The 167,409-nt window shown below is 35.6% G+C and carries 151 protein-coding genes, 2 tRNA genes and 1 riboswitch (1 of these 154 only partly in view); of the genes, 97 read left to right on the plus strand and 56 right to left on the minus strand.

The annotated features are described in order from the left end of the window. The 7 genes from ACTJIP_RS05130 to ACTJIP_RS05160 all read left to right on the plus strand — a co-directional run. Window positions 1-181, plus strand: the 3' end of a protein-coding gene (locus ACTJIP_RS05130; protein WP_440704182.1) for an LIC_10190 family membrane protein. The gene continues 1,391 nt to the left of window position 1, outside the view; 181 of the gene's 1,572 nt are visible here — the last part of the coding sequence; its start codon lies off the left edge, out of view; it ends in the stop codon at window positions 179-181. A gap of 50 nt (window positions 182-231) precedes the next feature. Then, a complete protein-coding gene (gene aroC, locus ACTJIP_RS05135; protein ID WP_440704183.1) occupies window positions 232-1,302 on the plus strand; it encodes a chorismate synthase in 1,071 nt (356 codons plus the stop codon). A gap of 17 nt (window positions 1,303-1,319) precedes the next feature. Next, the gene (locus tag ACTJIP_RS05140; protein WP_440704184.1) at window positions 1,320-1,883 is read left to right on the plus strand and encodes a thioredoxin family protein; all 564 of its coding nucleotides are present in this window, start codon (window positions 1,320-1,322) and stop codon (window positions 1,881-1,883) included. A 9-nt stretch (window positions 1,884-1,892) separates the two neighbouring features. After that, the gene (locus ACTJIP_RS05145) at window positions 1,893-2,432 is read left to right on the plus strand and encodes a TlpA family protein disulfide reductase (protein WP_440704185.1); all 540 of its coding nucleotides are present in this window, start codon (window positions 1,893-1,895) and stop codon (window positions 2,430-2,432) included. An 83-nt stretch (window positions 2,433-2,515) separates the two neighbouring features. After that, window positions 2,516-2,857, plus strand: coding sequence for a YkvA family protein (locus ACTJIP_RS05150; protein ID WP_077419026.1), 342 nt, complete (start codon window positions 2,516-2,518; stop codon window positions 2,855-2,857). Window positions 2,858-2,978: 121 nt separating this feature from the next. After that, window positions 2,979-4,358: an orotidine-5'-phosphate decarboxylase gene (gene pyrF / locus ACTJIP_RS05155; RefSeq protein WP_077419025.1), complete on the plus strand. Its 1,380-nt coding sequence runs from the start codon at window positions 2,979-2,981 to the stop codon at window positions 4,356-4,358. Window positions 4,359-4,412: 54 nt separating this feature from the next. Continuing rightward, window positions 4,413-7,235 (plus strand): aminopeptidase, encoded by a 2,823-nt coding sequence (locus tag ACTJIP_RS05160; protein WP_228408903.1) that lies wholly within the window; start codon window positions 4,413-4,415, stop codon window positions 7,233-7,235. Window positions 7,236-7,413: 178 nt separating this feature from the next. On the opposite strand, the gene ACTJIP_RS05165 is transcribed toward ACTJIP_RS05160, so the two are convergent. Together ACTJIP_RS05165 and ACTJIP_RS05170 are read right to left on the minus strand one after the other, a co-directional pair. Next, window positions 7,414-8,223 (minus strand): T9SS type A sorting domain-containing protein, encoded by an 810-nt coding sequence (locus ACTJIP_RS05165; protein ID WP_077419023.1) that lies wholly within the window; start codon window positions 8,221-8,223, stop codon window positions 7,414-7,416. A gap of 159 nt (window positions 8,224-8,382) precedes the next feature. After that, entirely contained in the window at window positions 8,383-9,252 is an 870-nt protein-coding gene (locus ACTJIP_RS05170) for a T9SS type A sorting domain-containing protein (protein ID WP_232539002.1), read from the minus strand. 154 nt (window positions 9,253-9,406) lie between these two features. On the opposite strand from ACTJIP_RS05170, the gene ACTJIP_RS05175 reads away from it, so the two are divergent. After that, window positions 9,407-12,634 (plus strand): hypothetical protein, encoded by a 3,228-nt coding sequence (locus ACTJIP_RS05175; protein WP_077419021.1) that lies wholly within the window; start codon window positions 9,407-9,409, stop codon window positions 12,632-12,634. A 79-nt stretch (window positions 12,635-12,713) separates the two neighbouring features. On the opposite strand, the gene ACTJIP_RS05180 is transcribed toward ACTJIP_RS05175, so the two are convergent. Then, on the minus strand, window positions 12,714-14,684 hold the full coding sequence (locus tag ACTJIP_RS05180; protein ID WP_175627290.1) for a T9SS type A sorting domain-containing protein: 1,971 nt from the start codon (window positions 14,682-14,684) through the stop codon (window positions 12,714-12,716). A 198-nt stretch (window positions 14,685-14,882) separates the two neighbouring features. Between ACTJIP_RS05180 and dusB the strand changes: the two genes are divergently transcribed. After that, window positions 14,883-15,878 (plus strand): tRNA dihydrouridine synthase DusB, encoded by a 996-nt coding sequence (gene dusB, locus ACTJIP_RS05185; RefSeq protein WP_077419019.1) that lies wholly within the window; start codon window positions 14,883-14,885, stop codon window positions 15,876-15,878. 50 nt (window positions 15,879-15,928) lie between these two features. Here the strand turns inward: dusB and deoC are convergent, their stop codons facing one another. From deoC to ACTJIP_RS05210, 5 genes are all read right to left on the minus strand, one after another. Then, a complete protein-coding gene (gene deoC, locus ACTJIP_RS05190) occupies window positions 15,929-16,672 on the minus strand; it encodes a deoxyribose-phosphate aldolase (protein WP_440704186.1) in 744 nt (247 codons plus the stop codon). 4 nt (window positions 16,673-16,676) lie between these two features. Next, window positions 16,677-17,147, minus strand: coding sequence for an Lrp/AsnC ligand binding domain-containing protein (locus ACTJIP_RS05195; RefSeq protein ID WP_047379047.1), 471 nt, complete (start codon window positions 17,145-17,147; stop codon window positions 16,677-16,679). Window positions 17,148-17,175: 28 nt separating this feature from the next. Continuing rightward, window positions 17,176-18,111 carry an endonuclease/exonuclease/phosphatase family protein gene (locus ACTJIP_RS05200; RefSeq protein ID WP_077419017.1) on the minus strand — a complete coding sequence of 312 codons (936 nt, stop codon included), beginning with the start codon at window positions 18,109-18,111 and terminating at the stop codon, window positions 17,176-17,178. A 379-nt stretch (window positions 18,112-18,490) separates the two neighbouring features. Continuing rightward, the gene (gene trmD, locus ACTJIP_RS05205; protein WP_077419016.1) at window positions 18,491-19,162 is read right to left on the minus strand and encodes a tRNA (guanosine(37)-N1)-methyltransferase TrmD; all 672 of its coding nucleotides are present in this window, start codon (window positions 19,160-19,162) and stop codon (window positions 18,491-18,493) included. Next, window positions 19,159-20,421 carry an NAD(P)/FAD-dependent oxidoreductase gene (locus ACTJIP_RS05210; protein ID WP_077419015.1) on the minus strand — a complete coding sequence of 421 codons (1,263 nt, stop codon included), beginning with the start codon at window positions 20,419-20,421 and terminating at the stop codon, window positions 19,159-19,161. The genes trmD and ACTJIP_RS05210 overlap by 4 nt, the downstream gene beginning before the upstream one ends. 66 nt (window positions 20,422-20,487) lie before the next feature. On the opposite strand from ACTJIP_RS05210, the gene ACTJIP_RS05215 reads away from it, so the two are divergent. Further along, window positions 20,488-21,351: a glycoside hydrolase family 25 protein gene (locus tag ACTJIP_RS05215; RefSeq protein WP_440704187.1), complete on the plus strand. Its 864-nt coding sequence runs from the start codon at window positions 20,488-20,490 to the stop codon at window positions 21,349-21,351. A 93-nt stretch (window positions 21,352-21,444) separates the two neighbouring features. On the opposite strand, the gene ACTJIP_RS05220 is transcribed toward ACTJIP_RS05215, so the two are convergent. Further along, complete coding sequence (locus ACTJIP_RS05220; protein WP_440704188.1) at window positions 21,445-23,100, minus strand: alpha/beta fold hydrolase; 1,656 nt, start codon at window positions 23,098-23,100, stop codon at window positions 21,445-21,447. A gap of 145 nt (window positions 23,101-23,245) precedes the next feature. Further along, on the minus strand, window positions 23,246-23,758 hold the full coding sequence (locus ACTJIP_RS05225) for a 5' nucleotidase, NT5C type (RefSeq protein ID WP_077419012.1): 513 nt from the start codon (window positions 23,756-23,758) through the stop codon (window positions 23,246-23,248). A 209-nt stretch (window positions 23,759-23,967) separates the two neighbouring features. Between ACTJIP_RS05225 and ACTJIP_RS05230 the strand changes: the two genes are divergently transcribed. Beyond that, window positions 23,968-25,863: an ABC-F family ATP-binding cassette domain-containing protein gene (locus ACTJIP_RS05230; RefSeq protein ID WP_440704189.1), complete on the plus strand. Its 1,896-nt coding sequence runs from the start codon at window positions 23,968-23,970 to the stop codon at window positions 25,861-25,863. Between the two features lie 173 nt (window positions 25,864-26,036). Here ACTJIP_RS05230 and ACTJIP_RS05235 read toward each other — a convergent pair whose 3' ends face one another. Beyond that, a complete protein-coding gene (locus ACTJIP_RS05235) occupies window positions 26,037-27,092 on the minus strand; it encodes a Gfo/Idh/MocA family oxidoreductase (RefSeq protein ID WP_440704232.1) in 1,056 nt (351 codons plus the stop codon). 181 nt (window positions 27,093-27,273) lie between these two features. On the opposite strand from ACTJIP_RS05235, the gene ACTJIP_RS05240 reads away from it, so the two are divergent. The 3 genes from ACTJIP_RS05240 to ACTJIP_RS05250 all read left to right on the plus strand — a co-directional run bounded on the left by ACTJIP_RS05240 (window position 27,274) and on the right by ACTJIP_RS05250 (window position 30,970). Then, on the plus strand, window positions 27,274-29,511 hold the full coding sequence (locus tag ACTJIP_RS05240) for a TonB-dependent siderophore receptor (protein WP_440704190.1): 2,238 nt from the start codon (window positions 27,274-27,276) through the stop codon (window positions 29,509-29,511). Between the two features lie 96 nt (window positions 29,512-29,607). Continuing rightward, window positions 29,608-30,123 (plus strand): hypothetical protein, encoded by a 516-nt coding sequence (locus ACTJIP_RS05245; protein ID WP_077419009.1) that lies wholly within the window; start codon window positions 29,608-29,610, stop codon window positions 30,121-30,123. A gap of 256 nt (window positions 30,124-30,379) precedes the next feature. Beyond that, a complete protein-coding gene (locus ACTJIP_RS05250) occupies window positions 30,380-30,970 on the plus strand; it encodes an outer membrane beta-barrel protein (RefSeq protein ID WP_047379061.1) in 591 nt (196 codons plus the stop codon). 97 nt (window positions 30,971-31,067) lie between these two features. Here the strand turns inward: ACTJIP_RS05250 and ACTJIP_RS05255 are convergent, their stop codons facing one another. Beyond that, window positions 31,068-31,703, minus strand: a complete 636-nt coding sequence (locus ACTJIP_RS05255) for a peroxiredoxin (protein ID WP_077419008.1) — start codon at window positions 31,701-31,703, stop codon at window positions 31,068-31,070. Between the two features lie 94 nt (window positions 31,704-31,797). Between ACTJIP_RS05255 and ACTJIP_RS05260 the strand changes: the two genes are divergently transcribed. Together ACTJIP_RS05260 and ACTJIP_RS05265 are read left to right on the plus strand one after the other, a co-directional pair. Further along, window positions 31,798-32,682 (plus strand): mechanosensitive ion channel family protein, encoded by an 885-nt coding sequence (locus tag ACTJIP_RS05260; RefSeq protein WP_077419007.1) that lies wholly within the window; start codon window positions 31,798-31,800, stop codon window positions 32,680-32,682. Between the two features lie 114 nt (window positions 32,683-32,796). Beyond that, on the plus strand, window positions 32,797-33,387 hold the full coding sequence (locus ACTJIP_RS05265; RefSeq protein WP_440704191.1) for a hypothetical protein: 591 nt from the start codon (window positions 32,797-32,799) through the stop codon (window positions 33,385-33,387). A 93-nt stretch (window positions 33,388-33,480) separates the two neighbouring features. On the opposite strand, the gene sucC is transcribed toward ACTJIP_RS05265, so the two are convergent. From sucC to ACTJIP_RS05290, 5 genes are all read right to left on the minus strand, one after another. Next, window positions 33,481-34,671, minus strand: coding sequence for an ADP-forming succinate--CoA ligase subunit beta (gene sucC / locus ACTJIP_RS05270; RefSeq protein ID WP_047386334.1), 1,191 nt, complete (start codon window positions 34,669-34,671; stop codon window positions 33,481-33,483). A gap of 131 nt (window positions 34,672-34,802) precedes the next feature. After that, window positions 34,803-36,080, minus strand: a complete 1,278-nt coding sequence (locus tag ACTJIP_RS05275; RefSeq protein ID WP_077419005.1) for a chloride channel protein — start codon at window positions 36,078-36,080, stop codon at window positions 34,803-34,805. Between the two features lie 2 nt (window positions 36,081-36,082). After that, window positions 36,083-36,469, minus strand: coding sequence for a DUF423 domain-containing protein (locus ACTJIP_RS05280; protein ID WP_219071751.1), 387 nt, complete (start codon window positions 36,467-36,469; stop codon window positions 36,083-36,085). 1 nt (window position 36,470) lies between these two features. Beyond that, on the minus strand, window positions 36,471-37,541 hold the full coding sequence (locus ACTJIP_RS05285; protein ID WP_440704192.1) for a hypothetical protein: 1,071 nt from the start codon (window positions 37,539-37,541) through the stop codon (window positions 36,471-36,473). Between the two features lie 166 nt (window positions 37,542-37,707). Beyond that, window positions 37,708-39,036 carry a hydroxymethylglutaryl-CoA reductase, degradative gene (locus ACTJIP_RS05290; RefSeq protein ID WP_077419003.1) on the minus strand — a complete coding sequence of 443 codons (1,329 nt, stop codon included), beginning with the start codon at window positions 39,034-39,036 and terminating at the stop codon, window positions 37,708-37,710. A gap of 156 nt (window positions 39,037-39,192) precedes the next feature. On the opposite strand from ACTJIP_RS05290, the gene ACTJIP_RS05295 reads away from it, so the two are divergent. Beyond that, the gene (locus ACTJIP_RS05295; RefSeq protein WP_077419002.1) at window positions 39,193-40,452 is read left to right on the plus strand and encodes a putative DNA modification/repair radical SAM protein; all 1,260 of its coding nucleotides are present in this window, start codon (window positions 39,193-39,195) and stop codon (window positions 40,450-40,452) included. Between the two features lie 163 nt (window positions 40,453-40,615). Continuing rightward, window positions 40,616-41,374 (plus strand): TIGR03915 family putative DNA repair protein, encoded by a 759-nt coding sequence (locus tag ACTJIP_RS05300; RefSeq protein WP_428168708.1) that lies wholly within the window; start codon window positions 40,616-40,618, stop codon window positions 41,372-41,374. Between the two features lie 400 nt (window positions 41,375-41,774). On the opposite strand, the gene ACTJIP_RS05305 is transcribed toward ACTJIP_RS05300, so the two are convergent. Further along, the gene (locus ACTJIP_RS05305; protein ID WP_077419000.1) at window positions 41,775-42,575 is read right to left on the minus strand and encodes a DNA alkylation repair protein; all 801 of its coding nucleotides are present in this window, start codon (window positions 42,573-42,575) and stop codon (window positions 41,775-41,777) included. A gap of 96 nt (window positions 42,576-42,671) precedes the next feature. Here ACTJIP_RS05305 and ACTJIP_RS05310 point away from each other — a divergent pair, with 96 nt between their 5' ends. The 4 genes from ACTJIP_RS05310 (at window position 42,672) to gap (ending at window position 46,070) form a co-directional block, all read left to right on the plus strand. Then, window positions 42,672-43,013: a winged helix-turn-helix transcriptional regulator gene (locus tag ACTJIP_RS05310; protein WP_440704193.1), complete on the plus strand. Its 342-nt coding sequence runs from the start codon at window positions 42,672-42,674 to the stop codon at window positions 43,011-43,013. A 71-nt stretch (window positions 43,014-43,084) separates the two neighbouring features. Further along, window positions 43,085-43,963, plus strand: coding sequence for a DUF4846 domain-containing protein (locus tag ACTJIP_RS05315; RefSeq protein WP_077418998.1), 879 nt, complete (start codon window positions 43,085-43,087; stop codon window positions 43,961-43,963). Between the two features lie 83 nt (window positions 43,964-44,046). After that, complete coding sequence (gene pfkA, locus ACTJIP_RS05320) at window positions 44,047-45,033, plus strand: 6-phosphofructokinase (RefSeq protein WP_149387061.1); 987 nt, start codon at window positions 44,047-44,049, stop codon at window positions 45,031-45,033. Between the two features lie 32 nt (window positions 45,034-45,065). After that, window positions 45,066-46,070 carry a type I glyceraldehyde-3-phosphate dehydrogenase gene (gap, locus tag ACTJIP_RS05325; RefSeq protein ID WP_047386314.1) on the plus strand — a complete coding sequence of 335 codons (1,005 nt, stop codon included), beginning with the start codon at window positions 45,066-45,068 and terminating at the stop codon, window positions 46,068-46,070. A gap of 100 nt (window positions 46,071-46,170) precedes the next feature. Here gap and ACTJIP_RS05330 read toward each other — a convergent pair whose 3' ends face one another. Further along, on the minus strand, window positions 46,171-47,091 hold the full coding sequence (locus tag ACTJIP_RS05330; RefSeq protein WP_219071756.1) for a hypothetical protein: 921 nt from the start codon (window positions 47,089-47,091) through the stop codon (window positions 46,171-46,173). Window positions 47,092-47,231: 140 nt separating this feature from the next. Between ACTJIP_RS05330 and ACTJIP_RS05335 the strand changes: the two genes are divergently transcribed. Then, complete coding sequence (locus tag ACTJIP_RS05335; RefSeq protein WP_180564552.1) at window positions 47,232-47,573, plus strand: hypothetical protein; 342 nt, start codon at window positions 47,232-47,234, stop codon at window positions 47,571-47,573. Between the two features lie 59 nt (window positions 47,574-47,632). Beyond that, window positions 47,633-48,817, plus strand: a complete 1,185-nt coding sequence (locus ACTJIP_RS05340) for an oxygenase MpaB family protein (protein ID WP_180564553.1) — start codon at window positions 47,633-47,635, stop codon at window positions 48,815-48,817. Window positions 48,818-48,911: 94 nt separating this feature from the next. Here ACTJIP_RS05340 and ACTJIP_RS05345 read toward each other — a convergent pair whose 3' ends face one another. Further along, window positions 48,912-50,123 (minus strand): hypothetical protein, encoded by a 1,212-nt coding sequence (locus ACTJIP_RS05345; RefSeq protein ID WP_440704194.1) that lies wholly within the window; start codon window positions 50,121-50,123, stop codon window positions 48,912-48,914. A gap of 370 nt (window positions 50,124-50,493) precedes the next feature. Between ACTJIP_RS05345 and recA the strand changes: the two genes are divergently transcribed. Continuing rightward, complete coding sequence (recA, locus tag ACTJIP_RS05350; protein ID WP_077418994.1) at window positions 50,494-51,495, plus strand: recombinase RecA; 1,002 nt, start codon at window positions 50,494-50,496, stop codon at window positions 51,493-51,495. 307 nt (window positions 51,496-51,802) lie between these two features. On the opposite strand, the gene ACTJIP_RS05355 is transcribed toward recA, so the two are convergent. Together ACTJIP_RS05355 and ACTJIP_RS05360 are read right to left on the minus strand one after the other, a co-directional pair. Further along, window positions 51,803-53,239: a hypothetical protein gene (locus tag ACTJIP_RS05355; RefSeq protein WP_440704195.1), complete on the minus strand. Its 1,437-nt coding sequence runs from the start codon at window positions 53,237-53,239 to the stop codon at window positions 51,803-51,805. A gap of 148 nt (window positions 53,240-53,387) precedes the next feature. Continuing rightward, window positions 53,388-56,291 (minus strand): alpha/beta hydrolase family protein, encoded by a 2,904-nt coding sequence (locus tag ACTJIP_RS05360; protein WP_440704196.1) that lies wholly within the window; start codon window positions 56,289-56,291, stop codon window positions 53,388-53,390. Between the two features lie 153 nt (window positions 56,292-56,444). On the opposite strand from ACTJIP_RS05360, the gene htpG reads away from it, so the two are divergent. Both htpG and ACTJIP_RS05370 read left to right on the plus strand, forming a co-directional pair. Further along, window positions 56,445-58,337 (plus strand): molecular chaperone HtpG, encoded by a 1,893-nt coding sequence (gene htpG, locus ACTJIP_RS05365; protein WP_440704233.1) that lies wholly within the window; start codon window positions 56,445-56,447, stop codon window positions 58,335-58,337. A gap of 517 nt (window positions 58,338-58,854) precedes the next feature. Beyond that, complete coding sequence (locus ACTJIP_RS05370; RefSeq protein ID WP_077418990.1) at window positions 58,855-59,247, plus strand: helix-turn-helix transcriptional regulator; 393 nt, start codon at window positions 58,855-58,857, stop codon at window positions 59,245-59,247. A gap of 293 nt (window positions 59,248-59,540) precedes the next feature. On the opposite strand, the gene ACTJIP_RS05375 is transcribed toward ACTJIP_RS05370, so the two are convergent. Then, window positions 59,541-59,837 (minus strand): MGMT family protein, encoded by a 297-nt coding sequence (locus ACTJIP_RS05375; protein ID WP_077418989.1) that lies wholly within the window; start codon window positions 59,835-59,837, stop codon window positions 59,541-59,543. Between the two features lie 89 nt (window positions 59,838-59,926). On the opposite strand from ACTJIP_RS05375, the gene ACTJIP_RS05380 reads away from it, so the two are divergent. Continuing rightward, window positions 59,927-60,073 carry a hypothetical protein gene (locus tag ACTJIP_RS05380; RefSeq protein ID WP_167498843.1) on the plus strand — a complete coding sequence of 49 codons (147 nt, stop codon included), beginning with the start codon at window positions 59,927-59,929 and terminating at the stop codon, window positions 60,071-60,073. Window positions 60,074-60,424: 351 nt separating this feature from the next. Here the strand turns inward: ACTJIP_RS05380 and ACTJIP_RS05385 are convergent, their stop codons facing one another. The 5 genes from ACTJIP_RS05385 to ACTJIP_RS05405 form a co-directional block, all read right to left on the minus strand. Beyond that, window positions 60,425-61,399 carry a deoxyhypusine synthase family protein gene (locus tag ACTJIP_RS05385; RefSeq protein WP_440704197.1) on the minus strand — a complete coding sequence of 325 codons (975 nt, stop codon included), beginning with the start codon at window positions 61,397-61,399 and terminating at the stop codon, window positions 60,425-60,427. Window positions 61,400-61,797: 398 nt separating this feature from the next. After that, on the minus strand, window positions 61,798-62,178 hold the full coding sequence (locus ACTJIP_RS05390) for a GreA/GreB family elongation factor (RefSeq protein ID WP_440704198.1): 381 nt from the start codon (window positions 62,176-62,178) through the stop codon (window positions 61,798-61,800). A 301-nt stretch (window positions 62,179-62,479) separates the two neighbouring features. Continuing rightward, complete coding sequence (locus ACTJIP_RS05395; protein WP_426481689.1) at window positions 62,480-63,124, minus strand: hypothetical protein; 645 nt, start codon at window positions 63,122-63,124, stop codon at window positions 62,480-62,482. Between the two features lie 48 nt (window positions 63,125-63,172). After that, window positions 63,173-63,565: an alternative ribosome rescue aminoacyl-tRNA hydrolase ArfB gene (gene arfB / locus ACTJIP_RS05400; RefSeq protein ID WP_219071761.1), complete on the minus strand. Its 393-nt coding sequence runs from the start codon at window positions 63,563-63,565 to the stop codon at window positions 63,173-63,175. Window positions 63,566-63,604: 39 nt separating this feature from the next. Further along, window positions 63,605-64,633, minus strand: coding sequence for an AMP-binding protein (locus tag ACTJIP_RS05405; RefSeq protein ID WP_219071762.1), 1,029 nt, complete (start codon window positions 64,631-64,633; stop codon window positions 63,605-63,607). 99 nt (window positions 64,634-64,732) lie between these two features. Here ACTJIP_RS05405 and ACTJIP_RS05410 point away from each other — a divergent pair. From ACTJIP_RS05410 to ACTJIP_RS05420, 3 genes are all read left to right on the plus strand, one after another. Next, window positions 64,733-64,803: transfer RNA gene (locus ACTJIP_RS05410), tRNA-Gln, on the plus strand. A 144-nt stretch (window positions 64,804-64,947) separates the two neighbouring features. Continuing rightward, window positions 64,948-65,018: transfer RNA gene (locus ACTJIP_RS05415), tRNA-Gln, on the plus strand. A 139-nt stretch (window positions 65,019-65,157) separates the two neighbouring features. After that, entirely contained in the window at window positions 65,158-66,564 is a 1,407-nt protein-coding gene (locus tag ACTJIP_RS05420; protein WP_219071763.1) for a hypothetical protein, read from the plus strand. Window positions 66,565-66,619: 55 nt separating this feature from the next. Here ACTJIP_RS05420 and ACTJIP_RS05425 read toward each other — a convergent pair whose 3' ends face one another. From ACTJIP_RS05425 to ACTJIP_RS05435, 3 genes are all read right to left on the minus strand, one after another. After that, window positions 66,620-67,252: an HdeD family acid-resistance protein gene (locus ACTJIP_RS05425; protein WP_428168719.1), complete on the minus strand. Its 633-nt coding sequence runs from the start codon at window positions 67,250-67,252 to the stop codon at window positions 66,620-66,622. Between the two features lie 255 nt (window positions 67,253-67,507). Beyond that, the gene (locus tag ACTJIP_RS05430; RefSeq protein WP_180564562.1) at window positions 67,508-68,926 is read right to left on the minus strand and encodes an amino acid permease; all 1,419 of its coding nucleotides are present in this window, start codon (window positions 68,924-68,926) and stop codon (window positions 67,508-67,510) included. Between the two features lie 243 nt (window positions 68,927-69,169). Further along, on the minus strand, window positions 69,170-69,463 hold the full coding sequence (locus ACTJIP_RS05435) for a helix-turn-helix domain-containing protein (RefSeq protein ID WP_426481684.1): 294 nt from the start codon (window positions 69,461-69,463) through the stop codon (window positions 69,170-69,172). Window positions 69,464-69,647: 184 nt separating this feature from the next. Between ACTJIP_RS05435 and ccoN the strand changes: the two genes are divergently transcribed. The 5 genes from ccoN to ACTJIP_RS05460 all read left to right on the plus strand — a co-directional run bounded on the left by ccoN (window position 69,648) and on the right by ACTJIP_RS05460 (window position 81,440). Continuing rightward, on the plus strand, window positions 69,648-71,927 hold the full coding sequence (gene ccoN / locus ACTJIP_RS05440; RefSeq protein ID WP_440704199.1) for a cytochrome-c oxidase, cbb3-type subunit I: 2,280 nt from the start codon (window positions 69,648-69,650) through the stop codon (window positions 71,925-71,927). Window positions 71,928-71,946: 19 nt separating this feature from the next. After that, entirely contained in the window at window positions 71,947-72,834 is an 888-nt protein-coding gene (locus tag ACTJIP_RS05445) for a cbb3-type cytochrome c oxidase N-terminal domain-containing protein (RefSeq protein ID WP_219071766.1), read from the plus strand. Window positions 72,835-73,124: 290 nt separating this feature from the next. Further along, window positions 73,125-78,152 (plus strand): translocation/assembly module TamB domain-containing protein, encoded by a 5,028-nt coding sequence (locus tag ACTJIP_RS05450; RefSeq protein WP_440704234.1) that lies wholly within the window; start codon window positions 73,125-73,127, stop codon window positions 78,150-78,152. Further along, on the plus strand, window positions 78,152-80,479 hold the full coding sequence (gene tamL / locus ACTJIP_RS05455; RefSeq protein ID WP_440704200.1) for a translocation and assembly module lipoprotein TamL: 2,328 nt from the start codon (window positions 78,152-78,154) through the stop codon (window positions 80,477-80,479). The genes ACTJIP_RS05450 and tamL overlap by 1 nt, the downstream gene beginning before the upstream one ends. Window position 80,480: 1 nt before the next feature. Beyond that, a complete protein-coding gene (locus tag ACTJIP_RS05460; protein ID WP_077418975.1) occupies window positions 80,481-81,440 on the plus strand; it encodes a YihY/virulence factor BrkB family protein in 960 nt (319 codons plus the stop codon). A 55-nt stretch (window positions 81,441-81,495) separates the two neighbouring features. Here ACTJIP_RS05460 and argS read toward each other — a convergent pair whose 3' ends face one another. From argS to ACTJIP_RS05490, 6 genes are all read right to left on the minus strand, one after another. Continuing rightward, entirely contained in the window at window positions 81,496-83,256 is a 1,761-nt protein-coding gene (gene argS / locus ACTJIP_RS05465) for an arginine--tRNA ligase (RefSeq protein WP_219071767.1), read from the minus strand. 128 nt (window positions 83,257-83,384) lie between these two features. Continuing rightward, on the minus strand, window positions 83,385-83,834 hold the full coding sequence (locus ACTJIP_RS05470; RefSeq protein WP_180564571.1) for a lipocalin family protein: 450 nt from the start codon (window positions 83,832-83,834) through the stop codon (window positions 83,385-83,387). 59 nt (window positions 83,835-83,893) lie between these two features. After that, on the minus strand, window positions 83,894-85,354 hold the full coding sequence (locus ACTJIP_RS05475; RefSeq protein WP_440704201.1) for a SusD/RagB family nutrient-binding outer membrane lipoprotein: 1,461 nt from the start codon (window positions 85,352-85,354) through the stop codon (window positions 83,894-83,896). 3 nt (window positions 85,355-85,357) lie between these two features. After that, entirely contained in the window at window positions 85,358-88,315 is a 2,958-nt protein-coding gene (locus ACTJIP_RS05480) for a SusC/RagA family TonB-linked outer membrane protein (RefSeq protein ID WP_180564573.1), read from the minus strand. Window positions 88,316-88,724: 409 nt separating this feature from the next. Further along, complete coding sequence (locus ACTJIP_RS05485; protein WP_440704202.1) at window positions 88,725-90,377, minus strand: SusD/RagB family nutrient-binding outer membrane lipoprotein; 1,653 nt, start codon at window positions 90,375-90,377, stop codon at window positions 88,725-88,727. 8 nt (window positions 90,378-90,385) lie between these two features. Continuing rightward, window positions 90,386-93,409, minus strand: coding sequence for a SusC/RagA family TonB-linked outer membrane protein (locus ACTJIP_RS05490; RefSeq protein ID WP_440704203.1), 3,024 nt, complete (start codon window positions 93,407-93,409; stop codon window positions 90,386-90,388). Window positions 93,410-93,705: 296 nt separating this feature from the next. On the opposite strand from ACTJIP_RS05490, the gene ACTJIP_RS05495 reads away from it, so the two are divergent. After that, window positions 93,706-94,290 carry a ribonuclease HII gene (locus tag ACTJIP_RS05495; RefSeq protein WP_077418968.1) on the plus strand — a complete coding sequence of 195 codons (585 nt, stop codon included), beginning with the start codon at window positions 93,706-93,708 and terminating at the stop codon, window positions 94,288-94,290. 128 nt (window positions 94,291-94,418) lie between these two features. Here the strand turns inward: ACTJIP_RS05495 and yidC are convergent, their stop codons facing one another. The 3 genes from yidC to ACTJIP_RS05510 all read right to left on the minus strand — a co-directional run bounded on the left by yidC (window position 94,419) and on the right by ACTJIP_RS05510 (window position 98,888). Then, window positions 94,419-96,218 carry a membrane protein insertase YidC gene (gene yidC, locus ACTJIP_RS05500; protein ID WP_077418967.1) on the minus strand — a complete coding sequence of 600 codons (1,800 nt, stop codon included), beginning with the start codon at window positions 96,216-96,218 and terminating at the stop codon, window positions 94,419-94,421. Between the two features lie 178 nt (window positions 96,219-96,396). Beyond that, window positions 96,397-98,004, minus strand: coding sequence for a CTP synthase (locus ACTJIP_RS05505; protein ID WP_219071771.1), 1,608 nt, complete (start codon window positions 98,002-98,004; stop codon window positions 96,397-96,399). Window positions 98,005-98,318: 314 nt separating this feature from the next. Next, window positions 98,319-98,888 (minus strand): YceI family protein, encoded by a 570-nt coding sequence (locus ACTJIP_RS05510; protein ID WP_077418966.1) that lies wholly within the window; start codon window positions 98,886-98,888, stop codon window positions 98,319-98,321. A 137-nt stretch (window positions 98,889-99,025) separates the two neighbouring features. On the opposite strand from ACTJIP_RS05510, the gene radA reads away from it, so the two are divergent. After that, window positions 99,026-100,375, plus strand: a complete 1,350-nt coding sequence (gene radA / locus ACTJIP_RS05515; RefSeq protein ID WP_440704204.1) for a DNA repair protein RadA — start codon at window positions 99,026-99,028, stop codon at window positions 100,373-100,375. A gap of 107 nt (window positions 100,376-100,482) precedes the next feature. After that, complete coding sequence (locus ACTJIP_RS05520) at window positions 100,483-101,076, plus strand: ACP phosphodiesterase (protein ID WP_440704205.1); 594 nt, start codon at window positions 100,483-100,485, stop codon at window positions 101,074-101,076. Here ACTJIP_RS05520 and ACTJIP_RS05525 read toward each other — a convergent pair. From ACTJIP_RS05525 to ACTJIP_RS05535, 3 genes are all read right to left on the minus strand, one after another. Beyond that, complete coding sequence (locus tag ACTJIP_RS05525) at window positions 101,073-102,035, minus strand: phosphatase PAP2 family protein (RefSeq protein ID WP_077418963.1); 963 nt, start codon at window positions 102,033-102,035, stop codon at window positions 101,073-101,075. The two genes, ACTJIP_RS05520 and ACTJIP_RS05525, sit on opposite strands and share 4 nt — an antisense overlap. 126 nt (window positions 102,036-102,161) lie before the next feature. Further along, window positions 102,162-102,677, minus strand: coding sequence for a DUF6702 family protein (locus ACTJIP_RS05530; RefSeq protein ID WP_180564578.1), 516 nt, complete (start codon window positions 102,675-102,677; stop codon window positions 102,162-102,164). Between the two features lie 81 nt (window positions 102,678-102,758). Next, entirely contained in the window at window positions 102,759-105,977 is a 3,219-nt protein-coding gene (locus tag ACTJIP_RS05535) for a S8/S53 family peptidase (protein WP_440704206.1), read from the minus strand. 151 nt (window positions 105,978-106,128) lie between these two features. On the opposite strand from ACTJIP_RS05535, the gene ACTJIP_RS05540 reads away from it, so the two are divergent. From ACTJIP_RS05540 to ACTJIP_RS05560, 5 genes are all read left to right on the plus strand, one after another. After that, a complete protein-coding gene (locus ACTJIP_RS05540; protein WP_428169214.1) occupies window positions 106,129-106,707 on the plus strand; it encodes a HupE/UreJ family protein in 579 nt (192 codons plus the stop codon). 67 nt (window positions 106,708-106,774) lie between these two features. Beyond that, entirely contained in the window at window positions 106,775-109,162 is a 2,388-nt protein-coding gene (locus ACTJIP_RS05545; RefSeq protein ID WP_180564581.1) for a M1 family metallopeptidase, read from the plus strand. A gap of 56 nt (window positions 109,163-109,218) precedes the next feature. Next, window positions 109,219-109,941, plus strand: a complete 723-nt coding sequence (locus ACTJIP_RS05550; protein ID WP_440704207.1) for a DUF3108 domain-containing protein — start codon at window positions 109,219-109,221, stop codon at window positions 109,939-109,941. A 155-nt stretch (window positions 109,942-110,096) separates the two neighbouring features. Next, on the plus strand, window positions 110,097-110,234 hold the full coding sequence (locus tag ACTJIP_RS05555) for a hypothetical protein (protein ID WP_165790518.1): 138 nt from the start codon (window positions 110,097-110,099) through the stop codon (window positions 110,232-110,234). A gap of 263 nt (window positions 110,235-110,497) precedes the next feature. Continuing rightward, entirely contained in the window at window positions 110,498-110,632 is a 135-nt protein-coding gene (locus tag ACTJIP_RS05560) for a hypothetical protein (protein WP_255812661.1), read from the plus strand. Between the two features lie 55 nt (window positions 110,633-110,687). On the opposite strand, the gene ACTJIP_RS05565 is transcribed toward ACTJIP_RS05560, so the two are convergent. Further along, window positions 110,688-111,386 (minus strand): LytR/AlgR family response regulator transcription factor, encoded by a 699-nt coding sequence (locus tag ACTJIP_RS05565; RefSeq protein ID WP_180564583.1) that lies wholly within the window; start codon window positions 111,384-111,386, stop codon window positions 110,688-110,690. Further along, window positions 111,379-112,347 carry a sensor histidine kinase gene (locus ACTJIP_RS05570; RefSeq protein WP_228408902.1) on the minus strand — a complete coding sequence of 323 codons (969 nt, stop codon included), beginning with the start codon at window positions 112,345-112,347 and terminating at the stop codon, window positions 111,379-111,381. The genes ACTJIP_RS05565 and ACTJIP_RS05570 overlap by 8 nt, the downstream gene beginning before the upstream one ends. A 382-nt stretch (window positions 112,348-112,729) precedes the next feature. Between ACTJIP_RS05570 and ACTJIP_RS05575 the strand changes: the two genes are divergently transcribed. The 9 genes from ACTJIP_RS05575 to ACTJIP_RS05615 all read left to right on the plus strand — a co-directional run bounded on the left by ACTJIP_RS05575 (window position 112,730) and on the right by ACTJIP_RS05615 (window position 120,746). Further along, entirely contained in the window at window positions 112,730-113,335 is a 606-nt protein-coding gene (locus ACTJIP_RS05575) for a DUF2490 domain-containing protein (RefSeq protein WP_232539004.1), read from the plus strand. A 24-nt stretch (window positions 113,336-113,359) separates the two neighbouring features. After that, the gene (locus tag ACTJIP_RS05580) at window positions 113,360-114,646 is read left to right on the plus strand and encodes a CitMHS family transporter (RefSeq protein WP_077418955.1); all 1,287 of its coding nucleotides are present in this window, start codon (window positions 113,360-113,362) and stop codon (window positions 114,644-114,646) included. Window positions 114,647-114,690: 44 nt separating this feature from the next. Further along, on the plus strand, window positions 114,691-115,902 hold the full coding sequence (locus ACTJIP_RS05585) for a cation:dicarboxylate symporter family transporter (RefSeq protein WP_077418954.1): 1,212 nt from the start codon (window positions 114,691-114,693) through the stop codon (window positions 115,900-115,902). Beyond that, on the plus strand, window positions 115,889-116,680 hold the full coding sequence (locus ACTJIP_RS05590) for a TerC family protein (protein ID WP_077418953.1): 792 nt from the start codon (window positions 115,889-115,891) through the stop codon (window positions 116,678-116,680). Before ACTJIP_RS05585 ends, ACTJIP_RS05590 begins: the two co-directional genes overlap by 14 nt. Window positions 116,681-116,795: 115 nt before the next feature. Then, window positions 116,796-117,074 carry a co-chaperone GroES gene (locus tag ACTJIP_RS05595; RefSeq protein WP_034696138.1) on the plus strand — a complete coding sequence of 93 codons (279 nt, stop codon included), beginning with the start codon at window positions 116,796-116,798 and terminating at the stop codon, window positions 117,072-117,074. 74 nt (window positions 117,075-117,148) lie between these two features. Continuing rightward, window positions 117,149-117,481, plus strand: a complete 333-nt coding sequence (locus tag ACTJIP_RS05600; protein WP_077418952.1) for a four helix bundle protein — start codon at window positions 117,149-117,151, stop codon at window positions 117,479-117,481. A 69-nt stretch (window positions 117,482-117,550) separates the two neighbouring features. Then, window positions 117,551-119,176 carry a chaperonin GroEL gene (gene groL / locus ACTJIP_RS05605; protein WP_077418951.1) on the plus strand — a complete coding sequence of 542 codons (1,626 nt, stop codon included), beginning with the start codon at window positions 117,551-117,553 and terminating at the stop codon, window positions 119,174-119,176. Between the two features lie 296 nt (window positions 119,177-119,472). After that, complete coding sequence (locus tag ACTJIP_RS05610) at window positions 119,473-120,150, plus strand: hypothetical protein (RefSeq protein ID WP_440704208.1); 678 nt, start codon at window positions 119,473-119,475, stop codon at window positions 120,148-120,150. A 452-nt stretch (window positions 120,151-120,602) separates the two neighbouring features. Beyond that, window positions 120,603-120,746 (plus strand): hypothetical protein, encoded by a 144-nt coding sequence (locus tag ACTJIP_RS05615; protein WP_175627286.1) that lies wholly within the window; start codon window positions 120,603-120,605, stop codon window positions 120,744-120,746. A gap of 27 nt (window positions 120,747-120,773) precedes the next feature. Here the strand turns inward: ACTJIP_RS05615 and ACTJIP_RS05620 are convergent, their stop codons facing one another. Further along, window positions 120,774-121,121 carry a winged helix-turn-helix transcriptional regulator gene (locus ACTJIP_RS05620; RefSeq protein WP_428169219.1) on the minus strand — a complete coding sequence of 116 codons (348 nt, stop codon included), beginning with the start codon at window positions 121,119-121,121 and terminating at the stop codon, window positions 120,774-120,776. Between the two features lie 81 nt (window positions 121,122-121,202). Here ACTJIP_RS05620 and ACTJIP_RS05625 point away from each other — a divergent pair, with 81 nt between their 5' ends. From ACTJIP_RS05625 to ACTJIP_RS05760, 28 genes are all read left to right on the plus strand, one after another. Then, window positions 121,203-121,712 (plus strand): dihydrofolate reductase family protein, encoded by a 510-nt coding sequence (locus ACTJIP_RS05625; protein ID WP_440704209.1) that lies wholly within the window; start codon window positions 121,203-121,205, stop codon window positions 121,710-121,712. Window positions 121,713-121,909: 197 nt separating this feature from the next. Continuing rightward, window positions 121,910-123,082 (plus strand): Kelch repeat-containing protein, encoded by a 1,173-nt coding sequence (locus tag ACTJIP_RS05630; RefSeq protein ID WP_440704210.1) that lies wholly within the window; start codon window positions 121,910-121,912, stop codon window positions 123,080-123,082. Window positions 123,083-123,123: 41 nt separating this feature from the next. After that, a complete protein-coding gene (locus ACTJIP_RS05635; RefSeq protein WP_428168079.1) occupies window positions 123,124-123,567 on the plus strand; it encodes a hypothetical protein in 444 nt (147 codons plus the stop codon). A gap of 2 nt (window positions 123,568-123,569) precedes the next feature. Further along, window positions 123,570-124,085 carry a hypothetical protein gene (locus ACTJIP_RS05640; RefSeq protein WP_440704211.1) on the plus strand — a complete coding sequence of 172 codons (516 nt, stop codon included), beginning with the start codon at window positions 123,570-123,572 and terminating at the stop codon, window positions 124,083-124,085. Between the two features lie 75 nt (window positions 124,086-124,160). Next, entirely contained in the window at window positions 124,161-124,571 is a 411-nt protein-coding gene (locus tag ACTJIP_RS05645; RefSeq protein ID WP_440704212.1) for an SMI1/KNR4 family protein, read from the plus strand. A gap of 87 nt (window positions 124,572-124,658) precedes the next feature. Continuing rightward, complete coding sequence (locus ACTJIP_RS05650; RefSeq protein WP_428168081.1) at window positions 124,659-125,186, plus strand: hypothetical protein; 528 nt, start codon at window positions 124,659-124,661, stop codon at window positions 125,184-125,186. Between the two features lie 2 nt (window positions 125,187-125,188). After that, window positions 125,189-126,205 carry a serine hydrolase domain-containing protein gene (locus ACTJIP_RS05655; protein WP_440704213.1) on the plus strand — a complete coding sequence of 339 codons (1,017 nt, stop codon included), beginning with the start codon at window positions 125,189-125,191 and terminating at the stop codon, window positions 126,203-126,205. Between the two features lie 212 nt (window positions 126,206-126,417). Next, the gene (locus ACTJIP_RS05660) at window positions 126,418-127,218 is read left to right on the plus strand and encodes a hypothetical protein (protein WP_440704214.1); all 801 of its coding nucleotides are present in this window, start codon (window positions 126,418-126,420) and stop codon (window positions 127,216-127,218) included. Window positions 127,219-127,421: 203 nt separating this feature from the next. Further along, the gene (locus ACTJIP_RS05665; RefSeq protein WP_426481652.1) at window positions 127,422-127,967 is read left to right on the plus strand and encodes a hypothetical protein; all 546 of its coding nucleotides are present in this window, start codon (window positions 127,422-127,424) and stop codon (window positions 127,965-127,967) included. 7 nt (window positions 127,968-127,974) lie between these two features. Further along, window positions 127,975-128,634: a DUF2461 domain-containing protein gene (locus ACTJIP_RS05670; protein WP_426483191.1), complete on the plus strand. Its 660-nt coding sequence runs from the start codon at window positions 127,975-127,977 to the stop codon at window positions 128,632-128,634. Window positions 128,635-129,066: 432 nt separating this feature from the next. Beyond that, window positions 129,067-129,543 carry a hypothetical protein gene (locus ACTJIP_RS05675; protein WP_440704215.1) on the plus strand — a complete coding sequence of 159 codons (477 nt, stop codon included), beginning with the start codon at window positions 129,067-129,069 and terminating at the stop codon, window positions 129,541-129,543. A 63-nt stretch (window positions 129,544-129,606) separates the two neighbouring features. Next, entirely contained in the window at window positions 129,607-130,575 is a 969-nt protein-coding gene (locus tag ACTJIP_RS05680) for a hypothetical protein (RefSeq protein WP_440704216.1), read from the plus strand. A 50-nt stretch (window positions 130,576-130,625) separates the two neighbouring features. Beyond that, on the plus strand, window positions 130,626-131,267 hold the full coding sequence (locus ACTJIP_RS05685) for a hypothetical protein (RefSeq protein ID WP_440704217.1): 642 nt from the start codon (window positions 130,626-130,628) through the stop codon (window positions 131,265-131,267). Between the two features lie 233 nt (window positions 131,268-131,500). Next, window positions 131,501-132,256 carry a phosphodiester glycosidase family protein gene (locus tag ACTJIP_RS05690; RefSeq protein WP_440704218.1) on the plus strand — a complete coding sequence of 252 codons (756 nt, stop codon included), beginning with the start codon at window positions 131,501-131,503 and terminating at the stop codon, window positions 132,254-132,256. 100 nt (window positions 132,257-132,356) lie between these two features. Next, window positions 132,357-132,896: a dihydrofolate reductase family protein gene (locus ACTJIP_RS05695; RefSeq protein ID WP_440704219.1), complete on the plus strand. Its 540-nt coding sequence runs from the start codon at window positions 132,357-132,359 to the stop codon at window positions 132,894-132,896. Window positions 132,897-132,914: 18 nt separating this feature from the next. Beyond that, window positions 132,915-133,289, plus strand: a complete 375-nt coding sequence (locus ACTJIP_RS05700; protein WP_440704220.1) for a VOC family protein — start codon at window positions 132,915-132,917, stop codon at window positions 133,287-133,289. A 19-nt stretch (window positions 133,290-133,308) separates the two neighbouring features. After that, window positions 133,309-134,082, plus strand: coding sequence for a hypothetical protein (locus ACTJIP_RS05705; protein WP_180564612.1), 774 nt, complete (start codon window positions 133,309-133,311; stop codon window positions 134,080-134,082). 1 nt (window position 134,083) lies between these two features. Further along, window positions 134,084-134,599 (plus strand): hypothetical protein, encoded by a 516-nt coding sequence (locus ACTJIP_RS05710; protein ID WP_180564613.1) that lies wholly within the window; start codon window positions 134,084-134,086, stop codon window positions 134,597-134,599. After that, a complete protein-coding gene (locus ACTJIP_RS05715; RefSeq protein ID WP_440704221.1) occupies window positions 134,577-135,095 on the plus strand; it encodes a hypothetical protein in 519 nt (172 codons plus the stop codon). Before ACTJIP_RS05710 ends, ACTJIP_RS05715 begins: the two co-directional genes overlap by 23 nt. Before the next feature lies 1 nt (window position 135,096). Then, window positions 135,097-135,885, plus strand: coding sequence for a hypothetical protein (locus ACTJIP_RS05720; RefSeq protein ID WP_077418932.1), 789 nt, complete (start codon window positions 135,097-135,099; stop codon window positions 135,883-135,885). 84 nt (window positions 135,886-135,969) lie between these two features. Further along, window positions 135,970-137,580 (plus strand): serine hydrolase, encoded by a 1,611-nt coding sequence (locus ACTJIP_RS05725; protein ID WP_440704222.1) that lies wholly within the window; start codon window positions 135,970-135,972, stop codon window positions 137,578-137,580. A gap of 132 nt (window positions 137,581-137,712) precedes the next feature. Then, window positions 137,713-138,096, plus strand: a complete 384-nt coding sequence (locus ACTJIP_RS05730) for a 5-carboxymethyl-2-hydroxymuconate Delta-isomerase (protein WP_077418930.1) — start codon at window positions 137,713-137,715, stop codon at window positions 138,094-138,096. A 42-nt stretch (window positions 138,097-138,138) separates the two neighbouring features. After that, window positions 138,139-138,642, plus strand: a complete 504-nt coding sequence (locus ACTJIP_RS05735; RefSeq protein ID WP_077418929.1) for a DinB family protein — start codon at window positions 138,139-138,141, stop codon at window positions 138,640-138,642. A 494-nt stretch (window positions 138,643-139,136) separates the two neighbouring features. Further along, the gene (locus tag ACTJIP_RS05740; protein WP_180564617.1) at window positions 139,137-140,381 is read left to right on the plus strand and encodes a hypothetical protein; all 1,245 of its coding nucleotides are present in this window, start codon (window positions 139,137-139,139) and stop codon (window positions 140,379-140,381) included. A gap of 42 nt (window positions 140,382-140,423) precedes the next feature. Beyond that, window positions 140,424-140,777: a DUF2200 domain-containing protein gene (locus ACTJIP_RS05745; protein ID WP_219071797.1), complete on the plus strand. Its 354-nt coding sequence runs from the start codon at window positions 140,424-140,426 to the stop codon at window positions 140,775-140,777. A 14-nt stretch (window positions 140,778-140,791) separates the two neighbouring features. Further along, window positions 140,792-141,223 (plus strand): hypothetical protein, encoded by a 432-nt coding sequence (locus ACTJIP_RS05750; RefSeq protein ID WP_428168208.1) that lies wholly within the window; start codon window positions 140,792-140,794, stop codon window positions 141,221-141,223. A gap of 224 nt (window positions 141,224-141,447) precedes the next feature. Then, window positions 141,448-141,573: riboswitch (FMN riboswitch) on the plus strand. A gap of 92 nt (window positions 141,574-141,665) precedes the next feature. Next, complete coding sequence (gene ribB / locus ACTJIP_RS05755) at window positions 141,666-142,313, plus strand: 3,4-dihydroxy-2-butanone-4-phosphate synthase (protein WP_047386148.1); 648 nt, start codon at window positions 141,666-141,668, stop codon at window positions 142,311-142,313. 137 nt (window positions 142,314-142,450) lie between these two features. Continuing rightward, entirely contained in the window at window positions 142,451-143,452 is a 1,002-nt protein-coding gene (locus ACTJIP_RS05760; RefSeq protein ID WP_077418925.1) for a T9SS type A sorting domain-containing protein, read from the plus strand. 63 nt (window positions 143,453-143,515) lie between these two features. Here the strand turns inward: ACTJIP_RS05760 and ACTJIP_RS05765 are convergent, their stop codons facing one another. Next, window positions 143,516-145,600: a TonB-dependent receptor domain-containing protein gene (locus ACTJIP_RS05765; protein WP_219071799.1), complete on the minus strand. Its 2,085-nt coding sequence runs from the start codon at window positions 145,598-145,600 to the stop codon at window positions 143,516-143,518. Window positions 145,601-145,767: 167 nt separating this feature from the next. On the opposite strand from ACTJIP_RS05765, the gene ACTJIP_RS05770 reads away from it, so the two are divergent. Beyond that, window positions 145,768-146,520, plus strand: a complete 753-nt coding sequence (locus tag ACTJIP_RS05770) for a DUF3575 domain-containing protein (RefSeq protein ID WP_440704223.1) — start codon at window positions 145,768-145,770, stop codon at window positions 146,518-146,520. 106 nt (window positions 146,521-146,626) lie between these two features. Beyond that, window positions 146,627-147,919: an MFS transporter gene (locus ACTJIP_RS05775; protein WP_077418922.1), complete on the plus strand. Its 1,293-nt coding sequence runs from the start codon at window positions 146,627-146,629 to the stop codon at window positions 147,917-147,919. Between the two features lie 60 nt (window positions 147,920-147,979). Here ACTJIP_RS05775 and ACTJIP_RS05780 read toward each other — a convergent pair whose 3' ends face one another. Continuing rightward, window positions 147,980-148,195, minus strand: a complete 216-nt coding sequence (locus ACTJIP_RS05780) for a hypothetical protein (protein WP_077418921.1) — start codon at window positions 148,193-148,195, stop codon at window positions 147,980-147,982. 220 nt (window positions 148,196-148,415) lie between these two features. On the opposite strand from ACTJIP_RS05780, the gene ACTJIP_RS05785 reads away from it, so the two are divergent. Next, window positions 148,416-149,090 (plus strand): DUF4919 domain-containing protein, encoded by a 675-nt coding sequence (locus ACTJIP_RS05785; protein WP_077418920.1) that lies wholly within the window; start codon window positions 148,416-148,418, stop codon window positions 149,088-149,090. A gap of 10 nt (window positions 149,091-149,100) precedes the next feature. On the opposite strand, the gene ACTJIP_RS05790 is transcribed toward ACTJIP_RS05785, so the two are convergent. Further along, on the minus strand, window positions 149,101-149,331 hold the full coding sequence (locus tag ACTJIP_RS05790) for a GNAT family N-acetyltransferase (protein WP_440704224.1): 231 nt from the start codon (window positions 149,329-149,331) through the stop codon (window positions 149,101-149,103). Window positions 149,332-149,366: 35 nt separating this feature from the next. Next, a complete protein-coding gene (locus ACTJIP_RS05795) occupies window positions 149,367-149,600 on the minus strand; it encodes a hypothetical protein (RefSeq protein WP_440704225.1) in 234 nt (77 codons plus the stop codon). A gap of 367 nt (window positions 149,601-149,967) precedes the next feature. Between ACTJIP_RS05795 and ACTJIP_RS05800 the strand changes: the two genes are divergently transcribed. Genes ACTJIP_RS05800 through ACTJIP_RS05815 form a run of 4 tightly spaced genes read left to right on the plus strand, consistent with a single transcriptional unit; the run spans window position 149,968 to window position 152,483 of the window. Then, the gene (locus ACTJIP_RS05800; RefSeq protein WP_077418918.1) at window positions 149,968-150,819 is read left to right on the plus strand and encodes an alpha/beta fold hydrolase; all 852 of its coding nucleotides are present in this window, start codon (window positions 149,968-149,970) and stop codon (window positions 150,817-150,819) included. Then, the gene (locus tag ACTJIP_RS05805) at window positions 150,819-151,289 is read left to right on the plus strand and encodes an RNA polymerase sigma factor (RefSeq protein WP_047386138.1); all 471 of its coding nucleotides are present in this window, start codon (window positions 150,819-150,821) and stop codon (window positions 151,287-151,289) included. The genes ACTJIP_RS05800 and ACTJIP_RS05805 overlap by 1 nt, the downstream gene beginning before the upstream one ends. Then, on the plus strand, window positions 151,279-151,869 hold the full coding sequence (locus ACTJIP_RS05810; RefSeq protein ID WP_180564623.1) for a hypothetical protein: 591 nt from the start codon (window positions 151,279-151,281) through the stop codon (window positions 151,867-151,869). Before ACTJIP_RS05805 ends, ACTJIP_RS05810 begins: the two co-directional genes overlap by 11 nt. Beyond that, window positions 151,869-152,483, plus strand: a complete 615-nt coding sequence (locus ACTJIP_RS05815; protein WP_180565773.1) for a class I SAM-dependent methyltransferase — start codon at window positions 151,869-151,871, stop codon at window positions 152,481-152,483. The genes ACTJIP_RS05810 and ACTJIP_RS05815 overlap by 1 nt, the downstream gene beginning before the upstream one ends. Window positions 152,484-152,577: 94 nt before the next feature. Here ACTJIP_RS05815 and ACTJIP_RS05820 read toward each other — a convergent pair whose 3' ends face one another. After that, the gene (locus ACTJIP_RS05820; RefSeq protein WP_077418916.1) at window positions 152,578-154,335 is read right to left on the minus strand and encodes an ABC transporter ATP-binding protein; all 1,758 of its coding nucleotides are present in this window, start codon (window positions 154,333-154,335) and stop codon (window positions 152,578-152,580) included. A gap of 265 nt (window positions 154,336-154,600) precedes the next feature. Then, a complete protein-coding gene (gene truA / locus ACTJIP_RS05825) occupies window positions 154,601-155,332 on the minus strand; it encodes a tRNA pseudouridine(38-40) synthase TruA (RefSeq protein ID WP_440704226.1) in 732 nt (243 codons plus the stop codon). Window positions 155,333-155,441: 109 nt separating this feature from the next. Between truA and lpxK the strand changes: the two genes are divergently transcribed. The 6 genes from lpxK to ACTJIP_RS05855 all read left to right on the plus strand — a co-directional run bounded on the left by lpxK (window position 155,442) and on the right by ACTJIP_RS05855 (window position 161,245). Continuing rightward, entirely contained in the window at window positions 155,442-156,467 is a 1,026-nt protein-coding gene (gene lpxK / locus ACTJIP_RS05830) for a tetraacyldisaccharide 4'-kinase (RefSeq protein WP_047386127.1), read from the plus strand. Continuing rightward, complete coding sequence (locus ACTJIP_RS05835) at window positions 156,451-157,266, plus strand: purine-nucleoside phosphorylase (protein ID WP_219071802.1); 816 nt, start codon at window positions 156,451-156,453, stop codon at window positions 157,264-157,266. Before lpxK ends, ACTJIP_RS05835 begins: the two co-directional genes overlap by 17 nt. A gap of 118 nt (window positions 157,267-157,384) precedes the next feature. Further along, window positions 157,385-157,900 carry a TlpA family protein disulfide reductase gene (locus ACTJIP_RS05840; RefSeq protein ID WP_219071803.1) on the plus strand — a complete coding sequence of 172 codons (516 nt, stop codon included), beginning with the start codon at window positions 157,385-157,387 and terminating at the stop codon, window positions 157,898-157,900. A 92-nt stretch (window positions 157,901-157,992) separates the two neighbouring features. Next, a complete protein-coding gene (locus ACTJIP_RS05845) occupies window positions 157,993-158,445 on the plus strand; it encodes a GNAT family N-acetyltransferase (RefSeq protein ID WP_219071804.1) in 453 nt (150 codons plus the stop codon). A gap of 185 nt (window positions 158,446-158,630) precedes the next feature. Further along, window positions 158,631-159,728 (plus strand): DNA polymerase IV, encoded by a 1,098-nt coding sequence (gene dinB, locus ACTJIP_RS05850; protein WP_077418911.1) that lies wholly within the window; start codon window positions 158,631-158,633, stop codon window positions 159,726-159,728. A gap of 44 nt (window positions 159,729-159,772) precedes the next feature. Continuing rightward, entirely contained in the window at window positions 159,773-161,245 is a 1,473-nt protein-coding gene (locus tag ACTJIP_RS05855; RefSeq protein ID WP_219071805.1) for an alpha-amylase, read from the plus strand. 133 nt (window positions 161,246-161,378) lie between these two features. Here ACTJIP_RS05855 and ACTJIP_RS05860 read toward each other — a convergent pair whose 3' ends face one another. From ACTJIP_RS05860 to ACTJIP_RS05870, 3 genes are all read right to left on the minus strand, one after another. Beyond that, a complete protein-coding gene (locus ACTJIP_RS05860) occupies window positions 161,379-161,546 on the minus strand; it encodes a hypothetical protein (protein WP_175627285.1) in 168 nt (55 codons plus the stop codon). A 246-nt stretch (window positions 161,547-161,792) separates the two neighbouring features. After that, window positions 161,793-163,130: a carboxylesterase family protein gene (locus tag ACTJIP_RS05865; RefSeq protein WP_219071806.1), complete on the minus strand. Its 1,338-nt coding sequence runs from the start codon at window positions 163,128-163,130 to the stop codon at window positions 161,793-161,795. A gap of 235 nt (window positions 163,131-163,365) precedes the next feature. Then, on the minus strand, window positions 163,366-164,268 hold the full coding sequence (locus ACTJIP_RS05870) for a helix-turn-helix domain-containing protein (protein ID WP_219071807.1): 903 nt from the start codon (window positions 164,266-164,268) through the stop codon (window positions 163,366-163,368). 319 nt (window positions 164,269-164,587) lie between these two features. Here ACTJIP_RS05870 and ACTJIP_RS05875 point away from each other — a divergent pair, with 319 nt between their 5' ends. Both ACTJIP_RS05875 and ACTJIP_RS05880 read left to right on the plus strand, forming a co-directional pair. After that, complete coding sequence (locus ACTJIP_RS05875) at window positions 164,588-164,803, plus strand: cupin domain-containing protein (protein ID WP_232539107.1); 216 nt, start codon at window positions 164,588-164,590, stop codon at window positions 164,801-164,803. A gap of 23 nt (window positions 164,804-164,826) precedes the next feature. Then, on the plus strand, window positions 164,827-165,879 hold the full coding sequence (locus ACTJIP_RS05880) for an NAD(P)-dependent alcohol dehydrogenase (RefSeq protein WP_077418906.1): 1,053 nt from the start codon (window positions 164,827-164,829) through the stop codon (window positions 165,877-165,879). Between the two features lie 55 nt (window positions 165,880-165,934). Here the strand turns inward: ACTJIP_RS05880 and ACTJIP_RS05885 are convergent, their stop codons facing one another. Continuing rightward, the gene (locus ACTJIP_RS05885; protein ID WP_077418905.1) at window positions 165,935-166,363 is read right to left on the minus strand and encodes a winged helix-turn-helix transcriptional regulator; all 429 of its coding nucleotides are present in this window, start codon (window positions 166,361-166,363) and stop codon (window positions 165,935-165,937) included. An 82-nt stretch (window positions 166,364-166,445) separates the two neighbouring features. Between ACTJIP_RS05885 and ACTJIP_RS05890 the strand changes: the two genes are divergently transcribed. After that, window positions 166,446-167,324 carry an NAD(P)H-binding protein gene (locus ACTJIP_RS05890; RefSeq protein ID WP_077418904.1) on the plus strand — a complete coding sequence of 293 codons (879 nt, stop codon included), beginning with the start codon at window positions 166,446-166,448 and terminating at the stop codon, window positions 167,322-167,324. Window positions 167,325-167,409 lie beyond the last annotated feature (85 nt).

The raw sequence follows: 167,409 nt of genomic DNA on the forward strand, positions 1-167,409 counted from the left end.
TGACACTCCTCTTCCAGCCGTTACTCCGTTCTATATTTTTGATGATGTAAAAGCAGGTATTTTCCCCCAACTTTCAGACAAAAATGATCTCAAAAAAGGATTTATCTGGAAAAAAATGACCTCAGAAGAAAAAAAGGAAGCCCAAAAGGTTATCAATAATATCAAAAACACCGATAAATAGAACAAATCCAGAAACTTTATTATCTGAAGAAAAAAAGGTAATTTTGTACTATGTTCAACACATTAGGTAATCTTCTTAGTCTTACAACATTTGGAGAAAGTCACGGAGTGGCTTATGGCGGTATCATCAATAATTTTCCGGCAGGTTTAACGGTAGATCTCGATAAGGTTCAATACGAACTGAACCGAAGAAAACCTGGCCAGTCAGCAATTGTTACTCAAAGAAAAGAAAGTGACACAGTAAAGTTTCTTTCAGGAATCTTTGATGGAAAAACAACAGGTACCCCAATTGGTTTTATCATTGAAAACGAAAATCAGAAATCGAAAGATTATGATCACATCGCAGGGGCATATCGTCCAAGCCATGCTGATTTTACCTATGACCAGAAATTTGGTTTCAGAGACCATCGTGGTGGCGGAAAATCTTCTGCAAGGGAAACCATGAACTGGGTGGTTGCCGGAGCACTTGCCAAGCAGCTTTTACCAAACATTGAGATCAATGCTTACGTTTCTTCTGTAGGTGATATTTTCTGTGAAAAACCATATCAGGCTTTAGATTTTTCCCAAACAGAAAGCAATGATGTTCGTTGTCCTGATGCTGAAACGGCTGAAAAGATGATTTCAAGAATCAAAGAAATCAAAAAAGAAGGTAACACTATCGGAGGAACAATCACTTGTGTGATTAAAAATGTTCCCGTAGGAATTGGTGAACCTATATTTTCGAAACTTCAGGCTGAGCTTGCAAAAGCAATGCTGAACATCAATGCCTGCAAAGGTTTTGAGTATGGAAGCGGTTTCTGCGGTGCTAAGATGACAGGAAAAGAGCATAATGATGCCTTCAATACAGATTTTACTACAAAATCGAATCTTTCAGGAGGTATTCAGGGTGGAATTTCCAACGGAATGGACATCTATTTCCGTGTAGCATTCAAACCTGTGGCAACTATTCTGAGACCTCAGGACAGTATTGATAAAGGCGGAAATCCTGTGATCGTTGAAGGAAAAGGACGCCATGATCCTTGTGTGGTTCCAAGAGCGGTTCCTGTAGTGGAAAGCCTTGCTGCATTTGTACTGGCAGACTTGTTTCTGATCAACAAAACAAGAAATATCAATAATTTTTAACATAAATATTTTTGGTAATGAAAAATTACTGGGATAAAGGAATTTCTTTTGAGGAATATCTTCAGATTGCAAAAGAAAGATTAGAGAATCCTGCCAACCAGCAGGAAGCTGACTATAAACAATATTACGAGCTGGGTCTTCAGAGAATGGACCGGACGGTAAAAAAATACGTTCCGGATGAAGATCAGCTGAAAGAACTTGCTGAAAAAAATTTTGACGGAAAGATTTTAATCATTTCTGAAGCATGGTGTGGGGATGCAAGCGCAACTGTTCCTGCTGTCTTTAGATTTTTTGAAGGACATAATGAAGTAAGAGTATTTCTGAGAGATAGCGATAAGAGCTTAATCAACCAGTTTCTGACCAATGGTACGGAATCTATTCCTAAGGTACTTATTCTGGATAAAGACCTGAATGTAAAAAATTCATGGGGCCCTCGTCCTAAATACGGGTATGAACTGTTGATGAAATATAAAGCTGATCCTGAAGCGTACCCAAAAGATATGTTCTACAATGATCTGCAGATATATTATGCTAAGAACAGAGGAAAAGATGCTGTTCAGGAAATTTTAGATCTTCTATAAAAACCAGATATGAAAAAAGGAATTATTTATCTTATAATTATTGCCGTCATTGGTATTGTTGCATTTGTTCCGGGAATAAGAAATTTTCTAAAGGATACATTTTTCCCTATTGCAACCATTGAAAACGCTGTACATATCAGTGAAGAAGATTACGACATAGAACTTAAAGGAATCAATGCACCAAGTACGAATCTCAAAAATTTTAAGGATAGGGGTATTTTCCTTAACTTTTGGGGAACCTGGTGCCCACCATGCAGAAAAGAATGGCCTTCTATTCAGAAACTGTATGATACCAGAAAAGATCATGTAGATTTTGTATTGATTGCCATGAATGATAAGGAAGATGATATAAGAAAGTTTTTGAAAGAAAATAACTATACCGTTCCTGTATATATTGCTCAAAGCCCAATTTCTGAGAAAATTCTTCCCAAGGTATTCCCAACCACTTTCCTGCTGGATAAGCATGGAAGAATCCTTATCAAAGAAGATGCGACAAAAGATTGGGACACAGAGACTGTACATCAGTTCATTGACAATATTATCAAATAATATTTTAACTAAATTTTATAATTTATTGGTACAGGATTTGTGAAATTTATAGCATTGAAAAATTTATTAAATCCAAACACAAAATGAAATATTCAAAATTAAATCTTGCAAAAGAAGCCATCAATCATAAGGGCTTTATAAAAAAGATCCCTGATATTTTCAGAATGGTCAAAATGTGGAGAAAAGGAATGTATCCGATGAAATCCATAGACATTATTCTTCCTTTACTGGGAATTTTATATGTACTCTCTCCTATTGACCTGCTTCCTGAATTTGTTATACCGGTACTTGGAGTCATGGATGATCTGGCAGTATTGTCGCTCACCATTCCTAAGCTCATCAAAGAGGTTGACAAATTTTTATTATGGGAAGCCGAACAAAAATACAGAGGCGCTCAATTGATTGATGCTGAAATCGTAAAATAATAGTTTATTATATTTTTCACACCATCCTGGTCTATTCGGGGTGGTTTTTTATTTACAAATGAACGATTAATTTTTAAGCTTTATTTCAATTCCTTAAATTTGCAATATCTAATAAAAAATAATGGAAAGTAAAAAAGAATTCTTCTTAGAGTGCTACAAACTAGGCATCATCAAATTTGGTAGGTTTACCCTAAAAAGTGGTATTGAAAGTCCTTTTTATGTAGACTTAAGACCTTTGGCTTCAGATCCTAAAATTTTAAAAAATCTTGCTAATTATTTACTGGAAATGCTTCCGCTGGATAATTTTGATTTAATCTGTGGAGTTCCTTATGCTGCTCTTCCTATGGCGACTGCAATGTCTCTGGAAAGCTACATTCCATTAATTATTAAAAGAAAAGAAGCTAAAAGCTACGGTACGAAAAAACTGATTGAAGGAATTTATCAGAAAGGACAAAACTGTCTTTTGGTAGAAGATGTGATCACATCAGGAAAATCTTTGTTGGAAACCATTCCTGAAATAGAGCAGGAAGATCTTAAAGTTTCTGATATTGTAGTGGTATTGGACAGAGAGCAGGGAGGAAAACAGCTATTGGAAAGTAAAGGATACAGAGTACACACTCTTTTCAATATTTCTGAAGTATGTGATATTCTTCAGGAAACTGGTGAATTGTCAGATGAAGAAGTAAAAAGAATTCAGGATTTCCTTCAGGGGAACCATATTCAGTTTGAAGAGGAAACAAGATCTTCTTACGAGCAGAAGCTTCAGACTGCACAACATTCAGTTTCAAAAAAATTACTGGAAACGGCTTTAGCAAAAAAATCAAACCTTATTGCTTCTGCAGATGTTACTACAACTCAGGAGTTACTGGAACTTGCTGAAAAAGTAGGCCCTCACATCATTGCTTTAAAAACGCATATTGATATTATTTCTGATTTTGATTACGAAAAAACAATCACTCCTTTAAAAGCTATTGCTGCAAAACACCAGTTCTTACTGATGGAGGACAGAAAATTTGCCGATATTGGAAATACTCAGGAGCTTCAGTTCACAAGCGGTGTTTTCAAAATTACAAATTGGGCAGATTTCGTAACATCTCAGGTTATCGGAGGTTTTGAATCACTAGACTGCTTCAAAAATGTAGGAGTGGTAGCAATTGTCGGAATGTCTTCCAAAGGAGCATTGACAACCGCAAGCTATCGTGAAGAAGCTTTAAAAGTAGCTTTATCTCATCCTAATGTAATTGGTGGAGTATCTCAGAACAAAATCCCTGAAGACCTTTTATTATTCACTCCGGGAGTTAATCTTGCAGACTCCGGTGATGGTAAAGGACAGCAGTACAATACACCGGAACATGTTTTCAAAACGCTGCATACAGATTTTATCATTGTGGGAAGAGGAATCTACAAATCTGATAATCCTGAAGCATCTGCGATTACTTATAAGACAGAGGGTTGGAACGCGTATATTAATTCTTTGGAAAAAAAAGCAATTCAGGGTTAAAAAACCTATAAAGTATATACAAAATAAGTTATATTTGGGCTTTATCACGAATATTTGAAAAAGATCAGCATTTGCCTTATTTTGTTCTGGGGAGTCGCACAGGTTTCTGCACAGAAAGACAGTATATATATTGAAGCTAAACTTTCTCCTGACAAAAAGAACCTTGAGATCAGTCAGGAAATTGTTTATTACAATCATTCTGAAAAAGACCTGCAGACCATAAAACTCCTGAATTGGGTTTCCGCTTACAACAAACGCGGAACCTCTTTAGTCTACAGAAAACTGGAAGACAGAAATACTGATTTGCATTTTGCAAAAAGTGATCAATTAGGAAAACTTCTTGAACTGAATGTTAAGAATTCTGAAAATGAAGCCATTCCTGTTAATACAATCTCAGATGAAAATCTTTTTATTCCTCTGAAAAATGTATTAAAACCTGGCCAAAGTGTTACTCTACAGTTGCAATACCGGATGCAGCTTCCCGACAAAACCTTTACGGGATATGGAACATCCACTCAGAATACTGTATTAAAATATTTCTTTATTGTTCCGGATCATTTTGATCCGGACAATATTTCCATAAGAAACTACCACGATATTGAAGAACCAGTAAGTTTCAATACTTTCTGGACCGTCAACTTTGATATTCCTGTAAATAATTTTGTGGAAGGTAATCTCCCACAGGTTCAGATGAACTCATTCAAAGGATATCTGGATTCAGACCCTGAGTTTTTGATTTCGCCCACGGAATATCCTTCAATAAAAACCAATGTTGACGGAGCTGAAACCGAAATTAAGTTTGGTTATAACCTGAAGCCGGAAGAAAAACAAAATCTGGAGTTCTTCCTTCCTTTACAATTAAAGTTCCTGAAAGAAAGAATTGGTATTCTTCCGAAAAGTATTTTTATTTCTGATAAATTCAGAGCTAAGGAAGACTTTTTCGGAAATAATGATATTACTTTCTGGAAATTCAGATTTCAGTTATTTACCAATGCTGAAAAGACAGATCTGGATTATTTTGGAATCATTGCCAAGAAAGTTCTTGATGAAAACGTTATTGCTGATAAAGAAAAAGACCACTGGTTCAAAAACGGTTTAAAATCTTATCTGGAAATTCAGTATCTGAAAAAATTCTATGCTGACACGAAACTTTTAGGGACACTTCCTGAAACCAGAATATTTGGACTTAAACCATTAAAATTTTTCCATGCATCCAAAGTAAAACTTCTGGATCGTTACGGACTTTCCTATCAGTATATCATGCTGCAAAATCTTGATCAGAAGATTGATGAGCATTTCCCTGTTTTAAGCAATTTTAATGACATGGCTGTCAGCAGTTTTGAAACCGGAAGTCTTTTTAATTATTCAGCTGATAAAATGGGGTATGACAACTTCAATGATATTCTGAAAGATTATATTACTCAGAATACCGGAAAAAAAATTAATCCTGAAAATTTCCTGACTTCTATTTCTGAGAAAAATAAATCAGCAGCCTATCTTTCAAACTTTTTTAAACAGAAAAACAGAGTTGATTTCAAGTTAAAAAACATTAAAAAAGGCAACGATTCCTTAGAAATAAAAATTACAAAAAATACAGACATCTCCATTCCTGTAAAACTGGAAACCGAGACCAAAGAAGGAGAAAAAAAGGTGTACTGGATAGATACTGAAGAAAATGAACGTATTACCAGTCTGTCACTTCCGGCTTCTGACAACATCTATAAAGTTACATTAAATAGTGGCTACACCTTCCCTGAATCGAATTACAGGGATAATTTTCTGTATGCAAAAGGAATATTTTCCAATGCAAAAAAAATCAAACTTAAATTAATAAAAGACATTCCGAATCCGGAATACAACGAAATCTATATCACCCCAAGAGTACGTTTCAACAATACGTATGATAAATTTCTTTTGGGGATTAACTTAAAAAACCAATCTTTATTTGATCAGAAATTCCTGTATTCAGTTACACCAACCTACAGTACCGGAACAGGAAAACTGACAGGTTCGGGTGCTGTTTCCTACTCTATTCTGCCTGCCGAAAGTATTATCCGAAGCTTAACCTTTGGTGTTTCCGGTTCTTATTTTCATTACGATTATGGATTAGCCTACAGAAAGAGTTCAATAGCTTCCTCTATCAACTTCAGAAAAAATCCCAGAAGTACAGTAAGCAGAAGCATCGGAGTTTCTTATAATTATTTTGAAAGAGATCTGAGCCCTAAAATGGTTGCCAATAATGACTACAGCAAATACAACGTCTGGACTGTTGGGTATGGCTATAGCGACAGTCAGATGATCCATGAAAAAAGCTTTAGTCTGAGCACGCAAGGAATGGAGGATTTTAATAAAATAACAGCTGAAGGCTTCTATAGATGGGAATTTGCCCCTAAACAAAAGCTAAGTCTACGTTTATTTGCAGGATATTTTTTAAGAAACAATACCCGAAACAATCTTTTCGACTATGGAATTTCAAGGGTTTCTAACTACTCCTTTTCTTATAATCTTTTAGGAGAAAGTGCCAGCAGCGGTCTCCTTTCACAGCAGTTTATATTAGCTGACGGTGGTTTTAAATCTTTTCTGCCGGGAACGGTAAACCAATGGATTACTTCTGCCAACGTAGATTCAAGTATATGGAAAATTTTCCATGTGTATGCTGATGCCGGAGTTTATAAAAACAAAGATCTTCCTGCCAAATTCATATGGGACACCGGAGTTAAAGTAAGAATCATTCCGGATTTCCTAGAAGTTTATTTCCCGATACAGTCTTCTTTAGGATTTGAACCTTCATTTAAAGATTATGGAAAGCGTATCCGATATACATTGATTCTTAATCTTGGTTCCATTATTAATGCCGCAAGAAGAGGCTGGTACTAAAATATCGGAAAAAAGATAGTCTCAAAAGTCAAATAATCTGGCTTTGTCATTCTGACGAAGGAAGAATCTTATGAATAGCCAAGCTTATGAGATTCTTCACTACATTTCTGAACTATGTTCGCAGGATTTCAGCCTGTGTTCAGAATGACATTTAACAAAGAAGCTATTTTTATTAAAATTAATCTTTTATAATTTTCTGTGAGATCGGAATATTATTAATTGTTCCGGTAACAATATAAGTTCCTTTTGGAAGCTCAGCAATATCAAGAGTTGAGGCTAATTTAGTAGGTGATTTCTTCACAATCTGCCTGAAGGTATCATAGATTTTCACATCTTTTACTTCAGTTCCGAAGACAATTTTACTGTCCTTTATAAAAGGGTTCTGCACAAAACCGGATTTCACGCTGCCTTCCAGAGAAAAATCGGCCCTATTATCATTACTGTCTACTAATGTTCTTTTTATAGCTGTGGTTGTAGTTGGAGAAGGAGCTGGCCCATCTCCTTTAAACTGATCTGCATTTGATCCGTAGCCTACAAAATCCAGGACATTAGATGCAAAAGGTCCGGTCACCTGCACTATATTTCCGGCTAAAGCAACTTTTCCGGAGACACTGGAAATTCTTAATCCTGAAGATTTATTGGGTGTTCCGTCAAAACGGGTAATAGTAGTTGCAATAAAATCCGGTGTCGGTAAATTCTCAACACCACCATCAATGGCTGCTTCCTGAATCAGAAAGGTTTCTTCAGGACCCAGAGTAAAATCCGGAAGTGTATGATATTCGGTAAAAGCCCCTATTGCCGGAGCATATTGTATACTTGCCCCAGTTAAAGAAACCAGGTTCGTTCCGACGTTTTTGAGCACAATATAATTATTTTTCAATACGGCACCTGAATCGGCATTACCGCCATAAATCTCATTGATTACAATCTGAGCATTCGAAAAGGCAGCTAATGATACAAGCCCGACAAGAGTAAAGATTTTTTTCATCGTAATAATTTTTAGAAATGGATTTGTAATAAAAACATCAAAAATAATACCACCAAATTAAGAAATAAACAAGATACAAAAATCTAAAAAACAGTAAATAACCATATAAAAAAACAGCCGTTTCAATGAAACGGCTGTTTGTATTTTTATTTCAAGAGATTAGTCTTTAAGAACTTTTTGAGAAACCGGCTGGTTGTTTACTGTACCTGTTACGATATAGTTTCCTTTTGCCAGTTCAGCAATATTTACCGTTCCGTTTTGTTTCACAGAACCTTCTTTTACAAGCTGTCCGAACATGTTGAAAACTTTTACATCTTTTACATCAGATCCGAAAACAATCTCATTGTTTTTAACAAAAGAATTCTTTACAAAGTTCCCTGATTTTGCGTTTTTAGCATCAATAACAGCCAGAGAAGCAGTAGACGAAGTAACAATTAAAGAAATATCATCTATTCTCCAGTTGGCAGTACCAAGAGATGGAGTTCCTGTACCAGGACTGTCACTTCCATAGATTCTTAAGGTAACAGGAGCTGATTCTGCACCTACTAAATTAGCACCTGCAAAAGTGATATTATTCAATGTCCATGTACTATTATTGTTAACATTTACAGTACCTATCGCCGTTGTATAGTTATCAATGCTGGAATATACTGTAATCTTTCCAGGTCCTGTAGATGTTCCTCTCGATCCTAAATTTAAAGAATTTAAAGTTACTTTATTACCTGCAACAGGAGTAACAGTTACACTAAAATAAGTACTTGCAGCAGTGGTAAGAGCTTCTTTAAAAGCAGCAGCACCAAAATTACTGGATCCGCTTGCTCCTGTATAGCCAGAAGACACAGATGAAGTGGTAATTAAATTAGTAGTACCATTATTATTTCCCTGAGTTGCTGCAAATGCTACACTTGAAATATTAGCATTTGTACCAGAAATAGGATTTACAGAACTGCCATCCCAAAGGTAAGTTGTTTGTGCAAAAGCAACTGCACTTATCATCGCTGTTGCAAAAAGAGAATAAAGTTTTTTCATGATTTAAATTTTTTGTTGTTAATAATTTTCTTTCCATACAAAACTACATTCTAATTTTTTTTTGGGGACAATAAAGAGGTTAAGTTTTTGTTAATTATAGTTGACCCCTTAATGTTAACATTTTTTAATTATTTTTACGAATTATTTTTAAAAGTTGCGGAATTTCATCATTCTATTCGTTTTATTCTTCTTAGGCATATTTTCAGGAAATGCTCAGGTATTTTCATGGAAAAATCCCAACGTTCCTGAAGACAGCATTAAAAGGGATAGTATTCTCGCCGCACGGCTGGAGCAGGATATCTTTGCCAAAGACACTCTGGATTTCATAAGAACACACAATAAGATCATTATCGATGAGGCTGTACTGGCAAAAAATGATAAAAAAAGATTTTTAGGAGAGCTTAATTCAAAAGGATCTATTATCCGTGGAATTACTTTTGGTAACAACCAGGGACAATCTGTACAAAGTTCTATGGATCTCCAGATTTCAGGACGATTGTCAAAGGATGTTACGATTTTAGCCAGTATTTCAGATCATAACCTTCCTATTCAGGCTGATGGTTATACCCAGACTTTGGAGGAATTTGACAAAATTTATATGCAGCTTAATATCAAGGAAAAGTCTATTCTCAGAGCCGGACACCTTGATCTTGTAGAGGCTAAAAATTATTTCGCGAAATACCAGAGAAGAAGTATGGGACTTCAGTTTCAGACAGAATTTGGAAAGGAAAATAAAACATTGATCGATATTTCTGCCGGTGTTGCACGAAGTGAATTCCATAGAATCCGTTTTCAAGGGGTTGAAGGTAACCAGGGACCTTACCGCCTGACCGGTAAGAATGGTGAGCAGTTTATTACCCTAATCTCAGGCTCTGAGCAGGTTTTCATTGACGGTATCTTAATGAAACGAGGAGAAAATCAGGATTATATCATCAATTACAATACAGGTGAGGTTACTTTTACCAGTTTCCGTCCTATTTTCCAACAGAATTTCATTACGATTTCTTATAACTACGCCAACAGAAATTATTCAAGATATTTATTTACCGGAAAACTTGAGCATCAGAGAGAAAAATTCAAAGTGGGCCTAAACTGGTTCATGGAAAATGACAACAAAAATGCACCTCTTTCTTTAAATCTTTCTAAAGAAGATGAACAGATCCTTGCTGAAGCAGGTAATGACCCCAACCTGATGTATGCACCATCAGGAGTTGTTACCGAATATGATGTCAATAAAATTTTATACAAATTAAACACTGCCGGGAATTTCTACGAATTTTCTACTGATCCTAACTTAACACTTTATCAGGTTTCTTTCACTTATTTCGGAGTTAATCTGGGAGATTATAAAATAGCACAGACCACTAATAATGGGCGTGTTTTTGAATATGTAGGGCCTAATGCCGGAGATTACAGAGCGGTAAGAAAACTTCCTTCTCCTCAGAAATCACAGGTATATTCCCTGAATTCTGAGTATTTATTAAATGAAGGAAAAATAGGGGCCGACATTTCCCTGAGTAATTATGATGTCAATTTGTTTTCATCAAAGGATTCTGATCAGAATATGGGCTATGCGTGGCGTATTTTCGGGAATAAAAGCTTTACGAAGAACACTTGGAAGGGAACTCCAAGTTTTGAATATCAGTATATAGACAGACAGTTTCATATTCTTGACCGTATCAATGATGTGGAATTCTCCAGAGATTTCAACCTTACACAGGAATTTAACAAGAAGACCCAAAACAGGTTTATTTTCAGCTTCCTGAACAAATGGAATAATAAATCTACCTTAAACTACCGTGTCAATTATTTAAATGAACAGGACTCTTACAAAGGTCTTAAAAATGACCTGGATTTCGGATGGATTACAGGGAAACTCTTTACCAAAGGGAATTTATCTTATCTGAGTACCAATGCCACTCTTCAGGATACTAAATTTATCCGTGGAGGAATTTCAACTGAATTTACCGGTAAAAAAGGAAGCTGGGCGATCGGTGGAAGCATGGAACACAATGAGAAAAAATACAATGACACTCAACTTATGGATGTCACAAGTTTCAGCTGGAAAGAAATCTTTTTGCAAAAGAAGATTGGTGACAGTACGAGAACCAAGCTATTGGCAAAAGTATACATGAGAGATAATGACTCTGTACGTGACAACAGACTTCAGAATATGAATAATATTTTAGGGTTCATGGCCGAAAGTCAGATCATCAAAACGGAAAAAACTACGCTAAATGCTTTAATTCACTACAGAAAATTTTTCTACTCAGGTGCAGAAGGTGATGTTACCCGAAATAATGACTTTGTAGTAGGAAATATTCTATACAATCAACAGCTTTTCAGAAACGGAATGCGCCTTCAGGCTTTCTACGAACTTGGAAACGGGCAGGAAGCGCAGAGAGAATTCCAGTACATTAAAGTAACGGATGGACAAGGTGTATATAAATGGACAGATTATAACGGAGACGGCATACAGCAGCTTGACGAATTTGAAATTGCCGAATATTCCGATCTTGCCCAATATATTCGTGTGTATACCAATTCCGTAAGGTATATTCCTTCCAATAAAAATAAATTACAGTTGGCATTATTTGTCAACCCGGCCATCGTTTTCAACTCAGAAAATGGATTTTTAAAGCGTTGGAATTTCAATATTTCATTGAATTCCCAAAACTCATTCTATAAAAAGGATAAAGTTCTTGTGCTGAATCCTTTTGAAAAAAACAGTGATCAGATCCTTAAAAATCAAAATATATTGGCTTCAGTACAATTCAATCCTACCGACAAATCAGGCTGGAACGGTAATTACAGATTCATCACAAATGATAATCTTATCAATGCCAATTTTAGTAATGAAGAGCGTGAGCAAACCTCTCATTTTCTGAATATCGGATACTGGTTCAATAAAGAATTCAGAGTAGATTGGGAAAATTCTGTTCATGACATCCAAAACTCCTCACAATTGTTTGCAACAAGGGATTACCGTCTCAATAATTTTGAAACAAAACCTAAGGCCACCTATAAGTTTACAGACGCTATACAGGCTGAACTGTCTTCCGCTTTCCGTCAAAAACAAAGGCTGGATGGTGAAGAACTTCTTAAAGCTTTTGATGTGACAGGAACCATCCAATGGGAGCGCAGAAAAACATCCATCCGCGGAAACTTCTCATTCATCAGTAACAATTTTACCGGAAACAATTTCAGCATTGTAGGAAACCAGATGCTGGATGGTCTGAAGCCAGGAAAAAACCAGGTATGGAGTGTATTTATTCAGCAGGCGATCAACTCATTTATCCAGCTGAATCTTAATTACGAAGGAAGAAACTCCGGTGACAGGACCATTCATATTGGAAGTATGCAGGTAAAGGCAAGTTTCTAAGATGAACATTTCCTTTTTTACCATAAAAAAAAATCCCCAATAGTGATATTGGGGATTTGTATTGGTTATCAGTTAATTTTTATTTTTTAATAATTTTAAGTGGCTGTGAGCCTCTTTCAGTATTCACTTTTAAGATATAAATTCCTGCAGGAGCACGTCTCATATCTACAGAGCCTTTTTCTGCATTGATTGTTTCATTAAGCATTTTTTGCCCTGAAACATTATATACTTCAACATCTTTTATTCTGCTGTCATTATTGATGTAAAGGTAATCAACAACTGGGTTCGGATAGAAACTGACTGTATTCTTTTTCGCTGCTTCATTTACAGCCAATACTGTTGCTGTAAATTCAAAACTTCCAAGATCCGGTGTTACAGCGTTTCTTGTATTGCCATCAGCATCCAATGTAACTTCAACAACCGGAGTTCCTTTATTATCAAGAGCTGCGTTTCCGGTACCAGATACATGGAAGTCTGTTGCTGATACAAATACCGGCAGAACATTTAAAGAATTTACATTACCTCCAAATCCTGACTGGATATCAGCAAGGGTAGCTTTTGCAACTCCCCCGATATAGCCAAGATTAGTTCCGGAAGAATAAAAATTATTATAATTAATAGTAGAAAAAACCGTACTGGCCGCACCGGCATAAATAGCATATCTATCTCCTGCCTGGGTCTGGGTATTTACAAAAAGATTATTTCTCACATCAATACCTCCTGCACCGGTTACCCCACTTGTAATGTTTAAAGCAGATGGCCTTCCTGCAACAGTCTGGCTTACATCCATCACAACAGTATTATAATAAAGCTTATAACCTCCTCCTGCAGTAATGACAACTCCGTTTCCGTTATCATTTACGCCTCCGGTTGTTGCATATCCATAGCCAGCTACACCACTTACAATGTTATTGGCTACTAAGGTATTGGAGGTAGGACTTGTTGTAGCAAGATATATTCCCTGCGCTCCATATCCGAATGTATTGGTATTTTTGATCCCGGATATTTTATTATTAGTGATAGTCATTCCATTTGTCAATGTGCCTCCTGCATAAATTCCCGCAAACAGAGACCCCGTTCCGGTGGAGGTAAAATTGGAAATGGTATTTCCTCTTACAATAATATTAGCTGCTACAGAGGCACCTGTATTACCGGAAGTAATAGTGATCCCGGAAGCTCCTCCAGCACCAGTTCCTGTATAACCAAGATTGGTAATGGTATTTGAAATAATTGAAGAATTCACTGTTGCTGTTGCAAACCAGATTCCTCTTTTTATTTCCGCATTGGTAGTTTCAAAATTACCTAAGGTATTATTACTTACCGTCACTCCATCTGCACCCTGGACATAAATTCCTCCAAGACGGTTCGCATCTGCTCCTGAAGCACTTATATCATTACCAGTAACCAATGTATTCCCTCCATTACCTGCTCCTATAGCTGCAAATAGATAGATTCCCATATAGGCTTTTTTCACAGAATTATTCTGAATGGTAACATTATTAAAAAAACCTCCGGTAGGTGTTGTAGCTCCATCATACATTACCAAAGCTGAAGAATTATTGATACCATTTATAATATTCAGGTTTTTAACCATAATATTAGTATTGGCCGCTGCTGCAGAAGCCGCAATAAATGTAAGGACCTGCGGTGCCGTAACAGAAGTATTGGTAAGGGTAAGATCTTTTGTAGTTCCTGAAGCAGCATTACTTCCATCTAAGGTAATATTACTGCCCAGTATTCTCACTAAGGGCGCACTGGCAACATCTCCTGAAATAGTAGCTGTAACTCCCACTGCCGGTTTGATCCCAACGGAAGTGTAGCTCGTTGCACCACCACTGGCATTCAGGCTGGCAGTTGCTGTTTCGGTTGTATTAGCTGTGATACTGATTGCAATTGCTCCCTGATGTGTTCCCGCATTGATAGCGTCAAATGCTCCCTTTAACGTAGTATAGGTTCCTGTAGCTGTACCTGCTGTAGCAGACACATTCACTTGTGAATAAAAATTTGATGCAGCAAAACCTGCGATCAAGCAAAATAGAATTTTTCTCATATTATTAATTTTTGTTTGTATTAAATATAAAAAATATTTTTCAATACAACACCAAAAACACTGAAAATCAAACATATAAATTAAATAAAAATTAAACAAAATATCATAAAATCCCTTAAATAAACAGTAATATGTGAAACACTTAATGTTTTACAAATAGTAAAATATTGTTTTTTCAGAATTTCGTAAATTTGCACCATGATAAAAATAGGCAACATAGAACTGCCGGAATTTCCACTTTTGCTGGCTCCGATGGAAGATGTAAGTGATCCTCCGTTCAGACGTTTGTGTAAAATGCATGGTGCAGACTTAATGTATTCAGAATTTATTTCTTCTGAAGGGTTGATTCGTGACGCTATCAAAAGCCGTAAAAAGCTTGATATCTTCGATTATGAAAGACCAGTGGGAATACAGATCTTTGGTGGAGACGAAGAAGCTATGGCCATGTCTGCAAGAATTGTTGAAACAGTAAATCCGGATCTGGTAGATATCAATTTTGGATGTCCTGTAAAAAAAGTTGTCTGCAAAGGAGCGGGAGCAGGTGTTTTGAAAGACATTGACCTGATGGTTCGTCTTACAAAGGCTGTAGTAAGTTCCACTCATCTGCCTGTAACGGTAAAAACCCGTTTAGGATGGGACAGCCATACTATCAATATTGATGAAGTAGCAGAACGCCTGCAGGAAACAGGAATTAAAGCTCTTACTATACATGCCAGAACCCGCGCTCAAATGTACAAGGGTGAGGCAGACTGGGAGCATATTTCCAGAATCAAACAAAACCCTAATATTGAGATTCCAATCTTTGGAAACGGAGATATTGATTCTGCCGAAAAAGCATTAGAATATAAACAAAAGTACGCATGTGACGGTATTATGATCGGGCGTGCTGCTATTGGCTATCCATGGATATTTAATGAAATCAAGCATTTCTTTAAAACAGGAGAGCATTTACCTGCCCCTACAATATCAGACCGATTATTGGCAGTTCGACAGCATGCGGAATGGAGTGTTGAATGGAAAGGAGAAAGATTAGGTTTGGTAGAAATGAGACAGCACTACAGTAATTATTTCAGAGGAATACCTCACTTCAAGGACTTCAGAAAAAAATTCCTGGAAGTTTTCACATTGGAAGAAATGAACAGCTTAATCAAAGAAACCCAACAGTTCTACGAAGAATATCAGGCACAGATATAAATAAAAACCATCAGTTTTGCTGATGGTTTTTTTATTATTTGAACCTTAGATTAATATCCTTCTGATGAGGATTCATTTTTAATCAACGCTAAAGCTGAAGAGGTACCTATTCTTTTTACTCCCATATTGATCATTTTCTCAGCATCTTCAGGAGTTCTTACACCACCTGCTGCTTTTACAGGAAGGTTTCCTGCGTTGTTGAGCATAATTGTTATTCCTTCAAAAGTTGCTCCGTTAGGTTTTCCTTCAGGAGTTTTGTAGAATCCTGTTGAAGATTTAACAAAAATTTTTGACCAATCATTTTCAGAGAAATTCTCTTCGGCCCAGGTAGAAATATTTTTGGTAAGATCTGCAATTTGTTCATCTGTCAAAGCGGCAATTTCAATAATCCATTTTGCTATTTTATGATGCTCAAGAGACAATCTTGTACATTTTACAAATTCATCTTTTACCAGTTCTATATTTCCTTGTAGATAAGCTGTATAATTAATAACGAAATCCAATTCATCAGCCCCATCCTCTATTGCTTTTGAGGCTTCAGCAAGCTTCTCATCAACAGAATAGGTACCTTCGTGAAAGCCTATTACAGTTCCTACTGCAACATTTGAATTTCTTTCCTGAATATATTTCCTGATCTCAGCTACATAATCCGGGCGAATCATTACAGCAAAAATACCATTCTCTATAGCTTCCTGTGCAAGTTCTTTATCTTTTTGAAGTGTTTCTTCATGAGAAATACCTGATTGTTCTGGTATTTTCAGGTAGGTTGAATCCAAATATTGGGCTATGTTCATATCGTTATACTTTCAATTGTCTGTAAATACCTTGTTCTAAAGATATAAAGGTTTCTGTTCTTGTTACTCCTTTCAGTTTCTGCAGCTTGTTAAGGATCTGCATTAAGTGATCATTATCTTTACACAGAACTTTCAGGAATATGGTATAGTTTCCTGTTGTGTAATGGGCTTCCACTACTTCGTTTATATCATGCAAAGATTTTACCACTTCTGGATAATGGCTTGGCTGATCCAGAAATACACCAATGTAGGAAATCACTTTATATCCTATTTTTTTAGGATTAAGAAATGATATTGAATTTTCAATAACTCCTGCATGTTCAAGTTTTTTGATTCTTTGATGCACTGCAGTTGTGGAAATCCCAACATTTTTTGAAATATGGGCTAAAGAAGTTTTAGCATTATCCATCAACATGTAGATAATTTCCTTGTCAATAGAATCTAAATGATAGCTTGTGTTGCTCGAATTTTTCATTTTCTACTTTTTTATTATTTATGTTTTTTTACTGTAAACTTTTAAATTTTACAAAAACCGGAAAGTGATCACTATATCCTCCCAAATACCTTGTACCAGCATAAGTTCGGAAAGGCCGTCCTTCAAAATTTCTGGTTCTGCTGCGGATTTTTTCAGAATTGAATATTTGGGCATCCTGAAAACTCAGCGTCTTATTATCAAGCAAAGATCTTGACATAATGATCTGATCATACAGCAATCCAGATTTATAATGAAAAGTAGAATAATTTCTTGTAGAAAACAATTGCTGAAAAGGATTCATTAAAACCTTCTCATGGTCATTGTTATAGAGAATCTGTACTAAATTTTCATCATCCGGGTTTTCGTTAAAATCACCACACAATATGACATGCTCTTTATCAGCATCTACAATTTTCATAATCCGTTGCCGGATTTCATTCAATATAAAGGCTCTTTTAGGTTTATTGATATCTTTTTCTCGCTTAGAGGGAAGATGGGCGATAAAGACATTAATAATTTCCCCTTTATATTTAATTTTTGAAAAAAGTACGTCTCTGGTTGTGTCGTAATTTCCTGTGTTTTTGTTTACTATTTCAAAAAAGAAAGTAATGGTTTCTGAATCTATTACCTCTACTTTATTTTTATCATACAACATGGCTACATCCACTTTTCTTTCGTCCATAGAATTGTAATGTACAATTCCATATTGCGAATCAAAGGGTTCCATCTCCACAAGATCTTCCAGTACTTTCCTTCCGGAAACTTCAGACAATCCTATTACAAATGGCATTACACCATTATCCTCCTTCATCAACTGAAATACATGGGAGATTTTGAAAAGCTTATTATTATATCTTTTTTCATCCCAATTCCTTAATCCTGACCGGGTAGGATCTAATTTGTGGACAGGTTTCGGATCGGGTAAAAATAAATTTTCAACATTATAAAAAGAGAACAGTTCCATCTACACTAATTTCTATACTTTTAATTTATTATGTTCTTTTTTTCTTAAGATGTAAAATTATTGTTTTTTCAAATTCCTTTGATTCAACTTAAGAAAAGCGAATCAATTTCCTATAAAAAACGATTCAAATATAATAAAAAATACCAATGAAATCAGCTATAATAAATTAATTTTTCAATTATTGGAGAGTTTTAACACATTAATCAAAATTGAGATAATACGTAAAAACCAGAATAATAGAAATAAATTTTTAATTTAAAATTAGAAATATTAATATTTTTCACATTTATTAAATCTACAACAAATATTATTCCATTTATCTTCATGACAAACGGAATTCAAAGCGGATAAAAATTAAATAAATTTCAACAATATTTGACTATAATAAATCGGGACGTTTTTCCCTGGTGATCCTTACAGCTTCATCATGACGCCATTCTTCAATTTTTCCTGAATTGCCACTCAGTAAAATTTTAGGCACATCCAGTCCTTTATAACTTTCAGGTCTGGTATAAATGGGCGGTGAAAGAAGATCATCCTGAAAACTATCCGTTAAGGCACTCTGTTCATCATTTAAAACTCCTGGAAGCAGTCTTATGACAGAGTCTGCAAGAACGCAGGCAGCCAGTTCTCCTCCGGTAAGAACATAATCTCCTATTGAAATTTCTTTTGTGATATGGAGATCCCTTACTCTTTGGTCTATTCCTTTATAGTGGCCGCAAAGAAAGATCAGATTTTCTTTTATAGAAAGTGAATTGGCTATTTTCTGATTTAAAGTAACCCCATCCGGTGTAAGGTAGATTACCTCATCATAGTTTCTCTGCGACTTAAGCTCTGAGATACACTTATCCAGCGGCTCAATCATCATGACCATTCCTGCTCCGCCTCCGTAAGGTTCATCATCAATCTGCCTGTGCTTATTAACAGCCCAGTCTCTCAGTTGATGAAAATGTACTTCTGCCAGCCCTTTATCCATTGCTCTTTTCAAAATAGAAGTTTTGAATGGACTTTCCATCAATTCCGGAAGTACGCTTATTATGTCAATTCTCATTGTAATGTTTCGTTTTTCTTAGTAGGTAGAATAATTAATCTTAAAGAAGAATCTTTGTTGATATAGCTCCACATCCAGTTGAAGAATATAGCCAGCTTATTTCGAACGCTCAAAATTAGCATTAAATGGAGAAACATCCAGAAATACCACGCCAGAAATCCCTGGAATTTTATAAATGGTAAATCAACAACAGCTCTGTGCTTCCCTATAGTCGCTAGTGAACCTTTATCATCATACTCATATTCTTTCCACTCGTTCTGACTTTTCTTTAATAAATTTTTACCTAAATTTTTTGCCTGATTAATGGCTACGTTTGCTACCTGCGGGTGTCCCTGTGGGTATTTTGGAGTTTCCATATAGGCAATATCTCCGATAGCATAAATATTATCGTATCCTTTTATTTTATTATATCGATCTACAATATATCTGTTTCTTACTAATTTTTCTTCGGGGAAACCTCCTACCACATTTCCGGTAACTCCGGCTGCCCAGATTACATTATTGGAAGCTATTTCTTTCCCGCTTTTAAGATGTACTTTATCTCCATCATAATCTGTCACCACTTCTCCACTCATAAAAGTCACCCCAAGGTCTTTGAGGTATTTTTCAGATTTTTCCTGTGCTTCACTGCTCATTACCGCAAGTGGCTTTTCTGTGGAACTTACCAGAATAATCTTCAGATGGTCAAAATTCATGTAGGGATAATCTCTTGGAAGGATGTCTTTTTTCATTTCGGCAAAAGCACCTGCCAGCTCTACTCCGGTAGGTCCGCTTCCTACGATAACGATATTCCAGTTTCCGTCATCGCTTCGGCTTTTTTCAATAATCAGTTTTTCAAAGGTCATCAATACATGATTTCTTATGCTGATGGCTTCCTGGGTATTTTTCATTCCGAAGGCTTTTCCTTCCAGATCTTTGTTCCCGAAAAAATTAGTTTTACAGCCCGTTGCAATGATAAGTTTATCATAAGTAAATTCTGCCTCATCGGTAATTACTTTATTGCTAGCAGGGTCTATTTCTTTCACCTCTGTCATACGGAACTGAGTGTTTCTGGACTGCTGAAAAATCTTTCTGAAAGGGAAAGAGATATTGGAAGGTTCTATCCTTCCTGAGGCTACCTGATAAAAAAGCGGCTGGAACATATGATGGTTCATTTTATCCAGAACGATTACTTTTTTGTTCTTGTTATTCAATGTTTTTGCAAGCTGCAGCCCCGCAAATCCTCCTCCTATAATGATGATTTTTTCGCGTGTTTCCATAATACACAAATTTACTGATTTTATTTTAGCATTTAGCAGTGAAAAAAGTTAGTTTTGCAAAACTTTATGACACCAAAAAAGTACACCAAAAAAACTGCCAAACAGCTCCATAAAACAAGACGGAAGAACTATTTTTTCCGCAGAAAGGTAATATTGGCTATTTTAATTGTAGCTCTTATCGGAACCGGCTTTTATTTAAAGCAATCCATCAGCTATTATTACGCATTGTACTTTAACAAATTTACCCACAAGAAACTCCACAACAGTGAAAGAGAAGCCGCAAGAATTCAGAGGATTTTAACGAGCAACCTTGATAAGACCTATGGTTTTGATGTTTCTCATTATCAGAACAGGGAAGATATCAAATGGGACAGTCTCAGCATTGGTAACAAAACCATTCCGCTGGAGTTCGTCGTAATGCGTGCTACGATGGGAAACCGAAGTGCCGACAAGCATTTTGAGGAGTTCTGGGAAATGGCTAAAAAAAATGATCTTATCCGTGGCGCGTACCATTTTTACAGAGCTGACGAAGATCCTGTTATTCAAGCCAACAACTTTTTAGCAAACGTAAAACTTGAAAGCGGAGATCTCCCTCCTATTCTTGATATTGAAAAAATTCCAAAACGTAAAACGAATAAAAAACTGATTGAAGATCTGAAAGTCTGGTGCAAAATTGTAGAGGAGGCTTATGGTGAAAAACCTATCATTTACACCTATTATCATTATCATAAAGATTTTCTGAAAGGTGAATTTGAAGGCTATCCATTATGGCTGGCCAATTACAATGATGTTCCGTCTCCGTCTCCCGATGACCAGTGGGATTTCTGGCAGTTTACAGAAAACGGAATTGTGCATGGCATCAACGCCAAAGTGGATCTTGATATTTATAATGGTAATTCCTGGTCGCTAAGAAGGCTAACTCTGGATTAGAAACAAGAAAGGAAGGTAGAAGCAGGAAGATGGGAGTATATATTCTGACTGATATAACTTCCAGCCTCCATCTTGCCACTTCCCGCCTTTAACTTAATTGCTTTCCCCTAAAAAATTCAGAATATCTGTATTGAGTTGATCAGTATTTTCAAAAGGAATCATATGGGTAGCATTGCTATAAATTTTGAGTTCCGCATTAGGAATTTCTTTGGCAATAAGTTCAGTGTGCTCTGGTTTAATAACATCTTTATCTCCGGCGATCACCAACACTCTGCTTCCAATTTTATTTAAATCTTTTCTGGCGATACGAGGCTGTGTCAGCATGATATTCAGAAGCCTTTGTTCATTAAACTTTTTAGGATCCTTCAGTGCTTTCATGACCAGCATTTTATTTTCAAAATGATCGGTAAGTTTATCATCTACTCCATCAGGAAAAGCATTTGCTCCGATGGTTATTAATTTATTAAGTCTTTCCGGGTATTTCAGAGCGAATTCAAGACCTGTATTTCCGCCATCACTCCAGCCGGTAATGTTTACTTTATTCAATTTTAATTGATCAATAAGTGCCTTTACATCATCAGCAAACATTTTATAAGTAAAATCCTTTTTTGAAGAATCTATACTTTTTCCCTGTCCTCTGGTATCTATTGCAATTACTTTGTACTGCTTTGATAAAACAGGAATCTGCTGATAGAAATCTTTTATACTTCCGGAATTTCCATGAAGCAGAATCAATGGTTCTCCTTCACCATAGATCTCATAATAAAGGTCTGTATCCTGAAGTTTGAGATATTTCCCGGCAGCTGCATTCTGACCATATACCGTCTGCTCCGATTCCTGAACATATTTTGATACATCAGGCATTAGTGCTTCAGCGCTGTCATCCACAAACCCGCCTTCGTTTTCTGGATTATTGTCTCCGTTTTTATCCATTTTTACATCAATATTAATCGCTGGTGCAGCAATGGTCATTTTCTGCCAGTCTCCATAAAATTCTCTTATAAATCCGGTTCTGAATAAAGCGGCACTTATTTTAATTCTGCCATCAAAATCTTTTAAAAACTGTATTCCGATAAAAAATTTTCCCTGAACCCAGATATTACGATCGTTGACATCCAGTGTATAAGTTCCATCTTTGATCATATTTTCAGTAAGTTCCACAGTAATCTCTTCTTCAAGAATATTTTTGTCCGGGAAACCATTTTTTTCACTGTAAATACTGTATCTCATTAAAACCGGCTGGGTAGAAACATAGCTGGCTATATTCAGATTGATATTTTTAAGCTTAGATCTTTTCTTAGCATTGAATTCTAAAGCCGTTTCTCCCAAAAAACTTTTCTTGTCAAATTCCGGATTAACAGAGTACGTGACGCTTTTTGTTTTTGTATTTACTCCCCAGTTTTTATCAACAAGTTTTTTAGGTTTAATGGTTATCTCTTTAATATTTTTAGTTTTCTCTGTTAAAAATATTTTTTGTTGATCATGCTTTTTAAAATCCTGGATTGTTTCCTGATAAATGTCATATCCAGGTACTTCGATTCTTACCTTTTGCTGCGGATCCAGATTGGAAAGATCTATTGAAAAATTTCCTTTTTCGTCAGAAATCGTTCCGGTTGTTTTCTTTTCAACGCCGATTTTCACATAAGAAACAGGTTGATTTTCATTTTTAGAAATAATAGTTCCGGAAATAATCTGTGCATGGAAGGAAGAAGCCAACAAAAGGAAGAATAAGGTATTACGTTTTTTCATGTTAAAAGTTTGATGCAAACTTATTTCTTTTAAACAGCCTGTTCTCACAACGTCTTATTAAATTTAATCTAGCTTTAGTTAAAATTCATTTAAAGCTTTCCGCTATTTTTATGATTATTCTAAAAAACATTTAAAATCCCTGTTTTTAAAGGATATTCATAACTTCTTCCCATGAATGAACTCTTTCGTAAGTCTCGTTTTCTATCAGTTCATTATGGGGTTGGGTAAATATTAATCTCTGCCCAGAAAAATGATCTAAATTTTTGGGATAGTCATCAATCATCACATCTCCGGAAACTACTTTTTTGCTTCCACAAAGAACGATCTGCTCCCAGGTGATGAATGGAAAATGTTCTGCAAGCCAATCATATTTTTCTCTTAAGCTGTTGGGAAATTCCATGCCTGCAGATACAATATACAGATCATATTTATTATTCAGATATTCCATTGCTTCACGGCTTCCCTCCATTACAGGCAAGGTTCTGAAAAACCCTATTTCATTAACGTGTTTTTTTCCATTCGGAAATGATTCTATTTCAGGCTTACCTGTCAAATCACTGATTTCAATTTCTCTTCCTGTATCTCTTTTTTCAAATTGTACCAGCTGATGATATACATCCGCCATTACCCCGTCCATGTCGACAATTACTTTTTTCATTACTTCAATCAGATTTTGTATTATTTATTATTAAAAATGTATTCATTGTGTTTTATCAAATTTACTGAATAGTTTTTTCAGCCCGCCTGTAAACTCTATTAAAAAATTATAAATATTCATTTTTATAAAAGAGGTTCCGGAAAATTTTAGGTTACATTTTCGTATTTTTGCGGTTCAATTCAAAATTAAAATCAAACCATTAATTTCCAATGAATTACGTTTCTGTAGAAAATCTTACCAAATCTTACGGCATCAAAGTTTTATTTGAAAACATCTCTTTTCACATCAATGAAGGGGATAAAATTGCTATTGTTGCCAAAAACGGAAGTGGAAAATCTACCCTTCTGAAAATATTAATGGGTAAAGAAATTGCAGACAGTGGAACTGCGATCATCAACAAAGATATCCAGGTGGTATTATTTGACCAGGAAATCGATTATGATCCTAAACTCAGCATTGAGGAGTTTATGATGGCGCTGGATTCAGAACCTATTCTTGCTCTTAAGAATTATCATCAATCACTTCACTCTACTGATACTGATTTTATTGAGAAAGCATTGGCTGATATGGAAGCTCATAAGGCATGGGATCTGGAAAATGAAATGAAACAGATTCTTTCCCAGCTTAAGATCACTGATCTGGATGCCAAGATGGGAACCCTTTCCGGAGGACAGGTCAAGCGTGTAGCGCTGGCTAAACTTCTTACGGAAACAAGAGCCGAACACAGACATACGCTTCTTATTATGGATGAACCTACCAACCACCTGGATGTGGATATGGTAGAATGGCTTGAAAACTATCTGAATAAGGCAAAAATCACATTATTGCTTGTAACCCACGACCGATATTTCCTTGACAGTGTTTGTGACATTATCTGGGAAATGGAAGATAGAAACCTTTATGTTCATAATGGTTCATATGCTACTTATCTTGAGAACAAAATGATTCGTGAGGAGAATCTAAATGCTACTATTGATAAAGCCAATAACCTTTACAGAAAGGAGCTGGAATGGATGCGCAGACAACCGAAAGCCAGAACCACAAAATCAAAAAGCAGAATTGATGCTTTCTACGAAACGGAGAAGGTTGCCAAAACTGATACCAGAAAAGATGGATTGGAACTGGATTTTGAGATGAAGCGTCTGGGAAATAAAATTCTTGAGCTTAAACATATTGATAAAAGTTTTGGACCAAAAGTTCTTCTGAAAGATTTCAGCTATCAGTTTCAACGTGGTGAAAAGGTTGGAATTATCGGAAAAAATGGAGCAGGAAAATCTACTCTGCTTAATATTATCCAAGGTTTGGAAAAAGCTGATAAGGGAGAAATTGAAACCGGAGAAACTATATCTTTCGGTTATTTCGCCCAGAAAGGTCTTACCTATAAAGAGGATGAGCGTGTGATTGATTTTATCAAGGAGATTGCAGAATTCTATCCTTTAGCCAATGGCAGAAGCTTATCTGCATCACAGTTCTTAAGGCTGTTTTTATTTGATGATCAGACTCAGTACTCTCCTATCTCCAAACTCTCAGGTGGGGAAAAGAGAAGACTTCACCTGATGTATATTTTGTATCAGAATCCTAATTTCCTGATTTTTGATGAGCCTACGAATGATCTGGACCTTCCTACGCTAACGGTTCTTGAAAACTTCCTTCAGCAATTCCAGGGATCTTTGATTATCGTTTCCCACGACAGATATTTCATGGACAGAATTATAGATCATGTTCTGGCTTTTGAAGGAGACGGAAAAATCAGAAATTTTGTAGGAAATTTCTCAGAATACAGAGATGCAAGAAGCCGTGAAGAAGCATTAGAAAAAAACACTATTGTAAAACCTGAGCCCGTTAAAGAAGTGGTTGCTGTAACAGAAACAGCTCCAGCTTCTGCCTCTAAAAAAAGAAAATTAACTTTTAAAGAGCAAAAAGAACTGGAAACTATAGAAAAGGAAATGCCTGAACTGGAAGACCAGCGTTCCAAAATTCTGGATCAACTCAACAATGAAGCTGATTACGAAAAGATCGCCAAACTCTCTTCCGAACTGGAAACAGTTTCAGAAAAACTGGAAAACCATGAGATGAGATGGCTGGAGCTTCAGGAAATCCTTTAATAGTTATGAATTAAAAATTAAAAATTATGAATTATGAATTATGAATGAATTTAAGGTTCAAAGTTTAAGGTTCAAGGTTGATAGCAGTCGTGATTAGAAGTTTCCAACCCGGTTACATTCAAACCCTAAAACTCTCAGACGATCTGATCCATTCATAATTCATAATTTATAATTTATAATTTAATTACTCTTTCTTCTTTTGCACTTTCCAGGGAAGCATCAATGATTTTCATATTCTGAATAACTTCTCTTCCCGGAGATGGCAAAGCATATCCAAACACAATGTGCTCATAGATTTGCTGGTAATAATCCATATAATTTCCGGCTTCACTGGACGTAAGGCTTCTTTCTGTTTCTGATTGATCATTCAGGAGGTTTAAAATTCCATCCGTTTCTTTCAATGGCTGGGTCCATTCTTTACCATATACAGGAATTGCACCTGCTACTAATTCATTTTCCTGATTATCTGTTCTTTCCTGTAAAAAAGTTCCTCTATCGCAGTGAATAGTATATGCGTAGTGACCTTCTTTACTGAAAACCGATGTTTTTAGTCTTACTCTCAGATCATTTTTATAGAATAGCAGAATCTCGAAATAATCATTTGCGAATTCTTTTCCTTTCATAGAAAATACATCTGCAAAAAGTTTTTCAGGATATCCAAAATACTGTACAGCCTGGTCTACAAGATGTGCTCCCAGATCATGAAGTGTTCCTGAACCTACCTGGTCCGGACTTTCTTTATGCTGTTTTCCACTAGGCGTTGTACGGAATCTGTCAAAACGAATTTCAGCTTCTTTAATATTCCCTATTTTTTTATCATTTAAAATCTTTTGAACCTGTAAAAAGTCCCTGTCAAATCTTCTGTTTTGATACACACTTAAAAACAATCCTTTTTCTTCTGCCAACTGCACCAGTTCTTCAGCTTCGGAAACATTTACAGTAAAGGGTTTTTCTACAATAATATTTTTTCCGGCTTCCAAAGCTTTTTTGGCATATTCATAGTGAGTCTGGACAGGAGTATTGATGATAACCAGCTCTACATCTGCATGCTGAAGCATTTCCTCTACAGAACGGTAAATGGTTGCTTCAGGATATTTCTCTTTAGATTCTTCCTTGCTTCTTTCCACTACAGCAGATATAAAAAATCCCGGATGTTCCTTTAAAAAGGGAGCATGGAATACTTTTCCACTCATTCCAAAGGCACAAAGCCCTGCTTTTACCAATTGCATATTATAATTTTCAACAAATATATTCATAAAAAATTCTCTATTCTCCAGTCTAAAGGAGGTATAGAAATAATCCATCTCATCAGCTGCAAGAATATGATTTAAATCATAAATTTATTTTTATCTATTCTAAACAAATACTTACATTTGCGCCTTATTTAAAACTGTTCTACATAAAAATAAAATGAAAAGACAACTACTTTCTTTAGGTCTTCTATTTATCGCTGTTTCAGCGAGTTCACAGATGAAAAATGCGGAAGCAGACACCATCAGAACTCAGACCATTGAGGATATTAATCTTCACAAAACAGGAAATCCTAACCAGGCAAGACCATTATCGACAAAATCAAACCTGACGGTAATGGAAAATCCACAGCCTATTGCTATTGTTACCCACGAAATCATTGAGCAACAGCAGGCAAAACAGCTTAGCGATGTTCTTCAGAATGTAAACGGAATGTATGTTACTTCATCCAGAGGAAATTCTCAGGATAGCTTTGGTGGACGTGGTTTCATTTTAGGAAATGATAATATCTTCAAAAACGGAACAAGAGTAAATAGCGGCGTTTTTCCTGAAGTAAGTGGTCTGGAAAGAGTTGAAGTTTTAAAAGGGGCAAATGCAATGTTATTTGGTAATGCTGCTGCAGGTGGTATCATCAACATGATTACAAAGAAGCCTAAATTCAATTTTGGTGGAAGTATTGGATTAAATGGTGGTAGCTGGAATTCTTATAAACCAACAGTTGATATTTACGGCCCTTTATCAAAGAATATTGCTTTCAGAATAAATGGAGCTTACGAATATGCAGAAAGTTTCAGAGATGTTGTAGAATCAGAAAAATATTACTTTAATCCTTCATTCCTTTTCAATTTAAGCCCAAAATCGCAATTGATCGTTGAAGCAGATTATCTTAAGAATAATTTTACTCCTGATTTCGGTCTTGGATCCATCACCAATCCTGATGGAAGTTATAAAATCAATGACCTACTCCCTAAAAATGCTTTCTTAGGAGCCGACTGGCAATATCAAAATGTAGAACAAGTTTCTACCAACATCACTTTTAATCATCAGTTTACTGAAAAATGGTCATTAAATACTGTAGCTTCTTATCAGAATTATACTAAGGACTACTATTCTACTGAAAGAGTACAATGGGGATATGAAAAGAACACGAACCGTCTTTTCTGGCAAAGACCTTTAAATAAAACATTTAACGAACAAAATTACACTTCATTACAAGTTAATATTAATGGAGAGTTCAATACCGGAAAAATCAATCATAAGGTTTTAATTGGTACTGATGGAGACTATGGTGTTCAAAATAACTACACTTATACCAATCCAACTATTTATGGGACTAATGGTAATACCTCTGCCATTAATAATAATCTTTATTTAGATGATCCATCAAGTTGGGCTAGTGGAAAAATGCCTGATGCTTCTTTAAAAGACAGAACAAGAATTCCTACACAAAGATTTGGTATTTACATTCAGGATTTCATAAGCCTTACCAAACAGTTTAAAGTAATTGCTGGTTTAAGATGGTCTTATTTAGAAACAATGACCAATACTAAAAACACATTTTCAAACGACCTTGGAGATGTTGATCAAAAAAATACTGCTATATCAGACAGAGCATTTTCTCCAAAAGCTGGTTTAGTATATATGCCAAATGATAACCTTTCTGTATTTGCAACCTACACCAATTCTTTTGCTCAAAATACTGGAAAAGACATTTATGAGCAAGCATTAAAGCCTACTACTATTGATCAATATGAAGCAGGAGTAAAAAAGAATTTTTGGAATAATGCTTTAGCTGTAAACCTGACAGCATATCAAATTGTTTACAATAACTATTATCAAACCGCACCTCAATTAGCAAATGGACAGGCTAATTCAGATTCATTCTATAAAGAATTCGCAGGAAAAATGAGAAGCCGTGGTGTTGAATTGGATATCACTGGAAATCCAACAGAAAATTTATCCATTATTGGAGGATTCTCTTACAACAACTCTGTATATCTTGATACACCAGACGGTTTTGGATATGTTGAGAAACAAAGATTGGTAAGAACACCAGCTACAACAGCTAACGCTTCTGTATTTTATAAATTCACACGTTTTGCAAAGGGATTGAAAGTAGGCGCAGGAGCTTACTTCATCGGTGATAGATTAGCTGGATGGAATGATACTAAAAATGGTTCTACCGGCTTAGGTGCGCGTAATGGAATCAGTAGATCATTTGCTTTAAAAGATTACACTACCGTAATGGTATCTGTAGGGTATGAGTGGAAAAAATTCTCAATCCAAGGGAAAGTGGGCAACCTGTTTGATGTCGAAAACTATAATGTTCACGAAAATTATTCAGTGAATCCTATCACTCCGAGAAACTACTATTTCACGCTGACATATAGACTTTAGAATTATTTTTTATAATAATTCTTTCATTAAAAGTGGAAATTGCATTTTTGCAGTTTCCACTTTTGAAATTTTAAAACAAAAACAAAACAATAAGATATGGATAAGATTAAAGACACAAGAAGTTTCATGAGAATTACGCACCGTTATCTGGGATATTTCCTTGCCGGAATTATGGCCGTGTATTCATTAAGTGGAATCCTTCTGGTGTACAGAGACACTGATTTTCTGAAGAACGAAAAAAAATATGAAAAGAACATTGCAGCCAATCTTTCTGAAAAAGAACTGAAAAAAGAACTGAAGATGAAAGGTCTTGAGGTGGAAAAAACAGAAGGAAGTATTCTTTATTTTAAACAGGGAACTTATGACAGTGCAACCGGAAAAGCAAAGTATACCAAGAAAGAATTACCTTTCGTATTAGATAAAATGGTTTCCCTTCACAAGTCACAGTCAAAGGATGCTATATCTCCTCTAAGTGTATTCTTCGGAGTTTCTCTTTTCTTTTTTGTAATTTCAAGTTTCTGGATGTTTAATCCTAAAACCAAAGCTTTCAAACGCGGAATCAAGTTTACTATTGCAGGACTGATCATATCTATAATCCTTTTATTTGTTTAAATAATCAGGAAACTGAACAAAAGGAAAAAAGCACTTGAAATTATTATTCTTTTTTATCATTTTCTTTTTAAAACCCACCTTTTATTTTCTTTATCATTATGGAATCCTCAGCGAATATGTTAAAAAGATGAATTATAACCTCCTGATAATATTAACGTTTATTTAGAAAAATTACCTAAAATTAAGAGTCTGGCACATTTATTGTTTTTTCTATAACACGTGAATAATAAACATTTAATTATTAAAATAATAAATTATGAAAAAACTTATTTTAACAGGGATATTAGCCGTAGCAGGTTTAACAGCAACCGCAAACGCTCAGATTCAAAAAGGTAATTGGATGGTAGGGGGTAACCTTGCAGGGGCAAATTTTGGTTTAAATGAAGGAGCAGGATACGACTTTGCAATTCAGCCAAAAGGAGCATATTTCATTGAAGATAATATTGCAGTTGGGGGATATGTGGATTTAGGCTTCAAAGGAGCTAAAGATGCACCCACTACTTTTACATATAATGTAGGAGCATTAGGGCGTTATTACCTTAACCCAGGAGAACAAGGAGTAAACAACTTGCTTCACCACGGAAGATGGTTCTTCGAAGGTAACGTAGGTGTTGGAGGGATGTCAATCTCTAAAGGAGGTTCTTCTTCTAACGGTCTTAACTTCGGATTCGGGCCTGGTTATTCTTACTTCATCACTCCAAACATCGGATTGGAAGGTTTAGTGAAATATGATGCAAATGCAGGATTCGGAAGCGGTGGATATACTAACAAAATTACTTTTGGTTTAGGATTCCAGATTTACCTTCCAACGTCTAAAGCAAAACAAATCATCAACGACGTTAAGTAATCACTGAAATACTTATAAAAAAATGAAAGCGCCCCGGAATTTTATTCCGGGGCGCTTTTCGTACAAATTAAAACTAAACTATAAAAAATCAAATAAATCATGTATTGGGCTGTGGCGTGTATCGTAAATAGGGTTTTATTTCCGTCACTCCTTTTGGGAATATCTTGCGTGCTTCTTCTGTAGAAATCGTTGGCGGAACAATGACATCTTCTCCATTTTCCCAATTAACAGGAGTGGCTACGTGATAATTATCTACCAATTGTAGAGAATCCAGCACTCTAAGGATTTCGTCAAAATTTCTTCCTGTAGAGGCCGGATAGGTAATAATCAGTCTTACTTTTTTGGAAGGATCAATAATCAAAAGAGAACGTACAGTAGCCGTCACCGAAGCATTAGGATGAATAAAATCATACAGCTCTGAAACTTTTCTGTCTTTATCAGCAATAATAGGAAACCGGACATTGGTATTCTGAGTTTCATTAATATCTTTTACCCAGTTTTGATGATCCTCTACTCCATCTACACTTAAAGCAATCACTTTCGTTCCTCTGGCAGCAAATTCAGACTGCAATTTTGCAGTATATCCCAACTCTGTAGTGCATACCGGGGTATAATCTGCAGGATGTGAAAACAAAATCCCCCAAGAATCTCCCAGATAATTATAGAAATTGATATCACCTAAAGATGACTCTGCCTGAAAGTTGGGTGCCGTATCTCCTAGTTTAATTGACATAATGCGTTTCTTTTATAGTCTACAAATTTAGTAGACTTTTTGGAACTGGCAAATTTTTGGATGAAAATTTATATCTTTAATTAAAATTTTATTCATGGAGAAGACCGGACTCAGGTATGTAGATCTTGTTTATAAAGTATTGGAAAACTGGTATGTGACATTTGCTGAGCTTACCCCCAAACTTATTGTCGGAATTTTAGTCTTTACATTTTTCCTGATTACCAGTAAATATTTAAGCCAGATAGCCGTAAAACTCTTCCACAAATTCTTCCCGAAGAGCAAAAAAGAGAGTTCATTAGTTACTTTAATCAGTATCTTCAGATTCCTGATCATGCTGATGGGAACTTTTATTGCCCTTGAAATAATGGGTTTCAGTGGCTTTCTCTGGAAGTTTATCGGAAGTCTGGGAGTTGCAGGGGTTATTGCAGGGGTTGCCCTGAAAGATCTTGTATCCAGTATTTTCTCCGGAATGCTGATTGGAATTGACAAAGCATATAAAGTAGGTGATTATATTACCATTGGAGCACATTCAGGAACGGTACAGGAAATCGGGTTTTTAACGACCAAAATTCTTACTGATGATGGAAAGAAAGCTTATATTCCCAATCAGGTTGTTTTCAATGCGCCGTTTTATAATATTACTGCTTCCCCACAGCGCAGGATTATTTTAAATTTTGAAATTCCAGCTGATGAAGATATCAGTATAGCACAGAAAGGAATTCTGGATGTGATTAAAAACCTTGACAATGTGGATAAGCTAGACACCATAGAAGTCATCTTTACAGACCTGAAACAAGGTGCATTTAATCTTCAGGTGAAGTTCTGGATAAAAGTGGGTGCTAACCTGGCTCAGGTAAGAAGTAAGGCTTATTTAGGGATTAAAGAGCGTTTTGATGTGGATAAAGTTCAGCTGGTAACGCCTACAAGCATCAGTATTACCAATGGGGAGAATAATTTACATGAAAACCAGGATAAATAAATGTTTTCATATTAATTCACCGGTTTAATTAAGGTATATACTCCCTTCGTTTTTGGATCCAAATTGTTATTACATAATTTCTTACTTTTATATAAGATCTTAATCCACAAAATAATGTCATCACAATCCAATTCATTCCTACCTATTGAATCAAAAACTTCAAAAGGGCTTGCTTTATTGATTAAGATGATTGGCGGATCTTTTTTAATTTTGACCCCTTCATCCGTTATAATAATGGCTGTAATGGTAATAAATGCAAAAGAAATCTCTGTAGAAATAAAGATTGTTTTAATTGTCCTTTTTATGGCAATCCTAAGTTTTTGCGTCTGGATGCTTTTTCAGAAAAATTCCAAAAATACAACTACCCATATTATTGTTGATGAAAAAGGAATTCACCATTACTGCAACCGGGACATTTTATATTCCATAACCTATGCTGAGCTTCATTCAAATCCGGAATCGGGGAAATATGATGTGTTATTGACTGAGTATGATGAATCTGCTCCTAGTTTATGCATTCATCTCTTTGAGCCCGCATTAAAGAAAGCCACCCGAAAAACTGTCAATTTAAATATTGATATAGTGATTACAAATGGGAATCTGTTACTCAAAAATTTTGTAAAAGGAATATTGATTTTCAGGCCGGATTTAAAAATTGCACCCAATGTTCTGGATCTTTACTGGCTGGAAGAATTCAAGAAATAAAATCATATTATTTTAATGTTCAACACTTAAAATAATAACAAAAAAAACCGTTCCATTTTTGGAACGGTTTTCTATTTATTTGAAAGTTTCAGATTAAGCTAAAACTTCTTTTACTTTGTTTGCAGCTTCTTCTAAAGTAATTGCAGAGTGTACCGGAAGACCAGACTCGTCAATTAATTTTTTAGCTTCTACAGCGTTAGTCCCTTGTAATCTTACGATCAATGGAACCGGAAGGCTACCCATAGCTTTGTAAGCATCTACAACTCCCTGAGCAACTCTGTCACATCTTACAATACCTCCGAAGATGTTGATCAAAATAGCTTTTACGTTTGGATCTCTTAAGATGATTCCGAAAGCAGTCTGTACTCTCTGAGCATCAGCAGTACCTCCTACGTCAAGGAAGTTAGCAGGGTTACCACCTGATAATTTGATGATATCCATAGTTGCCATTGCAAGACCAGCTCCGTTTACCATACAAGCAACGTTACCATCTAGTTTTACGAAGTTAAGACCAGCTTCACCAGCTTCTACATCCATTGGATCTTCTTCTCTTGTATCTCTAAGTTCAGCTAAATCTTTGTGACGGAACAATGAGTTGTCATCTAAAGTTACTTTAGCATCTACAGCGATAATCTTGTTATCAGAAGTTTTTAATACCGGGTTGATTTCGAAAAGAGAAGCATCAATTCCTGTATAAGCATTGTAAAGAGATGAAATAAATTTCACAAATTCTTTGAATGCATTTCCTTCAAGACCTAGGTTGAAAGCAATTTTTCTAGCCTGGAATCCTTGAAGACCGATAGCCGGATCAATAAGTTCATTGTGGATCAAATGAGGAGTTACTTCTGCAACGTGCTCAATATCCATACCACCTTCAGTAGAATATACGATTGTATTTTTTCCTTCAGCTCTATCTAAAAGAATAGAAACATAAAATTCTTTAGTTTCAGATTCTCCTGGATAATAAACATCTTCTGCAACCAAAACAGAGTGTACTTTTTTACCTTCAGCAGAAGTTTGAGGAGTTACCAACTGCATTCCGATGATATTCTGAGCGTTCTCTTTAAGTTTATCCATGTTTGGAGAAAACTTAACACCCCCACCTTTACCACGACCACCTGCGTGAATCTGCGCTTTTACAACCCAAGCCTGTGCTCCGGTTTCAGCAGTCAATTTTTCAGCAGCTGCTACAGCTTCTTCTACGTTGTTTGCAACGAAACCACGTTGGATAGCTACTCCATACTTTGATAAAATCTCTTTTGATTGATACTCGTGAAGATTCATATTATTTTTATTATTTTATTTTAATATTTAAAGGTTGACAAATTTACTAAAAAGACATGGAAGTTCAAGTTTATTGACTTAAAAATTAAAGTCTGATCGACTTGATTTTTAACATATCATTCAAATTTCCTTTATTCTTCCACTAATTTCTCAGATTGTGATCCGATGAACGGAATTCTTGGAGCCAGAAAATATCCTGTAAGACTCGCAAATAATATTGGTACAAAATAGGTAAACCCGGTAAGTGTTCCTAAGATAATGGTAGTACTCATCGGTGTTCTTGTTACACACGCATTGATTGCTGCCATGCAGCTTACAATCGCTAATGTGGTATCTACACCTGGAAATAAATTATGAATAATGAGTCCTAATGTTGTTCCTACAAAGAACAGCGGAATGATAAATCCTCCTCTCCATCCTGAAGTTACCGTAATGGCAATAGCCAGTATTTTAAAAACCAAAATCAGGATTAAAAAATTCAATCCGAAATTGCCACCGATCAGCTGATTGATCTCGTTATGTCCAAAGTATCTTGTAATAGGGAAATTATAGGCAATGATTCCTAAAATAATTCCTCCTACTAATGTTTTAATATATATTGGGAACGCTCTGTATTCGAAAACTTTCTTGAAAAATTTGACTACAAAAATGAAAATCCATCCAAAAAATGTTCCCACAATTCCGAACAGTGCAGCATATAGAAAATCATATACTCCTGTATAATGATACGCTTTCAGATCCCAGGTTGCCCCGATTCCTAAATGGATAATCAAAGCAAACATCAGATAACTGAAACAGCTTGCTACCAACGCAGGAATAATGGCTTTATAATATTCTACCGCATGTTTATGATGCAGTATTTCCAGGGAAAAAAGACTTCCTCCAAGCGGAGCTCCAAATAATGCGGTAAAACCAGAAGCCATCCCGGCAATACTCAAAGAACGCAGCTCTTCGCCTTTCAATCTGAAAATTTTCCCCAGCCAGGTTCCCGTAGATCCGGTGACCTGTACCAAAGGCGCTTCAGGCCCTAAACTTCCTCCTGATGCTACACAAAATAAAGATGAAAGGATCATTGATGGATTGTTCTTAGGCTCCAGTTTTCCCTTATTGAATCTGATGTTATTAACGATCAAATGAATTTCTCCCGGATCACCGATAAAATGAATCACTAACCCAGCCAATAACCCGCAGATTGCCATTGTCGGAATCACTTGCCAGCCTTGAAATTCGGCCAGGAATTCAGTGAAATGTTCCAATACGATCCAATATCCTCCGGCAATAATACCACCTACAAGGCCTGTAACAGCCCACATAAAAAAAGTACGGCTGAATACAAACGGATTGAATCTGATGGGTTGATCTAAGAGATTGAATGTTTTTATTAACCGTCTTCTTCTGTTAATTTTCATTCTTAAATTCTGTTTTTAGCAAAATAAAAGATAAGCATTCCCCAACTTAAGATCATCATCAGACCTCCAAGCGGAGTGATAGGTCCTAAGAATTTAAGGTTCATTCCCAAATAATCCTGCATACTCAGGAAATAGATACTCACTGAGAACAACAATGTTCCTGCAATCATTAAAATGGCAGTCCATTTTTCAGCAGAAGTTTCAAATTTTAAGATATACCCGATGATCAGCAGAAAAAAGGCTGCATACATCTGATACCTTACTCCTGTTTCAAAACTTTCCAGTCTTTCCACAGCTAATATTTTCTTTAAAGCGTGCGCTCCAAATGCCCCCAGGATCACAGACACCATTCCGTAAACCGCTCCAAAAACTAAAGTAATTGTTTTCATTTTATAACTCTTCTAATTCTAAGGTTAAATATTTCTTTGTCTTATAATCTTGCCAAGTTCCTATGATTTTATTTCCTTTCAAATCGGCTTCTATCAAAGCTCTTGGAATCCATTCCTTCAGTTCCTCGCTATGATAATCATCTTCTGTAATGGAAAAATGATCATGGATAAATTCTCCTCTCCAATTGATAGGTTTTTTATTCTTATCATACCAGTACATTGCTGAAAACGAATCATCCTCATTGATTCCGTTAATCAGAACTGTAATGGGATATTTACCATCAATTTTTCCTTTAAACAATTTATTGCCAGGACTTGTTTTGTTAAGTTTTTCAGAACCGGAAATCAAGTTTTTTGCATAGGAACTCCAATATTTGTCAAGCTCTTTATAAGTAAATTCTATTTCGTGGCTTCCCAGATCATCCAATGCCCTCATCGCATGATTAGAACATCTACCTGCTACAAAAGTAAGTTTATCCTTTCCGAAAAAATATTTGATACCGTTCAAAGTATACTCCATGAAACAATCTTCATACAGAGCAATTTGATCCTGAGTTTCTTCCGAAGGATTTTTTTCAGATTTCAGTTGGTTTAAAAAATCACCAACTCTTTTTTGAATTCTCTTTTGAATTAAACCATTGATGGTTTTAAAGCTCTCTGCTTGAAATAAATCTTCAGGGTTGATATAGTTTCCGGTTCTCAGGTCGAAATTTTTCCAGTCTGTAAACTCTTCCGGATACGCTCCCGAAGCTTCACCATCTATTGCAATACTCAGAATATTTTTAGGAGTCTCAATCTTATCCCAACTATAAAAATAAACATAGTTTGAATAGGAATTTGTTGCTGTAGAAGCCAGTTTAAAAGGATTACTGCCAGATCCGGGAACATATTCCAGCTGATCTACCTGCAGAAATGTATTGATTTTATTTTCTACTCTCGGATTTTCAGGATAAGAAACAACCGGAAAAACAGCGTTTTCAGTTTTTGGCCGCAGATTACTTATTTTCACTTTTTGCTGTTGTGAAAAACTTAACCCGGAAATCAGTAAGAAAAATACAATACTTTTTTTCACTATTTCGATTTTAGGTACATTAGAATAAACTTAGCAACCAATGTAGAAATTCCCAGTATGATAAACATATTGGCAAATCTCTTGGAGCTTCTGAAACCTTCATGATTTGTTTTCTTTAAAAATAACCCAAAAAGAAGGAATACAATGGGCAAAATGATCTGTAACATTAGTTTCCTCTCATTCTGTTAAATTCATTGATCACCTCATGGTGGCTCACTGTCTTATCTTTGAAATACGTTACAAAGTGCTGCTTTTCTTCTTCCGTAGCTCCCAACTGGTTCAGAATATTCAATAAGTGCATTTTCATATGACCTTTCTGAATTCCTGTAGTTACCAGAGAACGCAATGCCCCAAAGTTCTGTGCAAGACCTGAAACTGCCAGAATACTCATCAGTTCCTGTGCAGAAGGTTTTCCAAGAAGTGCTAACGAGAATTTTACCAAAGGGTGAAGATTCGTAAGTCCTCCTACAACTCCTACAGAAATAGGAAGATCAATCCAGAATCTGAATACTCCGTTGTCTGTTGTACAGTGTGTCAAAGATCTGTATTGCCCATCTCTTGCAGCATAGGCGTGTGCACAGGCTTCTGTTGCTCTGAAATCATTTCCGGTAGCGATTACAACAGCATCTACCCCATTCATTACTCCTTTATTGTGAGTTGTTGCACGGTAAGGTTCAATTTCTGCGATAGTGACTGCCTGTTTGAATTTAGAAGCGAATTCTTCAGGAGAAATTCCGCTGTCATCTTTTAAATCTTCCATTTTACAGGAAACCTCAGCTCTCACGATACAGTCAGGCGTAAAGTTGGAAAGGATATTCATCACAATCTGCAGTGAATTCTTTTCTTCCTGAGTGAAGTCCTCGCTGGTTGCCACTTCCTGTCTCAAAGTTTTCCCAAACTGCTCAAGACATGAGTTGATAAAGTTAGCTCCCATTGAATCCACGGTATCAAAACTTGCTTTCAGCTGGTAGTAATTAGGCATTTCTGCAGTTTTATCCACCAGACTGATATTTAAAATACCACCACCGCGTCTTCTCATGTTCGCCGTGATATCTTCTGTCGCTTCAAGTAATTTTTTCTTTAAACTGAAATTAAAGAAATGCAGTAATTTGTGAGGTTCAACATCAAAAATAAAATGGGTGTGGCCCAGTTTTTCAGTGTTGATAATCGTTGTTTTAAAACCTCCTTTATCGATCCAGAATTTCGCAGCTTTGGAAGCGGCCGCTACTACTGAACTTTCTTCAACAGCCATTGGAAGTGCCAACAATTTTCCGTCGATCAAAAAGTTCGGAGCAATTCCGTAAGGCATATAAAAATTGGAGATGGTATTTTCAGAAAACTCATCGTGAAGCTTCTGAAGATCTGCATCATCATTCCAATATTGTTTTAATATATTTTGATATTCCTGGTTTCCTTCAAGATATTCGTTTACGAGCCAGTCGATTTTCCCCTGCTTTGGAAGCTTGGAAAAACCTTCGATTGGTTTATGATTCATGATATAAACTTTAATGAGCCGTAAATATAATGATTTTGAGGCTCTTTTTTGTTGATAACTTCTATGAAAAAAGATTGACTTTTATCAATTTTGGAACTAAATTTGAACAAAATTTAAATACAATTCAGATACAAAACATATCAATCATTTAAAAATATGAATTTTGACCGTCTTAAAGAAAAACTGGAAATCCTTGCTGATGCAGCGAAATATGATGTTTCATGTTCATCCAGCGGTGGCTCCAGAAAGAATAAAAAAGGAGCTTTAGGAGACAGTTCCGCAAGTGGAATCTGCCACACTTATACGGAAGACGGACGATGTGTTTCTCTTCTTAAAGTTCTCCTGACCAATCATTGTATTTATGATTGTGCGTACTGTGTTTCCAGAAGTTCAAATGATATCAAAAGAGCAGCTTTTACAGTAGAAGAAGTTGTAGATCTTACGATCAATTTTTATCGCAGAAACTATATTGAAGGTCTATTTCTGAGTTCAGGAATATTCAAAAATGCAGACACAACAATGGAACGTCTGGTGAGAGTAGCCAAAAAGCTGCGCCTCGAAGAAAACTTTAACGGTTATATTCATCTGAAATCTATTCCTGGAGCGAGTGATGATCTGATGCAGGAAGCGGCTCTGTACGCAGATCGTTTATCAGTAAACATTGAAATCCCTACAGAAAGTGGATTAAAGCTATTGGCTCCTGAAAAGAACAGACAAGATATGATCAACCCAATGCGGTATATTCAGAAAGGAATTACCCAATATCAGGATGAAAAGAAAGTCTTAAAGAAAGTTCCCAAATTTGCTCCTGCAGGGCAGTCTACCCAGATGATTGTAGGAGCAACCAATGAAAACGACCTCCAGATCATTAAAGTTGCCGATCATTTTTATAAAAATTTTAATCTGAAAAGGGTTTATTATTCAGGATATGTTCCGGTTCTGGAAGATCAGCGGTTACCTTCTTTAACAACCGAAGTTCCTATGCTTCGTGAAAACCGATTGTATCAGTCTGACTGGCTGATGAGATTTTATGGTTTTAAAGCAGAAGAGATTTTAGATCCGAATATTCCTTTTCTCGACCTGGAAGTAGATCCAAAATTAAGCTGGGCATTGCGGAATCTGGACCAGTTTCCTGTTAACCTTCAGACTGCCGACTACCAAATTATCTTAAGAATTCCGGGAATTGGAGTAAAAACGGCTCAAAAAATCATCAGTGCAAGACGTTTTCAGATTTTAACCATGGATCAATTAAAAAAATTAGGAGCAGCTGTCAACCGTGCAAAATATTTTATTGATTTCAATGCAGGTAACGCATACTTAAGGTATTTAACAGATAAAAACTTCAGAAAACTGTTGATAGGTGGAAGCTCATCAAAGTTTCACAATCAATTCTCACAACAGTTAAGTTTATTTTGATTTCAACACAAATCACACAAATATTTTCACGAAAGGCCACAAATTTATAATAAACATTGTTGTCATTCTGACGAAGGAAGAGTTCTTCAGTAACCAGATTCTTTACTTCATTTTATATCGTTCAGAATGACAAGCCAACTAAATTTAATTTTAAGCTAAATATATGACAACCCTACTCTATGATGGAAGTTTCGATGGTCTTTTCACCGCGATATTTGAAGTTTTCGAATATCGTTATAAAGAGGTAGAAATTGCCAGTAGAGAGCGTTTTCATCAGGAAAATATTTTTGCGGAAATTCATGAAGTTATTACTCAAACGGAAAAATCTGAGCGGGTTCTCAACAAATTGGAACAGAATATCGGGAAAGTGGGCGTCCATAAGCTTTTAAAAGTTTTTTTATCAGAGGAACCCGATCTTGAAAACCTAATCTTATCTACTGTAAGGCAATCTATCAAGCATCCGGAAGAAAATATTCTTGAAAATTTTGCAGATTCTGATATTTTAAAAATTTCTAAAATCGGGAAATCTGTAGACAGGGAAAGACATAGAATGACAGCTTTTGTCCGCTTTGAAAAGATGAAAGATGATGTTTTCTTCTCTAAAATAGATCCCGACTTCAATGTTCTTCCGTTAATCCGAAAACATTTTAATGACCGGTATCTGGATCAGAAATGGATGATCTATGATCTGAGAAGAAACTACGGAATTCTTTATGATCTGGATACCTGTGACTTTTTTTATCCTGATGAAAAATTGAATTTCAGCCAATATCAACAGAAATTAAATGATGAAGAGAAAAATTACCAAACTCTTTGGCAGCGTTATTTTACAAAAACCAATATTGTGGAACGAAAGAATATGAAACTGCATATTCAGCATGTTCCGAAAAGATACTGGAAATATTTGACTGAAAAATGGTAACATAATCGGCAGCAGATAATGCAATTTTTACAGATAAGTTTATCTTGAATCCTTATCATATGAGCTCAAATCAAACTCAATAATTCCATATTGTGGATAACTTTTTTTTCCAACAAAGAAAAGACTGTATTTCAAGTCTTCATTTTTTAATTTTATTTAAATTATTAATTTAGTGACAGATAGAATCCACATTAATCGAAAACTCATATTGTGGATAACTTTTTTCAATTAACATATAGTTAACATTGAAAATATTTCAACATCAATTTTTATGTGAAAATTGAGTAAACAAAGTTATTCCCAAAGAAGAAAAGGAATATAAAAAGAGTATATAAACCTATGTAAATCTGTGACCTACGTATTAAAAAACGAATCAACATTTCTAATTTGTGGATAACTTTTACTTTTTGATAGTCCGCAAGGCTTTCTTTACGATGTACTGGGTTTCTTTTGTGAAACTTTCCCGAAGCCATTCATCACAGATTTCCACTACAAACTCAGGTTGTGATTTGCTGGCATCATTAAGCCAATTGCCGACACTATCCTGTACGTATCGGGATGAATCTGATCGTAAAGGTTCTAAAATTTCAAGGCCTAGTCCCGGATTTTGTTTTAGAGCATCAATATGTTCACACCAGACTCCTCTCGGCCGGGTAGATTCACTGGCAAAACGTCTTACATTTTCATTGTTATGCTGAGTCCATTCTGATAAAATAGATATACTTTCATCAAGGTTTTTTGAGATATCCGAACGCACAGTCATCCAGCAGATCTCTCTCACTCCAAAATGGGAATCAGAAGCGAAAGACTGGATGCTTTTTAATTTTTCTTTAAGTTTCAAGTCATTGTTTCTTCCAATGGTATAAGCTGCCCAGCAACGTACGAGATCTGCCGGATGTGTGGAGAGTCCAAACAAAAATTCGTCATCATTATTTCTCATGGTTAAATTTAAAAGCTCAACTCCAATAGCTTCCTTAACAGTGTTGACAGTTTGCTTTTTCAGTTGATCTACATTTTCTAAAACAGGTTTTAAATAGTCAATCCGGTTATTCTGCTGAAGTAAATTTTCCAACAAGAGCCTTTGATCTACTGCAAGCCATTCTGTAAGATTGGCGGTTTCAATTTCTCCCCGATTCAGCTGTTCCAGAATATCCGGTGGAATATCTTTAATGGAACGGGCCCCTTTTCGTTTTTCTGACATGCTGTTTTTAATGATTATCTTTACAAAAGTCTGAAACTAACCGGACAAAAGCAATACCGTATATTTTTCACCCATAGGGATAAAAAAGTCAATTTTATGGAAACAAAGGAAAGAGTTGAAGAAAATAAAATTTGTCCGTTGGAAGTAGCCGTTAATACCATCAGTGGAAAATGGAAAATTCCTATTGTGTGGCAGATCAATGAAGGAAAAAAACGTCCGAGTGAATTTCTGCGCGGTATCGCTAAAGTGGACCGAAGAGTTTTGAATCAGCAATTGATGGGGATGGTAGAAGACGGTATTCTAACGAAACAGTCTTATAATGAACTTTCCCCAAAGGTTGAATACACTTTAACAGAACTTGGCGAAAAGCTGGTGGAAATCCTCTGGCAATTGAATGATTGGGGAAAATTGTTGATTCCGGAGAAAAAAGGCCATTAAACTAACAGATTTTCAGATTATGTATTGGCAGATCTGCGAAAAAAAATGATATTTGTGTTCACTAAAAACACATGAAAAAGATTATCACTGGAATCACAGGATTTTTACTTCTCACAGGCTGTACAAAAGAAAAGTTATCAGACCGCTTACTGCCTGAACCGGATAAGAACGAACATTTAATCGCAGAAAATGCTTTAAAAATCCATAAGGATAAAAATACCATCCGTGAAAGATTTTCTCCTCCTGAAGGCTATGAATGGAGTGAAGAAAAACCGGATTCTTTCGGATATTTTATTGAAAATTTTAAGCTGAAACCTTATGCCAGTCAAATTTTAAAATATGACGGAACTCCTATTTCTACCCAGCATCTTCATGAAGCCGTTTTTGATATTGATACAGGAAATAAAGACTTGCAGCAATGTGCTGATGCGGCAATCCGTATGAGGGCTGAATATCTTTATAAATCGAAAAAATTTGACGCGATCAGATTTCATTTTACCAGTGGTGATCTTCTCAGCTGGAATGACTACAAAAACGGGACGAGAGCATTTGTCAGTGGAAATTCGGTCAGCTTCAGAAAAGCTGCGGCTTTTGATGACTCTTATCAGAGTTTCAGAAATTATCTGGATCTGATCTTTAATTATGCGGGAACGATTTCATTACATAAAGAAACAAAACCTGTAACAAAAAATTCAGATCTTAAAACCGGAGATATTCTGATCACACCGGGAAGTCCGGGACATATTGTTTTTATTTCCGGTGTCTGCCGCAATAAGGAAGGGAAAAGATTGTTTTTATTGAGTGAAGGATTTACACCGGCACAATCTATTCATGTACTCTCCAATCCTTTTAACCCCTATTTTACACCCTGGTATGACCTGGATATCGATGCTCAGGAAACTAAAACTGCACGATATTTTTTTAAACCTACAAACTTCAGAAGCTTTTAATAATTTATATTCAAAACTATTGGAAAGTTACTACGATAATCTGAACTTGTTTTTGTAAATTTGTGTTCGAAATTTTTTTCTTGATGAAAGAGAGTGCTGTAAAAAAAATTGCAGTTCTTACTTCAGGAGGTGACTCTCCGGGTATGAATGCGGCGTTAAGAGCGGTAGTAAGAACCGCCAATTACTATAATATCGAATGCTACGGGGTGAGAGAAGGCTACAACGGTCTTATCAACAATGATTTCCTGAAAATGGGAGCCCGTTCCGTAAAAAATATAATCAACCAAGGTGGAACAATTCTAAAGTCTGCCAGATCCGCTGAATTCAGAACAAAAGAAGGCCGTCAGAAAGCTTATGACAATTGCGTAAAGCTTGGAATAGACGGATTGGTTTGTATTGGTGGAGACGGAACTTTCACCGGTGCAAAAATCTTTAATGAAGAATTCGGAATCAGAGTAATCGGTATCCCGGGAACGATCGACAACGATATTTTCGGAACAGATAATACCATCGGATACGACACTGCTTTGAATACTGCCATGGATGCCATTGATAAAATCCGTGATACTGCAACTTCTCACAACAGAGTTTTCTTTGTAGAAGTTATGGGTCGTGATGCTGGTTTTATTGCGTTAAACAGTGGATTGGCAACGGGAGCTTTAGATATTTTAATTCCTGAGAAAAAAGACAGTATTGATGAACTTTTCGCGAAATTCAGAGATGCAGAAAAAACAGGAAAAGCATCAAGCATTGTGGTGGTTGCAGAAGGTGAAAAACTAGCCAATGTGTATGAACTTGCCGAAAAAACAAAACAGACATTCCCTGATTATGACATTCGTGTAGCAATTTTGGGACACATGCAAAGAGGAGGTTCTCCAAGCTGTGCAGACAGAGTTTTGGCAAGCAGATTAGGCTATGGTGCTGTAACAGGATTAATGGAAGGACAAAGCAATGTAATGGCAGGAATGCGTTCCAACGATCTGACGTATACGCCTATTGAAGAAGCCATTAAAAAACATAACGAAATCAATGAAGATCTTTTACTGATTTCAAAAATTTTAGCAATCTAATTATTTTTATAATCTAATAAAAACAAACTATTATGTCAACAATTAAAGTAGGTATCAACGGTTTTGGTAGAATTGGACGTCTTGTTTTCAGAGCAATGACTGAAAGAGACAACATTGAAGTTGTAGGAATCAATGACCTTATTAATGCAGAATACATGGCTTACATGTTAAAATATGACTCTGTACACGGTATTTTCCCAGGTGAAGTTTCTGTAGAAGGAAATGATCTTGTAGTAAACGGGAAAAGAATCAGAGTAACTGCTGAAAGAGATCCTAACAACCTAAAGTGGAATGAAATTGGTGCTGACTATATCGTAGAATCTACAGGTCTTTTCTTATCTAAAGATACTGCTCAGGCTCACATCAATGCAGGTGCAAAGAAAGTAATCCTTTCTGCTCCTTCTAAAGATGATACTCCAATGTTCGTAATGGGTGTAAACCACAAGGAACTTACTGATGATATCAAAATTTTATCAAACGCTTCTTGTACTACAAACTGTTTAGCTCCTTTAGCTAAAGTAATCCACGATAACTTCGGAATCGTTGAAGGTTTAATGACAACTGTACATGCTACAACAGCTACTCAGAAAACTGTTGACGGTCCTTCAGTAAAAGACTGGAGAGGTGGTAGAGCTGCTCTAAACAACATCATCCCTTCTTCTACAGGTGCTGCTAAAGCAGTAGGAAAAGTAATTCCTTCACTAAACGGAAAATTAACAGGTATGTCTTTCAGAGTACCAACTGTTGACGTTTCTGTAGTAGATTTAACAGTGAGAATTGAAAAAGCTGCTTCTTATGAAGACATCTGTTCAGTAATCAAAGCTGCTTCTGAAGGTGAATTGAAAGGTATCCTTGGATATACTGAAGATGCTGTAGTATCTCAGGACTTCGTAGGAGATAAGAGAACTTCTATCTTCGACAAAGATGCTGGTATCATGCTTTCTCCAAACTTCGTGAAACTTGTTTCTTGGTATGACAACGAAATGGGTTACTCTAACAAGTTAGTAGATATGCTTGTACACGCTGCTTCTTTATAATAAGCGATAAACAATAAGTAATATAAAACCTTCCCGATGGGAAGGTTTTTTGTGTTATAGTACAATTAGTATTTTTAAATAATTACTCTATAATAAAGACTTATGGAGAATTTGTTGCTTTTGGTGTATCGCTTGTACTACTAGAAAATAAATTCATTCCAATTCCTATAGCATAAAATATTTTTTTATTATAAACCCATTTTTTAGATTCCTCGTCATCTAAATTAATCCAATCAAAACCAGCACCAATCCCTATGAAAAAATTTTTGTAATTACATAAAATATTCAAAGTTGGGGATAGTGAAATTTTTTCAATGCTTTTATCAATTGATGGTGAAGTAGATAATGAATCAATTTTCGCTTTGCTAAATGAAATCCCTCCTAAAGCTGCAATTCCCCAATTCTTATTAAAATTCCTTTTTATACCATAAGCAAATCCCAAATTTAAATCAGTAGACCAATAACTGGGAATATCTTTTACAGAAGGCCTAATTCTTGCTAAATAAGAAATGGTTCCAAATACAAATTCATATTTTGGAAGATTATAAACCGATCCATTTAGTAATAAATCATCTTTTTTTACTAAAAAGAATCTTTCTGTTACATTTATAACATTTGATTCACTATCTACAATATTTTTTTTAACAGCTTTTCCAGTTTTTAAATCAAATTCTTCTGTTTTAATTGCGTCTAATATTTTAGTATTTTTCCCAACTTGTTTATAATAATACGTCAGATTATCTTCTAAGTGATCTTTTGATTTCCATATTGAAAATTTTATAACAAAACTACCATCATCATTTTCTTTTTCAATTGTAAAAATTGCATTTGTAGGCATATTTAATTCTTCTATACCTTCTAGTTTTATTCCATCTTTAGTACAATCAACTCCTTTTGTCGTTGTCAAGTAATCAAAAATAAATTGCGATTTTTCATCAATTTTATTTTTATTAATTTTTTCCTGCCCAAACACTATCCCAACCCATCCGAGCAGGAACAATAATAAAATTTTTGTTTTCATGGTTATTTATTTTTTTAGATTAAAATTTTTGAAGTGGTCATTAGTTTTATTTAAAGCTACAACACTTACCTACCACACGAAATACCACAAAAGGGTGATTTTTCAACATAATTTTATTATTTTTAAGAAAACACCAACCAATGGAGAAAAAACATTTGACTCATGCAAAAAAACCGCATCCCCTCACCAAAGTATGGAATGACTGTCCTGAAATTTTACAGAATGATAACAGAGCCCTGCCCGTTCCTGCTATTGAGCACCTTATCGGAGAAATCTTCGTGCCGGGAAAGTTCTATTATTATGTTATTAATTTCGCAGACAGCCCCATCTGCAATCATCATGAAGACATTCTGAAAATACACGGACTCCATAAGTATCCTGTACACCTGAAAGAAATCATAGACCTCACCCATCCCGATGACATTGAGTTTGTCATGGAACTTTTGAATGGGGATATCTCTAAAATCTTTATCGAAGCCTGACAAATCTCACCATAAAACTTCAGCATAAAACTTGTACTTTTATAGGTAAAGGAATGAACATGATACAACCACGATATAAAGATGCTCCTCATTTCAGAAATTTCTGGGAAAGTGGGAACGGAAAACTGCTTATTGAGTTTTCCGGAGCAGAAGTGAGTTTTGAAAAATTCGAGAAATTCGCTCCTTTTTTTCATCATGTTGATGAGGTCGGTGATGAGGTTGTAAGAGATGTGTATTTTACTAAAAAATTTCATGAGGCATCCAGAGAAATTGAGCAATACATCAGAAATGGAGTTTCGGAAACAGATTCTGTTCCTGAAAGTGTAAAAAAGCTTTTCACCCAAACTCAAAAAGTCCCGGAATGGCTTGATTACAATTTACTCAAAAGCGGTGCTGAACTCTGCATGAGAAGCAATCTAGACTCCCTGATCTCGTTGAGGGATTATTGTCTGATCGGCGGTTACGACTACGCTTACCTCAACAAACCCCTTATTGTCACAGAAGCATTAAAAAAGGGTGCGGTAAAACGTCTTTCGGAAACATTGGATTTCTGGGTAAACGCTACGCGCTATAATGCATTGGAAGTTCATGCAAAAGGGTATGAATTTGCTATAAAAACCCGTTTGATCCATTCTTATGCGAGACTTTCCATAAAAAAACATTATAAAGACTGGGATACCGAAAACTGGGGTGAGCCAATCAACTCCTGGGATATGATGGCAACGTATATTGGTTTTAGTCTTGTCTTTCTTCACAGTCTTCAAAAATTGGGAAATAGTTTTTCCATTGAAGAAGAACAGGGAATTTTTCACCTGTGGAAATATGTAGGCTATCTTTTAGGCATTCCGGAACAGCTTCTCCCTGACAACAAAAAGCAAGCTACTGAATATTTTTACTTATGGACATCTGTTCAGCCTCCTTCCGATAAAGATTCTGTACTCCTTGCCCACTCTCTGCTGAATGAATCTTTGGAAAATCCTATTTTAAAATTTGAGTTCCAAAGGAAAAATTTAAAATATCTCCACGTTTGCTGTACCTGGTTTCTGCTGGATGATGAAGTCTGCAAAAGACTGCAGATCCCGGAAGTTTCCAACAAAAACCTGTTTCCAAAATCAAAGATACTTTTCAACAAGATTTATGACAGAATCGTAAGTCGCGATGCCAGAATAAAAAGAGGAAATAAGGATCAGATGAAAGTACTGGAAGATTACCTGAATATCACCAAAAATTCAAATTTTCATTAAAAACTTTATTTTTGAAGGAAATCAAAAGCTGGAAGTTATTTAAAATAAAAATTGAGAGCCTCTCCATTTCATTGAAAAAGAGGCAATATTATATTTATTCTTTTTCCTTTACGTTTCCTGTAATAAGCTTTCTGTTTCTTACACTCCAGATCAAGTACAATAAAAGTAAGATGATCCAGACACCAATGACAACCCCTATAAAAATAATTGTAATGGAGGGATGAAGATAATTCGGTTTGTAGAACAATCGGTCAAGGGTTTCAAATTTTTCTTTTAACCTATTTCTTTCGTAAGTATTTCGTATTTCATTCAGAGGCTCCTGCTGATGATCTCTGTAATAAAAGACATCTTTTGTTAGCTGTTTCGGAATTATCTGTGTTTCTATATTGTATTTTTTTAAAAGAACATCCAGTCTCTTCAACGAGTTTAGCAGCGAATCCTGATTATCTTTATAAAGCAAATTGTATCTTTTGACGGCATTTTCATACTCCTGCTTCCGTTCAGGGATATTATGCAATGAAGAAAACAAGCTTTTATTTTCAAGGAAAATACACATTTTCTCATCATATTGAGGATGTACTTCGATTCCTTGAAATAGAATTTCAGTACTGTCCCCCATCTCTTTTTTAGAAATTAATCTTTTTCCCAGCTTCTCGGCATCAAGCCCCAGAATATCAAGCACCGATTTCGATTTATTGCTTAATTTTTTATAATCAGCACTCAGGATTCTCAAGGTATCAATACTATAATACCTGGATTCTGTTGAGAAATAATCCTTATTATTACCCGGCTCATAATATACCGTATCCCTCAGTTCAACTACTGGATAAGGTTTGGGGTATAAAATATTTTTGGGATTAAATAGCTTTTCGGAACTGTAGGAAGTATAGTTGTATAAAAAAGGCTGTAAGACGTTCAGTAGCGTTTTGTCCTTATTAAGATTCTTTTCAGGCAATTCAGTTCGTAGCTTTGCATTTAACCCAAAACTATAACTGAGGAAAAAAGTGAGGGATAAAAAAGATATAAATAACAATATAATGCCCATTCTCCAAATATTTAAAGGTTCATTTCTCTTTGGGGAATGATTTCTAAGGAGAAAAACAAAAAAGAAAAACAAAAAAAAACTGGTTACAAAAAAGTGAGAAATGGAAACATCATCATAAAATTTGAATCTGTAAAACTCTGTATAAATATCAATTTTTTGCAGACCTTCAAACTTTATATAGCCATAGATAAAGTAAGCGAGATGCATCACCGCTAATACAGCAAAAGATTTGATCAGGAATCGTTTTAATTTTCTGTTCATAGAATAATCTTTAAAAACAATTTTTTAAGATAAGCATTTTTTTATATGAATGGATAAAAAGACATTCGTGCTGATCAACATAAAAAATGTTGTAATAGACTAATTTAATAAGCAATGAAGACTACATCTCACAGAAATCCCCCAACCAACAGTAGCTTTAACCCTCTTGTCTTTTTCTTACAATGATCACTTTATCAACTTATTTTTTTTTAAAACATCCCATACCTTCACACCCCACATCTATCTCGTTATGAATGATATCACTTATAAAATTTTATCATTTTTTAACTCTAAAAACAGTTTTCAGGGACAAATAATATTAGTTTTTGATATTTAAATTATGTATTTTTGAGAAATTATTTTAATAGCGATGAGTAACATTGATGATAAGAAAAAAGCACTCGCTTTAGTGCTTGACAAATTAGATAAAACATACGGAAAGGGAACTGTAATGACTTTAGGTGATCAATCTATAGACAATACAATAGAAGTAATTCCTTCCGGTTCTTTAGGAGTAGATATCGCATTAGGTATAGGTGGATATCCAAAAGGAAGAATCATTGAAATATACGGTCCTGAGTCTTCAGGTAAAACAACATTGACCCTTCATGCTATTGCTGAAGCTCAAAAAGCAGGTGGTATTGCTGCATTTATTGATGCAGAGCACGCTTTTGACAGAACATATGCTGCTAAATTAGGAATTGATTTGGAGAACCTGATCATTTCTCAGCCGGACAATGGTGAGCAAGCTTTAGAAATTGCCGATAACCTTATCCGTTCAGGAGCTATTGATATCGTTGTGATTGACTCTGTTGCAGCTCTTACACCAAAAGCTGAGATCGAAGGTGAAATGGGAGATTCTAAAATGGGTCTTCATGCAAGATTGATGTCTCAGGCATTAAGAAAGCTTACGGCTACTATTTCAAGAACGAAATGTACAGTGATCTTCATCAACCAGTTGAGAGAAAAGATCGGGGTAATGTTCGGAAACCCTGAGACAACTACCGGAGGTAACGCTCTTAAGTTCTATGCTTCTGTAAGAATTGATATCAGAAAAGCCAGTGCACCTATCAAACAAGGTGACGAAGCTATCGGTAGCCGTGTGAAAGTAAAGATTGTGAAAAACAAAGTAGCACCTCCTTTCAAGCAGGCAGAATTCGATATCATGTATGGTGAAGGAGTTTCTAAAGTAGGTGAGATCCTTGATACAGCAGTAGATATGGGAATTGTGAAGAAAAGCGGTTCTTGGTTCAGCTACGAAGAGACTAAACTTGGTCAGGGACGTGATGCTGTAAAAGATGTATTAAAAGACAATCCTGATCTTTCCGAGGAATTGGAAAACAAGATCAAAGAGGAAATGAAAAATAAATAATTTTTCAGGAAAATATAGAAAAGGCAGTCTTAGGATTGCCTTTTTTTGTTTTTAAATGGTTACGTTTTTTAAATACAAAGTTTTTATTTATAAACTGTACATTTTAAAGGGAGCAAAGGCAGAATCAATTTCATTGATCCTTTCTAATGTATTATTTAGTACTTAAAGTCGCTCATCATTGTTTCCTAAAAAAAAGTATTTGAATTACATATTCTTTGCGTTTAAATAAAACTTTTCTTAGATTCAAAATAAAAAGAGGTTGTCCAATAGGTCAACCTCTTTTTAAGCTTTTATATTTAAAAAAAAATTATTCAGCAATTTTACCTTGAAGCTGAAGTGCACCAGTCACTTTCATTCCTTTTGTTGGAGTTTCAAATCTCATGTTCTCCTTATTAACGAAAGCATCGATAGTGAAGAAATCTTCATTCTCTTCATTTGTAATTAGTTTTAACTTCAGGATATATCCTTTAACAGTACCATCTTCTAGTAATTCTGTTTCCTTATAGTCTACAACCTGAGCAATAAAATCAAAACATGCATAGTTCGGAAGATCCTGGCTTGGTGCATAGGTTGTGAAGTCTTCACTCATTTTAGTCCCGTCAGGTAAATCAGTGTTTGTTTGAACATCAAGAATAAAAACAATTCCACTGATATTTACCTTCAGATGAGGCTGAGTCATGTATGTATTTCTATTTTCAGCATAATCTGTAGCAAAAAACCAAACTCCAAAAGTATCTCTGGCCGGACCCGCTACAATTGCCTGTAAGTTCAATGCATTTTCCCACTCTCTGATTGATCTTGTTTCAAAATCTAAAACATAATTAGTTTTTACCTCCGGAATTATTGTACTAAGCTCCTCTGTAACAATGGTTTTAAATCTTACATCTTCAAATTCTGTTTTGCTTTTATCTTCACCATCAGGATCTGCAACCGTGGACTGCATTAAAACAGTGGTAAGATATTGACCGTAATCTTTAGTCTGGAAATTCTCGTGACCAAAAACCCCGCTCCAGGTATTCACAAGATTATGAATATTTGATTTTCTTATGATAATTCCTGCTTCGTTAGTGGTCTCAGGAGCAGCAATTCCTTCTGTATTTGGAAAATAATCTTTGCCATCCACCAACTGATGATTCATGATTTCATTGTTTTCTTCGTGAGAAAACGATGCGAAACCTTTATAAGTGACATTTTGGTTTTCGAAAACATAAGGAAGTCCCGTTTTTGCCTTATCAGCTCCTTCAAAATGATAGGAAAGTGAAATCGCTTTGAACTCATCCTCTTTTGTCGCCGGATTATGATTATCATTATCATCAAACTGAGAGTGATATAAAATCATATAGGACTTAATCTTACCCTCCTGAAGTTCGTTTTCAAACTTTTCTTCCATTTGCCCGATCGCCTGTTGTGGAGCAAGTGCATAAGCATCTTCCGTTACCATATACGCAAAGCCTTCTACCTCACCATTTTCTTTTTCAAAAGCAGAAATAGGTGTATACTCGCCCCTTAACTGAAGCGCTATAGAATACACTATATAATCGTTATAAATCCTGATTTTTTCGTACTCATCATTTTTTACTTTTGGTTCTTCTACTTGTGATGAAGGGATTTCTGGTATTGTTTCTACAACTTCTTCCACCACTTCCTCTATTACTTTTTCCTCTGGCATTTCTATTTCCTGAACCAAAGTACTTATATTTTCCTGGTTGTTATTTTTCTTCTTAAAAAAATCAAAGATTCCCATACTGTTGTTTATAATTGGCGGTAAATATAATAAAAGTGTCCAACAGGCTCATCATAAAAAAAATGCCATTGTGTCAGTTTATCTTTTGTGATATATTTTTCTGAGAAAAATAAAAAACTCGGCGGAGCCAAAGGCTCCGCCGAGTTTTTTATTTATTAGGCTTATCATCTGTCAGCTCAAATCCCCAATCTTTTCCTTTTTGGGTGGCCGGGATACCTTTAGTCATCCAGACCGGAGCTTTAGCACCTTTAAGATAGTAATCAAAAAACTGCTGTTCACGGATTTGGATATCCTTTCTGTTCTGACGTTTTACAAGGTTGTGATCATCACCGTTATAATTCAGAAGCCATACCGGTTTTCCGAGACGACGCAACGCAGTAAACATCTCAATTCCCTGATACCATGGCACTGCTCCATCTTTATCATTACTCATAATAACAACCGGAGTTTGTACTTTATCAATGGTAAAAAGCGGTGAATTTTTAATATAAAGATCTGGAGCTTCCCATAGATTTTTCCCTAATCTACTCTGCGATTTCTCATACTGAAATTGCCTGTTCATCCCCGATGTCCATCGGATTCCGCCATATGCAGACGTCATGTTTACAACAGGAGCACCACTCCATGCTGCTGCATACATATTGGTATGAGCAATAAGATACGCTACCTGATAACCACCCCAGCTTTGCCCCTGAATTCCGATTTTAGTACCATCTACCCAGGAATTTTGTTTTACTTTTTCAACACCGGAATTAATGTATTCCATTGCAGATTCTCCGGGAAGACCATCGGTATATGAAATATCAGGAGTGAAAACCAGATATCCGTTGCTTACGAAATAAGAAATATTCAATCTTGAAGGCGTTGGAGCCGGTGCTACATAACGGTTCAGATTATCCGAAAGTTTTTCATAGAAATAGACAATCATAGGATATTTTTTATTCGGATCGAAATTTTCAGGTTTGTATAAAACTCCTGTAGATGTATTTCCTTTTGGTGTTGTCCAGTTTACCAATTCGTCTGTACCCCAATTATAATGGCTTTGCTGTGGATTGGTATCACTCAGCTTTTGTTGTTCTGAGAAATCTGATGTTGAAAAAATATTCGGAGAATCAGTGTATGATTCTTTTACTACAATATATTCTTCTGCATTTTTCGCTTTTTGAAGGCTTCTATATCCCCAGACATTTTCCATCTGGATTTTTACCGGATCAGAACTCGACTGAACAGATGTTTTAAAAATCCCATTCGCTTTGGATGTATTATCAAATGCTGATAAGTAAATGACAGATTTTCGGTTTAAGCTTTTAATATCTTTATCCAGATCGTAGGTATCAAATGTTATTTTATTTTTACGACCAAATCCGTTAGTGATATTTCTTGGTTTTTTTGAACCGTTCAGGAAAAATTCCCAAAGATCAAAACGGTCTTTGATAATCACAGATTCATCATTATTTGTCCATGATGCGATGCCATAAGAATTTGGAAAATCCGGCATATCAAACTCTTCATCCACAAAGGAAACAGGTAATCCGTTGCTTAAAGGCAGTATTTGCTTTGTTTTCACATTATAACTCAGCCATTTTCCTTTTTCTCTGTCAAAAATCACAACGAATTTCCCAAGTGGAGATACAGCAACCGAGCCATTCAGATTATGAATAATTTCCGTTCTCTCACCTGTTTTATTATCAATCAGAAAATACGTTTTCTTTGTTGCACCTTCCCATTGCGAAGAAATACGGTTATTCAAACTTGTAATACCCAATGCAAATTCAGCATTTCCTTCGTTTACCAATCGTAATGTATCCAGATCTTCAGCGTCAATATTTCTAAAGAAGTCCGGTTTTTCCGTCTGCATTACCGCAGCATAAGATTTTTTCAGATCATTTTTCAATTCTTTTAGCTGTACTGTTTGCAGATAATCATCTTTATAATTCCAGATATCTACAACCGCATGATCATTTGCAATCATCGCAGTATCTTTTGCTATAGGTTTTGGAGCAACGCCGAAATACAGCTGCTTTCCATTTTTACTGAATAAGGGTAAACGGTTTTCAGAAATCACCCAATTCTTCTTCATCTGTGAGTTTTCATTGGTGACCGTTTCTTTTTTATTTCCTTTAAAATTAAAGTAATACAGCTGATACAATTTCACCAGGTCATTTTGTGCAGAAGAAGTTCCTACAAATGCCAGCTGGTTACCCTCTTCATCAAAAGATAATTGTGAAAAATCCCCTTCCATTTCTGAAATATTAGTTACAGTCCCTTTTTGAAGATCTACAACCTGTACCGTTTGAAATGCAAATTTCTTTGGCTTTGATTTGTCGCTATCCTTCTTGTCTGCAGATTTTTCATCTTCAGAATCCTTCCCTTCTTTTTTATCCTTTTTAGGTTTTTCTTCCGGTTTTTTAGTCACAAAAACAAGCTGTTTTCCATTTTTGCTGAATTCATAACGGATTACATTATCATATTCTGTAGTTTTCCCGTCCAAAAGATTTCGCACAACCAGCTGCAAAGGTTTTACATTTTTATCTTCATCCTTATTATCATCCCCATCTTCTTTATCAGAAGTATCGTCTGAAGATTTATCTTTTGTGTTTTCCAGCAGATAAGCAACGTAGGAACCAGCTTTTTCAGGAATTTTAAAAGATTTTACATTAGGAATTTTCTCCGTTTTATTATTTAAAAAATCAACAACTGCAAGGCTGTCTTTTGTTAATTTATTTTTTTTAAGCTTTTTATCTTTTACCGCTTTTATATCTTTATACTGCGGACGGATCTGAAAAACAGCAAATCTGGAATCATTCGTAAAATCTACTTTTGTTCCTCTTGCAAACTTCTTTGTCATTTTATTTTTTACGGAATATAAAGAAAGGCTAGAATTTCCTTCCTGAGCATCCACAGAATAGGCAATCCATTTTCCGTCATTGGAAATTTTTCTTGCCCCAATATTTTGCCAACTGTCATAAACAGAATGGTCTAAAGGCTTTTTCTGTCCATAGACCCAGCAGGTCACCATGAGCAGAATAAAAACTGTACATTTCAACTTCATCTTTAAAAAATTTTTAATAATTAAAAGTAAGATATTTCTTTGACAAATCTATAGGATAAGACTGTTTCACGTTGAAAAAATGCCATTCTGTCACTTTCTTCCGCATGGTATTTTTTTTGAGAAGTATCTTGAACAATTAAAATATAAAATATGATGACTAAAGGAAATATTAATGTATCTGTGGAAAATATTTTCCCACTAATTAAAAAATTTCTTTACAGTGACCACGAAATATTCTTAAGAGAATTGATCTCCAATGCAACAGATGCTACTTTAAAATTAAAGCATTTAACAAGCATCGGAGAAGCAAAAGTGGAATACGGAAATCCGAAACTTGAAGTTAAAATTGATAAAGACCAGAAAACTTTACGCATTATCGACCAGGGTATTGGTATGACTGGTGAAGAGGTTGAAAAATACATCAATCAGGTTGCTTTTTCAGGGGCTGAAGAGTTTTTGGAGAAATATAAAGATTCTGCGAAAGATTCAGGAATTATCGGACATTTCGGTCTTGGATTCTACTCTGCGTTCATGGTGGCTGAAAAGGTTGAAATTGTTACAAAGTCTTATAAAGATGAACCGGCAGTACGTTGGATCTGTGATGGAAGCCCGGAATTCACTCTTGAAGAAACTACTGACAAAACAGACAGAGGTACTGAGATTATCCTTCATATTGCAGAGGATTCTGTAGAATTTTTAGAAGAAGGAAAAATCCGCGAATTGTTATTAAAGTATAACAAATTCATGCCTGTTCCTATTAAATTCGGGACAAAAACACATACGCTTCCATTACCGGAAGACGCTCCTGAAGATGCTGTGGCTGAAACAGAAGAGGTAGACAATATTATCAATAATCCGGTACCAGCGTGGACGATTGCTCCAAACGAACTGACCAACGAAGATTATATGAAGTTCTACCACGAACTGTATCCTATGCAGTTTGAGGAACCATTATTCAATATTCACCTGAATGTTGATTATCCTTTCAATCTTACCGGAGTTCTTTTCTTCCCGAAACTGAGCAACAACCTGAATATTGACATGGATAAAATACAATTATATCAAAATCAGGTTTTTGTAACAGATGAAGTAAAAGGTATCGTTCCGGACTTCCTGATGCTTCTGAGAGGCGTCATAGATTCTCCGGATATTCCTTTGAACGTTTCCCGTTCTTATCTTCAGGCTGATGGTGCTGTGAAGAAGATCTCATCTTACATCACGAAAAAAGTAGCCGACAAAATGGCTTCTTTAATCAACGAAAACCGTGAAGACTATGAGCAAAAATGGAATGACATAAAGATCGTTATTGAGTACGGAATTGTTACAGAAGAAAAATTTGCTGAAAAAGCAGACAAATTCACACTATATCCTACAACAGACGGAAAGTATTTCCTTTGGGATGAATTGGTTGAAAAAATCAAGCCTGTACAAACGGATAAAGACAATAAACTGGTTGTACTATATGCTACCAATGCCGATGAGCAGCACAGCTACATCCAATCTGCAAAGGATAAAGGATATGAAGTTCTGTTATTAGACTCACCTATCACTCCACATGTTATCCAGAAGCTGGAAACATCAAAAGAAAATATCTCTTTTGCAAGAGTAGATGCAGATCACGTGAATAACCTGATCAAAAAAGATGAGCCCGTAATTTCGAAACTGAATGAAACGGAAAAAGAGTCTCTGAAAAAGAATGTTGAAGAAGCTATTCAGGATTCTAAGTTTACCGTTCAGCTTGAAGATCTCGACAGTAATGATGCTCCATTTACCATTACCCAACCTGAATTCATGAGAAGAATGAAGGAAATGCAGGCTACAGGCGGAGGTGGAATGTTCGGAATGGGAGGTTTCCCGGAGATGTACAATCTTGTGGTGAACTCCAACAGTGAACTTTCTAATCAGATTTTAAAAACTGAGAATGCTGAAGAGAAAGAAAGCCTGATCAAATATGCTTTGGATCTTGCCAAGCTTTCACAAAACTTACTGAAAGGAAAAGACCTGACAGATTTTATACAGAGAAGCTATAAGCAACTTGAAAAATAATACACAAGAGACTGTTTCATTTTGAAGCAGTCTTTTTTTATCTTTTTAACCACAAAAGTCACAAAAGATCTTGGGCATTTAAGGTTTTATTAATTAAGTATCATACTGTTGGGAAGAGTACTTAAGCTTTTTGAAAATCTTAAATTTCCACAGATGTTTGTGGAGAATTTTTTGGAAAACGCAAAGACGCTATTTTTTATATAGATTATGTTTTAAGGCGCAAGGATTTTATCTTCGATAAAATTGTATCCTGCTAAGTCATGATCTATTATTCTTCCTGAAAATCTTCGATTTTCCTGCGTCTTCAAACAGTATAAAAATAGAAATCCTTGCGCCTTTGCGTTTTTCCAACAAGACAAAAACCATCTTAAAAATCATCATCAATTAACATAAATAAGATTCATATTATAAAGCTTTTCTGCATTTTCTATTCGCTTTCATTGTCTTGCTCTATATTTTTTCTGTTTTCTATTGTATAGATTATGCTTTTTTGCCATTTTTGTATAAAATGTAGGTCATGCAAAAAGAAAAATTACGCGTCATCAGAAAGCAAAAAGGCTATACTCAACAACAGGTAGCTGACTTTATCGCAACGGATGTATCCAATTACAGCAGAAAAGAAAGCGGTGATGTAAGAATCGTAAAAGATGAATGGGACAAACTTGCCCGTTTCCTGGATGTACCGATTGAAGACATTTATGAGGAGGAGGAACCAACAGTAGTTGTTAATAATGATCATCCTGTCTTTAATGACAGATCTTCTTCTGCAGGAGTAATCAGTAACCAGAATAATTATGATAATATTCCAGGAGCTATTATTGAGAATTTACAAAACTATATTACTTTATTAAAAGAAGAAAATATAAGGCTTAAACAAGAACTGAAAAGTCTCCCAAAAGGAGGAAAATAATACGGTTTAAAACTTTTAAAATATTAGTGTCACTCATATTAAATTATGGAGTGACATTTTTTTGTAAAATAATTTTAAAACAAAATGTATTTTTTGACGCAAAGAATGAATGATTCTAAGGTTTTATTTCAGGAAGCAAAGAGTTCTGACTTTGTAGCTGATGAAGCTTTGTGTGATAATGCATTCGCTTGAAAAATCAATGGAATTGATTTCGACTTTGTCCCCTTAAAATATTAAAGAAAACAAATAAAAACTTTGCGTTAAAAAATTCTTTTATTTAAGTCCCTTGAAACTTACAATTCCTCCAACGGATCCCAAAACAGCTTTTTGAAATTTTTTATTCTAAGATTTTCCACAACAATTCCTTCTTTTTCCAGCTTAGGCTGAAATTCCGGAACAGATAAAACTCCTGAGCTTGATATGACACGGTGAGCAGGAACATCTTTCGGGCATCCTCCCATCGCTTTTCCTACATGTCTTGAATGGTTAGGATAGCCAACTGCTTTTGCTATGGCACCATAGGTAGAAACTCTTCCTTTGGGAATAAGTCTTGCTACTTCGTATACCTGTTGTTTAAAAATCTCGTCCATATCAAATTGTTATTTTTAGCTGGCTTTCTTTTTTTGCATCATTTTTGAACTCTCTTAAGCTCGATGATGTTTCATTAAAAGATAAAGATATGAAAAAATCATTTTTCAGGCTGTTGAATGCAGTTAATAAAAAGGTGCTTCCGAAGTTGAGTAAGAAGGATCCTAATCAATTGACGAAAGTTGAGAAAGGTATTCTTGCGTATCGGTATTTTGTACTGGTGAATTCTTTAGATTGATTTTTTTATTTGACCACAGATGACACAGATTTTCACAGATGCTTGTGGAGTTTTTTGGAAAACGCAAAGACGCAGGGATATTATCTGAGATACAAATTGAATATCACTATTTATTTAAACCATTAAGCGCATTTAAGTTTTTAAGAATATTAAGAGAATAGCTAAAGCTATTTTTCAGCTGCCTGCTTTATTATTCATCAAAGATGAAACTTAATTCTTACTCTCTTCATTTTTTCTTAATGGTTTAAAGAGTTTAGTTTTCATAACATATCTATTTCCAAATCTAGCAAATAAAAAGCGCTTCAAATGAATTGAAGCGCCGTATTGTAATCTCTGGTGAGAATTTTATTCTTAAGCGTTTTCTAAGATATAAGAGAACATCAATGGTGCACAGATGGTTGCATCACTTTCAACGATAAATTTCGGTGTAGTGATATCAAGTTTACCCCAAGTGATTTTTTCATTCGGAACTGCTCCTGAATATGAACCGTAAGATGTTGTAGAATCAGAAATCTGGCAGAAATAAGACCAGAAAGGAATGTCATGCATTTCCATATCCTGATACAACATTGGCACAACACAGATAGGGAAATCTCCTGCGATACCACCACCAATTTGGAAGAATCCAACTCCTTTACCTCCTGAATTTTTAGAATACCAGTCAGCCAAATAAGTCATATACTCAATTCCCGATTTCATTGTAGTAGCTGTAAGCTCTCCTTTGATACAATATGAAGCGAAGATATTACCCATTGTAGAATCTTCCCATCCCGGAACTACGATTGGCAGATTAGCTTCCGCAGCAGCAATCATCCAAGAGTTTTCTCTAGGAATTTCATAATACTGCTCCAATACTCCTGAAAGGATCATTTTGTACATGAATTCGTGCGGGAAATATCTTTCTCCTTTAGCTTCAGCATCTTTCCAGATCTCAACGATATGTTTTTGCAATCTTCTGAAAGCTTCTTCTTCAGGGATACAAGTATCTGTAACTCTGTTTAAACCTCTTTCTAAAAGATCCCACTCATCCTGAGCAGTCAAATCTCTGTAATGAGGAACTCTTTCATAGTGAGAGTGTGCTACAAGGTTCATTAAATCTTCTTCAAGGTTGGCACCTGTACAAGAAATAAAATCTACTTTTCCCTGACGGATCATTTCAGCAAGAATCTTCCCTAATTCAGCAGTAGACATTGCTCCTGCCAAAGTAATCATCATTTTTCCGCCATCTTTAAGATGTGCAACATATCCTTTAGAAGCATCCACCAATGCAGCTGCGTTGAAGTGCAGGTAATACTTTTCTATGAATTCAGTTATCGGTTTGCTCATTTTTTTAATTTTTGCAAAGATAAAACTTAAAAACGGAATGCAGTCAAAGCACTTGAAGAAAGTGTGATAGAGGAGTCTTTTTTTATCATTTGTTAAATGCTAAAGTTATTTTGTTGGGAAACGCAAAGACGCAAAAAGTTCCCAAATATTGTGGATATTTTTAAGGCGCAAGAACATTTCGACTTCGCTCAATGTAAGTTTTTCAGCAAGGGTTGTGTATAAAGCAATCAACAGCACAAAATTTTATCGGAGATAAAATCCTTGCATCTTAAAGCATTTAGTATATGAAAATCTTGCGTCTTTGCGTTTCCAAAAATAGTTGAGCTAATAAAATAAAAAGCGCAGCTAAATAAGCCACGCTTTTATTATAATTCAACTTAATAATATTCAATATCTATTTATCCTTCCCAGGCTTCCACTTTCAGGATCTCAATTTTTCTTTCTCCGTCTCTGAAAGGCCAGTTGATAACATCTCCTACTTTATATCCCACTACTGCAAGGGCAATATCCGATAGTATGGAATGTTTATTCTTTTTAAGCTTTGCTTTGGTAGACGGCACAAAAATATATTCGTGTTCAAAATCTAAGGTATGGTCTTTCAAAGTCACCTTCCTTTCAACGGTTACGATATCAACAGGCAGATCTCTTCTCAATACCTGTTTTGCATTTCTAAGTTCTTCTGTAAGTCTTTTTTCTTCTCCGATGCTCACTTTTTTCCTTCTGAGTGTATCTTTTATAGCATCATAAATTCCGGTGGTTACAATAATATGATTGGACATTTTCTTCAATTTTTTTTAAATTAAAATGCAGTTATTCCCTAACGATCCAATGTAGAATCCAGGCATACAACAGCCTTCTTCTATAGAAAACCGCAAAAAAGCAATAAATAAAATCCGAAATGAGCCCCTGTCTTGGATCCTGACAGGGCTTAATTGATAAAGTCCTTAGAACTTTTCAGAAAAGAATCTGTGTGTAGATAAAGTAATGACAGCAACAATCCTGATTGTCTGCGTTCTGCTGATAAAGAGATTGTTGCTGCCATTATTATGAGATTATTTGTAATCCTTACAAATATAGCATTTAAAAACGGAATGTAGCGGCTGCACTTAAAGAAACTCTTGTAAGACCTTCTTTCTGGTCATCACCAAGATCAACGGTCTGTCCATTAACTTTCATTTTGCTCAAGGTTCCTGCAGTAATTCCCAACTTCGGACCTATCATGAAGTTTTTCGAAACTGCATATTGATAGGCTGCCCCCAGCTCCAGACCAAGATTTGAACCTGTACCTTTTACAGCTTCAGTTTTTGTAGTATAGGTAATCACTCCAAGAGATACATCAGCAACAATTTTGTGGTTTGTAGGTTTGGTATAATTGGAGAACATAACGGAAGGTCCAAAGAATGTAATATTATCTTTAGTACTTATAGAAGCTGTAACCGTCTGTCCATTCATATTGTATCCGCTCAATACAGCGCTGCTGGAAGCATTATAATTGGAAAATTTAGCACCAATCCCAATATCTTTCACATTATAATAAGCCGCAATTTCAAAATGAATTCCGTTTTTCAACCCTTTAACGTAATTTTTTTCCGCCATGGAAAGCCCAGGTGCTGTTTTAGCTACTCTCCATGCATATCCTACAGCCGGTATGATAGTTATTTTTTCCTGTGCAAAAGAAAGTAAAGAACTCGAAATAGTTCCCAATAGAATTAGTTTTTTTATCATGGTTTTAAAGTTTCCGGCAAAATTAAAATTTTCTCCGGGAGAAACAAGCTAAAATTTGAAGCGCCTGTTCTCTTTTTTATCGGAAAGCTTTTTCTTACCATCAAGTCTTTTTTGTTTCTGAGCTCTTGAAGGTTTTGTTGCTGTTCTTTTCTTCGGAATGACAAGAGCTTTATTTACAATTTCAATTATTTTTTCAATGGCTTTATTTTTATTCATCAGCTGAGTTCTGCTTTCAGAAACGGTAAGGAATAAAAAGCCTTCTGCATTGATTCTGTTTTTCAGTTTATCCTGAATCAATATTTTTTCATCATCATTGAAAAACTCAGATGAATCTACTTTCCAAAGTACGGTAACAGCAGTCTCTACTTTGTTGACATTCTGCCCTCCGGCCCCGCTGCTGCGGGAAGTTCTGAAGCTGAGTTCTTTTGAAAAGGTTTTCATTTTTTTAAGATTTTGAGATACTAGAATCAAGAGCCAAGACTATAAATTTACATTTAAACTTTTATATAGTTCTAATCTGTTTACTTTCCCGTTGGGTGTGCGCAGAATTTCACTGATAAAAATAATTTCTTTGGGTTTGTGAAAGCTTTTTTCAAACGGTATTTCTGAAATTTTCTTTATCACCTCATCTGATTCATACCCTTCTATAATCAATATTAATTTCTGACCCAAACTTTCATCTGGCAAGCCAATAAATACAGCTTCATTCGGAATTTCTTTTTTTATCAAAGCTTCAAGAGTTTCCGGAAAAATTTTTGCGCCTCCTGAGTTGATCACGTTATCAATTCTTCCAAGAAATTTAAATTGTTTTCCATTTCTAATATCAACTAAATCATTAGTTTGCAATTCTTCAGCATTTAAATTCGGTGCATAGATTTTCAGACATTCCCTTTCATCTAAAGAGATGGATACATTTTCAAAAACCGTGAAATAGTCTTCCTGTTCCGGCATCAGTTGTTTTAATCCAATATGAGAAAGGGTTTCAGACATTCCATAGGTTTCAAAAATACGGGTTGAAGAACTAAGGTTCATCTTCAGAATTTTATTTTTCAGACTTTCTGAAACGGCGGCACCACCAATGATCAGATTTTTAATCAGATGAAGTTTCTCCAGTGAATTTTCTACCTGAAGCGGAGTCATAGCACAAAAATCTATTTCTTCATTCAAGTTTTCAACAGGTTTTATGGAAGGTTCGGCAATTCTTAACTTCAATCCTCTTTCTATAGATCGCACAATCATCATTTTTCCCGAGATATATTCTACAGGCAGGCAGAGTAATGCAGTATCTCCTTTTTTTAATCCCAAAAAGTCACATGTCATCACCGCTGAATTGATCATTTTCTTTTTTTCGATTTCAAAGATTTTTGGCACTCCTGTAGAGCCTGAAGTCTGGACATTTACTCCACTTTTTTCTGAAAACCATTCTTTCAGAAAAATTTTCACTTTTTTTTCAAACTCCGTATGGAATGATAATTTATTAATATTGAGATTATTGAAGTCTATCAGCATATTTTCCGTAAATAAAATCCACAGTAAATTTAAAAAAAAAATCAAAAAGTTCTTGTATGTAAAGAAAAAAGCTGTAAATTTGCACCACCAAAATAAAACAGACCTATAGTGTAACGGTAACACTCCGGTTTTTGGTACCGTCATTCGGGGTTCGAATCCCTGTGGGTCTACAAACCATCCTTCTTTAAGGATGGTTTTTGTTTTTATCCTACTTGATTAAAAATCTATTTTTTTTAGGTAAACAGTAGAAAATTGAAAGAAGATATTTGTAAATAAGAAAAAAATATATAAATTTGCAACACCAAAAATAAAGCAGACCTATAGTGTAACGGTAGCACTCCGGTTTTTGGTACCGTCAGTCGGGGTTCGAATCCCTGTGGGTCTACAAACCATCCTTTTTTAAGGATGGTTTTTGTTTTTTATTCTACTTTCTAAAATTTTAAAATGGGTAATCAGCTTCTTTTATTATAAAAAATAACAACAAGATTGTCAAGCATTTATTAAAAAAAAATATCTTTAAAGTAATGAAAACCAAAATAATATATATCTGGCTTTTGATAGTAGGTACTTTCATTCCAATAAATGCCTGTACTATTTTTTTAGCCAATGACGGTAAAAATGTATGGATAGGCAATAATGAGGATGAGAGCCCTGATATGAAATACAGATTCTGGTATATTTCCAGAGAAGAAAAATCATGGGGATATATGCTGTGGTCTGAAAAACATGACGGATATAATGATATCATGTGGCAATATCCTCAGGGAGGAATGAATGAACACGGTCTTTTTTTAGATTATACCGCAATTGATAATATTCCTGTAATCGTTAATTTATCCAAAATAAGCAGAGAACAAGAGGTAGTAAATGATATTCTGAAAAAATGCAAAAGTGTAAAAGAAGCTCTTCAACTTATTGCTCCTTATAATTTATTAAAGCTTTCAGGAGCTCAATTATTCATAGCTGATTCTTCAGGAGATTACGCTACCATCCATGGTAATTATATTGTTACTAAAACAACCCAAAATTTTTCACTGACTAATTACTGCATTGCTAACGGACATCAGGAAGCCTGCTGGAGAAGAGAAACATCCAAAGATCTTCTGTCCCAGTTTCATTCTTTTACTGAAAAGAATATTACCCATATTCTTGCAGAAACTGCACAAAGAGAACCTGGAGACGTTACAACCAACTACTCAATGACCATTAATCTGAAAAAGCAGGAAATGATGCTTTATTTAAAGGGAGATTTTACCACGCCTGTCAGATTCAAATTGGCTAAAGAGCTGAAAAAAGGAAAACACTCTTCAGACATTACGGAATATTTTCCAAAAAATATCAGAACCTTTTTAAGTTCCATTTATCAGAATAAAGGAATGGACGAAACTATTCGGCTTTACAATTCTTTATTTAAAAATTCATCGGAGGTTTATAATTTAAAAAATAATGATGCTATTTATTTTGGAGCAGATCTTCTCCGAACAGATAAAACCGATGATGCCATCACATTTATTGAAAACCTGAAAAAGAGAACGGGTAAAAGCATACTGATTAATGACTGGCTTGCCATCGCTTATCAATATAAAGGAGATTCTATACAATCACAGAAATACTTTCGCTCTGTACTTAAGGATTCTCCGGATGATTATCTGGCGAATTTGTATGGAAAAAGAAATTCCCGAAAGGTTATTTTTAAAATCAATGCCTGGCCGGGTGCTCATAATGTAAAACTTATCGGAAGTTTTACCCAATGGCTAAAAGAACCAATTGTTCTTGAGAAGCAAAAAGGATACTGGTACGCGGAGGTTGAAGTCCCGAAAGGCAGACATGAGTATAAATTTCTCGTTGATGATGTATTTTATCTGGCTGATCCTTTTAATCTTATTTATATCTGGAACGGGAATAATGTGAATTCAGTTTTATCATTTTAAAAATAAAAAAAAGACCTTTCAAAAGGCCTTTTATATTGGTAAATACTACACTTATTTATTTTTTAAGATCATCAATCTCTTCCTGTATAGATTTGATTCTGTCTCTTAATTCCTGGCTTATTTTCCCTGGAATCTTTTTGACTTTTCTTAAATCCAGAGCCAGCATAATGGAGGCTATTCCCATAAAAATAAAAGAAACACCTGTAAGGGTAACTAATGAAAATCCTGTAAACACAGGATTAAATATCAGCAACAGGGAAAAGATAATTCCTCCGACGCTTGCAAAGGCTACATTTCCCCAACTCATTATTCTCATACTTTTCAGGTCGAAAGCAAAGCCCAACAACTGAAAGGAGCGAAACAGTAAAGTAAATCCTATGACAAACGGAAGTACTGTCATTGAAATCTGAGGATTTGCGATAAGATAAACTCCTATTGCAGTCGTTAATAATCCACTTACCAGAAACCAGCCCCAGCCCTGTAAGGACTTACTGTTCTGTAAGGAAAAGAATATTTCAGTAATTCCTGAAAATAAGAATGAAACACTAAAGAAAATAGAAAGTGTAACATAGGTTGCAAGCGGTACACTGAATACATAAAAACCACAGATCAGGAAAAGAATTCCGAAGATTAATGGAATATACCAATGTTTTACAGTGTTGGTAAGAGTTTGAAATAAATTAGCCATAGGTGTCTTTTTTAGTTCTGCCTACTTTTTGAAACGGGTTCGGCTTGTCCGCAGGTATTTCAAACAGATTAAAATTTCACCTGAATTTGAAATATAACCTCTTACTAATGTACAAAAAAATAACCGTAGAACATACCAGATTGTGTGAATTGTTCCCACAAAAAAAACACTTCATTCTATCAGATACAGAAACAAAAAGGTGAAAACTAAATAATTTTCACCTTTCCAAAACATGTTTAAATCTGTTTTATATTATTACTTCGGTTTGTACAATTTGTACATAACAAACAAAAAGCCAATCCATACCGGGATCAGAATAACCTGAATTTCCATTCCTGTAATACTCATCAATCCTAATATAAGAACCAAAAAGGCAATACAGATATAATTGGATATTGGATAAAATATAGATGGGAATTTTGAAAGAATTCCTGACGCATTTATTGATTTTTTAAATTTTAAATGGGTGTAGCATATCATCAGCCAGTTGATGATCAAAGTAGATACTACTAAAGCCATTAAGTATTCAAAAGCTTTTTCCGGCACTAGTTTATTAATGATAATACATATCCCGGCAAAGCATGATGAAATAAGAATAGCGTTGATAGGAACAGAGTTTTTATTCAGTTTTTTCAGGAATTTCGGAGCATTTCCCTGCTGAGCCAGTCCGAAAAGCATTCTGCTGTTACTGTAAACACTACTGTTATATACTGATAAAGCCGCTGTTAAAACAATCAGATTAAGAACATTTGCAATCAATGTATTGAACTGAATTACCTTACCAAAAATACTGAATTCAAGACCATTTAGATTTTGAAACACCATCACAAACGGGCTGGATCCTTCTGTAATATCTCTCCAGGGACTTAATGAAAATAAAATCACCAAAGCTCCTACATAAAAAATAAGGATTCTATAGATTACCTGGTTGGTAGCCTGTGGAATGGTTTTCTCTGGATTTTTAGCTTCTGCCGCAGTAATTCCGATAAGTTCCAATCCACCGAAAGAGAACATGATCATGGCCATTGCAGCAAATAATCCTGAATACCCGTTTTCTGTTTTATTAAATAATCCTTTCGGAAAGAATCCGCCATCGTTCCATAAATTGGTGATGGTTGCTTTTTCTCCTCCTGTACCGCTTATCAAAAGGTATACTCCGAAGATAATCATGGCAATAATAGCTACGACTTTGATGATGGAAAACCAAAACTCTGTTTCTCCGTACACCTTTACGGAAGCGAGATTAAGCGCATTGATCACAATAAAAAAGAACAAACTGGAAACCCAGAGCGGTATTTCCGGCCACCAGAAGTGAATATAATGCCCTATTGCCGTGAGCTCGGCCATACTTACCAGGATATAGAGAATCCAATAGTTCCATCCGGAAGCAAATCCTGGGAAATTTCCCCAATATTTGTAGGCAAAGTGGCTAAAACTTCCTGATACGGGTTCCTGAACAACCATTTCACCAAGCTGACGCATAATAAAAAAGGCAATAATTCCGGCTAAAGCATAGCCTAAAATTACTGAAGGTCCTGCCAGTACTGCAGCCGGCCCGATTCCCAGAAACAGCCCGGTTCCTATGGCACCTCCAAGGGCAATTAATTGTATATGTCGATTTGTTAATCCTCTAACTAAAGTCTCCTTTTCTCCTGTTTTATTTTCGTTGCTCATTGAATGAATTATTCGGTCGCTAAATATATAAAAACTTTTCAGAGAAATTCACATTCCATGGGGTAAATTGACAATTCGGGTTTCCCCTAACAGAAGAGCCCACTTTTCTTTTTATCTCATGATTGATAAAGCTTACGAGTTGTTGTCTATTTTTAGCACAAAAAAATATGATCTTCTTCGATAGCTGAAGAAGATCATTATTTTATGATGACTTATATTTAATGTTAAGCGTAAAACTAAAGTCTACAAAAACTCTTTCGGAATCGAAATATTATTCTTTTTCATATACTCCAAAAGATCCTGATATTTATCTTCATACGCATCTATTCCACATTTATGCGAAATGCTGCAGATATCGGATGGCTTGATGTCTAAAATAGTTGATATTTTATTCAGTATCTCCAGGTTGATCTTTACCTTGGAATTCTCAATATCGGAATAAGCTTTCTGGGAGATTCCCATTTCAAAAGCCATGTATTCCTGGGTAAAGTCTTTACTCCTGCGAATTTTTCTGATATTTTGTCCACATACTTTCATCGTTTTTGTTTTAGTAGTTTTCGGTATATTTTAGAAGATTATCTAATAGCCTCTAACAAAGTTAATAAATACCTTTGGCAAAACATTATACACGTTACATGATATTTATTTTCAACATAGAAAAGAGTCAAAAATAAGCCTTTTTTCAGAGAAAATATCACTTCGGTAAACACTATTGGAATTTATGGAGACGCAAAAATTTAATTATGACAATAATATTGTCAGAGCATTCCTCTATGCGACTATCGCATTCGGACTTGTCGGATTTCTGCTGGGGCTTACAGCTGCATTGATGCTTTTTTATCCTGAATTACCTGAATTTTTATTCGGTACGGATGATACAACTATTAAAAGCTTAGCTTCGGGCAATATTCAGGGACTGATCAATACTCAGGGAGCGATGGGCTTCGGAAGAATCAGAATGCTTCATACAAGTGCTGTAATTTTTGCTTTCGTATGTAATTCCTTTTTCTGTGGTGCTTACTACAGTATGCAAAGACTTCTTAAAACCAGAATGTATAGTGATACGCTTTCATGGATCCATTTCTGGTCATGGCAGCTGATGATCGTTAGTGTAGTGATTACTTTCCTTATGGGAATCAACACTTCTAAAGAATATGCTGAACATGAATGGCCTATTGATATTTTAATTGCATTCTCATGGATCGTTTTCGGGATCAATATGTTCGGAACTATTGCCAAGAGAAGAGTGAGACATTTGTATGTAGCCATCTGGTTCTACCTTGCAACCTGGATTGCCGTAGCAATGCTCCATATCTTCAATAATCTGGAAGTTCCGCTATCTTTCACAAGCTGGAAATCTTATTCTGTATATGCAGGTGTAAAAGATGCATTAGTACAATGGTGGTATGGGCACAATGCAGTAGCATTTGTATTAACTACCCCTGTATTAGGTCTGATGTATTACTTTATGCCAAAAGCAGCACAACGACCGGTATTCTCATACAAACTATCCATTATTCACTTCTGGTCGCTGATCTTTGTATACCTTTGGGCCGGGCCTCACCACCTGCAATATACAGCTTTACCTGCCTGGGCTCAGGCTGTAGGAACAGGATTCTCTATCATGCTTATTGCACCGTCTTGGGGAGGAATGCTAAATGGCCTTCTTACTCTGAGAGGTGCATGGGATAAAGTAAGAGAAAATCCAATTCTGAAATTCTTTGTAGTTGCTATTACCTGTTATGGTATGGCTACTTTTGAAGGGCCTTTATTGGCAACAAAATCATTAAATAAAATTGGTCACTATACCGACTGGGTTATTGGTCACGTACATTTAGGAGCTCTTGGATGGAATGGTTTCATGGCATTCGGAGTGGTATATTATCTGGTTCCGATCATGTGGAGAACGTCTCTTTGGTCTAAAAAACTGGCCAACTGGCACTTCTGGCTGGGAACATTAGGAATTATCTTCTATGCCGTGCCTATGTATATTTCAGGATTCACACAGGGACTGATGTGGAAACAGTTCAACCCGGACGGAACATTATTATGGAAAAACTGGCTGGATACCGTTACCGCGATTATACCTTACTTTAAAATGAGATTCTTAGGAGGTATTCTCTATCTGTCCGGAGCAATCTTAATGGTCATCAACGTTATCAAAACTGTTAAAGCCGGTTCATTCCAGAAAGAGGTTCCTGCGGAGGCTCCTGCACTGGCCAACATTGGTACTTCAAGAAAAGAAGGTGAAGGAGTACACCTGTGGTTGGAAAGAACCCCTACTCTCCTTTCTATATTAGCTTTTATCACGATAGCAATTGGTGGATTGGTGGAAATTATTCCGACACTCTCACTGAAGCAAAGTGTTCCGACGATCACGGCAGTAAAACCATATACACCACTGGAACTGGAAGGAAGAGATCTTTATATCCGTGAAGGCTGTAATTCATGCCACTCGCAGATGATCAGACCTTTCCGTGATGAAGTGGTAAGATTTGAAGGAAAAAACGGACAGTATTCCAAAGCCGGAGAATTTATTTACGACAGACCTTTCTTATGGGGATCTAAAAGAACAGGACCGGATCTTCACAGAGAAGGAGGAAGAAACCCAGACTCATGGCACTTCAAACATATGTACAACCCAAGAATTACATCTGCAGGTTCTATTATGCCGCGTTTTCCATGGCTGATTACCAATAAACTGGACCGTGATAAGATGGTAGATAAGATGAAACTGATGAAAAATGCTTTCGATGTTCCTTACACAAAAGCTCAGATAGATTCTGCCAACCAATGGGCAGACAACCAATCTAAAGCGATTGTACAGAGAATCTACTCTGAAGCAACAGATGTAAAAGATCAGATGGTAAAAGAAAAAACAGCAAAAGGATCTGCGTATGTACCGCTTGAACAGAGAGAAATTGTAGCAATGATTGCTTACCTGCAGAGATTAGGTACGGATATTAAAACAACACAGGTACAAACAGCCAGCGTAGAGTAACATTTAAAATTTAATTGCAATGAAAACGAGAACCCCAATTTCAATATATATCGCAGCAACGATAGGTTTAACGATCATGGCCTTTGAAATGTTCGCCAGTGATTCAGGATATTTTTCTTCTCCTTTTTTCTGGGCGCTGATATTAATTGCCATTATCCTCCTGCTGATCATGAATTCTATTGGAGATCTGGTGGAAAATGAAAACTTCAACAGATTATCAGAGGAAGAGAAAAAACAATATCTAACAGAGAAGAATGTGCCTTATTATCAGAAATTATGGAACTCTGCCTTCAAAAAACAATCCGTTACAGAAGAAAAGGATATCCTTATCGACCACGGTTTTGACGGAATTACAGAGCTTGACAACTCGCTCCCAAAATGGTGGATTGGCCTGTTCTGGTTCGGATGTATCTTCTGTGTAGTTTATCTGGTAGCTTTTTCTTTCACAGATTATGCCCATCCGGAAGTGGAATATACCAAAGAAGCAAAAACCATGTTGGCTTCTATTGAAGAGTATGAAAAAACAGCTCCTCAGATCAATCTGGAATCCGCAAAGTACAGTGCTGATAATATAGCAGAAGGCCAAGAACTTTTCAAAACGAATTGTGTTACCTGTCATGGAGACGGGGGAAAAGGAGGAATAGGTCCTAACCTTACCGATACGCACTGGATCAACATGAAAGAAAAAAGCCTGTTTAAAAATGTATTCTGGATGCTTGAAAACGGTTCTCCAAACAATCCTACCATGAGACCTTTCATCAAGGAAGGAACTATCACAGGAAGAGATGCCGAAAAAATTGCCGCTTACATTTACCATATCAACCAGGAAACCGCTCCTATTACCGCCGCACAAGGTGGTGCCGCTCCACAGGGAGAAGAGGTGAAATGGGAAAACGGAAACAACTAAAAAATTATTATCTATCATATAAACCATGCCAGGCCCCCTTTACAACTACACTAACATTTGAATTTCATTTTTGCTAACTAACCTTTTCAACATTAAAAATGATATAAAGGGGGCCTTTTTAAAATAAATATCCATGCCTTAGCTTGTCTTACTCAACTATTCACTTGACAACTACAAACTAAAAATTCCATAATAAGACAGCCAAGGCAGGATTTTTGCATTTGCAAAGGATACCACAACAAAGACTAAGTAAAATAGTATTATTATCTTTGTTAGAAACCACCTCGCATTTGAAACTGAAAATCAACACCACAAAAATTTTAAGGCGTATTGTAATAACCTTTATTTCAATATTGGTTTTTCTTACCCTGTTGATATTAAGCTTAAGGCTTCCTGCCGTTCAAAACTTCATTAAAGACAAGCTTATTGTTTACCTTGAGAAAAAAATCAAAACCAAAGTAAGCCTTGAAAAAGTCTACATTGGATTTCCCAATAGCCTGGTGATGGAAAATCTCTATCTCAAAGGACAGGATGTAGATACCCTTCTTGCGGTGAAGAAACTGGATGTGGGTTTACATATGCTGAAGCTTCTCAATTCTACAGCAGATATTACTTCAGTCAGCATGGAAGGAGCCCGTGCTAACGTCGTACGGAAACCGGATGGCAAATTCAATTTCGATTATATCATTGATGCCTTCGCAACCAGCGACAAAGAAGAAAGTTCTTCCAAACCATTCATTATTTCTCTTGATAAAATCAATTTAAAAGATATTGGGGTAACCTTCAATGACCAACAATCCAGGAATGATATTAAACTATATTTTAAGTCGTTTGATACCAGGGTAAAAACTTTTGATCTTAATAAAAACAATTACGCTGTTAATGATATTAATCTTGACGGATTAAAATTAAGGCTAAAACAGGGGCTTGTAGAAGAAGTTGCCCAAAAGGTTGAAAAAAAAGTAGACTCCCTCAATGAAAAAAAACCAATGAATATTGGATTGAGAGGTATTAAGCTTACTCATTTCGACATTGACTATGGTGATGAAAATACCAAAACATTTGCAAAAGTTATATTCAAAGAACTGAGCACCAAGGTCAATAAACTGGATCTTGAAAACAATGCCTACAACGTAGCGAATGTATTTCTTTCCGGTGCGGATATTAATGCCAACCTTTATCTTCCCGCTCAGAATGCCAATCCGAAAAAAACACAGGAACCTGAGGTTTCCAAAGCTTCCGATCAGGATAAAGCCATAAAACTTCTTTTAGGAAAACTTGTTTTGAATGATGTAAAGGCAAATTACAACAACACTGCTATTTCTCCTACCAAACAGGGAATGGACTTCAACCACCTTAATTTTTCAAAAATGAATGTGGAAGTAAGAAGCTTCAAAATGGAGAATAATACTTTTGCAGGCACAGTGAATTCTGCAGAAATCAAAGAAGGGAGAGGACTGGATATTCAGAAATTCAATACAGATTTCGTATATGCAGAAAAGGAGGCTTACCTCAAAGATCTTTACCTTCAAACCCCAAAAACAATATTGCGTGATGAGGTTATTTTAAACTATAACTCCATAGACCAACTAAGCTCAAATCTTGGTGCTGTAAAGATCTCAGCCAACATTAAAGATTCAAAAATAGGATTCTCTGACATTCTGAATCTGGTTCCTACTTTGAGAAATACAGTTCCATTTAATAAATATCCGAACGCTGTTTTAAATGTAAACGCTAATGTAAAAGGAAGCGTGAATGATCTTTTAATTCAGGATCTTAAAGTTTCAGGGCTGGATCAACTGAGGGTAATGGCATCCGGGAAAATTAAAAATGCGATGAATCCTGATCAGTTGTATTACGATCTGAGAATTGGAGAATTTTCTTCCAGTGCCAAAACAATATTCAATCTTGTCCCGAAAAATACAATTCCTTCCAATATTTCCCTTCCTTCCCATTTCAGCATCAAAGGAAATGCAAAAGGAACGACCAAAGTGGTGAATACAGATCTGAACCTCTACTCCACACTCGGAAATGCAGCCGTAATCGCACAAGTAGATATGCGTAAGAAAAATCATGAATTATATGATATAAAAGCAAATCTTCAGGGTATACAGGTAGGAAAAATTATTCAGAATAAAGATATTGGTCCTGTCACCGCACAGATTGCAGCGAAAGGTGAGAGTTTTGATTTTAAAAATGCCAATGCAGATCTGAAGGGACATGTTGCTTCTGCGGTGTACAAAGGATACCGTTATCAAAACATGAATCTTACCGGTAAGATCAACAAAGGGGCTTATCATGTTATTCTGGATTCAAAAGATCCGAATGCCAGTTTACAGCTGACCGCGTCCGGAGTGTATGATGAAAAAAATCCTACGGTAAAAGTGAATGGAGAAGTCATCAAACTGGATGTCAACAAACTTGGCTTCTATGAAAAACCGATGATTATTGCCGGAAAAATTGATGGTGATTTCACAAGTCTTGATCCGAATAATCTGAATGGGTATTTAAACCTTAAAGATTTTGCATTCTCAGACACCAAAGAAGTCTATCCTGTACAGGAAGTGAACCTGAAGGCTTCATCTACTCAGGACTCAACTCAGATTATTTTCAATTCTCAGGTGGCAGATTTGGAACTGAAAGGTAAATATAAACTTACCCAGATTTTTGGAGCTCTAACGCAAACTGTCAATCAGTATTATCAGTTCCAGAAGCCGGATAAAAGCCAGAAAATAGATCCGGGGCAGCATTTTACTTTTACAGCCAAAATCAAAAACGATGACCTTATCAGAAAGTTTGTTCCGGATCTGAAAGATTTTGAAACCATCAATCTGGCAGGAAACTATGATGCGGATTCTCAAAAAATTGAAATTGACGGACAGATTCCCCGATTATTGTATGGTGAAAACACCATTGAAAAAGGAACATTGAAAGTCACCAATGAAAATCAGGCATTACAATACAGTCTCAATGTCGCAGCATTGAAAAGTTCGAGTTTTTCTTTAAACAAAATTAATATTGATGGAGATGTTGCGGACAATACCATCCGATACAATGTTACAACTAAAGATGAGAAAGATGCTACTCAATTCCTGATTGCAGGAAATGCAAAATCATTGAATGATATTACAGAAATTTCTCTGAACCCGAACGGATTAAAGCTCAATTATACAGATTGGAACGTTGCAGAAAACAACAAAATCCAGATCAGCAGCAAAGGAATTCTGGCTGACAATTTCATTTTGTCCAATGGAAACAGTGAAATTGCTGTTCAGTCTGAAACCAATAGCCCAAGCAGTCCTTTGAACATTTCGTTGAAAGATTTTAAGATTGAAACCATTACGGAACTTATTAAAAAAGATACTGTTCTGGCAAGAGGAACTATTAATGGGACAGCACAGCTTCGTGATGTTACTAAAAATATGACCTTCACTTCTGATCTGAATATTTCAGATCTAATTGTCTATGGAAGCCCTGTAGGAAATCTTGCTGTAAAAGTAAACAATGCTTCACCGAAGGTTTTAAATGCTGATATTGCGCTTTCCGGAAATAATAATGATGTAAAAATCCTTGGTTATTATAATACGTCTTCCAGTACTTTCGATCTGAATATGGCGATCAATCAGCTTCAGATGAAGAGTATTCAAGGGTTTTCTATGAATGCCATCACCAATACCGAAGGTTATCTTTCAGGAAATTTAAAAATTACCGGAACTACCGATAAACCTAATATTTTAGGGAAAGTAAAATTCAATGATGCCGGACTAGAAATTGCAAAAACAGGAAGTGATTTCAGACATCTGAGTGATGAAATAGATTTTACGAACCGGGGAATCGAATTTGATAAATTTAAAATCAAAGATAAAGACGGAAATGCCCTTGTTGTAGACGGACAGGTTCTGACGCAGACCTACAGAGATTTCGCCTTTAATCTTAATGTCAATGCTAAAGATTTTAAAGTGGTCAATTCAGAGAAATCGAATGATGCGATGATGTATGGTGTTTTGGCCATTGATGCCGGACTTCATATCCGTGGAAATCTTGATCTTCCAAAAGTAGACGGTAGATTAAGCGTGGCAGATAACACAGATTTTACTTTTGTTCTTCCTCAATCCAGCCCTTCTTTACAGGAAAGAGACGGTATTGTAGAGTTTATAGATCAGGATCAGGTGGTTTTAAATAAGACCATCAAAGCAGATTCTCTCAATGCACAGAGCCGTATCAAAGGGATGGATGTAAGCGTTAATATTGAAGTCAGCAAAGAAGCAAAACTATCTTTGATCATTGATAAAGCCAATGGTGATTTTGTACAGCTTCAGGGTGAAGCAGAATTAACCGGCGGAATAGATCCTTCAGGAAAAACGACACTGGTAGGAGTATATGAAGTAGAAAAAGGAAGTTATGATCTTTCTGTAAGTTTCCTGAAACGTAAATTTGATATCCAGAAAGGCAGTACCATCACATGGACAGGTGAACCTACAACGGCTCAAATGGATATTACCGCTGTCTATAAAACAGAAGCTCCGCCTATTGACCTTGTAGAGCAGCAGATCAGCGGAGAAAGTGCTTCAACATTGAATCAGTTTAAGCAAAGAGTTCCTTTCAATGCATTATTAAAAATGAAAGGGGAATTATTGAAACCTCAGCTTACTTTTGATATTACTACCGATGAAAAAAATAATTCTGTATCTACGAATGTAAAAGATGTTGTAGATCAGAAGCTTGCCCAGATCAGAACTCAGGAGTCTGAACTGAACAAACAGGTATTTGCATTATTACTTCTGAACCGTTTTATCGGGGAAAACCCATTTGAAAGCGGAGCCGGAATGTCTGCAGAAACGATGGCAAGACAAAGTGTGAGTAAAATTCTTTCCCAGCAGCTAAATAATCTTGCAGCAGGCCTGATCAAAGGAGTAGATCTTAATTTTGGTCTTGATTCTTCGGAAGACTATTCCAGCGGGGAGAAAAATACCCGAACCGACCTGAATGTAGATATCAGTAAAAAATTATTGAATGACCGACTGAAAGTAACGGTAGGAAGTAACTTTGGACTGGAAGGGCAGGCCCGTCAGAATGAAAATATGACCAATATTGCAGGTAATGTTTCCGTAGATTACAGTCTTTCCAAAGATGGAAGATATATGCTGCGTGCATACCGTAAGGATGAATATCAGGTTGCTCTTCAGGGTCAGATTATAGAAACCGGAGTTGGATTCATTATTACATTGGATTATGACAAATTCCGGGAGATTTTCCAGAAATCTAAAGAGAAAAAGCAGAAAAAGAATCAAAATAACCAAGTGGTAGAATTTAAATAATGAGTAATAAGTTCCATATCTATTGTAAGTACCTGTTGGTTTCCGGAATGGCATCCACTGTGGTTTCGTGCAGTAATACAAGGTTTTTAAAAGAAGGCCAGATGCTCTACACCGGAGCCAAAGTAAAGATTGAAAATGATACGATTTCTAAAAAAGAAAAAAAAGATCTTCAGTCAGCACTGGAAGCCAATCTTACCCCAAAGCCCAATTCTACATTTTTAGGATTGCGCCCCAAGCTGTATTTTTATAATATAGCCAAAGAGCCTAAAAAAGATAAAGGTTTTAATTACTGGCTTAAATATAAAGTGGGTGAAAAACCTGTATTATTAGGAGATGTTGACCGTGAATTCAATAAAGACATTATTGTAAATTATTCTGAAAACAAAGGGTATTTCAATGCTAAAGTTTCTTATGATACGGTTTCAAAGAATAAAAAAGCCCAGGTCATTTACACCGTAAGACCGGGTTCAAGATATCTGATTGACGGAGTAAAATTCCAGAAAGATTCTACACTGGTCAATCAGGAAATTCAAAGTCTTACTGGTAAAACTCTTCTTAAAAACGGAAGACCATTTGACCTGGATGTTATCAAAGCAGAAAGAGAAAGGATTGATAACAGGCTAAAAGAAAGAGGTTTTTATTATTTCCACCCTGATAATATTATTGTACAGGCCGACAGTACGGTGAGCAAAAATCACAAGGTTGAACTTAATGTAAAACTGAAAGACAACACCCCTGATTTAGCAACTCAACAGTTCAGCATTGATAATGTTATTGTATTCCCCAATTACAACATTCAGGATGTAAAGGATGGCAAGTACAGTATCCCAATGAATAAAGATTCTCTTTCGAAATATGCTTTTGATGATATTTATGTCATTGACCCTCAGCATAAATTCAAGCCGAAGATTTTTGACAGAGCTTTATATTTCAAAAAAGGAGATCTTTACAACCGTTCCAATCATAATCTTACCCTGAACCGATTGATCAGTCTGGGTGTTTTCAAATTTGTAAAGAATGAGTTCGTTGTTTCTGATTCATTGAGTCATAAATTTGATGCGTATTATTTATTAACTCCAAGACAAGTCCAATCGCTTCGTCTGGAAGCATTGGGAAGAACCAACTCTGCCAACTATGCAGGTAGCGAACTTAACCTGAACTGGACTCACCGAAATTTTTTCCGGGGAGCAGAACAATTTAAAGCAGCGATCTATGGAGCATTTGATTTCCAGATGGGAGGTGCACAGAATGCTAATAATATTTTCCGTGCAGGAACGAATGTACAGCTTTCTATCCCGAGAATTGTAGCACCATTCCGTTTTCACTCATCTAGTGAATTTGTTCCCAGAACGAATATCACTTTGGGTTATGAATTCCAGAACAGGACACAATATTATACCCTTAATAATTTCACCGGATCATTCGGATATGTGTGGAAGGAAAATGCAAGGAAAGAACATGATCTGAAGGTAATTGATATTACTCTGGTTTCTCCTGCCAATGTTACTGAAGAATATAAAGTCAAATCCGATGGAAATCCTGCTATGAAAAGAGTTGTAGACAAGCAGCTTATTTTTGGCCCTACTTATTCTTATACTTACACCAATACCATGCTGCCAAGAACCAATACCTTTTACTATAAAGGAACACTTGATCTGGCAGGAAATATTACAGGTTTGGTTACCGGAGCAGATGTGAAAAAAGACAAGGAAAAGAAAATATTCGGTATTCCTTTCAGTCAGTATGTAAAGATTGAAAACGATTTAAGATTCTATCATAAGTTTACTGAAAAGTCTTCATTGGCAACGAGATTTATCGGAGGAATTGCTTATCCATATGGAAATTCAGAATTTATTCCTTTCTCCAAACAGTTTTTCTCAGGAGGTAGTAACAGTATCAGAGCGTTCCGTGCAAGAACATTAGGACCGGGAAGTTTTGATCCGCGAACAATAGATCCGGGAACTTATTTTGATCAGTCTGGTGATGTGAAGCTGGAATTAAATGCTGAATACCGAGCTAATCTATATAAATTTTTAAATGCTGCCGTTTTTGTAGATGCAGGAAATATCTGGCTGCTTCATGATGATCCTACAAGACCTGGAGCTAAATTTTCAAAAGACTTTTTAAATGAAATTGCGGTGGGAGCCGGAGTGGGTCTGAGACTGGATTTTTCTATCCTGATTTTAAGACTGGATCTGGCCATGCCACTGAGAGTTCCTTATTATGAAAAAGGAGACAGATGGGCCTTCGATAAAATTAATTTCGGAGATTCAAACTGGAGGAAAGATAACCTTGTTTTAAATATTGCCATTGGATATCCTTTTTAATATGATCAAAAATGCTAAATTTTTCTGGGAGGTTCTGAAAGACTCATTTACAGAATGGAACAACTCTACTGCATCAAAAGATTCAGCAAGTCTTGCTTATTATGCCATCTTTTCAATCCCGGGATTATTGATCATTATTATCTGGGTACTTGGAAATTTCTTTGGTGAAGAAGCCATCCGTGGACAAATCAGCACACAGATCAGCGGTATTATGGGCCCTGATGTTGCTAAAAGTATTGAAGGTATGCTGGCAGGGGCTCTAATTGACAAAAAAAATATTTTTATGAAAGCAGTGGGAGTCGGATCATTGGTTTTCGGTTCTACTACGCTCTTTTTTCAACTCCAGCATTCATTAAATTCACTTTGGGAAGTAGAAGCAGCTCCCAAAAAGGCATTGATTAAATTTCTCCTGGATAGAGCCAATTCTCTGGGGATGATTCTTATTATGGGATTTCTTTTGATGATCACTATGGTTTTATCTTCTCTGATCAGCCTTTTCAATCAGATTATTACCCGATATTTTGGTTTTGAAACCTATATGCTGGTAGAGTTTGTGAATTTTGCTGTAGGATTTGGCCTGGTCATGCTTTTATTTGCTTTAATGTTTAAAGTGCTGCCTGATGTTTTGATCAGCTGGAAGCCAGTATGGAAAGGAGCATTTCTGACGACCCTTTTATTTACCCTCGGAAAGTTTTTATTAAGTCTTTATTTTAACCAGGTGAAACCTACTTCAGCCTTTGGTGCTGCCGGAACGGTTATCCTGATTATGATGTGGATTAACTATTCCTGTATGCTGATCTTTTTTGGCGCCGTATTCACCAAAGTTTATACTTACAAAAAAGGATATAAAGCCATTCTTTCCAAGCATGCAAGATGGACTCCAGCTAAGCTATATGCGGATAGTCTGAAGCAGATGAGCAACCAGCAAACTTCAGAAATTTCAGATTCAAAACAATTCTAAAATATTCCATGTACATATAATAAAAAAGCCTCCCGAATTTCAGGAGGCTTTATTTTTACATTCTGTTTACTGTTCCGATTCCCAGTAGTTCCAACGATTTTTTGATTGTCTTCGCTGTGATATCTGAAATATTCAAACGGAATTGTTTTACATTTTCATCTTCCTGATTCAGAATTGGGTTATTCTGATAGAAAGAGTTGTAGGCCTTTACCAGATCATAAACATAGTTTGCAACCAAAGCCGGACTTAATGTCTCCGCCGATTTGGCTACTACAGTTTTAAAGTTTGTCAGCTGCATAATCAATTCCTTTTCGGATTGATTTAATTCAATATCAGCTGTTTCTGTTTGCAAAGTACCCGCTTTAGACAACAATGATTGAATACGGGCATAAGTATACTGGATGAATGGTCCTGTATTTCCGTTAAAATCAATACTTTCTGCCGGATTGAAAAGCATTTTTTTCTTAGGATCTACTTTAAGCATAAAATATTTTAATGCCCCCAACCCTACTGTTTCATAAGATATTTCTTTATCTTCTTCAGAAAGTGTCTCTAATTTCCCTAGTTCCTGAGCCTTAGACTTTGCCGTTTCATACATTTCCTGCATCAGGTCATCTGCATCTACTACAGTACCTTCACGGGATTTCATTTTACCTTCAGGCAATTCTACCATCCCGTAAGAAAGGTGGAACAACTGATCTGCCCATTCATATCCTAATTTTTTCAGGATTTTAAATAAAACCTGGAAGTGGTAATCCTGCTCGTTTCCTACGGTATAGATCAGCTTTTGAATATTGTTTTGTTTAAAACGCTCTACTGCTGTTCCAAGGTCCTGCGTCATATAAACGGATGTACCGTCTGAACGCAGCAACAGTTTCTGGTCAAGTCCTTCATCAGTAAGGTCACACCAAACAGAACCGTCTTCTTTCTGATACAGAACTCCTTTATCTAATCCTGCCTGAATAAGATCTTTTCCTAAAATATAGGTATTGCTTTCGTATTGAACCTGATCAAAGTCAACACCCAGTCTTTTATAAGTTTCATTGAATCCTTTATAAACCCATGAATTCATCTCTTCCCAAAGCGCTCTTACAGTTGCATCACCATTTTCCCAATCCAGAAGCATTTTCTGCGCTTCTTTCATTACCGGAGCATCCTTTTTAGCCTGCTCCTCTCCTGCTCCCTGTTCTACAAGCTCTGCAATTTCTTTTTTATAGTTTTTGTCAAATTCTACGTAATAGTTACCAACAAATTTATCTCCTTTGGTATTTGTAGTTGCAGGAGTTTCTCCGTTCCCGAATTTCTCCCAAGCCAGCATTGATTTACAAATATGAATTCCTCGGTCGTTGATAATCTGAGTTTTAATTACATCATACCCAGCTTCTTTTAAAATCTGAGCTACAGAAAATCCTAACAGGTTATTTCTGATGTGTCCTAAGTGTAAAGGTTTATTCGTATTCGGTGAAGAATATTCTACCATTACCGTAGCATTTTTCTTTTCTATAACAGAAAAATTTTTGCTTACAGATCTGAAGTTATCTACAAACAATTGGTTTTTAACCTTAACATTAAGGAACCCTTTTACAACATTAAAGCTTTCGAAAATTTCCGTCTGCTCTGTCAAAGCCTCACCTAATTCAACCCCGATACTTTCGGGATTCTTTTTCAATTGTTTCACCAACGGAAAAGTAACAATCGTAAAATCACCCTCAAATTCCGTTTTATTTTCCTGAACTTCCAGCTTGATGTCTTTTAACTGATAGACATTTAAAATAACTTCTGAAAGTTTTTCTTCTATAATATCTTTAATATTCATGTTTCTAAATTCTCTTTTAATGCTTATCGCTGAAACATCCTTACAGTATATTTCCGCCTTAAATCTGAGCTACAAATATACGGAAATAAAAAAACCGCCCGAAGGCGGTTTTATAGGTAAAAAAATATTTATTCTTTTCTGAAAACAAGGACAGCCTCGTCATTCCCTGGTGTATTATCCAAGTTTTTGCTGTTGTCATTAATTCTGAGTTCAGTAGTAGAATAGGAATCTATTTCCTTTTTCAATGTTTTGGAAACTCCAGCTTCTGTATAGGTAAGAGTTAATGTCTGATACATTTTATCAAAGGTCCATTTTCCTCCAAAGGAATCAAACAAATTACAATTTCCGGAAGAAGAAGAAACATCATATCTTTCATAAGATCCTGAGAAATCCTGATTTATAAATATGATTCCTTTCTTTTCGCAATCAGTCAGCATTATATCTTTACCTTTAAATTCATACTTATATGGTTTCCAGCTTCCATTAATACTTACATCTTCATTTACAACTGCACGATCATCATCATTGGAACACGATGCAATACTCATTAAAAGAAGAATTCCTATAAAAAATCTCATATCAAAGTTTTTATATTCTTCAAGCCATAAACTGGCCTGAAGAATTATTATTATTTAAATTAAAATTTATCCCAAAACAGTTTTGTTGATACTTTATCACCTCCAATTTTTGAAGCGGCAGCATTTACATTCTTAGCATTAAGAAGGTATTCCTGGTCAGAATATTTCATTCTTACCGGTACTGATTCTACTACAGAACCTCCTGGATTTTGAAATACAGGGAAGTCTAATCTTCTTGCAAAATTCCATGCCTGGAATCCTTTATTGAACATCGCTATCCATGCCTGCTCCCCAACAGATTTTTTCCAATTGGCAGCGTTATATGGGTTTGCTGCAATAAATGCATTTGCTGTAGGAGCATCTATACCGTACTCAGTCATTGATGCGGTAATAGCAGCTGTATATAAATTAGCAGCAGTATCTCCAACACTAAAGCCTCTCGCGGCAGCTTCAGTTCTTAAGAATTGAATTTCAGAATAATCTAATAAGAAGCCTTGTGCATTTTCACCTGAAATAACGTTTGTAAAGTGAGAGTAATCATTGAAAACATTCTGATCACCATATACTCCACCAACATAAGCACCAGCAACCTTTGTAAACCATGTTACTCTTCTCGGGTCAGATGTAGTATTCATGAAATCTACAAGGACATCAGACGGAACAAAGTCATTTCTACCAGATTGAATTACGTCCTGATAAACAGGGTTTGACAATAATCCTGATGGGAAAGTCTGCAATCCGAAATTATCTGCTTTTTCAGTTAATAATCCAGCGGTGTAAGCAGCTTCTGCATAAGTTTTAGCCAAAGCCGGATCAGAATCTGCTAAAGTTACTGCCATTCTGAACTTCAATGAATTACCCATTTTTTTCCATTTGTTCATATCTCCTTTGTAGATCAAATCATTAGTATATCCACTACCGGAAGTATTAATCATAGCGATTGCAGCATCAATTCTTTTAATAAGATCCAGATATACTGTTTTAGCATCATCATAAGGAATTTCTGCACTTCCCGGATTTTCAGCTGTAGCTTTTAATGCTCCAAAATAAGGAATATCTCCGTAGGTGTCCACTAAATTAGCCCATGCATACACATTTACCAATTCAATCATGGCAATATTATTGTTTTTGGTAACAGCATCTACGCCTTCACTCTCAAGAAATCTTCTTGCATCTCTTAGTGCAGATAATACTCCCGGAGAGTTAATGGTTGCTGATGCAGATGCCATCATACGATTATAGTGATTTCTTGGAATTGGTCTTGTCACCATATCGTAATTAGTCTCATCAGTGTAAGTCGTTTCTGACCACTGCTGTGTAAAAAACCTGGTAATGTTACGGTTTACATTAGCAGACAGTAACTGATCAAGAAGTGCATGTTCAGCACTGGCAAAAAGTACTCCTGATGGAACTTCAGTTGGGTGTTTAGTATCTTCATTCAGTGAAGTGATGTCTCTTTCACACGATGTAAATGTTAACGCTAATGAAGCTAAACCTATAATTAAAAATAATTTTTTCATTTTCTAGAATTTTAAAGTTAAATCTATTCCAATATCACGAGTAGTAGGTAACACTCCGATAGAATTACCTTTAGCCCCTAAACCATTCCCTGTACCCGCTTCCGGATCTGCATACGGTAAGTTTTTGTGGATAATCCAAAGGTTTCTACCTACAATTGAAATTTTTGCATCACGAATAGAAGTATTGGCAAGAATTGATTTAGGAAGACTATATCCTATACTTGCCTCTCTCAATTTTACGTAAGATGCATCATACACAAATCTTTTATTCGGCATTCTTCTATATCCGTCAACGTTACCAAAAGATCCAGGATTGATCGCAGGTGTTGTATTTACATTTCCATTTGGATTAACTCCCGGATGCACAAATCCTCCTTCTCTGTAGTCAGCAGTTTCTGCGTAAAGACCAGTTGCCAATCCGTAATACATATCGGTAGAGAATACGTCCCCGCCTTTTTTCACATCAATAAGGAAACTTACGGTAAAATCTTTATAACGGAAGCTGTTTCTGATACCTCCTACCCAATCTGGAGTGATATTACCAATAACCTGATTATTATTTCTTAAATAACGACCTGTTGCAGGGTCTATTACTCTATCCCCATTAGCATTGTATACATAATCTGATCCTACTAAAGCTCCAAAAGATTCTCCAACTCGTGCGTTAAGGGAAACTCCTCCCTGGTAACTTGCCATTAAGTAATTCTGAGAATCACCATTTAATGCAATAACTTTATTTTCGTTTTTAGACCAGTTCACGTTAACATCCCATGTAAAATTATCTGTTTTAAATGGAGTACCGTTTAACTGTACTTCAACACCTTTATTATCAATCTGTCCTGCGTTTACAAGGAATGTTCTATATCCTGTTGCAGAAGAAACCGGTAAGTTGATGATCTGGTCAAATGTTCTTGTTTTATAGATTGCAACATCAAAACCTAATCTGTTTTTGAAAAACTGAGCCTCCATACCGAATTCAGTTTCCTTAGATCTCTGAGGTTTTAAGTTTGGATTGGCAAGGAAGTAAGGCTGATCGAATAATCCTTCTCCTCTTGCTTTGAAGGTATTTACTAATCTGAAATTATTGGTAGAAGAACCTACTTCAGCGTAGTTTGCTCTCAATTTCCAGAAGCTTAACCAAGGTTGTTTTACAAATTCTGATAGAATAACAGCACCGGTAACGGAAGGATATCCATAGCTGTTATTTCCTTTTGGCAAGTTGGAAGACTGGTCTACACGATAAGTACCATCTACAAATAAGAAGTTTTTATATCCAAAAGATGCTGTAGCATATAAACTCGAAGTAACCCATTTTGCATAGTTTTCATCAGGAGGAAGGATTGTTCTTATTGAGTTTGATATCGCAAACAGACCTGGCTTAGACAAACCTCCTTCTGTGCTCATAAAAATATTGTCAACAAGATTTCTTCTAACGTTCCCCCCTGCAATTCCACTAACACTTAGGTCTGAAGTAATATCAAATTTATAGTTAGCAAATAAATCAAAGTTGATCTCAGTGTTTTTCACATTGGTTCTTGCATATCCCGAACTTACATTAAGCCCAGATGCACCAAACGCCTGAGGCAATGATCCATTCATTAATCTCTCTTCTACAACCATCTGTAAATCATCATAAGATAATTTCCCTGTAATTCCGAAGTTCTTAGAAACATCGTATTTCAACTGAGCATAACTGAATATTCTGGTTCTGTCATCAGACTGATAATTCTGATATCTCTGGAAATAGGGGTTATTCCAATACTGAGGAGTTCCATCTGCAGCGCTAGATCTGTTCCACGAAAAGTTACTGTTTCCGTTGTTAGCATAAGCATCTCTTAATGCCAACACATCTACGTTGGTCTGCCACCACTGTCTGAAACCAGAAACAATATTATCTGAATAGCCCGTTTCATTACGCCCTCTCGTATCTTGTAAAGTTAAAGTGGTAAAGACAGAAGCATGGAGCTTATCTGTGAAATCATGGTTAAATTTCGCTGAAATTGTATTTTTTCTCAGCTCTGAATTAGGCATCAAACCATTGGAAAGCATATTGGAATATGATAAGGAAAGGTTTGAAGTTTTATTTCCTTTTTCAATGGTAATTGTATTAATATAAGTGACTGGTGTTTCAAAGAATTTAATGGGTCCGTTTTTCGCGGCAACCCAAGGTGTAGCTTTTCCATAGTTTGGAGAAGAGGGATCAAATGAATCCCATTGGTAAACCAATTGGTTAGGATTAAATGCCGGTCCATAAGAGGCATCATCTACAAAGTTGGCATAATTGTAACCTCCAGGTCCAGGATCTTCGTTCCATGCTTGTCCTCCATATCCTGCTCCATATTTGGTTTGGTAAGTAGGGAAAGTAGATTTATCAATAAATCCGGCTGTAATTCCTGAGTTTAGAGTAACACCCCAACTTCCGTCGTTATTACCCCTTCCACTTTTAGTTACAATCAGGATTACCCCATCGCTTCCTCTTTCACCGTACAAAGCAGATGCAGCAGCACCCTTCAGTACGTTTACAGATTCAATATCTTCCTGATTGATGTCTGAAAGAAAGTTACCATAATCAAATGTAGACCCGGTTACGGTATTATTATTAACTGGTGAACCATCAATTACAATAAGTGGAGATCCTCCTGATAAGGATTTATATCCTCTGATCAAAAGGTTAGCAGATCCGCCAAAGTTGTTGTTTGTATTTACCTGTAGTCCGGCCACTTTTCCTGAAAGAAGAGATGCTACGTTACCAGTATTGGTCGTTCCACCGGTTAATTCCGCAGCTTTTACTTCTTCAGAAGCATAACCAAGAGATTTTTTCTCTCTTTTAATCCCGAGTGCGGTAACAACCACCCCCTCAATTTCTTTTGTTTTAATAGTATCATTCTTTTGCTGGGCGTTAGCAACAGCTATGGAAGATGACAGTACTAAAACAAGAAGACTTGCTGTTAGTTTCTTCATATCAAATTAATTTTTGTGACATTACAAATTTGTAAAACTTTCTTAATACCACAAAGCAAAATTTAAAAAAATTACAATCTATTCAATATTTTAGAAAAAAAATAGAAAATAAAGTATTAAAATTAGTTAAAAACAAAATATTTAACAAAAACAAATTACTTAATTGTTAATTTCATTTAAGAAATAATAACAATCATTTAAATTGATAATATCTATATTAAATTACAATCCAAGAGTGATTAAACAATTTGAATGTCAACAACTTGAAAACCGGGAAAAGATAAAAAACATTCATACTTAATACAGGTATTATGCTAGACATATTTTTATATTTAAAGAATTATTACACCTTAAAACAAAAAAACCGCCCGAAGGCGGTAAAATATATTAAAATTGTATTACATAAAAATTAGTTTCTAGCCCAGAATGGGGTAAATTTATTTTTAACAAAAACATCATCTGCTGCCATGTTTGGAACATTGTTTACATTAGATTGATATTCGGAGTTTGGATACAACAATCTATTAGGCTTAACAGATTTAAGGGAGATTGTTGGTAAAGGAGTTTCCGGATAAGATGTTCTAGTATAATCAAAATAAGATTGTTCGGGGTTAATTCCTGTTAGTGCAATCCATTTTTGAGTCATTATTGCCTCAATTTTATTTGTATCAGTACCAGCCCATCCTAATTTAGGCACAGCATTTACACTTGTAATATAAGCAGCAGCACCGGAAGCGCCTAAATAAGTGTAAGAAGCTGTAATACCAGCCTGGAAGTGAGATTGAGCTCCAGAGAACTGTGAAGGATAACGCAAAGCAGCTTCAGCTAATAAAAATTCTGTTTCAGCTTTCGTCATGAGAACACCAGCTTTTGAAGAACCTTTTTGAATTAATTCTGCTTTTCTTCCAGCTGCATCTGTAGCTCCGATTGTTTGAGATCCTGCAATTAATCCATCTCCAGCTCTTGAAACACTTCTAAGCGATGGTGCACCAGGTTGCCCAGGAGTAGCTCCTTGTCTTACTCCTTCAACATTACTTGTAGAAGTTCCTGTATTATCTTTAGTTGCAACCAATGTAAAGATTCTACCTCTTCTTCCATCAACAATTCCATTAAACTTCTGATATACGCTTCTAGAATCAGCAGCTGTAGCCTGTCCCTCTAAGTGAATAGCATTACCATTTAAAGCAATAGCAATATGCTCTGAAGGAACCACTAATGTCCAGTTTTGAGGCTGTGCTCCTGCGCTGGTATAAACATAATAGTTCATCCATGGATTTTGCTGAGCATCAGAACCTTGAGAATACCCCGGATTAACAGTTACATCAGTAGCATTAAATGTTGCTCCCTGTAAACTTGCTAGTTTTTGATCTCTATAAGTTGCTAAATCACCTGTAACATTAGACATTCTGATAAGATATCTAAGCTTTAACGTATTTGCGAAAGCTTTCCAGCTGTTCATAGATCCTTTGAAAACAACATCAGAACTACCTGGGTTAGCCCCTTTATTTGAATCGATCAGTTGAATTGCACTTTCAATATCTGCGATTGAAGCTTTATAAATATCCTCTCCCTTATCATATTTAGGAGTCAGATTTAATTCTCTTTTGAACGCTTCAGAATATGGCATATCTCCCCATAAATCTGTTAATGTCTGAACATAATAAGCCTTCATAATTTTAGACATCGCTTTATACTGTGTGTATTCGCCAGTTGGATCACTATAATCTAAAACAAATTGGAAATTGGAAACATTTCTGAACAATTGATCCCAAACATCTGCATAAAATGCACTGGTAATATTTGGAGAATATTCATCTACAAACGGTGTCCCATAGGAATAAGAGTTCCCCGCAACACTGTTCATCATTATTCCTGAAAAAAGATTTAATCTTCTTGCCTGCACATAATAACTGTTTGTAACCGCTCCTGGAAAAACAAAGTTAGGAGTTAAGTCATTTACAGAAATTCTATCTGGACTCTCATTAATATCAAGGTAATCATTACATGAAACAGATCCAAGTAATAAACTTGACAATGCAATTATATATAATTTATTTTTCATTTTCTTAATTAAAAAGTTGCGTTAATTTTAAAACCAAAGGTTCTAGTTGTAGGATATTGAGTTGTTAAAGCAATCCCTGCAGCATTATCATTACTACTTGCTGTTTCAGGGTCTGCAAAGTTTCTATTATCTTTTGAGTAAACAATAATAGGATTTCTTGCATACAAGCTTAAACTAAGGCTATTGACAAAAGTAGAATTTAAAACAGATTTTGGAACATCATATGATATAGCAATTTCTCTTACTTTAAATGCTGTCGCATCTACCACAAGATTTTCTCCAACGTTTCTGTAAATTGAACCTGACCAATATGTTGTTGCACCATTATAATCATCACCATAAGCAGGTGTTGTATTTGGAACATATGACCCATTAACAAGTTGCACAGAGCCTGGCACAACATAACCTTGAGTTCTATCCTGGCTTGCTGTTTCTTCAAGCGCTCCAGTAAATGCTAACAATCTTTTTGAAAATGATACAAACTTACCTCCTTTACGATAATCAGCTACTGCTGATAGGGTAAACGCCTTAAATCTAAAAGAAGTATTAAATGTCATCGTGTAATCAGGATTCAAACTTCCTAATACTTTTGTTGCAGAATTCACTAATGGTACTCCATTGGCATTCACGATAATGTTACCATTTGGATCTCTTTGATAAGTTGTTCCAACAATTGAATAGAAATTCTCACCTACAACTGCCGCCAAACCAACAGAAGGAGTGGTGTAAGTCAAGATAGGAACTCTCTCTGCGCCACTGTTTAGTTCTAATAACTTTGTTCTGGACATTGCATAACCTGCATGAAGGTTCCAAGTAATGTTTTGTGTTTTAATTGGAGTAATTCCTAAATCAACTTCAAATCCTTTCATTCTAGACTTACCAATATTATCTCTATATGAAGACAATCCAGAAGCGTTTGAAGGGGTAATACTACTAATCAAGTCCTGTGTAGTAGACTGATAAACAGATCCCTCCAATGTAATCCTATCTTTAAGGAATCCTAAAGCAATATTTAAATCAAAGGTATTCACGAACTCAGGTCTAATATTAGGATTGGTAATACTAGTAGACATAATATAAGAAGGCATAGGTCCAAAAGGATATCCTGTAGGAATGATACCAGTAGCATTAACATTGTATGGGTTAATACCTGATGAGTTTCCTACCTTCGTGAAACTTGGAGCAATTTTCATATAGTTCAACACACTTCCTCCAAAATCAAAAGCTTTAGTCGGAATAAAAGATACTCCTACTGAATAATAAGAATATGGCTTATTATCTGTCAATCTAGTATTTGTAAGTGGATCTCTGCTATTTACTGTATAAACAGAATTCTTTTCATATCTGAATGTTCCATTTAAGAATAAATAATCTTTGTATCCTAAGTCTACGTTTGCAAACCCTGCAAATACTCTGTTTCTGGTAGTATAATTATCCATATATCCACCATCGGCCTGAGCATCACTACTTCCGTATTGAGATGGATTGGATACGTTATTATAGTTATACCATCCTGGGATAAACAATCCAGTTCCACCAACTGTTCTTGCAGTATAATAACTGTCCTGGATATTGTTCCCAATATTAAATTTTAAATTTAGATCTGAAGTTAAATCATAATCAAAATTCAACATTAAATCTCCGTAATACTTCCTATCATTGTATGTTCTATTAAAGTAATAAGCTGTAACATCCGGTGATCCAAACTGATTTAAGGTATGTGAGTCTAGGAATGGTACTCCTGTATTAGAATAGCTGATAATACCTGTAGACCCATCATTCCAGTTATCCTGCTTAGTTGTAGTAAGGTTTAAGTTCCCTGTATAACTTATGTTGATATGCTTATTAAATTCGTACTGTAATGACAATATACCATTTAAATAATCTCTGTTGGTATTATATCTCGCGTGTTCTACAGTCCAATAAGGGTTTGTAGAATAAGCTGTAAGATATCCTCCAATTCCAGAATTTCTATACTTTCTGATATCATTACTAGACGGCATTTGTAAGATATCATCATATATACCAGAGTCAGTTTTATTAACTAGCCTTCCTATATAATTGAACTGACCATCAATTCTTAATTTTCCAAGCTTTTTTCCTGCTTTGAATAAGAAGTTGTTCTGTCTCATCTTATCTCCATCTACCACAAAAGTATTGTCAAGTCTGTTGATTGACATAAATGCATAACCGTCAGATCCACCTGCATTTACACTAACACCATTCTGGAAACTAACACCATTGGTAAAGAATTTTGAAAAGTGATCTTTTACCGGAGAATATCTTTCATAAATGAATGATCCATCAGCCTGTGGTAAACCACTAGGAACCAATGTTCCTCCAAATCCAGTATAGTCATAAGCAGCACCCCAAGACATGTTTTCCCATGGCACATAGTTTGTACCACCATAATCAGCATCACTATAACTGTCATCCTGAACTCCTTTTCCGTATTTCTGTTGTGTAAGTGGATATTTAAATCCTTGACTAACTTCTACAGCAGATGTAAGATTAACCTGAATTTTTTCAGATTTTGTTCCTCTCTTTGTTGTAACGATAATAGCTCCGTTAACCCCTTGAGAACCATATAAAGCAGCTCCCTGTAACCCTTTAATAACATTCACACTTTGAATAATTTCCGGAGGTAAAGAGTTAAGAACGGTAGCATCTGAAATCACATTATCAATAACAACCAAAGCCTGATTGTTACCTGTAATGGATTTTGATCCTCTCAAAATAATTTTAAAACTTGGATCTACAGCACTATTTGTATTGGTAATTTGTAATCCAGACACTTTTCCTGTTAATGCCTGAACTGCACCTGGAGCAGCAGCTTGGTTTAATTCTTTCGTATTTACTATTTGCTGCGCGTTCGTAACAGCATCAGCTTTTTTCTTAATACCCAAGGCTCCAGTAACAACTATCTCCTCTATATTTTTGGTTTTTAGAGTATCCTTCGTGTTTTGGGCTGACATCATCACAAATGATGACGATAGTACAACCGCGAAAACACTCGCAGTTAATTTCTTCATATCAAATTCAATTATTTTTACAGAATACAAATATGTGAAACTTTCCTAAAATAACCAAAAAAAATGTTAAAGTTTTATAATTAACAAAAACAAAGATGATTAAAACACATCAAAACTAACAACTTACCAAAGAAATACACATTATTTCATCAATTTGAAAATCAATCACAATTAACAACCCTAATACGAAGCCTAGATAATAATAAATTATACTCGTTATATTCATAAAAACAATAAAAACCACATAAAACCACTTCCTATAAAAATTCATACTTTTGCCTTTATATAAACAATTCATGGAGCTAATAAAAAACTGGTCGAACCTTTATATCGAGGCTGGATGTGATGAAGTGGGAAGAGGATGCTTAAGCGGCCCGGTAGTGGCAGCGGCGGTAATACTGGATGATGATTTCAAACAAAACCTAGTGAATGATTCAAAAAAATTAACGTTCAAAACCCGAATGGACCTTGATAGTTATATTAAAGACAATGTGAAAGATTACGCCATATCAGAACTTCCTCCTTCGTTTATTGATGAGCATAATATTCTTAATGCAAGCATTCACGCCATGCATCGGGCATTGGATAAACTTACCGTAATTCCAGAGCTTATTCTGGTAGATGGAAACAAATTTCATCCTTATAATTACATTCCACATCAATGTATTATTAAAGGAGATTCTAAGGTTTTGTCTATTGCTGCAGCATCAATTCTTGCCAAAAATTACAGAGATAAATTAATGATCCAACTTCATGAAGAGCATCCAGAATACGGCTGGGACACTAATTTTGGCTATGCTACAAAAAAACACCAGGAAGCCCTTATAAAGTATGGTCCAACATCATATCACAGACAATCTTTCAGACTGAAATATGATTGAAATAACTCATTCTCAATTATTAAATTCTCATGCCAAGATCAAAAATTTGAAATCATTCTAAATAAAATCCAAATAAAAAAAGAGAAGCAATGTCTAATTGCTTCTCTTTTTTTATTATAATTAAAGAATTATTTCTTCTTATTTTTTTGCTGTTCCTGAGTTTTTTGCTGCTCCTGAGCTTTCTCCATCATTTCTCTCATTCTCTTCTGGAACTTACCTTCTGCTTTCGGTTTTTCCTTGTTAGACTGAATCTGAGCGTGAATTTTCTTTTCATCCAGAATCACGTATTTAATCACCAGGATAATTAAGATGTTAATCGCATTCGATACAAAATAATACCAGGAAAGACCTGAAGCTGATGTATTAAGGAAGAATAGGAATGTAATCGGGAAGATATACATTAAAACCTTCATATTTGGCATTCCTTCCTGCTGAGGCTGCTGCATATTCCCTGAAGTCATTACAGTATATATCAAGATAACAACTGTACAAGCTAATGCAAAAATACTTAAGTGATCTCCAAGAAAAGGAACTTTAAACGGAAGCTTGATCAAATCATCATAAGCCGTTAAATCTTTTGCAAACCAGAACCCTTGTCCTCTAAGATCAATAAAGTTCGGGAAGAAACGGAATAAAGCATAAAAGATCGGAATCTGTACCAATGCCGGCAAACATCCCGCCATCTGATTCACTCCTGCTTTTCTATAGATCTCCATCGTAGCCTGCTGCTTCTTCATTGGATCCGCATCCTTAAATTTAGCATTCGCTTCATCAATTTCCGGACGGATCACCTTCATCATCGCACTCAATTTATGCTGCTTATACATAATTGGCGACAGGATCAATTTCACAATAATTGTCATTACAAAAATCACCCAACCTGCTGATAATCCCCACGCAGCAATAATGCTATACAGCCACATGAAGAAGTAACGGTTCATTGCTCCAATGAATGACCAACCTAACGGAAGAATTTCATCAAAGTTTTTATCATAGGATTTAAGCAATGGTAAATCCAATGGCATAAAATACCATGTGAAATCCTGGTTCAGCTCACTTCCTGTCATCTGAACAAAACCTTCATAGTTGAGTTTCTTCAAATATTCTCCTTCTTCAACATTTTCCTGATTTCCTTTGCTCTGAGTAAATCCGTTTTTAGCTTCAATTACTGAAGTAAAAAACTGCTGCTTTACACCAATCCAGTTAAGAGTTTCCTTTTCCTCTTCCATTGTCGTTCTTCCATCATAATCATAGTCTTTATAATTATTGAATGCATACGAGAATTCTGAGTGAGACTGCTCTTGAGCTCTACCTTTCTCTAGGTTTCTTACATTATAGTCCCAGATAAAATCAGCTTTATTGTCTGAAGTAATTTTGGAAAGCCCCTGAGTTCTTACTTTAAAATCAAGAGTGTATTTTGGAAGTAGCGTGTAAATGAATTGAATTACAGCACCATTATAATCTGCAGTTAAGGTTACAGCATTTCCATTAACAGAAGGTGAGAAAACTAAATCTTTAGTATTAACAATCTTTCCTGTTTTGTCTTTAAACTGAAAACCATAGTTTGAATTATTTTTAGTAATCAGATAAAGTGGTTGATCTGCATTGTCTGTTTTGTGGTTGTATGCTTTATATTTTAAAAGCTCTACTTTGGAAACCTGTCCTCCTAAGCTTGAAAATTCAAGTTTCAGTTCATTATTCCCAAGACTTGCAGTCTGGATGGAGTTAGGAGTTACATTTGGATTGATATTGTTTGCCTGAGTTTGCTTTACGGCATTTTTTACCTGTTCCGTTTTCTGCTGCTGAGCTTTTAACTCCTCTTCTTTTGCTTGTTTGTTCTGGAAATAGAACATAAAACCGAAGAGAACCAGGCATAAAACCGCGAAACTAATCATTTGTTTCTTATCGATTCCGTTGTTTTGTTGCATTTTATTTTATATTAAAATTTTAAACTTAGGATGTACCTGTAACGTACATAATTTTGAGCTGACAAAAATACTGTTTTTTTATCAAAACTCTATGCTTTACGATGTTACTATATAATAAACTCAAGCTGAGAATAATCAGCTTGAGTTTATGTATAGACGTTTATGATAAAATATTACCTTATTTCTTTTCGCAAGCCTTGATGAAAGCTCTGAATAAAGGATGCGGTGTTGCTACCGTACTCTTATATTCCGGGTGATACTGAACTCCTACATAGAATGGGTGATCAGGAAGCTCAAGTGCTTCTACCAAGCCTGTTTCAGGGTTTGTACCTGTAGCAAGGAAACCATTTTTCTCAAATTCCTGAAGATAATCACTGTTGAATTCATAACGGTGACGGTGTCTTTCAGAAATATTTTTGCTTCCGTAGATATCAAATAGTTTAGAACCGTTTTTCAAAGAACATTTCCAAGCTCCAAGACGCATTGTTCCTCCTTTATCAATTACATTTTTCTGTTCCTCCATTAATGAGATCACAGGATCCGGAGTTGCTGTATCAAATTCTACTGAATTCGCTTTTGTATGTCCTAAAACATTTCTTGCAAATTCAACAGTCATGATCTGCATTCCTAAACAGATTCCCAACATTGGAATTTTATTTTCTCTTGCATATTTTGCTGTAAGAACTTTTCCTTCAATCCCTCTGTCTCCAAAGCCAGGAGCCACAAGGATACCATTCACTCCTTTCAAAGTATCTTTAATATTTTCCTCTGTGATATCTCCACTGTATACCCATCTTACTTTTACTTCAGTTTCAAGGTCAGCACCCGCGTGTTTGAAAGCTTCAGCAATAGAAATATAGGAATCCTGAAGGGAAATATATTTTCCAACCAATGCAATCTCAACTGTTTTCTTAGGGTTCTGGAATTTCTTAAGGAAGTTCTTCCAGTCTTTAAGATCAGCTGTTTTATCACTTTTCAGATCCAGTTCTTTCAATACTACATCATCAAAGTTTTGTTTCTGAAGATACATAGGAACTTCATAGATCGTTTCCAAATCTTTACACTCAATAACGTTTTCTAAAGCAACGTTACAGAATTGAGCCAGCTTTGCTCTCTGATCTTTAGGAATTTTATGTTCTGTTCTGCAAACTAAAACATCTGCCATAATTCCGCTTTCCATCAATTGACGAACGGAGTGCTGGGATGGTTTGGTTTTTAATTCTCCACTTGAAGCCAGATAAGGCAGTAAAGTAAGGTGAATTACCATAGAATTGTGCTCTCCCAATTCCCATTTCAACTGACGAACAGTTTCAATGTATGGCAAAGATTCAATATCCCCTACAGTTCCTCCGATTTCCGTAATGATGATATCGTAATTCTGTTTTGAAAGGATTTTTATTCTACGTTTGATTTCGTTAGTAATATGAGGAATTACCTGAACTGTTTTTCCAAGGAAATCTCCTTTTCTTTCTTTTTCAATTACAGTCTGATAAATTTTTCCTGTAGTAACGTTGTTGTTTTGGGATGTAGGAGCATCAAGGTAACGCTCGTAGTGGCCTAAATCCAAATCCGTCTCCGCACCATCTTCAGTTACATAACACTCTCCGTGCTCATAAGGATTCAAAGTTCCTGGGTCGATATTGATATAAGGATCTAATTTTTGGATCGTTACATTAAAGCCGCGTGATTTTAGTAGAAGTCCCAGAGAAGCAGAAACGATTCCCTTTCCCAAAGATGAAGTTACACCTCCTGTCACAAAGATGTACTTTGTATTCTTTTTACTCATTAGATTAGGTTTGTGCAAAGTTATGGGAAAAAGAGATACAAAGCAATTATTTACATTTTGAAAATTCAAAAACACCACTCAAACAATTATAAAACCTGATAAAAATTTTTATCTATATTTGATATAAGCAAATGAAACAAAGCTATAGCCACTATGATTTCCGTTTATAAACTAACAGTGAATTTATTTCAAGTTAAAATATTTTTAATCCTCTCTCCAACTTCGAAGATAACACAAATATTATATCAGCTTTTATAAACAAAAAAGGTTTTCCATGGAACGGAAAACCTTTCTATCTTTTATATTTTACAATGTTATTGCTTAACCAATTCAAAGTAAGCCGTTACTTCAACATCTTTCGCAATCCCAGCTCCTGTAGGGTCATACTTGATTCCGTAATCCAGACGGTTTACTGTAAATTTCGTCTGAATTCCCATGATTTCTTTTCCGTCTTTATTTTTTGTAATTCCACCGAATGTAGCTGGAGCACTGATTTCTTTTTCTACCCCTTTCATAGTCAGTTTCCCTTTTACGATATAATTGTTGTTTTTATCTTTTGTAACAGAAGAACTTTTAAATTCAATAGTAGGATATTTAGCAACATCAAAAAACTCTTCGCTTATGAGATGTCTGTCTCTCATGTCTACTCCCGTATTAATGGTAGGAACACTGATTGAAAAGTTTAAATCGGCATTATCAAGATTGGCACCACTAGTCGCCGCTTTTCCGTCAAATTTATCAAATCTTCCCTGCACAAAACTAATTCCCATGTGCTTGATATTAAAATTGACCGATGAATGCATCTGGTCCACCTGCCAGGTTCCCTGTGCAAACGCCACAACACTTAAAAACGCAAATACGAAAGATAAAAATACTTTTTTCATTGTAATTATATTTTACATTAATATTTTAATTGAATGAAGCTAAGATATGAAAGATATTTCTACTGCGAATGGATTAATTTTTAATATTAAATCCATTTAGATTCTGAAAGAAAAATGCTTTTTTATAACTTCGCAGTATGGCAAAACTGAAAACAGCATATTTCTGTCAAAACTGCGGAACACAATATCCACAATGGCTCGGACAATGTAAAAACTGTGGAGAATGGAACTCTCTGGTGGAAGAAGTGGTTGAAAAACCTTCTCATAAAACTCCCCCTTTCTCAAAAACCAAACAAAATGTAATCAATATTGTTGAAGTGGTAACGAGTGAAGAGCCGAGAATAAAAACTCCTTCAGATGAACTGAACCGCGTTTTAGGAGGTGGAATTGTTTTAGGTTCCGTTACGTTGATTGGTGGTGAACCGGGAATTGGGAAGTCTACCCTTCTGCTTCAGCTTGCTTTAAAAATGAAGAAAAAAATCTTCTATGTTTCGGGGGAGGAAAGTGCTTCACAGATTAAAATGAGAGCAGACAGGCTTACGGATATTCAAAATCCTAACTGCTTCCTTTTTACTGAGACATCATTGGAAAAAATTCTTCATGAGGCAAAAAAACTAGAACCGGATTTTATGATTATTGACTCTATTCAGACTCTGCAGTCTCAGCTGATAGAAAGCTCTCCGGGAACCGTTTCCCAAATCCGGGAATGCTCCAATGAAATCATCAAATATGCCAAAGAAAATAATACTCCGGTATTTCTTGTAGGACACATTACCAAAGATGGTCAGATTGCAGGACCAAAAGTGCTGGAACATATGGTGGATGTTGTTCTGAACTTTGATGGAGACCGGAATCACCTTTTCAGATTGCTGAGAGCTAATAAAAACCGTTTTGGATCTACTTCCGAGATTGGGATCTATGAAATGGTTTCTCAGGGACTGAAAGAAATTAAAAATCCTTCTGAAATTCTGATCACCAAGAAATTTGAAGAACTTTCCGGGAACTCCGTTGCGGTAACTCTGGAAGGAAACCGGCCTATGCTTCTGGAGATTCAGGCATTGGTAAGTACTGCCGTTTATGGTACTCCTCAAAGAAGTTCCACCGGGTTTGATTCCAAGAGGCTGAATATGCTTTTGGCTGTACTGGAAAAAAGAGCAGGTTTTCAATTGGGAGCTAAAGACGTTTTCCTGAATATTACCGGAGGAATAAAAACAGACGATCCGGCACTGGATCTGGCAGTGGTAGCTTCTGTTCTTTCATCCAATGAGGATATCGCCATCTCAGAACATTACTGCTTTGCCGGAGAAATCGGATTAAGTGGTGAAATACGTCCTGTAGCACAGGTGGAACAAAGAATTACTGAGGCTGAAAAGCTTGGTTATGAAAAAATATTTGTGTCCAATCTTAATAAAATTCCGAAAAGAAAATTTGGGATAAAGATCGAAGAAGTAAGTAAGATTGAGGATTTTCATGAGAGGCTTTTCTAATGTGAATGGTCAGTTTTGCTTCGCAAGTCAATGGTGAATGGGATGTTGATGAAAAATTCACAAGCGAAGCGGATTCACGATTCACTTTTAATTCATACCTTTAAGTTATGAATTATCTGGCGCATTCTTTTCTTTCTTTTACCGACGGACAGATCGTTGGTCAGTTTCTCGAAGATTTTATCCGCAACAGGGATCGTTTTTCTTTCCCGAAAGATATTCAGGACGGAATTACCATGCACAGGGCTATTGATACTTATACAGACTCCCATCCCGCGATTCATGAAGCTAAAAAAGTATTTGCTCCTTTGGTAAGATTGTATGCCGGTGCATTTGTAGATGTCTCAATGGATCACTTTGTGGCAAGAGACCTTTCCCTTAATTCTCTGACAGAATGGAAAGCCCATTCTCTTAAGGTTTACAGCGCTTTGAATGCCCATGAACAATGGCTGCCTGAAAATTTTAAAAAAATGCTGGTTAAAATGGAACAGGATGACTGGCTTTATAATTACCGTGAAGACTGGGGAATTAAATTCAGTATTCAGAATGTGCTCAATAAAGCAAAATATCTGGATAAAGATATTCCTGTTTTTGAAGCTTTTTTAAAGAATAAGGATCATCTTCAGCAATGTTATGATGATTTTTTTCCTGACCTGCTGGAACACACAAAAGGAATTAATTCATTATTACAACTGGAGAATTAAAAGCGTCCCACAAACCCTATTCCTAAAGGTCCCGCATTAATATCCCATGCAATTTTATTTTTATTTTGCTGTTTAAGATTATATTTTTTATCCTCTTCGTATTTTTCCTTTCTTTTCATAAATTTATCGATCCCTTCAACAATGGCAATACTCATAATAGCACTTAAAGTAACATCAGAAAACCAATGAGCCCCTTCAAGCAATCTTGAAACCGGAACAACAGACCCTACAGCTAAAATTCCACCTTTTACCCATGGATTTTCAAATTGTTTGGATAATGCATAGCTCGTTGTGATGGAAAGCACAGTATGTCCGGATGGAAAGCTCCTGAAATTGGCATCTCTTCCGTATGGTTTGAAGAAGTGTTTTCCAAGTCCGGCTCCCGGTCTGGCTCTTCCCGTTGCCGATTTTGAAATTTGCTGAATAGCTCCTGTTGCACTTGCTGCTGTAATCATCAGAACTCCTGTTCTTCTCAGCTTTTCATTATTAATCAAAAGACCCGTTACATACACGGCACCCGTAATACCATAATTGATCTGTGGACTCCCAAAATACCACCCGAATTTTTTTAAAACATTAGGCACATTTTCCCTATTTCTGATAAAGGCACGGCTGATGTCTTCATCTGCAAGGTATATCATTCCTACAGTAGCAACAGTAGCTCCTAATCTAATATAATCTTTCTTCTCCCAGGATAAAGGACGCGTAAAAGCATTCCCAAAACCTCCCGCCATTGTCACAAGATCATATTTAAAATGTCCCCAAATATCATTTTTCCTGTTCCTATTCTTTGTGAAAGAATACTGTGGATCAGTTTCATCCAAATGTAAAAGTGATATCGAATCTTTGTCTGCAATAAGACTGTCAGAAGCATTATTAACAATGAGACTGTCCTGTTGGGCAAACAATGTGAAAGAAATTAATATGGCAAATACAGTAAGCGCTTTTCTTCTCTTCATAACCTAATAAAAACAAGACGCAAAACTATCTAATTAATATTATTTTATGTTAAATGAAAAGTTTTTAAAATAAATAACGATGATTAATGATTTCGATTATAATTTTAAATGCAAAAACAAATCGAATTAAAATTGCTTAAATAAATAACGGTTGGGATACGTCATCTTCTCACTTTTCCTTTCTCCTTTTACAATGATGTGAACGATATTGATCTGATCATCGAAAAGGTTGTACAAAAAACTTACAGCAGTTTCCACTTTTTTAGGTGTGGCAACAGGTTCAGATTCGAGAAATATATCTACAGATTCCTGATCTTCTTCATAACCAATATAGTTTACTTTCAAAAATTTGTTATCTGCTTTTAATTTGAAATATTCCGAACAGTATTTTTGCAGGGCCTCATTCAATTTTACTTTGTATTTTTCATCATTAAAATGAAAAGATCCCCCATATTTTTTTCCCAATCCGTTTTCCATATCATCTAGGAAGAATCGCCCGGTCACTTCAAATGTTCTGGATTTTGAATTATAATTAATTTCCACAGAGCCTACATGATAGGGATGAAAAACTTCATCACCCGTAAAACTCTGAAATACCAAGGTTACGAATAAAAAAAATCCAAAAAAAAGCTTACCCGACATGAATTCTATTTTTACAGCAAATATAAAAAAAGCAGCAGTTATAAAAACTGCTGCTTCTGATAATAATTGATTGATGAAGATTTATTGTTTAATTACTTTTTTCGTAATTTTTGTGTTATCATCCAGTACAATGGTGAACAGATAAGTTCCTCTTACCAGTTCTGAAACATCAATTTTACCGGCATTGGTATTTACATTTACGGTTTTAACCAGTTTTCCTGATGCATCATAAATGGTTACCACTCCTTTAGAATGTCTGCCTAATGCTACATTCACAAAATCTTTTGCAGGATTCGGAGTGATATTTACTTCTGAGTTCACCTTAATATCTGCTGTTCCTAATGTAGTCCCTGTTTTCACAAAGTATCCGCCAAAGCCTGTCGTCTGGAAGCTCACTTCCCAGTATTGGTAGGTATCATTCCAGATAATATTTGTAATATCAGGTGTAATAATTGTAGCAGTTCCTCCAAAAGAAGCTACTGTACCCGTAGTACTTGTTCCTGTATATTTTTCAATAAGAAGGTTGGCTTTATTGGCAACATCTGTAGGGGAAGTAGGTAATTTCACTCCGTTGGTCAGATTATAAGCGTCAAAATCACTCTGTTTAAAGTATAAAGTTACTTTTCCGGTTGCAGTGACTGCATTCGTATCCGGATTTATTTCATATCTTCTTGCAACATAGTTTGGCTGTGCATTATCTACCCATACCTTTGATGTTGTATTTCCTGTTACAGTACTCGCAGTTTCTTTTTCAACTCTGGAGATAAGCTGGCAGGCATTGGTAAAATAGTTATACCCATTGGCTACTGTGCTTGCTTTAGTTTGATTGGATGTTGCTAAGTTCTTCACTTCAGCAACATTCTCATAGACTACAGCTCTCATTTTGAGATCGAATGTTCTGGAAGTCCATGTTGTACCATCTGTAGACGTCTTGGATCTGTTGTTGACTACTGCATTCTCAGCTTTCACGGCAATTCTTCCCCCTAAACCGTTTACGACAACATAAAATTCTTTTCCGGTTACCATTTGTACATTCAGATCCGAAAGATTCACGTAATTCCAGGTAAATCTCTGCACATTATTTAGCCATGAAGTAATGGTTTTAGTGGCTATAATATCTCCGGGATTCCCATTCGCATCCACTTTTCTGATTTGAATATCTACCGGAATGTCAGAAGGAAGCGAAGTTCCTGTTAATAATGAAAATCCTCCCAATTTTCCTGTCAGGGTTGGTGTATATCTGACAGCAAGGGCTATATTATCAAAATAATAATTAGATTCTGTATTGGCAATAATATAAGGTTCATCATACCCTACCGTCTCAAAATTAGATTTTACACATCCCAGCTCATCACTCACTGCCTTGTAAATGTCCAGTTTACCATATCCCCATCTCATGTTGGGTACAGTTCCCGTTGCTCCGTCCATTCTTGCATTAGAGGTAAGGCGTGTTTTTACCTGGGCTGCAGTTAATGCCGGATTGGCCTGCAGCAATAATCCTACAGCTCCTGCTACACCGGGTGAAGACATACTTGTTCCCTGGTTTTTTACATAATAATTGGTTCCTGCAATAATATCTGTAGTACCAGGAGCAGAATCACCTGATCTTGATGAAATCACATTCTGGCCAGAAGCAGCAATATCCGGCTTCTGAAAACCATCTGTTCTTGGTCCCTGTCCGCTAAATGAAGATATAGACTCCTGCGGAGTAAGTGTGAAATAGCCGCTTGTTCCACTATACCAGCTGGCTCTTCCCATGTATGAAGCTACTGTAATCGCATTGGAAGCATTCCCTGGACTTCCTACAATATATTCATTATCCCCGTTTTGCAATGTGGTTTGCACTCCCTGGCTGTACAGCCAGCCATGGGTTGTTATTTGCTGCGCTCCATTATTGGTAATTTCCAATGTATAATTTCCCTGAACATTGGTCGTTCCGGAGGTTCTGGTTACGACTAACTGTACGTATCTTTTGTTGTTATCATTTCCCCAATAGTTATACATCGTTGCTGTAAGGCCTCCTCCCAATATGGTGTGAGCGGTAGTCGTACTTATATTCTGTGTATATTGTTGTCCATCGGGAGTAGTCAGTTTTGCTGTAACAGCGGTATTATCATTGGCATACATAATGAATGAAAACACTGAAGTTGCGGAAGTATTGCTTGCTACTGTAAAGTTATACGTCTGTGCCGCACCAGCTGCAATATCCACTTTTCTGTGAAGGTTAGCTCCGTAATCATTTCCGGCAGAAATAACCACCACTCTACCAGGTCCTGATGCTGTAAAATTATTAACAGCCACTTCATGACTGGATGTTCCGTCATGAGCCGTTCCCTGGCCGCCAATACTCATATTGACAACGATAGGTTTATTAAGTGCCGTTGCTACGTTTTTGAAATAGGTTAAGGCATTAATGGTATTTGTTGTAGGAAAAGAACCATTTCCCCCTTTTACAAATACAATATCTGCATCAGATGAAAATCCTTTATGTCTTTTATCTGTAAAAGCTGCACCATTTCCGGCTGCTGTACCTGAAACATGGGTTCCATGTCCGTTGGTATCATTTTCACGAACAAATCCTACCGGCGTTCCATCCAGCTCATCTTCAATCTGTGCTCTTGTATATTCTACACCTGTTGAAAATCCTGTAGGAGTAGTTTCTCCAGATTGTGCCGTTAATGTCTGATCCCAGATCGAAACAATTCTGCTTTTGGTCTGGTCATTAGCTTTTCTGAAGTCCGGATGTTTCCAGTCTATTCCACTGTCATAAATTCCTACCAAAACACCGGTGCCATTATAAGCCGTATTATTGAAAACTCCATCCTGCAAAAGGCTTGCTCCGGACTGGGCTCTGCTCACATCATTATGAAGCTCATCAAATGCCGGCCCCATTACAGATGTTACATACGGAAGCTGCACAAGTCTTTCAATATCTTCAATGGTAACTAAAGCGGTAGAAAAGGCTGGCAGCTGGCTCTGAATAATGAAACCGTCTGCTTTCAGTTTTTCCGGCTCTTTAGTATAAATAATACATGAATACATTGTTTGTGCTCCTTTTGAAGTCACCACCAGATGTTGATCAAGTTTCATATCCGGGCGTTCAAGTTCTTTGACCGCTCTCCCATTAGCAATACTTTCTTTATTTTTCAATAAAATGTCAAATCGGGAGTCCAGTTTCTGTACCTGTCCGTAAAAAGCATAGGAATACAATCCTAAAAAGGCTGCTGTTGCATTTCTTAGAAGCTTCGATCCTCCGTGTGAAATGCTTACTTTTGTAAAAAATAATTTTTTAATATCCATATTTCATTTTTAAGCAATACAATTATACAATTTTTATTTAAATCAAAAATAAGATCAATAATTAACAAACAACAAGCGTAAAAACTAAATCAAATAACAAAATTAATAACATTTTAACAAAATATTTAAAATATAAAAATTTTTAACCAAAATGCATGATTTTCTTTTTTATTTAAACCTTGGATGGGAACATATTATTTCTTTGGATGCCTTAGATCATCAGCTATTTGTTCTGGCTTTAATTGCTGTTTATTCTTACAGTGACTGGAAAAAAATACTGATCCTTGTCACCGCATTTACAATCGGACATTCCATTACGTTAGCTTTAAGTATCCTGGATGTCTTCAGAGTTCCGTCTGACTGGGTTGAGTTTTTAATTCCTCTAACGATTGTCCTGACATCATTGGATAATATCATTATGAAAAATCAGAAACAGACCTTAATGAGGGCCAATTACTACCTTGCTCTGATCTTTGGCCTGGTCCATGGAATGGGATTTGCCAATACTGCAAGAGTAATGATAGCGAAAAGTCAAAGTATTGCTTTACCTCTGCTGGGGTTCAATATTGGTTTGGAACTTGGGCAGATTGTAATTGTTGCTGCGATCTTACTCCTCCTGTTTATTTCACTCAATCTTTTCAAAGTGAATAAAAAAGACTGGATACTCTTCGTTTCTTCCGGGGTATTTGCTTTATCCTTAAAAATGACTTTGGAAAGAATTCCTTTTTAAAAGTTAAATATTTTCATTATTTCAAGAGCTTATTACTATCTTTGATCATCAATAAATCATTTCGGTTATGAAACTAAAAGTTATTATACTTTCATTTTCTGTATTTGCATATACAGGTTTCACCGCACAAAATATTCAGAATAACCCGGGCAGCAACCATGGCAACAAGTTTGAACAACTGGGAACAATTCTTCCAACACCCAACATTTACAGAACGGCTTCAGGAGCTCCGGGACACGGATACTGGCAAAACAGAGCCGACTATAACATTACTGCCTATCTGGATGAGGATAAAAGAAATCTGAAAGGTTCAGAAACGGTGACTTACTACAACAATTCTCCTGATGATCTGGATTATATTTGGCTGCAGCTAGATGAAAACGAACATTCAAGCATCAGAAATGCCGGGTATGATACTTCATCCGTTCTTCGTCCTTCAACGACCGACCAGCAGCTTAAGGCAACTGAACTTCCAGTAAAAGATAATGGTTACGGCGTGAGTCTTGAAAAAGTAACAGATGCTTCAGGTAGTGCTTTGAAGTATACGGTCAACAAAACCATGATGCGTATCGATCTTCCTAAAGTTTTGAAAAAGGGTGAAAAATTCGTTTTCAAAGTAGACTGGAACTACAATATCTCCAACAGAATGAAAATGGGAGGCCGTGGCGGTTACGAAAACTTCCCTGAAGACGGAAACGATCTGTATACGATGACCCAATGGTATCCCAGAATGTGTGTATACAGTGACTTCCAGGGCTGGCAAAACCATCAGTTTACCGGAAGAGGTGAATTTGCACTGGTTTTCGGAGATTTTAAAGTTTCAATGAATGTTCCTTCTGATCATATTGTAGGCGGAACCGGAGAATGTAAAAATTACGATCAGGTATTAACGCCTGATCAGCTGTCAAGATATAGAAAAGCTGAAAATGCCTCTGAACCTATCGAAATCGTAACATTGGATGAAGCTAAGAAAGCAGAGAAAAATCATTCAAAACAAAGAAAAACATGGATTTTTGAAGCGAAGGATGTTCGTGATTTTGCATGGACTTCTTCGAGAAAATTTGTCTGGGACGGAATGCGTGTAACAATTCCTGAAAACAATAATAAAGTAATGGCAATGAGTTTCTATCCAAAAGAATCTTACGGTCTTTACAGAAAGTTTTCCACAAAAGCGGTTGCTCATACCATTAAAACCTATTCAGAATTTACCATTCCTTATCCATATCCTGTAGCGCAGTCTGTAGAAGCCGCCAACGGGATGGAATATCCGATGATCTGTTTCAATTTCGGAAGAACTGAGAAAGACGGAACGTATTCTGAAGGGACCAAAAACGGAATGCTTGGAGTAATTATTCATGAAGTGGGACACAACTTCTTCCCAATGATCATCAATTCTGATGAAAGACAGTGGGCATGGATGGATGAAGGTCTGAACACGTTTACAGAATATCTTACTGAAGAAAAATGGGATAATAAATTTCCTTCCAAAAGAGGACCGGCCTGGACGATCGTAGATTATATGAAACTACCGAAAGATCAGCTGGAGCCTATCATGAGCAACTCTGAAAATATTGTTCAATATGGCCCGAACGCGTATTCAAAACCTGCAACAGGATTGAATATTCTTCGTGAAACGATCATGGGAAGAGAGCTTTTCGACAAAGCTTTTAAAACATATGCTAAAAGATGGGCTTTTAAACATCCTGAACCTGCAGATTTATTCCGTACAATGGAAGATGCCAGTGGTGAAGATCTTGACTGGTTCTGGAGAGGCTGGTTCTACGGTACAGATCCTGTAGATATTGCTATTGATAAAGTAACGGTAGTCGTTCCCAATCTGGAGACCGATCCTAAAGCTGCTGCTGAAGTGAAATATCAGGTTGAAAAACCATTGGTGAACAGTTTTGAAGATCTTTCAAAAATCAGAAACAGAGAAGATAAGAATATTAAATTCTATGTAGATACTGACAAAGCTGCACAGGATTTCTATTATAAATATGACAGAGGCCAGGAAAAGGTAGACAATAACAAGGAATATGTCATCAAAACAGAGGCTGGTCTTCCTTTAGATGCAAAGGATAAAGAGAAGTTCAAAAATATTACAGGATATCAGATCGATTTTGTAAACAAAGGCGGACTGGTAATGCCTATCATTCTTGAGTTCACTTTTGAAGATGGTTCCAAAGTGTATGATAAATCTGCAGCACAGATCTGGAGACTGAATGAGCAAAAGGTTTCCAAGACGTATTATTTTGAAAAGAAAGTAAAATCTATTCAGCTTGACCCAATGAGAGAAACTGCTGATATTGATACCACGAATAATCTCTGGAGCAGCACCGGATCCGGTACTGAAACTTCAAAATTCCAACTCTTTAAACAAAAACAGGAAGGAGGACCTGTGAGAGGTGGCTCAACCGGAAAGGTGAATCCAATGCAGGCCGCAGGAAAGAGTTAAAAACCAAAAAGTTGTAACTTTTAACAAATACAGCACTACTTATTATTAAAAAGATCATGAGAGCTATTCTTTTCCTTTTAATACTAAGTAGTGCTAATTTTTTTTCCCAGAACCTGCTTACTCCACAAAATGCAGACATTAATCCGAAATTAATACAGGATGAAACGTATGAAGCGCTATGGTTTACAGAAAATGCCGGAACAAAAATCGAAATAGCCAGCATTACAACAGAAAACAAAAAACTGAACAAAACAGATCTCCTGATCAGAACAACTGTAAAACTGAAACAGGCTCCTGATGCAAAATGGACAGATTCTACCCTTGTGAAAATATCGGACTTCGCACCCATTTATCATTCCTCTTACAACTTGAACAGAGATATGGTTATCAAGTCCGGAAAAGATAAAGCCACCGGATATTATCTTGATAAAAAAACGCAGAAAAAAGATGTTATTGATATCTCTGCAGCTCATTATTTTGACAGCAGCAGCTATGCAATGCTCATAAGATATCTTCCTTTAAAAGAAAATTACACCGCTGAGATTTCTATTTTCGATTACAACCCAAAATCTGAGAAAAAAGGAATGATGAAAGCCTACATTCTGGATACTCAAAAAACAGAATATAAAGGAAAACCGGTTTGGGTAGTTAAAACAAATGATGATATCAGTAACAAAAGTACGACTACCACCTATTATATTGATGCTGCAACAAGAAAAATTGTAAAGCAGGATATGGATATGGCAGGAAGAAAAATGTCTTTGGAAACAACTCAGTAAATTACTGAATATCAAACACCAACACCTATTTCTAGTCTACAAAAAATATAACAATCTGACTTAAAATTCTTTATATTTGAATCACCATAAACACCAAATGTCAAAAACCTGATTGACAATAAATGTTCAGGACTTAAAAAAACAAAATATTACTTATGAAAAATGCCAAATTACTAAGCAGAGATGCTCAGAAAACAATTAATGGCGGAATTGCTGCCAGACTTGTATGTTGCGAACGCGACGATAACGGAAAATGTACTTTATGGATCGGACCGGGACAAAACTGTCCTTAGTTCTAACATCTGATAACAATTTTGAATAAAGCCGGAAGTTTCCGGCTTTCTCTTTTATATTCTCAACCTTTGTATTGTTTATTATACTATTGAATAAAAAACCGTTAACAACTGGTAATCAAAATTTTATTTAAAAAAATAGCAATAATATATATCACATAATAAGGAAAAATAGTATATTTGAACCACTTCTTTTACACCAAATGTCAAAATCCTGATTGACTTTAAATGCTCAGGACGTACCAATCAAAATATTACTAACTATGAAAAACGCTAAATTATTAAGCAGAGATGCTCAGAAATCAATCAATGGCGGAGCAGCAGGACGCATTTGCTGTGAGTACAATTACAAAGGACAGTGTATCCTTTGGATCGGACCGGGACAATATTGCCCATAGTTCTGTCATCTGATAACAATTTTGAATAAAGCCGGAAATTTCCGGTTTTATTTTTTTAGCTTAAATGTGCTTTTAAATTCTTTTTATACGTTCTCCCCAATGGAAGCTCTTCCCCATTTTTCAGGAAAACATGACCGGAATTATAAGAATTGATATGATCCGATAATACGATATAAGACTTATGAATTCTGATAAATCCGAAATGCTGAAACTTTTCTTCAAAATTTGACATTCTCTCCAAAATCATATATTTTTTCAAAGGGGTCATCAGTACAATATATTCCCCGAATCCCTGTATCCAGAGAATATCTTTGAGAAAAACCTTGTTCATCACATAATTGGATTTGAACATAATAAAGTCTTCCTGCTGTTTACTGCCAGCCGAACTTTTAAACTGAACAAAATCCCTTGCTTTATTGACCGCTTTTTTAAAAGTATCAAAATCTACAGGCTTGATAAGATAATGAACAACATCCAGCTCAAATGCTTTCACTGCATATTTTGTTTCCAACGTAAGGAAAATGCACAGCGGCGGGTCAGGAAGCTGCTCCAAAAGCTCTACGCCATTGATGCCAGGCATATTGATATCGAAAACAACCAGATCCACTTTGTTTGCTTTCAGGAAAGCCAGTGCTTCTTCCGGTTTCTGAAATGAAGCCAGCAATTCAACATCATCAAGCTGACCGCAATATTGTTTTACAAGTTGCAGCGCAGGATATTCATCATCTACATTAACGATAGTCAGGTTAGCCATTGATAGTAATTGTTAAAGCAATTTTATATTGATCATTTTCTTTCGGCCCGGAATAAAATTCATACTGATCAGGATAAAATTTTTCCAATATATGAATAATTGCTTCATTACCCAATCCGTGATAATTAGATTCAGCTGCGTGAATTCTATCTTTCCCTACAGAATTTATAATTTCAAAATACAGTTCAGAGCGCTCAATATTACAGAATAATTTTATAAAACCATATGCATCCTCTCCTATTGCTGAGTGTTTTAAAGCATTTTCAAATAAAGTAAGAAGTATAGCAGACGGAATTTCAGCAATGTCAAATTCTTCCTGCTCTTCAATATCCATGACAATATCAAGCTGGTTATTATACTTAAGCTGATATAAAGCTGCAAGTGCTTTCAAGGAAGCAAATTCTTGAGAAACGGTTACTTTTTCTTTTCCGCTGTCATAGATAATATACTTCAAAAGTTTACTCAACTGCAAAATAGAATCTGAGGTCTTCTCCGAATGGGTAAAACTGTTCGCGTAAATATTATTAAGAGTATTCAATAAAAAATGAGGATTCAGTTTAGACTTCAGCAAATCAAGATAAAGTTGATCTTTCTCTTCTCCAAGGCTGATCACATCCTGCTCTATTAAAAATTTGTCTTTGGTAATCCCCAAAAAAGCTCCCACCAGAATGATGATCCCCTGCGAGATGTACACATTATAAAGAAAACCTACATGAAAACCTTTTCCACTGAAATCCATCTGAAAAACGGCAGGTTCCCACAAAATTCTGAAAAGACTGGACACCAAAAAGCAGATTAAAGCATAAAGGATAAACTCCGGGTACTTATTGGATAAATAAAATCGGGGAACAAGATAATAGTACACCAGATAATAAATCCCAACATTGAAAATTGTATTCAAAATAATGCTTATCACCAATTGAATTGAATCCAGGAAGTAGTTTTCGGTGAAATAAGTCATCAAAATGAAGATAATAAGGAAAAAAACATGCTGAAACCTCAACAAAAATTTCCAACGGTACGTCATAAGGCTTTCCAGAATCTTACCACTAAATAAAATCCTGATAATCAATAATATAATAATAAAATTAATGATTAAAAACATAGTCCATACCTTATTTTGAAACGCATCAAATATAATATCTTTTTGTCTCAAAATGCAGTTCGTTGAGAAAAACTGTCATTGATTGAAAAAATCCAGCCCCGCTCTTTCGAATAAATATATTTGAGAAACCGCAATATTAATCAAATATTACATGAAACTTAATATACAATTAACGCTTATTTTATCATTTTGTTTGATAAATGGCCTCTTACACAGTCAGAGCAAAGACAATTACAATATGTGGTTTCAGTACCTGATGTCAGCGAAGATTACAGACAAAAGTACTTTAACTGCACTTACTCAGTACCGTTCCTTCGATTTGGCTTACGATACAAGACTTTTTCTGGTGAATGCTTATGTAGATTATGAAGTGGTTGAGAATATAAAACCTGCTGTAGGAGCTATGTTTTTGATCCTTGAATCTTATAATGCTGATGATTCCAAAAAAATAAGATATGAAAAAAGACCTTTTCAACAGGTAACCGCTGATTATTATATTGGCAGAACATCAATCTCCAACCGTCTTAGAGTAGAGGAACGTTTTATCAGCAACCCTGATGAGTTTGAGGTAAGAATCCGTTATCTGATCTCTGTCAGAATTCCTTTCAATAAAAAAGGAGAAAAAGAAAAGCTCTACGGTATTCTTAAAAATGAAATAAGAATGAATGTTGATAAGCTAGAACCTTTCGACAGCAATCGTATTACTGCAGGTCTTGGAATAAAACTAGGAAAAAATTCTGCTTTGGAGCTTGCCTTTATCAATCAGCTGGAAACCGGAAAAACAAGTAATTACGGGTTTATAGGTTTCAGAAACAATTTTGACTGGAGAAAAAAGAAACAATAACCTCATTAATATTTACAACATACTATGCTTACATTTCTTGGTTTTTTAATGATTTTCATCTTCATGATTCTCATCATGAACAAAAAGATGACTCCGCTTACCGCTTTGGTACTTGTACCTGTACTTATCGCTGTAGTTGCAGGTTTCGGGCCTGATCTGGGGAAAATGATGAAAGAAGGAGTAAAAGAAATAGCACTTACGGGGGTTATGCTGATTTTTGCCATCCTATACTTCAGTCTAATGATTGATACAGGACTTTTTGAACCTCTTGTGAATGTCATATTAAAGGCTGTAGGAGATAATCCTGTAAAAACAACCATCGGAACCGCCCTTCTCACCACTTTAGTTTCTTTAGACGGCGATGGCTCTTCCACTTATATTATTGTAGTGGCAGCATTACTCCCGCTTTATAAAAAACAGGGGATGAATCCTTTAGTTCTGACCTGTATTATCATGTTAGCTGGCGGCATTATGAATATTTTACCATGGGGAGGGCCTACGGCAAGAGTAATGAGTTCTCTTAAATTGGGGCATACAGAAATATTTGTTCCTATGATTCCGGTAATGCTGGTCGGACTGGTCTGGGTATTCTTTGTTGCTTATATTTTAGGAGTACGGGAGAAAAAAAGAATAAGCAAGCACGGAAAATATACAAAATACAGCGGACAGGATATTGCCGGAGAGAATGATCCGGCATTAAGACGTCCTAAGCTTATTATTATCAATCTTATCCTGACAATTATCCTTCTTTGCGTGATGATTCTTGATATTATTCCTTTGGGAATTGCCTTTATGATTGCTTTCTGCATAGCTTCCTTAATTAATTATCCGAAACTGAAAGACCAGCAGAAAATCATTTCAAAACATGCAGGAAATGCTTTATCTGTAGCGGGAATGATCTTCGGAGCAGGAATTTTCACAGGAATCTTAAATGGTACCGGAATTATGAATGCTATGGGAAACAGTATTATCAGTATCGTTCCTAAAACATGGGGCGGCTATCTGAACGTAATCACGGCTATATTCAGTGTACCGCTTACCTTTTTCCTGACCAATGATGCTTATTATTTTGGAATATTACCTGTAATTACAGCTACCGGCAGCCAGTTGAATATTCCTCCTGATATTTTGGGACGCGCCAGTCTTGTGGGCCAGGCCTCTCATTTATTAAGTCCGTTGGTTCCTTCCACTTATCTGCTGGTTTCACTGGCAGGCGTTGAATTCTCCGATCACCTGAAATTCACTTTAAAATGGGCCATAGGATCATCAATCGTAATGTTGCTGAGTGCATTGGTTCTTGGTATTATATAAGGTTATATCTTTGAATTTTGTAATCTTATCATATAAAAAAACGGATGATGAAACCTTTTAAGCAAAAAACATTTACGGACTCCTATTTAAGAAACCTTACCCTTTATGTGTTCACGGCTATTATCTGTGGAGCATTAACAGGGTATTATTTTCCGGAAGTCAGTAAACATCTGGAAACGGTAAGCAGTTACTTTTTCATGCTTCTTGAGGTTTTGATTATTCCGGTTATTTTCATTGCAGTAACGTATGGGGTAAGCTATATTTTCAGTACTAAAAATGCTTTAAAGATTGTAAGCCAGATGGTGATCTATTTCTTAATCATCACTTCCATCAGTATTTTATTGGGGATTGGCTCCGGACTTCTTTTAAAACCGGGAGCCGATACGGGAATTATTATTTCTTCCCACAAAGCACTTCCCGAAAGGTTTTTAGCAAAGACTACAAACCCTCTGCACATCAGCAATTATGTACTTTTTCTTTTAATATCAATATCTGCAGGAGTACTGCTTGGCCTTTCAAAGAAAAAGGATAACATTCTTAAAGGTTTAGACGCAGGAAGAAACTTATTTTTTAAGCTCATCAAGTATGTTTATATATTTCTTCCGATAGTCATTTTCTGTAATATTGCTTATGGCATTTCAGTATATGGAATTAATACTCTGTTGCCATTAAGTAAAATTGTTGCCACAGTATACCTTACGAGTGTATTTTTTATTTTCGGGATATTGGGCGTTATCACAGCTTACTTTAAAATTAACCTTTGGGATTTTCTGATCAGCATCAAAGAAGAAATTATTCTGGTGGTAGCCACGTCTTCTTCCAAAACAGCATTCCCGGTGATTTTTGATAAAATGGAATCACAGGGGTATGACCGGAAAATTCTTCGTCTTATCATTCCTCTCGGATACAATTTTAATCTGGCGGGAGCTTGCATCTACCTTTCAATTTCATGTATATTTCTTATCCAGTTTTATAATATTCAACTTACCTTAAAAGATTATTTCTGGCTTTTCATAACCATTTCAATTGCTTCTAAAACTGCTTCGGGAGTACCCGGATCAGGCTTCCTTGCCCTGATGTTTACCTTAAGCCGGTTTGAGAAAATCCCTACTACAGATCTTGCCCTTTTATACAGTGTAGACCGCTTTATGAATGAAGCCAGATCTGTTACTAATTTCATAGGCATTACCGTTTCTGCTGCCATTATTTCAAAACTTAACCAAAATACTATTTCTTTAAAAAATGATGTTTCCTGATTTTACACAACTATTAAATGACATATTACAAAACCCTGCAAAATCTATCGCCATTATCGGCAATCTTATTCTTATTGAAAGTCTGCTTTCCGTAGACAATGCCGCCGTATTGGCAACTATCGTAATGGATCTTCCGGAGCATCAAAGAAAGAGAGCTTTAAAATACGGAATCCTTGGAGCTTACGTATTTCGCGGACTGGCTCTTATTTTTGCATCCGTCCTGATTTCCGTATGGTGGCTGAAACCACTGGGAGGAGTATACCTGCTCTATATTTCTTTTGACTGGTTGATCAAAAAAATAAAAAACACAAATGATGAAGAAAATCCAGAGGAAAATCCTGATAAAGAATCCAGCTGGCTGTATAAAAATTCAATCGGGCTGTTTGGACAGTTCTGGGCAACCGTTGCTATTGTAGAAGTAATGGATCTTGCTTTTTCTATTGATAATGTTTTTGCTGCCGTAGCCTTTTCAGACAATTTACTTTTAATTACCCTTGGCGTCTTTATAGGAATTTTAGCGATGAGATTTATTGCACAGTGGTTTGTCCGTCTGATGCAGATATTCCCTTTTCTGGAAACAGCAGCGTTTATTGTGATTGCTATTTTAGGGGTTAAACTAAGTTTGTCATTATATGAGCACTTCTACCCTGCTACAGCTTTTGCTCGGTTTTTAGCCAGCCATACAATGGAAATTTTAGTTTCAGCTATTACCGTTCTTTTGTTTGTAGTTCCCGTAGCTACCAGCTATCTCTTCGGATTTCCAGTCCGCAAAAAATAATTTTTCTGCCAAATTTTCACATTCGGAAATAAAAGTCTGCCATTTCAGCCACCAGTGTCTCATGGCATACATTTAGAGAATTATTACACAGAAATAATTAATAAATAAACATATTATGTCAGTAAACTTTAAACCATTAGCAGACAGAGTTCTAGTAGAACCTATCGCTGCAGAAACTAAAACAGCTTCAGGTATTATTATCCCGGACACTGCAAAGGAAAAGCCGCAAGAAGGTACTGTAGTGGCAGTAGGTCCTGGTAAAAAAGATGAGCCAACAACTGTTCAGGTAGGTGACAAAGTTCTTTATGGAAAATATTCAGGTGCTGAATTGAAGTTGGAAGGTAAAGATTACTTAATCGTAAGAGAAGCTGATTTATTAGGAATTATTGGCTAAGCTTCAGGCTATTGGCTTCTGGCAAATGGCTTTTCTGTGTTGAAATTAATTCATGAGATTTTAAAAAATTTGAGGTGTGGCAATTAAGTCATCAGTTGACTTTAAAAATCTATACTTCAACCAGAAGTTTTCCAAAAGAGGAAATTTTTGGACTTACCTCTCAAATCAGAAGATCATTTGCCTCTATAGGATATAATATTTCTGAAGGAAGCGGTAGAAATTCGGATAAAGAATTTGCCAATTTCATCAATATTGCATTAGGATCCTCTAATGAAGCCGAAAACCAATTAATTCTTGCTAAAGATTTAGGATACATTCATGAAAATGAGTATCAAGATACTTTAGAGGAACTAACAATACTAAAAAAGAAGCTTGTCACCCTATGGAACAGGCTCAATGGAAATTAAAAATTAAAGTTAAACACGCGAATTGCAAAAGCTAAAAGCAAAAAGCAAGTCGCCAAAAGCTAAACAAACATGGCAAAAGAAATAAAATTCGATATTGAATCAAGAGACGCTTTAAAGAGAGGTGTAGATGCATTGGCTAATGCAGTAAAGGTAACTTTAGGTCCTAAAGGAAGAAACGTAGTTATCGAAAAATCTTTCGGTGCTCCGCACGTAACTAAGGATGGTGTGTCTGTTGCAAAAGAAATCGAACTTGAAGACAGAGTAGAAAATATGGGAGCGCAAATGGTAAAAGAAGTAGCTTCCAAAACTAATGATATCGCAGGAGACGGTACTACTACCGCTACTGTATTGGCACAGGCTATCGTAAGAGAAGGTCTTAAGAACGTAGCTGCAGGTGCTAACCCAATGGATCTTAAAAGAGGAATCGACAAAGCAGTAACTGCAGTTGTTGAAAACTTAAAAACTCAGTCTCAGACTGTTGGAGATTCTACAGAAATGGTAAAACAAGTTGCTTCTGTATCTGCTAACAACGACGAAACTATCGGTGCTTTGATCGCTGAAGCTTTCGGAAAAGTTGGAAAAGAAGGAGTAATCACTGTAGAAGAAGCTAAAGGTATCGATACAACGGTAGACGTTGTAGAAGGTATGCAGTTCGACAGAGGATACCAGTCACCTTACTTCGTGACTAACCCTGAGAAAATGTTAGCTGAACTAGAAAACCCATACATCCTTTTAGTAGAGAAGAAAATCTCTTCAATGAAAGAATTACTTCCAGTTCTTGAGCCAATTGCACAAGGTGGTAAGTCTCTATTGATCATCTCTGAAGAAGTTGAAGGTGAAGCTTTAGCTACTTTGGTAGTAAACAAACTAAGAGGTTCTCTTAAAATTGCTGCTGTAAAAGCTCCAGGATTTGGGGACAGAAGAAAAGCAATGTTAGAAGATATCGCAATCCTTACAGGTGGACAGGTGATTTCTGAAGAGCAAGGTTTCACTATGGAAAACATCTCTTTGGATATGCTTGGAACTGCTGAGAAAGTAACGATCGATAAAGACAACACAACAGTTGTAAACGGTGGTGGTGACGAAGCAAAAATCAAAGGAAGAGTAGCTCAGATCAAAGCTCAGATGGAAACTTCTACTTCTGATTATGATAAAGAAAAACTTCAGGAAAGATTAGCTAAATTAGCTGGTGGTGTTGCTGTACTTTATGTAGGAGCAGCTTCTGAAGTTGAAATGAAAGAGAAAAAAGACAGAGTAGATGATGCATTACACGCTACAAGAGCAGCAGTTGAAGAAGGTATCGTTGCAGGAGGAGGTGTTGCTTTAGTAAGAGCAATCTCAGCTTTGGAAAACCTTACAGGAATCAATTCTGATGAAACTACAGGGATCAAAATCGTAAAAAGAGCTATCGAAGAACCATTAAGACAAATCGTTGCTAACGCAGGTGGTGAAGGTTCTGTAATTGTTGCTAAAGTAGCAGAAGGAACAGGAGACTTCGGATACAATGCGAAAACTGACGAGTATGTTCACATGCTTGAAGCAGGAATCATTGACCCAACTAAAGTAACAAGAGTTGCCCTTGAAAATGCAGCTTCTGTATCTGGAATGCTTCTTACAACTGAATGTGTAATCACTGAAGTGAAGAGCGCTGAACCAGCTATGCCAATGGGTGGTGGAATGCCAGGAATGATGTAACGGTCAGCGACCGAAGCAAATTAATATACTAACCGTTCTACTTTTGTAGAGCGGTTTTTTTATGTATCAACTGTTTGAAAAAGAAAAGTCTCACATGAGCAAGAAAGTATTTTCCAATTATTATATTTCACAACCAGTAGAAATACTTAAATTCATTTTGGGTAATAAATACGGTATTTTCAACGTTTGCATTCGTTTAATTTTACAAAAATAAAAGTTCCTAAACAAACATTCTTTTCTTAAACAGGTATACCGAAAACTGTATAGAGTAGGTAAAATAGTAAAACACAATTATTATGGCAGGAGATAATGACAGAATACACGGCTACAATCCCATTTATCGTGTACAAAAACCCGTTAATTTTCACTCTTTTGATCTTGACAGTAAGAACAAACCCACAAACTTCATCTATCAAAAAGTAACCATTGATGGGCCTGGTGCTCCAGTTGATGATCATCAGGGACATATTGTTCCCCAAAGGACCCTTAATATTGTCTTGAATCCTCTGATGGAGAATATGGCAAAAAGTTGCAAAAATTTACACGATGTTGAAAATTTTATAAAAAATTCATGGATGCAGCTTGTCTATGACTATGGAAAAAAAATTGGGGCACCCATGTTTGATTTTGACGACAGCGATCCGGAGACTAAAGTAGGTGGTTTTTTCTCCATTGTAACCTGGAATCCGGTGAATATCTGCCGGGCTCCGGAGGATAAAAAAAGAAATGGTGTTCCTGGTAATACTATTGATACCCAGGTTGAGCAATATCTTGCTGCTCATAAGGATCAGCAAGGCGTTAATGCAGCATGGCTTTCAAGTTTGCAAACCCTGATGAAAGATGATAAAAATAAGGATAAAATAACAGATTATATTGCGAAATGCTCTGACACTCTATCAGGACAGCTAGCTAAAGGTATTGGCTATTATTCATTTCCCTGGAAATACACCAATAATATTTTAAATCCTATATAGATCAATACCAGGAATGATATAACGGCCAGCGATCGAAGCTGATTTAACAGACTAACCGTTCTACTTTTTGTAGAGCGGTTTTTTTTGTTTTAATTATGGTTTTCCGTAAGGAAATAGTTATATTTATATTTTAACTTTAATGATTGATAAATAGATAGCTAAAACCAAAACAATATTAGGCAATTGTACATATTGTATATTGACGCGATGCATTAATTTGGATGTTAGCTGCAATTTAATGAAAAGCATATGATTGAAAATTTATCTACTCATTTTATTATTATCATTCCATTGTCTATATTCCTGATTACTCTCGGAATGAAAGCAACTATTGGAAAGAGTCTGCATGAGATTTACCTATACTCATACTGCACTGGAAGTTCCTATTGATTTATTATTTATCTCTGTGGCATTAACAGTGACTTGGACATGATGGCAATGAAATTTATGAAATGAAAATCAAGTTTGGGAAAAAAGCTATAGAAAATTATAAAAATAATAAAAGTTTAATCGAATGTATTCCAGGAAATAATGAAAATCCGAATTGGATAAAGTTATTTATGGAGGATAAAAAAATTGAAATTCAATTAAAATAAATACTATAACTTTTTAATTATATACAATCACTTCTCCTTTATCTTCTTTCTATGCTTCAAACCAAAATTAATTAAGGCATTGACAACATTTTCAGTTTCTTTGGCATGTGCAGTAAGTGCATAAGAAACGGTAACAGGTTTGGTTTTATTAACCGTTCGGGTGATCAGTAAATTATCTTCCAGTTCCTGCAACTCTTTGGACAGAACTTTTGGACTTATTCCCAGAGCTGTTTCCTTCAGATCTTTGAACCGCATTGTTTCATAATGATACAAATTATGCAGAATACAGAATTTCCATTTGCCGCCTAATAATTCAATGGCATCTTTAAGAGCCAATATTTTTTCTTTACTGATGTCATTTTTTTTAGTACTCATACAATAGTTACTTTCCAAAAGGTAACGGATAGTAAAGGTAAAGTTTCTTTCAGATAATTTTACACTGTAAAAAAAATTAAAATGAAAGTAACAGTAATTGCAAATATTTCAGCTAATGGTAAAGTATTATTATCCGATCATCCACATCATCATCTGCCACCAGAAGCGATGGAGTTTTATGTAGAATTCGCAAAAAAAGTGGGAAACCTTGTCATAGGCTTTAAAACCTTTGAAAATTTTTTAACCTTTCCACAGGAAGTCAAAGAACATTTCAACGGAATAGAAATCGTAATACTCTCTGAAAAACCTTACGCAACAAAAGGCTACAAGACTGTTAAAAGTCCCGAAGAAGCTATTGAATATATGTCAGAAAAAGGCTTGCACGAAATGGCAGTTGGCGGTGGAACAGGGGCTTTTAATGCTTTTATAGACAAAGATCTGGTAACGGACATTTATTTTAATATCCATCCGTTAATCACAGGAGTTGGCGGTGTTTTAGGAAACAGCAGTGAACTGAACTCAAAATTTAAACATACAGAATATAACCTTAAAGACGGTTTCATTCAACTGCATCTAACCAAAGAAGACTGAATAGCAACGATCTAAAAAAGTGGATATAGTTTTAGATATTTTCTGAACGAAAAAAACATCCTTATATGAACCAAAAGAACCTCATCAACTTTTTCCTATCTTTAAACCACAGTTATTATCTTAAAGTCCGGTATTAAAAAATAAACCTGAATCACTGAAAGAAAATCGAACAGAACCAAACACTAAAACTCAGACTCTTGAAAACAACATTATTATTCCTTTCATTTTTGGGCTCACTGCTAGCCCATGCACAAACGCTTCAATTTAAAAATCTCGCCAATATGTCTGTAGGCAGAGGGGCTGCAACCAGTGTAATTGTGGATGATAATATCTATGTGAGCAATGGATATCAGGACAAGGGTGGCAATGCCAATTATATTGAGAAATATAATATTACGGATAACAAATGGAGTGTTCTCAATCCCACTCTGCTTTCCAAAAAATTTGCTAATTCTGAGACTTACAATAATAAAATTTATATTTTTAACGGTTGGGGAAACAGCCATCTTGAAATTGTAGACCTTGAAACCAATAAAGTAACGAAGGGCGCTGTTAATCGTTCCTATACCGGAAATGCAGGTTCTGCCATCCATAACGGCAAAATATATGTGTTTGGCGGCAGCGGACTGAATGGAGTGGCAACTACCGTCTTTTCTAATAGATTCCAGTATTATGACATTGCTTCAGATACATGGCATCCGTTACCCGATATGCCCACAGCCAGAGAAGCAAGGGGCAAAATTGTGAATGACAAGCTTTATGTCATTGGGGGTTTTAACGGTACCTCATCCCGACTGATCAATGTTTACGACCTCAACACTGATCGCTGGACCGATCAATTTACGATGCCCGCCGGGATATCCGGACATTCATTAGCGGTATCCGGTAATAAGATTTTTATTGCAGGTGGTTATAATAATCAAACTTTTCTCGCCTATTTTGATACTACAACCAATAAATTCCATCAGCTATCATCCAATATGATTCCCAGAAGACATGCTGCATTGGAAGTATACAACAATAAACTATACATCATCGGCGGAAGTACAACTTCTGTAACCAAATCAGCTATTAAAAGCATACAGGTTGCAGATATCAGCGACAGTACACTTGCTAATACAACCACTGACAACCGTATAATGGAAACAAAAGTTTATACCAATGCATCTAAAGACGGTTTTATCATCAGCAACAAAAATAACAGCAATCAGTTTGAATTTACCGTTTACTCCACAGATGGGAAGCAGATCAGTAAAGGTTTTGCCTATTATAATAAAACGATAGATCTATCCAGAGTACCACGTGGGAACTATATTTTTAGTTTTAAAAATGAGAAGGGGGTTTTGCAGCAGATTAAAATTTTCAGATAATAATATCTTACAATCATCCATTAAAAAATACAATGATTACAATGAATTTAAATTTTAGCAGTACTAAAATAGATGAGGCAGTTAGAAAGAACTCGAAAAGAAGCTCAATGATACTGGATTTAGCCAACACAGCTTCGTTGGCTACTGATGGAAAATTATTCTATGGCAGGGAATTTAAAAATAGAATTGAGGTTGCTAGAATAAAAACTCCTATTACATCAATCCTTCCTATTCTCATTATTGTTTTTAAAAAGAATGACCTTCAAAATCCTAAATTAAGACTAAGCTTTTTGGGATACTTTTGGTTTTCAATTCTCACCTTACTATTTTTATGGGCTATCATAAAAAAAATTATTGATCCTGATTTCCCCGGAGATCTTGAATTGGCTATATTTTCAGTTCTATTTTTTTACTCATTATTCGCAATAGAATTTTACTTTACAAAAAAGGCTTTTGAGAGACTAAAACTAAGAATCAGTAAATAATCATGAAAAACATAGTTCTCATTATATTTATTTTAATTTTATTTTTGGGGTGTAAAAAACAAGAATTTGATGAATTTGATTTTTCTTATGGCAATAGTTTTGAGACAGATTTCTCAATAAAATTCAGCCATAAAAATGATTCGATTTTTTTGTATGAAAATTGGGCTCCGGAAAACAACCGATTACCCAAAAACAAAACCAGCTATCTTTCAGCTCTGAATAAAAGTCAAAAATTAAAACTGGATAGCTTTATTTCAAAGATAGACTTCAAAAGTTTAGACACCTTATATTTTGAAAAGTATCAGGATGGGGAATATTACAATTTCTTTATTAGAAAAGGTAAAATCAGGAAAACTATAAAAGTTCATAGTCTGAATGCACCCCAATCATTAAGCAGTTTTGCCCATTGGATTTATCAAACAAAAAAAACATTAAAATTAACGGAGACACAACGAAGTTTTGAATTTAAAAGTAAAAACATTTATCCTGAGCCTCCCCTCTTTAAATCAAAAGACTAAAAAATAAAATAAACTTATATAAATGAGTTCAAAAGGTGGAAAATACCAGCATCTCTTATCATTAGCCCAAATAAAATGATACAACTCCGAATCGATACAATTAAAGAAACATGGGTAAGTGAAAATATAAAGCTTAGCCCACCCGCAACAACAGAAGATATAAAAGCTGTCGAAGAAATCCTTGACTTTCAGTTTCCGGATGAGTGTAAAGAATTTTATTTAAAACTGGATGGTTTTGCAGATTGGGACTGGACAAAGAATATGTTTTCCATCTGGCCATTGGCAAGAATTCTCGAAGAATACCATAACGAAAGTGATAAGAGCTTTATTGTATTTGCAGACTATCTGATTAATTCACATCATATCGGTTTTGTAAAAGGGAAAAAAGGGATATTTAAAAATACGGATGAAATACCGGTGAAGATTGCGGATACTTTTTCTGAAGCAATCTTTCTTATCAATTCAGATGCAGATATTCTGTATTGAGATCAGTTCCTTACTGATAAGGATTCCCGTAAGATCAACCTTGTCACTTGTTTTATTTTGATTTACCATTCAATAAAAAATTCCAGAATGAAGTATACGTTAGCAATGATTATGTTTTTTATCAGCCTCTTCTCTTATTCACAGACCATAGAATGGAAGCCTGATTATAAATTACAAAAAAAAGACTTTCAGGGTAAAATTCCTGACAATAATACGATTGATCATGCAGGAACTGCTTTTAATATCGGTTATGAAATTGTCTCGAATTCCATATGGACAGGAAGACTCAGGATCAGAACCTATGCCGTATTCGACAAATCAAGATCCTGGTTAAATGAATCTTTTTATTCTGATCATCTATTGAATCATGAGCAAAAGCATTTTGACATCGCTCAGGCTTTCGCGTACAAATTGCAACATCTAATTAATAAGGAAATAAAAAATTCAAAAGATTTCAGTTCAAAATTTCCAAACTTAAGCGAGCTGGTTGGTGATGAATGCTTACATTTTCAGGAAAAATATGATGCAGAAACTGATCACGGAACGATACCGGAAATACAAAAAGAATACGATAAAATTATTGAACAAATGCTCAAAGAAAATAACAACAACTAATTATGTCATATTATAAACAGTTATTTCTATTTCTCACGGTACTTCTACTTCCTATCAATCATTCATTTGCCCAAAACACAAAGACGACTAAAATTGATTCTCTGATGAAGTGGGCTCATCAAACAGGTATTTTTAATGGAAATGTTTTAGTAGCAAAAAATAACAAGGTCATCTATAATACTTCTTTTGGCTTTACAGATGCTACAAAAAAGGTACAACTAACCCCTGATTACAGATTTAATATAGGCTCTATTACAAAAGAATTCAGTGCTGTTGCTTTATTACAACTACAGGAGCAGGGCAAATTAAAGCTGGATGATCATGTTTCCCAATACATTCCGGAGTTACCGAAATGGGCAGATGAAGTCACCATAAAAAACTTATTACAATACACGAGCGGTATTCCCGATGTAAACTGGAAAAAAATTAAAAACGACAAAGACCTTTTTGAAGGGTTACAGCTTGTTGACTCATTAGAGTTCAAGCCAGGTACAAATTACGGTTACAACAATAACAATCTGTTTCTACGTCAGTTTATTATTGAACGGCTAACCGGAATGAGTTTTAAAACCTATGCAGAAAAATTCATTTTTAAGCCTTGCAAAATGACATCTGCTGTAATGTCCGTTTTTGAAAATGAAAATAATATAGCCAAAGGATTTAATAATAATCTGACAGCAGACAAACCCGATTTACTCATCACTGGCGGAACATACTTAACTACTGACGATTTACTAAAATGGGTAAACTGCCTTCATTCCAACAAAGTAATTAACGCAAATTCATTGTTTGAGCTGGGACAGCAATTTAATCTGCCGGAAACGCAATCTTCTTTAGGGCAAGCAAAATTTAAAAACAACAAACTCATTGAGCATGTACACGACGGAAGAGCCGGAAACTATGAAGCACTCTTAGTTTCGGATCTGAATGAAAAGTTTACTATCATTTTATTGGGAAACAATCACAACGGAAAGTTATTTGAAATTTCTGATGCTATAAAAGCCATTTTGAAAAACTAAAAATATCGTCTTCTCTTTAGCATAGATCCTGAATGCTTATGTTCTACAAAATAATAATATAGAAACCGTTTTGAAAATCAGAATAGTTTTCTTTTATAAAATCTACCACAAAAGGGTTATTGACAGTTAAGTTAATACTGAGTAATTTTGACTATTCAATGTTTTATTTCCAACATTCAGAAAAAAAATGACTAACCATAAAAACTTGTATTATGTTATCAAATACCGGAACCGTTTCATTCTATCTGTACCTTTTCTTTATTGTGATAGGTTTACTATCTATTTTTATAGTCTATTATCTGATAAAAAAAGGAACTCTGGACCCTGATAAGCTTGAGAACTTTTTAATCTATTTTAAATGGGTGATCATAACTCTTTCTATCAGTACTGTCACTTTAATTGTAACGGATCTCTTTAAAGAGAGGGATCAGGATATTAAAGAACTTGAGTATTTCGATAAGTATGTAAATGATGTTAAAAATGAAGAACGTCCACTGGTAAGGCTTCAGCTGGCAAAATACCTGTCTATTGTTGCCCCAAGCGGTGAAATGAAAAAATCGTGGACCAATTATTATGATACGATTAAACGGGAGTATAAGGAGTATATAAAAGCACAAATAGACTTGAAAAAAGATTCTGCGATCAAAAATCCAACTCCGGATCAATTGAAACAAAAGGAAGAGAACCAAAGAAAAGTGGATTTATTTGAGACTCCTTTATCCAGTAACACCAATGAGAATAATACGGAATGGTTTATTATAGCAGCCGGAAATACAGATATAGATGGGGCAAATATTAATCTTGAAAAAGCGGTTAAGATTAATCATAATTCAAGTATTATTAAAAAAGGAGGTTCATTCAGAACGGTTCTTATGGGATACCCTTCAAAAGTTGAAGCTGAATCCCAATTACAAAAGGTCAGAAATGAAGTCAATCCGATGTCATATATTGTCCGAAAAGCTACCTGGTGCAATACCATTGAAAAGGGCAGCGAGTGCCTGATCTGCAAATAAAAAATATTGAAATAATTTTTCACATACCGTTCTGCTTTTTACAGAGCGGTTTTTTTTTATTTTTATAAGGTAAAACTTCACCCTGAATAGCACCAATGAAAACGAGTATTTTCCCCTCTTTCATTTTTTATCCCTCTTACTTTCTCCTATATTTGTTTCAACAACGATCTGATCAATGATTACGATATAAAACCAAGCAAAATATGGCAACAAAAGAAGAATTCTGGGAAAGAAAAAAGAAATTAAATAATGATTTTTTCGTGATGGGGTCCCTTGCAAATCCGGCAAACGAAGAACAGATTACAAAGTATGAAGAAAGCACTGGTTTTATATTCAGCGAAGATATTAAAGACTTTCTGACGACATTCGGTTCCTTAATTTTTGAAGTTGAAGAAGAAATATGGAAACGTCCCAGCGAATTTGATGTTCTTCCGGCCTGGAAATTCGGATACGGCTTTTTTGTGTATGGCCTTTCTCAGGATGAAGAAATGCCTTCATGGATGGGGTTTGCAGAAAAACATGCCGAGGCTCTTGAATATAAAGAAAAACCTCTGGGGCAGCTGTTTTTCAAACGAAGCGGAAATCTGTACAGAGCATATACCGACAATGGAATCATAAAAATAGAGTACGACAAATATGACGAGAAAGATTATGAAGTATTTGACGGAAATATCTACGATTTTTTAATCAAAGAAATTGACAAGTTAGAAGAAGATTACAAAGAATATATCAATGAAGGAAAATCCTGATCCGAATATGAAAAAAACATTTGAATTTCTCACCCAGTTACAGAAAAACAACAATCGTGAATGGTTTGCTAAACACAAATCCGAATATGAAACCATTGTAAAAGACAACAAAATTCTTTTTACTCAGATCTATCATGAACTTCAGGAACATGATCAGCTCAAGGGAATCCATATTTTCAGGATTTATAATGACGTTCGCTTTTCCAAAGATAAAACACCGTATAAAACCAATTTTGGGGTGGGATATTCCCGTTCGAAACCAATGCTAAGAGGTGGATATTATATTCAGATTGAACCGGGTAACAGCTTTGTTGGAGGTGGCTTTTGGGGCCCGGAAGCCAAGGATTTACTCCGTATCCGTAAAGAATTTGAAATCAGCAGTACTGAAATTGAAAAAATTATCTCTGACAAGACCTTCATAAAATATTTTGGAGAGCTCAAAGGTGATTCTGTAAAAACGGCACCACGGGGTTTTGATAAAAATCATCCGGCTATAGATTTAATCAGAAAAAAGCAATTTCTGGTCATGCGGAAGTTTACCGATAAAGAAGTTTTATCTGACAATTTTCAAAAAGAAGCACTGCAAACCTTACTTGCCATGCGTCCTTTTTTCGATTATATGAGTGAAATTCTGACAACAGATTTGAATGGAGAATCCTTGTTCTAAAATTCAGTTATAATATATTTTAAAAAATTAAACCCTTATGAAACCTTTCCCCTATTATATTTTGTGTATTAATCTCAGGATACCATTCATCAAATAAAGCTGAAACGATCAATCCGAAACAGATTCCCTCCCTTACAAATTAGTCGCTGAAAATATTCTGGGAAAAGAAAAACAGTTCCTGGGAGAAAACTGGAAAACGGCTCAAGCCTGTTTCCTCATTATTGTATTGAGAATATTCATATTGAAAACAAAGAACTGTATGTACCTTGGACTTTACCCAACAAAATAGACAAGCCCAACAAAACTGAAGTACAAAAAATTAAGCTGAAGCTTTAAAAACAACAATAACCAGCCATGAAATACTCATTCTTACTTATTTTCGCTTCCTATATATTATTGAGTTGTTCTGAGAATTCTCAGAAAACAAAATTCATGGATTTTCGAAGTTTTGCATTTCGGGCTCCTAAAGACTGGAGCAAACTGAAAATGGATGCTTATGATAGTAACGCTGGAATTATCGTCACAAAAAATAATGATTCGATTTTCTACGATTATGGACCTTATTCCTATTCATTAGAAGAAAATGTCACGATTATTAGCAGAAAAGATGTCAACGAACTTCTAACTGTGAATCCAAAGGCTGATACAACAGAATTTATTATCATTGATAAAAATTCAAATAGAGAAGATTTTGTCAAAAGTACAATAACCTATAAAAAAATTGATGGCTACAAGGCAAAAATAGTAGAGCCCAAACAAGTGGGAAAAGGAATGACAGGAATTTATATCGACAGCCTCAAGACTGAATCAATAGGAAAAATCAGATTCAATTTATATGGTACAAATCTAAAGAAAGAAAGTCAGATAGAACTTTTACAAGCAATTCAAACATTACAATTCAAAAAATAATATTTGAAGTACATAAAAATCGGACTCTCTTTTTTGTATTTTACATCCAACTAAAAACAATCCATGAAAATAAAAATTGTTCTGCTTCTTCTATTAATCATCAACACTGTAACAGCACAAATCAAAGAGAAAATAACCATTCCGAATGGAGTTATTTATAATTATGCAGATGATAAAATAAATGAAAAGGCAAAAAAATTACTTACTGAAAGTCTTACGAATACAACCAATGATGACCTGTTGGGAAATAATTTAATCATAGGACCCACACTTTGGAAGAGGTTTAAAAATATTGGAAGCTTAAAAAGTATTCCGGATAGTGTAATTTTTCATATTGACGATATAGAAGTAGAGGGAAAAATGTCTAAGAACCTGAAGGACTCCAAAAAGATTTGGGATGAAGTAAAAAAGGAAATTTCCGGGAATTATCAGATACGAAAAGCCAACGAAGATGAATTAAAATATTACTGGTCAACCATTTCATTTGATATTGAAGAACCTTTATTTATTTTGCAGACCGAAAACCATTATTATATTATAAACTTTCTAAAGGAAAAGCTGAAGTTATTCTGGCTGGATGAGTTTCCCAATAAAAACACCTATAACAATCCTATTGACAAAGGAACATACAAAACCGAAGGAACGATCAAAACTTATAAAAATGGAAATGAAGTTTATATTACTGATAAAGGAAACAAAGAAACCAAACTGGAGAAAGTACTATTCTTGACTAGTGATCCGGAATTACAGAAAAATTCTTCTGTTGAAGATCTTCAGTCAGTTTTTGAAAAAACCAATAGAATTTTTGAAAATTTATTTAAGGACTCTAAAAAAGAAGGAAAAATAATGGTTCAATTTGAATTGGGAGAAAAGAAAAACGAAATTCAATTTGCCGTTAAGGATGATCTGGATTTAGAACTCATGAAAGAATTTGAAAAACAGGTTAATAAAGAAAAATATCCACATACAAAGAAAGATACTATAAAGTTTCAGCTGATTTATAAAGTCAATTCTTACAATGATACGGAATAAATTCTCTCCACTTTTTGTAATTTAGCCACAGAAAAACCGATAAAAAACTCATGAAATCTTATATTTTATTTTGTCTTCTTTTTATTTTTAACATCGCTGTCGGGCAGGAAAAAGAATATCAATCTATAAAAAAGGGAGATTTTCCTGAAGGTATTTATATGACGCTGGAAGATGTTCTGAATAAAAAACCGTCTTCCACTGAAGAAGTATATTTCAAAGCCTGTGAAAAATGTGATTCTCTTGATCTGCCGGAAAAGGCTTTTTTCTACTTTAAGCAAAAAAATAAAAGAGTTAAAGTTCCTCTGGCTGTTTCGCATAAAGGAGAAATGTATTTTCAGACTTACAGAAAATATACCAATAAGAAAGACAACGGATATGCCCCGGACCAATATTCAAGGTTTTGTAAAGTGATCAACTATGGAAGATTCATTTATTTTGAAGAAAATATGAAAGGCTTATGGTCAAAGGCATTCTTAGGCGCATTAAGTCCTCTTACCTACTCTATCAATGGAAAAACCAAAGGCATTGTTTTAGATCTGGACAATAAGGAATTTAATATTCTGCAAAATTGTGAAGATTTGAATGATTTCCTATCCAAACATAATATTCCGGAAATTCAATGCAATTCAGAAACCTATACCATTGCAGATCTGAGAGCTAAAATTGAAGAAATCAATCTGCCGTACCGCTAGCCTACAACATAGGTTTATGCTGACAATATTTTCAAAGCCGTTCCGTTGTAAGAACGGTTTTACTATTTTACAAAAACTTTTAACTGATGAAAAAATAACAGGTGCAAAATCATTATTTATATTTCCGTTTTTGTGATCGTCATGCTTTTTATTGCTCTGATCTTCCAGCTTAAGAAAACCAAATATTGAAATGAATAAGGTGAAAACAATATATTTGTTCTGAAAATCACACCATGACCGAAACTAATATTTTCTCTTTCAAAATAAAAATAACCCGTTATTTCCTTCTTTCACTTCTGCTCTTCTTCAGTTTTTGCTGTAAAGAAAAAAGAAAAGATGATAACCGCTTTTTTATCACATATCAGGTGAATCCTGAGAAACAAAACATACAGCTGTATTGGAAAAATGATAAAGGTGAACCCCTGAAAAGCATTGATCGTCTGAATACTAACGTTCAGTCTGAAAAGCAAAAATTAGTATTCGCTGTAAACGGAGGAATGTTTGAGCCTGACAACTCTCCAAAAGGTCTTTATATCGAAAATTTTAAAATTCTGAAACCCATGGATACGTTGCAGGGCATCGGGAACTTTTATCTTCAACCTAATGGAATATTTTATTTAACCCAAAATAACCGGGCAGAAATCTCAGAAACTAAAAAATTCAGACAAAATAAAAACATCAGATATGCCACACAATCCGGACCAATGCTCATAACAAATGGAAAAATAAATCCGATCTTTCAGGAGAACTCTAAAAACCTGAATATCAGAAATGGCGTAGGAATTCTTGAAAACGGAGATCTCATTTTTGCAATGTCTAAAAAAGAAATCAATTTTTATCATCTGGCACAGTTTTTCAAAAACTCAGGATGCAAAAATGCTCTTTATCTTGACGGATATGTTTCCAGGACTTATCTTCCTGAAAAAAATTGGATTCAGAAAGACGGAAATTTCGGAGTGATGATAGGAGTCACAACATCTGTAAAATAAAAAAAAAGTTGTTTGCATTTCGTCATGAAAGAAACAAAATATACCTATCTTTCCTACCATTTTAGAATACTCAACCCCTATATCACTTATAAATAAAAAAATGAAAAAAGTAATATTAGACCTTGCCACTACTTTAGACGGATTTATTGAAGGTCCCAATGGAGAAACAGACTGGTGTATCATGGATGATGATATGGATTTTGATGGGTTTCTTTCAGGAATAGACACTATTTTTTACGGAAGAGTAAGCTATGATGCATGGGGAAATTATCAGCCGGAAGAAAATGCAGGTCCGGAAGAGCAAAAACCCTGGGAAACCGTTCATTCAAAAAATAAATTTGTCTTTTCCAGCCAGAACAGAGAAGATGAAAATGCCGTTTTTATCAATTCTGATATTGCACAGAAAGTTTCCGAAATAAAAAATCAGGGCGGAAAAGATATCTGGCTGTATGGTGGGGCGAGCCTTATCAAAACATTTATTCAGCTTAACCTTATTGATACCTACAGAATATCCGTTCATCCGATTGCTTTAGGAAAAGGGAAACCTCTTTTTGAAGATTTAAAAGAAAGATTAAATCTAAAATTGATCAAAACCAATGTTTTTAAATCCGGTGTGGTACAACTTATTTATGAGGCTTAACCTTAAAACAGTCAAGACATGAATGCGCAGCTTGGAACTATTATGATGTATGTGAAAAATGTGCAGCTGCTCAGGAACTTTTATGTGGAACATTTTAATCTGAAAGTGATTGAGGAAGATTCAATCTGGGTTTTACTTGATGCCGGAGGTGCTCATATCGGACTTCACAAAATCGGAGACCAGTATCTTGAAAAAATTGAAACGGGTCATCTCTTCGATAACAATACCAAATTCGTTTTTGAAATTGACATTGACATAGAATCCGCAAGAAACGAGCTGGTCTCCAAAAACATTCAGATGAGAGAGATCAAAACTTTTGAAAACTACCCTTTTTGGCTCTGTGACGGAACCGATCCTGAAGGAAATGTATTTCAATTAAAGAGCAAAAAATAAAAACTAATTCTACAAAACCATGAAAAAAACAATAGGAATTTTATTCTTCATCTTTTTATCTCATATTGTATCCGGACAAAACATAAACACTATAGAAAAAGAACTGGAACTTTCTTTCCGGAAAATCGGTCACTGGTATGCAGATCAGAACCACAACAGGGATGCTGCAGATTCACTTACGGCAGCTAATAATGAATTTGAAAAGTTATTGCTGAAGCACACATCCAATCCGCAGACTATGAGATATGATTTTAAATCACTCAGAAAAAGTGGTTTACAGGTTTCTTCATCCGAGGATGGAAAACTCAGGATTTATTCATGGGATACATGGAACGGTGGCACAATGCATTTCTTCAAAAATATCTTTCAGTATGAAGCAGATAGCAAAGTATATTCTGAAATAATTGGTGATAACAGTGAAATGAATCCCCAGACATTTTATTATAAAATCAATGATATTATCTCTGAGAATAAGAAATATTATCTCGCTCAAAATATGGCCACATATAGTTCTGCCCTTACAGCTCACAGCATAAAAGTTTTTTCTATTGATAATGGAAAACTCAACAGTGATGCCAGGCTTATTAAAACCCAAACCGGTATCAGAAACCAATTGAGATATGAAATAGATCTTTCGGCAAAATCTAATTGGAATAATGAGATTGAAAATTACAATATTGAGTATGATGGTAAAAACAAAATCATCAGTATCCCACTGATTCTTGACGACTATAAAATTACAGATAAAAAAATCCGCTATCAGTTCAAAGGGAAATACTTTGAAAAAATATAACATGAAAAAGATCATTGCCCTCACCTCTGTTATCTTAATTCTTACCCTTTATAACTATCCTATTTTTGACGACAAAAAAATCACATTTACCATTATTTTTATGTGCTTTGTTGTGATCATATTTTCGCTAGCTAAACTCTATTCCGGTAAAAAAGAGGATTATGATTCAGTTGAAAAAGAAATGGACATACTGCATGAAGATAATGGAATATTTGAATATACAAACGATGGATTTTACTTTAAACAAAAAAATATAACAGAGTTTATAAAATGGGATGAAATTAATACAATAAACAGATTCACATTTCCTGTAAAGCCTTATGGCGGACAGTCGGGACTGGAAGTTATTACTGATCAAAAAAATTATGAATTTAATGATAAAACGAACCCTGGAATCGTAAAGCTTACCGATCAACTTTACAGCTATCTTCCGGACTGGGAAGAAGATTCACCCATGGAGATAAATAATTTTGGGCTTAAGAAGACAAAGTTGTATGAAAGAAAACCTTTACAGTAATCGATCAGACATGCCAGTCATCCTTGAAATTAAAAACAAAACCAATTGGCTGGTCGCCTTTGTAACAAGTGTAGGCTTACTCATTTTGTTTTGTATAATTCTTATCATCGTCTCTATTGGATTTCTTCAACCTGCAGGTTTCATCTCTTTCGTGCTTCCTTTTGCTGCCCTCTTTATTTTTATTCTGTATATCTGGTTATGGAATAATTTCGGAAAAACAGTACTTACCATTGACGATGGAAACCTGACAGTACAATATAAAAACAAATTATTCACAAGTCCTAAAACTTATCTGAAAGAAGAAATAGATCGTATTGAAACGAAAAATTTTGAAGTAGAAAGACATCAATTGGGTGTCCGTTACCATTTTTCAATAAGTGGTTCAACGTATTCTGTAATTCTTATACAAAAAGACAGCGAAATAAGAATCGTAGACTGGATCACGAAAGATAAGGCAGATGAAATTGCAGGTGAATTAAAAAAAATGTGGTATTAAAATGTATAATCAAACCCGAAGAAATAAAAATATTGGAACTAAAAAACAAGGTTATGGTCAGGATAATAAATTGACTATTTCTTCACCTTATGGTAATTTGAAATCTTTTTACGAAAAACTTACTGATTACCAAAAAGAAACCCGAATCATCAACAATCATGAATTTACATTTGTGGTTGAAAAAACTCGTGAAAATTCAATCCATCCTTGTTCAGTAAATGATATTCAAAGAATTATAGAACAAATTCCGGTCAAAGATTATGGAGAATTAAAGTTTATTATTCTACGGCAGCCCAAACGAAAAGAAGAAATTCTTTCACCCGTTTGGGGAAGATTAATCTACAGTTTTGATTTCGAGGGCGAATATTATCCAGCCATTATCCTGGATGCAATCGATACAGAAAAGCAATTATCATGGTCTAAAAAGCAAACAATTGAAGATAAGCAGGAGTTCGAAAGATTAAAAGCAGATGGACATATTTTCACTGAAACGAAAAGAAACTTTATTGTAGAACTCATACCTGAAACGGCTAGAAACACTCAACTTTATAGAACCCTACCTCATGAGTTCGGGCATTACGTTCATTATTTAGATGTTGTTGAGAGACCTGGGAATAATGATGATGATATAGATTATGATACCTGGGAGAAGAGAATAGATTTTTATTTTCGGATTTCAAAAAGTGAAAAAGAAAAATTTGCACATACTTATGCTGAGAAATTTAAAAATAAACTTATTGATGAAAATCAAATTCCTTTTGAATCCGTAGATACAGAAAATAGCAAATAAATTTTTAAGTGTTTTTTATCAAAAATATTTCGATTACCCCATGTAACATTATCACACTTAAAAGTGTCTTATTTAAAAAATTACATGAAGTCTATTTTAACCTGCATTATTTTCTTGCTTGCAACTAGTCATCTTTTTTCTCAGAAATCAAAAAAACTGGAACAGTTATTCTCAACGTATGAAAAGGCCGGCTTGTTCAGCGGTTCTGTTCTGATTGCTGAAAAAGGAAAGATTATTTTTGAAAAAAGTTACGGCTATAGAAATGCGCCTAAAAAACTGAAAAACACCAATAACAGCCTTTACCGGGTTTTCTCTACCACAAAAATGTTCACTGCAACAGTTATTTTTCAGCTGGAAGAACAGGGAAAATTATCTTTGAATGACAAACTTTCAAAATATTATCCTGATTTTCCAAAAGGAGACAGCATCACTTTGGCCCATCTGCTTTCTCATACCTCAGGAATTCCCAATGATACCAATTCTGAGTATACTATAGATGAAGAAACATTTTTAAAATATATTTCCGCAAAACCACTAAATTTTTCACCTGGTAAAGATTGGGATTACTCCAATTCCGGATATTATATTCTCAGTTATATTATAAAAAAAGTGACTGGTCTGAATTATGATAAAGTTATAGAAAACAATATCCTCAAACCTCTGAAAATGGATCATAGTGGATTCAATTTCAATACTGTTACTGATGAAAATAAAGCATTTGGCTATGAGTTTTTATCTGATAACATGTCAAACGAGGCATTACGTTTCAAAACAGATCATCCTTTTGGAGCAGGGGCCATGTATTCTACTGTAGAAGATCTTTTTAAGTTCAATGAAGCGCTGAAGAATTACACGCTCCTGAAAAAAGAAACAATAGATAAAGCTTTTACTCCTTATCTTAAGGATCATTATGGATTAGGCTTTCAGATTTCGACTGTTTTTGACAAAAAACGGGTAGGTCATGATGGCGGCGGGCCAGGTTACAGAAGCAGATATTACAGAATTTTGGAAGATGATATTTGTGTGATTGTAATTTCAAATTCAGAATTATCACACACCGATTTTATTTTTCCTCTGGTAGAAAAAATACTGTACAATAAGCCTTATACCATTCCAGCCATTGCAAAAGTGAGTGTGGAGGATTTAAAAAAACTGGAAGGAGTTTATTACACTGAAAATTCAAATTTTTATATAAACAGCGCTGATGGATTTCTGGTTTTCAAAGAAGGCAGTTATCCTAGAAATGCCTTATTGCCAAAAAGCAAAACATCATTTCAACTGGATGATAAATTTACCTGTACATTTAAACCTGATCAAAACGGAAAAATAGATGCTGTTGTCATTCAGTTTTGGGATGGAACGATGAAAACAGCTAAAAAAAATACACAAAACCTTACCTGGGGAATCATAGGAAATGCAACTCCTAATGGTTGGGATGGAAAAGATATCCCACTACAGACAAATCCCAAAACCCCGAATATTTATTTTCTGAAAAACTATAAACTGAATAAAGGCGATTTAAAATTCAGATTTAATAATGACTGGGGATACAGCCTCGGACTGAATAATGATAATAAAAGTCTTGCCTTTGATGCATATGCCTTCCCAATCAATGAAGACGGATTTTATGATATTGTTCTCGACATGACCAATACTGTAAAACCACAATTCAGTATTAAAAAATCAGTTCAATAAAACAGGTATTTATATAGTAAAAAATACATATTTTTCAACCGCACTGTTCCGAGTGCGGTTTTTATTTTGAATATCCGTTGATATTTTTTATTATTTTTATCTCACACAAAATCAAACCACAAAATATAATCTATGCCTCATTTTATTATAGATTGTTCACAGGAAATTCTTCAGCTGAGAACGCCTGAAGAAATAATGGATGCCTTATATGAAGCGGCTGATGCAACGGGTTTGTTTGCTCCCAATGATATAAAAGTCAGACTTCAGCCCTATCAATATTATAAATTAGGCATTCATAAGAAAAACTTCCTGCATGTCTTCGGATACATTATGGAAGGCCGTACTACAGAACAAAAAGCTCATCTTTCCAGACAGATCTGCAACAAACTTTCTGAATTGCTGGCTGACATTTCCTTTCTTTCTGTAAATATCAATGATTTTGAAGTCGCAACATACAGCAACAAGGCACTCATTAATCCTGAGAATATAAATAACGACCGGCATTTCGGACTCTGATATCTTTCTTTTTTAAACCAACACCAACTAAATACTAATATTATGAGCTTAAAAGCATTAGTCAACAAAAGCGTACAGTACAATAATTGGGTAGTCAACAAATATATTGACTGGTTATCCACAAAATCTGACGAACAGCTTAATCAGGAAACAATTTCAAGTTTTCCGACTATCTTAAAAACATTACACCATATCTGGCAGACCCAGGAATACTGGTGGAGTCACATTTCTGAAAAAAATGATTTTGATTTTACTAAAACTACAGAAACTACCAACAAAGAAGATGTTTTCAATGCTATTAAAAACAATTCACAAAAGCTGGTAGACTATGTGGAAAGTCTCTCTGAAGACGATCTTTCAAAGAATGTGAAGATAGAATCTCAATGGTTTCAGTGTGATTTTTCAAAATATGAATATATTCAGCACGCCATTCTTCACGGGACTTATCACAGAGGGCAAATCGTAACGATGGGACGAAATATCGGAATAACAGATGCTCCTATGACAGATTTCAACTTCTGGAATATTTATAAGGATAAGCAGTAATATTATCCGTTTTGTGGATAAGTCTGATAAAGAATTTCAGAACCCCAGCACAAACCTAATTAAACTACTGATTTTAAATATTTTAAATTAAAAACAACCAGTTATCCACATCTTGAAAAATTTGTGGATAACTTTTCATGCTTCAATTTACTTCCGTGGATAGACTATGGATAAGTTTTTCACCCATTGAAACAAAACCTCATAAACATATTAAATTCAATCACTTATACCATATATTAATTTACTGTAAATTTCCACAATATAAAATCATGTGGATAAGTTCTGTGGATAACTTACGTACATTTTTTTAACCTTATTATTCAGCAATTATTAGCCCAGATTATTTAAAACTAACACTTGAGGTTATCCACAAAAATAAATTACTCCAATAATCAGGATGTTTTTTTATCCTCTCAGAATCATTAGATTTTTTGTAAGTTAGTTGATAAGGAATACAACCTCATTTTCAATAAATTTTAATATAAAAAAATTCAATGTACAACACTACAATCCAAAAAGAATGGTTCTCAGAAGGAGAACGCTATGCAAAAGAAATCAATGAAATGGTTGAGTTTGGTGAAAAAAACGGCTGGGAAAACTGGAAAGGTAAAGAACCTGAAGATAACAGAGCCAATATAGTCCGCGAAGTTTTTGAACTGCTTAAAACTGCTAACAAAAACGAAGACACAGAAAATTTCAGGGAACATTTCCCACCTGCCCATGCTCCTATTATTCCCTTAATGGAAAATAAAGCTCAGAATATTGAGCATATGCACTTTATCTCTGATGAAAAAATTGTTTTTATGACAGGCACATCATATGAAAAAAGACAGGCTTATCTTCTTGATAAAGATATTATTACACAACTGGATGAAAATATCCGTGCCATCGGAAAATCTAACCGGGAAAACATTTTCGCCATTGCAGATTCTCATAAAATATCTTTATACAAAGGTTGGAAAGGAGACCTCATCAATGAATTTGAACTAGATGAAAACCCAGATTTTGGAATTACTGATTTGTATCCTTTCAATGATGGAAGCAAAGTAGTGATTGTTTCCTCAGACGGAATTTTCCTGGTTTCAAATACTGAAAAAAAGCTCATCCATCCCATCAATGAAGACCATGAAGAAGACTGGAGCTCTCAGATTGATATGGAAAATGCAGCATTATCCAACGACAATTCTTATATCGTAGTCGGAGATCAGTGCTATGATCACAGAATATTGGATCATGAAGGCAATACTGTAGGATCTATAGGACCTCAATCGTCTTATCCACATTTTTGTCTATTTGCAAAAGATGATAGCCAGCTAATTACAAATTCCTGTCATTTTTACAATGGAATTACCATAGGAATCAATGCTGATCAATATGTAGGAGCTGATATTGAAGCCTATACGGAAAGTGAAGACTTTACTTTCATTGATGAGGAAATGAGAGTCTATGAAGGTATTGCCATAAAAGATTATTATATCCTTGGAGACGCTTACGGCTATATCAAAGCCTTTGATAAGAATGGAAACCAGCTTTGGAGATACTTCCTTGGTTCTACCATTACAGGAATGGCACTTTCTGATGATGAAGAAACCCTGTGGGTAGCCGCACACTCAGGCATTTTACACAAACTGAAATTAGAAAAAGGGCACAGAGATGCTCATACCATCGGAAATGGAAAGCATTATGAGGAATTCAGATTGCTGGTCTGGAAAGATGAACCTCAGATCTGGAAGTGGTAATTAAAACCTTCATATAAATATTAATTAATAAACAATAAAGTCATGCAGAATACCAGAATTTTCACAACGGCTTTTGCCAGTGTTTATCCACATTATATTCAAAAAGCAGAAAAAAAGGGACGCAGTAGAGAGGAAGTGCATGAGATTATATTCTGGCTCACGGGATACAATGAAAAAAGTCTGCAGGAAATACTGGATCACAAAACTGATTTTAAAACATTCTTTGAGCAGGCTCCTCAGATGAATCCAAATGTTTCATTAATTAAAGGAGTTATTTGCGGCTATCGTGTAGAGGAAATTGAAGATGAACTTATGAGAAATATCCGGTATCTGGACAAACTGATTGATGAGCTGGCAAAAGGAAAGAAAATGGAAAAAATTTTGAGAACAATATAAAAAATAAAATTTCAATGTACGAATGGAATTATTTTTACGGAGCTATTATGCTGGACAAGGATTATAATGGTTTTCTAGACTTCATTAACAATAAAATGAAGGATCACAAATATTTTTATTTTCATCCGCAAATCTTCTCCCATGCCACTCAGGAACCGGCATATTATTATGACAATATTCTTATTTCTTTTGGAAGAACAGAAAGATGGCTTATCGACGATACGAGGCAACTACAAAACTTTATTCGGGAATTCGAAGATATATTAAGTCAACTGGATTTTGATCATGCTCAGATAAAGACTGGGGGAATTAATTCAGATCATTCATTCTTTTGGTCAAACAAAGAAAAGGTGACAAGGTCTTATCAGTCTGATATTATGATGAATTTTGGGCAAAAATATCAAATACGGCTTTATGAAAGTGAAAAATTCTATTTTGGACTGTGAGAGATTAATTTATCAACCGGACTGTTCAATAAAAAAAATGATGATAATGATCTAAAGTCTTTTGACAGACAATATAAAGATTTTAACTACCCTTTTTAAAGGCCATAAATTTCACAAAATCTCTTCTCCATTTCAAAAAACTTCCCGAAATTAGCAGTCTGTGCGTTAAATACTATTCAATGAAATAAAAATTTAAATTACAACATACAATAAAACTTAGTATAAGTTTTCTTCGGGGCAGGGTGAAATTCCCTACCGGCGGTTACAGTCCGCGACTCCTTTCTTATGAAGGGACTGATCTGGTGAAATTCCGGAACCGACAGTTAAAGTCTGGATGGGAGAAGAAAATGAGATGACCAATAAGATTCCTTATGGATTCTTGTTGCGTTGTATTTCATTTCCATGTACCGAAGACTATTTTAACTTTTAAAAGTAAAATAACATGGAAAAATTATTAGAACAATTCGGAGCAACCTCCAAAGAACGTGTAGAAAAAGCACTTTCAACTTTACAACAGGGAAAAGGTATTCTACTGGTAGATGATGAAAACCGCGAAAATGAAGGTGATATCATCTTTCCCGCTTCCACTATTACAGAACAGGATATGGCACTTCTGATCCGCGAATGCAGCGGCATCGTCTGCCTATGCATTTCTGAGGAAAAAAGCCGCCACCTCAACCTTCGTCCGATGGTGGAAAACAACAATTCAAAAAATCAAACCGCATTTACCATTTCCATTGAAGCCAGAGAAGGCGTGGAATCAGGTGTTTCAGCAAGAGATCGTGTAACAACGATCAGAACTGCCGTGGCAGCAGGTGCTCAGGCAGAGCATATTGCAAGTCCCGGGCATGTTTTCCCTCTGATTGCCAGAAAAGATGGTGTATTTGAAAGACGTGGTCATACTGAAGGCAGCGTAGATCTTGTAAAAATGGCCAATCTGGGTGATGATGCCGTACTTTGTGAACTGACAAATGAAGACGGTTCTATGGCAAGACTTCCTGAAATTGTGGACTTTGCTATCAAAAAAGGGATGAGCGTCGTGACCATCGAAGACATTTATGCTTACCGTAAAATGGTGATGAGCAATTAAACTTAAATATTTTTAACGCACAGAGTCGCCTGCTGATATGATCAGCAGGCGTTTTTATTAAAAATTTAATCAAAAACAAATAAATTTAACATTTTGATACTATTTTTTAATTATTTTTAACAAAAAAAATCTTGACTATGAAAAAAACTTTACTCCTTTTATTAGGAGCTTCTGCAATGTTTTCTGCGCAGATCACGCTTACAAAAGCAGCCAATGACCCTATTTCCGGAAACCTTGTCAATTACAATCATGTAACCGGAGTGGTAAACAACTCCGCAACAGGAGCTAACGTTACATTTTCAAATGGAGGTCTTATCATGGGAGTTTCGTCAATAACGACTTATTCTACTCCTACTTCTACGGAAATATCGACTTTTCCAGGTTCAACTATTAAAATGGCAGATGGGGCAACAACTGTTTATTACAAAGCGTCTTCTACTAAACTGGAAATCACGGGAATTGTAAACCCACAGGCAACTTTAAATTTTAACGTGGATAATGGGACCTATAATAGTTATCCATTGACCTACGGACCTGCCCAAAATGATACAGCCAAAGGAACTTTCTCATCGTCTTCTGCCAACGGATTGTTCAGCGGTACAATGGCTGCCATTGCTGATGCATATGGAACTCTGATTATAGGTAATCAAACATACAGTAATGTTCTTAGAGTAAAATACACACAGAACTTTAACCTATATGCATCTTTTGATATTATTTATGCCAACCCTATCGGAACAGTTACCAATACAGCCTATGCTTATTACGATGCTTCTCACAGATATGCTTTGCTAAATTCTACAAGCGGAAATATCAGTGTTCCATTGTTAAGTATCAACCAGACAGTAGCCACTGCACTAGCTTTAAACGAAGCATTTCTGGCTACAAGCAGCAATGCAGTAAAAAAAGAAAACTTAGTGGTTTATCCTAACCCTGCACAGGACTTTATCGGTTTCAAAGGGAATACCGATAATTATTCCAAAGCAAATATTTACAGTCTGGACGGAAAACTGGTAAAAACATCAGATGTAAAATCCGGAAATATTCAAATCTCAGATCTTCCACCAGCGTCTTATTTCATAGAGATCAGTGGGAAAAATACTACAGAGACAAAGAATACAAAATTCATCAAGAAATAATAAAAACAAAATCCCCGCTCCTACAAATGAGCGGGGATTTCTTATTAACATTCAAAATTGCTTTTAAAAAGTAGCTGCAGGAGCTGTTTCGTTGTTAAGCTTCCGCTGAATCTCTGTCTTTTTCCCTTTAGAGAAATCATAACTCAGTCCTAATACAAACATTGACTTATTATTCATAATCTGAGTATGAACTTTATAATCCACTAAGCTTTCCGGTAAACTTTTCGTTTTGTATTCTGAAGGCATCCCTATCCAGTACATGCCTGTGGAAAACGTCCAGTTCTTGTGTTTATAACTTACAAAAATATTATTCTGATTTTCGTTCGTGTTCAGGAAAGCTCCGCTAAGACTATACACCGGAATATTGAACTGATACTGAACTGAGAAGGATTTATATTCTGAGGAAAGCGAAAAATAATTTCCTAAATAATCATTCTTAATCAGAGCACCAGTACTGGTTCTTACCGTTTCAGAAGTAGGCGTAATCACAGCTTTTATTACAAGCAGGCTATTCCCAAAAGGTTTATAAGATCCTGTAAGCTGCACTCCGTACCGCTGTCCGTTTTTTCCGTTTTCATAAGTCAGCGCATAACCTCCCAATATATCATCCTGAACATAATACTGATTGATTACCCTGTTGGTATATCGGTAAAATAAACCTGCATTAAAATCAAAGAACTTGTTATTAAAAGAATAGGTCAGGTTGTTAGAAAATACCTGCTGAGATTCTAAAAAGGGATTTCCTCTTTGGACAATATTAGGAGCCAGCTGCACCACATTACTGCTCAAAGCATTACTCCATGGGCTTACCGGATTATAGCTAGCTGTAAAACGAAGATTCTGATTGTTTTTAAGTTGATAGGCTAAAATAACCTTCGGAGTAAAAGTCCATTCATCAAAAGTATTCTCTGCACTTTTGTTGTGGATATTCGTTAGACCAGCTCCAATACGGTAGCTGAATTTATCAACTTTTCCTGCAAACTCTGTGTAAAAATACTGTTCCAAATAATTGACACTGTATTGAGAATATCCGGCAAGGTTATTCAGATCATTGGAAATAGAAGACCTTGAAATACGATATCCGGATGAAAGTTTTCCTGCCTTAAAATCATGAGTATGGGCAAGTTCTCCCACCAGGCTCGTTTGCTTTGCCTTTAAAATCATATCATTATCATATACCGAAAGTCCGGAATCTGTAATCCACTCCTTCGCTGTTTCTGAAGTATTGGTAGTATAATGAGAACCTACTACATTAATGCTCAGCTCATCTTTTTCACCAATCTTTTTGGAATAATAAAGATCCAGCTTAGGAATCACATAATCTGAACCATTATTTTTAAACATTGCATGTTCTTCCTTCAGATCATCTTCACTAAAGGTACTCTGCCCCACTCCTTTTGAAAATCTGCTGAAAATATCCATATTCAGTTTGGCCTGAAAAGCATAATTATCAGGAACAAGTCTCGTATAGCGTAAAGCAACATTCTGGAAAGTATACCCGAAATGATCTTTCCTGTTTTCATCAGAACGATAATGCTTTCCGTTCAGCTGGTAATCATAAATACTGTTTACTCTTCGGTCATCATAATCCCTCAGGTTCAGAGAATATTCAAGCCCAAAATTATTTTTCCCTTTTGTATAATTCGCATAGGCAGAACCATTCACAAATCCTGTATTCAAAGCCGTGGAAACATCTGCCCCGAACACATATCCTGTTTCTGTGGATCTTGTCAGAATATTAACTACAGTATCTGCCCTTGTTGCCCATCTTGCCGGCGGAATATCATAATACTCAACTTTCACAACCTCACTGGGTGCAACACTTCTGATCTGCATATCTGTAGCTTCAATCCCGTTGATCAAAAACAGTGTAGTTCCTCCCTTAGTGCTGGTAATGGTATTCGCTACCGGATCCAGCTGCAATTCCGGAAGGGTACGAAGCAGATCTTTTGCATAGCGTGCTCTTTCCAATGCTTCTTTATCAAAAGTATAAACGGCCTTATCCGCAAACTGTTTTTTACGTTGTGATTTTAAAATAACTTCCTGAATTTCTTTTGTTGCTGCAACATCGGCTGTATCATTTTTCTTCTCCTGGGCAAAAACAAAAGTTCCGCAAAGAAAGAATATGGTATAAATAGTTTTTTTCATATCAAAAGATGAATTATACTATTAGGACAATCAATTCCCGATGTGTATTACATTGATGATGGCTAATATTCAGGATTTAACAATAATTTTTCTTTAAATTCTAATTATTATGTTAAATACAGCCCGTTTTTTGCTGGTATTATTTAACATCACAAAATAGTAAAGTCATGAAAAAAGCATTCATATTAATTCCGTGCTTTCTTTTTTCAGTATTAGGAGCTCAGGAAGCCCAAAACAGTTCGGCAGAAAAGATGAATATCATCAAGACCAATGTTACAGCCTATGCTTTCAGAAACATTAACCTGTCTTATGAGCGGGTCATCAACCAATGGCTTTCGGTAAACATAGGTTTCGGAACAATGCCTGAAGGGAAAGTACCATTCATCAATGCCTTTCTGAAAGATGAAGATGAGAAAAGATTTCAAAATCTTAGGGTAAAAACTACCAACTTCACCATAGAACCCAGATTTTATATCGGTAAAGGCTATGGAAAAGGATTTTATTTTGCACCTTATTATCGGTATTCAAGTGTCACTTCCAATACTTTTGATTTTTATTATGATTATAATGGCCCGAATGGAATTGCCTATCAAATTCCCCTTAAAGGCCAGGGAGATACCAAAGGAAACAGTGGAGGTCTGATGGTTGGTGTACAATTCTTTCTCACCAGAAGTCAAAATCTTGTTCTCGATTTCTGGATTGCTGGCGCTCACTACGGAAGCGGAAAAGGTGATTTTATAATGACCTCAGATTATGTATTGACTCCGGATATGCAGGCTCAATTAAAAAAAGAAATAGAAAATCTGGATATTCCTTTTGTAGATTACACCGTGGAAACCAACGCCAATGGAGCCAAAATAAAAGTGGACGGTCCATGGGCAGGCTTCAGAAGCGGACTCTCTATCGGGTACAGATTTTAAAAACATACAAATTATAGTAATAACCGTTCTGATATCAGAACGGTTTATTTTTTTCTGAAATTTGTATCTTGGATGTCAAAAAACTTGTCTGAAACAATAATAATTTATGAATACATCCTCTATCACTACCGGTCAAAGAATCAAAGCCATCATAGGTGGATCTATAGGAAATCTTGTAGAATGGTATGATTGGTATGCCTATGCTGCATTTGCTATTTATTTTTCACATTCATTTTTCCCGGATTCTGACCTGAATGCACAGCTGATGAATACGGCAGGAATATTTGCAGTAGGTTTTCTGATGCGTCCCATTGGAGGCTGGATATTCGGAAGTATTGCGGACAAGATCGGAAGAAAAAAGGCGATGACACTTTCTGTATTACTGATGTCCTTCGGATCTCTGCTGATTGCCCTTACTCCTACCTATAAAACCATCGGAATCCTGGCTCCTGCTTTGTTACTGGTCGCCAGATTATTGCAGGGTTTGAGTGTGGGAGGAGAATACGGAGTTTCTGCCACTTACCTCAGCGAAATGGCATCGGAAGATAAAAGGGGATTTTATTCTAGCTTTCAGTATGTAACTCTGATCGGTGGTCAGCTGATTGCATTGGGAATACAGCTGATCTTACAGAAACTTCTTTTAACAGAGGCCCAGCTTGAAGAATGGGGATGGAGAATTCCTTTTGTTATTGGAGCATTACTTTCTGTTATCGCTTTATACTTAAGAGCCAATCTTCATGAAACCGAAGCATTTGAGAATAAAAAAGAACTTAGTGAAAAGAAAAAAGGAACGGTAACAGAACTTCTCAAGCATCCCAAAGCTCTGCTTACGGTAATTGGGCTGACATTAGGGGGAACTCTTGCGTTTTACACTTATACCACTTATATGCAAAAGTTCCTGGTGAACACCGTTCATCTGACTAAAGAGCAATCTACCCTTATTTCATTTATTTCATTATTTATATTTGCCTGCCTGCAGCCTGTTTTTGGAGCGTTATCTGATAAAATCGGAAGAAGACCGCTTCTTTTAGGCTTTGGAATTTTGGGAACGTTATTCACTGTACCTCTTCTCACCGCTTTAAGTACCACAACTTCAATGTGGACCGCATTTTTCCTGATTATGGCATCCCTGATCATTGTCAGCGGGTACACCTCCATTAATGCCGTTGTAAAAGCAGAACTTTTCCCTTCTGAGATCAGGGCGCTGGGCGTAGGACTTCCCTATGCACTCACAGTAGCTATTTTCGGAGGAACAGCAGAATATATTGCCCTATGGTTTAAACAGACAGGAACAGAAAGTTATTTCTACTGGTATATTACTGGATGTATTTTATTTTCCCTGATCGTTTATGCCGGAATGAAGGATACAAAAGAAACTTCTACCCTCGATAAAGACTAATATTATACCGCTTTATAAAAACTGTGCGCCGCAGATTCTCTGCGGCGCACTTTCTATTTCTTAATGATAGGCTTGCTTAAATTTTTCAATCATATTGTCCAGATTATGACGCTGAACATAGATACTTTTTACCTCTTCATACCTCGGCGATTTATAGAAAACCTCGTGGAAATCCATACTTCCGTTTCCTACTTTTACAACTTTCTGTACTTCGATATTTAACTTTTTCAATTCGTCTCTGAAGACTTTAAATTCATCTTGGATACTATTATTCATTAATATTTTAAGTTTTTTAGTTAAAAATTACATGTACCCCCTTTGAATATCAGGGGTAACCTCTTAAATTCCGAATAAAGTTAGTAAATTTATCGACACAAAATAACACTTTGACAACATTTTATTGTTTTTTTTACAAACAGTCCGTAAACTTTTATCTTATTAATGCATATTCCGTATTTTTAGATCATCAAAAAATCACAAAAACTTTATACAAACCATGAATATTAAAGCATTTTTCACTTTATTCTTTTTAACACTGCTTACTTTCCTGTCTGCACAAAAAATGGAATTTAAGGCACCTGATTATTCTTTAATTCAAAAAAATATTGAGGATAAAAACTCAGAGTTCTATTATCCGAAGCTTTTAAAAAGATTAAAACAGAATGATACGCTCCTTACAAGCAGCCAATACCGTCACCTTTACTTCGGTTATACCTTTCAAAAGGAGTATCAGCCCTATAAAATCGGGAAGAAGGCTGAAGAGGTTTCCAAATATTATCGTGGGGAAGGCATTTCACAAAAAGATCTTTCCAAAGGAATACAGCTATTTCTGGATGCTTTAGATGAAAACCCGCTGGATCTTCGTGCCATGAATTATCTTGCGTATCTGTATCATTTAAATAAAGACGACGCCACTGCTGAAAAAATCGCTGGGAATTTCCACGGATTATTAAACGCTATCCTCACTTCAGGTGATGGATTGAAATGTGAGACGGGGTTTCACGTTATTTCTGTTACTGATGAATATGTACTTTTGAACAGGTTCCAAATGGAAACTAAGGCACAAAGCCATAATGGAAAATGTGATTATCAGGAATTTGAAAAAGACAAATACAAAATCCCGGGATTTTATTTTGATATCAGTAGATTTTATGGGAAAATATTAGATTAATCTGTTCTAATCAGGGCTTAATATACTGATATTCAATTTCATTATCAGGCAGATCTGCAACTTTTATAAAGTTCAGCCGATTCATTAATTTTATTGCGCCTTCATTATCATTAGAAGTGATTGCTCCTACCTGAGCGAGCTTTATAGTCTCCAGCCCAAATTGTACAGCCAATTTAATTGCTTGTGTCATATATCCCTTCCCATAATACTGCGGAAGAAGCACACAGCCTAGCTCTCCCACGCCTTGATCCAGTCCTCTATAATATCCACAAGTTCCTACAATTTTATTGGAAAAACCTTATCTGCTATTCCCCAATGTATAGAATCTCCTTTATCATAATCAGCATTAATCTTATCTTGCATTGCTACTGCTTCAGTTATACCCACAGCAGCTACTGCATCATAATATGAAATCGAAATAATATCAAAGACATCGGCGGGTTCGATTTTTCTTAATATAATATTTTCTCCGATTATTGTAGGGAAATCTGTGTATGGTGGTAAATTCATCTTTTACAAATTTATTGATCACGGATGTCATTCTAAATCATTTTTTTTTAGAAGTAGTTTTGGGTTCTTATTTTATTGATACTAAAGTTCCCGATTCAACAAGTTTACCAAATCCATCCATATTCTGTAAATATAGGGCAAAATGTTTATTTTTAAAGATTTCATTTCATATCTCTTACAGCTTTTATAATTGGCATAATCAAAGTATCTTGCTGGTAAACACCAATCAATTACATACCTGTAAATCACTCATTATAAGCATTCTATTAATTTTTTATTTTTTTTCAGAAAAAAAAATGAAATTTTGTGTAACATTTTAAAAGGGTTCGTCTCTAAAAGACAAATAAACCTTAAAACTTTAGAAATCATGAAAAAATTCACATTCCTTCTTGTTATCATGTTATTTTTCTTAGCGGTATGCAATATATTCGGTCAGGAAACAGTGTATCCGTTTGAAGTAAAGAAAACCGGAAAAGGAAATCAGTCTTTACTATTTATTCCAGGGTTTGCTTCTTCCGGAGACGTATGGAACGAAACGACTGCAAAATTTGAAAAAAACTTCACTTGCTATACTTTAACGATGGCTGGATTTGCGGGAACAAAACCACAGGCAGACGCCAGCTTTAAAGATTGGGAAAAAGGGATTGCTGCTTATATAAAGAATAATAAAATTGACAAACCTATTATCATCGGACACAGTATGGGAGGTGGTCTTGCCCTGGCTATTGCCGCAGATTATCCTGAGCTGGCAGGAAAAATCGTCATTGTAGACACACTTCCTTGCCTGGCTGCAATATCTGATCCTAATTTTACGTCTAAAGAAAATAATGACTGTTCCTCTACCATTACTCAATTGACCGCGATGAGCGATGATCAGTTCCGCAAAATGCAGACACAGACTATGCCGCGTCTTCTGGCAGATACTTCTATGCTGGAAACGGTGATCAACTGGAGCATGAAATCTGACCGAAAAACATTCGCTAAAATGTACTGCGATTTTTCTAATACTGATCTGAGAGATAAAATAAAAAATATACAATGTCCCTCTCTTATTCTTCTGGAATCATTTTTTGCCAATCTGAAACCTACTATTGAAGGCCAGTACAAAAATTTAAAAAATGCCAATATGCAGTATGCTTCAAAAGGATTACACTTCATCATGTACGATGATAAGGATTGGTACTTTACTCAGCTTACTCACTTTTTATCTGCGAAATAATGGCTTTTGAAGAGATATACGAACTCTACTGGCAAAGGATATTCCGTCTGTGTATGGGATATGTGAATGATCCTGATCTCGCTCAGGACCTTGCCCAGGAAACATTTATCATTGTATGGCAGCAGCTTCCGAAATTCAGAAATGAATCCAGCATAGGAACATGGATCTTCAGAATTGCTTCTAATAACTGCCTTCGACAGATTGAAAAGGAAAAGAAATTTACCAAAACCGATCTGCCTATTAATCTGGAAGAAAAAAAGCAGGAATCTATGGAACCTCAGATACAAATGCTGTATCAGTTTATTTCGGAGTTGCCGGAAACGGACAGGATTATTATTTCATTGGAGCTTGAAGAGGTAAAACAGGCTGAAATAGCACATATCGTAGGGCTTTCAGAATCCAACATACGGGTGAAAATTCACAGGATAAAAGAAAAATTAACACAAAAGTTTAGAGAAAATGGATACTAATATCAATTTCAAAAATATATGGAAACAGCAGACTTCCAACAAACCCAATCTGGAAGAGCTTCTTGGAAAGCTGAGAAAATTCAGAAATCAAAATCTGCGTAAACTGATCCTGGCTAATATTGCATTAATCACCACCTCATTAATAATTATTTATATCTGGTATCGTTTCCAGCCTCAGATGATTACTACAAAAATCGGGATTGTACTTGTCATTCTGGCCATGGTGATGTTCCTTTTTGCCTATAATAAAATGTTTATGGTTTTTTACAAAATTGATCAGACCCAGTCGAACAATGAATATCTCCAGAGTTTATATGTGGTAAAGCGTAAGCAGAAATTTATGCAGACCACCATACTCAACTTATATTTTATTATGCTGTCTCTGGGAATATGTTTTTACATGTATGAATACACGTCCAGAATGACACTTGGTTCAGGCATGCTGGCTTATGTGGTAACATTCGCATGGATTGCTTTCAATTGGTTTTATTTAAGGCCCAAAACAATAAAGAAACAACAGGGAAAACTTAACGAATTAATTAATAAATTTGAAGAGATCAATAATCAATTAAAAGAATGATGAGTTCTTCTGACAACAAAAATCACTGGGAAAACGTATACGAAACCAAAAATCCTGACCAGGTAAGCTGGACTCAGAAAAAACCTCAGACCTCACTTACCTTTATCAAATCCTCAGGATTGGGAAAAGATGCTAAGATTATCGATATCGGCGGTGGCGACAGCAACCTTGTTGATTTTCTTCTTGAAGAAGGCTATGAGGATATTACAGTACTTGATATTTCTGCCAAAGCGCTGGAAAAAGCACAGGAAAGACTGGGAGATGCTGCCGGTAAAGTAAAATGGATTGCAACCGATATTATCGCTTTCAACCCAACGGAAACCTATGATATCTGGCATGACAGAGCTGCTTTTCACTTTCTGACAACTCCGGAACAGGTTTCAAAATATGTTGATATTGCGGAAAAGAATGTTAATAACTTTATTATCCTTGGAACTTTTTCTAAAAACGGTCCTGCCAAATGCAGCGGATTGGATATTCAACAGTATGATGAAGGATCATTGTATGAAAAATTTGAAAAAACTTTTACAAAAATAAAGTGTATTACTGAAGATCATACCACTCCTTTTGAGACCGTTCAGAATTTTGTTTTCTGCAGTTTTAAAAAGCATTAAGTATTCGTATATATTCTATTTAAAAAATAAATAAAGAGAGTCATTGATGACTCTCTTTATTGTTTATCTGAACTTTGAAATAGTTGCTTATGGATTATGACTCTTTTTCTTCTTCCAATTCCACTTCATGACGCAGCTGAGCTTTGTAAAGAGTAGCATAATATCCGTTCTTATCCAAAAGCTCAAGGTGCTTCCCTTCTTCTACAATTTTACCATGCTCCATCACAATGATCTTATCAGCTTTTTCGATGGTGGAAAGCCTGTGGGCAATAATAATGGAGGTTCTGTTCTTTGTAATTTTTTCTGTTGCTCTCTGGATAAGTTTTTCACTTTCATGGTCAATGGAAGACGTTGCTTCATCCAGTATTAAAATTTTCGGATCCGATAAATAGGCTCTCAGGAAAGACAGCAATTGTCTCTGGCCTAAAGATATTGATGAACCTCTTTCGCTCACTACATAATCATATCCGCCAGGAAGCTGCTGGATAAACTGATCTACCTCAATTTCTCTGGCACCAGCTTTTATTTTATCTAAAGTTATACTGTCGTCTCCAAAGGAAAGGTTTTCAAAAATACTTCCATGGAAAAGGAAAACATCCTGTAAAACGACTCCGATATGACTTCTCAGATTATAAAGCTCGTAATCTTTTAAATCCACATCATCAATCAGGATATTTCCGGAATTGATATCATACAATCTTGTAATCAAACTGATAATGGTTGATTTCCCGGCACCTGTTGCACCAACAATAGCTACTGTCTCTCCCGGATTTACTTTAAAATCAATCCCTTTCAGAACTTCCTGTTTTTCATCATAGGCAAAATGTACTTTCTGGAATTCAATTTTTCCGGCGAAGTGATCTTTCTTCACCGTTCCGTTATTCGGCATTGCATTTTCTTCATCCATTAATCCCAATACTCTTTCTGCTCCCACAATTCCTCGCTGGATATTGTTGAAACGGTCAGCAATCTGTCTCAAAGGGCGAATCAGCATTGAAATATACTGGATAAAGGCAATCACCACCCCTGCACTGATTGTAATATATCCTCCATAGAAAAGGATAAATCCTATGAATAATGAAGAAATAAGTTCCACTACAGGAAAGAACAGCGAGAAAATAAATACGGTTCTCAGTAATGCTCCCTTTAGTGTAACATTAATATCATCAAATTTCTTAAATTCAGATTCCTGTCTGTTGAATACCTGAATAATAGACATTCCCGCCAGTCTTTCCTGAACAAAAGAGTTCTGATTGGCAGTCCAGTTTCTCTCGTCTCCAAAAGCTTTCTTCAATCTTTTTTGAAAAAATCTTGTAATGACTACCATTAAAGGTAAAATAGCCAGCGTAATGTAACTCAGGTGAACATTGGTGCTGAACATCATAATCAGTACAAACAGAATTCTCAGTATATCCCCGAAAACCATCAGGAAACCGTCTGTATATACTGTAGCAATTGTTTCCACATCTCCTACCGCACGCGTTACCAGCTGCCCGATTGGGGTTTTATCAAAAAATGAAGTTTTGAAATAAATCAGCTTAGCATATAACCGCTCTCTGATATCCCTGATTACATTCTGTGAGATAAAATTTGAAAAATAAACCAGGAAAAAGTTTAAAATCGTTTCAGCAAACACCAATCCTACAAGGATATAGATATGCTTCATCATCAAAGCCTTATCATGGAGCTTTGTAATATCATTATCCACCACCTGCATAGTAAGATACGGCCTGTAAGTAGAAACAATGGAAAGGAATATAGAAATTATAAGAGTAAGGATGAACCATGAACGGAACTTCATTCCGATAAAGAACAGCCTTTTTATAATCTCCCAGGTATCTTGTTTTTTCATTGTACGAATCGAAAGAAAGAATTAAAATAAAATTCTATGCAAAAATAAGACTTTATAACCGGACTGCGTTTACAACTTTTGCAAATCGTCATAGAAAATTTCAGATACCTACCATTTACAATATGAATATATTAAGCATTCTTTTCTTCGCCTGTTTCTCCATTAATGACATAAGAGCCAAAAACACCATCAACAATAAAAACTCTTCAGACAATCTGAACTCTTCTTGAAATCAAACTATTTCTATGATGAATTGATGAAAATTTTAAAATTCATATCCCACATCCACCAGATACAATCCGTGTCCCGGTGCTGAAGTTCCTGCTGCGTTACGGTTTTTATCTTCAATTACTGCACGAAGATCTTCCGGTTTCAGTTTTCCGGTTCCTATTTCAACCATTGTTCCAACAATAGCACGAACCATATTTCTGAGAAAACGATTAGCTGAAACAGTAAATTTAAGTTCTGTTCCGTTCTGCTCCCACTCCGCTTTATACATTTTGCAGATATTGGTCTTATTGTCGGTTTTTAATTTCGAAAAACTGGTGAAATCCTCATATTCAAAAAGAATTTTGCAGGCTTCATTCATAGCATCAATATCCAGAGTTCTTTTCCAGTGCTGCCAGGCAGATTCTTGGGTAAATGGATTTTTTTCCAGTGAGATATAATATTCGTAGGTTCTATATGTAGCATCAAAACGGGCATGAAAATCATCTTTTACCGGAAAAATCCTTTTAATGGAAATATCAGGCGGAAGAAAACTGTTCAGCCTGCGTGGAAGCTGATCATTTATTTCATGTTCAGTATCAAAATGGGCAAATATTTTTTTGGCATGAACCCCGGTATCAGTTCTTCCTGCTCCTGTAGTTTTAATCTCTTCCCTTAAAATTGTGGAAAGTGCTTTTTCCAGTTCTTCCTGCACAGAAATGGCATCCGGCTGTATCTGGTAGCCGAAATAATTCTTCCCGTTGTAAGAAAATTCAATAAAGTATCTCAATGTATTGTAATAACTCCACAAAAATACTTTAATTTAACGAAATATTTGTTGAAAAGTCTTTGAGAATGTTGCACCAAATGCTTACGAAAATTCCTATTTTTGCAATCGTATGAAAAGATGGTACCTTTATCCTTTTTCCCTTGGTTATCATTTGGTAACGGGTATCCGGAACACAATGTATGATCTGGGAATTTTTAAGTCGACAAAATTCAAAACTCCGATAATCAATGTCGGAAACCTTTCTGTGGGTGGTAGCGGAAAGTCACCCATGGTGATGTATCTTGCCCAATATCTATCCAAACATTACAGAACCGGAGTACTTTCACGAGGCTATGGAAGGCTGACAAAAGGCTATGAAGTAACCAACTATGAAAGCAACTACAAAATGGTGGGTGATGAAGCCATGCAGCTTTTTGAACGTTTTAAAAACCGTTTTGTCATTGCTGTTTCAGAAGAACGTGTTCCCGGAGCCAAAAAAGTAATTGAAGATATGGACCTTGAAGTTCTCGTATTGGATGATGCTATGCAGCACAGAGCGATCAAGCCTGGATTCAATATTCTGATGACTGACTTTAATGATCCTTTTTTCAAGGATTATGTTCTTCCTGCCGGAGATCTGAGAGAATCAAGAGCCGGATATAAAAGAGCAAATATCATCATGGTAAGCAAATGTCCTGATGAACTTACTGAAGAAACAAAAAGATATTATATCTCAAGAATAAGACCTTCTTACGGACAGAAAGTTTTCTTTTCATCCATTGGTTATGACGAAAATGTATACGGAAAAGATAAAATGCTTCCGGATAACAACCTGAATTATTACGATATTTTACTGATCACCGGAATTGCCAATCCTAAACCGCTTCTGGAACATCTGGCAAAATTCTCAAAAAGGGTGAAACATTTAAAGTTTAGAGACCATCATAATTTCACGGATGATGATATTAAAAAAATCCTTGCCGAGTATAAAAAATTAGGAGAATATAAGCTGATATTAACCACTGAGAAAGACTATGTACGTCTGAAAACTTTTGACTATCTTAGAGATATTGTTTACTACTGGCCTATCAATGTACTTATTGATAAGAAAGAAGAATTCAATCAAATCATCTTAGATTATGTTAGAAAAAATTAAAGAGACCGCAGATTTTATTAAAAATATTATTCAGGAATCCCCTGATTTTGCGGTTGTTTTAGGATCCGGATTGGGAAAATTGCAAAATGAAGTAGAACCAATCCATGTTTTAGAGTACAAAGACATTCCCCATTTTCCACAGACTACAGTGGCCGGACATACCGGAAAACTTATTTATGGACTCCTGGAAGGGAAAAAAGTACTGATGATGAGCGGCCGTTTCCATTATTATGAAGGACATTCTATGGAAACTGTGACTTTTCCTGTGAGAGTTTTTCATTTACTGGGCATTCAAAATCTTATTCTTTCCAATGCGTGCGGCGGCGTAAATCCAGCTTATAGCGTTGCAGATGTTGTCATTCTGAAAGACCATATCAACATGATGCCTGAACATCCGCTTCGTGGAAAAAATATAGATGAGCTTGGACCACGTTTTGTGGATATGAGCGAACCTTATAACAAAAAAATGATTGCTGTGGCAGAACAAGCAGCTGCAGATCATCATATTAAAATCCATCAGGGAACTTATGTTGCCTTACAGGGACCAACTTTTGAAACTCCGGCTGAATATGGCATGATCAAAGCGATCGGCGGAGATATGGTAGGAATGAGTACCGTTCCGGAAGTCATTGTTGCCAGGCATATGGAAATGGATGTATTCTGTATTTCGGTCATCACAGACCTTGGCGGACCCGATATTGCTTTGGCCGTTTCTCACGAAGAAGTTTTAAATGCAGCCAATAAAGCAATGCCCAATGTAATTGCTGTTGTTAAAGGTTTGATTAGAAATTACCAATAAAAAATCATCCAAATATTCTCATAGAAGCCATCAATATTATAAATTTTTCCTAATTCAGCAGAAATCAATCTCAGATTGCAATTCATTGTTTAGATTTGTACACATGAAATTGTACAAAATGAGAAAGTTGATAGTAATTTTTATGATGGGTATTTTTGGAATAAGTTATTCACAAAAAGCTCCTGCTGTTCTTAAAACAGGGTTTTCAAAAGAAGCTTTACAACAGAAACTGGAAGATGAAGAGGGAAAATCCATTACAGTTCAGCAGATTCTTGATCACCATAAAGGAAAAGTTTTGGTCATTGATTTTTGGGCAGGATGGTGTAGGGATTGCTTAAATGCTCTACCAAAAGCTAAAGAATTAGAAGAAAATAACAAGAATATAGATTTTGTATTTTTATCATTAGACCGTTCAAAAGAAGGGTTTGAAAAAAGTCTTGAAAGATTTGACATGAAACACAAAGAAAATTATTGGTTTGCTTCCGGGTGGAAAAATGATTTTAATAATTATGTGGATCTTAACTGGATTCCAAGATATATGGTGATTGATCAGAAATCTTCTATTGCAAAATATTATGCAATATCTCCTGAAGATCCTGAACTTCAACAAACTATAGATAAACTTTTAAAATAACTTTCATCTATTTTCCTTCAAAAAAACATAAAAAACTCATTGAAACCGTTGCTTTTCAATGAGTTTTAAAATTTAAGATATATAATAACATCATGATCACAAGAGAAGCCACAGAACAGGATTTAGAAATCCTTTTAGAATTTGAACAGGGAGTTGTTACTGCCGAAAGACCCTTCAACAGTACACTTATAGAAGGAGAAATTCATTATTATGATTTAAAATATCTGATACAGTCTCCGGAAGCAACGGTAATTGTTGCTGAAGAGAATGACGAAATCGTTGCATCAGGATATGCCCTAATCAAAAAGTCAGAAAAATATTACAATCAATTTGAGAAATATTCTTATCTGGGGTTTATGTATGTAAAGCCGGAATATAGAGGAAGAGGCATCAATAAAGTGATTACAGATGAGCTTATTGCCTGGTCAAAATCAAGGGGAATCAGTGAAGTAAGACTTGATGTATATGCTCAAAATGAATCTGCCATAAAAGCTTATGAAAAAGCAGGTTTTGAACCTCATCTTCTCACCATGAGACTGAAATAGTAAAACGATGGAAGCAGGAAGATCGAGAATGGAAGTAATTTCAGTGCAATTAATAATCAGTTTTTTTAATTTTCAATAAATGGACATTCAATTTTTATATCGTCCTCATTAACTTCCTTCTCCCAGCTTCAGACTTCCCTTCTTAAAATAATTTACCGTAAATAAAGGAATCCATATCTTTGTATATGGATTTTTCTTTGCCACTTCGTAAAATTATTCATGTTGACATGGACGCATTCTATGCTTCTGTGGAGCAGCATGATAATCCTGCATTGAAAGGCAAGCCTATTGCAGTTGGAGGGCAGCATCGCGGTGTAGTTGCTGCAGCAAGCTATGAAGCCAGAAAATATGGAGTACGTTCTGCAATGCCCAGCAAAACCGCAAAAGAAAAATGTCCGCATCTTATTTTTGTTCCTCCCCGATTTGCCAGATATAAAGAGATCTCCAAAAAAATCCGGGAGATTTTCTATGAATATACTGATCTGGTAGAACCTCTTTCTCTGGATGAAGCCTATCTGGATGTCACCGAAAATAAAAAAGGAATGGAATCTGCCAACCTGATCGCCAAAGAAATCCGTCAGAAAATCTTTGAACAGACGGGTCTTACGGCATCTGCAGGAATTTCAGTCAATAAGTTTTTGGCTAAAGTGGCTTCAGACATCAATAAACCGAATGGCCAGAAAACAATTCATCCTGATAAAATGGAGCATTTCCTGGAAGAACTGCCTGTAGAAAAATTTTACGGCGTTGGAAAAGTTACCGCTAACAAAATGTTTAGTTTAGGAATTTATAAAGGAAAAGATTTAAAAAAAAGATCTCTTGAAGATCTGGTAAGACTTTTCGGGAAGTCCGGGAAACATTATTACAATGTAGTACGCGGTATTCATACTTCTGAAGTAAAACCTCACCGAATCCAGAAAAGTGTGGCGGTGGAAAGAACTTTTTTTGAAGATCTTCTGGATGAACAGCAGATCAATGAAAAACTGGAAAGCCTTGCTCAGGAAATTCATCAGAGATTGCAGAAAAATAATATTCTTGGAAGGACTTTAACTTTAAAAATAAAATATAAAGACTTCTCTCTTTTCACAAGGAGTATCACCAGGGAAGATTATTTCTCGTCACCAGAACAGTACGTCAGCACGGGAAGAAAACTATGGGAACTCCGCCCTTTCGATAAAGCTGTACGCCTGCTCGGGTTGTCTCTCTCTCAACTGAATACGGAAGAAAAAAAACAAGTTTCCGTTCAACTAAAAATCCCGTTTGAGGAATTTGAAAATGAGTAGGTCATATTTTTTCGCTACCTTGTATCAACCAAATCAGTAAATTTATGAACCCAACCATGATTCAGTTTTTCCACTGGTATTCTGAAGGAGACGGAAAATTGTGGAAAGAAGCCGAAAAACAGGCCAGATACTTAGCAAAACTTGGAATTACTTCTGTATGGTTTCCTCCAGCCTATAAAGGAACAAATGGCGGTTATTCTACCGGATATGATGCGTATGATCTCTATGACCTCGGAGAATTTGACCAGAAGGGAACCATACCTACAAAATATGGTATTAAAAACGATTATACAAAAGCCATTAAAACCCTAAAGAAACAAAATATACAAGTGATTGTAGATATTGTTCTGGGACACAAAGCCGGAGGTGATGAACTGGAAAAATTCAAAGTGGTAAAAGTAGATGAGGAAAACAGAGAAAAAGTAATTTCTGATATTATTGAAATCGAGTCTTATACCAAATTCACCTTTCCCGGAAGAGGAAAAAAATATTCTGATTTTGAATGGAATTTCACCTGTTTCAGCGGTGTAGATTACGCAGAAGGTATGGAATCCCACATTTATAAAATACAGTCTGAATATGGAAATGATTGGGAGGAAATGATTCACGACGAAAAAGGAAATTACGACTACCTGATGTACAATGATATTGAACACCGGAATCCTTTTGTACGGGAAGAACTCAATCGCTGGGCAAAGTGGTATTTTGATCAGACTGATTTTGATGGAGTCAGACTGGATGCTTTGAAGCATATTTCGTTCGATTTTTATAAAGAATGGCTCACAATGCTTCGTTCCAATTCCGGAAAAAATATCTTCGCTGTAGGAGAATACTGGGCTCCCGGATATCTTCATCTGCTTCAAAAGTATATTGAGGTGACGGAAGGCTGTATGAGTCTTTTTGACAGCTCTCTTCAAAATAATTTTCATAATGCTTCAAAAGAAGGAAGTTCTTATGACCTCCGAAGAATTTTTGATGAAACTCTTACTCAGGCAGATCCTATGCATTCTGTAAGTTTAGTGGCCAATCATGATACCCAGCCGCTCCAGGACCTTGAAGCTCCCGTAGAATCCTGGTTTAAACCTCTTGCTTATGCTTTAATCTTATTGAGAAAAGATGGATATCCATGCGTTTTTTATCCTGATTTGTATGGCGCCCATTATGTGGATAAAGATCGCGGAGGTCATGATCAGGAGATATTTATGCCTAAAGTAGATGGAATAGAAGAGTTATTAAAAGCCAGAAAAGAGCATGCTTATGGAGACCAGAAGGATTATTTTGAGGATGCTAATTGTCTTGGATGGGTTCGTACGGGTGATGATGAACATTCAGGTTGTGCTGTAGTATTAAGCAATAAGGATGCTTACAACAAGCCTATGGAAGTGGGACAGCTTTACACTGGTAAAAAATTTAAAGATCTTTTGAAACGATTCAAAGAAAAAGTAACCATTGATGAAAACGGATGGGGAAATTTCCTTGTTCCGGCAGGAAATGTAAGCGTTTGGATTCCCGAATAAGATTAAATTTCAATAAAAATATAAGAAGTTGTCTCAAAAGTGTCATTCTGAATAAGCCCCTTGTCAAGGTTTAAAACCTTGACAAGGGGCTTCGCTCATTAGAAGCCTCTTTCAGTTTATGAGGATCTGCAGATTAGCAATAGATGTATCGGCAATTCCAAATATCTGTAGCCCATTCACAACATTGCCCGTCTTCGGTGGAAGTACAGCATACTTTACCCCAATTCAGATCTCCAGCCTTTATACTTTTCAGTTCCTCACGTTTAAGTTTTTTCACTTTGAAATCTTTATTTGCTTTCATAATTATTATTTTATGGTTTACTAATTAAATATACATTAAAAATTATAATTACGAATCAATATTCAACACTAACTACTTGATTTAGTATATATAACCCATAATAACATCATAATATAATAGTAAAAACAGAGCTAAATAATCCGTCAAAAATTCATTGATTTTTTGTCATCCTTTAAAAAGGTAATGTTTACATCTTCAGTTCGGATATGTATTAATATAAAGGATTTTTCAATGGAAAAAATATAATTACATCTTACGGATTTCCAGGATTTCCGGTTTTTCGGATGTATCAGCAATTTTTCCGGTTCTGGCAAATTCTGCCCAGAGAGCCCGCAGTTTCTTACCGTTCTCATGAATACGGCTCCAGGGGATATCTTTCAACATTTCAGAAGATTTCCACGCAGATTCGTTACCAAAGATCAAAGGAAGATCAATACAGTGAGAAGCTCCGATATGATTGTCTTTTAATGTTGAATAAATTCTGAACAGATAAACATTTCCGCCAGCATCAGCCAGATTTTCAGCAAACCGCCTCGCTGGATTTCCATAGATAAATTCTGTAGTTTTCTCAACAGTTTTATCCATGATTTTTAATCCCAACCCTGTTCCAAAATATTTATTTAAAGCTTCAGAAGTTTTGAGATAAAATGCAGTTTCATTATTATTCAGACCAATCAGCACATCATATTTCATAGCATTCTTTTTCCACATTCCCACTGATTCTTCTTCTTTACATAAAGGAAAACATCCGTATTGAGTACCAAAAGGCATCGCAGCTTTCAGACCGTATTTGATGATGGATGGTAAAAATTTTCCGTATTCATCCATCATTTTTAACACGTCAGTTTCATCTTTCAATGCTTCTGTTTTTTTCAGAAATTCTGCGGCCATTTTCTGTCTTTGATGGCGTAACCCCAAAGGCGCACTCTGGATAATAACACGCTGAAATAAATCTTCCACTCCTTCAGAAATCATTAAATGAGCAATCGCATCACCTCCTGAAGACTGCCCGAGAAGGGTGATATTATTTTCATCTCCACTGAAATCTGCAATATGGGTTTTTATCCACTTTAATGCTTCAATCATATCCAGGAGTCCAAGATTAGCAGGCCTGGTTTCATCTCCGCCCAAAAAGCCAAATAATCCCAATCGATACGAAACAGCAACAACGATGACATGCTGTTCTTTCACCCATTCGGAGGGATCTGAAGTGGCAAGATCACCACAGCCTATTTCATGAGATCCTCCATGAATCCAAACTATAACAGGAAGTTTTTCATTTTCAGAAACTGTTTCAGGACGGGTAATTGAAAGATACTGTGTAAATTCATCAGCTTCAAAACTGTCAACAGGAGTAGCTCCAATCATTTTTTCCACAAGCGGACTTAAAGTTTGAGGGCACACCGGAGTTTTTTCAGGAGCAACAATATTTGATGATGAAGATTCTGCAGCAACAGGTTTTTGAAATCTTTCAGAATGGGCATAGCGGATACTTTTAGCCCTGATAATTCCTTCTTCTTTCAATGCTATAATTCTCCCGAAACGGGTATCAAAAATAAAGGTTTCTTGCTGATTTGGTGTCATCTTTACAATGGTGAAAACTTTTCTCTTTAAATTTAATTATTTAAACACAAATTGCGCAAATGAAAGCACAGATTTCCACTATCCTTATTATGGCATTTGTGAAACAGTGACTGTTATTCGTGTTAAAAATCCAGAAAATAATCTAAACACAAATTGCACAAATGAAAGCACTAATATCCACTAATTGTTATAGTGTTATTTGTGAAACAATTAGTGTTATTCGTGTTAAAAGATCTTAGTTCAGGATTTTGTATTCACTTGGAGAAATACCCACTTTTGCTTTGAAGAGTCTTGTAAAATGCTGTGGATATTTGAATCCTAGATCATAGGAAATCTCACTAATTGTTTTTGCCTGATCCATAATCTGTTCTTTGGCAATATCAATAAGTTTGTTGTGGATAAATTCCTGAGCGGAAATTCCCAGCTCTTTTTTAATCAGGTCTCCGAAATAATTAGCAGATAAATTCAGTTTTTCTGCAAAGTAATTCACCATTGGGAAACCGATATTTTTAGGGTTTTCAGATTTTAAATAATCATCTACCAGATTTTCAAATTTACCGATCACTCCCTGATTGATATGATCTCTTGTAATAAACTGACGGTCATAAAAACGCATACAGTAATTCAGAAACAGCTCAATATTATTTACAATTAAAGATTTGCTGTGTTTATCGATAGCCTGCTCCAATTCCAGTTTAATATTTTTAAAGCATTCCAATATGATTTCCCGCTCTTTTTCAGAGAGATGTAAGGCTTCGTGTACATCATATGAGAAAAAGGAATACTCTTTAATGTTCTTACCTAAGTTTGTTCCTTTTATCAAATCGGAATGGAAAATTAATGCGGAACCTGCGGGCTGAACATATTTATCTTTGTTATAAATTCCATAGGTCTGTCCGGGGGCAATAAACACCAATGTTCCTTCCTGATAATCGTAGCTGTGTTTTCCATACTGCATGTCTCCACACATTACATCTTTCAGAAAAACGGTATAAAACCCAAATTTTCTTTTATGCTGGCAGATAGGATCAGATTTAGAAAAATCGATCACACTTACCAGCGGATGCAGAGTTTCATGATTGGCCATTTTATTGTATTCCGAAACACTATTATAGATTTCAACCTCCTGATTTTCCATGAAGTATATTTTTATTACTATTCAAAATTACCACTTTCTGATGTAACTGAAATAGGGTCTGTAAAATTGGTAAGTAATTCGGTAATCTGTATAAGTGTGGTTTACCGGAAAGTTTCGACTTTTGTATCGTTATGCAAACTTTTAATACAACCACCTTTCCAAAAGGGGAAAAAGCTCCTGCAGATTATTTCTCCGGAGAACGGCGTGGGTTCACATCCTGAAACCCAATGAAGACAACCTGAACTGCCAGATAGGAAATGTCATTTTTGAACCAGGATGCAGAAATAACTGGCATTCTCATGGCGGCGGGCAGATTTTAATTGTAACTTCAGGAACAGGATACTACCAGGAAAAAGATAAACCTGTACAGATTTTGAACCCGGGAGATATCGTCAATATTCTTCCCGGTATCATCCATTGGCATGGTGCCGACCCGGACAGTGAATTTACCCATATCGCGATCAATCCCAACACTCAAAACGGGGTTATAGAATGGCTGCAGCCTGTAACGGATGAAGAATATAACAATTTATAAACCTAAATAAACTAAATATAAAAATGAGTACAATCACTGTAAAAGCTTATGGTGCAGAGTCTACCACAGCAGATCTGAAAGAAATGAATATTGAAAGAAGAGAAGTAACCTCAAAGGATGTAGAAATTGAAATCCTATACTGCGGGGTATGCCACTCTGATCTTCATACAGCAAGAAATGACTGGGGCGGATCTTTGTATCCTGTAGTTCCCGGACATGAAATTGTAGGAAGAATTACTAAAGTAGGAAGCGATGTTTCCAAATTTAAAGTAGGTGACCTTGCCGGGGTTGGATGTATCGTAGATTCGTGCGGACATTGCGACAGCTGCCAACATGATCTTGAGCAGTATTGCTTAAATGGCTTCACGGGAACTTACAATGGAAAAGATAAACATTTGGGAGGTCATACTTTTGGAGGATATTCTCAAAAAGTAGTTGTGGATTCCCACCACGTTTTAAAAGTGCCTGAAAATCTTGATCTTGCAGCAGTAGCACCACTTCTTTGCGCAGGTATTACAACCTGGTCACCTTTAAAACACTGGAATGTAGGTCCTGGTTCTAAAGTAGCTGTTGTAGGACTGGGTGGTTTAGGCCACATGGCGATTAAGCTGGCAAAAGGATTGGGAGCTGAAGTTACTTTATTCTCAAGAACTCCGGGAAAAACAGACGATGCAAAACAACTGGGTGCGGATCATGTTGTCATCTCTACTGATGAAGCACAAATGGATGCTGTAAAAGGAAAATTTGATGTGATCATTGATACTGTTCCGTATGTACATGATGTAAATCCATATGTGGCAACTTTAAACATCAATGGAACTCATGTTCTTGTGGGATATCTGGGAGGTCTGGAACCTATTTTGAACACTGTTCCTATGATTTTGGGAAGAAAATCTGTAGCAGGTTCAGTAATTGGTGGTATTGCTGAAACTCAGGAATTATTGGATTTCTGTGGAGAACACAATATTGTTTCAGAAATTGAAATGATCAAAATGCAGGACATCAACGAAGCTTATGAAAGAATGTTGAAAAGCGACGTAAGATACCGTTTCGTCATTGATATGCAGTCTTTATAATTCTTTTGAAGAATATTAACAAAAACAGGTGCTTCGGATTGAAGCGCCTGTTTTTTTATTTTTTAAGATTTTGGCTAAAAGCATTCTGATCCTGATTCACGATATATTTATTTCCTTCAGTGCATTTGATATCATTTCTTTCCATATCCTGAAAAGCCCATGCTGCCATGGCATCAATAACAGGAGCCAGCTCATTACCTGCTTCACTCAGTTTATAAGTAACATGAGGCGGTATTACGGGTTTTGCAGTTCTGATAATCAATCCATCTATTTCTAATTGCTTCAGATGTTGAATGAGCATTTTTTCCGTTACGGCAGGAATTGCTTTTTTCAATTCGCTGTATCTTTTTTCTCCTGTGGAAAGATTAAACAGGATAATGGGTTTCCAGAATCCTCCAATCCTTTCCATCACATACATTACAGGGCAATCCTGCACTGTCTTTCTGTTTTCCTGAATGGTTGAACTTTCTTTGATTGCGGTCATATCTACATACTTTAGGGTAAGTACTTGTATAAAAGTAAGTACAAATATAACTTTGTTCTCAGAAATAAAAAAATATTTACATATGAAAATCGTAATCACAGGATCATTAGGAAATGTAGCTAAACCATTAGCGCAACAATTAATTGCCGAAGGGCATACTATTACAGTAGTAAGCAGCAACGATGCAAGAAAACAGGATATTGAATCTCTGGGAGCCACGCCAGCCATAGGTTCTATTACAGATGTTAACTTTTTAACTCAAACATTTGAAGGTGCAGATGCTGTTTTTGTAATGACACCTCCGGCTATCAGTCCGGATAAGATTGTGGAAAACACTACCAATGCAGGAAAAAATTATGCTGAAGCTTTAAAAAATGCCAACGTAAAAAGAGCTGTAATGCTAAGCAGTGTAGGCGCAGAATCTCCTGTAGAAAACGGTCCTATCGCAGGTCTTCACCATATTGAAAAAATATATAACGGCGTAGAAAATACTTCTTTCACTTTTTTAAGAGCCGGATATTTCTATAATAATTTTTTCAATGATATTCCTTTAATTCAAAATGCCGGAATCATTGGTGGTAATTATCCTGCAACTATTGAAGTACCTGTAGTACATCCCAAGGATATTGCCAAAGCAGCAGCTGAAGAACTGGTAAAAGATGGAAATACCAACAACATCAGATATATTGTAAGCGATGTAAGAACAGCTTCGGATTTTGCGAAAGTTTTAGGAACTTCTGTTAACAAGCCTGAACTTCCATGGGTAGAATTCTCTGATGAAGATTCTTTAAACGGAATGCTTCAAGCCGGATTACCTGAAGATATGGCTCATCTGTATGTTGAAATGGGTAGAGGAATAAGAACAGGTGTTGTTCAGAAGGATTTTATTGATCATGGCTCTCCAGTTACAGGAAATGTTAAGCTAGAGGGTTTTGCTAAAGAGTTTTCTTCTAAGTTTTAATTTCCACGTTAATCTGTAAAATAAGTTTCGGTTAGGTCCTTTGAGAATGATGGAACAATCAATTACCAGAATCATGGAAAAGAAT

Origin of the sequence: Chryseobacterium sp. 22543, from assembly GCF_052044565.1 — a bacterium.
Lineage (GTDB): Bacteria > Bacteroidota > Bacteroidia > Flavobacteriales > Weeksellaceae > Chryseobacterium.

Excerpts from the sequence above, each read along its gene's own strand:
- ACTJIP_RS05535 (WP_440704206.1), bottom strand. The coding sequence starts at position 105,977 with ATGGATATTAAAAAATTATTTTTTACAAAAGTAAGCATTTCACACGGA.
- ACTJIP_RS05720 (WP_077418932.1), top strand. The coding sequence starts at position 135,097 with ATGTATAATCAAACCCGAAGAAATAAAAATATTGGAACTAAAAAACAA.
- ACTJIP_RS05840 (WP_219071803.1), top strand. The coding sequence starts at position 157,385 with ATGAGAAAGTTGATAGTAATTTTTATGATGGGTATTTTTGGAATAAGT.
- ACTJIP_RS05680 (WP_440704216.1), top strand. The coding sequence starts at position 129,607 with ATGAAAATAAAAATTGTTCTGCTTCTTCTATTAATCATCAACACTGTA.
- ACTJIP_RS05620 (WP_428169219.1), bottom strand. The coding sequence starts at position 121,121 with ATGAGTACTAAAAAAAATGACATCAGTAAAGAAAAAATATTGGCTCTT.
- ACTJIP_RS05245 (WP_077419009.1), top strand. The coding sequence starts at position 29,608 with ATGGATAAGATTAAAGACACAAGAAGTTTCATGAGAATTACGCACCGT.
- ACTJIP_RS05250 (WP_047379061.1), top strand. The coding sequence starts at position 30,380 with ATGAAAAAACTTATTTTAACAGGGATATTAGCCGTAGCAGGTTTAACA.
- ACTJIP_RS05550 (WP_440704207.1), top strand. The coding sequence starts at position 109,219 with ATGAGAGCTATTCTTTTCCTTTTAATACTAAGTAGTGCTAATTTTTTT.
- ACTJIP_RS05150 (WP_077419026.1), top strand. The coding sequence starts at position 2,516 with ATGAAATATTCAAAATTAAATCTTGCAAAAGAAGCCATCAATCATAAG.
- arfB (WP_219071761.1), bottom strand. The coding sequence starts at position 63,565 with ATGAAAACCTTTTCAAAAGAACTCAGCTTCAGAACTTCCCGCAGCAGC.
- ACTJIP_RS05280 (WP_219071751.1), bottom strand. The coding sequence starts at position 36,469 with ATGAAAACAATTACTTTAGTTTTTGGAGCGGTTTACGGAATGGTGTCT.
- ACTJIP_RS05140 (WP_440704184.1), top strand. The coding sequence starts at position 1,320 with ATGAAAAATTACTGGGATAAAGGAATTTCTTTTGAGGAATATCTTCAG.
- ACTJIP_RS05525 (WP_077418963.1), bottom strand. The coding sequence starts at position 102,035 with ATGAAGAGAAGAAAAGCGCTTACTGTATTTGCCATATTAATTTCTTTC.
- ACTJIP_RS05290 (WP_077419003.1), bottom strand. The coding sequence starts at position 39,036 with ATGAATCATAAACCAATCGAAGGTTTTTCCAAGCTTCCAAAGCAGGGG.
- ACTJIP_RS05395 (WP_426481689.1), bottom strand. The coding sequence starts at position 63,124 with ATGATAAAAAAACTAATTCTATTGGGAACTATTTCGAGTTCTTTACTT.
- ACTJIP_RS05695 (WP_440704219.1), top strand. The coding sequence starts at position 132,357 with ATGAAAAAAGTAATATTAGACCTTGCCACTACTTTAGACGGATTTATT.
- ACTJIP_RS05640 (WP_440704211.1), top strand. The coding sequence starts at position 123,570 with ATGAAAAACATAGTTCTCATTATATTTATTTTAATTTTATTTTTGGGG.
- ACTJIP_RS05540 (WP_428169214.1), top strand. The coding sequence starts at position 106,129 with ATGCATGATTTTCTTTTTTATTTAAACCTTGGATGGGAACATATTATT.
- ACTJIP_RS05495 (WP_077418968.1), top strand. The coding sequence starts at position 93,706 with ATGGAGCTAATAAAAAACTGGTCGAACCTTTATATCGAGGCTGGATGT.
- ACTJIP_RS05765 (WP_219071799.1), bottom strand. The coding sequence starts at position 145,600 with ATGAAAAAAACTATTTATACCATATTCTTTCTTTGCGGAACTTTTGTT.
- ACTJIP_RS05385 (WP_440704197.1), bottom strand. The coding sequence starts at position 61,399 with ATGAGCAAACCGATAACTGAATTCATAGAAAAGTATTACCTGCACTTC.
- ACTJIP_RS05420 (WP_219071763.1), top strand. The coding sequence starts at position 65,158 with ATGAAAACCAAAATAATATATATCTGGCTTTTGATAGTAGGTACTTTC.
- ACTJIP_RS05180 (WP_175627290.1), bottom strand. The coding sequence starts at position 14,684 with ATGAGAAAAATTCTATTTTGCTTGATCGCAGGTTTTGCTGCATCAAAT.
- ACTJIP_RS05700 (WP_440704220.1), top strand. The coding sequence starts at position 132,915 with ATGAATGCGCAGCTTGGAACTATTATGATGTATGTGAAAAATGTGCAG.
- ACTJIP_RS05545 (WP_180564581.1), top strand. The coding sequence starts at position 106,775 with ATGAAACTAAAAGTTATTATACTTTCATTTTCTGTATTTGCATATACA.
- ACTJIP_RS05665 (WP_426481652.1), top strand. The coding sequence starts at position 127,422 with ATGGCAACAAAAGAAGAATTCTGGGAAAGAAAAAAGAAATTAAATAAT.
- ACTJIP_RS05530 (WP_180564578.1), bottom strand. The coding sequence starts at position 102,677 with ATGTCGGGTAAGCTTTTTTTTGGATTTTTTTTATTCGTAACCTTGGTA.
- pfkA (WP_149387061.1), top strand. The coding sequence starts at position 44,047 with ATGAAAGAGAGTGCTGTAAAAAAAATTGCAGTTCTTACTTCAGGAGGT.
- ACTJIP_RS05335 (WP_180564552.1), top strand. The coding sequence starts at position 47,232 with ATGGAGAAAAAACATTTGACTCATGCAAAAAAACCGCATCCCCTCACC.
- ACTJIP_RS05210 (WP_077419015.1), bottom strand. The coding sequence starts at position 20,421 with ATGGAAACACGCGAAAAAATCATCATTATAGGAGGAGGATTTGCGGGG.
- ACTJIP_RS05890 (WP_077418904.1), top strand. The coding sequence starts at position 166,446 with ATGAAAATCGTAATCACAGGATCATTAGGAAATGTAGCTAAACCATTA.
- ACTJIP_RS05480 (WP_180564573.1), bottom strand. The coding sequence starts at position 88,315 with ATGAAGAAACTAACAGCAAGTCTTCTTGTTTTAGTACTGTCATCTTCC.
- ACTJIP_RS05345 (WP_440704194.1), bottom strand. The coding sequence starts at position 50,123 with ATGAACAGAAAATTAAAACGATTCCTGATCAAATCTTTTGCTGTATTA.
- ACTJIP_RS05805 (WP_047386138.1), top strand. The coding sequence starts at position 150,819 with ATGGCTTTTGAAGAGATATACGAACTCTACTGGCAAAGGATATTCCGT.
- htpG (WP_440704233.1), top strand. The coding sequence starts at position 56,445 with ATGACTAAAGGAAATATTAATGTATCTGTGGAAAATATTTTCCCACTA.
- ACTJIP_RS05490 (WP_440704203.1), bottom strand. The coding sequence starts at position 93,409 with ATGAAGAAATTAACTGCGAGTGTTTTCGCGGTTGTACTATCGTCATCA.
- ACTJIP_RS05690 (WP_440704218.1), top strand. The coding sequence starts at position 131,501 with ATGACCGAAACTAATATTTTCTCTTTCAAAATAAAAATAACCCGTTAT.
- ACTJIP_RS05615 (WP_175627286.1), top strand. The coding sequence starts at position 120,603 with ATGAAAATCAAGTTTGGGAAAAAAGCTATAGAAAATTATAAAAATAAT.
- deoC (WP_440704186.1), bottom strand. The coding sequence starts at position 16,672 with ATGAACATAGCCCAATATTTGGATTCAACCTACCTGAAAATACCAGAA.
- ACTJIP_RS05715 (WP_440704221.1), top strand. The coding sequence starts at position 134,577 with ATGAAAGAAAACCTTTACAGTAATCGATCAGACATGCCAGTCATCCTT.
- argS (WP_219071767.1), bottom strand. The coding sequence starts at position 83,256 with ATGAATATTAAAGATATTATAGAAGAAAAACTTTCAGAAGTTATTTTA.
- ACTJIP_RS05740 (WP_180564617.1), top strand. The coding sequence starts at position 139,137 with ATGTACAACACTACAATCCAAAAAGAATGGTTCTCAGAAGGAGAACGC.
- ACTJIP_RS05195 (WP_047379047.1), bottom strand. The coding sequence starts at position 17,147 with ATGAAAAATTCGAGCAACACAAGCTATCATTTAGATTCTATTGACAAG.
- ACTJIP_RS05835 (WP_219071802.1), top strand. The coding sequence starts at position 156,451 with ATGTTAGAAAAAATTAAAGAGACCGCAGATTTTATTAAAAATATTATT.
- ACTJIP_RS05355 (WP_440704195.1), bottom strand. The coding sequence starts at position 53,239 with ATGGGAATCTTTGATTTTTTTAAGAAGAAAAATAACAACCAGGAAAAT.
- ACTJIP_RS05555 (WP_165790518.1), top strand. The coding sequence starts at position 110,097 with ATGAAAAATGCCAAATTACTAAGCAGAGATGCTCAGAAAACAATTAAT.
- ACTJIP_RS05795 (WP_440704225.1), bottom strand. The coding sequence starts at position 149,600 with ATGAATTTACCACCATACACAGATTTCCCTACAATAATCGGAGAAAAT.
- ACTJIP_RS05475 (WP_440704201.1), bottom strand. The coding sequence starts at position 85,354 with ATGAAAAAATTATTTTTAATTATAGGTTTAGCTTCATTAGCGTTAACA.
- ACTJIP_RS05880 (WP_077418906.1), top strand. The coding sequence starts at position 164,827 with ATGAGTACAATCACTGTAAAAGCTTATGGTGCAGAGTCTACCACAGCA.
- ACTJIP_RS05730 (WP_077418930.1), top strand. The coding sequence starts at position 137,713 with ATGCCTCATTTTATTATAGATTGTTCACAGGAAATTCTTCAGCTGAGA.
- ACTJIP_RS05710 (WP_180564613.1), top strand. The coding sequence starts at position 134,084 with ATGAAAAAGATCATTGCCCTCACCTCTGTTATCTTAATTCTTACCCTT.
- ccoN (WP_440704199.1), top strand. The coding sequence starts at position 69,648 with ATGGAGACGCAAAAATTTAATTATGACAATAATATTGTCAGAGCATTC.
- ACTJIP_RS05585 (WP_077418954.1), top strand. The coding sequence starts at position 114,691 with ATGATGAAACCTTTTAAGCAAAAAACATTTACGGACTCCTATTTAAGA.
- ACTJIP_RS05810 (WP_180564623.1), top strand. The coding sequence starts at position 151,279 with ATGGATACTAATATCAATTTCAAAAATATATGGAAACAGCAGACTTCC.
- ACTJIP_RS05235 (WP_440704232.1), bottom strand. The coding sequence starts at position 27,092 with ATGCAATTGGTAAAAGCAGGGCTTTGTGCCTTTGGAATGAGTGGAAAA.
- ACTJIP_RS05855 (WP_219071805.1), top strand. The coding sequence starts at position 159,773 with ATGAACCCAACCATGATTCAGTTTTTCCACTGGTATTCTGAAGGAGAC.
- recA (WP_077418994.1), top strand. The coding sequence starts at position 50,494 with ATGAGTAACATTGATGATAAGAAAAAAGCACTCGCTTTAGTGCTTGAC.
- ACTJIP_RS05595 (WP_034696138.1), top strand. The coding sequence starts at position 116,796 with ATGTCAGTAAACTTTAAACCATTAGCAGACAGAGTTCTAGTAGAACCT.
- ACTJIP_RS05635 (WP_428168079.1), top strand. The coding sequence starts at position 123,124 with ATGAATTTAAATTTTAGCAGTACTAAAATAGATGAGGCAGTTAGAAAG.
- ACTJIP_RS05485 (WP_440704202.1), bottom strand. The coding sequence starts at position 90,377 with ATGAAAAATAAATTATATATAATTGCATTGTCAAGTTTATTACTTGGA.
- pyrF (WP_077419025.1), top strand. The coding sequence starts at position 2,979 with ATGGAAAGTAAAAAAGAATTCTTCTTAGAGTGCTACAAACTAGGCATC.
- ACTJIP_RS05675 (WP_440704215.1), top strand. The coding sequence starts at position 129,067 with ATGGATTTTCGAAGTTTTGCATTTCGGGCTCCTAAAGACTGGAGCAAA.
- ACTJIP_RS05470 (WP_180564571.1), bottom strand. The coding sequence starts at position 83,834 with ATGAGATTTTTTATAGGAATTCTTCTTTTAATGAGTATTGCATCGTGT.
- ACTJIP_RS05295 (WP_077419002.1), top strand. The coding sequence starts at position 39,193 with ATGAATTTTGACCGTCTTAAAGAAAAACTGGAAATCCTTGCTGATGCA.
- ACTJIP_RS05780 (WP_077418921.1), bottom strand. The coding sequence starts at position 148,195 with ATGAATAATAGTATCCAAGATGAATTTAAAGTCTTCAGAGACGAATTG.
- ACTJIP_RS05725 (WP_440704222.1), top strand. The coding sequence starts at position 135,970 with ATGAAGTCTATTTTAACCTGCATTATTTTCTTGCTTGCAACTAGTCAT.
- ACTJIP_RS05705 (WP_180564612.1), top strand. The coding sequence starts at position 133,309 with ATGAAAAAAACAATAGGAATTTTATTCTTCATCTTTTTATCTCATATT.
- ACTJIP_RS05575 (WP_232539004.1), top strand. The coding sequence starts at position 112,730 with ATGTGGTTTCAGTACCTGATGTCAGCGAAGATTACAGACAAAAGTACT.
- ACTJIP_RS05225 (WP_077419012.1), bottom strand. The coding sequence starts at position 23,758 with ATGAAAAAAGTAATTGTCGACATGGACGGGGTAATGGCGGATGTATAT.
- ACTJIP_RS05820 (WP_077418916.1), bottom strand. The coding sequence starts at position 154,335 with ATGAAAAAACAAGATACCTGGGAGATTATAAAAAGGCTGTTCTTTATC.
- dinB (WP_077418911.1), top strand. The coding sequence starts at position 158,631 with ATGGATTTTTCTTTGCCACTTCGTAAAATTATTCATGTTGACATGGAC.
- dusB (WP_077419019.1), top strand. The coding sequence starts at position 14,883 with ATGATAAAAATAGGCAACATAGAACTGCCGGAATTTCCACTTTTGCTG.
- ACTJIP_RS05775 (WP_077418922.1), top strand. The coding sequence starts at position 146,627 with ATGAATACATCCTCTATCACTACCGGTCAAAGAATCAAAGCCATCATA.
- ACTJIP_RS05145 (WP_440704185.1), top strand. The coding sequence starts at position 1,893 with ATGAAAAAAGGAATTATTTATCTTATAATTATTGCCGTCATTGGTATT.
- ACTJIP_RS05380 (WP_167498843.1), top strand. The coding sequence starts at position 59,927 with ATGAAAAAATCATTTTTCAGGCTGTTGAATGCAGTTAATAAAAAGGTG.
- ACTJIP_RS05750 (WP_428168208.1), top strand. The coding sequence starts at position 140,792 with ATGTACGAATGGAATTATTTTTACGGAGCTATTATGCTGGACAAGGAT.
- ACTJIP_RS05300 (WP_428168708.1), top strand. The coding sequence starts at position 40,616 with ATGACAACCCTACTCTATGATGGAAGTTTCGATGGTCTTTTCACCGCG.
- ACTJIP_RS05685 (WP_440704217.1), top strand. The coding sequence starts at position 130,626 with ATGAAATCTTATATTTTATTTTGTCTTCTTTTTATTTTTAACATCGCT.
- aroC (WP_440704183.1), top strand. The coding sequence starts at position 232 with ATGTTCAACACATTAGGTAATCTTCTTAGTCTTACAACATTTGGAGAA.
- ACTJIP_RS05520 (WP_440704205.1), top strand. The coding sequence starts at position 100,483 with ATGAATTATCTGGCGCATTCTTTTCTTTCTTTTACCGACGGACAGATC.
- trmD (WP_077419016.1), bottom strand. The coding sequence starts at position 19,162 with ATGAGAATTGACATAATAAGCGTACTTCCGGAATTGATGGAAAGTCCA.
- ACTJIP_RS05800 (WP_077418918.1), top strand. The coding sequence starts at position 149,968 with ATGAAAAAATTCACATTCCTTCTTGTTATCATGTTATTTTTCTTAGCG.
- ACTJIP_RS05645 (WP_440704212.1), top strand. The coding sequence starts at position 124,161 with ATGATACAACTCCGAATCGATACAATTAAAGAAACATGGGTAAGTGAA.
- ACTJIP_RS05260 (WP_077419007.1), top strand. The coding sequence starts at position 31,798 with ATGGAGAAGACCGGACTCAGGTATGTAGATCTTGTTTATAAAGTATTG.
- ACTJIP_RS05625 (WP_440704209.1), top strand. The coding sequence starts at position 121,203 with ATGAAAGTAACAGTAATTGCAAATATTTCAGCTAATGGTAAAGTATTA.
- ACTJIP_RS05200 (WP_077419017.1), bottom strand. The coding sequence starts at position 18,111 with ATGGAACTGTTCTCTTTTTATAATGTTGAAAATTTATTTTTACCCGAT.
- radA (WP_440704204.1), top strand. The coding sequence starts at position 99,026 with ATGGCAAAACTGAAAACAGCATATTTCTGTCAAAACTGCGGAACACAA.
- ACTJIP_RS05770 (WP_440704223.1), top strand. The coding sequence starts at position 145,768 with ATGAAAAAAGCATTCATATTAATTCCGTGCTTTCTTTTTTCAGTATTA.
- ACTJIP_RS05265 (WP_440704191.1), top strand. The coding sequence starts at position 32,797 with ATGTCATCACAATCCAATTCATTCCTACCTATTGAATCAAAAACTTCA.
- ACTJIP_RS05610 (WP_440704208.1), top strand. The coding sequence starts at position 119,473 with ATGGCAGGAGATAATGACAGAATACACGGCTACAATCCCATTTATCGT.
- ACTJIP_RS05310 (WP_440704193.1), top strand. The coding sequence starts at position 42,672 with ATGGAAACAAAGGAAAGAGTTGAAGAAAATAAAATTTGTCCGTTGGAA.
- ACTJIP_RS05240 (WP_440704190.1), top strand. The coding sequence starts at position 27,274 with ATGAAAAGACAACTACTTTCTTTAGGTCTTCTATTTATCGCTGTTTCA.
- ACTJIP_RS05170 (WP_232539002.1), bottom strand. The coding sequence starts at position 9,252 with ATGAAAAAACTTTATTCTCTTTTTGCAACAGCGATGATAAGTGCAGTT.
- ACTJIP_RS05870 (WP_219071807.1), bottom strand. The coding sequence starts at position 164,268 with ATGGAAAATCAGGAGGTTGAAATCTATAATAGTGTTTCGGAATACAAT.
- ACTJIP_RS05510 (WP_077418966.1), bottom strand. The coding sequence starts at position 98,888 with ATGAAAAAAGTATTTTTATCTTTCGTATTTGCGTTTTTAAGTGTTGTG.
- ACTJIP_RS05560 (WP_255812661.1), top strand. The coding sequence starts at position 110,498 with ATGAAAAACGCTAAATTATTAAGCAGAGATGCTCAGAAATCAATCAAT.
- ACTJIP_RS05460 (WP_077418975.1), top strand. The coding sequence starts at position 80,481 with ATGATCAAAAATGCTAAATTTTTCTGGGAGGTTCTGAAAGACTCATTT.
- ACTJIP_RS05220 (WP_440704188.1), bottom strand. The coding sequence starts at position 23,100 with ATGAAAAAACGTAATACCTTATTCTTCCTTTTGTTGGCTTCTTCCTTC.
- ACTJIP_RS05230 (WP_440704189.1), top strand. The coding sequence starts at position 23,968 with ATGAATTACGTTTCTGTAGAAAATCTTACCAAATCTTACGGCATCAAA.
- gap (WP_047386314.1), top strand. The coding sequence starts at position 45,066 with ATGTCAACAATTAAAGTAGGTATCAACGGTTTTGGTAGAATTGGACGT.
- ACTJIP_RS05655 (WP_440704213.1), top strand. The coding sequence starts at position 125,189 with ATGTCATATTATAAACAGTTATTTCTATTTCTCACGGTACTTCTACTT.
- ACTJIP_RS05430 (WP_180564562.1), bottom strand. The coding sequence starts at position 68,926 with ATGAGCAACGAAAATAAAACAGGAGAAAAGGAGACTTTAGTTAGAGGA.
- ACTJIP_RS05435 (WP_426481684.1), bottom strand. The coding sequence starts at position 69,463 with ATGAAAGTATGTGGACAAAATATCAGAAAAATTCGCAGGAGTAAAGAC.
- ACTJIP_RS05580 (WP_077418955.1), top strand. The coding sequence starts at position 113,360 with ATGCTTACATTTCTTGGTTTTTTAATGATTTTCATCTTCATGATTCTC.
- ACTJIP_RS05255 (WP_077419008.1), bottom strand. The coding sequence starts at position 31,703 with ATGTCAATTAAACTAGGAGATACGGCACCCAACTTTCAGGCAGAGTCA.
- ACTJIP_RS05650 (WP_428168081.1), top strand. The coding sequence starts at position 124,659 with ATGAAGTATACGTTAGCAATGATTATGTTTTTTATCAGCCTCTTCTCT.
- ACTJIP_RS05860 (WP_175627285.1), bottom strand. The coding sequence starts at position 161,546 with ATGAAAGCAAATAAAGATTTCAAAGTGAAAAAACTTAAACGTGAGGAA.
- ACTJIP_RS05760 (WP_077418925.1), top strand. The coding sequence starts at position 142,451 with ATGAAAAAAACTTTACTCCTTTTATTAGGAGCTTCTGCAATGTTTTCT.
- ACTJIP_RS05745 (WP_219071797.1), top strand. The coding sequence starts at position 140,424 with ATGCAGAATACCAGAATTTTCACAACGGCTTTTGCCAGTGTTTATCCA.
- ACTJIP_RS05370 (WP_077418990.1), top strand. The coding sequence starts at position 58,855 with ATGCAAAAAGAAAAATTACGCGTCATCAGAAAGCAAAAAGGCTATACT.
- ACTJIP_RS05670 (WP_426483191.1), top strand. The coding sequence starts at position 127,975 with ATGAAAAAAACATTTGAATTTCTCACCCAGTTACAGAAAAACAACAAT.
- ribB (WP_047386148.1), top strand. The coding sequence starts at position 141,666 with ATGGAAAAATTATTAGAACAATTCGGAGCAACCTCCAAAGAACGTGTA.
- ACTJIP_RS05215 (WP_440704187.1), top strand. The coding sequence starts at position 20,488 with ATGACACCAAAAAAGTACACCAAAAAAACTGCCAAACAGCTCCATAAA.
- ACTJIP_RS05815 (WP_180565773.1), top strand. The coding sequence starts at position 151,869 with ATGAGTTCTTCTGACAACAAAAATCACTGGGAAAACGTATACGAAACC.
- ACTJIP_RS05405 (WP_219071762.1), bottom strand. The coding sequence starts at position 64,633 with ATGCTGATAGACTTCAATAATCTCAATATTAATAAATTATCATTCCAT.
- ACTJIP_RS05165 (WP_077419023.1), bottom strand. The coding sequence starts at position 8,223 with ATGAAAAAAATCTTTACTCTTGTCGGGCTTGTATCATTAGCTGCCTTT.
- tamL (WP_440704200.1), top strand. The coding sequence starts at position 78,152 with ATGAGTAATAAGTTCCATATCTATTGTAAGTACCTGTTGGTTTCCGGA.
- ACTJIP_RS05390 (WP_440704198.1), bottom strand. The coding sequence starts at position 62,178 with ATGTCCAATCATATTATTGTAACCACCGGAATTTATGATGCTATAAAA.
- ACTJIP_RS05340 (WP_180564553.1), top strand. The coding sequence starts at position 47,633 with ATGATACAACCACGATATAAAGATGCTCCTCATTTCAGAAATTTCTGG.
- groL (WP_077418951.1), top strand. The coding sequence starts at position 117,551 with ATGGCAAAAGAAATAAAATTCGATATTGAATCAAGAGACGCTTTAAAG.
- ACTJIP_RS05660 (WP_440704214.1), top strand. The coding sequence starts at position 126,418 with ATGTTATCAAATACCGGAACCGTTTCATTCTATCTGTACCTTTTCTTT.
- ACTJIP_RS05305 (WP_077419000.1), bottom strand. The coding sequence starts at position 42,575 with ATGTCAGAAAAACGAAAAGGGGCCCGTTCCATTAAAGATATTCCACCG.
- ACTJIP_RS05865 (WP_219071806.1), bottom strand. The coding sequence starts at position 163,130 with ATGACACCAAATCAGCAAGAAACCTTTATTTTTGATACCCGTTTCGGG.
- ACTJIP_RS05445 (WP_219071766.1), top strand. The coding sequence starts at position 71,947 with ATGAAAACGAGAACCCCAATTTCAATATATATCGCAGCAACGATAGGT.
- ACTJIP_RS05425 (WP_428168719.1), bottom strand. The coding sequence starts at position 67,252 with ATGGCTAATTTATTTCAAACTCTTACCAACACTGTAAAACATTGGTAT.
- ACTJIP_RS05885 (WP_077418905.1), bottom strand. The coding sequence starts at position 166,363 with ATGACCGCAATCAAAGAAAGTTCAACCATTCAGGAAAACAGAAAGACA.
- ACTJIP_RS05505 (WP_219071771.1), bottom strand. The coding sequence starts at position 98,004 with ATGAGTAAAAAGAATACAAAGTACATCTTTGTGACAGGAGGTGTAACT.
- ACTJIP_RS05590 (WP_077418953.1), top strand. The coding sequence starts at position 115,889 with ATGATGTTTCCTGATTTTACACAACTATTAAATGACATATTACAAAAC.
- ACTJIP_RS05785 (WP_077418920.1), top strand. The coding sequence starts at position 148,416 with ATGAATATTAAAGCATTTTTCACTTTATTCTTTTTAACACTGCTTACT.
- ACTJIP_RS05360 (WP_440704196.1), bottom strand. The coding sequence starts at position 56,291 with ATGAAGTTGAAATGTACAGTTTTTATTCTGCTCATGGTGACCTGCTGG.
- ACTJIP_RS05565 (WP_180564583.1), bottom strand. The coding sequence starts at position 111,386 with ATGGCTAACCTGACTATCGTTAATGTAGATGATGAATATCCTGCGCTG.
- ACTJIP_RS05275 (WP_077419005.1), bottom strand. The coding sequence starts at position 36,080 with ATGAAAATTAACAGAAGAAGACGGTTAATAAAAACATTCAATCTCTTA.
- ACTJIP_RS05735 (WP_077418929.1), top strand. The coding sequence starts at position 138,139 with ATGAGCTTAAAAGCATTAGTCAACAAAAGCGTACAGTACAATAATTGG.
- sucC (WP_047386334.1), bottom strand. The coding sequence starts at position 34,671 with ATGAATCTTCACGAGTATCAATCAAAAGAGATTTTATCAAAGTATGGA.
- ACTJIP_RS05375 (WP_077418989.1), bottom strand. The coding sequence starts at position 59,837 with ATGGACGAGATTTTTAAACAACAGGTATACGAAGTAGCAAGACTTATT.
- ACTJIP_RS05845 (WP_219071804.1), top strand. The coding sequence starts at position 157,993 with ATGATCACAAGAGAAGCCACAGAACAGGATTTAGAAATCCTTTTAGAA.
- ACTJIP_RS05330 (WP_219071756.1), bottom strand. The coding sequence starts at position 47,091 with ATGAAAACAAAAATTTTATTATTGTTCCTGCTCGGATGGGTTGGGATA.
- ACTJIP_RS05315 (WP_077418998.1), top strand. The coding sequence starts at position 43,085 with ATGAAAAAGATTATCACTGGAATCACAGGATTTTTACTTCTCACAGGC.
- yidC (WP_077418967.1), bottom strand. The coding sequence starts at position 96,218 with ATGCAACAAAACAACGGAATCGATAAGAAACAAATGATTAGTTTCGCG.
- lpxK (WP_047386127.1), top strand. The coding sequence starts at position 155,442 with ATGAAAAGATGGTACCTTTATCCTTTTTCCCTTGGTTATCATTTGGTA.
- ACTJIP_RS05570 (WP_228408902.1), bottom strand. The coding sequence starts at position 112,347 with ATGACTTATTTCACCGAAAACTACTTCCTGGATTCAATTCAATTGGTG.